The organism is Mesorhizobium sp. ES1-6 (assembly GCF_020164775.1).
GTDB lineage: Bacteria > Pseudomonadota > Alphaproteobacteria > Rhizobiales > Rhizobiaceae > Mesorhizobium.
Genome location: NZ_JAIUGU010000002.1, coordinates 115,344 through 343,681, shown reverse-complemented (window position 1 = coordinate 343,681; position 228,338 = coordinate 115,344). Strand labels below are relative to the sequence as shown.

The following is a 228,338-nucleotide window of genomic DNA, read 5'->3' as shown; positions in this document are numbered from 1 at the left end:
GCCCCGGGGAAAGACCTCCGATCACCGCCGCTTTACCGGCTCCGCGGTCAAGTTCCTGCCCATCGCCAGCTTCAAATAGGTCGCCTGTCCTGTTCTGTAAGATATTTTCCAAATTTGACAATCGGACATGAAATTGTAAGATAATCGTCTTCCCGTCAGCGAGAGGCGATGACCATGTCGATCCGCGAAGAACTGGCCAACACCACCTTGGCGTTCACATCGGCGGAAGAAAAAATCGTGCAGGTCCTGCTCGCCGATTATCCGATGTCCGGGCTGGGAACGGCGACCCGGCTGGCGCGGCGCGCGGGCGTCAGTGACCCGAGCGTGACACGGCTGATGACCAAGCTCGGCTATGTCGGTTTCGCGGATTTCCAGGCGCGGTTGCTCACGGAGGTGGAATCCCGGCTGCACTCGCCGCTTTTGATGATGGAGGCCAAGCGTCCCGGCGGCTCCAGCGAAGGCACCGCGCTCGCCTACTTCCATTCGGTTTCCGACAGTCTGGAGCGCACGCGCACGGCGGTGCCGCTGCAGGCCTATACGCGAGCCGTCAACCTGTTGCTCGAGACAAAGGGCCAGGTCGTGCTGCTGGGCGGTCGTTTCAGCCGGCATATCGCCTCCATGCTTGCTGGCTACCTCCTGCAGTTCCGCTCCGGCGTGCGCGACATCGGTTCGCTCAGCCCCGCCGATTTCGACCTGTTGATCGACCTTGGCAAGCGCGACCTTCTCGTCGTCTTCGACTACCGGCGCTACCAGTCGGATGTGGTCAGCTTTGCGCAGCAGGCGCATGAACGTGGCGTTTCCGTCCTGCTTTTCACCGATGTATGGCTGTCGCCGATCGCTGACATCGCCGACCTGACCATGGTCGCGGCGATCGACGCCAACTCGCCCTTCGACACGCTGGCGACCGCCGTGGCCCAGATGGAGACCGTTTTCGCCCATGCGCTGGAAGGCCATGGCGGCGCGGTGCGCAAGCGCATCGAGGATATCGAGAAGATCCGCAGCGCCAATGCCGTTACCCTCGATGCCGCTCTGTCGCCGTCCGATACCGGAACCGCCAAACCAAGAACCCCGAGGAAATAGCGTCGAAACGCCCAAGGCGGCGATGCGAGAAAGGAATAGCCATGGCTGACACCCAGACGATCATCGATGCCGTGCAGGCTGAAATCGAGGCCGACCGCGACTGGCTGATCGGCCTGGTCCGCGACATGGTCCGCATCCCGTCGGTCAATCCCAAATTCGAAGCCAATCCGGCGATCAACCGCGAGGCGGACGTCCAGGCGCTGCTCGAACCGATCCTCAAGCAGGATGGCTTCCGCACCGAGCAGTGGGACGCCTTGCCTGGCCGGCCCAATCTGGTCGGCGAATGGGCCGGAAACGAGGAGCGCAGCCTGATCCTGTGTGGCCATATCGACGTGGTGCCGGTCGGCGAGATGAAGGATTGGTCGGTCGACCCCTTCGGTGGCGAGGTCACCGATGGCCGTCTCTATGGCCGTGGCGCGGTCGACATGAAGGGCGGTGTCGCGGCTTGCGTCGCCGCAGCGCACGCGATCCGCAAGGCGGGCATTACGCTGCAGGGGCGGCTGACGATCCACTCCGTCGTCGACGAGGAGGCCGGCGGCTTCGGCGCCATGGACGCGGTCAGGAAAGGCAAGCTTGCCAAGGCGGTGCTGGTCGCCGAGCCGACCTGGGGCGATGTCCTGCCGGTCGAGGGCGGGCTCGAATGGGCGCGGGTGACGATCCGTGGTCGCAATGCGCATTCGGCGCTGCGTTACAATGAAATCTATCCGCAGAGACACGACAAGGACCGGCTGAAGCCGGGCGTCAACGCGATCGAGATCGCAGCCCGCTTCATCGCCGCCGTTCGCCAATACGAGCTGGACCGGACGCGGGCGAAATCCCATCCGCTGCTGCCGCTCGGCATGAACACGATCAACATCGGTGTCATGCATGGCGGAACGGGCCTCGGCGAGCACGGCCTGCCGACGGTGATGACCAATCCGGCCATCATTCCCGATGTCGCGGTGCTCGACCTCGACATGAAATTCCTGCCCGATGAAACCTCGGCCGAATACCGCCGCGACTTCGAGACGTTCGTCCATCATTTCGCCCAGACCGACGCCTGGCTGCGCGACAATCCGCCTGTCATCCAGTGGGAGCTCGGCGGGCTGCATTTCCCGCCCATGAACACCCCGGTCGATCATCCGCTGGTGACGTCGCTGATGCAGCGAAAGGCCGCCATCGGCAAGGCGCCGAAGACAAGCGGCTTCGTCGCCGTCTGCGATGCCGCGCATTATGCCGGCGCCGGCGTCGACGGCGTCATCTTCGGCCCATCGGGCGACGGGTTCCATGGCGCCAACGAATATGTCGAGGTGGAATCGGTGGTCGAGACCGCCAAGGTGATCGCCGCTTCGGTGATCGACTGGTGCGGCGTGCGCTGAGCGACGTAATTTTTCCGGCGGTCAGGCCGGGCGTTTGATCCGCCCGGCGACGACATTCCATGCCGATCTGATCATGCCGGCCAGCCCGCTCGGATAGGCCAGCATCACGCCGATGATCAGCACCGCCGTGATGATCGGACGCCATGCGCCGAAATCGGCCATCCACTCGGCGAAGATCGTCAGCACGAACGAGGCGATGATGGCGCCGTAGATCGTGCTGGTGCCACCCAGCAGCACCATCGACAGGATGATGGTCGCCAGACTCATGCCGAACACGTCGATCGAGGCATTGCGCTGGTAGGCGGCGTAGAAGGCGCCGGCGATGCCGGTGAAGAAGGCGCTTGCCGCGAGCGTCAGCATGCGCTGGCGCACGATCGAGACGCCGCGGCTGATGGCGTATTCCTCATTGTCGCGCAGCGCCACGATGCTGGCGCCGGTGCGCGAACGCACGAACACGCGCAGGAACAGCGTGCTCGCCACCAGCAGCGCCAGCGCGATGTAGAAATAGGCGAATTTGGCGTCGCGGACCATGTTGTGGTCGAACCAGTAGAGGCCGGGAATGCGCACCAGCCCTTGCGTGCCGCCGGTAATGTCGGACTGGCTGAGGATGACCTGCATGATGAGCTGCGCGAAGCCGAAGGTGACCAGGATGATATAGATGCCCTTCAGCCGCAGGATCGGGATGGTCACCACGATCGCCGCCAGCGTGGCGATGACGCCGCTGGCCAAAAGCGCGATCCAGGGGTCGAGCCCGGCCAGTTTGGTGAGCAGGCTGTAGGCGTAGACGCCGATGCCGAACAGCGCCAGATGGCCGAAGTTGAAGACGCCGCCATAGCCGAGGCTGAGATCCCAGTTGGACGCCACGATGGCGTAGATGAAGGCCATGATCAGGATGTGGCGGGCATAGGTGTCGCCAAAGAGCAGCGGCAGCAGCGCCAGCAGGGCGAAGCCGAGGACGAAGCCGACGGCCTCGTGCTTCCACGGCGTGCGGCCGGGCGCGATCGGGGTTGTCGTCGCCATCCGTATCTGGGTGATTGGCGAGGTCGTGTCGGTCATGCGAGGCCTCGCGAGCGGCTGGCGAAAATGCCCTCGGGGCGCACCATCAGGGTCAGGATCAGCACGCCGAACAGCAGCGCCGGCGTCCAGTAGAGACCGAAATAATAGCTGCAGGCGGCCTCGAAGAAGCCGATCAGATAGGCGGCGAAGATCGGGCCCGATATGCTCGATATGCCGCCGAAGACGACGACGATCAGCGCCTTGAGCAGCGGGTCCGAGCCCATGACCGGCGACATGAAGCGATAGCCGCCCATGAAGATGCCAGCGAGCCCCGCCAGCGAGGCGGCGATGGCGAAGGCCAGGCCATAGAGCGCGGTGACGTTGAGACCAACCAGATGGCTGGCATCCTCGTTCTGCGCAACGGCGCGCAATGCCAGTCCGAGCCGCGTGCGGTTGAGGAACATCCACAGCGCCGCCAGGATCAGCGGTGTGATGACGATGATGGCGATCTGGTGCAACGAAACGCCGACACCGCCGATGGTGGTGTTGCCGTCGATGAGCGCCGGGATCTGCTTGGAGCGCGGCCCCCAGATGGTGAGCGCGCCGTTCTCGATCAGCGATCCGGCGGCAAGCGTGGTGATGACGACGACCAGCACGATGTTGGGCCGGCCGATCAGCGGCCGCACGACGCTCGCCTGCAGGATCCAGCCGACGCCGGCCATGACGACGACGGCTATGGGAAAGGCCACCGCCGCCGGCAGGCCGAGTTCAACCAGCTGCCAGGCGATGTAGGCCCCCAGCATCATGAACACGCCATGGCTGAAGTTGAACACGCCGATCGTCGTCCAGACCAAAGCGAGCCCGACCGCCATCATGGCGTAGAGCGAGCCCTGAAACAGGCCGCCGAACAGGATTTCCGCCAATGCGCTCATCTTAGAATCCTAGTGGCCAAAATACATCGACATGATCTCGCCGTGGTCGAGGCTTTCGCCCGGCTTGATCTCGGTTGCCACCGCGCCGTGATTGACGAGGTAGAGTTGCTGCGTCAGCTCCAGCAGGAATTCGATATCCTGCTCGACGACGATGAGCGGCACGCCGCCGCGCGAAATGTCCATGACGGAGGCGCAGAGCTCGTCCTTGATCTTGGGCGCCAGCCCAAGCGTCGGCTCGTCGAGGATCAGCAGGCGCGGATGGCTCATCAGTGCGGTACCGATCGACACCATCTGGCGCTCGCCTCCCGACAGCGTGCGCACGCGCTGGCGCCAGCGTTCGGCGAGTTTCGGGAACAGCTTGACCACCTTCTCGCGGTTCTCCGCCTCATGCGGGCGGGCGCGCGGCGAATAGGCGCCCAGCGCCATGCAGTCGGCTATGGAGAGATCGGGAAATAGCCGGTTGCCCTGCGGCACATGGATCAGGCCGGTGCCCACGATAGCGCGGGCGCTGAGGCCCGATATGTCCTGTCCGTCGAATTGGATGCGGCCGCTTTTGGCCGGCAACAGCCCGGAGATGGCGCGCAACAAGGTCGTCTTGCCATGGCCGTTCGGCCCGAACAGGCCGACATTGCCGAAGCGCCCGGCCTCCAGCGAAATGTCGTGCAGCACGGTGACGCGGCCATAGCCGGCGGTGATGCCTTCGACGGTGAGAATAGGGCTCACGCCACCGCCCTCCGGGTTCCGAGATAGGCCTCGATGACGCGCGGGTCGGCGATCACGCTCTCCGGCTCGCCGGCGGCAAGCACGCGGCCATTGTTGAGCACCAGCAGATGCCGCGACAGGCTCATCAGGAAGGTCAGCACATGTTCGATCAGGAGAATGGTGATGCCGCGCTCGGCGGTCCGGCGGATCAGACCGATCGACGTCTCGATCTCGGGCTTGGTCAGGCTCGACGCCGGCTCGTCGAGCAAAAGCATGCGGGGCTGCATGGCGATCGCGGTGGCAAGCATCAGGCATTTGCGTTCGAAGACCGAAAGCTCGCCGGCCAGCCGCCCGAAGGACGCTGATCCCAGGCCGACGAATTCCAGCGCCTCGGCAGCGCCGTCACGGGCCGCCGCGGCCGTCTTCTCTTGCTTGCCATAGCTCGCGCCGATCAGCGCGTTCTCGAACACGGTCAGCCCGTCGAAACTGGTCTCGCGCTGAAAGGTGCGGGCAAGGCCAAGGCGCGCGATGGCATGCCCCGGCTTGCCGTTGATGGCGGTCCCGTCAAAGCGGATGTCGCCCCTGTCCGGCCCGAACGGGATGCCGGTGATGATGTTGAACAGCGTGCTCTTGCCGCTGCCGTTCGGGCCGGCGATGCCGAAGATTTCGCCGGCCTCGACCTTGAACGACACGCCATCGACGGCCTTCAGCGAACCGAAGGCCTTCGACACGTCGTCCAGTTCAAGCAATGCCATTAGCCTATTGCATCCACGGCTGCGGCTTGAAGGCGCCGGTGGCGTATTTCTCCGGCGAGATCAACGTGCGCTGGCCATCCCAGATCTGGAAGAAGGTGATCGGGATATAGTCGTCGCCCTGGGTGGCGAGATGCGTGGCCGGGTCGAATTTCAGCCGGCCTTCCGCGACCTGCTTGTCGGTCTCCGACAGCGCCTTCATGATCGCCGCGTGGTCCGATGCGCCGCCGACTTTCTTGACCGCGTCGAAATAGACATTGGTCATTTCGTAGAGGCCGACGCCGTAGGTGCCGCTCTCCACGCCGTACTTGGCCTTGAACTTGGCCGCTACCTCGTCGGCACGCGGGTTCTTCGGTGTGGTCAGGGCGCCGCCGAGAAGATTGTAGATGACGCCGTTCGACTTCTTGCCGGTCAGTTCGACGAATTCCGGAACGCTCGGCGCATATTGCAGGAAGACCAGGCTCTTGGTCGGCTGCTCGAGGAACTGGTTCAGGAACGATGCCGAATTGCCCGGCAGATAGTCGGTGTTGATGACGACGTCGGGAACGTTCTCGCGCACCTTGGCGAGGATCGAGCGCCAGTCGGTCACCTCGCCGAACGGCACGATCTCGTCGACGGTGATGGTCCAGCCCTTCTCCTTGAAGGTCTTCTTCATGCCTTCCGAGATGGTTTTCGAATAGGCGTTGTCGGAGGAGATGATGGCGACCTTCTTGGTCGGCAAGGTGATCTTGCCGTCGGCAGCGAGCTTCTCGACGAAAAGGGTGACGTCGGTGTTGTAGGCGTCGAACGACGGCGTCAGCGACCAGCAGCACATGTATTTGTCTGGGTTCGGCGCGATGATGTCCCTGGTCTGCTGCGAGGTGGCCGCCAGCATGTAGGGCATCTCGGCCTCGGCCATGTTGTCGATCTCGAAATTGGTCAGGCTGGCGTAGCCGGTGAGCATGAACTGCACACCAGGATCGCCAAGCAGGCGCTCGACCGCGCTGGTGACGTTGCCGGCCGACTGATCCTTGACGTCGCCGACCACCAGTTCGAACGTGTTGCCGGCAACGCCGCCGGCCGCATTCGCCTCGTCGATCGCCATCTGCACGCCACGCTGGAACTCCTGGCCGTCGGCCGCGGCGGGGCCGGTGATCGGCGCCAGCAGGCCGATCTTGACGACATCGGCGAAAGCGGGCGCGCTTGCTGTGGCGAATGCCGCAATCAGGGCCGTGCTCATCAGCATATGGCGGATTCTGTTGCCTGCGGATTTGGATTTCATAGTGCCGTTCCCTGTTTTCCTCCCGTTCATCGGGAGTTGGATAATTGACAATCTACGCATAATTGTTCTTATTTGAAAAGGATTTTTCAACGCAACCTGACCGGGAAGACGGTTCCCGCAAAGGTATAGAAGCCATGGCGCTTTGCTGCGCATCTGCACTAAAACGAGGCAATTCCAGACGGAGCGGACCATGACGACCTCGCAGAAGACCCTTGAAACCAGCCACGGCAAGATCGCCGTTCGCGAGACCGACGGCAAAGGCACCGCCGTGCTGCTGATCCACGGCAATTCGTCGTCAAGCGCGGTCTTCCGCAACCAGCTCGAGAGCCCGCTGGGCGACCGCTACCACATGATCGCTCCCGATCTGCCCGGCCACGGCGCATCCGGCGACGCCATCGATCCCGATCGCTCCTACAGCATGGAAGGCTACGCCGATGCGATGACCGAAGTGTTGGGATTGCTCGGGGTCGGCAAGGCCATCGTCTTCGGCTGGTCGCTCGGCGGCCATATCGGGCTGGAGATGATCGACCGTTATCCCGGCCTGCTTGGCCTGATGATCACGGGCACCCCGCCGGTATCGCCAGAGGAGGTCGGCAACGGGTTCAAGCCGAGTCCTCATATGCACCTTGCCGGGCAGGAAATCTTCAGCGCCGACGATGTCGAGGCCTATGCGCGCAGCACCTGCGGCGAACCGTTCGAACCATTTCTCCTCGACACGGTGGCGCGCACCGACGGGTGGGCGCGGCGCCTGATGTTCGAGAAATTCGCCGCCGGCACCGGCCGCAACCAGCGCGAGATCGTCGCCGGCAAGACGCCGCCGATCGGCGTGCTCAACGGCATCGACGAACCGTTCGTCAACACCGATTTCGTCGCGGCGGTCAAGTTTTCCAATTTGTGGGAAGGCAAGGCGCATCTGCTCGACAAATCGGGCCACGCGCCGTTCTGGGATTCACCCGACCGCTTCAACCCGATCTTCGCCCGCTTCCTGGCGAGCGTGGATCCGGCATAGACCCGCCACAAGGCCACCGATCGGCGGCCATCGTCCAGAATGCGTCCCGGCACGGGCACTGCTGGCCGCGTTGCACTGACGGCGAGGGGCCGTCGCGACCGGCAGCGTTGGCAAACGCATGCCAGTCCGGCTATTACGGCAAAGCTGCGCAGGACAGTCAGCTTTTCCGTTGGAGTGCGACATGACCGTATTTACCCGCCGCGGACTGCTCAAGACTGCCGCGGTTGCCGGTGCGAGCGGCGTCGGGCTCGCCGCCATGGGTCGGCTGGGCGGCTTCGCCGCGACGCCTGAGCCGATAGAGCTGCGAACGGCGAAAATCGCGGCCAAGCTGATGGAGGGCGGCCAGACCAACAATGTGCTGACCTATGGCAATGCCGGGATGCCGCCGGTGATCAGGATGAAGAAGGGCGAACCCTTCGCCGCGCGCCTGGTCAACGCCATAGACGATCCGACGACCGTCCACTGGCACGGCATCCGCGTGCCGAACAAGATGGATGGCGTGCCGTTCCTGGTGCAGCCCTATGTCTATACCGGCGACCATTTCGACTACGCCTTCACCCCGCCGGACGCCGGCACCTTCTGGTACCATCCGCACTGCAATACGCTTGAGCAGATGGGCCACGGCCTGACCGGCGTGATCGTGGTCGAAAACCCGAAAGATCCGAAATTCGATGCCGAAGTGGTCCTCAACCTGCGCGACTGGCGCCTTGGCGACGACGCCCAGTTCATCGACCAGTTCCGGCCGCGCGATGCGGCGAGAACCGGCACTTACGGCACGGTGCGCACCGCCAACTGGCTAGACCAGCCGCGATATGACGCGCCGGCCGGCGGGCTGACGCGTCTGCGCGTCGCGATCACCGATGTCACCCGCATCTATGCCTTTCGCGTCGACGGGGCCGAAGCAATGGTGATGGCGCTGGACGGCAATCCGGTGCCGCAGCGCTTTGCGCCCGACGCCTTGCTGCTTGGGCCCGGGCAACGCATGGAACTCGCCATCCGTATGCCGGACGAGGAGGGCGCGATCGTCAGCCTGCGCGACGTCAGGGGCACCAAGCCCAAGGTGCTCGCGACGCTGCGCGCCACAGGCAATTCGCTGAAGCGGGATAGTCGCGACCTAGCACCGCTGGAGGTCAATCCGGTGGCGGAGGTCGATCTCAGCACTGCCCAGCATATTTCACTGGCGCTAAGCGCTACAGCGGAAAACATCCCCAGCGACGGCATCTGCGGTTCGCTCGGCTACAGTTTCTGGGCCATCAACAAAGTGCCGTGGCCAGGCGATACGCCGGACCCGACCACGCCTTTGGCCGAATTGAAGCTCGGCAGGAGTTACATCATCGACATGGAGAACCTGACGCCGCAATCGCACCCGATGCATCTGCACGGCATGAGCTTCAAGGTGCTGTCGTCATCGACGCGTCCGGTGCAGCCGTTGATTTCGGACACCTACCTTATCCAGCCGAACGAGAAGGTGAGCCTGGGCTTCGTCGCCGACAATCCCGGTGACTGGCTGCTGCATTGCCACATCATCGAGCACCAGAAATCGGGCATGACGAGCTACGTCAGGGTGGTCTGAGTCACCCTTGGCAAGGCCGCGTCGTCCGCGACCTACTTGCGCAACTGCGCCTCGATCTCGTCGAGCACCTTGTCCTTGCCGATGCCGGTGAGGAAGGCGAGGCCCTTGATGACCGGCTTGGTCACCGAAGCCGAGATCGGGGTCGTGGAGACGATGAAGTCGACACTGTCGGCCAGCCCCGGCACTTCGGTCGCCTTGGCCTGTTGCGCGTTGAAGGTAAGGCCGCGCTTCTTCATCGCCTCGGTGACGGCGACGTTGACCGCCGTCGAGGTGGCGATGCCGGTGCCGCAGGCAAAGAGAATTGTTTTCTGTTTGGACATTTGCTGCTCCTCCTTGGGTTATCAGCCGAGCACGGCACGCACGTCGTCGAGGTTCCTGGCCGACCTCAAGCCGTCCAATGCATCGGGATTCTGGATGGTGGCCATGACGGACTGCAGCGCTTCAATCTGCTTGTCCTTGTCATTGATGGCAAGCAGGAAGACGAAGCCGACCGGCAGCTTCTCGTCGGGATCTTCCATGTTGGCGAAGATCACCGGCTTTATCAGCGTGCCCATCGCGATGCCGGGCTTCAGCACGTGCTCGGGATCGGTGTGCGGCACCGCGACATTGTCGGCGCGTTCCAGTGGCAGTCCCGTCGGGATGGTCATTTCGCGGCGCACGACCGCGTCGGCATAGGAGCTTTTGACATAGCCGAGAGCCTCGAGCCTGCCGGCGAGGATACGAATGATCTCCTCATTGGTCGAGGCATCCGATCCGAGCACGATCGCTTCGGGATCCAGAAGCTGCATGAGGCCGTCGGACATATCTTGCTCCGTTGGAGATCGTGCGCCCGCGAAGGGCGCACGATCGTTTCGAATTGAGGCGCGATGAAGGGTCAGGCCGTGCCTTCGGCAGGCTCGTCCTCGGCGCCCGCCGCCCGCTCCCAGCCAAGCGTATTGCGGCGATAGAGCACGAACAGGGCGGCGATGACCACCGCGATGAGGATGATGCCGGCTAGCCCAAGTCCCTGGATCGCCTCGATGATCACGTAGGGAACCCACAGGAAGCCGTCGACCACCGAGGTGATCTGCAGCGCATCCGCCGGCAGCTTGAAGCCCGATGCGACGGCGGCACTTGTGAACAGCGGCGCCAGCGCGTTGGCGACATAGAAACCGATCGCCAAGGTCACCGTGCCGATCACCACCATGCGGAACACATTGCCTTTGACCAGCGGCGCGGTCATGGCGACGATGAAGGGGATGACCGCCAGGTCGGCGAACAGGATGACGCGGTTGCCCGGCAGGATCACCGACAGGATGATCGCGATCGGTACCAGGATCAGCGACGACGAGATCGCCGCGGGATGGCCGATCAGGATCGCCGAATCGAGGCCGACGAGAAGCTCGCGGTCGCCGGTGCGCTTGCGCACGAATTCCTGCGCCGCGTCGGAAACCGGAAGCAGGCCTTCCATCAGGATCTTGACCATACGCGGCAACAGCAGCATGACCGCCGCCAGCGTCATGCCGGTGCCCAGCACCTTGGCCAGCACCGTGCCGAGATCGCCGGCATTGTAGAAGGCGATGGCGCCGAGCACGAGGCCGATGATCAGGCCAAGCACGACCGGTTCACCGAACACGCCGAAGCGGCGCTCGATGGTTTCGGTGTTGATGTTGATGCGGTTGATGCCGGGAATGCGGTCCATGATCCAGTTCAGGATGATGGCGATCGGCAGGATCTGCGCCGAGGCGAGGTGCGGCACCGAAATGCCGGGCACGCCGTAGAACTGCTGCACCGCGCGCGCCGACCAGTCGGCGAAAAGCAGCGAAAGCGCTGCGACGAGCGCCGCGATCGCAATGCCGTAAGCCAGATTGTTGGTGGCGGCAACGACAAGCGAACCGACGAAGGCGAAGTGCCAGAAATTCCAGACGTCGACATTGAGCGTGCGTGTCATGCGCGTCAAAAGCAGCACGATGTTGACCAGGATGCCGACCGGGATGACCCAAAGCCCGACCGACGAGCCGAAGGCGATCGCCGCCGCCGAAGGCCAGCCGACATCGATGATGTCGCGATGGATGCCGGTGTTGGTGACAATGGCCTTGGCCACGTCGCCGATCGACGTGAACATCAGGCCAAGCACGAGGTTGATACCGATGAAGGCGACGCCGATGGTCACGGCGGCGCGAAAGGCCTTGCTGACCTTGGCGCCCAAAACCACGGCAATGATGAAAATGACGATCGGCAGCAGGACTGTCGCGCCAAGCGTGTCGATGGCCCCCTTGAGGCCAGCAAGTAGAGTATCCATTCTTCCTCCCCTGGAGCCGCGGGCTCTGCCCGAAGATGCTCCGTTGATCTCGTCAACGCCTTTGCCGCCTTGGCGCAAAGGCCTCCCCTACCTAACGAGAGGCGGAATGCTCGTCCGAACAGGCGGTCGGAATGAACATTTGCCTTTGTTAGCAAACGAATGTTTTATTGGGGCTGTTCACGGCAATGTCAATTGGCAACCCTTTGGGCCAATAATTCGTGGCGAATACAGCTTTTCCCAGCGTTTCCGTTGGAAATCGCAGGCCGCGAGCGGTTTCATTGGCACAGCGGACCCGTCCCTGCTAATCCGGCCCCAAATCAAGAAGCTGTGGACATTCCTGCATGACCAATGTGGCCTTGACCGGACTTGCCCGCGATCTTGCCAGACGCGCGGCCGAGGGCCGCCCCGTGCGCATCGGCGTCATCGGCTCCGGCGAGATGGGCACCGACCTTGTCACGCAAGGCATGCTGATGCCGGGCATCGCGGTCTGCGCAGTCTCGACGCGTCGCCCGCACACCGCGCGCGACGCCATCCGTATCGCCTATGGTGACGAAGGGATGGCGGTCGAGGCCGACGCGGCGTCGACAGTCACCGCGGCGATAGAGGCGGGAAAAATAGCCATCACCTCGAACGAGATGCTGGTCACCAATCCACTGATCGACGTCGTCATCGACGCCACGGGAAAACCCGGCGTCGCCGCCGATTTCGACCTCATGGCGATGGAGCATGGCAAGCATCTGGTCATGATGAATGTCGAGGCCGACGTCACCATCGGCTGCTACCTCAAACAGCAGGCCGACCGGCTGGGCGTGGTCTATTCGGTCGGCGCCGGCGACGAGCCGTCGAGTTGCATGGAACTGATCGAGTTCGCGTCCGCCCTTGGCCTGACCATCGTCTCGGCCGGCAAGGGCAAGAACAACCCGCTCAACCACGATGCCGTGCCCGACGACTATCGCGAGGAAGCGACCCGCCGCAACATGAACCCGCGCATGCTGGTCGAGTTCGTCGACGGCTCCAAGACCATGGTCGAGATGTGCGCCATCGCCAACGCCACCGGACTGGTGCCCGACGTGCCCGGCATGCATGGTCCGAAGGCCGACCGCGACGACCTCGTCAAGGTGTTGATCCCGCGCCAGGACGGCGGCCTCCTGCTGAAGAAGGGTGTCGTCGACTACACCATCGGCAAGGGTGTCGCGCCCGGCGTCTTCGTCATCGTCGAGGCGACGCATCCGCGCATCATCGAGCGCATGGACGACCTGCATATCGGCCACGGCCCCTATTACAGCCTATTCCGGCCCTACCATCTGACGTCGCTGGAAGTGCCGCTCACCGCAGCCCGCATCGTGCTGTTCGGCAAGCCCGACATGGTGCCGCTGCCAAGGCCGGTCGCCGAGGTCTGCGCGGTCGCCAAGCGCGATCTCGTGGCCGGCGAGACCTTCGATGCGATCGGCGAGACTTGTTATCGCTCCTGGACCATGACCGTCGGCGAAGCCCGCGCCCAGCGCGCCGTCCCGGTCGGCCTGCTCGAGGGCGGCAAGGTGTTGAAGCCGGTCAGGAAAGGCGATTTGCTGACGGCCGACAAAGCCGCGCCCGACCAGACGACCAGGCTGTTCGCCTTGCGCAAGCTGCAGGATGAGCTTCTGTACGGGAGCTAAGCCTCCCGTTGCCTGGAAAGAGCTAACCGCTACTTCGTCATCCTGGGGCGAAGCAAGGAGCGTAGCGACGCGGCGCAGACCCCGGGATCCATTCCGTGATTTAGAAGCGTTGCGGCGGGTGCAGAATTTTGCTCCGCTGCGCCGTTCGCTTCCATCTGTCAAAATCATCGCGTAGAGGACCCAGATGAAGCTTCACATCAGAAATCCGCGCGCACGCGAGTTGGCGAGACGGCTTGCAGACTTGCGCAATACGTCGATGGCCAAGGCGGTCATCGAAGCGCTTGAATCCGAACTGCGGCGAGAGCAACTCCCACTCGCCAAAAGGCTCGCCATCATAGCTGACGATCTTAGAGCCAAGGCAGGGGCGGGAGGCCGAACCATGGACAAGGACGAGATCAGTGAAATGTGGGGATGGCCCTGACACCTCCGAGCCGTCGCCACCCTACTTTCCCAGTTCGATCGACCTTAGCCGCGCCGCTTCCACCGCTTGCGTGAGGAGGTTGGTCAGCCGGTCCTCGCCCATCAACACGCCAAGCGCGGCCGCCGTCGTGCCGTTGGGGCTGGTCACCTGCTGGCGTAGCACGCCCGGATCCTCACGGCTTTCCGCCGCAAGCGACGCGGCGCCGTAGACGGTCTGCATGGCAAGCAGCCTGGCGGTCGCCGCCGGCAGGCCGGCTTTTTCGGCGGCCACGGTCAGCGCCTCGATGAAATGGAAGATGTAGGCCGGCCCCGATCCTGAGACGGCCGTCACCGCGTCCATAAGGCCTTCGTCGTCGATGGTGGTCACTTCGCCGCTCGCCGACAAAAGATCCGCGACGAAGCGCTTGGCGTCGTCGGAAACCAGGGGGTTGGAATAGACCACCATCATGCCCTTGCCGATGGCGGCGGGTGTGTTGGGCATGCAGCGCACGATCGGCGCGCGGTTGCCGAGGATCGCCTCGAAGGTGGCGGAGGGTGTGCCGGCGGCAATGCTGACGAATGTGGTGCGGCCGTCGCCGAAGCGCTTGTAGGCGGCGGTGACGTCACGGATCACCTGCGGCTTCACGGCGATGACGACGAGGTCAGGCACCGCGTCCGCCGGAATGGCTCCGGCTTCCGCCGCCGTGCCGCAGCCCAAAGCCGCCGCGCGCTGGCGCAGGTCTTCATTGGGCTCGACCACAAAGACCGCCGAGGGTGCAAGCTTGCCGGATTTCAGCCAGCCCGAGAGCATGGCGTAACCCATATTGCCGCAGCCGGCGAGAACAAGCCTGATCGTCATCGAGAGCCCTCCAAGCAAAGGCCATGACATAGACGCTCGCGGATCGGCGGGGAAGCCCTCTCAGGATCGCTGCACGGGCGCGCGCACCGCGATCGGCCGCAGCGACACTTGCCTGAGGCCCAGCACGCCGAAGACGAAGAACAGCCAGACCGGATCGCCGCGATGGAAGAAGAAGCTTTCGAGAAAGGCGTTGAGGGCGGTGAACAGCACCACCATCATGAAGAAATCGCCGAGAAAGATGTTTTCCTTGCGCAGCGGAATGCGCATGTAGTCGCGCAGCGGCGCGATGAGGAAAGTGTAGACAGCGACGCAAAGGGCAGGGATGCCCATCAGCACGGCGATGTCGAGATAACCGTCATGGCCGTGCACGATGGTCCTGATGTCCCACGGGCGGTCAAAGGGCTGGTCCTGGTTGAACAGCAGCGGCGTGCCCCAGAAGCTCTCATAACCGTAGCCGGTCCACGGTTTCTTCGCCAGCATCGAGCCGGCGAACTCCCACAGCGTGGTGCGGCCGGTGTAGGTCATGTCGGGAAAATAGATCGCCGCCAGATGTTTGACCGGCGGCAGGAAGACGATGCCCAGCGTGCCGACCGCCGTGGCGATGACCGCCAGCGCAAACAGGATCGGCGTGCCGAGCCGCATGCCCATCAGGCTCGGGAACATCACGATCAGGATCGAGAACGGCACCAGCCCGGCGGTGGTCTTGGAGCCAGTGTGCAGCATGAAGATCATCGCCGCGCAGAAGATACCAGCGCCCCACCAGCGCTGACCGCGCCGATAGAGATAGAGGCCGGCGAAACTGAAGCAGGCCATGATCGGTCCGGCGATGTTCTTGTGGGTGAACACGCCGCGCCACAGGCCGGCATGTTCGGGCTCCTGCGAGTCGGCCGTGTGCATCGCCTCGTGCGGAAAGGCGATGAGGCCGAAATAGGACAGGCCCATCACCACGACGGCGGTGAAGATGATGACCCTGGAGAAGGACTCGGCGTCGCGGGGCAGCGCCAGGATCGTTGCCATCGTCAGGATGCCGATCATGGTGAAGGACGCAGCGCGCATTGCCGAGGGCGGATCGGTCGCCAGCACCACCGACAGGAAGAAGAAGCCGAGCATCAGTATCCAGGACGGGCTGAGCAGCGAGCGCACGACGCGCGGATCGGCGAAAGCCGTCAGCGCGAAGATCGAAACAGCGCCGAGCGAGCCGAAGCCGAGCTGGTTGACGATGTCGCCGCCGTCGCCGGTGAGTTCGGCGCCGGCCGGCTGGAACGGGCGGAACGACACCATGATGACGGTGAACAGCAGCGCGGCGATCGCGGTCGCCACGCCGTCGCGCGTGAACGCGGCGCTGAGCGGGGCGCGATCAGTTTTTCTCAGGCTGGCGGTATTGCTCATTGGCATATCCGAATTCGGCCAGCACGCGGCCAAGCGCCACATGGATGGGATAGAGCGCGATCGCCGGCGATCCGGTCCGCGCCAGCCGCATGATGCCGCGAAGCGGCGAGACGGCAAGCAGCGCCAGGCTCTTGGCGAACACCTTGGCACCGCCGAAGGGCGTGCCGGCGCGCTTCTTCTTTTCCACCAGTGTCGAGATGACACCGTTGCGCAGGCTGCGGGCGCGGATCCAGTCGCTCTCGACGCGCCGGGCCGGAACCGTCTCCCGCACCTTGGCTTCGGCGCACCAGCCCAGCACGAAGCCTTTTTGCGCCGACCGGCTGAGAAAGTCGGCGTCGCCGCCGCCCATGAAATTGAATCTGAGATCGAGGAACGGCGTCCCCATGGCGGTCAACACGCCGCGCCCGACCAGAAGATTGCCGGACGAATAGAGCGCGGGCACCCGCCCGGTCTCCCGGTAGGGCGGCGCGAAGACAGGATGGCCGGCCCATTTCACATGGGCGGGATCGGCAAAGACGGGCACTTGCGGGCCGCCAACGATATCGGCGCCGAGCGTTTCGGCAGTGCCGCACATCCGCTCCAGCCATTGCGGATCGGCGAGCTCGTCATCGTCGATGACCAGCAGATGCCGGAAGTTCGGGAAATGCAGGATCGCCGTCTGCCAGCCGGCATTATAGGCGCTGCAATTGCCGCGCTCGTGCGCGATGATGACCATGCCTGGCATCTCGCCGCGTTCGAACAGCGGCAGCGCCGCCTTGGCGCCCTCCCGCGCCTCGGCTTCGTTTTCCATGACGATGACGGCAAAGCGCCTGCCGGTTTGTTGCGCGCGCAGCGATGCCAGCGTCTCCAGCACCTGTTGCGGCCGCTTGAAGGTCGGCAAGGTGACGATCGCTTCGACGGCCTCGACGTCGAGCCGGGGAGACCGTCCCGCGATCGATACCGAACCGTCCAATGGCAAAGGGATCATCCGTGTCCAGCCGCGTCGTGAGTCGCGTTCTGGTAGCACCACGGTTGATAAGGTTTCGTTAATCACCTTGCACGGAGAAGCCCGCCAGGCATGGGCTTTGGCGCGCTGGTCGTGCTCGTTTAATCAAGGGTTCACCGCGCTTTGCTACCGGCTACACCACAGGATAGTGAGATGCATCTGCTGTTCGCCACATCGATCGTGCCCGACGGTGCTCTTGCCTCGGGCTACGAGATCGCCAACGCCGCGGTCATCGCCGCCTTGCGGCGCGCCGGCGCGCGCGTGACGGTCATCGGCTTCACCTGGCCCGGAAAAGTCGCGATGGATCCCGAAAATACGGTGGTGCTAGGTGCGATCGACGTGCGCACCGAAAGTGCTTCCCCGCTGCAAAAGCTCGCCTGGCTCGGCAAGGCAGTATTTTCGGGCCTCACCTTCGCGTCGGTCAAGTTGCTTGCGGTGTCCGAGCACGATGTTCAGTCCGCCATCGAACGAGCCGGTCCGTTCGACGGCTATGTGCTGAATTCCGTGCAGTTCGCCGGCGCTTTCGAAAAGCTCTTGGGGGACCGGCCCTCGATCTTCGTCGCCCACAATGTCGAGCATCTCTCGGCCCGCGAGAATGCCGTTGCCGCCGACGGCATTTTCCAGCGCCTGCTGTTCCGGCGCGAGGCAAGGCTGCTCAAGCTGGTGGAAGAGCGCCTCTGCAGGCGTGCGCGCTTCGTCTTCACGTTGGCCGAGGAGGATCGCGTGGCACTCGGTGTCGCCTCGGATGACCGTTCGGCTGTGCTGCCGCTGGTCACCGGCGCCACGGCGCCAATCCCCAAAGGCCGACGTCCGATCGACTGCGACGCGGCCTTGATCGGCACCTGGACCTGGCAGCCGAACCGCATCGGCCTCGATTGGTTCCTGGGCAAGGTGGTGCCGCATCTCAAGCCTGATTTCCGTATCCGCATCGCGGGCCACATGCCTTACGGCGTCGCCTCGGCGCATCCGGGGGTCGAGTTCGTCGGCCGTGTCCCGGACGCCAGGGCTTTCGTCCGTGGCGCGGCCGTCATCCCGCTGATCAGCACCGCGGGCAGCGGCGTGCAGCTGAAGACCATCGAGACATTCGAGCTTGGTCTGCCCTCGGTCGCAACCAGCCGCTCGCTACGCGGCATCGACCATCGCCCCGCCAATTGCGTGGTCACCGATGACCCGGCCAGCTTCGCCCGGTCACTGGAGGCAGCCGCGGCCGATATCCACGATGTCGATGGCGGCGCCTTCCATCGCCAGCAGGTCAAGGCGCTCGATGCCGCGGTGCGTGTCGGCCTCGAAAAACTCGGCGCTGTCCGGCAGGAGGTGTTCGCATGAACATGCACGCCGCCCGCGCCGCGTTCGGGCTCGACAGTCTGAAAATGATCCTCGGCATCCCGGTGCTCGCCATCCGCTGGAACGATGCGATCGCCCTGCTCAATCGCCTGCTAGCCGAGAAGCGCTTCACCAAGGTGAGCTTCCTCAACGCCCACAATGCCAACATCGCCTATACCGACCCGGTCTTCGCCGAGGCGCTCGACGATTTCCTCATCCTGCCGGACGGCATCGGCGTCGATCTCGCCGCGAAGCTTCTCTACGGGGCGCCGTTTCCCGACAATCTCAACGGCACCGATTTCGTGCCGGCCTTCCTGCAGGCCTCCAAGAGGCGGCTGACCGTGGGGCTGCTCGGTGCGACGCGTGTCAACGCCGAGGCGGCGTCGGTGAAGCTGGCGGCACTTGCCGTGCAGCACGATTTCGTGGTCATTCACGATGGCTATTTCTCCGCCGAACAGGAGCCGGAGATCATCGACCGGATCGCAAAACTGCGGCCGGACATGCTGCTGGTCGCGATGGGCGTGCCGCGCCAGGAGCTGTGGATCGAGCGCCATATCGACGAACGCCACTGCACGCTGCCGGTCGCGGTCGGCGCGTTGCTCGATTTCCTGAGCGGCTCGGTGCCGCGCGCCCCGCTATGGATGCGCCGGCTGAGGCTGGAATGGCTGTTCAGGCTGGCGGTCGAGCCCGGCCGGCTCTGGCGTCGCTACGTGGTCGGCAATCCCGTGTTCCTGTGGCGCGTCGTCAGGCAGAAATGGTCGCGGGGTGCCGAGACCGTCACGGATGTTCCCGGAGAGTTTCGTTGAACAAGCGCTTCGTCCCAGACCCGCTGACCGGCCCGGGCGTGTTGGCGAAAACGCCGACGGCAGCGGTGGTGACGGCAAGCTACGCCCCGGATTTCGAGCGCTGCCGCCTGCTGTGCGAAACGCTCGACCGGCACGTCTCCGGTGCCGTGCGCCACTACATTCTGGTCGAACATCGCGACCTCGCGCTTTTCCGTCAGTTGGAGACCAGCCGCCGCTCGGTCGTCGATGAACGGGACCTCTTGCCGCGCTGGCTGCGCGCCTTCGACGATCCGCTCAGCCTGTTTCGCCGGCGCGTCTGGCTCAGCCTGAAGACCCAGCCGCTGCGCGGCTGGCATGTGCAGCAGTTGCGCCGTATCGCCATTGCGGCGCATGCCGGGGAAGACGTCCTGATCTTCTGCGATTCCGACGTCGCTTTCCTGAAGGCGTTCGATTGCGGTGCCTTCTGGCACGACGGGAAGGCGCGCCTGTTCCGCCGCGATGGCGTGCTTGCCGATGAGGGCCACGACGAGCACCGCCTGTGGTCGCGCAATGCCGGTTCGGCACTCGGCATCGACCCGTCGCGGACATCGGCCCATGACTATATCTCGACGCTGATCGCCTGGCGTCGGGACACGGTGCTTGCCATGTGCGGACAGATCGAGAAGGTGCATGGCCGCGGCTGGGTCGAAGTGATCGGCCGGGCGCGCAAATTCTCCGAATGCATGATCTATGGCCGTTATGTCGACGATCTGCTGGACGGAGCCGGCCACTTCCACGGTTCGGAGGAATTCTGCCGCGTCCACTGGACGGGCGAGGCGCTGTCGGACGACGAGTTCCGCCGCTTCGTCGCCGGCATGGCGCCGGAGCAGGTGGCGATCGGCATGCAGTCCTTCATCGGTACCGATATCGGCCGCATCCGCCGCCTGATCGGGCTTGATCGCTGACTTGTTCTAGATTGCCTTCGCCGGTCTGCGCAGCGCCGAATAGGTCAGCAGCATCGACGCGAGATAAAGCAGCAGGAAGACGATGTTGAGCGACAGCACCAGATCGGATGTATCGGTAATGGTCGTCAGCACATAGGTCAGCAGCAGCGCCTTGAGCGCGGCGAGCAGGCCGAGATTGAGCGCCCGCACCAGCGTCTGGCCGCGCGCGAACAGAAGCTCGGCCTGGTATTCGACCAGATTGCGCAATCCCGGAACGCAGATCGCCAGCGCCACCAGGGGCGCGGCTTCCGAGACATTCTTGCCAAGCGCGTTGGGGAAGAAATGCAGCACGATGCCAAGCGCCGCGAGCGCCGCCGTCGAGACCGCGAACACGCCCCCTTCGATGCCGCTCTTGACCGTCAGCCGCGACAACAGATCCGGCGCGCGCATCATGCGCTGCACCAGCATCATGGAGAAGGTACGGATCGGAATTGCGGTCAGGTCGACCAGCCGCATGATGATGGCATAGATGCCGGCCAGATGCGGGCCGCCGATCGCCAGCACCAGCAGCTTGTCGAATTCCGATTGCAGGTAGAACAGCACCTCGGCGCCGGCGACATAGATCGAATCGGCGAGCCGCCGCAGATAGAGCTCGATGCGCAGCCGCAGCCTCTGGCGCGGATAGAACCAGCCGAAGGCGAGCAGCAGCGAGGCGGCGTTGGCGCCGATATAGAACCAGGACCACGCCCAGATGCTGTGCTGTGCCGAGAACATGAAAAGCACCGCGCCGAGCGCCCGCAGCGCGGTTGCCAGGATCGCCAGCACGGCGGCACGGCCGAATTTGCCCAGTCCGTTGTTGACGATCAGCGCCACCTCCACCGGCCGCCACAGCAACGCCTCGGCAAAGACGATCGCCGTGAATACCGACAGCGGCACTGTGCCGGCGAAGAAGAGCAGGTAGACGCCGAAGGAGGCGGCGGCCAAGAGCGGCAGCGAGGCGACGCCGAGCAGCATGAAACCCGCGGTGAAGGTGCCGATCAGATTGGGCCGGATGGTGGCGGTGCGATAGAGTGCCGAAATGAAACCGAAGGCCAGGATCCGCGACAGCATGACGCCGGCCGCCGAGGCGGTGGCGAACATGCCGAATTCAGCGATCGAGAGCGTGTTGGCGAGCGCGATGAAATAGGCGAGTGAAAACACCAGTCGCCCACCGGCGCCGCTGATGGCTGAAAAATAGTCGCGCACCAGCCCCCGTCGTTCGGCCAGGAAGGTGCCGATCCGCGCGAAGGTCCGCCTTTGCGGTATGTCGCTGGCCTCAGTCATAGGTCAAGGAAATGCATAGGCTGGAAAGTTTAACGCGCCGTTCTGAAGCTTTCGATTGCGTTTAAAATTATTGCAATCATAGCGTGAATTCCAGCTATAGCCCGCCGGAAATTAACCTTTTGTTTCCTATGCCTGTTTAGCGTGGCTTAACGAATGGCCGACCGCCGCTGCCAAGCGGCCCAGAGTAAAGCTCAACGACATGGTCGACAGGGAAAACCGTGAGGACTGGAAGCGCGAGCGCTCCTTGCTGGCGCTTGGCCAGGCCGTGCGCGGCGAGGATGAAGCCTCGCTGGTGTCGATAGGGGACCCCTCATGGCGCGAGGATGCCGCCACGCGCCACCGGCTGGCCCGTTCCCGGCGCGAGACGCGGGCAAATCCGGCGGCCGCTGCCCCCGAACATACCCGTCCTGGCGAGGAGCATGTCGCGGACGAAGCCGGCGGCGGCCGGCGCCCGCGACATGAGGACGCCGTTGCTGATTTGCCGCCAGTCGCGTCGCGCGCAAGAGTGGACGATGCGGATCGTTCCAGCGGCGAACGGCCTCGTGATGCATCAGGCTCCGGCCCCGCGACCCAAGCGGGCGCATCCTCCGGCGATGGCGGGGACGACCAGCAATGGAAGCCGCTGATCGATCCGATGCTGGTCGTTCGCGGCGTTGCCAGGTCGAAGCTGCTGATCGTTGCGACCACGATACTGGGCGCCGGGCTCGGCATTGCCATCGCCCTGTCCATGCCGAAGAAATACGAAGCCACGACCGAACTGATCATCGAGCCCGGCGACCTGAAGCTCTCCGACCGTGATCTCACCCAACCGGTGGGGCAGCCCGATGCCGCGTTGGCGGTCGTCGAAACCCGGATCAAGATGCTAACGTCGGGCACCGTTCTCGACCAGGTGGTCAAGAACCTCAATCTCGTCAACGATCCGGAGTTCAATGGCCAGGGTTCGGGCGGTCTCGGCGTCATGTCGCTTATCCGCTCGATCGTGTCACGCAACGATGGGCCGGGCGGCGTCGACGAGGTTCGCCGCCAGGCGCTGGCCGTCGGCAATCTGGCCAAGAGCCTGTCGGTCGAACGCACCGGCAAGACCTTTGTCATCTCCGTCAGCGCCGTAACCCAGAATGGCGAGAAGTCGGCCCTCATCGCCAATACGACGAGGACCGTTTTCCAGCAAGAGGCCGCCAAATACCAGTCCGACATGGCTGGACGCGCGACGAACGAATTGACCTCCAAGCTCGATGATCTGCGCAAGGGCGTCGAGGCGGCCGAACGCAAGGTCGAGGATTTCAGGGCCACGCATGGTCTCGTCGACGCGCAAGGCCATCTGATCAGCGACGATCAGATGCTGAAGCTCAACGAGCAGCTCTCCGTTGCCCGCGCCCGCACGCTGGAACTCAATGCCCGGGCGGCGTCGGCGCGTTCAGTGGACGTCAATTCCGTTCTGACCGGCACCTTGCCGGAGGAGATCAACTCCAACACCATGAGCGATCTGCGCTCGCAATATGCGACGCTGAAGCAGGAGGCCGATCGCGCCGCGGTCAGGCTGGGGCCGCGCCATCCCGAACTCCAGGCTCTCGATGCCCAGATTGCCGGCGCGCGTGAGCGCATCGCGGGGGAATTGCGCCGCATTGCCTCTTCGCTGCAGGTCGACCTGAAGCGCGCGGTCCAACTCGAGCAAGACCTCGCTTCCCGACTGGCCCAGGCCAAGGTCCAAAGCGGCGACGTCAACAGCGACCTGGTCGCGCTGCGCGAACTGGAGCGTGAGGCCACCGCCAAGCGTTCCGTCTACGAACAATATCTTTTGCGCGCCAAGGAGACCGGTGAACAGACCGGCATCAACACGACCAACATCAACGTGATCACCTCCGCTCAAGCCCCACTTGAGCCAAATGGACCCTCGCGGGCCTTGGTGGCACTGGCCGGCCTGCTGCTTGGCTTTGGCGCCGGTATCGGTCTCGGCGCCTTGCGCGGGACCTATGACAGCCTGCGCGAAACGGCAAGCTCGCGCTCACGCCGCGAGCGCAAGCTGGATGAGCGCAAGGCGGATGCGCGCAACGAAAGTGAAAGCAGGGCGCCTCTCGTGGAGCAGTCATTCCGGCCGGAGCCTCCGCCCGCGCCAGCAATGCCGGCAGCGCCTGTGCCGCCGCCGCCCCCCGCCCCGCCGCCGGTCGCGCAGGCCGAGGCAGCGCCCGCCGAAAGCTCCGGCAGGATCGGCACGCTCATGGCGAGACTGCGCAAGGCCGTGTCCCGCAAGCCGTCGACCGAAGCCGACGACGACATGTCCAGCGAGTTCGCCGCCTTTGCCGACAACGGACGGTTGGCCAACGCGCCGAGATTCCCAGCCTATCCGGAGTCCGGTTTCGCGCCTCGGCAGGCGCAGGCGGCCGGCCCGGACTATTCGCGGTCATCTTCCCAGCCAGGCCCCGATGCCGGCTACGGGCGGCAGATGGCCTCGCCGTCGCCCCTGTTGCCGCAACAGGGGCTGTATCCAGCTCCGCCCTTGTCCTCTCCCTATGCGCAGCCGCTGGGCTATCCCCCGGCGCAGCCATGGTCGCAGGCAGGCCACCCCTACATGGCGGGGCCTTATGCGGTGCCGATGCCGTACCCGCCACAGCCCGCTCCGACGCAGCCATCGGCCCATACAACCGCTCCGCATACGAGGCCGGACCAGGCCGAGGAGGGTGGCGAGCAATCATCGGTCGACGAGATCCGCGCCAGCCTGCGCGAATTCCGCGAAGCGGTCCGCGAACTCACCGAGAGCCGCACCCGTCGCCGCTACTTCTGAGCCACCACATACGCTGCGGAGGCCGAACAAAACCGTGCCTGTTTCGCGTAAACGGCATGGAACGGCGCTTTGGCGGGATTGCGAGCTTGAATTTTCGTGACAATGCCGCGCTGCAGAGTGCCACCGCCGCATTGTGTTGTCGGAAGCGGCGTTGGGCGAAACGATGTTGAGGGTTGGTTCATGGCCGAAGTGATTGACGGAAAGAGCGTTGCCGAAGACGTGGTGCGAACGGTCAAGACCTTGACCGCCGAGCTGGTCGCCAAGGGCAATGCCAAGCCCGGCCTGGCCGTGGTCATCGTCGGCGAGGATCCGGCGAGCCAGGTCTATGTCGCTTCCAAATCCCGCACCGCCAAGGAGTGCGGCTTTCATTCGCTTCAGCACACGTTGCCGGCCGAGACGTCCGAAGCGGCACTGCTCGAGCTCATCGCCGCGCTCAACGCCGACCCTGAAATCAACGGTATCCTGGTCCAGCTTCCGCTGCCCGCCCATGTCGATGCCGGCAAGATCATCCAGGCTATCGCGCCGCGGAAAGATGTCGACGGCTTTCATTTCATCAATGTCGGCAAGCTCGGCACCGGTGAACTCGACACGGCCTTCGTTCCCTGCACGCCCGCCGGCTCGATGCTTTTGATCGAGCGCGTGCGCGGCAAGGACCTGTCCGGCCTCAACGCCGTCGTCGTCGGCCGCTCCAACATCGTCGGCAAGCCGATGGCCAATCTGCTGCTTGCCGCCAATTGCACCGTCACCGTCGCCCACAGCCGCACCAGGGACCTGCCGGCGCTTGCCCGCACCGCCGACATCCTCGTCGCCGCCGTCGGCAGACCCGAGATGGTCAAGGGCGATTGGGTGAAGCCCGGCGCCACCGTCATCGACGTCGGCATCAACCGCATTCCCGCACCCGAGAGGGCCGAGGGCAAGTCGCGCCTGGTCGGCGACGTCGCCTATGCCGAGGCGGCAAAGGTGGCGGGTGCCATCACGCCGGTGCCTGGCGGTGTCGGGCCGATGACCATTGCCATGCTGATGGCCAATACGTTAGCTTCAGCCTACCTTGCGGCCGGATTGAAGCGGCCCTCCTTCTGAGCCCGGGTTGACCCTGAAAGCCGCAGCTTTGCCGAACCCCACCATTTCCCCGGAACGGCCGGTCACGAGTGATCCCGTTCAAGGCGGACGGCAGTTCGCCTTCCTGCTGGTCGACAAGTTTTCCATGTTCTCGCTGGCCGCGGCGATCGACACGTTCCGGTCAGCGAACCGCCTGCTTGGCCGCGATTTCTATGGCTGGACGACGGTGTCGGCCGATGGCGACCCGGTGATGGCTTCCAACGGCCTGCCGCTCAAGATCGACTATGCCGTCGCCGACCTGCCGCCGGTCGACATCCTCTTCGTCTCGGTCGGCCTGACGACGGAATTTCCGGGCAAGAGCAAGGTTCTGGCGGCCTTGCGCAGCTGGGGGCGGCGCGGCAACGCGCTCGGCGCGCTGTCGGTCGGATCCTACCTCTTGGCCGAGGCCGGCCAGCTCGAAGGCTATCGCTGCACCATCCATTGGGAAAACCGCGCCGGCTTCGTCGAGCGCTTTCCCGACATCAACTGCACCGGCAATGTCTTCGAGATCGACCGCAAGCGCTACACCTGCGCCGGCGGCACCACGTCGATCGATCTGATGCTGGAGATCGTGCGCGGCGATTTCGGTTCCAACCTCGCCAATGGCGTCGCCAACCAGTTCCAGCACGAGCGCATCCGCTCCGCGGGAGACCGCCAGCGCGTCGGTCCGGAGCGCGACCTGACCGGCAAGTCGGAGAAGCTCAGGCGCATCGTCGAACTGATGGCCGACCATCTCGACGAGCCGCTGTCGGCGGTACAGCTCGCCAAGTCGGCGGGCCTTTCGGTGCGCCAGGTGGAGCGGCTGTTCCTGCGCCATCTCAACGTCACGCCCGGCCGCTACTATATGCGCCTGCGGCTGGAGCGGGCGCGCGAATTGCTGCGCCAGACCAACATGCCGATCCTCGACGTGGCGATCGCGACCGGCTTCACCTCGCATTCCTATTTTGCCCAGAGCTATCGGCTGCAGTTTGGCCGCCCGCCCTCGGAAGAACGCCGCACCACTTACTGAGTGATTTGCTGGATCGGGCATGCCGGCGCCATGCCTGCGGGCTTGTGTCCCGACGCCACGTCAAATAGCTTTCACGTGCCGACGAGGGGGCTAACTCAGGAGATTTCGATGGCGGGACTTGCACGGAGCGTCGCTGCGGCGATCCTCCTTTTGTCGATGACGACATTCGGCTTTGCCGCCAACAAGGTCATCATCATCCTCGACGCGTCGGGATCGATGTGGGCGCAGATCGACGGCAAGCCCAAGCTGGAAATCGCCCGTGAATCGCTGAGGACCGTGCTCCAGTCGGTTCCCGGCGACGACGAGATCGGCTTCATGGCCTACGGCCATCGCGAAAAGGGCAGCTGCGACGACATCCAGCTCATCGTGCCGCCCCAGGCTGGCTCGGCAAGCGCCATCTCGGCGGCCGCCGACAGCCTGAAATTCCTTGGCAAGACGCCGTTGACGGCGGCCGTCAAGCAGGCGGCCGAAGCGCTGAAATACACCGAGGACAAGGCGACCGTCGTCCTCATCACCGATGGGCTCGAGACTTGTGGTGGCGACCCCTGTGCGCTGGGCAAGGAGCTCAAGGCATCCGGCGTCGACTTCACCGCCGACGTCGTCGGCTTCGGCCTGACCGCCGATGAAGGCAAGCAGATCTCGTGCCTCGCCGAAAACACCGGCGGCAAGTACATCCAGGTCTCAGACGAGAAGGCGCTGCAGGAAGCGCTGGTCGAGACCGTCGCGGCGCCGGCGCCAGCCCCTGCGCCAGCCCCAGAACCGGCGCCCGCGCCTGCGCCGAAAGCAGCCGAGGTCGACTACAATCTTATCCCGCAAGCGTTCTTGAAGGAGGGCGGCGAGGCGCCGAAATCCGACGTCTACTATGAAGTCTTCAAGGACGACGCCAAGGGGGTCGGTGGAGACAATGTCAACTACGGCTATAGTGGCATCAAGTTCCACGTTCCCGCTGGCAACTACATCGTCGTCGCCAGCAGCGGCGGCGCGAAGGTCGAGCAGAAGGTTTCGCTGACGGCCGACAAGGCAACGGAGCTGTCGCTCAACCTCAACGCGGCGGAGATATCCATTCATGCGCGCCCGGCGCCCGGCGCCGAGGTCGACCGCAACGCGCAGATCAGCATCGCCTATCCCGGCGGCACGTCCGACGCCAACTACGGCGAAGTCAAATTCGTTGTGCCGGTCGGCGAGACCAAGATCACCGTGAAGGTTGGGGCCGGCGAGGCGAGCGAGACGATGCAGCTTGTCGCCGGCCAGATCGTCGACAAGGACATCATCGTCGGCGTTGGCAAGGCCAAGGCCAACGCCTTCTACGCCCAGGGCGGGGAAAAGGCGGAAACGGACGTTTCCTGGAAGGTGTACAAGGCGGCCAAGAAGCTCGACGGCAGCCGTGACCAGGTCACCTACGCCTACGGCGCCGACAGCCAGTTCGACCTGCCGCCGGGTGACTACGTGATGGGCGTCGACGTGCAGGCCGTGTCCACCGAGCAGCCTTTCAGCGTGACGGTCGGACAGATGACCGATGTCAACGTGACGCTGAACGCGGGCGTCCTGGCCGTCGACGCGCCAGGCGCGGAAGGCTTCAAGATCTTTGAGGCCAAGAAGAACATCCAGGGCGAGCGCAAGCAGGTAACCTACGGCTATGGGGACAAGATGAAGACCACGCTGGCGGCGGGCGACTATGTGCTGGTGACCAACTTCACCACCGACAAGGCCGACAAGGAAACGCCCTTCACGGTAAAGGCCGGCGAGCGGAACGAGCTGAAGGTCGAGTAATATTGAGCTGAGACGCCGAAAAGGGCGCCCCCGAGCCGCCCTTTTTCATGCCGGACAGAATGCGTCAGGCGGTGCCGAAGGCGCTGGCGCCGTGGTCGGCTCGGCCCACCAGCTGCCGCAAGCCCGCGAAAAGCTCGCGGCCGAAGCCGAACTCATTGCCGATGAGGTCGGCATCCGCGGTACGGCGCAGCGCGAACTCGGTTCCTGGCACCAGCACCTCCAGCGTGCCGGCATCGGCATCGAGGCGGATGACGTCGCCGTCATGAATCCGCGCGATCGGTCCTTCCTCGACCGCTTCCGGCGTCACATGGATCGCCGCCGGCACCTTGCCGGAGGCGCCCGACATGCGCCCGTCCGTGACCAGCGCCACGCGCTGGCCGCGGTCCTGCAGAATGCCGAGCACGGTGGTCAGCTTGTGCAATTCCGGCATGCCATTGGCCTTCGGGCCCTGGAAGCGGATGACGGCGATGAAGTCGCCGGTCAGCGTGCCCGCCTTGAACGCATCGTTCAGGCCCTGCTGGCTGTCGAATACCTTGGCCGGCGCCTCGATGATGCGTCGCTCCGGCTTGACGGCGGAAGTCTTGATGACCGCGTGGCCAAGATTGCCTGACAGCACCTTGAGGCCGCCAGTCGGCTGGAATGCCTTGTTGAACGGCGCCAGCACCTTTTCGTCGCCGCTGGTGCGCGGCGAGGCCTCGCGCACCACGCTGCCGTCGGCGCCGAGCTTTGCCTCGACCGCATAGGGCCGCAAGCCTTCGCCCCACACCGTCTGCACGTCCTCATGCAGGACGCCTTCGTCGAGCAGTTCGCGTATCAGGAAGCCGAGCCCGCCCGCGGCGTGGAAATGGTTCACGTCGGCAAGCCCGTTCGGATAGACGCGCGCCAGCAACGGCACGGCTTCCGAGAGATCGGAAATATCCTGCCAAGTCAGCGTGATACCGGCCGCCGCCGCCATGGCGATCAGGTGGATGGTGTGGTTGGTCGAGCCGCCGGTGGCATGCAGGCCGACGACGCCGTTGACGAACGAACGTTCGTCGATCATCCGCCCGACCGGCGTATAGGCATTGCCGAGCGCGGTGATCGCCAGCGCCCGCTTCGTCGCTTCGCGGGTCAAGGCGTCGCGCAATGGCGTGCCTGGATTGACGAAGGACGCGCCCGGCGTGTGCAGGCCCATGATCTCCATCAGCATCTGGTTGGAATTGGCCGTCCCATAGAAGGTGCAGGTGCCGGGCCCATGATACGACTTGGACTCGGCTTCCAGGAGTTCGGCCCGTCCTGCCTTGCCCTCGGCATAGAGCTGGCGGACCTTGGCCTTCTCATCGTTCGGCAGGCCTGTCGTCATCGGCCCGGCCGGAACGAAAATCGCCGGCAAATGGCCGAAGGTCAGTGCCGCGATCACCAGCCCCGGCACGATCTTGTCGCAGACGCCGAGATAGACGGCGGCGTCGAACATGTTGTGCGACAGGCCGATCGCGGCCGCCATGGCGATGACGTCGCGAGAGAACAGCGACAGCTCCATGCCGGGCTGGCCTTGCGTCACGCCATCGCACATCGCCGGCACGCCGCCGGCGACCTGGGCGAGGCCGCCCGCCTCGCGCGCGGCCTCCTTGATCAGGGCCGGATAGGTTTCGAAGGGCTGATGCGCCGACAGCATGTCGTTGTAGGAGGTGATGATGCCGAGATTGGGCACCTTGTCGGCGCCGAGCGCCAGCTTTTCCGAGGGGCTGCAGACCGCAAAGCCGTGAGCAAGGTTGCCGCAGGACAGCACCGACCGGTTGGCGGTCTGGTTCGACGCTTCGGCGATACGGCCGAGGTAGCGCTCGCGGCCCGCCTTGGAGCGCTGGCGGATCCGCTCGGTGATGGCTTCGATATCGCGTCTTGCGGTCATGGCATCAGGTCCTTTCAGGCGAGGTCCCGGAAACATCCTCCCGCAATTGCCGGGACCACTTGTAAACTCGAAATCAGGGCGCCCAGAAAACCTCCACGGGCCTGGGCGATGCGTCGAGCACGGCGCGGATAGGCTTGCGCGGTCCGGGCGCGACGGCGTTGTCGAAGGCGGTGCGCTTGTCTTCACCCTCTATGTGCAAGGCGAGGAAACCCGCATCGATGATGCGGGCGAGCGTCAGGGTCAGGCGAGGCTCTCCGGCGCTAGCCGCATGAACAGGCAGGATGATCCTGTCGGAGGCCGGGTCGAGCAGCTTCGGCAGATCGTCGGCGTCGGGAAAGAACGAGGCGGTGTGGCCGTCAGGCCCCATGCCGAGGATCACGACATCGAGCGGCCAGGGCAGGGATCGCAGTGCCGCATCGTCGGATGCCGCGGCATCCTCGATGCCGGTGGCTTCGTGGTAGAGCGGAACGAAACGGGCGGCCTTCGCTGCGTTCTGCAGCAGGTTTGCGGCAACCAGCCCGGCATTGGATCGCGGCGAGGCGGCCGGCACGAAACGTTCGTCGACCAGCGTCACGATGACCTTGTCCCAGGCAATCGGCGTCGTCGACAGCGCGGCGAAAAATTTCGCCGGCGTCGTGCCGCCGGAGACAGCCAGCAACGCCGTGCCGCGCCGGTCGATCGCGCTCGTTAGGCGATCGGCCACCTTTGTAGCCAGCGCCGAGGCCAGTTGCGGACGGTCGGGAAACGCGTTCCAGCTATAGCTGGCGCTGTTCAATTGCTCTCGTGCCATGTCCGCCCGTCACGTTCGATCAGCGCTATCGAGGCCGACGGGCCCCATGTGCCTGCCGTATAACCCTGTGCTTCCTGCTTGGCGCCTTCCCAGGCATTCTGGATCGGGTCGATCCATTTCCACGCCGCCTCGACCTCGTCGCGGCGCATGAACAGGGTCTGGTTGCCCCGGATGACATCCATGATCAGCCGTTCATAGGCGTCGGGCGCGCGGCCGTCGAAAGACTGCGCGAAGCTCATGTCGAGCGAGATCTGGCGCAGCCGCATGCCGCCCGGGCCTGGATCCTTGATCATGATGAACTGCTTGACGCCTTCGTCGGGTTGCAGCCGGATGACCAGCTGGTTGGCGAAGATCGGCCCGGCGCCGCTGTCGCCGAAGATCGAATGCGGAATCGGTTTGAACTCGATGACGATCTCCGAAACCCGGGTCGCCAGCCGCTTGCCTGTCCTGAGGTAGAACGGAACGCCCGCCCAGCGCCATGTGCCGATCTCGGCCTTGATGGCGACGAAGGTCTCGGTGTTGCTGTCCTTGCCGAGTTCCTCGACATAGCCCTTCACCGGTCCGCCGGCCGACGCTCCGGCGCGGTACTGGCCTCGCACGGTGTGCTTCGGCGCCTCGTTGCCGTTGATGCGCTTCAGCGCCCGCAGCACTTTCAGCTTCTCGTCGCGCACGGCGTCGGCGTCCATCGACGACGGCGCTTCCATGGCGACGAGGCAAAGCAGCTGCAGCATGTGGTTCTGCACCATGTCGCGCAGCGCGCCGGCCTTGTCGTAATAGGTGACGCGATCTTCCAGGCCCACCGTTTCGGCGACGGTGATCTGCACGTGGTCGATATGGGCGGAGTTCCACAGCGGCTCGTACAGTGCATTGGCAAAGCGCAGCGCCATCAGGTTCTGCACCGTCTCCTTGCCGAGATAATGGTCGATGCGGAAGATCTGGCTTTCGTGGAAGTCGTCGCCGACAAGGTCGTTGAGCGCCTGCGCCGAGGCCAGGTCGCGGCCGATCGGCTTCTCCAGCACGATGCGCGAATTCGGCGTGATCAGATTGTGCTCTTTGAGCTTGTGCGAGATGTCGCCGAACAGCGCCGGCGCCACGGCCAGGTAGAAGGCGCGGATGCTGTCGCTTTCGCCGATCGCCTTCTTCAGCTTGTCGAAACCCGCGCCGCTCGTCGCATCGGCCGAGACGTAGGAAAGCCGGGCGAGGAAGGTCTTCAGCTCCTTGGCGTCGATGTCGGCCGGTTTGACATGCTCCGAGATCGCCTGCTTGGCGAAGGCCTGGAATTCCTCGTCGCTCATCTTGGATCGCGACGTGCCGATGATGCGCGTCGGCTCGGAGAATTGATGGTCACGCTGGCGGTAGTAGAGCGACGGCAGGAGCTTGCGTTCCGACAGGTCGCCGGTGCCACCGAAGATGATGAAGTCGAAAGGGTCGACGGGGATGATCTGGCTGGTCATGGTCTGTCCGCTTTGACGCCGGTCGCGAGTACGCGGCTGATATATTCTAATCGATTTAAATTTTCCAGTGCCATGGTGTCACATCGAGGACCAATCGCTGGATATTGATTGGGTCCCACATGTGCGCTTGACACTGGCGCCAGCCGGAGGCTTGTCGGTGAACGAGGACTCCGGAAGCTTTCGCACCTGCAGCATAGAACGTGAATGTGACGAAAGCTAAGGGAGAAATCGGCGCTGCATCTGTCGCGGCACCGGCTGGGCCTTCAGCCCTCTCGTGCGAGCCGCGCGATGAACCCAAGGAGCGGGAAACGTATGCGTCTTGAGAACAAGGTTGCCGTCATCACCGGTGCGGCATCGGGCTTTGGCGAAGGCATGGCCAAGCGCTTCGCGCAAGAAGGCGCCAAGGTCGTCGTCGCCGATCTCAACGCCAAGGGGGCGGAACGCGTCGCCGGCGAAATCGGCGATGCGGCGATCTGGACGCAAACCGATGTTTCGCTGCGCTCCGAGTTCGACGAGATGATCTATGCGGCCAAAAGCGCCTTCGGCCGCATCGACATCATGGTCAACAATGCCGGCTTCACCCATCGCAATGGCGACATGCTCAAGGTCGACGAGGAAACCTTCGATCTGATCACGTCGGTCAACATGAAGGCGATCTACCATGCCGCGCTTGCCGTCGTACCGATCATGGAGCGGCAGGGCGGCGGCGTCATCCTGACCACGGCGTCCACCGCGGGCCTGCGGCCTCGGCCCGGCCTCACCTGGTACAATGCCTCGAAGGGCTGGGCCATTACCGCCACCAAGTCGATGGCGGTGGAACTCGCGCCGAAGAACATTCGCGTCAACTGTCTGTGCCCGGTCGCCGGAGAAACCGGCATGCTGGAGAAATTCATGGGCGCGGACACGCCTCAGCTTCGCGAGGCATTCCGTGCCTCGATCCCGCTCGGGCGGCTGTCGACGCCTCTCGACATCGCCAATGCCGCACTCTGGCTGGCCTCGGACGAGGCCGCCTTCATCACCGGGGTAGCGCTGGAGGTCGATGGCGGACGCTGCGTTTGAAGCGCATCGGCCGCATCGACAGCGTTTCTGACCGGGTTTGACTTAGGGTTCCCATGGCCTAGTGTTCAAAGGGTCAAGGGGGTGATGGCTTGATGGCCGCGGGATTGGGTAAGCTACGCGAAGGACTGCGGCGTCGCACCAGGGTTTATAGAGCCAGGCGCGCCCGGGCAAATAGCAAGGCGACCTTCATCGGCGTCACCGGCAGTTCGGGAAAATCGACGGTGACGGCGCTGCTCGGGCACATATTGGCCGCCCATCGGCCGACCTATGCGCGTCTCCTCGCCAACACCATGCAGTCGTTGGTCGGCACGCTCTACAAACGCATGCGGCAAGCCGGCGAGGTCGACTATGTTGTTTTCGAAGCCGGGGCTTTTGGCGTCGATACGATCCGGCCGATGGCGCAGATGCTGCAGCCTCATGTGGCGGTCGTCACCATGGTTCGCCTTGAGCATGTAGCCAGTTTCAGGACCCTGGAAAACGTCGCTGTCGAAAAACGTGCCTTGGTCGAGGCGCTGCGGCCGGATGGCATCGCGGTCCTCAATGCCGACGACCCCCATGTGGCCGACATGGCTGCCGGCGCCAGGTGCCGTGTCGTTACTTTCGGCATTGCCGCGGGAGCCGACTATCGTGTGACCGACATCCACGCCGCTTATCCCGATCGGCTGGCGCTGTCGATCGATTGGCGCGGAGGCCGGCTCCAACTCGAAACGCCATTTCCCGCCGAACATTTCTGGCTGCCGACCGCCGCCGCCGTCGCGACGGCGCTGGAACTCGGCGTTCCCCCGGATAAGGTTGCCGCCCAGGTGGCGACTTTCCAGCCATTGGCAAATCGCTGCGCCGTGATTGTCACCGACGGCGGTCCGCAATTCATCGTCGATGCCGCCAAGGCGCCCTGGCACTCCATCAACCTCGCCCTGGAAATTATTACCAAGGCCACCGCCGTTCGAAAGCGCATCGTCCTTGGCCAGATTTCGGACTATGTCGGCTCGACCAGGAAATACGACCAGGCCTATCGAACCGCGCGGGAAATCGCGGATCAGGTCATCTATACCGGCGACAATGCACATCGCTCGCGGGCGAGCCAAGCTGATCGCGATGGCGGCCGGTTTGTCGAGCTTCGCACGCCGAAGGACGTCTCGGACCATATCAAGCGAACGGCGGTGCCGGGCGAATTGATCCTCATCAAAAGCTCTTCAAACCTTCACCTGGAGCGCATCGCGCTCGCCTGGAAGCATGAGGTCAAATGCTGGGTTCCTGTCTGCGGCAAGCGGGAGGGCTGCGATACTTGCGGTCTGTACGAAGTGCCCTTTGAGCAACATCGCGACCACGTCAGGCAACGCAGGCGCGACAGAAGATGGCAACGGCTGCGCCGGATGTTCGGTGGCCGGTCGTCATAAGCCCGCCTCGGCGCATCCAGGCGCGGAGGCCCGCTACGCGCCGGTCTTGATGTAGCTCTTGTAGATCCAGCCGGTCTTGCCGTTGTAGACGATCTGGCACCACTGCTTGCAGCTCATCACCTGCACCAAGGTTCGGGCCGGCACCGTGCCGATGGCGGCCGCATTCTTCTTCGGCCCGCTCCGCATGGTCACTGCCCGCAGGACACGCCCGTTGCCGGCCGCCGCCACTTTGCGTGGTTTTGCCTTGGCCTGGCCATCGTCATCCTGGCTGGCCACCGGCTGCTCATCCGGCGCTTGCGGTTGTACAGCCGGGATAGCTGCGGTCTGCGCGCCATCGGGTTTGCCGCCATTCGTCGCCGCCTGGGGGGCGGCAACCTTGGCAAGTTCGGACGCGGCATCGCTGTTTGCCGATGGTTGTGCGAATGCGGCCGCGGTCGCCGGCTTGCCCTGGGCCTGCTCTGCCTGGGGCGTCCCCTGGTCGGGCGAAGCCGATGCGGCTTTCGCCTGTGAGCCGGTCCAGCGAGGATCATTGGCCGCGAGTGCCGGAATGGCGGCCTGGGCGGCAGCCATGGTCGGTGAAACCTGGCTGGGCTTGTGCTCCACCAGCGGTGTCACGGCGGCAACCGCCACCGTGGTGCCAGAGGTGGAAACTTTCGTCGTCTTCACCGGAATCGTCGGAATGCTTTGCTCCGGATTGGCGGCTGCCTGCCTCTCGCTGGCTGGCAATGCCAGCCACAGCGCCACCGCGGCAACGCCAAGCAAGGCGGCGGTGCCGACCGCGGCAATGACCAGATGCGAGTTCGAACGCACGCCCTGCCAAAATGACGGGCGCATGTCATAGCCGAACTGCATGGCAAAGCGCCGACGTTCCGGAGCACCGAAACTGAAGGGCTCTATCACTTTTGCCACCTCCATGAGCGGGCCGGTGTTCTTTCGATCAAATGTCGCAAATCATGCGTTCGATCGGCACCGGTCCCAAAACGCGGGCAGGCCCGCAACAATCCCCGAACAATTCGCCCAGATGCGGACCCTTCGCCCGCGATTGTGGCATCAGTACGCCATAACCGGGGATTCTGCGCCTTTGGCGGCAATTCCGCAATGCGTCCCCCGGGCAACAAATGTTACATGGATATTACAATATTACATGAGATCGTGATCGCATGGGATACCGGCAATCCGGGCCAGACTGAAGCATGTCGCGTATAAACGGACCAATGCAACGCGTTTTAGGGTCTTTGTGTTGATGCATGTCGTCTCTCACTTTTGGGAGACACGCATCAGATCCTGTCCCTGAGCGCAAACCAGTTGAGCGCCAGGAAAAGCAGCGGCGCGCGGAAACGGCGGCCGCCAGGAAAGGGCGGAATTTTCAGGTCCTCGATCAGTTTCAGCCGGTCGCGGTTGCCGGTAACAGTTTCGGCATAGAGCTTGCCGAAGAAGTTCGACAGCATGACGCCGTGACCGGAATAGCCCCCGGCCGAGATCACATTAGGCATCACTTCACGCACGAACGGCTTCCTCGGCACCGTGATGCCGACATAACCGCCCCAGCCATGGGTGATCTCGACGTCGCTTAGCGCCGGATAGAGTTCCGCGATCTGGCGGCGAATATGGATGTGGATATCCTTGGGATCGTTGACGCCATAGACCTCGCGTCCGCCGAACAGCAGCCGGCCATCCTTGGATTTGCGGAAATAGCGCACGACGAAGCGGGAATCGTCGACCGATTCGCCCCCCGGCAACACGTTCGAATCCGATCCCAGCGGCACTGTCGCGCCGATGAAGGATCCGATCGGCATGATGTGCGCGGCACTCACCGGCTCGAGCGTGCCGCCATAGGCGTTGACCGCGATCAGGCATTTTTGCGCCGAGATCGTCCCTCGTGGGGTGGAAACCCTGACCTTGCCGCCAGCCGAGACGATGCCAGTCGATGGCGTCCCTTCGAACAAATGCGCGCCCGCCTGTGCCGCCACCCGCGCCGTGCCGATCACCAGTTTCATCGGATGGATGTGGCCGGTGCCAATGTCGCGCGTGCCGCCGAAATAGGCGCTCGAGCCCAGCCGCTCGGCCGTCTCCGCCTTGTCCATGAAAGAAAGATGCGGGTAGGAGAAGCGGTTGGCCATGATCTCGGCATGCGCTTTGTAGTCGTCGACATAGCGCGGCTTGTGCGCGACCGAGAGCTGACCCGGTGCGTAGTCGATGTCGATCTGGTTGGTGGCGGCGAATTCGAGCAGATGTGCCTTCGCCTCCTCGGCAAGATCGAACAGCGCCTTGGCGCGAGAGAGGCCGTATTCGGCTTCCAAATCCTCCGCCCAGGCGCGCTGTCCGGTACCAAGCTGGCCGCCATTGCGCCCGGAAGCACCGTCGCCGAAGCGATGCGCCTCGATCAGCACCACGGCCGCTCCAGCCTTGGCCAAATGAACCGCTGCCGACAGACCGGTAAACCCGCCGCCGATGATAACGACGTCGCAGGTCCGATCGCCATCGAGCGCCGAGTACTCAGGCCTTGCCCCGGCCGTATCCTCATACCAGGAACGGCCGGGAGAGATGGGTGATTGATAAGTCATGATACTCATAGGGGAGTAGGGGAGTAGGGACAGCTAGTCGGCTGCAAGCTTACGGATTAGGAGTCGAAGGAGCTTTCCTACACTTTCGGTACTTGCCAACAAGGAGGTCGCCGTCGTTCGCGGCGCGATATTGCTGATAGGAACCTCGCACCTCTCTCCCATAGCCTTCAGCTATGTTAGCCGGAACCGAGGTTGCGGCTCGCCGCACTTGGCTGGTCAGTCCGTAAAGCTCCTCCTTGGGCCAGGATCTAGTCGCGCCGTAAACCGCCACCGCAAGATCCATTGCTTGTTGCCAGACTACCAGATCCTTGTAGGAGCCCGTTCTCTCCGTCATTTTTCCCCTACTCCCCTACTCCCCTACTCCCCTACTCCGCTACTCCCCTACTCCCCTATACATTCAGCAACAAATATTCCCGCTCCCACGGGCTGATCACTTCCATGAAGGTCTCGAACTCCGCCCGTTTGATCGCCGCGTAGGTGGCGGCGAAGGACTTGCCCAGCAGCGCGCAGAGTTCCTCGTCGCCCTCGAACAGGTCGACGGCTTCGAGCAGGCCGCGCGGCAGGTCGATCTCGTCCGCGTTGGCGGTCGTCAGCACCGGCGGCTCGGCCTTGACCTTTTTGGTGATGCCGATCAGCCCGCAGGCGAGCGAGGCCGCCACGGCCAGATAGGGATTGGCGTCGGAGGACGGGATGCGGTTTTCGACGCGCCGCGCCGCGGGGTCGGAACGCGGCACTCGGAACGCCGTGGTGCGGTTGTCGTAGCCCCATTTGTTGTTGACGGGGGCAGACGCCGCCTGCGTCAGCCGCCGGTAGGAGTTGACGTAGGGCGCGAACATCACCAGCGCGTTCGGCACGTGCTTTTGCATGCCGCCGATGAAATGGAAGAAATCCTCGGTCTCCGAACCGTCCTCGGCCGAAAAGATGTTCCTGCCCGTCTTCTTGTCGACGATCGACTGGTGGATATGCATGGCCGAACCCGGCTGGCCCTGGATCGGCTTGGCCATGAAGGTGGCGTAAATCTCATGCTTGAGCGCGGCTTCACGAATGGTGCGCTTGAACATGAACACCTGGTCGGCGAGCTCGATCGGGTCGCCATGGCGCAGATTGATCTCGAGCTGGCCGGCGCCTTCTTCGTGGATCAGCGTGTCGATCTCCAGCCCCTGGCTTTCGGAGAAATGGTAGATGTCGTCGATCAGTTCGTCGAACTCATTGACGCCGGCGATCGAATAGCCGGCGCCGCCGCCGATGGCGCGCCCCGAGCGGCCAACGGGCGGGGTCAACGGATAGTCCGGATCCGGATTCTTGCGCACGAGGTAGAACTCGATCTCAGGCGCCACCACCGGCTTCAGCCCAAGCTTGTCGTAGGCGGCAACGACGCGCTTCAGCACATTGCGCGGCGTGAACTCGACCGAGCGGCCGTCCTGATGGACGAGGTCGCAGATCACGGCAGCCGTCGGGTCTTCTTCCCACGGCACCACCGTCAGCGTCGAAAGGTCCGGCATCAGCTTGAGGTCGCCATCGTCTTCGGGATAGTGGAAGCCGTTGCCGTCCTCGGGATAGCCGCCGGAGATCGTCGTCATGAAGACGGCCGAGGGCAGCGCCAGTGAGGTGTTGGAGGTGAATTTCTTCGACGGCATCATCTTGCCGCGCGCCACGCCGGCCTGATCAGGCGTGATGCATTCGATATCCTCGATGCCGCGCCATTCCAGCCAATCGCTGACTTCCTTCCAGTTCTTCACACCACGCAGGTTTTTCACGAAGGCAGGCGTGCGCGCCCGTCCTCCGCGGCTCGACGGACGGACTTCCTTTTTTGCAGGCGGCATCATTCACCAGATTGGGTTGCGGATTTCGGAGTATAGCCGCGCCGCGCGATGGAAGGGAAGGGGAGCCGCCGCCGGGTAGGGGGTCAGTTTGAAATCGGTGGCGGACCCGCCCCGTCTCGACCGGGGGCCTCCAGCACATATGACTGGCGCTCTTCCCCTGAGCTACGGGCCGCCAACCGGGGATATATCAGACTGTCCGCTTTTTGTAAGGCAGCGCACCAGAGGCTTTTCGGCTTCTTTCGCTCCGATCAGCGCAACGATGTCGCTGATCTCCCAAAGCTTGTCTGTCACGCCAGCGGCCATCGCCGGGGTCGGAATTTCAAACTGACCCGCTACCCGCCGCCGGCAATTGTCGGTGCAGGTTGAAAACCGCCTGCCGGTCAGCCTAGGTTCGGCGTCTTCCCTGCACTCGAGAAGCCGGCGATGCGAACCAGCAGCGAACTGACCACGATCGGCTTCGATGCCGACGACACACTTTGGCAGAACGAACAGTTCTTCCGCATGACGGAAAAGCGCTTTGCCGCCATGCTGGCCGATCATGGCGAGGAGGCGCAGATCTCGGCGCGACTGCTGGAGGCCGAACGGCGCAACCTTGCGATCTATGGCTTCGGCATCAAGGGGTTTACGCTCTCGATGATCGAAACCGCGATCGAGGTCACCGAAGGGCGCGTGCCGGCCTCGGTCATATCAAGGATTCTCGATGCCGGCCGCGAGATGCTGGGCCATCCGATCGAGCCCTTGCCGCATGCGCGCGAGACGGTCGAGAAACTCGCCGGCACCTTCCGCCTCGTACTGATCACCAAGGGCGATCTGTTCGATCAGGAGCGCAAGCTGGCCGGGTCCGGCCTGGGTGACCTGTTCGACGCGGTCGAGATTGTCAGCGACAAGACTGCCGCGACCTATGCGCGCCTCTTCAGCCGCCACGGCGATGGTCCGTCAAGCAGTATGATGGTCGGCAATTCGCTGAAGTCGGACGTGGTGCCCGCCATCGAGGCCGGCGGCTGGGGCGTCCATGTGCCGCACGAACTGACCTGGGTGCTCGAACATATCGAGGCGCCGGTCGCCGAGCCGCGTTTTCGCCAGATACCGCATCTCGGCCAATTGCCTGACCTGATTGAGAGCATCGCGAAGCCGGGCTGATCGCGACTTCCATTATTTGCTTTCATGTATAAATTCGGAGAGAAAATCGTTGCACGACTTTCCCGGAATTGCCTCAGCGGCTGATCAGGCGATCGATCACCGGTTGCAGCCGTTCGGGCGTGATCGGCTTGGCCACCACCGCATCGATGACATTGGACAAGCCAAGGCTCTCCGGCGTGCCGTTCTTGGTTGAAAGCAGGATCACGGGAGGAAGCGATTTGCCCGAAGCCCGGCGCAATGTTTCGATGCCGGACATCAGATTGTCGCAGTCCTTGTTGTCGGGGCCGCCATCGAGCACAATCGCGCCAGGCACCAGCGTCCGCAAGGTTTTCGCCGCTATGTCAGGCGGTTCCGAGATTGGCCTGAGTCCGGACCGCTCGACAATCTTCGATACCACCACCCGGTTGACCGGCGATTTCCCGACAACCAGCACCCGCGAGGGATCGCGGATCGTCTCGATGCTTGAATCCCGGGTCCCCAGATTCACGTGCTTTGCGGTCTCGCCCTCGCTCTTCACTGGGCACCCAAGTCGGCCAAGAAGTTCGCCCCTATTTCAATGCAGAGTTGAATCCGGCGGACAATTGGCGTGAGATCGGACCCCATGTCAAGGCGAAATAAAAGACGCTCGCGGGCGTCTTCCACAACAGTGGATTCAAGCAACAGTACTGTACTGCTCTGTCCATGGCTCCGGTGCGTAAAAATAAAATTCACCTGCGCATACATTGCGCAGGTGAAAGGACCGCGTGGACGATTTCCGGTCAGCCATGGCTCTGCTGGGTGACGATTACCGGGATCAGCAGATCGCCCCAATTGCCGTCACCGCCATGATGCCTTGCCGAGCGGACCAGTTCCACCGAGACGCCCGCCTCGACCGCCTTCATCACCGACTGGTTCAGCCTGTGCAGATCGTTGGCCAACATGCGGATCGTCGCCTGCTGGTCGACGCTCATCGTGGTCGATTGCTCTTCCGCCCGTTCCTTGACACGGCTTATCGATGCCATTGGTCTTCTCCTATGTCCTTGCCCTCAAGGGGCGTTCCTCTGTTGGTCGTCTTCTTTGCGGACTCACTCCGCTGCTGGCTTGAACTGCGCGTGCTCGGTCGATTCATGCATGGCGGTGGTCGACGATTTGCCGCCGGTGATCGCCATCGAGACGGCGTCGAAATAGCCGGTGCCGACCTCACGCTGGTGCTTGGTCGCGGTATAGCCATTGGCTTCCGCCGCGAATTCCGCTTCCTGCAACTCGGAATAGGCCGCCATCTGCCGCGCCTTGTAGCCGCGGGCGAGTTCGAACATGCCGTAGTTGAGCTGGTGGAAACCGGCCAGCGTAATGAACTGGAACTTGTAGCCCATGGCGCCCAGTTCCCGTTGGAATTTGGCGATCGTTGCGTCGTCGAGGTTCTTCTTCCAGTTGAACGATGGCGAGCAATTATAGGCGAGCAGCTTGCCCGGATGGTGCCGGCGCACGCCCTCGGCGAATTTCTTGGCCTGCGCCAGGTCGGGCTTGGATGTCTCGCACCAGATCAGGTCGGCGTGGGGCGCATAGGCAATGGCCCGCGCGATGCAGGGCTCGATGCCGTTCCTGACCTGGTAGAAGCCTTCCACAGTACGTCCGGCATCGTAGTCGACGAAGGGCTGGTCGCGCTCATCGATGTCGGAGGTCAGCAGCTTTGCCGCTTCCGCGTCGGTGCGCGCCACGACCAGTGTGGGCGTACCCATCACGTCGGCCGCGAGCCGCGCCGCGTTGAGATTGCGGATATGTGCGGCGGTCGGGATCAGCACCTTGCCGCCGAGATGGCCGCACTTCTTCTCCGACGCCAGCTGGTCCTCATAGTGGACGCCGGCGGCACCCGCCTCGATAAACGCCTTCATGATCTCGAAGGCATTGAGCGGACCACCGAAGCCGGCTTCGGCGTCGGCGACGATCGGCGCGAACCAGGTCTCGACCGAAAGCCCATTGCCTTCGGAGGTCTCGATCTGGTCGGCGCGCTGCAGCGTGCGGTTGATGCGCTTGACCAGTTCGGGCGCCGCATTAGCTGGATAGAGCGATTGGTCCGGATACATAGCCGAGGCGGTGTTGGCGTCGGCGGCAACCTGCCAGCCCGACAGGTAGATCGCCTTCAGCCCGGCACGCACCTGCTGCATCGCCTGGTTGCCGGACATGGCGCCCAATGCGTTGACGAAGTCCTCCTCGTGGATGAGTTTCCACAGCCGGTTGGCCCCCATTTCGGCAAGGCTATGCCTGATCTGCACCGAACCGCGCAGCCGCTTCACGTCTTCCGGCGAATAGGGGCGTTCGATGCCGTGGAAGCGACCTTCAGGCGCCGAGGGAACGAGGTTGTAAAAATCAGTCATTTGTCACTCCGATGGGTTCTTTACGATGTCCGCACACCAATTGTCGGGGCGCTTCTATGTGACGGAATTTACATTGCGGCGCGAAATGAGCCAGAAAAATCAGGGAAAACGCGGAAAGATAAGGGAAAATCTGTGTTGTGTTTGACAGGCAACGGCGGTAAATTTGTAATTGCTGTCAAAATCCGTGGTCGAAACGCGGGCGCTCGAAGGTGTAAATCTTGTCAAGGAACACCGATGGCTGATCAGAAGATTTTCGCCGGGCCGCGTATTCGCCGCATCCGCAACGCCAAGGGCCTGACCCAGACGGCGATGGCCGAGGGGCTCGGCATCTCGCCGTCCTACCTCAACCTGATCGAGCGCAACCAGCGGCCGTTGACGGTGCAGCTGATCTTGAAACTGGCCTCCGTCTACAAGGTCGATCCGCATGAGCTTCAGGGCGAGGCAAGGGGATCGGTCGCCGCCTTGAAGGAGGTGTTCACCGATCCGTTGCTGGTCGGCGAACTGCCGGGAGACCAGGAACTGATCGAGCTTGCCGAGGCAGCGCCCAATGCGTCGGCCGCCGTGATAAAACTGTTCCGCGCCTATCGCGAGCAGGCCGAGCGGCTGTCCGACCTCAACGAGCTTCTGGCGCGCGAGGGACGCGCCACCGCGCTTTCCGGCGCCCGCCTGCCGGTTGACGAGGTGCACGAGATTTTCGAGCGGCGGCCGAACCATTTTTCCTCGCTCGAGGAAGAGGCCGCGGCATTCACCTCGGTGCTCGATCCCGGCGATGACCTGTTCGGCGCCTTGAAAGCCTGGCTGAAGCGCGAATACGGCATCGTGGTCAAGGTTCTGCCTGTCGCCACCATGCCGAACTGGCGCCGGCGCTACGACCGCCACTCGCAGCGCCTGTTCCTGTCGGAGCGCCTGTCGCCGTTCGACCAGTTGCGCGAAGTGGCGATGGAGGCCTGCCTGATCCGCATGACGGTCGCGGTCGCTGGCGAGATCCAGGCGCTGCGGTTGGCCACGGACGAAGCGCGTCGCCTTGCCCGCTTCGAACTCGGCCGTTATGCTGCCCATGCGCTGATGATGCCCTATCAGCCCTTTCACGCGGCGGCCGTTCGCTCACGCTACGACATCGACGTCCTGCGCTCGCGCTTTGGCGTTTCCTTCGAACAGGCGGCAAACCGGCTGACCATGCTGCAACGGCAAGGTGCCGCCGGCGTGCCCTTCTTCATGCTGGAGGTCGACAATGCCGGAAACCGCTTCCGCAAGGCCGGCAGCCAGGGCTTTCCGCAAAGCCGGTTTGGCGGCGGCTGTCCCAAGCTTCCCGTGCACGTCGCCTTTACCCAGCCCGGCCAGATCTTCGTCGAGGCCGTGGAAATGCCCGACGGCGCCGAGTTCCTGTGCATCGCCCGAACGCTGGAGGGGCCGCAGGGCGCATTCTCCGAGCGCCCGCGCCGCACCGCGCTGCTGCTTGGCTGCGACATCGGCTTTCGCGACGACATCGTCTATGGCGCGGCCCTGCCCGGCACGGCAATCGGCGCAAAGGTAGGGGCGGGCATCACGGCGACGCCAGTCGGCCCCGCATGCCGGCTTTGCGAGCGTGTCGGCTGCCTGGCGCGCGCCGAGCCGCCGGTGACGCGCCCCCTCGGCCTCGACGAGATGGTCACCGGCCTGAGCGCTTTCGACTTCCAATAGCGCGGCGAATTTCAAGGGAGGGCGGCGAGGTGCCACAATCGTCGCCGGGCTCTGGATCACGCCTGGCGCACGCGTTTGCGTTACGCGAACAGAGCATATTTTTGTCGTCCCTTGCGCATCGTCCCGTCTACAAAAGCCCGACAGTCGCGCCCATGACAGATACAGCATCATCGCCGGGCCTTGCTACCTCGACAGCCTCGCCGCACGAGGAACGCGTCGGCATGCTGCTGGTCTTCCTGTCGGCGCTGATGTGGAGTTTCGGCGGCACCATCGCCCGCTTCGTCAGCGTTGGTGACAGCTGGACGGTTATCTTCTGGCGCTCCGTCTGGGCCGCCGTCTTCCTGCTCTGCTTCATGGCCTGGCGCGACGGCTGGCGCGGCATGGTGAAGTCATTCCGGGACATGGGCCTGCCAGGCATCGCGGTAGGATCCTGCTTCGCCATTGCGTCGACCTCGTTCGTCGTGGCGCTTGCCTACACCACCGTCGCCAACATCCTCCTGATGCAGGCTGGCGTGCCGTTGCTGGCAGCCCTGTTTTCCTGGGCGCTGTTTCGCGAAAGAGTGACCGTCGCGACCTGGATGGCGATCGCCGCCGTCATCGCCGGCGTCGCCATCATGGTGTCGGAATCGCTTGACGGCGCCGTCTCGCCCATAGGCGACGGACTGGCGCTGCTGATCGCGTTCATGTTCTCGATCGCCACCGTCATCACAAGGCGTTTCTCCAGCGTGCGCATGACGCCGGCGACTTGTCTGGGCACGATTTTGGCGGCGGGCTTCGCTGCCTCGCAGGTATCGACCTTCACGGTCTCGGCCGGGGACATGGGCTTTCTCTTCGTCTTCGGCGTGGTCAATCTCGGCCTTGGCCTTGCTTTCTTCGCCACCGGCGCGCGCCTGATCCCGGCGGCGATCGCCGCGCTGCTCGGCACGTTCGAGCCGATCCTGGGGCCGATATGGGTCTGGCTCATCCATTCCGAGGTGCCGTCCGGGCGCACCATCATCGGCGGCGCGGTGGTGGTCACGGCGCTGCTTGTCCATATTGGGCTCGAATTCAAGCGCCAGGCGCGGCCGCAGCGGGCTGGGGTCACCGGAGTGCCTTCGCCGAATTGATGACGGCGCCGAAGCTTTGCCCATTGACAACGTCGTTGCCGCCCGGGCAGGCTGGGAATACGGCAACAACAAGACAGGCGTATCTTGCCAAGTCTCCCCGGCGGCTCGATCGAGACCGGCCCATATTCTTGTATCTCTGTCCGCGCGGCGGCGAAAGCTTCTGACGGCACCGCAATTCCTTCCCGCCCGGGACGACTGGGTGGCCATGGGCGGCAGGCCGAATGGCGCTTGTCGGCCGCTGGGAAGCTCAATAGTTTGAAACAAATGCCCGGCCGCGCGACGATGTCGCGACGCGCCGGCGATGGAACACTCACCAAAGGAGAATAGCATGATCCGCAAAGCGCTCTGGCTTTCGGCGACTTCGGTATTTCTGGCGCTTTTGACGCCCGCCGGTCACGCCGAGGACCGCGTCGTCAACGTCTTCAACTGGTCGGACTATATCGACAGTTCGATCATCGATGATTTCACCAAGAAGACCGGCATCAAGGTCGTCTACGACACCTTCGATTCCAACGAAATCCTGGAAACCAAACTGCTCGCCGGCGGCAGCGGCTACGACGTCGTCGTGCCGAGCGGCAATTTCCTCGCCCGCCAGATTCAGGCCGGTGTGTTCCAGAAGCTCGACAAGTCGAAACTGCCGAACCTCTCCAACATGTGGGATACGGTTACGGAGCGCACCGCCAAATACGACCCCGGCAATGAATACTCGGTCAACTACATGTGGGGCACGGTCGGCATCGGCTACAACGTCAAGAAGGTGCAGGCAGCGCTCGGCACCGACAAGATCGACAGCTGGGATACCTTCTTCAATCCCGACAGCCTGGCCAAGTTGAAGGATTGCGGCGTCTATGTGCTGGATTCTCCGTCCGACATCCTGCCGGCGACGCTGAAATATCTCGGGCTGGACCCGAACAGCACCTCGCCCGACGATATCGCCAAGGCCGAGGCAGCCCTTCTCAAGATCCGGCCCTACATCCGGAAGTTCCACTCATCCGAATACATCAACGCACTCGCCAATGGCGACATCTGCCTGGCGATCGGCTGGTCGGGTGACGTGTTCCAGGCTCGCAACCGCGCTGTCGAGGCCAAGCAAGGCGTGGAGATCGGCTATTCCGTGCCGAAGGAAGGCGCCCAGATGTGGTTCGATCAGATGGCGATCCCGGCCGACGCGCCGCATGTCGCCGAGGCACTCGAATTCATCAACTACATGATGACCCCGGAAGTGATCGCCAAATCGTCGAACTATGTGCTCTACGCCAACGGCAACAAGGCCTCGCAGCAATTCGTCGACAAGGCGCTGCTGGACGACCCGTCGGTCTATCCGGATGCCGCGACCTTGGCGAAGCTCTACACCGTCCAGCCGTACGATCCCAAGACCCAGCGCATCGTCACCCGCAGCTGGACCAAGATCGTCACCGGCCAATAGGCAATTCGATGCGGCCCCGGCAGCCAACTGCCGGGGTCGATTTCTTCTGGGGAATAAAAAACACGGAGTGGGGATATGAAATCGCTTGGCAGCATCCGCAGGGATTTCGCGCCATGGAACGACCCGAGCGCCAAGCCCTATATCCAGTTCGACAGCGTCACCAAGAAGTTCGGTGACTTCACCGCCGTCAACAATTTGTCGCTGACCATTTTCGAGCGCGAATTCTTCGCCCTGCTCGGCGCCTCGGGTTGTGGAAAGTCGACGCTGCTCAGGATGCTTGCCGGCTTCGAGGAGCCGACCTCGGGCCGTATCCTGCTCGATGGCCAGGATCTGCGCGGCATTCCGCCCTATCGGCGGCCGGTCAACATGATGTTCCAGTCCTATGCCCTGTTCCCGCATATGACGGTCGAGAACAACATCGCCTTCGGCCTCAAGCAGGAAGGCATGCCGAAGTCCGATATCGAGAAGCGCGTCGCCGAGATGCTGAAGCTGGTCAAGCTCGAGCAGTTCGCCAAGCGCAAGCCGCACCAGCTATCCGGCGGCCAGCGCCAGCGCGTCGCGCTTGCCCGCTCCGTCGCCAAGCGGCCGAAGGTGCTGCTGCTCGACGAGCCGCTGGGCGCGCTCGACAAGAAACTGCGCGAGGAAACCCAGTTCGAACTGATGGATCTGCAGCAGGAACTCGGCCTGACCTTCGTCGTCGTCACCCACGACCAGGAAGAGGCCATGACCATGGCCGATCGCATCGCCATCATGGACAAGGGCGAGGTCATGCAGGTGGCGACGCCGGCGGAAGTCTATGAAGCGCCGGCGTCGCGCTTCGTCGCCCATTTCGTCGGCAACGTGAACATGTTCGAGGGCAAGGTGGCCGAGCGGGCGGCAAACACCACGCGCATCACCGGCGCGACAGGCGCCCAGATCGTTGTCGAAAACAGCACCGAGTCAAAGGCCGGTTCCGACATCGTCTTCGCGATAAGGCCGGAGAAGATCAAGGTGTCGTCCAAGAAGCCGACGGACGCCGTCAATGCGCTGGAGGGCGAAGTCTACGACGTCGCCTATCTCGGCGACATGACTGTCTACCACATCAGGCTGGACGACGGGCAGATCATCAGGGCAAGCGCGCTCAACGCGGCGCGCGTCACCGAGGATCCGCTGACCTGGAACGACCGCGCCTGGGTGTCTTTTCGGCCCGACGCCGGCGTCGTGCTGGCACGGTAGGGGGCTGGCATGTCCAACATCGCCGTCACCGATGCCGCCGCGCTACCGACTGTCGCCAAGCCGTTCCTGACGCGCCTGGGCACCGGCTTCTTCAACCGGCTTGTCATCATCGTCCCCTATCTCTGGCTGCTGTTCTTCTTCCTCATCCCCTTCGTCATCGTCTTCAAGATCTCGCTGTCGCAGACGGCCATCGCCATGCCGCCCTATACGCCGGTGCTCGATTTCAGGGACGGCGTTTCCGGCTTCTTCGCCGGCTTTCGCGACCTCAACTTCGACAATTATGTCTGGCTGACGCAGGACGCCCTCTATCTCAAGGCCTACATCACCAGCGTCGTCATTGCCGCCATTTCGACGGTGCTGACGCTGATCGTCGGCTACCCTATCGCCTATGGCATGGCGCGGGCGCCGGCGACGATCCGCCCGACCTTGCTGATGCTGGTCATCCTGCCGTTCTGGACGTCGTTCCTGATCCGCGTCTATGCCTGGATCGGCATCCTCAAGCCCGAGGGCCTGCTCAACCAACTGCTTCTGTCATTGCACCTCATCAACCAGCCGCTGGTCATCCTCAACACCTATACGGCCATCTTCATCGGCATCGTCTATTCCTACCTGCCGTTCATGGTGCTGCCGCTCTATTCGTCGCTGGAAAAGATGGACTATTCCCTGATCGAGGCGGCCAAGGATCTCGGCTGCCCGCCGACATCAGCCTTCTGGAAGATCACTTTCCCGCTGTCGCTGCCGGGCGTCATCGCCGGCTGCCTGCTGGTGTTCATCCCCGCCGTCGGCGAGTTCGTCATTCCCGATTTGCTCGGCGGCTCGCAGACGCTGATGATCGGCAAGACCCTCTGGAACGAGTTCTTCGCCAATCGTGACTGGCCGGTGTCATCGGCCGTCGCCGTCATCCTGCTTCTGTTGCTGACCGTGCCGATCATGCTCTTCCAGCAAGCCCAGGCTAAGGCACAGGAGCAGGGCAAATGAACAGCTGGAGCCGCTTCAACGTCACCTCGATCGTGCTCGGTTTTGCCTTCCTCTATCTGCCGATCGTGCTGCTCGTCGTCTTCTCCTTCAACGAGTCCAAGCTGGTCACCGTCTGGGGCGGCTTCTCGACCAAATGGTACGTGTCGCTGTTCCACAATCAGGGTCTGATGGACGCCACCTGGGTCACGGCGCGCGTCGGTGTCATTTCGGCGACGGTGGCGACCGTGCTCGGCACGCTGGCGGCACTCACCCTGACACGCTACACGCGCTTCAGGGGTAGGGTGCTGTTTTCGGGCATGGTCTTCGCGCCGCTGGTCATGCCGGAAGTCATCACCGGCCTGTCGTTGCTGCTGCTCTTCGTTGCCGTCGGTCTCGACCGCGGTTTCCTTACCGTGACGCTCGCCCACATCACGCTCACAATGTGCTTCGTGGCGGTCGTCGTGCAGTCGCGCCTGGTGTCGTTCGATCGTTCGCTGGAGGAGGCGGCCATGGATCTCGGCGCAACGCCGGCCAAGACCTTTTTCCAGATCACCCTGCCGGTCATCCTGCCGGCGATCGTGTCCGGATGGATGCTGGCCTTCACTCTGTCGCTCGACGATCTGGTTATCGCCAGCTTCACCTCCGGCCCCGGTGCCACGACGCTGCCGATGAAAATCTACAGCCAGGTCCGTCTCGGCGTGACGCCGGAGATCAATGCCGCCTGCACCATCCTGATCGCCGTCGTCGCGGTCGGCGTCATCGTCGCGTCGATCGCCAACAAGCGCCGCGAGGTGCAGCGCCAACTCGACGAACGGGCAGCACAGCGCGGTTAAGGGGATGAAAGTCGAGGCGCAGGCATGTCACCCAGAGTGAGCCAGGCTTTGGGAGAACGAAAGGCGTCAGAACAGGACGGTTAGCCGGTTTTAAGGAAACGGTGAGCGAGCCGTATTCCTTGACCTGCTTCTATTCCCCCGAAACGCCACGGCTTATCGGTGAAATGAACGGCGTGCTCCACGTTCCGCCGACGAAAAACGACGACTGGTTGGGTCCTTGCTGGCCGCTCTTTTGTGCCGCTGCCTGATCCGGCTGGATGACGCCGCCCGACAGCGCCAGTCCGCGTCCAGCGTAGGAGGCGATCCCGGAAAGCCAGATCTTGTATTTCGCCGAATTGGCCTCGGCCTTGTCCAGCCGCGCCACGCCCCTCGAAATGGTTGCCTTGACCTCGGCGCCATCGATAGGCAGCGTCCCGTCCGAGACGTCGTCGAGCGCGAAGAAGCCGCCCTGTTCGGTATGCTTGAGAAAGGCCGGCAGGTTGAACTTGCTGAGCGCGCCAGGGCCGAAGGTCGCCGAGACGGAGCCGTCGGCGTCTTCAAAGATCGAATCCCAGGTTCTGCCCGGCCCCTTCAGGATGACCGAGACGGTGCTGGTGCCAACCGGCACTAGCCGGGTCATCCCCGCCGCCGTGGCGAACGCGCCGCCATCGACATCGGAAGCCAGCAGCCGGATCTCGACCTGGGTGCCCTCGGGCTTGCGGTCGAAACGAAGGCTGGTCTGGATGTTGCCCCCAAAGGCCGAGGCGTCGGAGATGTCGAAGACGGAGAGACCGTCCTTGACCTGCGCGGTGGCGGCAACGTCGGCAAGCTGGATGCTGCCAGCCGTGGCATGCGCCGCCGACAGCCTGAGATCGAGATTGACCCGGTCGGCGAAACTCGTGTCGACCTGACCTGGCTCGCCGCTGCTTGCCGGCCCCAGCGGCGTGAAGGCGGACAGGAACGACCTGAGGTCGAGCGTGTCGAAGGCAAGCGTGCCCGAGATCACCGGCTGCGTCTCGCCGAGCGACACGTCCAGCGCGCCCATGCCCGGATTGTTGTCCAGCGCCAGCGCGGTGTTTTCGAATTTGACACGGCCCGCGGATGCCGTGACCTTGCTCGAAATGCTGACCGAGCCGATCGCGGCACTCGGCGCGATGCCGGCCTGCGACCATTCCAGCACGCGGCGCAGCGAGGGGGCGGCGAACTTCACCTGGCCGTCGAAATAGCCGTTCTCGGACATGCTGGCCGTGCCGTCGAAGGAGAAGGTGGCGGGCGCGGCCTTGAAGGACAAAGTGAGCGGCGCCATGCCTCCGGCAAACAGCACCAGCGGTCTCTGCGAGGCGGCGTCCAGGGTCACGCTTTCGCCACGCCAGATCCCGGTTGCGGACAGCGTCGCATTGCTGTTCATCGCCGCCCACGTGGCCTGGCCGCTAAGGCTGCTCAGGATCTCCTCGTCCTTGCCGTTGACGGAAGCCACCATGCGGCCGTCCCTGAACTCCACGGTACCGAAAGTGTCGGTCGGCAGCTTGTCGAGGTCGGGCTTGGCGGGGTCGGCTCTGACCACGCCACGGGCCGTATCGATGGAGCGCGCGATGCGGCCGCCCGTCGGCGCGGTGGGCAGGAACAGGCCGTCCGCCGTGCGCTGGACCCGGATCGTCGGCCGCACCAGCCGTGCCGTGGAGAACACCACATCGCCCTGCAATGCCGCCATGGCCGAGAGATCGACCTCGACCCGTTCGGCCTCGACGACCGGCGGCGCGTCGGCGTCGGTCCACTTCGACAGCGTCACATCGGTCAGGATGGCGCGGAATTTCGGCCACACCTCGATGCGCGGCGACCCCTCGATGGCAACCCGAAAGCCGCTCCAGGCGCTCAACTCCCAGGCGATGCGGTCGCGCACGATCCGCGTCGAGGCGATCAGCGGCAGGGCCGCGACCACCAGAGCGATGACGATCACGGCAGCGCCGATCGCCCATACTCCGCGGCGGATCAAGGATGATGGCATATAGCCCCGTATGCTTCCATTCCGACAAAAAAGACCGTTCGGCGGGTTTTACCCCCTGTCGTCACTACGACTTCAGGTCGTCACTACGACTTCAGGTCGTCACTACGACTTAGGGCTGACGCATTTCAAGTCTTTATGGCCCGGCGATGGCATTTGCGCACACCTGGCCGCATCGGCCCAACAAAATCTTGCTCTGCTGCGCTGCGTATGCATAAGCGATGACGACCGTGGGAGGATCGATCATGGCTGGCGAAGTACCGCTCTGGACCCCGACACAAGACCAGATTGATGCATCGCCCCTGACCGCCTTCATGAAGGTCGCGGCAGCGAATACCGGCAGCCCGTTCTCATCCTATGCCGATCTTCACCGCTGGTCGGTCGAGAACCGGGAGGCGTTCTGGGATCAGGTCTGGGATTTCTGCGGCCTTGAAGGCGACAAGGGTGAACGCCTGCTGATCGACGGCGAGAAGATGCCGGGTGCCTCCTTCTTCCCCGATGCATCGTTGAATTTCGCCGAGAACCTTCTGAAAGAGACTGGGGCCGGCGAGGCAATCGTCTTTCGCGGCGAGGACAAGGTCGAAAGGCGGCTGTCGTGGAACGAACTGCATGGCCTGGTCTCGCGGCTGCAGCAGCTTTTCCTGTCGCTCAAGGTGAAGAAGGGCGACCGTATCGCGGCGATGATGCCCAACATGCCCGAAGCCGTCGCCGCCATGCTGGCCGCGGCCTCGATCGGCGCGGTGTGGTCGTCCTGCTCTCCCGATTTCGGCGAGCAGGGCGTGCTCGACCGGTTCGGCCAGATCGAACCTGTCATCTTCATCGCGCCGGACGGCTATTGGTACAATGGCAAGGCCATCGAGGTTGCCGACAAGGTCAAGGCGGTCGCGGCCAAGCTCGGCAGTGTCCGTAAGGTGCTGCTCGTCGACTATCTCGGCACCTCCGCCGACGTCGCCGACACCATCGACAAGGCGGTGGCGCTGGAAGAGGCGCTGTCGCCCTTCGCCGTCAAACCAGTGACCTTCGAGCGGCTGCCATTTTCGCATCCGCTCTACATCCTGTTTTCGTCCGGAACCACCGGCATTCCCAAATGCATCGTCCATTCCGCCGGCGGCACGCTGATCCAGCATGTCAAGGAACACCGGCTGCATGCCGGCCTCGGCGATGGCGATCGCTTCTTCTACTTCACCACTTGCGGCTGGATGATGTGGAACTGGCTGGTATCGGGCCTGGCGTCGGGCGCCACGCTGCTGCTTTATGACGGCTCGCCCTTCTATCCCGATGGCAATGTGCTGTTCGATTTCGCCGATGCCGAGAAGATGACCTTCTTCGGCACCTCGGCCAAGTTCATCGATTCCGTGCGCAAGGCCGGCCTCAAGCCGAGGCGCAGCCATGATCTGTCGACGGTGCGCGCCATCTCCTCCACCGGGTCGCCGCTCTCGCCCGAGGATTTCCGCTTCGTCTATGACGGCATCAAGCAGGACGTCCACCTGGCCTCGGTATCCGGCGGCACCGACATCGTTTCCTGCTTCGTGCTCGGCGTGCCAATCCAGCCGGTCTGGACCGGCGAGATCCAGGGACCCGGTCTCGGCCTCGCCGTCGATGTCTGGGACGATGACGGCAAGCCGGTCAGGCAGGAGAAGGGCGAACTGGTCTGCACCAGGGCCTTTCCGTCCATGCCGATCGGCTTCTGGAACGATGCCGACGGCAAGAAATACCAGGCGGCCTATTTCGAGCGTTTCGACAATGTCTGGTGCCATGGCGATTTCGCCGAATGGACCGGTCATGGCGGCATGGTCATCCACGGCCGCTCCGACGCAACGCTCAACCCGGGCGGCGTGCGCATCGGTACCGCCGAGATCTACAACCAGGTCGAGCAGATGCCCGAAGTCCTGGAGGCGCTGTGCATCGGCCAGGATTTCGACAATGACGTGCGTGTCGTCCTGTTCGTGCGGCTGGCGGCGGGTGTCAAGCTCGACGAGGACCTGGAGAAACGCATCCGCGCCAAGATCCGCACCGGCGCGAGCCCGCGCCACGTGCCAGCCAGGATTGTCGCCGTGTCCGACATCCCTCGCACCAAGTCGGGCAAGATCACCGAGCTCGCGGTGCGCGACGTCGTGCACGGCCGCGCCATCAAGAACAAGGAGGCGCTGGCCAACCCGGAAGCGCTGGAGCTGTTCCGCGACCTGCCGCAACTCGCGCAGTGACGCGGCCGGCATGGTTAACGAAATCTGTCGCGCGAATTTACCTAGATTTCACGAGTGGTACACATTCGTAAATTTTTTGGCGACCCGGTAAGGAGTTGTTAAGGCCCGGCGTCGATAGTCGCATGTAACTTGAGGGAGAAATCCCGTTCCTCGGCCCCGAGGATCTGAATTCAGCTCAAGCCCCCGTTGTGACAGCAATCCCATCTCCTAAGGCGTCCTTTGGACGCCTTTTCTTTTACCGGCGCGGGCGGCTTCATCGGTGATTTGGCTCGCGGAAGGAGCTGAGGCCGTTCAGTTTTGCGGCCATTTCCGCCCCCAGAGACGGCGTCGCGTTGCTGCAGAAAGCGGGCGTCGGCCCGAAGGTCGATGAAGGAATGATTGACCTGACTGATCCGAAAAAGGAAGGGACCGTGTAGGCGATGAACCTAGTGGGCGAATGCGTCGGCGACGAAGTCGCGCCGCTGCCTCGCCGTCAACCGCTGCGCTCCCTCTTCCGACAGGACGAGAGCGACGGCGTCGAACAGGACGGAGGACCGCCGTCGATCATATGCCGGGCCTCGATCCAGCTTAGATCATAGCCTCAACCGCCGACTTGGGAGCGATTACCTCCATGGTGGTGGCGGTGTTGCCGTCGCTGCGGCGTGGTGTGCGGCCAAGGATGAGCCCGCCGCTTTTCAGCGGCGGGCCAAGGGATCAAGGGCGATTGGCGTAGCGCCCGCGGTCGCTTTCGATCTCATCGGGCGTATAGGCCTTGGCGTCGCTGTCGAAACCGGTCCAGCCGTCGGCCTCGTATGCGCTGCGGCGGTCTTCCAGATTGACCGCGTTGGCCTGTCCGAGGATCCGCTGGGCCTGGCCGACGAGTTGATCGTCGACCCTGGCGGTCACCAGCGTGCCGCCGCGACGCACGCCCTCCGCATAGACATGGGCATCCTCTTCCGACACGCCGGACTCGGTCAGCGCACCGACGATACCGCCGGCAGCCCCACCGATGACGGCGCCTCCCACGGCACCGACGGCTGTGGCGGCCAGCCAGCCGGCGGCCACCACCGGCCCGACGCCGGGAATGGCCATGATGCCGAGCCCGGCCAGAAGGCCACCCGCTCCGCCTAGGACGGCACCCACACCGGCCCCGCCGGCGGCATCCTCGGCTGTGTTGGAACGATCGCCATCGTACCATTCGCTCGAATTGTTGGCGACGATGCTGATGTCGGCTTCTGGCACGCCGCTTGCCTCCAACTCACCGACCACATCGGAAGCGTCATCATAATTGTCGAAAAGTCCGGTCACGGTTTTCATGGTCGGTATCTCCAGATTCTCTGTTCAGTTGGTGCCGGCAACGACGTTGCCCTGGTAGTCGAGCGCGACGGCCGTCTTCTTGCCGTCCTTGGTCGCCTGGCCGCGCCAGATGCCCTGATCGTCCTTGTTCAATGCCGACACGTCCGAAAAGCCGGCATCCTGGATGCGGCTCTTGGCCTGATCCTCGGTGAAGCTGTTCGCGCCCGGCACGGGGGCGGACGGATTTGCGGTATCGGTCGTGGTGACGGTGGGGGTCGTCGAACTCGTCGCCGAAGACTTGTCGTCCATCGTGGCGGCGATCTTCTCGATCATGTCCTGATGCATCTTGAGCGTCGGCAAGGTCTCCTGCGCAAACGTCTTCAACTGCGCGTTGTCGCCGTCCTTGGCATAGCCGTCGAACAGCTTGACCGCATCGGCATGCGCATCGCGTTGCATCTGCACATAAGATGCGTCGACCGGATCCTTGGCGCTTTGCAGGGCGTCGAGATCGCTCTTGTGCTTGGCGTCCGTTGCCGTCGGGACCTTCAGCTTCTGCTCGCCGGCTATCGTCTCGAGTTTGGCATTGGCCGCGCCATGATCAGCGACCATCTTCTGGGCGAAGTCCTTGACGCCTTGATCCTGCGCCCTGCCTTCGGCGATCTTGCTCGATTCGACCTCGAACATCCCGCCGGCCGCCGCCTTGTCGACAAAGTCCTGCGCCGTGTCCGCGGCGAAGACGGGCATGGCAAAGGTGATGGCTGTGGCCGCGCCGAGCGCGGCCAATACCAGTCGATTTCTCATGAATAGATCCTCATTGGCACACAATGTGCTGCGAGGCTAACCAGCGCCTGAGAGCTTTGTTCCGGAGGCCGAACGATTTTGCCGGAGGGTCGGGGCTTCGGCGGGCAGCCAAAATCACCACGCGGAAACTGTCGGCTTGCGGCACGCTGCCGCTAAGGCTCACCCTACTCGGCGAGCACCCGCGTCGACGGGAAAGCGACTTCGACCAGCGTGCCTTCGCCGGGCGTCGAGTTGATGGTGAAGCGGGCGCGATTGGCTTCCACCATCGCCTTGGTCAGCGGCAGGCCAAGGCCGGTGCCGTCGCCGCGTCCGCGCTTCAGCGCATTGATCTGCTTGAACGGCTTCAGCGCCTGCTCGATCTCGGCCGGACTCATGCCGATGCCGGTGTCGCGCACCCGCATGACGACGTCGCCCGAGGTCTCATAGGCGGTCGAGACGATCACCTGGCCGCCGGCCTGGGTGTAGCGGACGGCGTTGGACAGGATGTTGAGCGCGATCTGGCGCACGCTGCGCAAATCCGCCACCACTTCCGGCAGCCGCGAGGCGAAGCTGGAGCGGATGATGACGCGTTCGCGGTTGGCCTGGGGTTGCATCATCGCCACGGTTTCGGCCAGCGTATCGTTGAGCGACACCGCCTCATAGGCCATTTCCTGCTGGCCGGCCTCGATCTTCGAGATGTCGAGCAGGTCGTTGACCAGGTCGAGCACATGGTTGCCCGAGCGGTTGATGTCGCGCAGATAGTCGCGGTAGCGGTCATTGGCCACCGGCCCGAACTTCTCGTCGACCATCAGTTCGGAAAAGCCGATGATGGCGTTGAGCGGCGTGCGGATTTCGTGGCTGATGCGGGCGAGGAAATCGGTTTTCTGCGAGGAAGCGCGTTCGGCCACCGCGCGCGCCTGGGTGAGATCCTCCTCGGCCCGCTTCCACTGCGTGATGTCACGCACCACGGCGCAGAAGCCGCTGTCATTGGGCAGCCGGCCGATGGTCATGAACAGCGGGATGAAGCGCCCCTGCGCCTCGCGGCCGATCACCTCGCGGCCATCATTCAGGACGCTCGCCACGCCAGGTTCCGACAGGCCGGTGAGATAGTCGCGCGCCGCGCGCTGGCTCTCTATGGCAAACAGCGAGGCGAACGGCTTGCCGGTCACCTCGTCGCTGTCGAAACCGAACAGGGCCTCGGCCGGGCGGCTGATCGAACGGATGGTGCCGTCGCTGCCGATCAGCACGACTCCGTCGGTGGCGGTGTCGATGATGGTGCGCATCTCGGCGATGCGGGCCTTGAGTTCGGAAATGTCGGGCTGCGTCGGCCCCTCGCCGACCGCATGAAGGGCCACTGGCGCGTCGTCCTCGCCGGAACGGCGGACGACCAGCATCAGCGCCTTGCCGTCGCGCCACGGCACGGAGCGCAGGATGGCGTCGATCGGGAATTCCTGTCCGTCGCGCGTCTTCAGTCGCAGCGTCCGGTCGCTTCCGTCGGAGGCGCCGTCATCGGCATAAGGATCGGCAAACAACGCGCCGAGGCCGCCCGCGTCCTCCAGATCCTCTAGCGTCTCGTACCCCGTCAGGTCGAGGAACTCCTCATTGGCATAGTGTAGCTGGTCGCCCGAATGGATGATCAGCGGCACCGGCAGCTTGCCGAGCAGCGACGTATCCGGCGCCTTGCTCTCGTCACCCACGGAAAAGGCCGACGGCACGAAACCCCCGGTCTTGAGCGGCGGTACCTGCAGGCGCGGCTGGATGGGCGTCTCGGCCGTGTCACCCGCGCTGGCAGTCTCGTCGGAGGGCGCGGCGGCTTGCTCATCCGAGGCGGCAGAAGTCTCGGCAGGCGCGGCGATGCGGCCGTCGATCTCTGCCCTGTCCTCGCCGCCGGACCAGTCCTCATTGTCCTCGGCATCGCGGAAGTCGGCAGCCGTCATGCTGTCATCGTCGTCGACTGCGTCATGCGCAGCGCCTGCGGCCGCCGGTTCCTCGCCGCCATCGGCGGGCGTGGCGGTTTCCGGTTTCGCCGCTGACGGCTCGGAAGCGGCCGGTTGATCATTGCCGGCGACGGAACCGGGTTCGTCGCTGTCGTCGGCGTAGTCGAGCAGCGAGCCCTTGACGGGCGGCAAGGCATCGGCGGGTTGGTCGCGAGCGACGTCGCCGGGATGAGCGCCGTCCAGCAGCGCCAGATCCGCTTCATCCCCGGCATCGCTATCGGCAGCCTCCGTCGCCAGCGGGTCCTCGTCCGGCTTGGCCTGGGCTTCGCCAGTCTCTTGCGGCTCGTCGCGCGGGATGGCATCGGGCGTGGACACGGCCTCGCCGGCCGGTTCCACGGGAGCCTCGGTCTTCCCGGTCGGCGCTTCAACGGCCGTTTGCGCCGCCGGCTCAACTGGCGTCTCGATCGCCGGCCCTGCCGGGCTTGCAATGCCCGGCTTTTCCGCTTCCGGCGACTCGGCTGGGGAACTGTCCTTCTTCAGCCGCTCGCCGATCTCGCGGAACGCGCTGCGTTCCAGCGTCGACAGCCCCTTGTCGTTGGCCGGCTGCCGGTGTTCGGCCAGCCGGATCACCTTGTCGGCAAAGCGCCGCTCCGGTTTCGGGACGATGGTCAGCGCCGGCACTTCGCCCTTGAACGGATCCGATGCCTTAGGCTCTTCGGCCTTCGGCTCTTCCGGCGCCGTCTCCACGGCTTCCGGTTTCGGTGCCGCCGGCATCTCGCCATTGGGCACCAGTGCCATGCCGATCGCTTCCGGATCGACGACCGCGTCCCCGGTACGCGCGACGCCGAAGCCGCGAAAACCCTCGAAGGCACGGCTGCGGCCATAGACCGGCAGTGCCGCCAGGTCGACCGGGATCTTCAGGTCGGTGCCGACGACCGGCCACAGCACTGAGCGGCCGGACCAGGTGTCGCGCCGCTCCAGCAGGCCGGCGATCTCGCCGGACGCATCAAGGCCGAAGGCCGCGGCGACATCCCTGAAGCGCCGGCCGATCACGTCGGCGGCCGGATGGCCGACAATATCGGCGAATTCCGGTGACAGCGCGCTGAACTTGCCCTCGGCGTCGGTCCGCCAGACAAAGCGCACCGGCGCCGCCGAGCGGTCTATCGTCCGGGTGGCCACGGTTGCGGCCGGGGCCGCGGGCGAGGTGGCCTGGTCCTGCTTCACGCCGTCCGCCGAAGCCGCTGTGCCGACCGCTTCGGCCTGGCTTGTCGATTCCTGCGTGGTTGGCGCGTCGTCTTCTCCGGCGTTGAAATACCAATGATCGTGCTGGCCCGGCGTGCCCGCCGCCAGTTGATCATTGTCGGCGGCAACCGGTGTCGCCCCGCTCGGCTCCTCGATCTCCCGCATCGCCCGTTCCGGCGTATCGTCGGCCACGGGCTCGGAAGGGGCGGTCTCCTGTGCGGGCTCGGCCGCGGCAGGCGGCTGTTCGACCGCCTCTGTCCGCGCGACATTCGCCGTCGGCTGATTGTCCTGCGGAGACTCGGATTCCGCTGAGGCGGTTTCCACCGTCCGAACGCTCTCCTCGGCGGAGCTTTCCGTTGCCGCGGGCGAGTGGCCCGCCGGAGCCGCGTTGTCCTCGAGTTGATCCTCGTCGATCACCACCAGCAGATGCCGCTCCGGCGTCAGCCGGGCGAGGCCGGCCGGGTAGGAGGTCCTGCCGCCCGGAACGAGGCGCTTGACGATGCGCTCGCCCTCGGCCGCGACGTCGGCCACCAGGGCCGCCAGTGTCGCGGGCTGGATGCCGAGCGCCGGAAACCCATCCGATGCGGCTTCGACATTTCCCTTGGCGTCGATGAAGGCGATGAAATGGCCGTCTTCGGTAAAGCCGCTGATCGCCCGGCTGGCGATCTCGGCGGCACCGCGCGAGCCGGTCTGGCCCGCCGGCACCGCCAGCATGATGGCGTTCTCGCCATCGGGCAGGGTCACGGCACTGGCAAGGAAGCCGACGGCGCGGCTGGTCATGCCGGTTGCGAGGCGCACCAAGATCGAGCGATCGCCGCCGATCTGGGGAAAACCGCTGGTCGCCATGATCTGGCGGCGCGCGATCAGCGGCAGCCGCGCCGAAGCGCCGATGATTGCTTCGATATCGGGATAGCCGAACATGGCGGCGCCCGGTCCATTGGCCCAGATCACCTGCTCGAGGTCCACCGACAGGATCGCGATCGCGTCGCCGGCGGCAAAGCGCTGGCGCACCGCGTCGAGCACGGCGACGTCGAGGAAGGAATATTCGGACGGCATGCGCTTGGCGAACCCTCACGGAGCGGCGAAATTTGCAGTTAACGCTTTGTTAATAAAAGCCGCAGCCACGAAGGTCCACAAGCCAGAACGTTCAAAGGCTGAATTCTGGCCGTTTGGTTAACGGCCAAAAAGATTTTTTGTGCAGTGCAACAAGGATGTTGCAATGCACAAAATTTGCCTTTATATTGCCATCATACATGAACGAGACGGCTTTCTGTCAAAGCCGCTGCCGCTGAAAAGGATGGAAAATGTCCAGGACCAAGACCGCCGAGACGATCGAAAACGTTGAATTCCCGAGCTTCGACGCTTCCAAGGCCACCGACCAGATGCGCGCTTTCGCCGAAAAGGGCGTTGAGCAGTCGAAAGAGGCCTATGCCAAGCTCAAGACCGGCGCCGAGGAGACCCAGAAGGCTCTGGAGTCGACCTATGAAACCGCCAAGACTGTTTCCAGCGACCTGTCGCTCAAGACCATTGCCGCGCTGCGCGCCAATGCCGAGGCCGGCTTCTCGCATCTCGAAGCCCTGATCGGCGCCAAGTCGCTGTCGGAAGTCGTCGAGCTGCAGACCGCCTTCCTGCGCAAGCGCGTCGAACTGACCGTAGAGCAGGCCAAGGACTTCCAGGCTGTTGCCTCCAAGGCGGCCGAGGACGTCTCGAAGCCGATCAAGACCGCCTTCGAGAAGGCGATCAAGGAAATCAAGGCTGCCTAATATCTGCGCATCGCCGGCGGATGCAACAAAAGGTCGCATTTTGTCGGACAAATAGATCTGAGATAGTGTCGGTCAAGTGAATACCCGGCGGGTGGAACCTCCTCCCTCCACCTCCGGGGTGACCAGCCAGCACCTCCTCCCGCTGGCTCGTAACAGGAAAAGGCCGGCACCTCCTCCCGCCGGCCTTTTTCTTTGCCCGGCGAAAGGTGCCCCGTTGTGGGGAAGCGACCTTTGCCTCGCAAAACTCTTGAATTAGAATCCATAAGCCCGTAAGGACGCATCGCCGAACGACAGAGCGGATCGCGGAGAATGAACCTTCCACCTCGATCCCGCTACCAACGTTGAGACGTGCCGTTGTAGCTCAGATGGTTAGAGCGCCGGATTGTGGATCCGGAGGTCGCTGGTTCGATCCCAGCCAACGGTACCATTGGCTTTCCCCATAAGGCGTTGAATTTCTTATATAATTTCGGACCAAGGCGATTGTGATACAAATGGTGTTTCAGAGGCCTGGGAAGACGACGCGAAGAGCATGATCCTGACCGCTCCCTGCAACTGAGGGGGGATCATTTCCACTACTACCGCAGGGTGCCCAGAGAGATCAGGGATCTCGACGAGCGTAGCGTGTTCGTTCGCCGCGCCCTCGACACCACTGACCGTATAAAGGCGCGCACCGCCAGAGATCTCCACGAGGCTGCTGACAATGCCTTGTGGGCGCCGTTGATGCTGGGGGAAAATCGCACTGCGGCGAGGCGTTCTTCCTTCGCTCGGTGATCTTGCAGAGCGCGTTCCAAGTGCTCGTAGAGCGCGAGCCATGCCTCACCATCGTCGCCTCGTGCCACGATGATCTCCGCGACGCGGTCGAGCGCGCGTTCAATCCGCTGTGCCGTGACTGGTCGAGGCGTGGGCGAGTATCGCCTCACGGCTTCGCCGTTCTGCAAGGCCATGAATGCAACATGCCATGTACGTAGGCGGACTCTCCTGGTGCAATGGAGGCCTGCGTTCAGTTCGGGCTGCAATCTGCGGCTGCGCCCTGAAAATGGGAAACACTCTCTGCTCGTCGGGGCTGGTAGCGGGAGACCGCTACATCGCAATACCCACCATTGGGGGAGCGTTCTTTTCCTGTCGGCGGCATGCCGCGTGACAGCCATGGTGAGCAAGCCCCACGAGTCGAAAATCACGATACGTTGGGATGAATGAACAGCGTCATGGCCCAGGTAAACAAGATAGCCGCTCCATGCCAGTCCAGGCTCTGTCGTTCAAAGATTAGCCAAAGGATTGCGTAGGCCAACAGGATCAGGAATGCCGCGGGGCGGGAGGTCCATGTGCCGATCGAGGTGAGCACGCCGGTGACGGGATGGTTGGCCATCCCAAAGAACTCGGTGAGCCTGGTTCCCACTGCGGTACATTGCGCCGTAGGAGCCAGCCACGTGAGACAGACCAATTCGCGGCACGATGATTCGGCGATCCTGCGCAGCTACAACGCTGGCCACTCGATTGCCGGGCGCGCAACCATCAGCCAGAAAATGGCGAGGACCGCGCCGAAAGCCGGGAAGCCGAAGACAAACCAGCGTCTGAACAGCTGATTGTAGCGCTCGGGCGGGGCTTGGTTGGACAGGGCAGCCTGTGTCGCCAGATTTCGCATCTCGATCTGCATCCACACGACAGGCAGCCAGAACACGCCGGTTACGATGTAAAGCGCAATCGAGAGAATGATCCAGCCTTCGGACAGCGAATACCCCGCAAGCCAAGCAAGGCCTAGTCCGGTCAGGGGTTGTACGACAACGGCCGTAGCCGTGAACAGGAAATCAGCCAGGACGACAATGCGGGCGACGGCGGCGATCGTCGCGGCGTTTCCGGTCCGGTGTGCCATAAGCATGAAAAACGCAATGCCGGCGCCAGTCCCGAGCAGCACAGCCGCACCGATGACGTGAAGGTATTTGAGCACAAAGTACATCATCAGCGTTCCTCCAGAATGGCCAGCGCTGCAAAATGCAAAACGAGGGTCGGGAAGATCTTCAACAGCGGCCCGAGTGGCTCATACCAAAGATCCGGCCGCAAAATGCTCCCGGCGACCGCATAGAAAAGCGATACCGTGATTGCGCCGAAAAGACCAAGCCGGCTGGTTGGGCGCCAAGCGATAAGCGTCCCCACGACGATGTCAGCCAGTGCCCCGGCGACGACCGCCGGTTCGGCCAATGCGCCGGCAGCAGTGCCAATCAGCAAGTCAACTCCGCTGCGCCAGCCGACGGTGAGGGAAATGATACCGGTCAGAATCCAGAAGAGCGGCAAAACGACAAACAGCGCCGGCTTGACGAAGTAAAGACCGGCGAACCATCGCTCCTGCACCGTCGCAGGATTTAGACGTAGTGCAGCTGGGAGACTGGACGGTTGAATGCCGGTCGCCGTCATCCACGGCCGGGGATCACCGACAGCGCCACGCGTGATCTCTTTTGCAGCATTGGTGCGCATCGGCGGGCGCCAGCCTAGCTGAGCCGCGGCATCCCCCAGCCTGTACAAGATAGCTGCGGTCCAATTGGGCAAGATGAACTCGCGAGCACGGTTCCATCCGAGCCAGCGGCGATAGCAACCGACGACCTCGCTCATCGAGAGCGCCACGGGCCCAGCAAGTTCCAGCGTGAGGCGCGATGGGCTGCCGGGTTTGAGGAAAAAGAGAACGGTGGAGATCACGTCATCGAGCTGAACGACCTGGAGAGGGCCCGTGTCGGGCATCAACGGCAAGAGCGGCAAAGCCGCGAGGCCCCGAAAAAGCGCACTTGCGCCGAAAGCCGGCCTTCCCAGCACCACTGAAGGGCGCAGGATTACCCACTCAAGCCTACGCGCCATCAATGCTTCATCGCCGGCAAGCTTGCTGGCGGAAAAGGCGGACGGCTGCTGGCAATCGACCCCGATGGCGGAAAAGTGAATGACCTTGTTCACACCTGCCTGCTCACATGCGATGAAGAGAGCAGAGGCGCCGGTCATATGGACATGCCGGGTGTTTTCCCGGGCGCTATCCTGCAGAACCCCGGCACAGTTTACGACGGCGTCCACACCGGCCAGATAGGGCGTCCAATCTTTAGGTCGCAAGGCTCGCGCCATATCCAGTGAAATGGCTCGGGTCTCAGTATGGATGCCGGTATCTGGATGGTGAAGCACGCGAACCACCTCATGTCCCTCACCAGTCAGGAGCGCGCAAAGCGCCTTCCCAATCAGACCTGAGGCGCCGGTCACGAGAATTCTCATTCCTTGCTCCCACCGTTCGCCGGCGCGTGCGCCCTCATAAACCCTGCCACCGCGCCTGAGAGAACTTGATCGAAGCCGAAGCCAGCAGTGTGACGCCGGGTGGAACAAGCTCCAGGCGACAACGCAGCGAAGAGTTTTCCGGCGGTAGAATGCGTTCGCATCTGCAGGTCAACTTCATCGACATTTCGTCGCCGGCTCGGCGCAATCGCGCAGATCGTTGTGAATGTGAGTTGCAGCCGTGGCGGCATGTCCGAACGCAACGGCAATTTGATTGAGCCCCTCGGCCACGTCACCGATGGCATAGAGTCCTGGCGTTGAGGTCTCAAGGTGCCGGTTGACCATGACATAGCCCTCTTCGTCACAGACAGCTCCAAGCGCGACCGCGAGTTCGGAGCGTACGTCGCAGCCCATCGAAGGGTACACCACATCGATGTTGCGCATCGGGGCACCATCGGCCATGACGACATCGAAGCCAGTTCGTCTAGGGACCAAGTCATCGACAGCGTCCCAGATTTCTACTCCGCCTGCCAATGCGACATCGCGGGCAGCCTCGGAAACATCATCCGGGTAGTTGGCGAGCAAGGCAACTGGACTGCCATATTCCTTCAGGAACAGAGCCTCCCTGACGGCGAGATGCTCCGGGCCAACGACGCCGATGCGGCTACCCCTGGCCTCATACGCATCGCAAACCGGGCATAGTCTGACAATGCCATCCGCGATCGCCTGCTGCAGTCCTTTAATCGAAGGGGCCTTGTCCACAATGCCCGTTGCCAGAATTACGCGCCTTGCTTGGATCATCCCGCAGGCCGTCGTCAGAAGAAAATATCCCTCGCGTTTTTCGGCGTGAGCTACGTAATCGTCGGCGACGCTCGCCCCGTATAGGCGTGCTTGGGCTCGTAGTCGGCCGAGCAGTTCTTCCCCGTTGATGCCCTCGGGGAAGCCCGGACAGTTATGGGATTTTGGAATGAGCTTGGCGCGCGCATCCCCCGCGTCGAATGAGATCACCGAACGCAGAAACCTGGCTAAATACGTGGCCGCGGCGAGCCCTGCAGGGCCGCCGCCGACGATAGCAACGTCAAAAATTTGTGAGCCGGAAGAACGTGGCATAGCGCCCAACCCGCGCAAAACAACCTTGTTCCACGTGTCGAATGACACGCGATAAGAGCGAACCTCGAATCGAGACATAAAGAGAAAGGCCACTGCCAAGTCTCCGAAACGTCGTAGCTGCCACCCGTGAATACAGCGCCACAGGGAAAGTGAAACCATCATAGAACTTCGGATCACCGCCGGGCTTAATCTGGCGAAAGGGTCTGAGATGAGCGTGACGAGAGAGTTTTTTGAAAACTGGCTACAGGAGAATGTCGGCACACTTCCTGGCCGAGAGGAAGTCAGCGTTGCGGTGCTCGCCCAACAATTCGAAGAAGATGCCGAGGTGGCTGGTTACGGGCGCGACGTAAGGGAGGACGAACTCGGAAACATCGAGGATGCTATCGAGCAAGCGATCAAGAACGGCGGGCGCGGGGTGGAGAGCCAGAGATCCGAAGGGGACGATCTGGTGCCTGTAATGGACGCGTTGGAGGTCGATGATCCCAAGAGCGGACCGTAGGCTCTAACAACCGCCTTCCGTTCGCCTGACCAATCCCGCGGGCAGTGGCATAGCGAGGCCCGTCTCGTAATGGGCGCTAGGTCAATTCCGAGTCAGTTCCATGCACCGTAGAGGAACATTCCTGCCGCCAAGACGTTAGGTGAGTTCCTTCACACCGGTGCGCTCCGTGCTAACTGCGAACCTCCCAGGCGAATGGCTGACCCGGCACGAACAGGGCCACATCTCGCGGCGGACGGCTCTTGCAGGTATTGGCTGTTGGCTGTTGGCTGTCTCCTCGGAAGCCGAGGCACAGCCGCAGCCGCGCGTGCGGTTTGGCGTGCTGGGATATGGCACCGCTGCTTGGGAAGTCGACGTCATGCGGCGGCACGCGTTGGACACCGCACACGGAGTATCAATCGAGGCGCAGCGGCTTGCTGGTGCCGAAGCGGGCAAGACAGCATTGCTGGCGGGCAGTGTCGACGTTATCGTTTCGGATTGGGTGTGGGTTATGCGCCAGCGGAGCGAAGGCGCCGATCTGGTCTTCTATCCCTATTCTCGTGCCGTCGGCGCACTGGAACTGCCACAAGGTTCGCCCATCCGAACTGTTGCGGACCTCAAGGGCAAAAGGCTTGGGATCGCGGGTGGTCCGCTGGACAAAAACTGGATTCTGTTGCGCGCGCTCGGCCTCCGTCAGGTGAAGCGCGATCTTGCTGAAGAGGTGCATCCGGTGTTCGGCGCGCCGCCTTTGTTGGAGCAGGAGTTCCTGGCGCGGCGACTGGATGGCCTGCTGACATTCTGGAATTTCGCCGCCCGTCTCGAGTCAGGGGGAGCAAGGCCTCTGCTCAGCGTCGCGCAGATGCTGCAGGGGCTTGGCGTATCCGCCGAATTGCCGATGCTCGGCTACGTCTTCCATGAAAGCTGGGCCCGAGCCAACCCGATTGCCCTCACGCGATTCACGAACGCCACTGCGGCTGCAAAGTCGCTGCTCGCGTCCTCGGACGATGAATGGCGGGTACTAACGCCCCAGTTGGGCACGGCCGATCCTCACCTCCAGGCAGCACTGCGCGACGCTTATCGAGCCGGAATCCCTCGTCGCTTCGGCAAAGGCGAACGTGATGGCGCAGCCCGGTTGTTTGCAATCCTGGCCGAACTGGGCGGCGAGGATATGGTCGGCAAGGCAACGAGCTTGGATCCCGGTGTTTTCTGGGCCATACCGGCTTGAGCTGGCGATCATGACCGAGGTCTCAGCCATTACCACCAACATTCAGCGTTGGCAGTCCGCTGCGGCATTGCTTGCCATGGTGCTTACCTGGCAGATCGCGGCATCGATTGCCGCCGATAGGCTGTTTCCCGGTCCGGTCCAGGTTGTTTCGGTTCTCTTGCACGAAGCGGTTCGGGGCGAGCTGCTATACCACCTCGGCATCTCGCTCGCGCGCGTTGCCGCAAGCCTTGGGGCGGCAATCCTGATCGGCGCGGTCCTTGGCTACGCGGCAGGCCGCTCGCGCCGGGCCGACGTCTGGATGAGGCCTTGGATCGTGTTGCTCCTCAACATGCCGGCGCTGATCACCGTCATCCTGATCTATATCTGGCTGGGCCTTGCCGACACGGCGCTTGTCCTGGCCGTCGCGCTCAACAAGATCCCCAACGTTGTGGTGACTATCCGTGAAGGCGCCGGCCGGCTGGACAAGGACTTTGCCGAAATGGCCGAGCTCTATCGTTTCGGCCGCGCCGCGATGCTGCGGTATGTCGTGCTGCCCCAACTGGCGCCTTTCTTCCTGGTCTCCCTGCGCAACGGGCTGGCACTGACGTGGAAGATCGTGCTGCTCGCCGAACTGCTCGGCCGCTCCAACGGCGTCGGGTTCCAGCTGCAGGTCTATTTCCAGAACTTCGACGTCACCCATATCCTTGCCTACGCCATCAGTTTCGGTGTCGTGATGCTTGCCATAGAGTATGGGCTGCTTGTGCCGTTGGAGCGCCATCTGCTCACATGGCGACGCTGATGCTCAGGATCAGAATCGAGGAGAAGACTTTCCCGGGTGACGACGGCCAACGCCGGACGATCTTTTGTCCGCTGTCGCTCGATATAGCCGACGGGCAGGTCTGCGTCCTGACCGGGCCGTCCGGTGTCGGCAAGTCGACGCTGTTGTCGATCGTTTCTGGGGTCGACGACGAATTCTCGGGCAGCGTGAGCGGCCGTGCGCTTCCAGTAGGCATGCTTTTCCAGACGCCGAGGCTGCTGCCGTGGCTCACCGCCTTGCGCAATATCGAACTCGCCGTCCCCGGCCACGCGCCCGATGCGGCCCGGTGGCTCGCCGCCGTCGGCTTGAAAGGTCATGGGCAGGATTATCCGCAACGTCTCTCCGGCGGCATGGCGCGGCGCGTAGCGCTCGCCCGAGCGCTCGCCGTCGAGCCCGCGCTCCTGCTCCTCGACGAGCCGTTCGCATCACTCGACGAGGCGACGGCGCAAGCCATGCGCCGCCTGCTGCAGGATAGTTTCGCCAAGCGGCGCCCCACCACGCTGCTGGTCACCCACGATCTCGCATCCGCCTCGTCGCTGGGCGACCGGGTCATCGTTCTGGAAGGATCGCCGGCACGCATCGTGCGCGACGTCGAAATTTCACGTCGCGATGAAGCGGGATCGGCGCGCTTTAGGCTGGGAAATTCGACACAATGAGACTGATTCTGGCCCTTCTTTATCTTTTGTTGATCGCCGGCCTTGGCGCCGCCGAGGAACAAACGATGGTGATCGGCTATATCGGCCAACAGCGCAAACCCGCTCTGCCCCTGGGGCCCCTTGACGAAGCCGTCGCCGATGACGGCCTGCAAGGCGCGAGGCTCGGTATTGCCGACGACGACAGCACCGGCCGGTTTCTTGGGCAGAAATTTCGGCTGGAGGAAAGGATCCTGGCACCCGCTGAAGCTCCGGCCGACGCTGTAAGGCAATTCGCCGATGCCGGCATCGCCTTTGTCATTGCCGATCTCGATGCCGATCAGCTTCTGCAGGCCAGTGCCGCGCCCGGGGCTGAGCGGATGACGTTGCTCAACAGCCGAGCGCCGGACGATGCGCTGCGCCAGCAGAATTGCCGCAGGAATGTTCTGCACACGATCCCGAGCCGCGCCATGCTCGCCGACGGATTGGCGCAATATCTCGTCTGGAAACGCTGGCGGCGTTGGTTCCTGCTCGTGGGACCACATCCGCAGGATCAGGCCATGGCGGCGGCCTTTCGACGGGCGGCGGCTCGCTTCGGAGCCGAGATCACGACCGACCAGCCATGGACCTTCAGGCCAGCCAATGGACGCGCCGACACCGGGCATGTCACGCTGCAGACCGAAATACCGGCGGTCACGCAGGTCAGCGACTATGATGTTCTCGTGGTCGCCGATGAAGCGGATGAATTCGGCGCCTATCTGGAGGGGCGCACTGCTCTGCCGAGGATCGTCGCCGGTACCCAAGGGCTGGTCGCCACAGGCTGGAGCGCGGTCAGCGAGGAGTGGGGCGCCACGCAACTCCAGGATCGTTTCCACAGGCAGGCCGGGCGCTGGATGCTGCCCAGCGACTACGCCGCCTGGCTTGCTGTGCGCAGTATCGGCGAAGCGGCGACGCGTCTGCACAGTCTCGATACCGCGGCAATCGGCAAATATATACGCGGCGATGCGTTTCTTCTCGCTGGCTTCAAGGGGCAGGGGCTCACTTTCCGTGCCTGGGACGGACAGATGCGCCAGCCCATTTTGATCGCCGGGCCGCGCCTGCTGATCTCCAGCTCGCCGCAACCGGGCTTCCTGCATCAGCGCACGCCGCTCGACACGCTGGGCATCGACCAGGAGGAGAGCACATGCAAGTTCTAATGGCGTTGTTGCTGGCGGCGTTCGCTCTTGCTGCTCCCGCCGCCGCGGAGACCATTTACGTATCCAATGAGCAGGACAACACCGTCGCGGTCGTCGATGGCGCGACGATGACTTTGCTGGCGACGATCGACGTCGGCCGACGTCCGCGCGGACTGGCGCTCTCGACCGACAACAAGATGCTGTTCGTCGCGGAAGGCGACGACAACCGCATCGACGTGGTCGACGTCACAAAGCGCCAGCTGGTCGGGCAGTTGCCGTCGGGAGCCGATCCGGAATTCTTCGCGGTCCATCCGGACGGCAAGCGGCTGTTCGTCGCCAACGAGAACGACAATCTGGTGTCGGTGGTGGACATCGCTGCCGCCAAGGTCATCGGCACGGTCGATGTCGGTGTCGAACCGGAAGGGATGGCGGCCAGCGCCGATGGCCGCTATGTCGCCTGCACGTCGGAGACCACCAGCATGGTCCACCTGATCGACGCAGGCACGCTCGAACTCGTAGACAACCTGCTGGTCGACACCAGACCGCGCGCGACTTTGTTCTCGCCGGACGGCAAGCAGTTGTGGGTCTCGTCGGAGATCCGGGGCACCGTGACCGTCTTCGACACGGCGACACACGCCCAAACCGGCAAGATCGAGTTCGCGGTGCCGGGTATCCGACGCGAGGGCGTGCAGGCGGTTGGCATGGAGATGTCCCGCGACGGCGCGACCGCCTATGTGGCGCTTGGACCGGCCAACAGGGTGGCTGAAGTCGATGTGAAAACACTGGCGGTCCGTCGGCTCTATCTTGTTGGCCAACGACCCTGGCACGTTGCGCTGTCCGCGGACCAAAAGCGTCTGGTGAGCGCCAACGGCAATTCCGGCGACATATCCTTTATCGATCTCGAGAACCAGGAGGTTGTGAAATCGCTGCCGGTAGGCCGCGGGCCATGGGGCGTTGTGATCGGCCCATGAACGCCTTGTCGGTCGAGCACCTCAGCCACAGCTTCGGAAGTCGACGGGTTCTGGATGACGTGTCATTTTCGGTGCCGGAGGGCGGAATGTGCATTCTGCTCGGCCGCAATGGCGCCGGCAAGACGACATTGTTGTCGCTTGTTACAGGTCTCTATCACGCCCACGCCGGGTCAGTCCTTGTCTTCGGCCATGCGATGAAGTCTAGCCCATCAACCGCGCTTGCCGAGATGGGTGTCGTCTTCCAGCAGCCGACGCTTGATCTCGACCTGACAGCTGGCGAGAACCTGCGCTATCACGCCGCCCTGCATGGGCTCCCCAAAAGTTTGAGCAAGGAACGTTCCGGCGAGGAGCTCAGCCGGCTCGAAGTGGCCGACAGGATTGATGATCCTGTTCGCGCCCTGTCGGGCGGCCAGCGGAGGCGTGTCGAGATCGCACGGGCGTTGATGCACCGGCCGCGTCTTTTGCTACTCGACGAGCCGACCACCGGCCTCGATGTGCCGGGCCGGCGCGCGCTTGAGCGGCATGTGCGCGACCTCTGCCGCGACGGTGGCATTGCCGTGCTTTGGGCCACGCACTTCCTCGAGGAAGTGGCCCCCACCGACAATGTCGTGGTTCTGCATGAGGGAAGTGTGCGTTGGGGCGGCCGCGCCGACCGCATGGCCGCCGCTGTCGGAGTGGCCAATACGGCCGAGGCGTTCGCGTCCTTGACGAGGTCGCCATGAAGATGCATCACGCCTGCCGGGCACTCACGGGCATCCTGCGACGGGAAATGCTGCGCACGCTCAGGCAGCGCGGCCGTCTGTTCTCGGCGATCGTGCGGCCGATGGTCTGGCTGGCGATCTTCGCTGCCGGCTTCCGCTCCGTGCTGGGCCTGTCGATCACGCCGCCCTACCAGACCTACGTGCTTTACGAAGTCTATGTCGTGCCCGGCCTGGCGGCCATGATGCTGCTCTTCCACGCCATGGCGAGCTCCCTGGCCATGGTCTACGACCGCGAGATGGGCAGCATGCGCCTGTTGCTGACGGCGCCGTTGCCGCGCTGGTACCTGCTAGCCGCGCGACTGCTCGCCAGCGTCATTGTCGGCCTGCCGCTGGTCTATCTGTTCCTGGTTATCGCGCGCTATTGGGACGTGCGGCCGCCGGCTCTCGGTTATGTTGCGGTGTTTCCGGCGCTCTTGCTGTCGGGACTGATGCTTGGTGCCTTCGGATTGCTGGTATCGTCGGTCTCGACGCAGATGGAGAACTTCGCCGGCGTGATGAATTTCGTCATCTTCCCGATGTTCTTTGCCTCGACGGCGCTCTATCCGCTCTGGCGTCTCGCCGAGGCGGGGCCGGTCCTGGCAACGATCGCCGCTTGGAATCCTTTCAGCTCGGCGGTCGAGTTGATCCGCTTTGCGCTGTATCTGCGGTTCGATGCCGCCTCGGCCCTGGTCGTACTCATCTGTCTCCTAGCGTTCTTCCTGGCAGCCGTGGTCGGCTATGACCCCGGTCGCGGCCTGTGGTCACGACGCCCCGGAAGCTAATCACTTGAGGGCGTAGAGGTAGGCAGCGATATCGCGCGCCTGCTGCTCCGTAATCCCGGTCGATGGCATGGCCGTGCGCGGATTGATCTCCCTGGCCGATCGTATCCAGCGGACCAGGTTCTCCGGATTGTTGGCCAGGAAGCCGCCGATTATGACACGGTCGGCAAGGCTGGCGTCGAGGCGAGGGCCCACTTGCCCCTGCGCGCCCGGCACACCCGTTATCGTATGACAGCCGGAGCAGCCATTCGCGGTCATGATCGGCAGGGCGCGCGCTACCTCACCGCCCGTGGACGCCTCCGCCTCGTGCCGGATGCGCGCGGCCCGATCGGACCACCAGGTCAACCCGGCCACGACGGTGATGAGCAGCACCAGCGCGGCGCTGGCGGCGGCAAGCAGTTTAGACAGGCCCGAGCGCATGCGCCGCCACCCTCCTTCCGCTCGTCTTGATCCACAGCCCGGCCAGCAGCAATGCTGCCCCGCCGTAGATCAACCCGGCCGGCACCCACATCACCAGCCCGGCAAGTTGCTGATCTTCCAGCGGGCTCAAATTCCACAGCGCCGCACCGATGGCATTCTCCGGGTACCAGAGCCGTGGCGAAACCAACAGGAGAACGCCGAGCAGGCCGGTATGCAGCGAGGTGACGAAGAGATGCATAACCGCGCCGCCATAGTTCTGCTGACGGCCGGAGCGCGGCAAGATCACCCACCAGAACAGCAGGCCGGTTCCAAGAAAGCTCGCGTGCTGGGCATAGTGCAGCACGCCGCGCTCCAGTGCTGCCACGAACAGCGCCGGAATGTGCCACATCCATATGGCGATGCCATGCATAATGGTCGCGCTTAGCGGCCGGGTAGCGAAAGCCCAGGCCGCGTTCAACCATCCGGCGTGCCCGGCAATTCCCAGAACGCGGCGGAACCGGGCGGGGAGACCCCACATCAAGGCCGCGGCCGGGCAGGCAGCGACCAGCAGCGGCGCAGCCACGGCCATCAGCAGTTCATGCTCGATCATATGGGCCGCGAACACCTGCTCGCCGAGCGCATGAATGGGACTGACCAATGCGGCCGTCAACACGCCCCATCCGGCGGTGAACAGCAGCGCCTGACGCAGCCGCAATGTCCTGCCGCGGCCGCTGCGCCGCCAAAGCCGGCTCGCGCCCACGACATAGATGATACCGAGAACGGCAAGCGGCAGCGTGATGGGCAGCGCGAGCGTCCACCCGGCTTCTGGCGCGCCGGCACCATAGCAGATCGAGGTTGAGAACAGCGCGTCGAGGTTCATCGCAAGCACTTGTCCAGGATGAGCGCGGCGCTGCCTTGCATGACGATAACAAGTGCGAACAGCAGCGCCGACAGCATGCCGAGATTGGCGACGAACCGCTCGGTGTCGCGCGTACGCTCCGGTTTGAAGGCCGCGCCTCCTTCACGCTTCGCCCGCCAGGACAGCGCCCCGCCTAGCAGCGAAAACAAGACGAGCAGCAGCGCCAAGGGGAGCACCACCGGCACCTGGTGGTTGCATTGCCAGGGAACCAGCGCATAGTTCAGCTGCGTCGAGAGTGCCCAAGCTAGCGGGCCTGACAGTAGGCCACCCCAAGACGTTCCAAAACGCAACGCACGCATCTCAGCCTAGCCTCGGCATCCAGTAGATGAGCAGATAGATCGGAATCCAGGTCAGGACCACGAAGTCCCAGTAGAAGACATTGTCGCCGACATCGCCGAAGCGCCGGCCGCTATAGCCGTGACGCGTGAACATCAGCACCGTCAGCACGATGGTGTCGCCGACATCGGTTATGAGATGCGTGGTGTGAAGCCCGAGCAGCACCCAGAGCATGGATCCATAGGCATTGGTGTCCCAATAGATGTTGAGAGCCGGGAATTCGAACCAGCGCACCACGAGCGGAGCGATGCCGAACAGCGACATGACGATCATGCCGATCCGCACCGGCAGCATGGCACACCGCTCGGCATAGCGATGGAGGATGTGGTTCGGCACAAGGCTGACGATGAGCAAGATGGTGACGATCGTTCCTGGCCAATGGTTGGGCTCCGGTGCGCTTAGACGCCAGTTGGGCCACAGGGTCGCGAGATAGAGATAAGCGCCGGCCGCCAGCGCGAAGCCCGTGCCTTCCAGCGCCATGAAGCCGAGTGTGCCCCACCAGGTCGGGCTGCGCGCGCCATGTCCAAAGGTCGGCAGGTCGGAAATATCGGCGGCGGGGCGCTGCTTCATTCTTCGTCCTCCGGATCGCCCTTGGGCCAAAACCATCCGATCAGCGTGATGGCGATCGGAGCGGCGCCCCAGACAACCGCCCATGGCGTGAAGATCGAATAGACAAATGTCGCGCCGACGGAGATCGCCGCCAGCAGCGGCCAGATGGAGGGTGCCGCCGATTTCTCGCGAATGTCTGGATGGGCTTCCGCCACGGTCGAGATGAGGAGCTCGCGCGCATCGACCCGCAGCCCGGTCGCCACGGGCAGCGCCTCGCGCTCAGCCCAGAGCGGCTCGACATGCGTGGCGATCGGAATACGCGCGAAATTATAGCTCGGCGGCGGCGAAGACGTCGCCCATTCCAAGGTTCCGGCATTCCAGGGATTGTTCCCGGCTGGTGCGCCTTTCAGCGCGCCATGCGCAAGATTGAAAATGAACAGGACGAAGCTCAGGAAGAAGAGCACAGCCCCGGCCGAGATGAAAAAGTTGATATTTCCCCAGCCAAGCTCGGCCGGATAGGTGTAGACCCTTCGCGGCATGCCCCATAATCCGACGAGATGCATCGGGAAAAACGTCGCGTTGAATCCGATGAAAGCCAGCCAGAAGTGCCAGCGTCCGAGACGCTCGCTCATCATCCGGCCGCTGATCTTGGGGAACCAGAAATAGGCCGCGCCCAGGAGCGGGAAGACAGAGCCGCCGATCAGCACGTAATGGAAATGGGCGACGACGAAATAGGTGTCGTGTACCTGGAGGTCGAGGGGTACCGAGGCGAGCATGACGCCGGTGAGGCCGCCGATGACGAAGATGAAGAAGAAGCCGAACACGAACAGCAGCGGCGTTCGGACCACTGGTCTGCCGTCCCACAGGGTCGCCAGCCAGCAGAAGATCTGCACGCCGTTGGGAATGGCGATCATCATGCTGGACGCTGTGAAGAAGCTGGCGCCAAGCTTCGGCAATCCCGTGGCGAACATGTGGTGGACCCACAGCCCGAACGACAGGAAGCCGACCGCGACCAGCGACAGGACAAGCCCGAGATGACCGAATGTCGGTCGCCTGGCAAAAACGGGAATGATCGAGGACACCATGCCCGTAGCGGGCAGGAAGATGATGTAGACTTCCGGGTGGCCGAAGAACCAGAAGAGATGTTGGAACAGCAGAACATCCCCACCTTCCGCCGGGTTGAAGATGTGCGTGCCGACCAGCCGGTCGAGGATCAGGAAGGTGGAAGTGATCATCACCGCCGGCATTGCGAAGACGACGACGAAGGAGGTAACCAGCATTGCCCAGACATAGAGCGGGATCTTGTCCAGCGACATGCCAGGGGCTCGCTGCTTGAACACCGTGACGATCGTCGCCACCGCGACGGCCAGCGAGGATACTTCAGTATAAGTGATCATCTGCGCCCAGACGTCGGCCCGCTTGCCCGGCGCGAATTCGGGGCCGGATAGCGGCACGTAAGCAAACCAGCCGACATCGGGCGCCATGTTGAGCGCGAAAGATACCCAGGCGAAAACGCCACCTGAAACGTAGATCCAGTACCCGAACGCGTTCAGGCGAGGGAACGCGATATTGCGGGTGCCGACCATCAGCGGCACGAGATAGATTCCTGTTGCTTGGACGATGGGCACCGCGAACAGAAACATCATAGTAACGCCGTGCATCGTGAACAGTTGGTTGTAGAGGTCCGGCCCGATCAGGCCGCGCTGTGGACCTGAGAGCTGGATACGCATGGCGATGGCATTGAGCCCGCCCAGGCACAGAAATACGAAGGCCGTGATCAGATAGCGCCGTGCGATCACCTTGTGATCGACGCTGGACAGCGCTCCGACGATGCCGGGGGGCGTGCGCCAGGTGCGTTCCAGCCAGCGATGCAGGCGGGCATCGTCCATCCCCGTATCGCGCGGTCCGTCGCGTTCTGGAGCAATGTCGCCCTTGGACGCTGTATCCGGTTTCGAGATATCGCGGTCGCCTGTCATATCGGCGCTGCTCATTTCAGGCCCTCGAGATAGGCGACGATGGCGTTGAGCTCGTCGCCGTCAAGATCGACCACCGGCATATGGGATCCGGGCTTGACGCCTTGCGGGTCGGCTATCCAGGCGGCGAGATTGCCGCGGCTCATCGTCAGTGTTCCGGCCGCCAGCGTCTTCCTGCTGGCTATATGGGTGAGATCGGGGGCGACCGTTCCTCCCGCGGGCGTGCCGCCTATTCTGTGGCACATCACGCAGGGGCGCCTCAGAAACAGATCTTCGCCGGCTTTGGCCTCGTCACCTGCCGGGGCCACGGCCGGCTGCAACTGGTCGTTCCACCAGGCATCGAACTTTGCACGCGGCTCGGCGATGATGAAGGTGCCCATATTCGCATGCTGCGCGCCGCAGAACTCGGCGCATTGACCCCGGTAGACGCCGGGCTTGTCGGCCTTGATGTCGAGCACGTTAATGTGGCCGGGGATGAGGTCGAGCTTGCCGGAAAGGCTGGGGATCCAGAACGAATGGATGACGTCGGTAGAGGTCAAAAGAAGCCGGACCGGCTCGCCGGCAGGGATATGGATCTCGTTTGCCGTGGTCAAGATGCGGCTTGGCGTTGCATCCTCGTAGCGCACCTCCCACCACCATTGATGGCCCGTGACCCGAATGGTCAGCGAGGCATCCGAGCCGATCGCGGCGAGCGTCCTGTTGGCGAAGAAGCTCAGCAAGGTCAACCCGATCAGAATGGCGGCGGTCACCGCGACGGCGGTCAGAACCACGCGCAGCTTCCGTCCTTCGGCGCTGGCGTCGATCGCGAGCGGTTCCGCCTTCGCGCGCGACCGCATCATCAGCGGCGCGGCGAGGGCGATCATCACCAGCACCCACACCACCGCGCAGAGGCCGGTGAAGAACCAAATCAGCCATGCCTGCTCGCTCGCCGCGGGACCTTTCGGGTCGAGGACCGATTGCCAGCCCGCGCACCCCTGGAGCAACAGAGCACCAGCGGTGGCGAACGCCATCGACACGGGGCGCTTCACGGCGACTTCCCCAGCGTGGCGGCATCTGGCATGCGGTTTTCCGACGGATGCACCATCATGTCGTCATTGCGTTGCGGCGCGGCGGAAGACGGCGCGTTGCCGCTGAGCGAGCGAACGTAAGCCGCAAGCTCCCAGATCTGGTCGTCGGGGATCCTGTCGCGGAAACTCGGCATCCCATTCGGCCGGCCGTCGCGGATCGTAGCATGGATGCTTTCCATCGAGCTGCCATAGATCCACTTCTCGTCCATCAGCGCCGGCCCCATGCCGCCCCCACCGTTGGCATGGCAGCCCGAGCAGTTGAACCAGCTGAACAGGCGCTTGCCCTCGCTCATATGGAAGGCGTTGGCCTCGAAACTCGCCGCCTTGTTGTCGGTGTGAAAGGGTCTTTCGCCGCCGGGCTCGAGCGTGGTCACAGGCGTCGGCTGCTCGCCGGATCCAAGCGCCGATTGCGGCCGCGTGTCTCGCTCCTCGCGCTGGCAGGCAGCCAGGACCAGCGTCGCCGAAACCAGCACGGCAACCCGGCGCATCATCGTGCCTTGCTCCCGGAAGCGTCGAGGCGGGGAACGCTATATTGCGCCAGCACCGCGTCGATCTCGGCCCTGTGCCTGGCCAGCGCAGCGTTCACCTCGCCGCGCAAGGCTTCGTCCTCGCGCCGTACGCCCATGGAGATATCGTAGACCATCGGCAGCAACGGCCCGTCTATGGCTGGCCTAACCGGGGTAATGCGGAGCGGCACCTTCTGCCTGGCGGCAAAATAGCCGGCAAGCGGTCCCCAAACGACCGCGAGGTCGATCTGACCTGCGGCCACCGCTTCGACGATGCGCGCCGGAGGATTGGGTGCGGAATAGTCGCCATAGACCGGATAGCCGACGAGACGGCCGACGACGCCGCGGCGGCCAAGCGCCTGGACGGGCGGGGAATTGGCGCCGTCATCGCCGATAAGCTGCACGCCGATCCGCATGCCGCGCAGGCGCGGATCGTTGAAAGAACTGATGTCCGGACCGTCCTGTCGCGTGACGAAAACGTATGACGACCTGTAGTAGGGTGTGGTGGTGCGCAGCATTTCGAGATTGGCCGGGGTGCCGGGAACAAGATCGCACAATCCCGCCTTCAGGGTGTTGCGCACGAAGCCGCGACGCTGGGCCCACCACGTGTAGGACAACTTTGCGCCGAGCTCGCCCGCCACGATTTGCGCGATTTTGTTCTCGAACCCCTGACCGGCCGCGTTGGAAAACGGCATGTTGTTGGGATCAGCGCATACCCTGAGCTCGCGTCCATCGGCTGCTCTCGCCGCATCCAGCGAACCCAGCATGCCGATGCCGATCGCAAGCAGCACGAGGGCCCAGCGTCCCAGCCTCACGGCCGTCGCAAATCTATCGAGGCAGCCGAAACACATAGAGCGTGCCTCCCGCCGTTGTCGCGTTCTTCAGATCCTTCATCGCGTTCACGAAGCCCAGTGCCGCCGTTGCATCGCGTGGGTCTAGGTCGCCCGAGACGATCGCGCCGGCCCAGCCGCCCACGCCCGAGAGGATGGCGACATATTGGTGCCCGTCGGGTCCGCGATAGGTGATGGGCTGGCCGATGATCCCCGACGAGGTCTTGAACTGCCACAGCAGATCGCCGGTCCTGGCGCTCACCGCCTTGAACCAGCCTTCCATCGTGCCATAGAAGACGACGTCGCCGGCGGTCACCACCGCGCCGCTCCACACCGGGAAATTCTCCTTGAGGCTCCAGGCGGGTTTCTCCGCCGCGACATCCCAGGCGGTGAAGGCGCCGCGATTGCCGCCGGGCCCGGGGATCATGCGGACGTTCATCCCCACATAGGGCGTGCCGGCTATGTAGTTCACCTCGACGCCTTCTTCATCCATGCAAAGATTGTTGTGCGGGATGTAGAGCAGGCCGGTCTTCGGCGAGAACGCGGATGGCTGCCAGTCCTTGAGGCCTGATGCCGTCGGACAGATATCGCGAACGACCTTGCCGGTTCCGGTCTTCTTGTCAGGGTTTTCGATCAGTCGGCCCGTCTTGAGATCAACACCTTTGCTGGAGTTGACGGGGCCGAAGGGTTTTGCGGACAGGACTTCGCCTGTGGTCCGGTCGAGGATGTACAGATAGCCATTGCGCTCCGGCCGGACCAGCACCTTGCGCGGCTTGCCCTGCCAGGTCATGTCGAGCAGGATCTGCTCGTTGATGCCGTCATAGTCGTGGAGGTCATGCGGGCTCCACTGATAAAACCATTTCGCCGCCCCGGTGTCGGGATCGCGTGCGAAAATGCCAGACGTCCATTTGTTGTCGCCCGGCCGCAAATCCGGGTTCCATGGTCCGGGATTGCCGGTGCCGTGGAAGATCAAGTTCAGATCGGGATCATAGGAAATCCAGCCCCACATGTTGCCGCCGCCGATCTTCCAGGCTTCCGGCGGCCACGTGGTGACGCCAAGATCCTTGCCCTTGTCCATGTCGTAATGCGGCTTGAAAGTCGGCCCTATCAGCACGTCCTTGTCCGGCCCGGTGCCGTAGGCGGTCCAGACGACATGACCGTCGCCGGCGTCAAGCGCCTTGACCCAGCCGCGAACGCCCATCTCGCCGCCGGAATTGCCGACCAGCACTTTGCCCTTCACCACAAGCGGCGCCATGGTGATGGTCTCGCCTATATTGATGTTGCCGATATGCGTGTTCCAGATCGGCTTGCCCGTGTTCGCATCGAGGGCAATCGTGTGGCCGTCCAGCGTGTTGAAGAAAACGCGTCCGTCGGCGAAGGCCGCCCCTCGGTTAACGACGTCGCAGCAGGCCACCCCCTGTGCCGCCGGCTCGGGATTGGGTTCGTACTTCCACTTCATCGGGGCGCCTGGCCTGGAGAGATCGAGCGCATATACGATGTTGGGGAAGGGCGTTACGATATACATGGTGTTGCCGACGACCAGCGGCGCCGCTTCTTGCCCCTTGTTCACACCTGTCGAGAACGTGAACGCGACCTGCAGGTTCTTGACGTTGCCGTCATTGATCTCGGAGAGTTCGCTGAAGCGCGTCGACGCGTAGTTCTTGGCCGGCATCGTCCATTGGCCGTCATCGGGTGGCGAGGCTGCGGCGGGCGGTACGATCGCTCCTGTTTGAGGGGGCTCCGAGGCAGCGCCCAGAAGCGGCAGGCAGGCGAGCAGCGTCACCAAAAGGATAACGCCAAAGGAATTCCCGGCTGTCCATTTGCGGGTATGTCGTTGTGCGTCAACGCGCGTTAATGCCAACTGCGGCAAAGCTTTCATTTATTGATCGAGCCTCCCACACCGGCACCGAGTTCGGCCGCGATGTCGGCTTCTGTTCCGGCACAAAGCGGATGGCCCCAGCCCGAAGCGCTTTTGCCGCCGGGGTCCAGATCGTAGACAATCGCGTCCTTGCGATTTGGATTGACGCCTGCCGGGACCTTGTCGAAGCCGAGCGCCGCGCGGATACGCCAGGCGACATTGTGATCGGCGCATGAGGAATCGCCTGAAACGCCGAGGCCGCCGACGATGCTATTGCCGTCGTAGAGGGCGAGCCCGCCCCCAAACACCACGACACCTCCGACCGGCTTGCCGACCAGCGGATCGCTCGCGCTGCCGAAAGTTTTGGGATCGCCCGCATAGGCCGCAGCCTGGTTGACCGGATTGGTCGCCTGCAGGCCGAATAGTGGCCCGCCCGGCTGCGCCCCCGCATAGAGATTGGCCGTCGACAGGGCCATCTGAGCCAGGCTGAGACCGTTGGCCGTGTTGGCTTTCTCCGCTGCGATGAGGCGGCTCCCAGGCCATTGCGAGTCGGCCGTGGGCCCACTGAACGCAACCGCGCAGACGGTGCCGTCACGAGCAACGATGGCTGCCCATTCGTTAGTTTCAAAGCCGCCATTGGCTGGGCCGCCGCTTGCCTTCACGTTGGCCTTGAGTACACCAAGCAGCCTGTCGTGATCGGCCGGGCAGGGCTGCTGCGCCATGGCCTTATCCTGGTGGAAGAGGCCACCGATCAGCAACAGCAGAGCAAAGACAGGTACGAAAAGCTGAGAGCGGTACATTGTCCCGGGCATCCGTTCACATGACAAGAAGACCCCCGCCAGATGGAGAGTGCGAGGATATGTCGTATGCGTTGGTGTCTAACTCGCGTAATGCTTCTATGTTCCTGCTTTGAAAAATTCGTGCAGCTGGAGTTGAAGCCTGGGGTTCCATAACGGCTGGAACCCATGTCCCTGCGCCACGGTCGCGACGAGTACTTGATGCTTGAAAACGCGACCGGGATCGCGCAAACGCACTCGCCTCTCCCTGAGAGCGCTGTTGCCGTTGTCACAGCGTTCGGCGATGGATGATCTCTTCAATAAGTTTGGCGTCGGCTTCGTATTCCGCGGCCGGCTGGTCATTTGGCTGGCTAGTCTATGTCTTTCCCGAGCGGCTTCGCGTTTCGCCGTCCGTTTCGCCAACTCGGCCCGCTGCTGGTGCGCTCTTAGAAGGCTTCAAAGAGCCTGTTCCGCATCGTCCGCCTGGGCCTGCATCAAAACGTCTGCTTCGAACGCATGTCCGGTGTGACAACGGTAACGGGCAATCGGCCCGTCTTCGAGGAGAGCCGCCGGAATGTCCGGCGAAATTTCCCGGACAAGTCTCTTCAGCGCGTCGACGCCCCCCGCCGAGGCTCCGATTGCGACAATGCACCGGTTCTCGCAACCGTGAGCACGGACCTTCTCCGGCTGTCCCGCATGTTCCGACAGCGGTAGCGGTGCGGCGGTGGCCATGTGCTTCACCCACGTTCAGCAAAGATTTTTTTTGCGAGCACTCCGGCCAGGCCGCCGCTGCCGGTCGGATGCCCTGCTTTCGTCATCAGCTTCCTGACCCGTCGCCGAACCAGGTGTCCGGCAACGACGTTCTACTCCGAACTAACGCTTACGTGCGCGTTTGACGGCAGCCTCTGCCATGGCCGGGGCCTCCTCAATGCTTGCCGCGCCGCCAAAATCCGCGTTCTTGGTTCGGCCAGCTCCCGGACCCGCACCTAGATCAGCGCCTGTGGTCGGATCGGAACTCGGATCGGAAAGAGTACGGTCGGCCATCTTGGCCACCACCTTCATGTCTTTGGCCCCCAGCTTGACCGTTGCCAGGCCGTCTCCGCCGTCGACGGGCATCACCTTTTCAAGGTCATCGATGCGGTCCCACTCTTCGCCGGAATTCCAGGGGCCAGTGACATCGCCGTCGCCCTGGGAGGTGTTGACGTACATGCTGGCGTACTTCTCTACGCCTGGCAGCTTGCCTGACGGGAAATTGTTTTCGATCGCGTAGAGTGCTTTCTCAAACGACTTCTGGTGAGCGATCTCGCGCGTCATCAGGAAGCCGAGCGCGTCCTTGATGCCCGGGTCGTCGGTGATGTTGATGAGGCGTTCGTAAACGATCTTGGCGCGCGCTTCGGCTGCGATATTCGATCGCAGATCCACCGTAGGTTCGCCGCGCGAGTCGACATAGGCCGCGGTCCAGGGAACGCCGGCCGAATCGCACAGCGCGGGAGCGCCGCCGAACAGAATCGATTCCTTGGCTGTCGTACCGCTGGCGCCGATCATCAGGTAGAGGTCCGCCTCTTTCATTTGACCCTCGGCAAGTTGTGCCTTGAGCCCCTTGTTCAGCATGGTGACTATCGATCCCACCACTTCGAGGTGGCTGAGTTCTTCGGTCGCGATGTCAAGCAGCATGTCGCGACGGCCGAGATCATCTTCGCCAAGGCCTTGGGTGAAATATCGCATCGCCGCGGCAAGCTCACCATCGGCGCCGCCGAACTGTTCCATGATCATACAGGCCAGGCGGGGATTCGGCTCCGAGACGCGAACGGTGTATTGCAGGCGCTTGTTGTGCATGAACATGGACAATTCTCCGGTTAGACCGCCCAAACCTCACCGCAATATGATTGTTCCATCCGGCGGCCGAGCTTAGGGGATGAAAATCGAGCGATCGAAGGACACGCCGTCGGGAAAGCCCAAGTGAAAGCTCCGAACCGCATCAGTTCACGGCGTGGAGTGGCCGAGGGCGCGTCTGCAAACTGCTGACCAGCGACGACTAGCGATCCACATCACCCAAGACGATGTCCAACGATCCGAGGACCGCGGTGACGTCGGCCAGCATATGGCCGCGGCAAAGGTGGTCCATCGCCTGGAGATGAGCGAAGCTCGGAGGCCGCAGCTTGCATCGGTAGGGCTTGTTCGTTCCATCCGATACCAAATAGACGCCAAATTCTCCTTTCGGGGCTTCCACCGCGGCGTAAACCTCGCCGGCTGGCACCCGAAAACCCTCGGTGTACAGTTTGAAGTGGTGGATCAACGCTTCCATGGACCGCTTCATGGCCGCACGTTTGGGAGGGACGACCTTGCCGTCGAGATTGGAAACAGGTCCAGTCCCCTCCTTTGCCAGCAGGTCGACGCACTGGCGCATGATCTTGGCAGACTGCCGCATCTCCTCCATGCGCAACAGATAGCGGTCGTAGCAATCGCCATTCTTGCCGACCGGGATGTCGAAATCCATCTCTGCATAGCACTCGTATGGCTGGGACTTGCGCAAGTCCCATGCAGCACCTGATCCACGCACCATCACGCCGGAAAAGCCCCAGGCCCAGGCTTCATTCTGGGAGATCCGCCCGATGTCGACATTGCGCAGTTTGAAGATGCGGTTATCGGTGAGCAACCTGTCCAGGTCATCCACGGTCTTAAGAAACGGGTCGATCCAATTTCCAATGTCGACGATCAAATCTGGCGGAAGGTCCTGGTGCACGCCGCCTGGCCGGAAATATGCTGCATGCATGCGCGATCCACTCGCCCGCTCGTAGAAGACCATCAGCTTCTCGCGTTCAACAAAGCCCCATAAGGGCGGCGTCAGCGCGCCCACGTCCATGGCCTGAGTTGTCACATTCAGCAGATGAGACATGATCCGCGAGATTTCACTATAGAGAACCCTGATCAACTGCCCACGCCGCGGCACGGCCAGGCCCATCAGCTTTTCGATCGCGAGGCACCAGGCATGCTCCTGAGACATCGGTGCCACGTAGTCGAGGCGGTCGAAGTAAGGCAGGGCCTGAAGGTAAGTTTTGGCTTCGATCAATTTCTCCGTCCCGCGATGCAGCAGGCCTATATGGGGGTCAACACGGTCGACCACCTCCCCATCGAGCTCGAGTACCAGACGAAGCACGCCATGTGCGGCAGGATGTTGGGGGCCGAAATTGATGTTGAAGTTTCGGACGGAATTCTCTGCCATGCGGGCACTCCTCGGGAGCCTGCCTAACCTCTCGTCTAAGCCGTTGTTCCGCTAAGCGGAGTTATTTCACGACCGGCGATGCACGCCTTGCATCAGGTCCGCTAAACCGGCTTCAGGATCATCACCTGCTGCGCCAACGAGCACCGAAATGCCCCACCAAAATTGCCAAACCGTGATCTCGCAGACCGGTCCCTCAAAACGATGCGCCCGGGTTCGCTTGCCACCACTATCTCACATGCCTGCCGCAACGATGGACCGCTCGAGGGCCCCGTACGACAAACGTGTTAAGCGTGCGATATTTGGACCGTGGCCTGGACTTTGAAAGATGGGCTCTCAGCTGCTCGGCGGCATACTCCGGTTGCTGCCATCGTTTTCGAGCAGCATGCCGGTCGCTTGGCGTCGGGTTTGTAAGGGCCGGGTCTGATGCCAGCTCTTATCCGGTGCAGAGCCGATGGATCCGGATGGCACCAGCGACGTAGCATCCCAACGGAGGCCCACTCACGAGAGCCGACCGGCCCCTCACTTCAGAGCCAACTCGTCATGACCTCACCGTCGCGATCCGCTTCAGGCGAGAGACAAAACTTCGTTTGCCACCCGACGGCTTATTTTGGCAGAAACTCCGGGCATTGAGTCTCGCGCACAACGCGGACCAATGCCTCGCCCCGCATGATTGCACGACAAGACCCGTATTCATGCTCTGACCGCCGGCCGGGTTGTGAGTGGCATTGTCACCCCATCACCTGGGCAACTATGCCGTCCCCTGCCTCGCCTCCGCGCTGGACGAACCCGATATCGGCGGCGTATTGCCGTTTCGGCGGGAAGTCGCGGCGCCGGCGGAATAAATCGTGCAGCGAATGCTTGGATGTACGGCGCGCGGCGCGTGACCTGCGCGCGCCAGGTCACGCCGTGTTCAGTCGGCCGGACGGTCCGCGACCGAACGCCGTCCATCGATCCACAAGGCAAGCAAGGTGCAGGCCGCGCCCGAGAGCAGGTAGGCGCCCGCCGCGATAAGGCCGAAATTGCCGGCCAAGAGCAGCGCCGCGAGCGGCGCGAAGCCGGCGCCGAACATCCAGGCTAGATCCGAGGTTATCGCCGAGCCGGTATAGCGATGCTGTCGCGAAAAGCTCGATGCGACGACGCCCGACGACTGCCCGAAGCTCAGCCCCAGCAGGATGAAGCCCAGCACCATGAACAGGGCCTCGCCGACCGTGCCGCCATCCAGAAGCTGCGGGGCAAAGCCGCTGAACGTCGCGATGGCGACCGCCGAACCGATGAGCAGTGCGCGGCGTCCGATGCGATCGGCAAGCGGACCCGACGCGACGATGGCCGCGATGCCGAACAGCGCGCTCACCGCCTCGATCGCCAGGAAGCGTGCCGGGCCTTCATTGGTGAACAGGAACACCCAGGAGAGCGGAAACACCGTCACCATATGGAACAGGGCGAAACTCGCCAGCGGCGCGAAGGCGCCGATGACGACGTTGCGGCCTTCGGCCCTGAGCGTGTCCCTGATGCGCGTGGGCTGCAGGTCGCCGCTCTCGTACAGTTTCGAGAATTCGGGCGTCACCACGATGCGCAGCCTGGCGAACAAGGCCACGACATTGATGGCGAAGGCGACGAAGAAGGGATAGCGCCAGCCCCAGGAAAAGAAGTCGTCGGCCGAAAGATTGGCAACGAAGAAGGCGAAGAGCGAACTCGCGACGATAAGGCCGATCGGCGCGCCCAGCTGCGGGATCATGGCGTAGAAGCCGCGCCGGTTCCGTGGCGCGTTCAGCGCCAGCAGCGAGGGCAGGCCGTCCCATGTTCCGCCAAGCGCCAGCCCCTGTCCGATGCGGGCCAGCGCCAGCAGCCAGATCGCGATGGCACCGATCTCGCCATAGGCGGGAAGGAACGCGATGGCGACGGTCGAGGTGCCGAGCAGGAACAGCGCGATCGTCAGTTTCGCGCCGCGGCCATAGGCGCGATCGACGGCCATGAACAGGACGGAGCCGAAGGGACGGGCTATGAAGGCCAGCGCAAAGATGGCGAAGGAGTAGAGCGTTCCGGCGAGCGGATCATGCGTCGGAAACACCAGCTTGGGGAACACGATGACGGACGCGATCGCGTAGACGAAGAAGTCGAAGAATTCCGACGTCCTGCCCACGATCACGCCGACCGCTATATCGCCCGCGCTGACCTGGCCATGATGCGAGCCGATCAGCTCGCTGTTCGTTTCGGCAGTCGAAGTCTGAGCCATCTTGTCCGTCGCCACCGCGTCGTATGAAATACCCGGGACGCATTTGTAGCAATCCCATTGTGCGCTGCACACTGCGCCAGACCCGGCCCGGCTGGGCATTGGACAAATTGTCCAATGTCACCGCGCCGTCGCCGGCAGTAGCCCTTTGTCGATACCGCACTGCAACATCGCAACGCGTTGTGGCGGTCCATCGAGGGCAGCGTCTGATGAAACGATCTGGAGCCTTGCTTCTGCTTCCGCTGGCCGGGCTGTTGAGCGGCTGCGATATGGTCGTTCTCGCGCCGGCGGGCGATGTAGCGGCCCAGCAGCGCGATCTGCTCGTGGTCTCGACCCTGCTGATGCTCCTCATCATCGTGCCGGTCATGGCGCTGACCATTTTCTTTGCCTGGCGCTACCGGCAATCCAACGCTTCGGCGACCTACGCGCCGGACTGGGATCATTCGACGAAACTGGAACTGGTGATCTGGGCGGCGCCGCTGCTCATCATCATATGCCTCGGCGCGCTGACCTGGCTCGGCACGCATTTGCTCGACCCATACCGCCGCATCGATCGCATCGAACCCGGCCAGCCCGTCACTCAGGACCACAAGCCGCTCCGGGTCGAGGTCGTGGCGCTCGACTGGAAATGGCTGTTCATCTATCCGGACTATGGCATCGCCTCGGTCAACGAACTGGCGGCGCCGGTCAACCAGCCGATCGACTTCCGCATCACCTCGTCGGCGGTGATGAATTCCTTCTACATTCCAGCCCTTGCCGGCCAGATCTATGCCATGCCCGCGATGGAGACGAAGCTGCATGCCGTCATCAACCGGGAGGGTACCTATAGCGGCTTCTCAGCCAATTACAGCGGCGCCGGCTTTTCGGGCATGCGCTTCGCCTTCCACGGCCTGTCCGGCCAGGCTTTCGACGGATGGGTGGCGCAGACCAGGACCGCGTCGGCGAAACTTGACCGCGACAGCTATCTCGAACTCGAAAAGCCGAGCGAGAACGAACCGGTCCGCCACTATGCCTCCGTCGATCCCGATCTCTATGGAGCCATCCTCAATCAGTGCGTCGAGCGCGGCAAGATGTGCATGAACGAAATGATGTCGATCGACGCCAAGGGCGGTCTCGGCCTTGCGGGTGTCCGCAACACCCTGCCGCTGCAATACGACAAGCTTGCCCGGCGTGGCGCGGTGTTCGGAAACGATGCCTCCTATGTCGCCAGCATCTGCACGGCGGAAGAGGCTGCTGCCGTCTCGCGTGCGGCCCGCGATGCCTGGCCGAGCTATTGGCCTGCGAAGAACCTGTCGCCGCTGCGCGGGGCGGGGCTGCTCCGGCCAGGGACAGACAGCCGCAGTGCCGAAGCGGATACGCCGCCGCTTGGCCTGTTGCGGCGTGAATTGTGAGAGACAGCCGATGCCCGACACGCTGACCAGATTCATTTTCGGCCGCCTCACCTTGGAGTCGCTGCCGCTGCACGAGCCGATCGTGGTGGCCACCTTCATCGCGGTGGCGCTCGGCGGCATCGCGCTTCTTGGCGTCATCACCTATTTCAAGCTCTGGACCTATCTGTGGCGCGAGTGGTTCACCAGCGTCGACCACAAGAAGATCGGCATCATGTATATGGTGCTCGGCCTCGTCATGCTTTTGCGCGGCTTTTCGGACGCCATCATGATGCGCCTGCAGCAGGCCATCGCCTTCAACGGCTCCGAAGGCTACCTGAACTCACATCACTACGACCAGATCTTCACCGCGCATGGCGTGATCATGATCTTCTTCGTGGCTATGCCTTTCGTCACCGGGCTGATGAATTTCGTGGTGCCGCTGCAGATCGGCGCGCGCGACGTGTCCTTCCCGTTCCTCAACAATTTCTCGTTCTGGATGACGGTCGGCGGCGCCATCCTGGTCATGGCCTCGCTGTTTGTCGGCGAATTCGCCCGCACCGGCTGGCTCGCCTATCCGCCGCTCTCCGGCATCGGCTACAGTCCCGACGTCGGCGTCGATTATTACATATGGGCGCTGCAGGTGGCGGGCGTCGGCACGACGCTGTCGGGCATCAACCTGATCTGCACCATCATCAAGATGCGCGCGCCCGGCATGACGATGATGCGCATGCCGGTCTTCACCTGGACGTCGCTGTGCACCAACGTGCTTATCGTCGCGTCCTTTCCGGTGCTGACGGCGGTGCTCGCCATGCTGTCGCTCGACCGCTATGTCGGCACCAACTTCTTCACCAACGATTTCGGCGGCAACCCGATGATGTATGTGAACCTCATCTGGATATGGGGTCACCCTGAGGTCTACATCCTCATCCTGCCGTTGTTCGGCGTCTTCTCCGAAGTCACGTCGACCTTCTCCAGCAAGCGCCTGTTCGGCTACACCTCGATGGTCTACGCCACGGTCGTCATCACCATCCTGTCGTACCTGGTTTGGCTGCACCATTTCTTCACCATGGGCTCCGGCGCCAGCGTCAATTCCTTTTTCGGCATCACCACGATGATCATCTCGATTCCGACGGGAGCTAAGATCTTCAACTGGCTGTTCACGATGTATCGGGGCCGCATCCGTTTCGAGCTGCCGATGATGTGGACGGTGGCCTTCATGCTGACCTTCACCGTCGGCGGCATGACCGGCGTGCTGCTTGCCGTGCCGCCGGCGGATTTCGTGCTGCACAACAGCCTGTTCCTGATCGCGCACTTCCACAACGTCATCATCGGCGGCGTGCTGTTCGGTCTGTTCGCCGGCATCGCCTACTGGTGGCCGAAGGCCTTCGGCTTCAAGCTCGATCCGTTCTGGGGCAAGGTCTCGTTCTGGTGCTGGGTGGTCGGCTTCTGGTTCGCCTTCATGCCGCTCTACGTCCTCGGCCTGATGGGTGTGACGCGTCGCATGCGGGTTTTCGATGACCCCTCGCTGCAGATATGGTTCGTCATCGCCGCCTTCGGCGCGGTGCTGATCGCCTTCGGCATAGCGGCTTTCCTGATCCAGATATTCGTCTCCATCCGCAGGCGCGAGGCGCTCGCCGATCCGACCGGTGACCCCTGGGACGGGCGCACGCTCGAATGGTCGACGTCCTCGCCGCCGCCCGCCTACAACTTCGCATTCATGCCGGTCATTCGAGACAACGACGCCTGGTTCGATATGAAGCAGGCCGGCTACGTCAGGCCGCTTGCCGGCTTCAAACCGATCCATATGCCCAGAAACACCGGTACCGGCATGATCCTCGCCGCCTTCAGCGTCGCGCTCGGCTTCGGCATGATCTGGTACATCTGGTGGCTGGCCGCGTTGAGCTTCCTGTGCCTCATCGCCACCGCGATCGGTCACACCTTCAATTATAACAGAGACTTTCACATTCCGGCGGCCGAGGTCACGCGGACGGAGGAGGCGAGGACGACCCTCCTCGCCGTCCGGGGTTAGGGTTTGAGCATGGCATCGACAGCAATCACGGCCGGCACCGAACCGGTCTTTCACCTGGAAGAAGAGCATGCGCACGCCGAAGGCGGCTCCACCATGCTCGGTTTCTGGCTCTATTTGATGAGCGACTGCCTGATCTTCGCCATGCTGTTCGCGGCCTATGGCGTGCTCGGGGGCAACTATGCGGCCGGGCCGGCGCCCAAGGATCTGTTCGACCTCGATCTGGTGGCGGTCAACACCGCCATGCTGCTCTTCTCCTCGATCACCTATGGCTTCGCCATGCTGACCATGGACAAGGGCCGCGTGGCGGCTACGCAGGCCTGGCTTGCCGTGACCGGCCTGTTCGGCCTGGCTTTCCTGTCCATCGAACTCTACGAGTTTTCCCACATGATCCATGAAGGCGCGACGCCGCAGCGCAGCGCCTTCCTGTCGTCCTTCTTCACCCTGGTCGGAACGCACGGCCTGCACGTCACCTTCGGCCTCGTCTGGCTGGTGACGCTGATGACGCAGGTCGCAAGATTTGGCCTCATCGAGGCCAACCGCCGCCGGCTGATGTGCCTCTCGATGTTCTGGCACTTCCTCGACGTCGTCTGGATCGGCGTCTTCACCTTCGTCTATCTGATGGGGATGTTGCGATGAGCGCTCATGATCATGCCGAGGGTCACGCAGACGTCCATGGTGGAGCGGCACATGGATCGTTCCGGGGCTATCTGACGGGCTTCCTTCTGTCGGTGATCCTGACCGCCATCCCATTCTGGCTGGTCATGACCGGCGCCATCGACGACAAGCAGGTCGCGGCCATCGTCATCATGGCCTTCGCGGTCGTGCAGATCGTCGTCCACATGGTCTTCTTCCTGCATATGAACACCGCCTCGGAAGGCGGATGGTCGATGCTGGCGCTGATCTTCACGCTGATTCTGGTCGTCATCGTGCTGACGGGTTCGCTCTGGGTGATGTATCATCTCAACGCCAACATGATGCCGGGACTACACGACATGCGCGAGATGCCATGAACCTGACGTCGGGCTCGGGGAGGACCATTGCCGATGCGGTCGGACAGGCCGGCATCGCTCGGCGCCCCGCGCGGCAGGAGAGCGCAGGCAGGTCATCCGCGTCGCGTATCTTCCTGGCGCTGCTCGGGCTGCTCGGCGTGCTGGTGTTTGTCGGGCTCGGCTTATGGCAGTTGGAAAGACGGGTCTGGAAGCTCGACCTGATCGCCCGTGTCGACCAGCGCATCCATGCCCCGGTTGTCGACGTACCCGGTCCGGAGAACTGGAAAGCCATCAACGCGGCCGGTCATGAATACAGCCATGTGCGATTGGCCGGGCGGTTCCTCGGCGGTGCCAACACGCTGGTGCAGGCGGTGACGGAGCTTGGCGGCGGCTACTGGGTGCTGACGCCGATGCAAACCGACCGTGGCTTCGTCGTGCTGGTCAATCGCGGCTTCATCCCGCCGGAACGCAAGGCGGAATTTGAACGGGAGAGCGGCGGCTTGGCCGCGCCGGCCGTCATCGACGGGTTGTTGCGCATCACCGAGCCTGGCGGCGGCTTCCTGCGCAACAACGATGCCGCGGGCAATCGTTGGTATTCGCGAGACGTCGCCGCCATCGCAACCGCTCGTGGCCTGGCAAAGGCCGCTCCCTATTTCGTCGATGCGGAAGCATCAGGCCCCGATAGCTGGCCGCGCGGCGGGCTGACGGTCGTGACTTTCCGAAACACCCACCTGGTCTATGCTTTGACCTGGTTCACGCTCGCCGCGATGCTCGCCATTGCCTTGGCCAGGCCGATGATCGGCCGCCGGCGGCGGCCAGCAAGATGAGTCTGCCCACGCAAACGTTTCGCCATGACATGTCCCTGGGCGCCGCATCCCTTGCTGGCAACAACGGCGCGGCCCCCAATCCCGAAGCGACGAACAGGAAGAACCTGTTATTGCTCATCCAACTGCGTTGGCTGGCGGTGGCGGGCCAAGTGCTCACCATCCTGGCGACGCAATACTGGTTCGCCATTCCGCTGCCTCTGGCGGAGATGGCCGGCGTGGTGCTTTTCCTGGTCGGCTTGAACATCTTCAGCCTGCTGGTCCTGGGCGGCATAAAGCCGATCACCAACACCCAGCTCTTCGTCGCGCTCATCTTCGACATGGCGGCATTGACGACACAGCTTTACCTGAGCGGCGGCGCGTCCAATCCGTTCGTGTCGCTCTATCTCCTGCAGATCACGCTCGGCGCGGCGCTGCTGACGCCACGGTCGACCTGGATCCTGGTGGCGGCGGCCTCCGCCTGCTTCGTCTTCCTCATCTTCCTCTTCCAACCGATCGCCATTCCGCATCATGGCAGCGATCTCCTGTCCCTGCATATCAGGGGCATGTTCATCTGCTTCGTGCTGGCGGCCGGGCTGATCGTGATCTTCATGACGCGCATCAACCGCAATCTGCGTGAGCGCGACGCCTATCTTGCCGATCTGCGCCAGCGTTCGGCAGAGGAGGACCACATCGTGCGCATGGGCCTGCTGGCTTCCGGCGCCGCGCACGAACTCGGCACGCCGCTCGCCACCATATCCGTCATCCTGTCCGACTGGCGCCAGATGCGCAGCCTTTCGCGCAACCGCGAACTGGCGGCCGATGTGGCCGAAATGCAGGCCCAGATCGAGCGCTGCAAGCACATCGTGTCCGGGATACTGATGTCTTCCGGCCAGGCCAGGGGCGAGGGAACGATACGCACGACCATCCGCGGTTTCCTCGACGATCTGGTCGAGGAATGGCGCACCAGTCGCCAACCCTTCAGGCTGGAATACAACAACGATTTCGACCCGGACGAGCAGATCGTGTCCGACACGGCGCTCAAGCAGGTCATCTTCAACGTGTTCGACAATGCCCAGGAAGCATCGCAGCATTGGGTCGGCGTCACCGCCGAGCGGCAGGGCGACAAGCTGGTGATCTCCGTGCGCGATCGCGGGCCGGGTTTCGACGAAGGTATTCTGGCGGCGCTCGGCCAACCCTATATGTCGAGCAAGGGGCGGCCTGGCGGCGGCCTTGGTCTTTTCCTCGTCGTCAACGTGATGCGGAAACTGGGAGGCGATTTTTCGGCGCGCAACATGGAGCAGGGCGCCTGTGTTACGCTTTCGCTGCCGCTGGCGGCGCTGACCGATGGAGATGACCATGAGGCCTGATCGATCGCTGTTCATCGTCGAGGATGACGTAACCTTCGCCAAAACGCTGAAGCGTTCCTTCGAAAAGCGCGACTACGACGTCATGGTCTGTCACGACAGGGAGGAACTGCTCCGTGCCCTCGAAACAGCCGTTCCGGCCTATGCCGTCGTCGATCTCAAGCTCGGGGCCGGCGGCTCCGGGCTGGAGTGCGTCAAGTTGCTCGGCGCCCGCGATGCTTCGATCAGGATTGTCGTGCTGACCGGGTTTGCCAGCATCGCCACGGCTGTCGAGGCGATCAAGCTCGGCGCCAGCCATTACCTGGCCAAACCCGCCAACACCGATGATATCGAAGCCGCCTTCGGCAGGGCCGAGGGCGATGTTTCGGTGCCTCTTTCCTCGCGTCCCACCTCGATCAAGAATCTGGAATGGGAGCGCATCCACGAAACGTTGGTCGAAACCGGCTTCAACATCTCCGAAACGGCGCGCCGCCTTGGCCTGCATCGGCGCACCTTGGCCCGCAAGCTCGAGAAGCGTGTCGTGAGATAGCGGGAATTCGAGTCGAGCCGCGGTCTTCTTCGCGGCGTCTACCATCGTTCCTCGGTCTCATGGTGCGGCAGGTCTATTCCGCAGCAGACCCAGCCAAGGCGCTGGCTCGATCCATAATTGTAACGAGGCTGCAATGGCGCCGGATCATCGAATGTGCCGACATGCAGCGCGATTTCATGGGGCGATGCGTCATAGGCGAGGCTGAGCGGCGAACCGCAACTTGAGCAGAATCCCCTCAAGGCGATCGGCGACGATCTGCGATAGGCCGGTTCGGCGGCGGTCCAGGCCAGGCTCTGGGACGGTACCCACGCCAGAACCGCGAACGCGCTCCCGGTTGCTCGCCGACACATGTCGCAGTGACAATAGTGGACCCTTGGCTCGCTATCGACAGTGAAGCGAATCCGACCGCAGAGACAACCGCCACTTAGCGTCATCCCGGTGACATCCTGGAATAGCGCGGCCCGAGTCCCGACAGTCTCATGCCAGCCCTCCCTTCAACGCAGCCGAAACGTCAACCAGCTGCGTCGGTTCCAGCGAACGGCCAGGAACGAGTTCCTTGATCCCACGTTCCAAGTCCGGGATGGGGAATGCGAGAGGTCACGATGAACTACCGTTGGTCGGAAATGCCCTGATGTCCATGCCGGGACTGGCATATGGCCCGCTGGGGCAGCGATGCATGCATGTCTGCGTGGATATGCAGAAGCTGTTTGCCGAACCGTCGCCTTGGGCGACGCCTTGGATAACCCGTGTCCTCCCGCGGATCGAGAAGCTTGTGGAAAGGCGGGCGGAACAGACGGTCTTCACGCGCTTCCTGCCTGCGCAAAGACCAGGGCAGGGCGTTGGTACATGGAAGCGCTATTATGAGCGCTGGGCTTCGATGGCCATCGACAACATCGGGCCGGACATGATCGAATTGTTGCCGCCACTGGCCGCTTACTGTCCACCCGCATCAGTTATCGACAAGCACATCTATTCCCCCTGGTTTGAAGGTCGCCTCAGGGCTTTTTTGATGGAGCGCGAGATCGACACGCTGGTCGTCACGGGAGGCGAAACCGACGTGTGCGTCCTGGCCACCGTGCTCGGCGCCATCGATTTCGGCTATCGCGTGGTTCTCGTCACAGACGCCCTGTGCAGTTCTTCCGACGCGACGCATGACGCGCTGCTTACCGTCTATCACCAGCGTTTCGCACAGCAGGTCGAGACGGTCGATATGGAAACGGTTCTCTCGAACTGGGCTTGAGACGCCGGCCCCCGGGTGTAGCACCAGCCTTCCCTGCGGGGCTCGTAGTGCTTATCTGTCACCAATCGCGGACACTGGAGCAGGCAAAGGCGTGGCGCAACGATCGGGCAGTGCGGATCTTCCCCTTCACGGCGGACGCGTGCCGAAATGGCTGGGCGACCGCATGACACGCCTTGGCGCCGTTATGTGCGAGGCGATCATCCATCACTATGGCCGCAACGAATTGCTGCGGCGCCTGGCGCATCCGTTCTGGTTCCAGTCCTTCGGCGCCGTCATGGGCATGGACTGGCATTCGTCAGGCATCACCACCAGCGTCGTCGGTGCCTTGAAACGCGGCCTCACGCCGCTGTCGGGCGAACTCGGCATCCATGTCTGCGGTGGTCGTGGCGCGCATTCGCGCAAGACCCCGCACGAGCTCGCGGCAATAGGCGAGCGCATTGGCTTCGACGGACCGCGCCTGGCCACCGCCAGCCGGCTTGTCGCCAAGGTGGACAGCGCCGCCGTCCAGGACGGTTTCGACCTCTATCTGCATGGCTTCATCGTCACCGATGACGGCGACTGGGTGGTGGTGCAGCAAGGCATGAATGGCGACAGCAAGGTGGCGCGTCGCTACCATTGGCTGTCCGAGGGTTTGAAGAGTTTCGTCGACCAGCCGCATGCGGCCATCGAGGGCGCCAACCAGGGCGAGATCGTCAACCTGACCGACCGGCGCGCCGAAGCCTCGCGCCGGGGGCAGCTGGATCTTCTGCAGGATCTCGGGCCGGACCGTATCCTGCGGGAATTCGCCGCTCTGGAACCCGGTGCCGCGCCGGCTCCGGCGCAGCCGCTGCTGCCGCATCTGGTCATGCCGGCCCACCACGATGTCCGCGAGAGCGATGTCGTGATGCATCGCCTGCACGGCAACATGGCAGCCGCCGCCGAGCGGGGCCCAGCCGATTTTGCCGAGCTTCTTCTGGTCCCCGGAGTCGGCGCCCGCACGGTGCGCGCTCTGGCCCTCGTCGCCGAAGTGGTGCATGGCGCGCCGTGCCGGTTTTCGGACCCCGGCCGTTTCTCGCTGGCGCATGGCGGCAAGGACAGGCATCCGTTCCCTGTCCCGCTCAAGGTCTATGACGAGACGATCGGCGTGCTGAAATCCGCCGTGCAAAAAGCAAGGCTTGGTCGCGAAGAGGAAATCGGCGCCTTGAGACGGCTCGACGATCAGTCGCGCCAGGTCGAGCGATACGTCACCGGCCCCAGCCTCAAGGAAATCGTCGCCGGCGAGTTCGACCAGTCGCATCTGTTGGGTGGCCGTAGCGTCTTTGGCTGGGAACCGGCGCCGGACAAGGCGCCCACCACGCAGAACAAGAAGGCATGACGGTCCGCTGACGGCGATCACGCCACGCGACGGTACCTGTGGTGGTCCTTGATGAATTTATTGAAGAAGCGGCCTTTCGAAGGGGCGCGCATGAACGCCGCGTAGGTGGCCGGGGCGACTTCCTCATAGTCGTAGCGGTTGCCATGCGGCACGAACCAGACCGAGAGGATCCTGGTCACGGGATCGTATTGCGTGTTGCGAACAACGGTTGACGGCATGGTGGCACCTGACGGGTCATCCGGATAAACCCGCCAGGCATGGCCCGGTTCCGTACCGCCCGAACTCGCTACCTGTCGCGTGGATTGCCGAAATTCGCGTCGCGCTGCCTCGAATATCGATCGATGCGCGGCAGCTCGTCGGCAAAGTCGACCCAAGGCAGCCTGAGGTCCCAATAGGCGTGCGCCTGTGGCCGCAGCCCTTCAGGTTTGTCGAAGAAACCGATCGTCAGATAAAGCTCGTCAGGCAAGCCTTCGTCGCTATAGCCTATCGAACTCCCGCAATCGGAGCAGAAAGTGCGGACAACGCCCGGCGTCCTGGAAAAGGCCTTTGGCGTGCCCCTCAAAAGGCGGAACTGGCTCGGCCGATATCCGACCCAGATGGTCAGTGGACCGCCGATCGCCTTGCGGCAATCATCATCGTGATCATAGCATATCCAGAAGGGCTCACCGTCCATGGCAGCTGCAATCGCCCCGCAAAAGCAGGTCCCCGTTTCAACGCGCGGCATCCGGTACTCCAAGGCTAGACCATGTCCGACGGCATCCGACGGGGCCGCCCTTTCCTAAACTTTCACGCCGCTCCGGCGTTCCGTTGCGCCCTTTGGCGACGTGTCCAGGAGGCAAGCGCGGTTCCTATATTGCCTTGTGGTCCGGCCCTCACCATCTAGGCACAATGTCGCCGCTCAAACCGAAAACCGCCGGCCGTGTGGCCCAGCACGATCTCTTCGGCGCCGTTCAGGATGAGCTGCCGGAGGGTTTCGCCTACCAGCCGGAACTGATCACGCCGCAAGAGGAAATCGAACTCGCCCGGCATCTTGAGGAACTGCCCTTCAAGGCCTTCGACTTCCATGGCCATCTGGCGAACCGGCGTGTCGTCGGTTTTGGCCTTCGCTACGATTATGACCGGCGAGAAGTGGTCGAGGCGCCGCCGATACCTGATTTTCTTTTGCCCTTGCGCGAAAAGGTCGCGGCTTTTGCGGGCCGGCCCGTCGAAACTTTTGCGCAGGTCCTGATCAATGAGTACCGGCCCGGCGCTGGTATCGGCTGGCACCGCGACAAGCCCCATTTCGAGGACGTCGCGGGCGTTTCCCTGCTGGCGCCCTGCGATTTTCGCCTTCGGCGCAAGAACGGGTCTAAATGGGAACGTCGGACCATCACCGTCGAGCCGAGATCGGCCTATCTCATGACAGGGCCGTCGCGGTCGCAATGGGAGCACAGCATCCCGCCGCTCGCCGAGCACCGCTACTCGATCACCTTGCGGACATTGCGGCCTCACAATCCCTGAGCATGCGCTGAGGTTTGCACCGGGAAAGCTTTCCGCATCATCTCTACATCAGTGCTCAACCCGACCCGCGTGCAGCGGGGCGGGTTGAACGATCTTGTGCTTTAACCCTTGTTATCAGGCAACTTTTTAGCGGAAGCGCTACGCACTTTTCCGTGGAATTGCCCTAGGTCAGTACCAGCACGATCTTGTATGTATCCGGATCCACGATGACGATCCGGCCGTCGGCGAGGACGAAATACTCGTATGCCTCGTAAGCCGGGACGAGTTTCACGATGCGAGCCGGCAAGCGATGCAGCCTGACCTTATGACGCGGAACTTCGATGCCGACGGAGACGTCGAAGTCGATGTTGGTCACCGGTTCGACCTTGGTTTCCCTGATCACATGGGTGATCTCGGTCTTCTGTTCGACCGTCACATTGTTGATGGACGCGGTCGAGGTCTTGTCCTGCGTCGAGGTTTTGCCCTGAGCCTGCTGGTCGGTCTGGACCTTGGTCTTGTCCCGGGCCTGCTGGTCGGTGGTGGCGCCGGCCTTGCCCTGGGCCTGCTGGTCGGTCTGGACCTTGGTCTTGTCCTGGGCCTGCTGATCAGTGCTGGTGCCGGCCTTGCCCTGCGCCTGCTGGTCGGTCTTGGTGCCAGCCTTGCCCTGTGCCTGCTGATCGGTTTGGACCTTGGTCTTGTCCTGGGCCTGCTGGTCGGTCTTGGTGCCAGCCTTGCCCTGGGCCTCCTGGTCGGTCTGGACCTTGGCCTTACCCTGGGCCTGCTGGTCCGTAGCGGCGCCGGCCTTACCCTGGGCCTGCTCGTCGGTCTTCATCTTGGCCTTGCCCTGAGCCTGCTGGTCAGTCTGGGACTTGGTACCCTCTGCCTGGCTCTTCATCTTCGAACCGCTCTGGCAGTTGGTCGCCCCGGAAGCGCAATTGGTGTCCGCTCCCGATTGGCTTTCGGCGGGCTGCTGCGTCTGAGCCATCGCCGCCCCGCAGCCGAGTCCGATCGCCAGCATGCTGGTCATGAGAACATGTTTCATAGGAAATCTCCTTCGGAGAGTTCGTCCCTTCAAGGGGGAGAACTTCGACCAAAAAAGATTGTTCCGAACTGGATGCGTTGATGTCACCACGCCCGATGGAGCAGAGACCGGACTTCATGGCCCTATTTCACGCCGATGCCGGCGGTGAGGCCGCCATCAATCTTGTAGTCGGCGCCTGTGCAGAAGCCGGCCTTAGACGAGCACAGGAAAGCGATGAGTTCCGCCACTTCCTCCGGTTCGCCTATGCGGCCTAGCGGATGGGCCGCGCCGAAGCGCCTGTAGGCTTCTTCGACATCGGCGTCGCTGCCGCCGGCGCCACGCGCGGCCTTTTCGAGTATCGGTGTACGGATCGAACCCGGGCTGACCGAATTCACCCTTATGCCTGATCTCGCGTAGTCGAGCGCCAGCGACCGCGTCAGCGTATGGATGGCGCCTTTGGTCGTGGCATAGGCGGCGACGTTCTGCTGGCAGGCGAAGCCCTGCACCGAAGCGACGTTGACGATGGCGCCGCCGCCGCGTTTGATCATCTCCGGAATGCCGAAATGGGCGGTCAGATAGATCGAGCCGACATTGACCGTCATCGCCCGGTTCCAGGTGTCCCAGTCGGTCGTCGTCGCCGTCCCGTAGGGATGGACCGCGGCGGAATTGACGATGACATCGATGCCGCCGAATTTCGCGACACCGGCCGCGACAGCATCGCGAACCTGCTCGGAAACGGAGACGTCAACCGTCTGCACCAGCGCGTCCGCTCCGGATTTGGCGAGGCTCTCCTGCATGGCGGCATTGGCTGCCCGGTCGATGCCGCAGGCGATGATCGCAGCACCCCCAGCCGCCAGGCGTTTGGCGGTTGCCAGGCCGATACCCGTCGTCCCGGTCACCAATGCAACCTTGCCGTCAAAATCCTTCATCGCGGAAGCTCCTTCATTCGCCATCGAAACCAGCCCTCAGTTTGACACTCATCGTGGTCAAACAATAGGTTGCCGGTCTCTTGTAAGAAGGAAAAGCTGCAATGGAACAGTGCTGGCGCTGGTACGGACCTGACGACCCGGTGACACTCGATCATGTCAAGCAGGCCGGCGCCACCGGCGTGGTTTCAGCCCTTCACCAGATCTATGACGGCAGGGCCTGGCCTGAAGCCGATGTGCTCGAACGCAAGAAGCTCATCGAAGCGGCTGGGCTGACCTGGTCGGTTGTCGAGAGCATCCCGGTGCACAATTCCTTCAAGATCGGCGCGCCGGAGCGCGAGCGCTATGCCGGCTATTATCGCGACAGCATCCGCGCGCTCGCCAAGGCCGGCATCCAGACCATCTGCTACAATTTCATGCCAGTGGTGGACTGGACCCGCACCGATCTGGCCTACCGGCTGCCGACGACCGGTTATGCCTTGCGTTTCGACGCCATCGACTTCGCCGCCTATGATCTCTTCGTGCTGCGGCGCAAGAACGGCGCGGCCAGCTACACGCCGGCGCGCATCGCCGAGGCCGAGCAGCGGCTGAAGGTGCTGACGCCGGAGCGGATCGACGAGATCGAGCGCAACCTGATTGCCGGCCTGCCGGCAACCGAGCGCAAATATGACCGCGAAAGTTTTCGCGAAGCCCTGGCGGAATACGATGCGATCGGGCCAAAGGAATTGCGCGACAACCTGGCCTGGTTCCTGCGCGAGATCATTCCGGCGGCCGAAGAGGAAGGGGTGCGCATGTGCATCCATCCCGACGATCCCCCGTTCTCGCTCTATGGCCTGCCGCGCGTCGTTTCGACGGCCGAGGATGCGCGTTTCATCCTCGATGCCGTCGACAGCCCCGCCAATGGACTGACCTTCTGCACCGGCTCCTATGGCACGCGCGCCGACAACGACATTGTCGCCATGGTCAAGGAATTCGCCGACCGTATCCATTTCGTCCATCTGCGCAACATCACCATCGAGGCGGACGGCTCGTTCTATGAGGCCGAGCATCTCGAAGGCGGCACGGACATGGCGCATGTCATCCTTGCCTTGATGCAGGAAGAGAAGCGCCGCCGCGAGCAGGGGCGGGCCGACTGGCAAATCCCGATGCGGCCCGACCATGGCCATCTGCTCGCCGACGACATCGGCAAGAAGAAGATCAACCCCGGCTATTCGCTCATCGGCCGGCTGAAGGGCCTTGCCGAATTGCGCGGCATCATGCGTGCGGTGGAGCGATTCGGATTGGCCTGAAGCCGTGAAGCAAGCTGCCTATCGCTGCCGTGACCTGGGTCTCGAAGTCTGCGTGCGGCGACGAGAAGCTGCCCGACGGTGGTCAACAGTTTGATCGAGCTGGCACGCTGGATTTCGAGGCTGGCCGTGTAGTGCTCGTCGACACATCATGGCTGGCCAGCCTCCCATGAAAGCGGGCGACTTCGCGCCCCCGGGCATGGGCGAAGGGCAATGCTTATGGAAAGGACATCCTTTGACGACCTTCCCTTTCACTGAAGCCAGTCCGATCCAGTTTCAGGCTCCGCTGCCGAAGACGTCGGATGTGGTGATTGTCGGCGGTGGCGTCATCGGCGTCACCACGGCGTTGTTCCTGGCCCGGCGCAACATATCCGTGACATTGCTGGAAAAGGGCCGCATCGCCGCCGAGCAATCCTCGCGCAATTGGGGCTGGATCCGCCAGCAGGGCCGCGATGCGGACGAATTGCCTATCGTCATCGAGGCACAGCGTCTCTGGCGTCAACTGGCCGAGGAATGCGGCGAGGACATAGGCCTGACGCAGACGGGCGTGACCTATCTTGCGCGTACCGACAAGGAAATGGCCGATTTCGCCAAGTTCCTGAAGATCGCACAGGCGCATGGCGTCGACACGCGCCTCCTCGATCAAGGCGAGACCGCCAAGCTGATCCCGGCCATGTCACGCCCCTTCAAGGGCGCCATGACCACGCCGTCGGACATGCGCGCCGAGCCCTGGGTCGCCGTGCCGGCCCTTGCCCGCCTGGCCGCGCGTGCGGGTGTCACCATCATCGAGAACTGCGCGGCACGCATGCTCGATATCTCCGCCGGACGCATCAGCGGTGTCTGGACCGAGAAAGGCCGCATCGCGACGTCGAGCGTGCTTGTCGCCAGCGGCGCCTGGACATCGCTGTTCCTGCGCGCGCACGGCGTCTCGATCCCGCAGCTCAGCGTCCGCACGACCGTCGCGGCGACGGCGCCGATGCCGGAAATCCATGCCGGTGCCGCCGCCGACGAACGCATCGCCTTCCGGCGCAGAAAAGATGGCGGGTACACGCTTGCCGCGGGAGGCAGCCACCTGCTCTATGTCGGGCCGGATGCATTGCGCCACGCACCCAAATATCTGCCCGCCTTGAAGGCAAATCCCTTTGGCACACGCTACCTGCCGGCGGCGCCGCGCGCATTTCCGGACAGCTGGTCAACGCCGCGCAAATGGGACGCGGACAAGGAAAGCCCGTTCGAAAGGATGCGCGTTCTCAATCCCGCCCCCGAGGCCAAGGCTCTTCGCGCCATCGACCGTGGGTTCAGGGGGCTATTCCGGCAATTCGCCGCAGTGCCGCTCAAGGCCAGTTGGGCCGGCATGATCGATGCGATGCCGGATGTCGTGCCCGTGGTCGATCGCGCCGCCGCGGTTCCGGGTCTCGTCATCGCGACGGGAATGAGCGGCCATGGCTTCGGCATAGGCCCTGGCTTTGGCCGCCTCCTGTCCGACTTGATCCAGGGCAACGAGACGGGACACAAGCTTCACAGGTTCCGCCTATCCCGGTTCAGCGACGGCAGCCCAATCCTGATGGGGCCATCGCTTTAGCGAGATTGCCCTGCCGCCGGTTGGGAGGGCAGGTCGGGTCGGGAGGCCTAATGCAGGGGCCATGTAAATGGCCGCGATCTTTCGATCGAGGCGCTACTGCAAACCGGCGTGCTGCCGGGCATGAAGGCGGCCTTTCCCGTGATCGGCGTCGATTGCGGCCCGACCCGCGCGGATGGCGCTGGGCGGGTGCCGATGCCGAGCATCGCATGCGCGCCGTTCTCGCTAGCCCGGCGATCAAGAAGTGGCTGGCGTGAGCCGCGGCTTCGTTGCCCATCATGCGAGCGCGGCGCTGATGGCGAGAAGCGCGGCTTGCCGACCTACACGATGATCGCGGCGTCACGTCCGCGCCGGCTGAGATGCCTCCGCTTCATGCGCGGGCAGCGCCGCCACCAGCCGGTCGGCCCATTCCTCGATGCCGGAGCGGTTCGCCAGCAGATCCTGCCTTATCTCGACAAGCACGGCTGGGATGCCGCGATCATCGCCATGGATGGGCACGGCGTAATCGGCGTCGCGGCTGATCACATAGGGCACGTTGGCTTCGACATTGAGTGACGCGTCGGTACGCAGGCCCGAAAGGATCGCCGCGGCGAGATCGGCCGCATGGTCATGCAGCACGCCCGCATGCCATGGCCTGGCGACACCGAGGAACACAGGCGTGAAGGAATGGATGGTCACGATTCGTGTCGGCCTGGCTTCGGCCATCCGGCGGTCGAGAAATGCCGCCACCCGGTCATGGAACGGCGAAAACATGATTTGCGCGCGTCGGTTTCGTTCCGCCGCGCCGATGCCGGCATTGCCGGGAATATCGGTATCTTCCGACAGCACAGGGATGCTGCCCGGGCTGCCCAGCGGCCGGTTGAGATCGATCAGCAGCCGGGAATAGCCGCTCAAGAACGCCGCCGCATCGAGCCGGGCCGACAGCAGGCGCGTCACCTCCGCGGCACCGATGTCCCAGGCGATGTGGCGTTGCAGATGCCTGGCATCGAGCCCGAGCCGGCCATACTCGGCCGGCATGTGGTTGGACGCATGCTCGCACAACAGCACGATGTCGCAGCGGCCGTGCTCGTTGAGAACCTCGACGGCGTCGGGCCAATCTTTTTCAGTCCGCGCGGTCATCAATAAAGCGTCCGGTAGAGATCGCAGATGGCAGCGGGATCAAGGCCGGCCAGGCGGTCGGCTTCATGCCGCTTCAGCCCGACGAAGGTCTCGATGAAGATCGGCGCGAACCAGCCCGTGACGGTGTGGTCGGCCAGCAGTGCGTCCAGCGCCGCCGGCAAGGTCTCGGGCAGCCGCACCAGACCGAGCTTTGCCCGTTCCTCCTCGCTCATCAGCGTCGGGTCGCCGGTGACCAGCGGCGGCGAGGGCAGGTCCGCCTTCAGTCCCTCCAGCCCGGCGCGGATAATCGCCGCCAGCGACAGATAAGGATTGCCGGTGGCGTCGGCCGCCCGGTACTCGACATTGTACTGCCGTGCCGGATCGCGCCCGCCGATCGTCACCGTCGGACAGATGCGCAGCGATGCCTCGCGGTCGCGGTCCGCGAGCCAGGTATAGGACGAGCTCCAGCTATGCGGCTTCAGCCGGTAGAAGGACGACACGCTCGACGCCGTCATGGCGGTGATCGCCGGCAGGTGACGCAGCACGCCGGCGCAGAAGGCGCCGGCCTTGGTGGACAGGCCGCCGGGTTGCGCTGGATCGTAGGTCACCGGCTTGCCAGCTTCGTCGACGAAGCTGAAATGGATGTGCACGCCATTGCCGACGGCGTCGGGGGCGATCTTGGGCGCGAAGCTCGCGCGCCAGCCGGCGTTGCGCGCCACTTCGCGCGTGATCTCGCGGATGGCGACGGCACGGTCGGCTGCCATCAGCGCATCGGCCGGCTCGTGCGTCACTTCGAACTGTTCACTGCCGAATTCGGCGATGACCACTTCAGGCCCGACGCCTGCCTCTTCGAGCGCGGCCATCAGATTGGGGGCGAACGGATCGGTGCGGCGCAGCGCGGCGAAGGACATCGAATGCGCCGGCGCGAAACTGCCGTCGGCAATGTGGAATTCGTGCTCGAAGGCGGCGATGACGGAAAGGCCGGTGGCCGCCTTGAGTTCCGCCAGCGCATCCCGCAGCATGGTGCGCGTGCAGCCGAGCCAGGGGCTGCCGTCGAGCTCGACGATGTCGCCCGCCACCATGTCGAACGGCGTCGCCGCTCCCGTCCGTTCGGTGCGGAAGCGCGCCTTGAGGTCGGGGATCAGACGCAGGTCGCCGGACGAGCCCCAGGGATTGGGATCGACGATCGAATTGAACGGCGTCATCGACAGATTGGCCTGCAGCCAGCCGACACCGGTCGTGGCGGTCTTCTGCAGCCTGCTTTCGACGACGAAGCGGCCCCGTGTGATGGCGGCGAGATCCGTGGTGACGACGGCGACGAGGGGCTCAACGGCAGATATCATGCAATTTTTCCCAAAGCGTTGAAGCGGTTGACGACGGTATCGGTGTCCGTGACCCAGCAATAACCGCCGAAGGCCTTCAGCGCGATCTCGTGGCGCTCCTGGGTGATGGTGGCGCAGGCATCCGACACGCAGGTGACGAGGTAGCCGCGGTCGGCGCCGTCGCGCACCGTCATGTCGACGCACTGGTCGGTCAGCACGCCGACCACGACGAGGTAGCGGATGCCGAGGTTCTTCAGGAGATAGTCGACATTGGTCGAGTTGAAGATGCCCGACGAGGTCTTCGGTAGCATGATCTCGTCGCCGACCGGCGCCAGCGAAGCCACCGGCAGGCCTTCGGGAAGGCTGGGCGCGACATGAATCGGCGTCAGCTTGTGGTCGAGCGAGCGGTCGCGGCCGTCTTCGGTCAGGCTCTGGATGATGGTGTGCAGCACTTCCACGCCATTGGCCCGCGCCGCCGCCAGCAGGCGCTCCTGGTTGGGGATCGTCCGCGAGGCTGTCTGCCGATAGAAATAATGATCGGGGCCGCGCTCCGGATGCGAGGGGTCGGCACCCGGCTCCAGCCAGATACGCTGCATGTCGACCATCAGCAGCGCCGTCTCGCCGGCACGGAAGGCTTCGTCTCGCTTGGGTAGGGCCTGTTTGGATGAGGCTTGGGTCATGCTTTGCCGTCCTGCTTTGCTGCTTTGGGTCCGGGTGTCTTGCGTGGGCCAACTGTCTGGCGTGCGCCGTTCCCATCCGGATCGTTGTCGAGCGTCACCGCATTGGCGTGTCGCACTTTCTCGATCCGCTCGATGCGAGCCCGTGCCTGGTCGTCCAGCGTTGAAACGATATGGGCGGTCAGCGCCTCCATCTGTGCGATCGCCGGCGCCAGCGTGTCGTAGGGCGATGCGACTTCGAGCGGGCTGACGATGGTGACTTCGGCGAGATCGGCTATCGGCGACAGCCACTGGTCGGTGAAGAGAAGAATGCGCACGTCGAGTGCCGAGGCCTGGCGTGCGTAGGCCATCACGTCGAGCTGGTAGCGGCGATAGTCGAAGACGATGAGCACGTCGCGGCGGCCGAGGTCGGCCAGCGTGTCGAACGCCTGGGGAGAGAGCACGCCGAGATCGCGGACCCCGGAGCGGAATTGCCCGAGATATCCGGCCAGCATACCGGCGATATGGCGGCTGAACCGGCCACCAACCAGCACGATCTCGCCCTTGGCCTCCATCAGCAGGCGGGCGGCCCGCTCGTAGGTCTGGACAGGTGTCGCGGCGGTGGCTTTCTGCAGGGCCGCGGTGACGGAATCGAAATAGGCGAGCACCGCGCTGTCGCTGGAGCCGCTTTTCCGCTTTGCCTCCATCATCAGCAGCGGCGAATGCAGCCGGGCCTCGACCTCGGCGAGCAGCTTTGCCTGGAAGTCCGGAAACCCCTCATAGCCGAGTTTGACCACCAGCCGGACCACGGTGGGATCGCTGACGCCGGCACGCCGGGCAAGCGACGAGGCGGTGCCGAGGCCTGAGGTCGGATAGTCCGTCAACAGCAGCCGGACGATCTTTTCCTCCGACGGTGTCAGCACCAGATCCCCGCGCATCAGAACATCGCGTATCGCCATTGGCCTCCCCGAAAAGCGTGTTGGGCTCTCAGCCTCGTTGTGTCGAGTTTATTACAGGGATTTTAAATCTGGTCAACAATGAAGAGATATTGACATAGTTGGAAGAGTAGCCTTAGCTTGTCGGAAAGCAGCCAAGGGGCCGCTGGCGCATGCGCGAACTCGGCCCCGGCGGCATGGAGCGGCGCATACCTCACATCCTCGGCTTCGACCTGCCGATCGAACGCCTCGAAGCCAAGTTCAAGATGGGGCAGGATGAGCGCCGCTGCGACACTTCGGGCGCGATCGACGCGCTGGAGCAAGACGATCCGGCGCTCGCCGCGATGATGAAGGCGCACAACGCGCATCGCCAGGACTGATCGGTGCGGCAATGCGGGCAAGGACCAAGACATGATTCCCAATCTCAACATCGTGCCGTTCGTCAGCGTCGACCATATGATGAAGCTTGTACTGAAAATCGGCGTCGAGCGGTTCCTGGTCGAACTCGCCTTCTACATCGAGGACGACTTCCGCCGCTGGGAACTGTTCGACAAGACGCCGCGCGTCGCTTCGCACAGCGCCGAGGGCGTCATCGAGCTGATGCCGACCAGCGACGGCGAGGTCTACGGCTTCAAATACGTCAACGGCCATCCCAAGAACATGCGCGAGGGCCGCCAGACCGTGACCGCTTTCGGCATGCTGGCCGACGTCCACAACGGCTATCCCGTATTGCTGTCCGAAATGACCATCCTGACGGCGCTGCGCACGGCTGCCATGTCGGCCCTTGCGGCAAAACACCTGGCGCCGGCCGGTTCCCGCTGCATGGCGCTGATCGGCAACGGCGCTCAGGCAGAGTTCCAGGCGCTGGCGTTCAAGGCACTGCTCGGCGTCGACAGGCTGCGGCTTTACGACATCGACGGTTCGGCGACACAGAAATGCATTCGCAACCTTGCCGGCCTCGGCTTCGAGATGGTCGCCTGCACCACCGCGCAGCAGGCTGTCGAAGGGGCCGACATCATCACCACCGTGACCGCCGACAAGCAGTACGCCACCATCCTCACCGACAACATGGTCGGCCCGGGCGTGCACATCAACGCCGTCGGCGGCGACTGTCCGGGCAAGACGGAACTGCACCGCGACATCCTGCTGCGCTCCGACATCTTCGTCGAATACCCGCCGCAGACGCTTATAGAAGGCGAGATTCAGCAGCTTGCGCCGGATTATGAGGTGACCGAGCTGTGGCAGGTGCTCACCGGCGCCGTCCAAGGCCGCCGCGATGCCGGCCAGATCACGCTGTTCGATTCCGTCGGCTTCGCCATCGAGGATTTTTCGGCGCTGCGTTATGTCAGGGACCAGCTGACCTCGACCGGCCTCTATCAGGAACTCGACATGCTGGCCGACCCCGACGAGCCGCGCGACCTCTTCGGCATGCTGCTCAGGGCAGCCCAATAGGCAGAGGCCGCGCGCCTGCCGGTGGTTCATATCTGCCGAATGATCGCGGTCATTGTCAGCTTGCCGGCGCGCGTGGAAAAATTGTTCGTCGCGGCGGCTTCGAAGGGCCGATCGTTTCTTTCTTGGCAATCTGGAGTCGATGAGACTTGCGGCCATTGCTGGCGGTTGTGACCGCCGAAAAGTGCACGCATGTCCAACAGGCCTGGTTCGCGGATGGGCACACATCCGCAAGAAACCAGGAAAGGAGCCTGATATGCCCAGAATAGTACCCGTGCTCGACTTGGGCCGCTTTGAACAAGGCGCGTCGGAACGTCGGACGTTTCTGGCCGACCTGCGCTCCGCCTCGCGCGACATCGGCTTTTTCTATCTGGCCGGACACGGGATCTCCTGGGCGGAGATCAGCGAGGTGCTGACCGCGTCCCGCCGCTTCTTTGCCTTGGCCGAGGCCGACAAGCTGGCGATCGAAATGGTCAAGTCGTCGCAATTCCGTGGCTATACCCGGGCCGGCGGCGAATTGACCAAGGGCAAGGCGGACTGGCGCGAGCAGCTCGATATCGGCGTCGAGCGCCAGCCCATAGCGCAAGGCCCCGGAATTCCGGCCTGGACGCGGCTGCAGGGGCCGAATCAGTGGCCGGCTGCGTTGCCGGAGCTCAAACCCGCCCTGCTGGCATGGCAGGCCAAGGCAACGGCGGTGGCCATCCGGCTGTTGAAAGCCTTCGCGCTGTCGCTCGACCAGCCCGAGGATGGCTTCGACCCGATTTACCGCGGCGAGCCCAACCACCGTATGAAGATCGTGCGCTATCCCGGCCGCGAGGCGACAGGCGGCGACCAGGGCGTCGGCGCGCACAAGGATGGCGGATTCCTGACGCTGTTGCTCCAGGACGACAATAAGGGGTTGCAGGTCGACTATGACGGAAGCTGGGTCGATGTGGACCCCATTCCCGGGACGCTGGTCGTCAATATCGGCGAATTGCTGGAGCTGGCCTCGAACGGCTATTTGCGTGCGACCGTGCATCGCGTCGTGACGCCGCCTCCCGGCATCGAACGCATCTCGGTGCCGTTCTTCTTCAGCGCCAAACTCGATGCGACGATACCGCTGCTTGAACTCCCCGAGGAATTGGCGGCGCAGGCACGCGGACCGGCCAGCGAACCGGACAATCCGCTGTTTCGCGATGTCGGAACCAATGTGCTGAAAAGCCGGCTGCGCTCGCACCCCGACGTCGCGCGACGTCATTATGCGGACCTGCTTGAGCCGCAGATCCGGGCTGGCTGAGTCTTTTGGGAGGGAAAGGACAGGATTTTCGCCGTCCTGCCTCATCTTTAGAAAATCGTTCGTCGTATCTGCCCGAGAATCGGCCCAAAACGGAAAATCCGTTCGGTGGTTTCCTCCCATTTCACTGAGCGGTGTTCCCCTCTGAAGGTTGTGACCTTCTTTTTTGGCCGGGCCGCTTTCGCGCCCGGCCATTTTTCTTGCCGCCGAGCGCGTTGCCGGCGCCGCTCTGATCCGGCAAGCTTCAATGGGGCGGCGCCAGTCTTTGGCTGCAATCAATGGAAGAAGGAGAGATCCCATGACATCCAACGTTGCCGTCATTGCGGGGGCGGGCTCGGGATTGAGCGCCGCGCTCGCGCGTCTTCTCGCCAGGGAAGGCTTCCAAATCGTCCTGGCCGCCCGCAACATCGAGAAGCTCGGGGCATTGCAGGCGCTGACAGGCGCGCAAGCCGTGGCGACGGATGTCTCGGACCCGGCGTCGGTGGAGCAGCTGTTTGATGTCGCCGACAAGGCCGGTCCGCTTTCCCTGGTGGTTTTCAATGCCAGCGGCCGCGCTCGCGGCCCGATAGCAGAGCTTGATCCCGAGGCGGTCCGCCAGGCGCTGCTGGTTGGGGCCTATGGCGGGTTCCTGGTGGCCCAGCAGGCGGCCCGCCGGATGCTGGCCCTGGGCTCGGGATCGATCCTGTTCACCGGCGCGACGGCAAGCGTGAAGGGGTTCGCCGGCTCCGCTGGCTTTTCCATGCCCAAATTCGGATTGCGCGGGCTGGCGCAATCCATGGCCCGTGAACTGGCGCCCAAGAACATTCACGTCGCGCATTTCATCATCGACGGCGCCATTGCCTCGGCCGCGTCAGGCCAGGACGCCGAGCCGCGGGATCGCCGGCTGTCGCCGGACGCGATCGCGGAGGCCTATCTTGCCATCCATCGCCAGCAACGCAGCGCCTGGACCTGGGAAATGGAGCTCAGGCCCTGGGTCGAGACCTTCTGACCTCTGGTGATCGATGTGACTTTCGCATGGCTCGTATGCACGGCCTCGAGGAGAGTCGACATCGTATGAGGATATCACTATATACCGGCGGCTTCGCGGGCTCACGCCTTGAAGCGCAACGTCACAAGGCGGCTGTAGCGACAGCCATTGAGATTAAGAAACGGACTGGAAGCCGTAAACAGGTAGAAGCAATTGCTCGGAGCGGGCCGATCCCGCCAACGGTACAGTCCTTCAGAATCAGAAAATGTTCTTCACCCCTCGATTTCCTTCGGCTCTGTGGACCCTGGACGGCATTGACTTGCCGGCTGGCCGCGACTCGGCTGGAATGGGAGCATGCATCCTTTGCGGGATGCCGACGTTTATGATTACCAACCGGCTTTGCCGCCAGGGAAAAGCAGTATGAGTGAACATGCGATCGAGTTCTTGCGGGGTTGGATCGGCGAAAAGGTCCATTGCCAGTCCCACGCCAGAATCGAGAAGCAGGCCGAGACATTGGCCCGCGAATGCGCCGCCAAGGCGGCCGAGGTCGGCATACCGCTGGAGGACATCCAGGAGGAAGTCGGCGATATCCAGGAATTGATCGCTTCCCGGCTCGAGGAAGCGGCCGAGGCCGACGAGAACCAGCAGGCTTCCAGCAAGGCCGCGGAATAGATTTTCAGGGCAAACCTGTCTGAATGCGCGGGCCTTTCGGCCCGCGTTTTCGTCTCAGCCGAATTTTTCTTTCAGCCACGCCTTCGGCAGCGCCGGCACGAAGTTGCCGTCGCGGCCGATCATGTCTTCATTGGCGACCAGGGCGTTGAGGATCGATTCCTCCACGGTCCGGATCACGGCGTCGAAGAACGGATCGATGTCCGTATCGGGAATGAAATCGGCACTGGCGATCCGACCCGACGGGGCCAGCGCCGCGGCGGGATTGGCTGTCGAGAAGGCGAGGAATATGTCGCCCGAACTGTGATAGCCGAAGCCGCCGGTCATGGCGACGCCGAGCGGCACACGCCGTGCCAGCCGCTTCATCTGATGCGGCAGGAACGGCGCGTCGGTGGCGATGACGGCGATGATCGAGCCCTTTTCCGCGCGCGCCGTGGCTTCGCGGATCGCTGGTTCGGTGAGTTCGGGATCGGCGCGCCGGCCACGAATGGTGAAATTGTGCCGCTTGCCGAAATTCGACTGCACGAAGGCGCCTACCGTGTAGGTGCGCCCTTGCCATGCGACGATGCGCGAGGCCGTGCCCGAGCCTGCCTTGAAGCCGAAGGTGATCATGCCTGTGCCGCCGCCGACACTCCCTTCCTCGACCGCTCCGCCTGCCGCGCCGTCAAGCGCCTCGGCGACATGCTCCGATGTCAGATGATGCCCGTTGATGTCGTTGAGAAACCCGTCATAGGTCTCTGCCGCCACCGGCAAACCCCAGGCGCTGTCGAGCGCGGCCGGCAGCACCCGGTTCATCCAGCGCAGCGTGCCGTCGCGCGAAACACCGCAGGAATGCGTGTTGGTGATGGTGATCGGGAAATTGAATGCGCCAGTTTCCTCGATGATATGCGAGCCGGTCAGCTCGCCATTGCCGTTCTGGCTGAAGATGCCGGCAAAGACTGGCGTCGCCAGCTCGGCGCGCGGCCTGGGCAGGATGGCGGTGACGCCGGTGCGCACTGGTCCCTTGCCGACGACAAGCGGACCATCGCCTGATATCAGCGTCGCATAGCCGACCGCGACGCCGGGCACGTCGGTGATCGCGTTGAATGGCCCGGGCGTTCCGTCGAAGCCGATGCCGAAATGTCGTGCGCGCGGCTTGCCGGATGGCGTTGCCAGATGGTGCGGATTGTCGGTCATGCTCTTAGAACAAGGATCCCTGATTGCCGGGTTCTCTAGCCTTGGCCGCGGTCCTGGCGGCGGGCTTTGGCCGCGCCGCGCCGCTGGTTGCCACCGCATCGGCCGTGCCGTCGGCGAACTCCAGCGAAAGCGCCATCCCCGACGCCACGTCCGCGGCCTGCTTGATGACGGCGCCGTCGGCATCCTTCACCAGCACGAAGCCGCGCGCCAGGACGGCCTTGTGCGACAGTGTCGCCATCAGCCGCTCGGCCTGGACGATGCGGCCGCGCAACCGTTCCAACCTGAGCAGCATCGCTTGGCCGCCGCGTCTCGTCAAAGCCGTTAGCAGATCCCTCTGGACACGTTGCCGCCGGGCTGTCGGCTCGATCGTGATGCGGCCCTGCAGCAAAGCCAACTGCTGTCTGTGCCGCTGCAATGACGCCTTGGCGCATTTTGGCAACTGATCCGCGGCACGATTGAGCTCCGCGCGCCGGGTTCTCGCCAGAGTGCGCAGAGCCCCCTGCGCCCGCAAAAGATTACGGTCATTGGTGCGCCGTGCCTCGGCAATCCGTTGCGAAAGCATTGTCGGGGTCAATTTTACGGCGAAGAATCGTGCCCGCTTGCGCTCGGTGGAGACCATCAGGCCACGTCCGAGCCTCGATGTCGCCTCGTCGAGGCGCCGGCGCGGCAGCGCCAGCAATTGATCGGGCGAGGGCAGCGCGCGCGCCGCCGCACGGGCGGCCTGCCGCTTGCGTTCGAAATTGCGCAGGACGGCTGCCTTGAGCCGCGCGCCGAGGCTGGCCAGAGTCGCTTCGAGGTCGGCTTTGACCGGCACGGCGATTTCGGCCGCGCCTGTCGGCGTCGGCGCCCGTACATCGGCGACAAGGTCGATCAGCGTCCAGTCGGTCTCGTGGCCGACCGCCGAAATCACCGGAATGCCGGAGGCGGCGACGGCACGGGCGAGTGCCTCGTCGTTGAAGCCCCACAAATCCTCCAGGCTGCCGCCGCCGCGCGCCACGATGAGCAGATCGGGGCGCTGGATGGGGTTGTCCCATGCCAGCGCGTTGAAGCCGGTGACGGCATTGGTCACTTCCGCGCTCGCCGTGTCGCCCTGTACGCGAACCGGCCAGACCAGCACATGCAGCGGAAAGCGGTCCTTGATGCGGTGGATGATGTCGCGGATGACCGACCCGGTCGGCGAGGTGACGACGCCGATGACGCGCGGCATGAACGGCAGCCGGCGTTTGCGGCCGGCATCGAAAAGCCCTTCCGCCTGCAGCCGGCGCTTGCGCTCTTCCAGCAACGCCATCAGCGCGCCGGCGCCCGCCGGCTCCAGATTGTCGATGACGATCTGGTAGTTGGACTTGCCGGGATAGGTGGTGAGCTTTCCGGTGGCGATTACCTCCATCCCTTCCTCGGGACGGAATTTCAGCCGGCTCATCGTGCCTTTCCACACCACGGCGTCGAGCCGCGCGCGGTCGTCCTTCAGCGCGAAATAGGCGTGGCCGGAGGAATGCGGCCCGCGATAGCCCGATATTTCACCGCGCACCCGCACATTGCCGAAGACGTCCTCGACCGTGCGCTTCAGCGCGCCCGATATTTCGCTCACCGTATATTCGGTGGCGTTGGTGCGTGATTCGGATGCTGCTTCGCTCATCGGCCGATTGGGGGCTGGTTGGGCGCCTGCGTCAAGGCGCCCGTGTCGGGCGTCATGACCTTGTTACCAGCCTGGGAGGATCTGGTTCGGCCTGGTCCGCTTCATCTTGGCGAAGGCGAGGGCGGCGAAGTCGAACGTTCCCGTCTCCTCACCAAGCGGCACCGAGATGTTGTCCAGGCTTTCCGAGATGTGGCGGGCAAGCGCATCGACGATCTCCGGCCGCGAGGTCTGGCCGCGCATGATGCCGATGCGGCAATCGGGCAGGGCGCCGAAGCCGTCGGCCTCGCCCAGCACCCGCATGCCGGGCCTGAGCGCGCATTCCGGCAGCACCGAGATCGCCAGGCCGGACAGCACGGCCGCAGTGATCACCGTCGCCGAGAAGCTGGTGAACAGGATACGGTAGTCGCGGTTCTGCTGGTCGAGCACGTCGACGGCGGCGCGCCGCCAGATGCAGTTCGGCCGCCCAAAAGCCATCGGCAGGATTTCCTGCTCGTGCGTCGCATGATTGGCCGAGGATACCCACAGCAGCGGTTCGCGCCGCACGACCTCCGACTGGCCGCGCACATCATTGTGCGTCACCAGCGCCAGGTCGAGATTGCCGCGCTTGATGTGTTCGACCAGCCCCGGCGTCGGCTCGCAGATGACGGTCAGTTCGACGCGCGGATTGGAGCGGGTGAAGCGTGCCATGATCTCGGGCAGGAAACGGTCGGCATAGTCGTCCGGCGTGCCGATGCGGATCGTGCCTTCGAGACGCTGGTCGTCGAAGGCGGCGAGCGTCTCGCGATTGAGATAGAGCAGCCGCCTTGCGTAGGAGAGCAGCTTGTCGCCCTCTTCCGTCAGCCGGTTGGTGCGCCCCTCCTTCTCGAACAGCGGCTTGCCGATCCGCTCCTCCAGACGGCGCATCTGCATCGACACGGCCGACTGGGTCCGGTGCACCTCTTCCGCCGCCCGGGTGAAACTGCCGGTGTCGGCGATCGAGACGAAGGTCTGCAACTGATCGAGATCGAGCGGCGCTTTCATCGGCGTGATCCATCACTAGTGTTGATGCCAAAGATTAAAAACATTCGTTGGATTAATCAATCCGGCGATGGCAAATTGGCATTGTCCACATGAAGGCATGTGTATTGAGACCGGAACGGCGCTTCTCCCGGGCGCCGATTGCCTGGTTTCGTCCGCTCGACTCCGAAGGAGAGACTGACATGACCACGATCGATTTCGCCACCGAGACCTCGCGCATCACCTCGCGTCCGGCCGTTGCGACGCGCGTGGTCAACGCCGCCTTCAATTTCTACCGCGCCTGGAAAAACCGCCGTGCTTTCTACCGCCTGGGCGAGATGTCGGATGCCGAGCTCGCCGATATCGGCCTGACGCGCGCCGACCTGCATGTTGCCATCGACGTGCCGTTCGGCCGCGATCCGACGGCAATCCTGCGTGAGATCGCCAGCGACCGCGTCGAAACGATCGAGGACATCGCCCGCAAGGTCGCCTGATTGGCTCGTTTTCGGTCCTATTGAACCTTTTTGCGGTTCAGCCCGACCAAGATTCATGCAGGCACCCCACTCCCTGCCGGTTCCCCGCCGGCCAGCCTGCACGCTGCCCGGTCCTCCCAAGGACCGGGCTTTTCTTTTGTGTTTAGGCAAAAGCCAACTTGCGCGACGGCCTTGGTATCGATCTGCCGAGTTCGTGTGCGGCCTCTATCCAGGATGCAATGGCGTCTTGAACGTTTGCGATGGCTTCTTCGGGAGTTTCACCGTCGCTCATGCAGCCAGGAAGGTCCGGTACAAGGGCCGAAAACCCACCTCCGTCCTCCATCGCAAGCGGCGCGATGATGACCGGATATTCAAGTCTGTCCGTCATGTCTCTTTGCCTCGTCGATGAATGTTACCAGTTTGAAAGGCGCGGTGACTCGGACGCTTGAACTGCTATCGTCGGTCCATGTCCCACTTGAACTGGTCGAAGATCGTTTCCACGCCCTTCTGGTAGTCGTCACGCTGCTGCGCGCCGGTCTCGAACATCTTGCCGAAAATGTCGTCGAACGGGTTCCTTGGCCGGCCGCTCGGATTGGCCTGGGGGCGCGGCTGCGGCTGCGGCGCTTGAGGTTGCGGCGCCGGCTGCCCGCCGGGCATCCCGAAGCCGCCGCCTCCGCCTTGCCGCAGCATCTCTTCGAAGATTTTCCCCAGCGGGTTGTCGCCGTAAGGGCTTTGTGTCTGCTGGGGCTGGGGTCGGCTTTGTGGCTGCTGCGGCGCGCCGCCGCCGAACATGTCCTGCAGCACCTTGCCGAGCGGATTGTCGCCATAGGGATTTGGCGCCGGCTGCGGTTGGCTTTGTGGTTGTGGTGAGCCGCCGCCGAACATGTCCTGCAATACCTTGCCGAGCGGGTTGTCCATGGGGTTCTGAGGCGGCGGTGCCTGGCGCTGTTGCGGCGCCGGCGCCTGCATGCCGCTTTGCCGCATCATCTGCTCGATGATCTCGCCCAGTGGATTGTTGCCGCCGCCGAAGGCCTGCATCTGGCCCCCCGTCAACTGATTTGTCGTCTGCTTGAACAGGCCGCCCATGACCATCGAGGCGATCGCCGGCAGCATCTGCTGCAGCACCTGCTGGCTGACGCCGCTCGCCTGGGCCGCCTGGCTGGCCACGGCGCGCGACAGATCCTTCGAACCGAACAGGTGGCCCAGAATGCCGTTGCCCTCATCGACGCCTTGCGGGGAGAAGGCGCGCGTCGCGTCCTCGAAATATTTGGCGTGCTGGCCGCTCGCCATCGCCGTCATGAAGGCGCCGAGCCCATAGGGATCGGCGGTGTTGCGTTGCAATCCTTGTGAAAAGGCAGGTAGCAGGGCGGCGACCGCCGCCTGCGTCTGCTGCAGCGAAAGCCCGTATTGCTGGGCAAGCGCCTGCATGCCGTTGCCGTTCTGGGCCTGCGTCAGCATGTCGAACAAGGTGGGCATCGGCTTCTCCTCCGGGAAATCCTCGAAGCGAGCCTAATTCGTTTCAACGCCCGATTGAAGCGGCTTTTGCCGCTCCTAGTGCGCGGGGTTAATAGGCGTATTCCATGAACACCGGCTCGATCGAACCGCCCCAGCGCGTGTGGTAGGCCGACAGCATCTCCTCGGCGCTGGTCGTGCCGCGCGCAACCACTTCGTCCAAAGTGTTCAGGAACGAGGTTTCGTCGTAGCCGTCGCGGTTCTTCTTGCCGCGGTTCTTCAAGCCGGTGCGCGAAATGGCCATGACGTCGCGGGCGACCTCGCGCAGCGTGGTGTTGCGGAAGGGCGCGGAAATTCCGAGCTCAGGCACGGCGTTGCGCATCGCCAGCGTTTCTTCATAGGTCCAGCTTGAGGTCAGCGCCTCGGCCGCGTCGAGCGCCGCCTCGTCATAGAGCAATCCAACCCAGAAGGCCGGCAGCGCGCAGATGCGCCGCCAGGGCCCACCGTCGGCGCCGCGCATTTCAAGGAAACGCTTCAGCCGCACGTCAGGGAACAAAGTCGACAGATGGTTCGCCCAGTCGCCCATCGTCGGCAGCCCGTCCGGCACTTCATTGCGCGCGGCCCCGGCCATGAACTGGCGGAAGGTGACATGCGTCATGTCGTGATAGTGGCCGTCGCGAATGACGAAATACATCGGCACGTCGAGTGCCCATTCGACATAGTCGGCGAAACCGAAATCGGGCGAAAAGCAGAATTCGAGCAGGCCCGAGCGCTGGTTGTCAGTGTCGCGCCAGATGTCGCCGCGCCAGCTCTGCAGCCCGTTTGGCCGGCTGTCGGTGAAGGGCGAGTTGGCGAACAGCGCCGTCGACAGCGGCTGCAGCTTCAGCGACACCTGCATCTTGCGGCGCATGTCGGCCTCGCTCTCGAAGTCGAGGTTCACCTGGATCGTACAGGTGCGGTACATCATGTCGAGACCCTTGGTGCCGACCTTGGGCATGTAGCGCGTCATGATCTCATAGCGCGACTTCGGCATTTTCGGCGTCTCGGCCAGCGACCATTTCGGGCTGCCGCCGAGGCCGAGGAAGCGGATGCCCATCGGCTCGGCGATCTCGCGCACCTGCGCCAGATGGGCATTGCCCTCGCGGCAGGTCTGGTGGATCGTTTCCAGCGGCGCGCCGGAAAGCTCGAACTGGCCGCCGGGCTCCAGCGAGATCGCGCCCTGGCCGGTTGGCTCGACCAGGCCGATGATGCGGCCGTCGTCGATGATGGGATCCCAGCCGAGCTTGTTCTGCATGCCTTCGAGGATGGCGCGGATGCCCCGCTCGCCGCCGTAAGGCACCGGCGCGTTGCCATCGACATAGAACGGAAACTTCTCGTGCTCGGTGCCGATCCGCCATTTTTCGCGCGGCTTGTTGCCCTCGGCCAGGTGCTCGACGAGTTCGTCTACGCCTTCGATGGGCCGGAAATCGGTTGTATCGCGCGCCATTTTTCAAGCCCTCAAAGGCGGTTGGACCACCGCCGGCGCTAAATGGACGAAATGTCAGGAGACGATCAAGCGAAAAATCCTGAGCCAGAGGTCAAGAGGAATTGAACGGCTTCTTCGCTACCAGTCGCCAATTGTTGCCTGCATCACCGCGAGCGCTGCCACGGCCGCCGTGTCGGCACGCAGGATACGCGGCCCGAGCGGAATGGCGCTCACGAAGGGGAGCGCCCGCAGCATCATCCGCTCCTCGTCGGAAAAGCCGCCCTCGGGCCCGACCAGCAAGGCGAGCCTCTTTCCCTCTACCGCCTGCAAGGCTGGCAACGGATTGTTGGTCGAGGCATCCTCGTCGCAGAAGATCAGCCGCCTCTCCTTGTCCCAGCCGGTCAGCAGGCGTTCGAACTTTTCCGCCTCGCGCACTTCCGGCACCGCCAGGATGCCGCACTGCTCGGCGGCCTCGACGACATTGGCGCGCAGGCGCTCGATGGACGGCTTCGCTACCTGTGTATGCTGGGTGATGACCGGCTGCAGGACGCCGGCGCCCATCTCGACCGCCTTCTGCACGAGATAATCGAGCCGGCCCTGCTTCAGGGGCGCGAAGCAGTAGATGAGGTCGGGCAAAGGCGGCTGCGGTCTTTGCGGCGCCAGAACCTTCAGCCGCACCGACCGCTTTGACTTCGCTGATATGGCCGCCGACCACTCGCCGTCGCGACCATTGAAGACAAGGACCTCGGCGCCTTCGGCGAGCCGCAGCACATGCAGGAGATAATGGCTCTGCTGCTGGCCGGGCTCGAACTCGATGTCTGGTCCGAGGTCGTCGGGCACGAACAGGCGTTGCATCTTGTAGTTGGCGCGCATGGCCGAGGAATGGGCGAGCCGGCCGCCGCCGTCAAGCCTCGGCCGAAGGATGCCACATGGGTTGAAAGCCGTGACGCAGGACGGCAAGGGTCGTTTCGGGGGTCAGCAGCACAAGCGACTTGGCCTCGAACCGATCAAGGCTGGTCGGCGGGCCGTATCCGGCAAAAGCCCACGGCAACATCCTGCCGTGGCGCCAGGCATAAGCACTGCCGCCATCCGCGATCATCGCGCCGTCGGGCAGGCGGGCAAGCGCATCCCTTGCGATGGCGGGCCGTCTGCCGCCGGAAGCCAGCCGCTCCTTGTGCAACCGCTTGTCGACCTGCGGCGCGCGCGGCTCGGCAATACCGAAGGCTTCGCCGAAATGGCCGACAAAATCCCTGGCGCGTTCGCGCTGGCAAAAGAAGCAGGGCCGGTGCCCGGCGGCGAGCGCCGTCACCTCGTCGAGAAAAAACAGTTCGGTCCAGCCGGCCTTGCCACCGGGCCGGTTGCGGCCCATTGGCTCGCGCCGCACGTCGCGGAATTGGCACACGCAGATGATCCAGGCCTGAAGCGCCCAGCGCTTTCTCAGGAGCGTCTTCGTTGCCGGGTCGTGAATGATTCCGCGATTGCCGGTGAACAGGCCGCGTTCCGGCACGGCGTGAATGGTGCCGAACGGATCGACCCGGTTCTGCAGTGGCATAGTTTTCTCCTGGGGCACGCATCTTGGCTGTCTTGCCGGCAACATGATATCGCTCGTCGCATCGTTTTCATGTCAGCAGGGTTTTCCATGCGGGTGCTGGTGGTCCAGAACTACGACAATACCGGGCTCGGCCAGGTCGGCGCGGCACTGGCGGAAGCCGGTGCCGACCTCGATATACGCCTGCCCTACAAGGGCGATCCGCTGCCGCGGGACGCGGCCGGCCATGATGCCATGGTGGTGCTCGGCGGCGGCCAGAATGCGCTTGCCGACGATGAATATCCCTATTTTCCGGCGCTGCTCGAACTGACCCGCGATTTTGCCGGCAAGGACCGCGCCGTGCTCGGCATCTGCCTCGGCAGCCAGCTCGTCGCCCGCGCCTTTGGCGGCGAGAACCGCATCGGCGGCGCCAATGAATTCGGCTGGCGCGGCGTGTCGCTGACGCCGGATGCCAAGGCCGATCCGGTGCTGGCCGAACTGCCGGAAAAGTTCCCGATCTTCCAGTGGCACGACGACACGTTCGAACTGCCGGAAGACGCCGTGCGGCTCGCCGGCAACGACGTCGCCGAAAACCAGGCGTTTCGCGTCGGCCGCGCCGTCTACGGTTTCCAGTTCCATTTCGAAGCCGACCGGCCGATGGTGCAGGACTGGAGTTCCTCCTTCGCGCCCACCATTGCCGCGCGCCATCCCGACTGGGCCGGAAAGCTGGACGGCGAAATGGCCCGTAACGGACCCGACGCCGATGCCGCTGGCCTTGCCATTGCCCGTGCCTGGGTAGCGACGATCTAAGCGTCCGTTGATGCTCTGCGTGGCATAATTGGCACGCGGCCAAGAATCCGTCCGGGAAAACCCCTTTCATCCTTGGCTTGTGTCCGCCCGCTATCCTAGAAGGCGCGCGCCCTGCATCGGCAGTGCAACCGCGATGAACCTTTTGTGTGACCCGTGCGACACACCGCCGATACAGAACGCGCCTAGAAGCGCGAAATCTTCGAAACTTTGAAGCGAATCATCCATTTCAACGCATTGGTAACCGCCTGGTGCACAGATGCAGAGAGCTCAACAAGAGATGACGTCCGTGAAAGCAGCGCTTCTGTCCTTTGCCATGCTGTCCGCAATCGTGCTTTGCGGCCTGGGTATCTATGCCGCCGACGCCGCCAACAACCACAATGCGGTCGACGGCTACGGCGTCACCGCCTCCCTGCGCTAAGCCAGGGTATCCGCGCGTCCTCGGACCGGGGGCTCAAGGCTCCTTTATCGACATTTCCAGGATGCGTTTGTCCGCGCCGTCCACGACGAGCGCGGTGAGCATGCCTGATTGCCAGGCGAGCGTGTCGACGTTGACGCGGTTGGCCATCACTTCCGCCTCGGGGACCGGCGTGTGGCCGTGCACCACGATCTTCGGGAAGAGACCTGTGTGATCGTGGAAGACGTCACGGATCCAGATCAGATCCTGTGGGTTCTGCTTCTCCAGCTCAATGCCCGGCCTGATGCCGGCATGGCAGAAGAAGAAGTCGCCCGACGTCACCGAGAACGGCAGCGACCGCAGGAAGTCGACATGACTTTGCGGCACGGCCTCGAGCAGGGCCTGGTGTCCCTTGCGCATGGCTGACTCGGCCTTGCCGAACCAGACGCCACTGCCGTTGTTGATCGCCACCCCATAGGATTGCGCGGTCTGGATGCCGCCGTAACGGATGAAGAGCCCTTCAGGGTCGGGCGTCTTGAGAAAGTCGAGAAAGCCGATGTCGTGGTTGCCGGCCAGCATCAGGTTTCGCGCATCGCGTTCGCGCGCCTCGATCAGGAAGTCGATGACGCCTTTGGAGTCCGGTCCGCGATCGACATAATCGCCAAGATGGATGATGCGCCAGTCCGCGACACGGTCCCTGGCGATCTCGGCCGCGATCTGGCCGTGCATGGCGGCCAGCAGGTCGAGCCGGCCATGCACGTCGCCGATTGCGTAGAGACGCACGCCGTCCGGCCCGTATGCGTCGAGGAAATGGATGCCTGGTTCCGCCAACGTCTGGATATCTCCCTGGTCAGATGTCACGGATTTAGCGCCTGAGCTGGTCCTTGCCCATGTCGGTGACCAGACGCTTTCCGCACAGCGCCAGCGTGATGTCCATCTCCTTGCGGATGATTTCCAACGCTTTGGTAACGCCTTCCTTGCCGAGTGCGCCCAGGCCGTAAAGAAATGGCCGGCCGATATAGGTGCCCTTGGCGCCCAGGCAGAGCGCTTTCAACACGTCCTGGCCGGAGCGGATGCCGCCGTCCATATGCACTTCTATTGTGTCGCCGACCGCGTCCGCGATCTCTTCCAGCGCCATGATCGAGGACGACGCGCCGTCGAGCTGGCGCCCGCCATGGTTGGAAACGATGATCGCGTCGGCGCCGGTCTTGGCGGCCATCAGCGCATCCTCCTTGTCGAGGATGCCTTTCAGGATCAGCTTGCCGCCCCAGCGTTCCTTGATCCAGGCGACATCCTTCCATGACAGCTGCGGATCGAACTGCTCCGTCGTCCAGGACGACAGCGAAGAGACGTCGCCGACGCCCTTGGCGTGGCCGACGATGTTGCGGAAGGTGCGGCGCTTGGTGCCGGCTATTCCCAGGCACCAGCGCGGCTTGCTGGCCAGGTCGATGATGTTGGCCAGCGTCATCTTGGGCGGCGCCGACAGCCCGTTGCGGACGTCCTTGTGGCGCTGGCCAAGGATCTGCAGGTCGAGGGTCAGCACCAGCGCCGAGCACTTCGCCGCTTTCGCCCGGTCGATCAAATCGAGCACGAACTCCTTGTCGCGCAGCACGTAGAGCTGGAACCAGAACGGTTTCTTGGTCACCGAGGCGACATCCTCGATCGAGCAGATGCTCATCGTGGAGAGCGTGAACGGCACGCCGAATTCCTCCGCCGCCCGCGCCGCCAGCATCTCGCCGTCGGCATGCTGCATGCCGGTCATGCCGGTCGGCGCCAGCGCCACCGGCATCGACACTTTCTCGCCGATCATGGTCGATTCCAGCGAGCGGTTGCTCATGTCGACCAGCACGCGCTGGCGGAACTTGATCTTCTGGAAGTCTTCCTCGTTCGCCCGGTAGGTGCTCTCGGTCCAGGCGCCCGAATCGGCATAGTCGAAGAACATCTTGGGCACGCGCCGGCGCGCGAGATCCTTGAGGTCTGCGATGGTGAGAATGTCGCTCATGATGGTCCCCGCTTGATCGAATGATTAGGAGCGTCCGCGCGCTGCTTCGCTGTCGCCGGCGTCCGAACGCTGCCGCAGCCGCAGCCGCGACACACGTTGCCAGTCGCCGCTGCGTTCGGCTTCCGCCATCGAGCGCTCGACATAGGTCATGTGCTCCATCGCCGCCTGGCGGGCGCCGGCCGGGTCGCCGGCCTTGACCGCGGCGTGGATCGCCCGGTGCTGCGCCAGCAGCGCCTCGCGCGCGCCGGGCACGGTGAACACCAGGAGCCGGTTCTGGAACACGCCTTCCGACAAGAGCCGGTAGCAGGAGCGCAGCGTGTGCAAGAGCAGGATGTTGTGCGCGCATTCGCAGATCGCGTGATGGAATTCGACGTCGATCTCGGCCTCGTCGTCGAAATTGCCGGTGCGATGCGCCTCGTCCATGCGCGCCATGATGCGGTCGAGCAGGGCGATGTCTTCCGGTGTGGCGCGCCGCGCCGCGTATTCGGCCGCTATGCCTTCCATTTCGCGGCGATACTCCAGATAGTCGGCGACCGCCTTGCGATGCGTCGAGATCAGATCCGCCACCGGCTTGCTGAACAGCTGGCCGATAATGTCGGCGACATGCGTGCCACCGCCGGCCTTGGTCGTCAGCAGCCCGCGTCCTTCGAGCGCCTTCAGCGCATCGCGCAGGATCGGCCGCGACACATCGAACTGACGCGCCAGTTCGCGCTCGCCCGGCAGCCGGTCGCCGGTGCGCAGCACGCCTTCGAGGATGAGGCTTTCGATCTGCTGCACCACCTCGTCGGCGGTGCGCGAATGCTCGATCCTGGAGAAAATGTCGCTCAAGGGAAGCGCCTGGGGAACGGAATGAATGTCGCGCAGATTAAAGCCACTGTCGCCAACTGGTCAAATTATTTATCCAATTCGTCTCGACCCGTCGATTTCCGCGCCGCGCCGGCATATCGCCCGGCGCTAAACTTTGCTGTTTACCTCCCTTGCCGATTGCCGCAAGACGGCGCGATTGCACGAAGGGTCGAAACCAGGGGGACCAGACGTGTCGGACGAGCCGTCCAATCTTGAATTCCAGCCGCGCAGCCAAGGCAGCGTCATGGGCTTTCCGGCGCATGAAGGCCGGCCCGGCGCGCTCGGCGAGGTTCACGCCCGCCCGCATCCGCTGGTCGAGAAGCCGCGCGTCCTCGTCCAGCTCTCCTTCATGACCGAAGGCGGCTCCGCGGTCGACCATGCCGTGCTTTCGGAACTGTCGCGCCGTCTTGGCATCGCCGCCCCCGAGCGGCATGCCCGCCACCACGCCATGAAATGGGGCAAGGGCACGCTGCGCTGGGAGCGGCATACGGAGTTCTCGACCTATCTTTGGGAAGGGCCGCTGGCCGAGAACGGCCGGGGGCAGGAGGATTCGCCCTTCGGCAACGGCTTTTCCCCGCCGGGAACCGTCATCTCGGGTATCCGGCTCGAGATCCGCAAATGGACGCAGACAAGCGAGAGGCAGGTCGCCGGTTTCGACCCGACCAGCCTCTGTTACTCGCTGGTCGAGCGCGGCAGCGCGGCCATCGTCACCGACTTCCGCCAGGATGGCGACGGCATGACCCGCATGCTGGTGCTCGACCGGGGTCTGACGCCGGCCAGCACCGGTGCGCTGTCGCAGCGGCTGATCGACATCGAGACCTACCGCACGCTTGCCATGCTCGGGCTGCCGCTGGCGCTCACCTTGTCTGGCCGCGCCCGCCGCATCGAGGACCGCCTGGCGCAGACGACACTGGAAATGAAGGTCGCCGAGACCCGCGACAACCAGACGCTGCTCGCCGGCCTGACCGAACTCGCCGCCGAGCTGGAGGCGGACGCCGCTTCCAGCCTTTACCGCTTCGGCGCCAGCCGCGCCTATGACGGCATCGTCACGGAAAGGCTGGAGGCGCTGGATGAGGAGCCTGTGCAGGGCTACGACACCTGGGCGGGCTTTCTGCTGCGGCGCATGGCGCCAGCCATGCGCACCTGCCGCTCGGTCGAGGAGCGCCAGGCCAACCTGTCACGCAAGCTGACCCGTGCCACCACGCTGCTGCGGACCTGGGTCGACGTCGAGGTCGAGAAGCAGAATCGCGACCTGCTCGCCTCGATGAACAACCGCGCCCGCTTGCAACTGCGCCTGCAGCAGACCGTCGAAGGGCTCTCGGTCGCCGCCGTCTCCTATTACGTTGTCGGCCTCATCGGCTATGTCGCCAAGGGGGCGTCGGTCTTTGGCCACGCCTTCGCGCCGGAGGTCGTCACCGCGGCGTCCGTGCCGGTTGCCATCCTGCTGGTCTGGTGGGGCGTGCGCAGGGTGCGACGGATGCATTCCGAGCCGGCCAGACATCCGGGCGAATAGTCCGCGCCATGCTTCGGGCGCGACAGATGCGCAGCGGCAGATTGCCGCTGCGGAAGCTTCGCCTGCGTCCGCCGCCTGGCCGCCACCAAAGCAAGGTTTGCAACAAATGCCGCCAGCTGGTAAATCATTTTTACCAGTCGAGTGGAGGAAGCGCCGATGTCCGGCCTTGCCATGCCCAAGCCAGACGCCGAGACGCTGCGCCGGCGTAGCGAAATTGTAGCCGACATGCGCATCATCGTGCCGGGCGAGGGTGTCGTCGACGCCGCCAACGCCATGCGCGCCTTCGAGAGCGATGGCCTGACCGCCTACCGCCAACTGCCGCTGGTCGTGGTGCTGCCCGAGACGGTCGCGCAGGTTTCGCGGGTGCTGAAATACTGCAACGACCGCAACATCCGCGTCGTACCGCGCGGATCCGGCACCTCGCTGTCGGGCGGCGCGTTGCCGCTGGAGGACGCGGTGCTGCTCGTCATGAGCCGGTTCAACCGCATCCTCGAGATCGATTTTCCCAACCGCATCGTCGTTGCCCAGCCCGGCGTCACCAATCTCGGCATCACCATAGCGGTCGAGCAGGAGGGCTTTTACTACGCCCCCGATCCGTCCTCCCAGATCGCCTGCTCGATCGGCGGCAATGTGGCGGAGAATTCCGGCGGCGTGCACTGCCTGAAATACGGCCTCACCGCCAACAATGTGCTGGGCATCGAGATGGTGCTGATGAATGGCGAGGTGGTGCGGCTCGGTGGCAGCCACCTCGACGCGGAAGGCTATGATCTGCTCGGCGTGATGACCGGCTCGGAAGGTCTGCTCGGCGTCGTCACCGAGGTCACGGTGCGCATCCTCAAGAAGCCGGAGACGGCACGCGCCTTGCTGATCGGCTTTCCGACCAGCGAGCAGGGCGGCCAGTGCGTCGCCGACATCGTCGGCGCCGGCATCATTCCAGGCGGCATGGAAATGATGGACCGGCCGGCGATCCACGCTGCCGAGGATTTCGTTCATGCCGGCTATCCCCTTGATGTCGAGGCGCTGCTGATCGTCGAACTCGATGGCCCCGGTGTCGAGGTCGATCATCTCATCATCGCGGTCGAGGCGATCGCTATTCGCAACGGCTCGACCACGTGCCGCATCTCGCAGTCCGAGCAGGAGCGCCTGAGTTTTTGGGCCGGCCGCAAGGCGGCCTTCCCCGCCGTAGGCCGCATCTCGCCCGACTATTACTGCATGGACGGCACCATTCCACGCAAGGAACTCCCGCGCGTGCTGGCCGGCATGCGCGAGCTGTCGGAAAAATACGGTCTCGGCGTCGCCAACGTCTTTCACGCCGGCGACGGCAATCTGCATCCGCTGATCCTCTACGATGCCAATGTGCCGGGCGAACTCGACAAGGCCGAAAGCTTCGGCGCCGATATTTTGCGGCTCTGCGTCAAGGTCGGTGGCGTGCTCACCGGCGAGCATGGTGTTGGGGTCGAAAAGCGCGACCTGATGCCGGAAATGTTCAATCAGGTCGATCTCGACCAGCAGATGCGCGTCAAATGCGCCTTCGACCCCAACCATCTGCTCAACCCCGGAAAGGTGTTCCCGCAGCTGCGCCGTTGCGCTGAGCTAGGGCGCATGCATGTGCATCGGGGGCAGGTGGCGTTTCCGGACATTCCGAGGTTTTGAGTTGCATGTTGGTGCCTGAACACCCCCCCCTGTCCTGCCGGACATCTCCCCCGCAAGGGGGGAGATCGACTCCGATAGCCCCCTTCGCCAACTACCTACGTTGGGCAGCGGGCGCGACATTGAAGCGGCCAATCTCCCCCCTTGCCGGGGAGATGTCCGGCAGGACAGAGGGGGGTGTGAAGGAACTCGACGTCTCTGCACTTGCAAGTGGCATGTCACGCCAATGACCACCTTCACCCCGACCACGTCAGACGAAGTCCTCTCCACCGTTGCCTGGGCGGCGGCGGAAGAAACGCCCTTGGAAATCCTCGGCCACGGTTCCAAGCGCGGCATCGGCCGTCCGTTGCAGACAGAGCACACGCTCGACTTGTCGAAACTATCAGGCGTTACCCTCTACGAACCCGCCGAACTGGTCCTGTCGGCAAAATCAGGCACGCCTCTGGACGATATCGAGAAGCTGCTGGCGCAAAACGGCCAGCAACTGGCGTTCGAGCCGATGGACTACGGCTCGTTGCTCGGTGGCGAGCCGGGCAAAGGCACCATCGGCGGCGTGCTTGGCGCGAACCTATCCGGCCCACGCCGGCTGAAGGCGGGCGCCGCGCGCGACCATATCCTGGGTATCAACGTCGTCTCCGGTCGGGGCGAAGCCTTCAAGTCGGGGGGCCGCGTGGTCAAGAACGTCACCGGCTACGATCTCTCCAAGCTGATGGCCAACAGCTGGGGTACGTTGGCCGTCTTCACCGACGTCACCTTCAAGGTGCTGCCGGCCGCCGAGACCGAGGTAACGCTCGCCGTCCGTGGGCTGCTCGACGATGCCGCGGCAAGCGCCATGGCCCTGGCGCTCGGCTCCAGCGCCGAAGTATCGAGCGCGGCCCATCTGCCGGAGCGGATCGCCGCGCGCGTCGCCGGTGGAAGTCTTGGCAGTGAAGCCGCCACGCTGCTGCGCGTCGAAGGCTTTGGCCCGTCCGTTGCGTACCGCATCGCGGCGCTGAAGGCACTGCTCGGCAGGGCGGGGCCGCTGGAGGAGATTTCCGGTGAGGCCTCGAAGGCGATCTGGCGCGACGTGCGCGATTGCAAGCCCTTCGCCGATGGCAGCGAGAAACCGGTCTGGCGCGTGTCGATGACGCCCGCCCAGGGACACCAGATGGTCCTGATGCTGCGCATGCAGGCCGCCGTGAGCGCCTTCTATGACTGGCAGGGGGGGCTGGTGTGGCTGCGCATGGAGGAGGGCGATCCCGAAGCCGGCCTCCTGCGCGGGCTGTTGCGCAAACATGGCGGCGGCCACGCGACGCTGGTGCGCGCCGCGCCTGCCCATCGCGCCGCGCTGCCGGTGTTCGAGCCCCAGGCGCCGGCGCTGGCGGCGCTGAGCCAGCGGCTGAAACAGGAATTCGACCCCAAGAACATCCTCAATCCCGGCCGCATGGCCTAGAGCAGTTCCAGGAAAAGTGTGAAACGGTTTTTCGTCCGGAATTGCGTCTAAACAGAGCGTCAGAGATGCAGACCAATTTTTCGCCCGAGCAGCTTGCCGATCCAGATGTCGCCGAGTCCGAAAAGATCCTGCGCAAATGCGTGCATTGCGGCTTCTGCACCGCCACCTGCCCGACCTATGTGACGCTTGGCAACGAGCTCGATTCACCGCGCGGGCGCATCTACCTGATCAAGGACATGCTGGAGAACGGCCGTCCCGCCGACAAGGAAATCGTCACCCATATCGACCGTTGCCTGTCGTGCCTCGCCTGCATGACCACCTGCCCGTCGGGCGTCAATTACATGCATCTGGTCGACCATGCCCGTGCCCATATCCAGGAAACCTACAAGCGCCCGCTGCTCGATCGGCTGATCCGCGCCATGCTGGCCTTCGTGCTGCCCTATCCCCGGCGTTTCCGCACAGCGCTCAAACTGGCGAAGCTGGGCAAGCCATTCATAGGCCTGTTCGAGAAGATCCCGGCGCTGAAGCCGCTCGGCGCCCTGCTCAAGCTCGCGCCGGCATCCATTCCGGCGGCCTCGCCGATGGCCTTGCCGGGCGTCCATGCCGGACAGGGAGCAAAAAGAGGACGCGTCGCGATCCTCACCGGCTGCGCCCAATCGGTGCTCGATCCCGGCATAAACGACACCACCATTTCGTTGCTGACTCGGCTCGGCGTCGAGGTGGTGGTGCCGCCGGGCGAGGGCTGCTGCGGGGCGCTGGTCCATCATATGGGGCGGGAAGAAGCCGCCCTTGCCTCGGCCAGGCAAAATGTCGATGCCTGGACCCGCGCCGTGGAACAAGGCGGGCTCGACGCCATCATCATCACCGCGTCCGGGTGCGGCACGACGATCAAGGATTACGGCTTCATGCTGCGCCTCGATCCGGCCTATGCCGACAAGGCCGCGCGCGTGTCGGCACTGGCCAAGGACGTCACCGAGTATCTCGCCGCGATCGACCTGCCCGAACCAATGTGCAAGCCGGGCACGATCGTCGCCTATCACTCGGCCTGCTCGATGCAGCACGGCCAGAAGATTGCGCGCCAGCCGAAGGAACTGCTCGCCAAGGCCGGTTTCATCGTGCGCGAGCCGCGCGAGGGGCACCTCTGCTGCGGGTCGGCCGGCACCTACAACATCCTGCAATCGGAGATCTCGGCCAGGCTGCGTGACCGCAAGGTGAAGAACATCGAGGCGACAGGCGCGTCGATCGTCGCCACCGGCAATATCGGCTGCATCACGCAGATCGCCTCCGCCGCCAGCATGCCGGTGGTGCACACGATCAAATTGCTCGACTGGGCCTATGGCGGGCCAAGACCGGACGGCGTTGCGGAAGAGGGCCTGATCGCGGCGGAATAGGGCGTCCGTTCCGGCGCTATTCCGCCGCCAGCCTGTCGGCCGTGCCGTAGGTCGCCTCGTAGAGCGCGCGCTGGCGGCTGAGCGCGACCATGGTGTTGCGCAGCAGGATCGCCACCGTGATCGGGCCGACGCCACCCGGCACGGGCGTGATCCAGGAGGCAACCTCGCGCACGCTTTCAGTGTCGACGTCGCCGACAATGCGGCTCGCCCCGTCTGGTCCGATCTCCGAATTGATGCCGATATCGATGACGGCCGCACCCGGCTTGACCATGTCGGCCTTGATCAGCCTGGGCTTGCCAACGGCGACGAACAGCGCGTCGGCACGCCGTGCATGGGCGGCGACCGAGCGCGTCATGTGGTGGCAGACCGTGACCGTCGCGCCTTCGCTCATCAGCAGGAAGGCGATCGGCTTGCCGACGATCTCTGAATGGCCGACGATGACCACTTCCAGCCCCTTGAGGTCGAGGCCGGTTTCCTTGAGCAACTCGACCGATGCGGCGGCCGTGCAGGGCGCCAGATCGAGCTGGTTGTAGACGATGTTGCCGATCGAGGCCGGGTGCATGCCCTCGACATCCTTCAGCGGATGTACGGCCGCCTGCAGCGTCTTGATCGGGATATGCGCCGGAACCGGCCGCTGGATGATGATGCCGGTGACACGCGGATCGGCGTTCAACCCATGGATCGCCGCTTCGAGTTCGCCGGAGGTGATGGTGGCGGGAAAGCGCCGTTCCTCGAAATCGATGCCGGCGAGCTGGGCCTTGGCACGCTGGTTGCGCACATAGACATCCACCGCGTCGGTATCGCCGACGGTGATCGACATCAGCTTGGGCGGAAAACCCTCGGCTTTGGCAATGGCCGCATCCTCGCGCACGGCGGCGATGATGCGCTGGGCAACCGGGCCGCCCTTGAGATAGCGGCTGTCGTCGGACAGGGACATGGAGGGACTCTTTTCGTTCGTTGACGCCGACATAGCAAAAGAACGTCGAAAATGTCAGCACGAAAGCGAACGGCGATACCTCCTGCGCGACGCAACGACGCGGGCCACATCCGACACCAGCCAAAAAGAGAGGGCAGCGCGGTTTCCCGCGCTGCCCTTCCTGACCGACCGCATCCCCATACGGCCCGTCCCCCGTTATCCCTGTACTGGCCTCGAAAAGCGAAGTGCTTTGCCGGCCAGTGATTCGCGTAAGCTATTATATCACCTCGACCGTGGTTCCGACATTGACCCGCTCATAAAGGTCGACCACGTCCTCGTTGCGCATGCGTATGCAACCCGACGACACCGCACCGCCGATCGTCCAGGGCTGGTTGGTGCCGTGGATGCGGTACTCCGTCGTGCCGAGATAGAGCGCACGCGCGCCGAGCGGGTTTTCCATGCCGCCGGCCAGATAGGTCGGCAGATAGCGGCCCTTGGCCGCCTCGCGCTTAATCATCTCGGCTGGCGGACGCCAGTCCGGCCAGATGCGCTTGTTGGTGATCTTGTGCGTGCCCGACCATTCGAAGCCGGGTTTGCCGGTGCCGACGCCGTAACGCCGCGCCTTGCCGTTCTTCTCGACCAGATAGAGGAAGTTCTGCGTGGTATCGATGACGATGGTGCCTGGCTTCTGGCCGCCGTCATAAGCGACTTCCTGCGGCAGGTAGATCGGGTTGATCTGCGGGCGCATGACCGTGCGCTTGGCCGGCGCCTGCACGCCCGCCGTCTGAACGCGGTCGGGCTGCGCGGTGCGTTGGCGCGGCTGCTGTTGCACCGCCTGCCGGTTCTGCCGCACGATGCCGGGCGCTTGGCCAAGCTGCAGCACCCAGGGCGCGGAAAGGTCGGGGCTCACCATCACCGGCGGCCTGTCGGCATAGCGGTCATTGGCAAGGGAGGGCATGGTACTCGCGGCAAGCACTGCCGCGCTGAACAACGGAAGCAGGAATTTCATCGGGAACGCACCTTGATCGCCTGACACGCCGGGCAAGAACGCTCCCGGTTTTCGCGATCATTGGCGGCGAGCAGCAACCGAAACATGAATCGGAATGCGTAAAATGCGGTTCTGTCGGTATACCTTTTGGTGTGGTTACCGCCGGGTTCAGGAATCTGGTAAAGCCACGGTAAAAGCGGCGCGCAAGCGCGTTAACGGATGGATTTCTTGAGATGAGCAATGAAAATACCGGCCTGCTTGCCGGTCCCGACGGTGTCGTGCGCTGCTTCTGGCATGGCAATCTGCCGGACTATCTGCACTACCACGACCATGAATGGGGCCGGCCAGTGGCCGACGACCGCAGGCTGTTCGAAAAGATCTGCCTGGAAGGATTTCAGTCGGGCCTCTCGTGGCTGACCATTCTGCGCAAGCGGGAGAATTTTCGTGAGGCCTTCGCCGGCTTCGACTTCGACAAGGTCGCCGCCTTCACCGATAGGGATGTCGAGCGCCTGCTCGGCAATGCCGGCATCATTCGCCATCGCGGCAAGATCGTCTCGACCATCAACAATGCCAAACGCGCCCGCGAGATGGTCGACGAGTTCGGCTCGCTGGCCGCCTGGTTCTGGAAGTTCGAACCCGGCAAGGAGGAGCGGCCGCAAACCGTCGACCTCGCCCATCTGCGCGCCAACCCGACCACCGCGGTCTCGGTCCGGATTTCGAAGGAGCTGAAGAAGCGGGGCTGGACCTTTGTCGGCCCGACCACCGTCTACGCCTTCATGCAAGCCATGGGCCTGGTCAACGACCATCTCGAAGGCTGCGTGTGCCGCAAGGAGATCGAGAAGGAGCGGAAGGCTTTCAAGCGGCCGAAATAGCCACTTTTGCCTTCTCCCCGTTCACGGGGAGAAGGTGGCCAGAAGGGCCGGATGAGGGGCGGCGCGAACCTCCGAATGCTCGCGCTGCCCTCACTTCTCGAACCGTCCCTCGTGCCCGCTGCCATTGATGTCCCACACCAGGCTGCGGCCGGAAATGGTCAGCACAAGGCCGCTGAAACCGCTGTCGTCGGGCGTATGATGGGTCGATGCCGCGCTGCGTCCGGCGGGAATGACCTCGACCGTCGAGCCCTTCTTCACCCAACAGCCCTTGCCGTACTGGTCGTTGGCGCCATAGGCGAGCATGAATTCGAAGCTGCCGTCTTTCCTGAGCAGCAGTTCGGAGCCGACCTCCATGACGCCGCGCAGATAGTAATGCCCGGCAAGGCCCGCCTCGCCGGGCTTGCAGCCGGCGGCGCTGGCCGGATTGGCAGCTCCAAGAAGAAGTGCGCAGCCAAGCGCGTATGCGTAGCTCAGGCGCATGCTCAATCCCCCGATCAAGAATGAAATCGCTTCCGTGAGGCGGGTGCTTTCAGGTGCCGTTGGCTCCGGCCAGGAACAGCCCGGCGACGATCGCCGCCACGGTGGCCACCGTCGGATAGATCACCAGCAGCCCGGTCACCAGGGCGTCGCGCAGGGAAGGCTCCTTGCTTGTGCCGGCCGTCACATCGAACGGCCCGGCCGTCTGGCCAACCATTTTCGGTGCATGACTGCGCGCCGGACGCAGGCGTGCCGGCAGCTCACCGGCCTCGCTGTTGGCATGGAATTCCGTTGCGCTGCTCATGTCCGAACCCCTTCGTTTCGGTGCGCTATATCGGCCGCGATTGTGTCGGCACGATGCCGCGCTCATGGCGGCATTGTTTCATTCTTGGTGCGTTTTTGTTTCAGGGGGGTTCGATTCTTCGTGAACTCATCAGGCGCGCTGGGGGGCGCTAACCCTTGCCGCTCCCGGCTTCATCGGTTAGGAAACGCGCGCTGCGGAACAGGAACTTCCTGTCCATGCGGCGCCACGAAACACCGGGTGCTCATCTCATGGCCGACAAATCGGAAAAGACGAAAGCGCGGCTGCCGCGCGGATTTGCCGACCGCAGCGCCGAGGACATCCGTGCCGTCGAGAAGATGATGGCGACGATCCGCTCGGTCTACGAGCTTTACGGCTTCGAGCCGGCCGACCAGCCGCTGATCGAATATACCGATACGCTGGGCAAATTCCTGCCCGACCAGGACCGGCCGAACGAAGGCGTATTCTCCTTCCAGGACGACGACGACCAGTGGCTGTCGCTGCGCTACGACCTGACGGCCCCCACCGCGCGCTTCGTCGCCGAGAATTTCGAACGCCTGCCCAAGCCATACCGCAGCTACCGGTCCGGCTGGGTGTTCCGCAACGAAAAGCCCGGCCCCGGCCGCTTCCGCCAGTTCATGCAGTTCGACGCCGACACGATCGGCACGCCGGGCGTGGCGGCGGATGCCGAGATGGCGATGATGATGGCCGACGTCATGGAAGCGCTCGGCATCAAGCGCGGCGACTACGTCATCCGCGTCAACAACCGCAAGGTGTTGGACGGCGTGCTGGAAGCGATCGGCCTCGGCGGCGACGGGAATGCCGGGCGCCGGCTGACGGTGCTGCGCGCCATCGACAAGCTGGACAAGCTTGGTCCGGAAGGTGTCCGGCTTCTGCTTGGCCCGGGGCGCTGGGACGGCGGCAAGGAAGGCGAAGGCGACTTCGCCAAGGGCGCCGGGCTGGACGATACGCAAGCCGAGGCCGTTCTTCTGGCGACGGCGCGCAATGCGCAGGCCGGCCAGGACGCCAGTGTCAGCGGCAACGCGACCTACCAGGAAGGCGTTGGCGAACTCGCGACGATCGAAGCCCTGGTCAGGGCCGCCGGATATGCCGAGGACCGCGTCGCCATGGACCGTTCCGTCGTGCGCGGCCTGGAATATTACACTGGCCCGGTCTTCGAGGCCGAACTGCTGGCCGAAATCCCCAATGAGGATGGCCAGATCGTACGCTTCGGCTCGGTCGGCGGTGGCGGACGTTATGACGGTCTGGTGTCGCGCTTCCGCGGCGAGCCGGTGCCGGCGACCGGTTTTTCCATCGGTGTCTCCAGGTTGATGACGGCGCTGAAGAACCTCGGCAAGCTCGACAGCGCCGACGTGATCGCGCCGGTTGTCGTGCTGGTCATGGACAAGGACACCGAAAGCCTCGGCCGCTACCAGAAGATGGTGGCGGAACTGCGCGCCGCCGGCATCCGCTCCGAAATGTATCTCGGCGGCGCCGGCATGAAGGCGCAGCTCAAATATGCCGACCGGCGCGGCTGTCCGGTCGCCATCATCCAGGGCGGCGACGAGCGCGCCAAGGGCGAGCTGCAGATCAAGGACCTGATCGAAGGCGCGCGCATGTCCGCCGAAATCACCGACAATGCCGAATGGCGCGCCGCACGCCCGGCGCAGGTGACGGTGGCGGAAGGTGAGCTGGTTGCCGAAGTGAGGAAGATCCTGGCGGCGCAGGCTGCCGATCGTGTGAAGGGTGGCGCTTGAACACCCCCCTCTGTCCTGCCGGACATCTCCCCCGCAAGGGGGGAGATTGGCAGTTTCAAGTGCGGAGCCCTTTCTGCAACGACGGTGGTTGGCGAAGGCGTGCGCGACATCCGATCTCCCCCTTTGCGGGGGAGATGTCCGGCAGGACAGAGGGGGGTGCCTCGCGCCCATCCTGTCCATGACCTCCCGCTGCCCCGCCATATCAGCCGACATCACCAGCCTCTTCGCCACCCGCGACACCCACGCCGTGGAAGTCGCCGTGCTGCAGCCGGCCGATCCGTTCCTCGACATGGCCGGCGAGGATCTGCGCCGGCGCATTTTCCTTACCGAAAGCGAGACCGGACAGACACTCTGCCTGCGCCCCGAATTCACCATTCCGGTTTGCCTCGATCATATCGCCAGCCAGGCCGGCACGCCGCGCCGCTACTCCTATCTTGGCGAAGTGTTTCGCCAGCGCCGTGAGGGCGGCAACGAGTTCTTCCAGGCCGGCATCGAGGATCTCGGTGATCGCGACACGGCTGAAGCCGATGCCCGCTCGGTGGCCGACGCGCATGCGCTGCTGTCGCTCGTCCTGCCCGGTCAGCCGCTGTCGGTCACGCTCGGCGACCAGGGTATCTTCGAGGCGGTGCTGGCGGCACTCGGCCTGCCGCGCGGATGGCGCATGCGGCTGGCCCGCGCCTTCGGCTCGGCGCCGATGCTGGAGGCGGCACTCGCCGATCTCGCCAACCCGCCGCGCAACGGGCAACTCTCCGGCGATGTCGCGGCGCTTGTGCTCGACGGTGATCTCGAAGGTCTGTCAGCTCATATTGCCGGCGGCATGGAGGAGGCTGGCCTGTCGGCATCGGCCGGGCGCGCGCCATCGGACATTGCACGGCGATTGATCGAGAAGGCCGAATTGCGCAGCGTGCGGCTGTCGAACGAGGCCTTCGCGGCGCTGAAAGGTTTTCTGGCCATCGACGTGCCGCTCGATGGCGCGGCCCAGGCATTGGAAACCTTCGCCGCTGGCGCCGGACTTTCGCTGGGTGCGGCGCTGGAAAAATTCGCGGCCCGCGCCAAGGCGATCGAGGCGCATGGCTTGCCCTCGGGAAAAATCCGCTACGACGCGGCCTTCGGCCGTCCGCTCGATTATTACACCGGTGTGGTCTTTGAAATCGCTGCCAGGGATGGCGAGCGTCCCCTTGCCGGTGGTGGGCGCTACGACAGGTTGCTGACGCTGCTTGGCGCCAAGACCGCGATACCCGGTGTCGGCTTCTCCGTGTGGCTCGACCGCATCGAGGCGTTGCGGGAGACGGCACTATGATCACGCTGGCGATCCCCTCGAAAGGCCGGCTGAAAGAGCAGGCGCTGGAGCTTCTGGCCAAGGCCGGCCTCGCCGTCAGCCTGCCCGGCGACGAGCGCAAATATCACGCCCGCGTCGGGGGCATGGACAATGTCGAAGTGGTCTTCCTGTCGGCCTCCGAAATATCGGGCGAAATAGGGCAGGGCGCGGTCGATCTCGGCATCACCGGCGAGGATCTGGTGCGGGAAAATCTCGCCGAATGGGAAGCGCGGGCCGAAATCGTCGCCCGTCTCGGCTTCGGCCATGCCGATGTCGTGGTCGCGGTGCCGGAGATCTGGCTCGATGTCGACACCATGGCCGATCTCGATGACGTCGCCGCCGATTTCCGCCAGCGCCATGGCCGGCGGCTCAGGATCGCCACCAAATACTGGCGGCTGACGCAGCAGTTCTTTTCGCAGAAGCACGGCATCCAGGTCTACCGCATCGTCGAGAGCCTCGGCGCCACCGAGGGCGCGCCGGCGGCAGGGCTTGCCGACGTCATCGTCGACATCACTTCGTCGGGCTCGACGCTGCGCGCCAACCATCTCAAGGTGCTGGGCGATGGCGTCGTGCTGCAGTCGCAGGCCTGCCTGGTGGCCTCTAGGAAAGATCGTTCCGCTGCCGACGAGGTCGTCTTGCGCGATATAGCCGCGAAAATGGCGGCGGCGGTCGGATAGTCCGGTTTCCCCCGAGGGGAGGGACGCCTCGACCATCGGCGGGATTTCCACCGTCCCGGCAGGCTGATAGGCTCGGTCCGTGCTGGGAGGAGACAGCGATGCCGGTCAATCTCGACGAGCTGAAGAACGCCACCAATCTGCGCGGACGCGGCGCGCGCTCCGGCATTGTGTTTGTCGCGCCCGTCGACGGCAGGGCGCATGTCTCCGGCGAGCGCAAGGTTCCGTTGCTGGAGCAGACCATCCCAGCCCTTTTCTCCGACACCGTCAGCAAATACGGCACGCTCGATGCCGCAATCTTCGTCGGCCAGGACAAGCGCTTCACCTGGAGCGAACTGTCGGACACCGTCGATGCGCTGGCCGCCGGCTTCCTGGCGCTCGGCCTCCATAAGGGCGACCGGGTCGGCATTTGGTCGCCCAACCGCTGGGAATGGCTGGTGACGCAATTCGCCACCGCCCGCATCGGCCTGATCCTGGTCAACATCAATCCGGCCTACCGGTTGACCGAACTGGAATATGCGTTGAACAAGGTCGGCTGCAAGGCGCTGGTGACGGCGGCGAGCTTCAGGACCTCGGACTATCTCGGCATGATCGAGACGCTGGCGCCGGAAATCGCCACGGCGACACCCGGCAGACTGAAGGCCGCGAAATTGCCGGCGCTCAGGATCGTCATCCGCATGGGCGAGGAGAACTCGCCAGGCATGTTCAATTTCGGCGACGTGCTGGCCATGGCCGGCCGCGACGAGCATGACAGCCTCGACCGCATCTCCGAGGGCCTGAAGCCTGGCGATGCGATCAACGTCCAGTTCACTTCGGGCACGACCGGCGCGCCCAAGGGCGCGACGCTCACCCATCTCAACATCGTCAACAACGGCAATTTCGTCACCTCGGCCATCAAACTTACCGTCGACGACCGGCTCTGCATCCCGGTGCCGCTCTATCACTGCTTCGGCATGTCGATGGGCACGATGGGCTGTGTGTCGAAGGGCGCGACGATGGTTTTCCCCTGCGAGGGTTTTGATCCCGGCCTGACGCTGAAGGCGGTCGCGCAGGAGCGCTGCACGGGCCTCTACGGCGTGCCGACCATGTTCGTCGGCATGCTCGATCATCCGGATTTCCCGACCTTCGATCTCTCCAGCCTGCGCACCGGCATCATGGCCGGCTCGCCATGCCCGATCGAGGTGATGAAGAAAGTGGTGTCGCTGATGCATATGTCGGAGGTGACCATCGCCTACGGCATGACCGAGACCAGCCCGGTCTCGTTCCAGAGCAGCACCGACGATCCGCTGGAAAAGCGCGTCTCGACCGTTGGGCGCATCCATCCGCATGTCGAGGTCAAGGCGGTCGATGCCGAGGGCGCCACCGTTGCCGTCGGCGAGCCGGGTGAGCTTTGCACGCGCGGCTATTCGGTGATGAAGGGCTATTGGGACGACGACGAAAAGACCCGTGAGGCAATCGACACCGACGGCTGGATGCACACCGGCGACCTCGCCACCATCGACGCCGAGGGCTATTGCAACATTGTCGGCCGCGTCAAGGACATGGTCATTCGCGGCGGCGAGAACGTCTATCCCAGGGAGGTCGAGGAATTCCTCTACCGTCATCCCAAGGTTCGGGAAGTGCAGGTCTTCGGCATTCCCGACGCCAAATATGGTGAGGAGTTGTGCGCCTGGATCGTGCTGAAGCCCGGCCAGGTCGCCACCGAACAGGAGATCAAGGCCTTCTGCGCCGGCCAGATCGCCCATTACAAGATACCGCGCCACATCCGCTTCCGCACCGAGTTGCCGATGACGGTGACCGGCAAGCCGCAGAAATTTCTGATGCGTCAGGCGATGGTGGAAGAGTTGGGAGTGGTGGCACAGAAGACGGCGTGAGGCGGGATCAGTCGCGTCGCGCCATTGCGCCGATGCTGTCGAGCAGCGCCTGCTGGTCGCCGGCCCAGAACCAGTGGTCGTCGCCGTCGACTTCGATGAACCGGGCGCCGGGAATGCTGGACGCGAGGAACCGCCCGGCCTCGATGCGCACGGCCCGGTCGCCGGAGCGGTGGAGGATCATCGTCGGGCCGGAGACTTTTGCCAGGAGGTGGCGGATATCGGCATCCCGTAGCGCCTCCAGCAGGCCGGCGACCGCGCCCGGGCTGGAGGCCGCCCTGAGCAATCCGGCCCACCATATCCTCGCCTGACGGTCATCAACGAGGCTCGGGGCAAAGGTTTCGATTTCGGCCGGGCCGCCCCAGCCGGCGAGCAGGCGTTGCTTCCACAGATCATATTGCGCGACGGTCAAGGCGAAGGGATAGTCGGGTGCGCGGCTGCCTTTGGCAAGCGAGCCCCACAGAACGAGGCCGGTCAGGCGATCGGGATGCTCGACGGCAAAGCGAATACAGCCAGGCCCACCCTCCGACGCGCCGACCAGCAAGGCCCGGCGGCTGCCGGCCGCGTCCATGACCGCCAGAATATCCTGCGCCGTCGCCTCGACCGTGGGGCGGGCACCGACGCGGTCTGAGAGCCCCATGCCGCGCCGGTCGAAGAGGATCAGGCGACCGAGGCGCGAAACCTCGGTCAGCCAGGCGCGGCAGGTCGGGTCTTCCCAGATACGCTCGACATGCGAAATGAAGCCTGGAACAAGCACGATGTCGGTCGGGCCGCCGCCGACGATCTGGTACGCGATATGGATGCCGTGCACCGCGACATAGCGCGTCCTGGGCACGTCCAGGGTGGCGTCCAGAGTTGGCTCGCGCAGCATGGCGAGCGTGGCGGGGTCCGGCGCGACGCCGAGTTCGTCCCGCAAGAGCCGGATGCAGGTCTCGATCTGGCGCTCTGCCGCCGCTCTGTCCCCGGCCGCCAGGTGAGCGCGGATCAGATGGCGGTGCGCGCTTTCGCTCAAGGGGTCGAGTGCCGCCAGCCGTGTCGCATGAACGACCGCGCCGCGCGGCTCGCCGCCGGCGATCTTGGCTTCGACGAGCCGCTCCAGCGCCTGCACCAGGCGGCCGCGCAAGGTCTCTCGCCGGAAGAAGACCCACTCCTCGAATTCTGGACAGTCCGGCAGCGAGAAGCCGGCGAGATAATCGTCCTTGTAGATCCCGGCTGCCTCGTCGAGAGCGCCGCAATTGCAGGCCTGCTCGAAAACCCTGGTGTCGATCTCGGCGGACGCCGGGTGCAGGCTCAGCGAGGCGCCCGTGGCGGCGATGATCTCGCTGCCGAAGGCGATGCGGATTTTATAGAGCGTACGCCGCAGTCGCGCGCGTGCGGCCTGCTCATCGGCTTCTGGCCACAAAAGCGTGGCGACGACCTCGCGCGCCACCGGTCCGCTGGCCTCGACGAGATAGATGAGGAGCGCCGCCGCCTTGCGCAGGGCGAGATCCACCCGCCGGCCGTTCAAGCGGAACTCCGGAAAACCCAGAAATCGGAATTCCAGTCGTTCCATCGATCCGCACACGGCCAAGCAGGGACGTTGAGGGGACGCCGGCCTTCTATCCATCCCCACGACATCGGGCCGATCGGGCCCGATCATGAGACTCCTTGGAGCGAGAAATGTCACTGGTCAATACTTTCACCCACTATTGCACATCAGGGCCCCTTGCCGGCGGTGGCGCCCCTGTTGGTGTTGCCGACGCACTGCAAGGAGGCTGAGACATGTGCCAATCCTGTCTCTCCTGGTACGCGCGCTGCATTGCTCCCTACCTGGTCCACGCCGGCTGTTCGGCCAGCGCCTTCGCTGACATGCGCAGGCGCCTGATTCCACGGGCAGGGGGCGTTGTCGTCGAAGTGGGCTTCGGGTCCGGCCTGAACCTTCCCTATTACGACGCCGGCAGGGTGAAGCGGCTGGTCGGCGTCGATCCCGACGGCACGATGCTCGGCCTGGCCGAACCGAAGAGCCGTTCTTTGCCATTCAATGTCGACTGCATCCGGGCCAGCGGTGAAAACCTGCCCTTGGCCGACAGCGTCGCCGACACGGTGGTCGTCACCTATGCCTTCTGCACCATTCCGGACCCCGAGGCGGCGCTGACTGAGATCCGGCGCATCCTGAAGCCCACGGGCCGGTTGATCTTCATCGAGCACGGCCAGGCCGAGGGGCCGCGTTGCCGCCGGTGGCAGGAACGTCTGAACCGGATATGGGGCCGGCTTGCCGGCGGCTGCCATCTCAACCGCGATCCATTGCACCTGATCGATGCGGCGGGTTTTCATGTCGTGGAAGCGGAGCGTGAGCGGTTCCGGCTGCCTTTCTGGCAGTTGGGAAGCCACCATGCCGGTATCGCGATACCCCTAACGGGTTGAGACGCGTTCGTCGTCTCCTATCGCCCGCCCTTAATCTCCGACGGCCGTGGTGCTGAACCCCGCTCCTGCACCAGCGGCCCGAGCAGCACTTCGCCGAACAGCGGCTGGTAGCTGCGGCGCACCGCCGGGTCCTCCTTGAAGGACAGCGCATATTGGCCGATCTGGTGGAAATAGGTGATGCGGGCCCTGACCAGGCTCTCGTCCGGGGGATAGCCCATGGCGCGGAAGGAGCGCATCAGGAGTTCGACACGCAAATCGTCGATATCCTTGACCTCCCGCGCCAGCTTTTTCGACGTTCGCGACCAGTCGCGCACGGCGAGGTCGAGCAGCGGGCTGAACGGTGCCTCGTCGACCCAGACATGCACGATGTCGGTGAAGAACTGCAGGCCGTCCACGTCGTGCATCTCGCGCATCGCCCAGAAGGGCTGGCAATTGATGTCCCGCCATTCCTGCAGCAGGCCGTCGCGAAGATCGGCCAGGCTGGTGAAGTGGAAATAAAAGCTGCCGCGCGTCACCTTGAACTGCTTGGCCAGGCGGTCGATCTTCACCTCGCCGATGCCGTGCTTCTCCAGCACCTTGCGCGCCGCCGCGATCCAGGCCTCGCGGCTCAGCGTCTGCCGCGCCGCCTTCGCGGGCGCGGCAGGCTTGGACGGTCTCTTGCCTTTGGCCGGCGCGCTATCGGCTTTCATGTGATCAAGACCTTCATCGCCTTGCCCAACGCCTGCAATCCGTTTGCCGGCTCCGATGCGCTTGGCGACTCATCAACTGTCCATCTATCGCGGAACGTTAGAGCAATTCCAGGAAGAGTGTGTAACGGTTTTCGTCGGGAATTGCGTAAAAACAAGGAGATAGAGTGGCCCGGCGTTTCTATGAGCGCCGGGCCGCGCCAAGCTCAGGGCAATGCGCTGATCCGCTCCAGCATGAGTTCGAAGAACGGCGCCGGATCGATGCGCCGCAGGACGTTGCAGTTCTTGCGGCGTCCCGTCACATGCCACCAGTCGACGACCGTCATGCCGATAGTCTCTGGCGAGACGATGTCGACCGTCACCGCGCACTGGCGCTGTTCATAGATTTGCGGCGCCAGGAGATAGCCGGTGACGCAGGCATCGTGGATCGGGCGTGCCGGCGTCTCGAATTTGTGGGTGCCGTACTGGCGGTAGAAGTCCGCCAGGTTCGCGGCCTCGATCGCGGCGCGGCTGCCGGTGGCGCGCAAGCGGTCCAGCCATTCGGGCGTCATCAGCGCGGTGTAGGTGCAGTCGATGCCCGCCATGGTCACCGGCACGCCGCTGTCGAACACCTTGTGCGCGGCATGCGGGTCGACGAACATGTTGAACTCGGCGGCTGGCGTGGCGTTGCCGCCCTGGAAGAAGCCGCCGCCCATCAGCACCACTTCGCGCAGCCGAGGTACGATCCTCGGCTCCATGGTCATGGCCATGGCCAGGTTGGTCATCGGCCCGAGCGTGCAGACGGTCAATTCGCCTTCCGGCGCATCCATGATGGTGCGCACCATGTAATTGACCGCGTGTTCGCTTTGCAGCGGCGTCACCGGCTCGGGCAGGTCGGCGCCGTCGAGGCCGGTTTCGCCATGGACATATTCGGCGGTGATCAGCTTGCGCACCATCGGCGCCGGACATCCAGCATGAACAGGCACATCGGGCCGCCCGGCAAGCTCCACGACCTTGAGCGCGTTCTTCGACGTCAGTGCAAGCGGCACGTTGCCCCCGACCGTGGTGATGCCGACCACGTCGAGCTCATCTGGCGAACCCAATGCGAAGAGGATGGCGAAGGCGTCGTCCTGGCCCGGATCGGTGTCGATGATGATCTTGCGTGGTGCCATGATGCCGCGTCCTTGTTTTTGCGATCGAAAGCCTATTGATGAGGCCGTTCGGATGTGTAGAAATACAGTACTGTATCTTATGTTCAAGACAGGGTGTTCGAAAATGGATGCACAAGAGCGCGGCGATTTTTCCGAAATTCCGATCCTCGACGTCTCGGCGCTCTATGGCGACGACGAAGCCGGGATCCGGGCAACGGCAGCGACCTTGCGCCGCTATCTCGAGACGATCGGCTTCCTCTATGTCACCGGCCACGCCATTCCGCGCGCCGACGTCGAAGCGGTCCGCGAAGCTTCCAAGCGCTTCTTTGCCTTGCCCGAGGAGGAGAAGGCGAAGCTGAAGATCGACAAGAATTTTCGCGGCTTCCTGCCCTTCGCCGGCTCGACCATCGTGACCTCGTCGGTGGCGACCGTCAGCAAGCCGAACCAGAGCGAATCGATCTTTTTCATGCACGAGGTCGGCGCCGATGATCCGCGGGCCCTGGCCGACAAGCCGTTGCAAGGCCCGAACCAGTGGCCTGACGAGGCGGCTCTTGCCGGGTTCCGGGAAACGATCGAGCGCTACGTCCAGGAAATGAGCACGCTCGCCCGCAAGATGGTGCGCGCCATCGCGCTCTCGCTCGGGTTGCCCTCCGGCAGCCTCGACCGCTATTTCGAGCAGCCGACGACCTTCCTGCGGCTGCTGCACTATCCGACGCAGCCCCAGGAAGAGGGGCTTTTCGGTTCGGCGCCGCATACCGATTATGGTTTCATCACGCTGCTGGCGCAGGACAATGTCGGCGGCCTCGAGGTCAAGAACAAGGCCGGCGACTGGGTTCCAGCGCCTCCGGTTCCGGATTCCTTCGTCATGAATGTCGGCGACATCCTGGCGCGCTGGTCGAACGACCAGTTTGTCTCGACGCCGCATCGCGTCATCAACCGCTCCGGACGCGAGCGCTATTCGCAGCCCTTCTTCTTCGATCCCTCGATGGACGAGACGATCGCCGCGCTTCCGGTCTGCGTGCCTGCCGGCACACAGCCGAAATACGAGCCGGTGCTCTATGGCGATTACTTGATGGAGCGCATCGACAAGAATTACCACTACCGCAAGAAGAAGGCGGCCGAGGCAGCCGCCTCGTAAGGCATGCCGAGCCCAGGCCGGGCACCGGCCCGGGCTTTGCGGCAAGACTGCAATCAAGGACAAGAAAGGGGAACAGCAATGAACAGATATCTGCAAATGACCGGCCTCGCGCTGGCGCTTTCCGCCACCGTCTGGGCCGGGGTTTCCAAAGCCGCCGATGTGCCGAAATCGGCTGAGGTGAAGCAGAGCGGAACGCTCGCCGTCGCCAACACGCTGGACTTCGCGCCGTTCGAATATCTCGACGCCGACGGCAAGCAGACCGGCATCATCGTCGAACTCGCCGGCGAAGTGGCCAAGCTCGTCGACGCCAAGCTCGATATCCAGCGCACGCCGTTTCCGTCGATGATCCCGGGCCTCGCGGCCGGCCGCTTCAAGATCGCCTGGGAGACCTTCTCGGCCACGCCGGAGCGCCTGAAGCAGGTCGATTTCGTCATGTTCCTGAAAGCGGGCCTGGCCGTCTCGACGTCACCCGACAAGAAAGCGAGCTTCAGCGGCGACACGCCGCTTTGCGGCAAGCGCATCGGTGTCTCGGCCGGCAGCGCCTCGGATTTCCTCGTCGACAAGCTCACCAAGGAGTGCACCGACAAGGGCCAGAAGGCCATCGAGAAGTCCGTCTTCAACTCTTCGACCGATATCGTCCAGGCAGTGCTTTCGGACCGCGTCGACGCGCGTATGGACGATGCCACGGCATCCAGCTATTTCGAGGTGACCAGCAAGGGCCAGTTGGTGGTGCTGCCGACGCTTTATGAGGTGGCGCCGCTCGGCATGGCGATCGCCAAGGACGACAAGGAAACCGCCGACATGATGGTGGCGGCCCTTGCCGAGCTGTTCAAGAACGGCACGTACAAGACTGTCCTGGAGAAGTATGGCATGGGCGCTTACGCGATCAAGGAACCCTACTTCGTCGGCTCCATGGACGCGCTTCGAGCCGAATAAGGATTACCCGGCGCCTGACCACGGGCCAGGCGCCGGCCAGAAATCAGGAGACCGTTGATGGGCGTGGCCCACCCGACCGAGATCGGCATCGAGCCGGGCGCTGCCGCCGCCGTATCGCGGCTGACCGTTGTGCCGCAGCGCCGCTATGGCATCTGGATCGGCACCGCGCTCGCGCTGCTGCTGGCGTTTCTGATCATTCGTGCCTTTGCCAGCAACCCTGCTTTCGCCTGGGGCACGGCCGCCGGCTATCTTTTCCATCCCTCGATCATGCGCGGCCTGGGCAACACGCTGCTGCTCACCGTCGTCATCATGGTGCTGGGCATCGTGGTCGGCACCGTCATCGCCATCATGCGGGTGTCGCCAAGCCCGGTGCTGCGCGCCTTTTCCGGCGTCTATGTCTGGTTCTTCCGTGGTGTGCCGGCGCTGATCCAACTGATTTTCTGGTTCAACCTGTCGCTGCTGGTGCGCGAAATCTCGCTGACTTTGCCGTTTATAGGCACGCTGTTTTCGGTGCGTACCAATGATTTCATGACGCCGTTCTTCTCCGCCGTCGTCGCGCTGTCCCTGTGCGAGGCCGGCTACATGGCCGAGATCATCCGCGCCGGCATCAAGTCGGTGCCGTCAGGCCAGTCGGAAGCGGCAAGCGCGCTCGGCATGCCCTACCGCATGATCCTGAAACGCATCACCTTGCCGCAGGCCATGCGCTTCGTGCTGCCGCCGACCGGCAACGAAGCGATCAACCTTCTGAAGATGACCTCGCTGGTGACATTCATCGCCGTCGACGATCTGTTCTACACGGCGCAAAGCATCTACGCGCGAACCTTCGAGACCATCCCGCTGCTGATCGTGGTCGCCTTCTGGTACCTCGCCGTGGTCAGCATCATGTCGGTCGGGCAGCATTTCCTGGAACGCCATTTCGGCCGCAGCGATGTCAGACGCGCCCCCCTGACGATGCGCGCCTTGCGCAACGCCATCAGCCTGCGCGGCGTTGCCCGATGAGCGATGTGAAATCCGAAAATCGTGCCCGCTTCGGCGTGCCGGCCAACTCCATGGTGTTCGCGCGCGGCGTGCGCAAGACCTATGGCCAGCTCGAAGTGCTCAAAGGCGTCGACCTCGATGTGCCGGAGGGATCGGTCGCCTGCATCATCGGCCCGTCGGGGTCCGGCAAGAGCACGTTCCTGCGCTGCATCAACCATCTGGAAAAGCTCAGCGGCGGCATCCTGCTGGTCGACAGCCAGTTCGTCGGCTACGACCTGAAGGGCGACAAGCTCCATGAGGTGAAGGACGATCTTCTGTGCCGGCGCCGTGCCGAGATCGGCATGCTGTTCCAGTCGTTCAACCTGTTCTCGCACATGACCGTGATGGAGAACCTGATCGAGGCGCCGACGCAGGTGCGGCGAATAGCTCTGGACCAGGCGAAGGCCGAGGCGGAAGTGCTGTTGCGGCGCGTCGGCCTCGCCGACAAGGTCGACCGCTATCCGCGCGAACTGTCCGGCGGCCAGCAGCAGCGTGTCGCGATCGCGCGCGCCATGGCCATGAAGCCCAAGGTGCTGCTTTTCGACGAGCCGACCTCGGCGCTCGATCCGGAACTGGTTGGCGAAGTCCTGCAGGTCATGCGCGACCTGGCCGAGAGCGGGATGACGATGGTCGTCGTCACCCACGAGATCGGTTTCGCCCGCGAGATCGGCGACCAGCTCGTCTTCATGGACGGCGGCGTGATTGTCGAACGCGGCACGCCGCGTGAGATGATTGCCAATCCGACATCGCCGCGCACCCGGGAATTCCTGTCACGGGTGCTGTAGCCCGTGGTTTGACCCGCTCTCAGCCCGCCAGCACCGCCGCGCCGAGGCCCCGGATAATCTTCGCCAGCTCGACGCATTCGCCATGCCGTGCATTGTTGCGCCGCCAGGCAAGGCAGATCATGCGCTGCGGCATCGGCTCCTGGAACGGCACGACTTTGAGGTCGGGGATGGTGCCGGCGGGCCCAGCCGCCATTTCCGGGATGAGGGTGACGCCGAGCCCGTGCGCCACCATCTGCAGCAGCGTGGTCAGGCTGGTGGCGCCGTAGCTTGCCATCGCCACCGGCCGCACATTGCCACAGACGGCCAGCGCCTGTTCGCGCAGGCAATGGCCTTCTTCCAGCAGCATCAATCTTTCCAGCGCCGGGCTCTCGGGTGGGACCGGCGGCGAGGCGAAAGCCGGATCGCCTGATGGCACGGCCAGGAAGAACCGATCGGGAAACAGCGCCTCGGTGATCAGCCCGGGATGGTCGAGCGGAAGCGCGGCGATGAAGGCATCGAGTTTTCGCGATGCGGTGTCATCGACCAGGGAGGTGGTGACCGCCTCGCGCAATTCGAGCAGCAAGGCCGGGAAGTGCTTCTTCAATTCAGGCAGGGCGCGCGGCAGAAGATAGGGCGCGATGGTCGGGATGATGCCCAGGCGGAAGCGTCCCTCCATCGCCGTGCGGCCGCGCCGGGCTGTCGTTTCCACGTCACGGATATCGGCCAGGATGCGCTCGATGCGCGGCAACAGCGCAATCGCGTCATCCGTCATGCGCACCGACCTGCCGCCGCGCTCGAACAGCCGGCAGTTCAGCCGTTGCTCCATTTCGGCGATCTGGGAGGATAGCGCCGGCTGGCTGACACCGGCAAGTTTCGCCGCACGCCCAAAATGCAGCGTCTGCGCCAGCGCGTCGAAATAATGCATCTGGCGAACCGTCAATCCGATCATGTGGTCAAGCCCGTCATAAGAAAATCCTATCGAAATAAACAGGAAAGACAATTTGTTTTTATCGTCAGTGTGCCCTAGTCTGGAACCGTTCCAGATTGGCGCGCGCCGCTGGCCGCCCCCAAAATCTCGGCAAAAATCACCTCGGCACAATCAAACCTCGGCAAAATTGGAGTGAGACATGGACGCGAAAACCGACGATAACAGCGCGGGCAAATGCCCTGTGGCGCATGGATCCGCCGGCCGGACCAACCGTGACTGGTGGCCGAACCAGCTGGACCTCGGCGTTCTCCACCAGCAGTCGAACCTATCGGACCCGATGGGCGAGGACTTCGACTATGCCAAGGAATTCGCCAGCCTCGATCTCGATGCGGTCATCAAGGATCTGCACCATGTGATGACGGATTCGCAGGATTGGTGGCCAGCTGACTTCGGCCATTACGGGCCGCTGTTCATCCGCATGGCCTGGCACAGCGCCGGCACCTACCGCATCGGCGACGGCCGTGGCGGCGCAGGCGCCGGCCAGCAGCGTTTCGCGCCGCTCAACAGCTGGCCTGATAACGCCAATCTCGACAAGGCGCGCCGCCTGCTCTGGCCGGTCAAGCAGAAATACGGCCGCAAGATTTCCTGGGCCGACCTGTTGATCCTCACCGGCAACGTCGCGCTGGAATCGATGGGCTTCAAGACCTTCGGCTTCGCCGGCGGCCGCGCCGACGTCTGGGAGCCCGAGCAGGACGTGGACTGGGGTTCGGAAACCAAGTGGCTCGGCGACGAGCGCTATTCGGGCGACCGTGAGCTTCGCGGCCATCTCGGCGCCGTGCAGATGGGCCTGATCTACGTCAATCCGGAAGGGCCGAACGGCAAGCCCGATCCGCTGGCCTCGGCCCGCGATATCAGGGAAACCTTCGCGCGCATGGCCATGAACGACGAGGAAACCGTGGCGCTGATTGCCGGCGGTCACACGTTCGGCAAGACCCATGGCGCCGGCGATGCCTCGCTGGTCGGTGCCGAGCCCGAAGGCGCCGGCATCGAGGCGCAGGGCCTCGGCTGGTCGAGCAAGCATGCGTCAGGCATTGCCGGCGATGCCATCACGTCAGGCCTCGAAGTCACCTGGACGACGACGCCGACCAAGTGGAGCAATAACTTCTTCGACAATCTGTTCAACTTCGAATGGGAATTGACCAAGAGCCCGGCGGGCGCCCATCAGTGGACGCCGAAGGGGGGCGCCGGTGCTGGCACGGTGCCGGACGCGCACAACCCTTCCAAGCATCATGCGCCGGCCATGCTGACCACCGATCTCGCGCTGCGGGCCGACCCGGCCTACGAGAAGGTCTCGCGGCGTTTCCATGAGCATCCGGAGCAGTTCGCCGACGCCTTTGCCCGCGCCTGGTTCAAGCTGACCCATCGCGACATGGGTCCTGTCGTGCGCTATCTCGGCCCGTTGGTGCCGAAGGAAGAGCTGATCTGGCAGGACCCGATCCCGGCGATCGATCATGAACTGGTCAGCGAGCAGGACATCGCCTCGCTGAAGGCCAAGATCCTGGGCTCCGGCCTGTCGGTTTCCGAACTGGTCTCGACCGCCTGGGCCTCGGCTTCGACCTTCCGCAACTCCGACAAGCGCGGCGGTGCCAACGGTGCCCGCATCCGGTTGGCACCTCAGAAGGACTGGGCTGTCAATGAGCCGGCCCAATTGTCGAAGGTGCTGGCCAAGCTCGAGGCCATCCAGAAGGAGTTCAATACCGGTGGCAAGAAGGTATCGCTGGCCGACCTGATCGTGCTCGGTGGTGTCGCCGCGGTCGAGAAGGCCGCGAAGGACGGCGGCAACGACGTGAAGGTGCCGTTCACGCCCGGCCGCATGGACGCTTCGCAGGAGCAGACGGACGTTCACTCCTTTGCCGCGCTCGAGCCTAAAGTCGACGGCTTCCGCAACTACGTCAGGGGCAAGCAGCCCATGTCGGTTGAAGCCATGCTGGTCGACCGGGCGCAGTTGCTGGGCCTGACGGCGCCGGAGTTGACGGTGCTTGTCGGCGGCCTGCGGGTGCTTGGCGCCAACACCGGGCAGTCAAAGCACGGCGCGCTCACCGACAGGCCGGGTACGCTGACCAACGACTTCTTCGTCAACCTGCTCAGCATGAGCACGGTGTGGGATCCGGCCGCCGGTTCTGTTCCGGGTTCGGAAGAGGTGTACGAAGCGCGCGACCGCAAGACCAAGGCGGTCAAGTGGACAGGCACCCGCGCCGACCTGATCTTCGGTTCGCACGCGCAACTGCGAGCGCTGGCCGAAGTCTACGGATCGGCGGACGCTGGGCAGAAATTCGCCCGGGACTTCGTTGCGGCATGGACCAAGGTGATGAACGCCGATCGCTTTGATATCGCTGCCTGATTCGAACTTAAGGCCTACGAAAAAGGCGCGGGCCACGGCCCGCGCCTTTTGCATTCAGGCTCTGGAAATCAATCCTTCTCGAAGACGCGCGCCTTGGCGACGACGCCGGCAATGGCGCCACCGATCAAAGGCGCGACGATGAACAGCCAGAGCTGGCTGAGCGCGGCACCGCCGGTAAACAGCGCCGGACCGATGGAGCGCGCCGGATTGACCGAGGTGCCGGTGACCGGGATCATGGCGAAGTGAATGCCGGCCAGCGTCAGGCCGATGACCAGCCCGGCAAAAGCCGTCGAGTGCTTCTCGGCGGTGACGCCAAGGATAACCGTGACGAAGGTGAAGGTGCCGATCAGCTCCCACAGGAACGCCGAGCTCATGCCCCATTTCGTCTCGTCCCAGCCATTGGCGCCGAAGCCGCCGGTGTGGCCACCGGCCTGGCCGGAAACGATGATCCACAACGCCAGCGAGGCGATGATGGCGCCGATGATCTGCGCGATCCAGTAGGGGATGACGTCCTTGGCCGGCAGCCGGCCGGCAAGGAAGACGCCGAGCGTCACCGCCGGATTGAGATGCGCGCCCGAAATCGGGCCGATCGCATAGGCCGCCGCGATGAGGCCGATGCCGAATGCCAGGCCGATGCCCTCCTGACCAAGCGGCAGCGCGCCGCCGAAGCCGCCCGTCACCACGGACGCCGTACCGATGAACACCAACAGAAATGTGCCTAGAACTTCCGCCAGATAAGTCTTCATTGCCCTCTCCTCGTGACGATTCGCCGGTCCACGGTTTCCGCGCCGCGAATCATGGCGACAAGAGTATTCCCAACCGAAAAACTTGGAAAGCAGAGCGGTTGCGCCACAAGCCGTGCTTGCAGTCCCCAGTTGCGAACATTAGAGACCTTTCATCTATTGATCGATCTGCTTTCGCCGACCGGGGAGATTTATTGGTCGGCTGAATCCGCTGGCGTGGTCGGCGGCGTCTCGGCGGTGTGCGATGGAGCGGGGTTCAATCCGGACGTGAAAGGCTCTAAGAGCAGGCCCTGGGATCAATGTGCTCGATTTGATGGAATGACGAATGCGACTGGGCGGACGGCTGGCTGCGGCCATCGAAGTGCTGGAGGACATCGGTCGGCGTCACCGGCCGGTGGCCGATGCGCTGAAGGATTGGGGCCTGTCACATCGCTTCGCCGGCGGTGGTGATCGCGCCGCGATCGGCAACATCGTCTACGACGCGCTGCGCCACAAACGCTCCGCCGGCTGGTTGCTGGGCGAAGACACGCCGCGCGCCATCGGCTTCGGGGCGCTGCTGCTCGAATGGAGCCAGACGGCGCAGTCGCTCAACGCCACGCTCGAAGGTGACAAGTTCGCGCCGCCGCTGCTCAGTGCCACGGAACTCCAGGCAATCGCCGAACGCCGGCTCGTCGACGCGCCGCCCGCCGTTCGCGCCGACATACCCGATTGGTGCGAACCGCTGTTCGAACGCGCCTTCGGCGAGACATGGGTCGAGGAGGGCGCCGCGCTGGCCACACGCCCGCCGCTCGACATCCGGGTCAACACGCTACAGGCCGATCGCGCCAAGGTGCTTGCCGAACTGGCCCAGACCGGTGCCAGCGCCGCGCGGATCGCGCCCTATGGCATCCGCATCCCGCCGATCGATGGCGACGGCAGGCATCCCAATGTCCAGGCCGAGCCGGGCTTCCAGAAGGGCTGGTTCGAGGTCCAGGACGAGGGGTCGCAGATCGCGGCGGCACTTGCCGGCGCGACGGCCGGCATGCAGGTGCTCGACTTCTGCGCCGGCGCCGGCGGCAAGACGCTGGCGCTGTCGGCGGCGATGGACAATCACGGTCAGATCTTTGCTCACGATGCCGAAAAGGCGCGGCTGGCGCCGATCTTCGACCGCATCCGCCGTTCGGAAAACCGAAATGTGCAGATCGCCATCAAGCCGGCCGAGCTTGCCCCGCTCGCCAACCACATGGACATCGTGCTGGTCGACGCGCCCTGCACCGGCAGCGGCACCTGGCGGCGGCGTCCCGACGCCAAATGGCGCCTGACGCAGAGACAGCTCGACGCCCGCAAGGGCGAGCAGTCGGCGATCCTCGATGCTGCGAAGGTCTATGTCAAACCTGGCGGCCTGCTGGTCTACATCACCTGCTCGGTGTTCGACGAGGAGAATGGCGAACAGGTCGCCGCGTTTCGCAATCGGCACGGCGGCTTTGCCCCGGTCGACCATCGCCAGCTTTGGGACAGCCATTTTCCAGGCAATGCCGCCGCGATGCGGATCGGTGCCCAAGGTGGCATTTCGCTCTCGCCGGCGCTGAGCGGCACCGACGGATTTTATTTCTGCGCCATGCGGCGGGCGAACTGACGCCGTTGACAGCTTGGGGCTGCGCCCCAGTTCGTGATGCGCGGCGTCGCGCCGCCATGGGGTAAAGTCTTGCAAAAATATCTGTCGCTTCTGCTTTTCCTCGTCCTCGTGCTGGGCGGGGGCCTTCTGATCGGCTACGCGACACTGCCGGGTGCCTGGTATGCATCGCTGGCCAAGCCTCCCTTCAATCCGCCCAATTGGGTTTTCGCGCCGGCCTGGACCCTGCTCTATGTGCTGATCGCGGTGGCCGGCTGGCGGACATGGCAGCGGGAGCCGTCGGGCACGGCGATGAAGATCTGGGGCGCCCAGCTCGTCCTGAATTTCCTGTGGTCGCCGACTTTCTTCGGCGCAAAAATGATGGGGCCGGCCCTGGTCGTCATCGTGCTTCTTCTCGCGAGCATCGTGCTGTTCATTGCGAACGTCTGGAACCGCGATCGGGCTTCCGGCGGGCTGTTCGCGCCCTACGCGGCATGGGTGGCGTTCGCCACTCTGCTCAACGCTTCGCTGCTCTGGTTGAACTAGGACGCCTCGATGTCGTTTTGTTGCAGTGCAGCAAAAGCATTTGCCTGCCGCTCATGCCTCTGCGATAAGCTTTCCCGGCAAACGTGAAGGCAATGGTGATGGCAGCGAAGATCGTACCGGCTCCAGACTATGAGGATCGCGTCAGGGCATCCTTCGCACGCCAGCAGGCGATGGCGACGATCGGCGCCGAACTGACATTGGTCACACCAGGCATCATCGAGATCGAGATGCCCTATTCGGCCGCACTGACCCAGCAGCACGGTTTCCTGCATGCCGGCGTCATCTCGACGGCGCTGGACTCGGCCTGCGGCTATGCGGCCTTCTCGCTGATGCCGGAAAATTCCGGCGTGCTGACCATCGAATTCAAGGTCAACCTTCTGGCGCCGGGCAGGGGCGAGCGCTTTCTGTTCCGCGGGTCGGTGACCAAGCCCGGCCGCACCATCATCGTTGCCGACGGCCAGGCCTATGCCTTCGCCGCCGACGGGGAGGCCAAGCTCATCGCCACCATGACCGGGACCATGATGACGGTGGTCGGCCGCGACGGCATAGCAGGGTGAGGAGCGGTCCGCGCAGCAGACCCCCAAATGGGCTTTTCGAGCGACGAACGCCCGGAGCCATTAACGAAGGGCCGGGACAGGGAGAAGCAGATCATGACCGGTAACGTCATGCGCATTGGCGGCAAGGATGTCCTCTTCGTCATGGCGGCGCAGGCCGAATATGGCCCGCATTTGCAGCGGCTGTTCACGCCGCTGATGACCGGCGTCGGCCCGGTCGAAGCGGGCGTCAGGCTCGGTGCCGAGCTCTCCTGGTTGAAATCGCAAAAGGCATTGCCCGATCTGGTGGTTTCGCTCGGCTCCGCCGGCAGCCGGACCCTGGAGCAGACCGAAATCTACCAGGCCATCTCGGTGAGCTATCGTGACATCGATGCCTCGCCGCTGGGCTTCGAGAAGGGCGCCACGCCGTTTCTCGACCTGCCGGCGACCGTACCGCTGCCGTTTCGTATTCCCGAAATCAAGCAGGCGACACTGTCGACCGGCGGCGCCATCATTACCGGCTCGGCGTACGAAGCGATCGCCGCAGACATGGTCGACATGGAAACCTTCGCCTGCTTGCGTGCCTGCCAGCTTTTCGACATCCCGCTCATCGGGCTGCGCGGCATTTCCGACGGCGCGGCTGATCTGAGGCACGTCGGCGACTGGACCGAATATCTGCACGTCATCGACGAAAAGCTGGCCGGCGCCGTCATGCGCCTCGAACAGGCGATCGGTTCGGGTTTGCAGCGGGCGGCTTCGGCCAACGATCAGGCCAGACCTGTCTGAAAGTCAGGCACCGCAACCCATTGCGCCGACTCGTTTCTTTCTCTAAACGCTCGCCATGACAACAGCCAATCACCCCGACACCGTCCTGATTGTCGATTTCGGCAGCCAGTTTACCCAGCTCATCGCCCGCCGCATCCGCGAGGCCGGCGTGTTTTCCGAGATCGTGCCGTTCCAGTCGGCCGAAGCCGCGTTCAAGCGCATCGATCCGAAAGCGGTGATCCTGTCCGGCGGCCCGGCCTCGACCGGTGATGTCGGCAGCCCGCGCGCGCCGCAGATCGTCTTCGACGCCGGCGTGCCGGTGCTCGGCATCTGCTATGGCCAGATGGCCATGTGCGTGCAAATGGGCGGCGTCGCCGAAAGCTCCAACCATCGCGAATTCGGCCGTGCCTTCGTCGAGATCGAGAAGGACAGCCCGCTGTTCGAGGGCCTGTGGGCGACCGGCCAGCGTCATCAGGTGTGGATGAGCCATGGCGACCGGGTCATCGCCCTGCCGCCGGGTTTTCAGGTGTTCGGCAAGTCGGAAAGCTCGCCCTTCGCCATGTTCGGCAATGTCGAGCGCAAAATGTACGGCATCATGTTCCACCCCGAGGTGGTGCACACGCCCGACGGCGCCAGGCTGCTGAGAAACTTCGTCCACAACATCGCCGGCATCGAAGGCGACTGGACGATGCGCGCCTACCGCGAACACGCGGTCGAGGCGATCCGCAAGCAGGTCGGCAAGGGCAAGGTCATCTGCGCGCTGTCGGGCGGTGTGGATTCCTCGGTCGCTGCCCTTCTGATCCACGAGGCGGTCGGCGATCAACTGACCTGTATCCTCGTCGACCATGGCCTGATGCGCAAGGACGAGGCGGCGGGCGTGGTGGCGATGTTCCGCCAGCACTACAACCTGCCGCTGATCCTGGTCGATGCCTCTGAAAAATTCATCTCGGCGCTGGAAGGCGAGTCGGACCCGGAAAAGAAGCGCAAGACCATCGGCCGGCTGTTCATCGAGGTGTTCGAGGACGAGGCGAAAAAGCTCGGCGGCGCCGACTTCCTGGCGCAGGGCACGCTCTATCCCGACGTCATCGAAAGCGTCTCCTTCACCGGCGGCCCGTCGGTGACCATCAAGTCGCACCACAATGTCGGCGGCCTGCCCGAGCGCATGAACATGCAACTGGTCGAGCCGCTGCGCGAACTGTTCAAGGACGAGGTGAGGGCGCTGGGCAAGGAGCTCGGCCTGCCCGAAAGCTTCATCGGCCGCCATCCGTTCCCGGGTCCCGGCCTCGCCATCCGCTGCCCGGGCGGCATCACGCGCGAAAAGCTGGAGATCCTGCGCGAGGCCGATGCCATCTATCTCGACGAGATACGCAAGGCCGGGCTTTACGATGCCATTTGGCAGGCCTTCGCCGTGCTGTTGCCGGTGCAGACCGTGGGCGTGATGGGCGATGGCCGCACCTACGAATTCGTCTGCGCGCTGCGCGCCGTCACTTCGGTCGACGGCATGACGGCTGATTTCTACCACTACGACATGGCATTCCTCGGCGCCGCCGCCACCCGCATCATCAATGAAGTGCGCGGCATCAACCGCGTGGTTTACGACGTGACGTCGAAGCCGCCGGGAACAATCGAGTGGGAATGATTTTACGGCCTTCGCGGCCTATCAGGAACTATCGCTAAATTCCACTAACAAGCTGATTTCACGCGATAATTTCATTCGGCGTCTATCGCTATCAATCGCAGGGCAACTTACCGTTTTGACGGTATTCCTGACGGTATGCGTCTGCTTGTCTCAACGCGAAAATCACGATACCGTCGGCCAATATCGGCCCTTGACGGTATTTTTTTGACGCTTAAGTAGCGGAAATTGCTGCTAAAAGTGACGTCGAGATGGTCAGATTTGAGCTGACGGTATTTTCGACCGCAGTTCGCACATTCTGAGCTCAACGGAGAGATCTGTGCTGACGGACACGGCGCTTAAGCACCTGAAACCAAAAGACAAAGATTACAAACTCGCTGACCGTGACGGCATGTATGTCGTCATCAAGACGTCGGGTCTGATAACCTTTCGTCTTGACTACCGCATCAATGGACGTCGTGAGACGCTGACGCTTGGGAAATACGGGCGGGACGGAGTCTCACTCGCCCGAGCCAGGGAGCTGTGCATAGACGCGCGCCAGGCCGTGGCGAACGGTATCTCGCCCGCTCAAGAGAAGCAGCGCGACAAGCGTCGCCTGAAAGAGGCCAAGAGTTTCGGTGAGTTCGCCACGCGCTGGTTCACGGAAGCGCAGATGGCGGACAGCACTCGTGCCATGCGCCGGGCGATCTTCGACCGTGACATCCTGCCGACATGGCAGAACCGCCTTCTGAAGGAGATCACGCCCGATGATCTGCGTTCACTTTGTGCCAAAGTGAAGGATCGTGGTGCTCCCGCAACTGCCATCCATGTGCGGGACATCGTCAAGCAGATTTATGGCTTCGCTATTTTGAATGGCGAGAGGGTTCCCAATCCGGCGGACGATGTCGGGCCGGCCTCAATCGCTACCTTCACGGCGAGAGATAGGGCGCTCTCGCCCGCAGAAATCCGGATCATGCTCAAACAGCTCGAGCATGTACCGACGCTGCCAACGATCCGCCTTGGATTGCGGTTGCTCCTTTTGACGATGGTGCGAAAGAGCGAGCTCCAGGATGCAGTCTGGGACGAGGTGGATTTCGAGAATGCACTCTGGTCCATCCCCAAGGAGAGGATGAAGCGCTCCAGACCGCACAACATCTATCTCTCACAACAGGCGCTGGACATCATGATTGCGTTGAAGACCTGTGCGGGAAATTCGCGCTACCTTTTGCCGTCGCGTTATGACGCCGATGCGCCGATGTCGCGCGCTACCTTCAATCGTGTCACGACCGCAGTCGTCTCGCGCGCCAGCAAGGAAGGTCTTCCGCTCGAGCCGTTCGCTGTTCATGACCTGCGTCGTACGGGCTCCACACTCCTGAACGAATTGGGCTTCAACCGGGACTGGATTGAGAAATGCCTGGCTCATGAGGAGGGACACTCGTCGCGTGGAGTCTACAACAAGGCCGAGTATGAGCATCAGCGTCGGCATATGCTGCAGGAGTGGGCCGACATCATCGACGCATGGGTTGAAGGCCGAAAGCATCAGCCGACGCTCTACCCGCCAAGCATGCAGCTGATCGCTCCAGAGGCTAGAATCTAGACGGCAGGATGTTCGGACAAGGCAATACCGCGTCACCAAAAGGCCTGAACCGTTGGCGGCGTACAGTTAACGTTTGACTGGACGGGTCTTGCGCTGGCGCACATCCGGCGGTGGCGCACGCTTGATCGTAGCCGAATTCGAAGCGCGCCGACGCTGCTCGATCCAGGCTTCGACTTCGGCCAGATTCCAGACCACGCAGCGCGGCGTCAGATAGAATCGTTGCGGAAATTCCCCCCGTTGTTCCATTTCGTAGATGGTCGTGTCGGCCAATGGTACGATCCTGCGCAGTTCGGGTCGCCGGATTGTCTGCTTCAGGGAGAGAGCGTTTGGATTGGCATCAGTTCCCGACATGCCATCCGGATAACCTGATGCATGCGAATGTGACCTGTCCACTTGCCTCTCCCGACTATGGTGACCATGCCAGATCACATGAAACTTTCGCCTCATGCTGGGGACGCAACACACGATAGGGAAGAGACAAAATCTGCCGGGCAAGCGGCGGACTGCCTTGGCCTGTAAAAAGGATGCTCAATTCAGGCTCGCGGCAGCACGATAAGGAACAGATCGGGTCTGGCTTTCGAAACTGCTAGTGGCTTGTTTCGAGACCGCCACTGCGCTCCCATACCCCCGCTTCGGTCGTGGTCGAGCCAGGAGAACCATTCAGACGCCCAAGCGGAAGCTGGTCATGCTCCAACAGTCCGTTCGGCCACTTACACACCAGACATGGCGATTGGAAGGATCCGTCACCCGACGAGCGTTTTTGTCCGATTCCACGACCCAATAGCGGTCGCGAGGCCTCCCCGGATCGGACGTCCTCCGTTATGTTCATCGGGCGTAACAACCGCAATCACTACATTTTTCGATCCTCCGGAAGACCTGCCTCGCCTATGGAACACCGCTTCACCCGCCAGGAACTCTATGACCGGGTCTGGTCAAAGCCGATGTCGCACATTGTTTCAGAGCTCGGGACAACCACGGGCGTATTGGGCACCCTGTTGCGTCGTGCGGGCATACCCACTCCGCCTGCTGGGTATTGGATGCGAAAGGACTTCGGGAAACCTGTCGTTCAGCAGCCATTGCCGCCGACGCCAGCGGAATGCACAGAACCTCTGCTTCTGGATACCGGGAGGCCACGCGCAATGCGCCGGCCCAGGCTGACAGAAGGGACGGCAACACCAAAAGCGGATCCGGTTCCAAAGCCTGACATCCCGGCACAACTGATCGAAGTGCCAGTGCCAATGCCGGCGCTGATCAAGCCGCGTCCGACACAACCGACTACGATAACGCGCGACGACCTATATAGCTCGGTCTGGACAACGCCGATGATTCGACTTGCTGAGCAGTTTGGCATCAGCGGCAACGGTCTCGCCAAGATTTGTGATCGGGAGAAGATCCCGTATCCGCCGCGGGGTTACTGGGCGAAGCTGGCCGTGGGCAGGGCACCGGCACAGCCTGCCTTGCCAGAATCTGGTGGCGCGCATGCGATCATCATTCGCCCGACACCGTTGCCGCCACCGCCAATTGATCTGCCACCGGAGGTGCAGCAGCTGGTAGACAAGGCCCGCGCCAGCGAGCCTGCTATAGATGTAAGCGAGCGTCTTTTGCGGCCTCATGGGGTTATCGCGGCCTGGCTCGCCGAGCACGAGGAGAAGAAGCAGCGAGCGCGCAGGGAGCGAGATCCGTGGAGTCGCAGTCTGTACGATCCGGGCGAGTTCACACAAAACGATCGCCGGAAGCACCGGATTCTGGACGCTCTGTTCAAGGCCATCGAACGTCATGGCGGCAGGGTCAAACAGGGAGACCGGCGCCAACTCTTTGCGGAGGTTCTGGGAGAAAAAGTCGAGTTCCAGGTTCGTGAGAAGCAAAAGCAGGAACGTCGGCCGCCAACGGCCGATGAAAAGCGATGGCGTTCGCCCGACGACAATCGCTGGAAGCAGGAGCTGGTTGCAACCGGACGTCTCGTCTTCGAGATCAAGACGTGGCAGTGGCCTGGCGGTTTACGGCGCCAATGGGTTGAGAGCGACAAACTGGCAATGGAGGATATGTTGCCTGACATCCTCACCACCTTCGTGGCTGCTGGGCCGTTGCTGGTTCAACAGCGAAAGGATCGGGAAGCCGCAGAGCGCGAGCGTCAGATCGCGGAACAACGCCGATATGAAGAGCAGCGACGGCGCAAGCGCGACGCGAACCGCTGGCGCTGCTTCAAGGAGATGGCACAAGACTGGCACGAGCTTGCCACCGTCCGCGATTTTCTCGTGACGCTTCGCTCGATGAATGTTGACCAGTCTGCCGAAATTGACGGGCGGAGCATTGAACAATGGATAGCGTGGGCTGAGGACTGGCTTACACGCGCTGATCCCACCACCGAGGGCGTTGACGGTATCTTCAGGCGGATAGGAGATATCAACGATTGGACCTATCACGATTGACACCATTCAAGCGCCGCTCCCGGCCAGGTCACCGATCCTTCTCCTGAGCCGATCGAGGCCTGGATCATCCTCCTCTAGGCCATCCAAGTCTTCCCGCGTGACCCGGACTACGTGCACGAACCGATCCGCTCGGCGCTCGGGCCAGCGAACACCAGCCTCCAGGTGCCAGCCATCACGTACCGAAGGACCTTCCGTCGCGGCCTCCCAGAGCCATTCCACGCGGCGCTCCAGCGGCGCTAGGTCGCGAAGCGGGTTCCAAGACCACCGGATTGAGTAGGAGCCGTCGCCGTTCTCGACAAGCAGCGCCATGAAGTAGCGACCTGCGTGCCGCTCGGCCTTCTCGCGCTCCAACTCCGACCAGTAAAGACGCTCGGCGGTCAAACTCTTCACCTCGACGTGCCATTCCTCCCCGGCTCGCGAAAGTAGGACGTCTGTCTCACGCAACTGATCGTCCCTGACGTTCGCCGTGCATGACCAAGAGGGATCTAGATTATAGGTGATTTGCTGCATGAGCCATGCCTCCGCGCGCATCCCCCGGGCCGCCGCCGTCTTGGCGACCTCGGCCGCTTCTCGTCCCGCCCCTTTTTTCTGCTCATCTTGATTGCGGCCGCCGCCGAACAGCTTCTTGCGGGTTAGACGACCCTTGGGCCGTCCTCCACCAGAGCGGCGGGCGTTCCCCTCGTTGCCGTTACCACCGTCGTCTGTCTGATTGATCCCATCGTCAACTCTGGGACCGTCCTCGCCCACTTCTCCGTCTTCGGTTCCGTCTTCATCGTCATCGAATGGATCGACATCCTGAACGTCGTCACCTTCGCTCTCTTCGTCGACACTCGATCGGGAAACGTCGGTTTCAGCTCCCTCCTCGGTCTCATCCTCTTCATCCTCGGCCCCGTCAAAGTCATTCATGGCCTCCTTGATCCGGTATCCCGGGATGCCGTCGTCGGCGAGGATGGCCGCGACCTCGTCGCGCCGCGCCTTGAGAACTTTCGCGAACCGGTACTTGAGGTCCGCCGCGTGGCCACCGAAGCCCTCAGCTAGCGCAGCCGCCACAGCTTCCCATTGATCGGGGGCCTGCAGGCTGATGAGCCACGCGGAGCCGTTATTGTAGCATGCCGAGCTCCTGTCAGCGAGCAGCTGACCCTCGATCGAGATGCGAAGGCGGAGGTCTTGAACAGCGATCAGGCGCGGAATGGATTTCATGGGCTGCGCCTTGGTCGCGCATATGGCGGCGAGCGCCCCCCGTCGGCCTGCCACCCTGCTTTCCAGGAATTTTGTCCGCCTGTCGGGAGCCGATTCATAGCTTGGCTCCACACCAAGTATCTCGGATGCGCGGCGCACGCCGAGCGCCTGGACCGCACCGATGCCTCGCTCGAGGTGTACCGGGAGAATCGCCTTTCCCAGCAGCCCGAGCCCGTTGAGCACCTCCTGGTTTTCGAAGCGGCCTTGGTCGATCCAAAGCGTGTCCGCCGACTTCTCTACGACCACCTCGTCCTGTTGTCCTGGCCGGATTGCCGCGACCCTAGTAATCTTCGACGTTCCGTTGGGCCGGTGTGCGGTGCGTAGGAGGGCATCGTAGAAATCGCGCACCGATTTCGGCGACGGGATCTCGCCGGCCTCGATGCTTGCGAGAACCTCGTCGGACCAGGCGCACCAGGTGGCCCAATCGGTCGGCAGGGAGCTGCGCACACCGAGACGGTCCACGAAGGCCGCCTTCAAGGCAGCGCGCCTCAAGGTATTGGTAGTGCCAACGTCGAGAATTGGCGTGATCCCCGGTACGCCCTTCCCGGGCCAGAAGAGTTCGTGAGGCGCCAGGCGGTCGCCCCGGCGCCCGCCGAAAGGCCGTTGGGGAAGGTACCGCTCCTGTCGCATCTGGTAGTTGGCAAACGAATTGAAGGGCATAGGCGCGTGGGTTCGGTCCGCGCTGTACACCTTGCGCCATCGGCCATAGAGCGGTGCCACCGCCGCGGACAGCGTCATCATGCAGGTCGCGACTTGTGAGGGTCCGAGGTGGTCAAGTGCAGCGGGGAAGTGCTCGATATACCATTCCTGGTTGATGTAGCTCAGGCCGTGTTCCGTCAGGGACTGCCGGAACCGGGAGTAGGCCGGATCGATCGGTAGCGAACCGTTTGGCGACACCAGCTGTATTTTGGGTTCCCAGGCCACGCCGAGAAACCGCAGCAGCGCCTTCCATCGCTTCAACCCGAACAGGAGGGTTGCCTGTCGGGATGCCCCGGCGACGTAGCGATCAGAAACCCCCTTGAAGTACATGGCAAGCTCCGGCGGCGCGCCCAGGTCGCGGTTCGCATACGCCTCGACTGCCGGTACCCAGCCATCCCTTGTCGGCACCCGCACAACGCTGGCCAGCGCAGCACGTACGCTCGTATCTTCGGGGTGCTCGACGTAGGCTCCTTGGGGGCCGAACTCCGGTACATCTACCCATTTCTCGATGAGCCCGAGAGCCTCGAAGCCGTGGGCTTCCCAATCCTCGTCGCCCCACGCTTCGAGCGTACCGACCAAGCAGCGCTTGAGCCAATCGTCTGGGGTTCGAAGCAGCCGGCCCTTAAGCAACGGCGCCCAGCGCGCGCTTGCAGCCGCGTCGTAGCCGTTCAGGAGCTCTTCGGCGTCTGGATGAAGCGTGTCGGCCGGTAGCCATGCAGGCCATTCCTCCGGCCGATGGCGGAGCAGGCTCGGCGCCTGATCCAGCGCACGGAAAGTCTCGCCCTCGGTCGGCCAAATCTGCGCATGCGCAAGCGTCTGCATGACCGTGTCCTGCTGCGTCGACGCGAGGCAACCCGTGTAGGCGATCCTCAGTGCACGGCCGCATCAAGGGTCAGTGCCCGCGTGCGGGAGAGAATCTCGGCGTAGTCAACCGGACGGAGCGGCTGAGCCTCGAATGCAGACCTCAGTTCGTCGAAGACGGGCGAGAGCGTCGGCACGGCAAGCTTCTTCTCGCGGCCCAGCTTCCGCGGCACGACACGATCGAGCTCGTGTTCCCAAACCCTGCATTCGGCGGGCTTCACGCTTCCGCCACCGATCACCGGGATGAACTCCGCTTCCGTCACCGTCCGCGCGATTGCCTGCTGGATCAGTCGATCCGGCCGCTTAACGCGGCCACTCTTCGACGCACGGACGATGTCGGTGAACAGCCTCACCACCGAGGTGGCTGGAACGTCCCGGATGACTTGGAGGACGAGGCCTTGAAGCTGCTCCCGGACCAAGTGATCGTTATCGTCAGCACGGATGCTGTTCCGGTTGCTCGTAAGGGCGAAGGAGCCATGCACGAGGAACCTGGTCGCGATGGTCTCATTCGTTGGGAAGAACACGTGTACCGGGATCTCCGCGGCGGCCGGCCCGGCAATCCCGTTGTCGAATGGCACTGCGATGGCCGCGCTCAGGCTCTTCGACTGCTCGGACGGAGCCGTGGCAAGAGCGCTCCAGATGCGCCACTCGCTAGAGATAGCAATGTCGCCTCGCACGATCGACAGCGTAGCCGGCGAGTTCCGAAGCGTCGTGCCACGTTGGCGCGCGACTGAAAGCCTCATCGTTTGCTGACCCTGCTGCTCCACGAGCACGGTGTCGAGGTGGCGACACAGAAGCAGAAAATGGGGATCGAGGGTTTCGAGTCTGGCCAAGATTGAATCCCTGCCCTTCGTCGACCGGAACGGCAGGCGGATGATGGTGGCATAGCCTGCACGGAGCAACTCGGCCGCCTCGCTGTCGCGCTCGATTTGATGTGGCAGCCTGAACGTCAGCCGGGGTGCATCGGTCTGGATCGCCTCCAACGCAACCTTGGATATTTCCGCGTCGAAGCCGAAGTTGAATGGGCCCGAATGGATGCTCGGACGGTCACTTATCTCCAGGACGGATTTGAAGCCCAGTCCCTTCGCGCCGATGAGGTCCGCCGAGCTCGTCCCAGTGGGGGCCAGCGCGTCGTCCGCATTCTGCAACAGCTCCCAGAGCGATCGCCCCGCATAGTCGCGGCTCGTCTCGTCCTCGTGGTTCGCATCCTCCTGAAGCTGGTCGCGATCGATCCGGTAGACCTCGAGACGCCGCTCTCGGATCGCGTCCACGAGTTTCCGGTCGGACACGTCGTCGAGCGTCTCTCCGAGTCCACGGACGGCCTTGGCGCTCAAGTTCTCGCGACAAACGGATATGACGCCGCGGCGGTCGAAGCGCCGGCCGTGGTTGGCCACGTACAATGCATCATCGGTGATGCGGAAAAGAAGCGCTCGCGGGCGGCCCTCTGTCGTCCACGGTGGGCTCATGCAACTCCTCCTCGGAGCGCGCCGAACTCTCGGTCCAAGCGCATCTTGGTTGCAGCAGGGCCGTCGACTTCCGCCGCCGTAAGCCCAATGCGCAGGGTGGCGTTGCTGATGCCCAGAAGAAGTGACTGGTAGAGTGGCACGCCACCATTCGGAAGCCCGACCGGATCGAGTTCACGCTTTGCCGTTCGTCCGTTCCATTCCGGTAGAAGCACCATCTCACCCACGCCCCGTCCAATGGTTAGCCTTCATCCCGCCATTATAATAGTCATCAAACGCTCCAGAGGTGAGGAGGAGACTCCGGTTGACTGCTATTTCCCAGCGCGGCTTGCAATACTGCTTTCGTTCGTGCCCACCCCGTTTTTGTCGATTCCACGCTTGTCTTTATTGCTGGTGCAGACAACCTCGGCGCTACCAATAGCGCGGGAACATTGGATATTCGAGCAGGAACTCCGAACGGCACTTGAGGATAACCGAATGGCAATGTGAGGCTCTTCTAGCTGGACGGGCCATCGTCCGCCGCTACTATGCGTGCCCGTCTGTTTCGCTCTCCTCATCGATGGTACGCAGCGGCAGATAGGTGTTTGTCTCCAGCCACTCGCGCAATACAATCTGAATGAGGTCCGATCGACCCACCTTCATCTCGGCAGCTACAGCATTGAGTGCATCCTCCGTCGCCGGCTCCAGAGACACGCCGGCGACATTCCTGAGCATCAACGCAGCACGACGGAGGATGATCTGCAGATCCGGCCGCGATACGTCCGCAATGCGATCCGCGGCGCTCTCGAGCTCTTCAGCAAAGGATGTCCGGGTCATTGTCGCGAGGCGCGCCGTTCTCTACGCCTTTCTGCTTTTTCCAGTTCAAAGGCGATGTAGGCAGTAGCGCGTTCGATCGCCAGCTTCGTGTTTTCGCGCTGTCGCTCCAGCTCGTCCGGCGGGTAGTACACCTCGGGGACAGCTGCAGTGCCTGTAGCGGCCGTCGACAGCGGTTTCCATTCCTCTGCACCGGCGCGGGGCCTTTGAGCCAGCCGCAGTCTTGCGAGCGTCAGCGCAGATGCAATAAGCGAATTTCGCATCCGGTCAGGATTGCGGAAACCGCGGGCAGGCGCAAGCCGGTTTCCCAGGGGAATGCCTTGTCGATTTCAACAATGGAAGGAGGCCAGCGCGGTCCGGGAGCGGGATTTCCTGACTCCGCTGACGAGAGGGCATCAGATTCGCGCCTCAACCGTAGCGGCGATGCCGGTGATGCGTGATTGGCAGAGAGGCTGACAACAAGGTACCCATGCAATGCCAGGCGATACCAGTGCCCGCGAACCTATGACAACAGTCTGGCGAAGGAAATCTATCGTGCAGACGCTGCAGAGCTTTATCTCGTGCTCACCAGTTTCATGCGGGAGCGGATCAGGTCTTTGATCTCTGGGTAGCTCTTTCCATCCATTTTCATGTGGAGATGGATTCCTTTGTGGCAGTTGGGACAAAGCAGCGCGAGATCCGAAGCTTTGACGGTATGCCTTGAGCTGTAGCTCGAGATCGGCACCTTGTGATGCGCCTCGATGTATCCCATTCCGTAGCGGACAGCAAAGTCGACATCGCAGATTTCGCAGACGAAAGTACCCGCACTTTTGAGGAGAGCGACCACACCTTTACTTCTCTCCGCAAGAAGATGGACAGCGTACCGCCTGCCGCCTTCTTCAAAGACCATTTCGTCGTCCAGAATCGAGGTCTGATGGGCACCGGAAATGTATCTGTGGAGAACGACGTTGGTGTCCTCGATTTCAGCAACCGAGAACTCCCCTTCGAAAACCCACCCCTGTCCACTCTCTGTAAAAAGAAGGACCGGGTACATATGCAGTGGCTGGTCAATCAGGACACTGTTTGCGGTTTCGGTATAGGAGATTCTGGAGTTCCTGGCTTTGAAAGAATATCGATAGATGTCCCTTGTCTGGTCTACCCATCCGTCCTCTTCGTATGAGCCCGGTCGCGTCTTGATCACCACCCCTTGGACGCGTGGTGGCGCACCAATCCAGTTGATTCCCTGCTGCGGCGTATTCCCGATCGAAAAGTCGGTCCCGCCCCAGTATGGAGATGCCACAACCTTTGAAAACTGGATCAGATCGTAGAGATTCCTTTTGGTAATGGTCTGCCCTCGAGGCAGAGAAAGGAGATCCTGCGGTTTCGTGAGGTCCATAGGGCATATCTCCTGTCATCTCGACCGAGAGCAGCAGGCCGGCTTACTCTTCGGGCTGAAAAGTGGACAATGCCTTGCCCGCTGGCCTGCTCGCATGTTCTCCAAGCCTTTTCTGCAGGATCCTGATGGAATTTCGCAGTTCGGGAGGTTCGTCGGACAATCGTACGCTTTCGTCTGTCTCCCAGGTTGCCATCTCATCCGGATTGTCCATGCCGAATGCGATACTGAGTCCTGAACGCTCTGCGGCATCGAGATCGAGCGCAGTGAAAGCCGCGCCCGGTTCGACCTCGATGCCGAAGAGCCAGGCAATGCGCGTTGCTGCCGCGCCGGTCGAAGGCGCTATGAGGAGAAATGTCGATTTATCAGGCTTGCGGCCGATCAGGAGGGTGTCTCCCGCAGTTGCCTTCCGGGTCACGGAATTGTCGTAGTAGTAGAGCCGGTACTCCGTCCGTGTCGGATGACGTGCTCTCGCATCATACCACGTAAGCATACCTCTTTCAGACAGGAGCTGCCCGTCATTGGACATCCAGTAGAAATCGGTGTCTAGGCGCTGCGGCTGTTCACGGCCAAACAGCTCGATCAGGGGCCTGGAGCCATTAAACTCATGCTGGTTTGATCTCACGGCATCGACCTCGACAGGGCTCAGCCGTTTGAAGACGATCCCCCTGAACAGGTTCGAAAGCACGCCTGTGCCGGTTGCCAAAAGATTTCTCCTAACGTGCCAGCTCGGGCACCCCACCAGGAATTTCCGGAAGCGACGCAAGTTTCACTTTGTCCCAGCATTCTTCTTTTTTTGCCCATTCGGATACCTGGGCCCCACGGGCCGTCTGAACGAGTACCTCGTTCATTCTCGAAGCGAGTTCGGAAATGAAGCTCGACAGCTGCGGCGAGACTGACTGGCGCTGCCAGATCGATTCCAGGGAAAGCCGGCTGCGGTTTTTCTCCGCAAGATAGGCCACGGTGTAGGCGGTTATGTTTGCCTGAGCCTGGCTGAAGCCACCATTTCGAACCACTTTCTGGGTTGCCTTGAACAGGATCGCCTGTGCAATCAGCTTCTTGTACCCCGGCACGTCCAGAGACCCGGCTGTCGTGGTTTCGGGCTCGGCCATAAACCTTTCGAAATTCTTCTGGCTGCCAAGTGAAACGATGTGCGGCCTGCCGGACCAGGCCTGGATGTATTTGGCAAGATCGGTCTTGCCAATCTTTCTGGCTGGGGGCAGGGCGTCCCTGATCTGTCTCAGCCTGGCTGGAGTCGTTCCCTCCCTCGCAAGCATGACATTGTAGCTGCCGGCCGCCCTTTCATAGAACCAGCGACCGATGCCATCAGGGCAGTAGGTCGACAGGGCAAGTTTCTCGAGTTCGACATGGAAAGGCTTGTTGGCGGAGAGATCGGAAACCTTCACAGCGTTCTGGCTGTTGGCGTACCTGGAGATGTCACCAATCAGGATTTCCTCGGCCTCGGGGTCGTGCCGGTGCAGGATTATCACCTTTGCCGGAACCCTGACCCGGGAAAGATCTGTCTCGGGGAACTTCCGCTTGGTAAAATAGATCGAGGCGGTGGTCTGGCCGCCATTCACGATCTGCATTCCCTTGAGCCAGGCAAGGCCCGTCGAGCTGTCGCCCGCGGGCCCAAGGCCTGCTTCGTCAGCAATCAGGACGATACCGTTGTTGTAGGCCATGAAGCGCTCTGGCGTGTCCCGCAGCGTGTCCCGGATTCCCTTGTTCACCTTCCCGGTCTGGCTCAGGAACGATCTGACATTTGCCTCGAGAAGCCGGGCTCCATAGCGGTCGTAGAGCATCCGCAGGGCATTTGCCGGAATAGCCGTGAGCGCGTAGTCATATTCCTCGTTTTCACCAGGCACATAGACGCACGGCAGCGGGGAGCCGCAGAGCTCCTCAAAACTGGCGACCAGTTCGTCACGCGGCTTTCCTTCCGACCAGTGCCGGTGAAGGCGTTCGATATCCATGACCTCCAGCCGAACCGACTTTCCGGCGACATCACGCGGCTTGAACGTCCTGGTCTTGGCCTGGCGATCAGTCAGCACGTAGACACGGACCAGCTCGAGGTCGGCGTAGCAGTCCCGGATTGTCAGACTGAACTCGTAGGCATCATCGGAAGGATCTATTGCCTTCACCAGTCTGCCATCCGCGGAGCTGCCCAGGAATTTGAGGCACTGCTCGGCTGCCTTGACAACCTCGCTGTCCGATATGGTCTGAACCGTATCGGCCTCCGAATACAGTGTGACGAAGAGGTCGACCTGGTCAGCCTCGTCCGACACGGCGTAACCATTCAGCTTGAGCGTCGCAGCACCGACCTTGCGTTCGATATGTAGAACACGGGGATCAAACGTCATGCCACATTCGGCCATGTGCTGCATGACCACGTCGGTAAAGGCAGCCTCCGCCTTGAGATATCCGCCTTCCGTCATGCGGTCACTGACGAGGGCATTTACCTCGCTCTGGGTCTGAACCAGAAATTCCTGAAGGGTCATGCGGAAAGCACTCCGTAACGGGTAAGAGCTTCGGGCAGTGAAATGACATTCGCATTCACCAGGTCAAGATCGACTTCATAGACTGCTGCCCTGATTGCAGGATCAGTTGAACTTCTGAGCAGGCAGGGAAAACTGTCATCGATCTCGAAAACGCGGACGTCCACCAGATCGAACCGGCGGGAATAAAGATCTGCAGCGGAACCGTCATAACCGGCGAGAAGCAGCGCGCGGTCCATGGAGGCAGCGAGATCCCGGGATGATGCGACCCGGGCTCTCAGGGCATCAGCCAGCTCGGGCAGCGTCTGGCCGGTCTGCTGCTGGCAGAGCCGGAGACCGGCTAGCAGAACCGGCCGGCCGGAAAGACCGTCCAGCTGTTCAAGCGAGCTGATCTGTGCCGGGAAGCCGTTGACCGATGTCGTCGACTTCACCTCGATCCCTATGGTGTCGCTCTGGAAGTCCTGAAGTCCGCCACGGGGGCCTGCCCATGAATGGACCATGATGTCGGGAACGGCGCCCGCATCAAGCGATTCACGAAGAAAGACCAGTTCGCCATACAGACCGATCTCTTCTTCCGGTGAAAGCCGGTCTGGCTTGGGCCTGCGCATAAAATCCTGCCATGCCCTGATTCGGGCAAGCATCAGCGCGAGCAGCCAGCTGTCCGACTTCGTGGAGGTAGCCGAAAGCGCAGCGACAATATCGGCCGACATCTGGACAAAAAGATCACGGCCAGCTCCCGCCTGGCGGATCAGGCAGACCCATAATCCGAAGCCCTGCGCCAGCGCTTCTCCTGCAGTCTCGACGCGGAACCCGCTCCCTTCGGGCAGCTCGGCTTTGACGGGTGCGGTTTCGACATTGAATCCCACAAGGAGTGTCTCGCCTCCTTCAGGAAAAACAATCCCGCCCCTGAAGCGGGGTTGTGAATGGCCAAGTGCAACCGTCAGAAAGCCCTTCTCCGCTTTCTGGCCAGCGAGCGCACTCCATGCGGCCTCCAGTTCGCCGGTATCAGTCAGCACCACCATACTCCTGCATCCATGCGACGTTGTTCACCTTGTACTCGACCTTTGTTCCGGACTCGCTGGCAGGGAAGCTGATGCCGAAGGCGACCACCGGCGGCAGGTCCGCCGGCACGTTCCCGCCTGCTTGGGCCGGGTCAAGGAGATAGATCAGAAGCAGGCCGCGCTCGGGATGTCCGCCTTGCCCGTTGATGCCCTCACCCCTGACCCGCCTGATAGCCGGTCCCGAAGGATCGGAGGGGGCCTCTGCGGATCGGGAACGCGCAGGATCAGGCTTCCAGCCGCTCCTGGTGATCGCCATGGCCGCCACCCATTCATCCTTATCCAGATCGAGAGCCTCGTCGCGCGGAGACAGCAGCCGTCCAATCGAATAACGCCCTTCCACACCATCTGACGACCGTTTCAGCATGGCCACGTCAAGATCCCTTGCAAGTGGATGGGACACGCCGCGCCCGCCGCCGACAACGACGACAGTCCACCTGGTCAGCTCATTGACGAGATTCATTTTCGTGATGAACTCGGCGAGCAGGACGCTGTTGACCTTGTATGCGTCCGGATGCGTCCTGTACGAACTCAGGAACGCAGTGACGTCGGTGGCGCCGACATTGTCCCAGAGCCGTCCCTGCCAGCGCTGCATGCCATCTCCCCGCTGCCGTTCGGGATTGTCCTCGCCTTTTCCGAGCCTGCGGACGAGATCTGTCGCAGCGTCCAGATTGCGCTTCAGCACGGTTTCGTCTGTGAAGAGGGTGATCGTTTCCGAAACCTGCCCGCTGAACGAGAGCATGAGGCTTTTGGCCGATCTCATCTTCAGCCGCGACGTGACAAGCAGCACAGGATGTGACTGGACCTTCAGCCCGTATTCCCGCGGAGTGGCGCCAGAAGCGGCCATGAGATCGAATTCCTCGCGAAGTTCCTCGGCGGCGTCTGCGATGTGTCCGAACCAGCCCGCCAGTTCACCAGTGGTGTAGAGCCGGCAAAGGTCGATGTATCCGGGACGGTATCCGAACCACCTGCCCATCTGCATGAGGGTGTCGTACATTTTCGACGTACGCAGGAAATAGCTGACACACAGGCCCTCAAGGGTGAGCCCACGCGAAAGCTTGTCGCCGCCAATGGCAATCACCTTCAGTCCGGGGCCAGTCTGGTCTGCATAGTCGAGCGCATCCTTGGCCGTTCCGTTGATCATGCGGACGTCGATGTCGGCGACGGTCAGCCGTATTGCCTCGAGGACATCCGGCCACGCGGGAAGTGCTGCATCTCCAGCAAGGGTCCCGAAACTCTCTGTTGAAACCTGGCTTGTCGGGACGAAATCGGCGAGCCACAGCTGGCCGAGACGCGCCTCGGCGTCTTCATGTCCGATCTGGCGGCCAAGGCGCTGGCGCAGCGACAGGACGTACTCCTCGACCTTCTGATGCACGATCTTCTGCACGGAGGTGAATCTTGTGACGTGCACCAGCATCGAGGAATGGGCATCCCCCTGGCCGCGCAGCCGCCGCACGGCGCAGGCGATCAGGAAGGAGTCGATTGCCGCCTCCAGCGTGGCCGGAATGCCTGTCTCGCGGTCGCTACGGGGCACATAGCCGTTTTTGTGGGTGTGCGGCATCCATCCGTTTCTGCCGTCCTCCGACATGTGATCGCCCACTTCCCGGTAAAGTGGCAGTCCAGGCGTGCGTCCTGCTGTCGACCGGAGCCCGAAGATCTGCGCCGGGCCGACATAGCTCGACGGAGCAGCCAGGTTCACGATAAAGGCAGAGGGGAAAAGGTCCGGACCTTCCTCTTTTGTTTCTCCCCGCTCGTGAATGAAGATGTTGGCAAACGGCGTCGCAGTGTATCCGACATATGCGGACCGGCTGAAGGTGTGCACGATCTTGCGGGTAAGGCTGTTTATCGCGGTCGGCTGGTGCTCGGGGTCAGGGTTGCCATCCTCGTCAAAGATCTGCTCGCCCGTATCGACTGAGGCATGGTCAGCCTCGTCATCGATGAGCAGCAGCGGCAGCCGCTTGACGATCTTGCGCCCGTTCTCGTCCTGCGCGTCGGCAACGTGATGGCGCACCCAGCCGAGCAGACGCTCGAGCACCGTCTTGTTCTTCTTGACCACGAAAAGCCACGGCCGCTGCTCGGGCGTGATGCCGAGCGTATTGGCACGGGCTGTGCTGAAATCACCGTTATTGGTGCGGTTGGTGACGTAGTTGGGACGGATCGAGGGATCGCGGTCCACGAGGCCGACGCCAATCTCGCGGATATCGTCAGCAATCGGCCTTGTCTCATACCCAAGGAACCCCTCGTCGAGACGCATCTGCGTCTGCGAGCGCAGGTTGTTGTGGAGACCGGCCAGCACGATGATGATCTTGTAGCCCGCATCGGCTGCCTTGCAGATCAGGCCGGTATAGTTTCCGGTCTTGCCCGACTGGACATGGCCCACGACCAGCCCCCGTCGATCCCATCCTCCGTCACGCAGCGGATCCTCCAGCATCCCGAGGATCATGTCGGTGGAGCGGTCAAGGCCATCAACCGCTGCAAGGGACATCCGTGCCTCGAGATACTCGCGATACCGCTGCCAGTATCGCCAGTCGCTCTTGCGCGAAGCTTCAAGCCACGCCCTGTGGCCCTCATCGTTGCGTATGGTGGAGTCGGTTCCGACCCACACGCTGAAGCGTCTCACCAGCTCGGCGATCGCTGCATCCAGGTCGAATCCCTCACGCCAGGCTGGCTGGAACGCAAGCACCTGGTCGATCTTGGCGCTGATCATCGCGGGGCTGATCGTGCCGGGATCCTCATTGACCAGCAGCTCCTGGGCAAACTTGATGACGCTCTGGTTGCTCAATGGCCTATCCTCTGGAGACGGATTTCAGTGTTTCGACAAAGGCTGGCCAGCTGTCGAAGGGTTCGGTGGCCGCGAGCTGGCGTCTTGCCTGCTCTTCCGTGAACCCCTTACGGTTCACAAGGTTGTTGAAGACGGTCTGCATGACAGATCGCACCTCTTCCGGCGGTACGCCCTGGAAACCCGTGCGTGGCGTCTCTTTTGCCTCCGCCGTGTCGAGCCAGATCTGCTGTACCGGCACCGTCTCCTCGATGATCCTCAGCATTGCGATGACGTCGTCCCGGAGTGCACCTGAATTCTCGATTACGGCGGCAACAGCCGGATGATTGCGGTCGACCTGGTAGCGCAGGCCGCCCGTGAGATGCGTCGCATGCCAGGCGGGCGAGACCGGTCCGGCACCCGAAGACCGTTCCGCTCTGCCCCGGAATGCAAAGACCTTGCGCGCACGCTGGCGAACGTCTTCTGCAAACAGCGACAGGCGCGCTCTTGCCTCAAGTGGCGGTCGCGCGGTCGATTTCCTGATGTCGATCTTCCAGTCCTCGTCAGCACTGTTGGGAATGTCGAGGCGGATGCGCGCAAGCCGGAACGGCTCCTCCTTGGTCCACGATCTGCCCTGCCCGAGACCGAGCCAGTGCCCCGCAACGAGAAGGCGTTCGTTGCGGTATACATAAAAGCCCTGCTGGGACGTCCACCCGTCCGGTCCGGCCGCCTCGTCGTATTCCTTTGGTGTCAGCCGGTCCTTGTGGGGAAGGACAAAACCTTCCACCTCAATGCCATGGCCGTTGACCCGGAACGATTCCGATCCCGACCGCCAGGTGTCCGGGCGGCTGCGCAGAAACGGGTCCCACGGGCGGATGGCTGTGCCATTGATCCGGATAACCAGACGGCGGGCCTCGAGATAGCGGTGAAAAACCATGGAGAGATGCCGTTCAATGCGGTCAATCACCGCCAGAAAATCCTGGTCCCTGGAGCCGGCGGGCACGATCCTGTCCATGATCTCCCACAGAACCATTGTTCCACTGGGCATGTCGTCCAGAGGCATCAGCAGCGATTCAGAACCGGGCGAGGGTCCTTCCAGAAGTGACCAGCTCCCCGTCGGGTCGTCACGCAGAACATCGAGGTCCCAGCGCAGCGAGCAGGTCGCGCCATCGCGTCTTGATGCTACAGTCAAGCGTCGCGCCTGCGAAAATGACGCCGTCTTGAGTCCGAGGCCGAACCGGCCAAGATCGCCTTTCTCCCTCTGCTCGAGCGGGCTTCTTTCGCCAAGACGCATCGCTGAATCCAGCATCTGCTCGTCCATGCCTGCGCCATTGTCGGTTATCGAGATGCTGCTGTCCGGCCCGTTCCAGACGAACCGGATGTCGACAGCGGAGGCTCGGGCAGCAATGCTGTTGTCGACTAGGTCGGCAATGGCGGTGGCAGGTGAATAGCCCAGCCCGCGCAGGGCCTCGACCATGGCACTGGCACGGGGTGGGGCGTTTCTCGAACGTGGCGGAACAGTTGCTGTCACAGGAATGGCTGCAGCACACTTGAGCGATTTGGATGTCTCAGGATCTTGATTGCCTTGGCCTCGATCTGGCGGATCCGCTCACGGGTGACCTCAAAAAGATCCCCGACCTCTTCAAGCGTATGTTCATCAACATTCGCCAGCCCGAACCGCAGCCGGATTACCCGCTCGCTGCGGGGCGAAAGTTGCGCGAGGACACCCGCGATCAGTCTGCGAAGGCATGCCGCATCGTGGCGGCGATCCGGCGGAGAAACGGTTTCATCAGCGAGTCTGTCAGAAATCTTCCGCCTCACGGTCGCCGGGATGTTGAGAAGGCGTTTCGCGATGTCCGGCGTACCTTCTATTTTCTGTGCCACTTCAGCGACGGTAGCGTCCCGGTTGAACTCGGCGCGTGAACGTTCACGCAGTCGCATGATTTTTTTCAGCCGCTCGCCGAGGTGCACCGGGAGCCGGATCACGCGCGACTGGTCATCGACAGCCCGGAGCATCCGCTGGCGGATCCAGAAGGACGCATATGTTCCAAATCGCGCACCCTTGAGCGGATCGAATTTTTCTACAGCGCGCATCAGGCCGAGATTCCCTTCCTGGACGAGATCGTCCAGCGGCAGTCCCCTCCTGCTGTACTTTCGCGCGATCCACGGCACGAGTTTCAGGCCGCCTTCCATCGCCCGGTTGCGTGCCGCGCAATATTTTTCGAGCGCGTCCGAAAGCGCTACAACGGCTGGATCGTGCCGGTAGATGCCGGCCTGTTCCACCGCCCTGAAAAGGGCTTCATAGGGCAGGGTCCCTGCGCCAGCATCTGCCTCAGGCAGTTCTGTGTCATCCCGGAGAACGTCTGCACCGGGCACGGGTGTTACACTGTCCGGATCTTCCGGATCATCGACGCTTTCATCAGGTGTGGTGGCAGTCTCGATACCACCGAGCAGATGGAGGCAGCGTTTCACTGCGTCAGTCACTTCCTTGCGTGACTGCTCCAGTTTCATGAATATCCGCTGTTCGCGTTCGGGGCTGAAGGCAGAATACGAACGGATGTTGGCAATGTATCGTTCGGCAGCTGCAAGACTGTTCAGCTCTTCCTCAAGCTGGCTGATTGCTGCCCTGGCAAGCTCCCTGTCATGCCGGTCAGCAAAAACCGCGCCCAGGCTCAGGAACGTGGCTGCGAGTCTGCCCGGAACAATTCTGACGCCGGTCTGCTGGACAATCAGCCTGAACAGGAGCCGCTGATCGACCGTGGCCTCCGGCCAGGCCTGCCGCAGGCTGCGGCCCGAGATCCATCCACTGGCAATCGCATCGGCCAGAATCATGACCGCCTGCTCAGGCAGGACCAGGGTCCGGCCGGCGGAGGATGTAGCGGGCAGGGAGATTTCGGCAGACGACCAGTCGTCGTCATCGAGCCTTGCCCGATGCGACGAAATGGCTGCCTGGAGAGCCAGAACGCTCTCGTCGGGCGCCTGTCTGCTCTCTGGCGGCTGGAAATCCTGCTCGGGCTCCCATCCCGCGGCGCCGGTTGCTGGCTCGGGGGTGCGGAACTCTTCAATGGCCCGCTGGTCAAGCACAGTATCCGCCAGAGCCACCTGCGCAAGATAATGCCCGACCTCCCGGTATCCTGCCCTTGTGGCAAGCTCGGCAGCAGTCAGGCCGCCAGGATCCCTGAGCGATGCTTCCGCCCCTTCGTCCAGCAGAAGGGCACAGATGTCTTCACGTCCAAGCGCGGCCGCGATCATCAACGGCGTTCGCCCTGACGCGTCACGTCCATTGACAGCCGCTCCGCGCCTGAGGTGCAGAAGGATGGAGCTCTCGGGGCCTTTCGAAAGCGCGAGCCTGAACAGCGGCGAAACCGCTACGGTGCCGACCGAGTCAAGCACGGAACCGCCTGCCGCGTGTCGGCAGCATCATGTCAAAATCCCCCCAATATTTCCCACACCGGATTTATAGCAAGAAAAAGCGCATGGGAAGCGTGTCGTCTACTTTTGCCCGACTTGCCTTTCACCTGCCAGTGCAAGGAATTCCTCAGCATCTGCAAGCCAGGGCCTGCGGGGGCAGACAGTACGCTGTCCGGACCGTTCGGGTCGCCGGAGCGCTTCGCAAGGGACCCGTCGTCTGGGTCCATTTGCAACGCCAGGCTCCGGCTCAACGGAAGTTCAGCCCGCCACGACCAAGGCGGACCAGCCGCTTCATAAGGCACCTCTCGCCGGGGGCAGCGGCCCCGCGTCCCGCCTGCGGCGTCGCCATGCTGACGCTCCTTCGGAGCCCTGTTAACCGGTCTCGAAGGTCACGAACTGGCTCCGGCGATGAAATGGAACTGTCTGTCTTGCGGACATTTCTTTGCCTCCGCTTTGTGCGCCCTTTTTCCTGGGGCCGCTGGCGCGGCACCGGCGGCGCCGGAAACGGCACCTCTCGCCGGGGGCGGCGGCCCCGCGTCCCGCCTGCGGCGTCGCCATGCTGACGCTCCTTCGGCACCCCGTTAACCGGTCTCGAGGTCACGAACTGGCTCTGGCAATGAAATGGGACCTGCCTGTCTTGCGGACATTTCATGGCCTCCGCTTTGTGCGCCCTTTTTCCCTTGGGCCGCTGGGCGCGGCGGAACCAGTCCTGCCTGAGGCAGGACTCTGACGGGCAAAGCGGGTATCGGGGGCCGTCAGAACGAAACATGTGGATGCAGGTACGCTAATGAACAAAAAGAGAACAAAATTCATTGCCCGTTAGGACATCCAGTGTCAGGCTGTCAAAAAATGACACAGAAATGATTCGGAGCATCCGATGCGCGCCAGACGTACAGAATTTACCAGACTCCGCGACCAGGCAGGTCTGACCCTGGAAGAGGCGGCCGGCCTTCTGGAGGTGGCGCTGCGCACCGTCTACCGTTACGAGGAGGGCAGGAGCGAGCCAAGCAGGCTCGCCATGCGCACGCTCAGGGAAGCTGCCCGCCAGCGGCTTGCGCCGGTGGAACAGTCGCCGGCCGGCTTCCGGTTCATTGATCTCTTCGCCGGCATCGGCGGCCTCAGGATGGGTTTCGAAACCATCGGCGGACGCTGCGTGTTTACGTCAGAATGGGATCCTGGCTGCCAGAAGACCTACGCGCTGAATTTCCCGGACAACCACCCGATCGGCGGCGATGTGCGGGAGTATTCCAAGAACCCGGAGAAGGTGCCAGAGCACGATGTGCTTCTGGCGGGGTTTCCGTGCCAGCCGTTCTCCATTGCCGGCGTATCCAAGAAGAATGCCTTGGGCCGGCCGCATGGCTTTCTGTGCGACACGCAGGGCACCCTGTTTTTCGACACGGCGCAGATCATTGCACATCACAGGCCAGCCGCGTTTGTCCTGGAGAACGTGAAGAATCTCGAAAGCCACGACCAGGGGCGCACCTTCGCCACCATCATCAACGTGCTGCGCAACGAGCTGGGATACCACGTCCAGCACCGGGTCATCAGCTCGGAGCCATGGGTTCCCCAGAAACGGGAGCGGATATTCATCGTCGGTTTCAGGGATCGGACCGATTTCGATTTTGAAGCGCTTGTGCTGCCGAAACCGGGCTCGGGGCCGAAGCTGGGGACCATCCTCCAGGATCATGACGAGGTAGACCCGAAATACACCCTGACGCCACGCCTGTGGGAATACCTCCAGAGGTACAGGGAAAAGCACCGTGCCGCAGGCAACGGTTTCGGTTTCAGCCTGTTTGGTCCCGATGACGTCTCCCGGACCCTGTCGGCGCGCTACTACAAGGACGGGTCCGAGGTCCTGATTGACCAGCCCGGCAGACGGCCGCGGCGGCTGACACCTCTGGAATGCGCAAGGCTCATGGGCTTCGAGCGTCCTGACCGTCCTTTCCGCATCGACGTTTCCGACACACAGGCCTACAGGCAGTTCGGCAACGCCGTGGTGGTGCCTGTCGTCGAGTTTGTCGCGCAGGCCATCCGGCCCTACCTGGAAGTAGCCCTGGGGCGCACGCCCACCGCCGGACCGCTACCGCTTGTCCGCCGGGTCACACGGCCCGATGCAGACAGGGCTCTCGCGGCCAATGGCTGACACTGTTTCGCCCGAGGTGCGCAGCCGGATGATGGCTGGCATCAGGGGCGTCAACACCAGGCCCGAAATGATCCTGCGGCTTGCCCTTCACGCGGGCGGATTCCGGTACCGGCTCCATGACCGGCGCCTGCCTGGCCGCCCTGACATGGTATTTCCCCGCCGGCGGGCGGTCCTGTTCGCGCATGGCTGTTTCTGGCATGGGCACGACTGCCATCTCTTCCGGCTGCCAGGAACACGGCCTGAATTCTGGCGTGAAAAAATCGCCCGCAACCGGGAGCGGGATGACGAAGCTGAACGGGCCCTGGCCGGGCTTGGGTGGCGCTGCGGGGTCGTCTGGGAGTGCGCCATACGTGGACGAACTGCCCTTGCCCTGGACGATGTAATCGCCCGGTGCGCCACTTGGCTTGAGTCCGGTGAGCTACAGATCGTCGTGAGAGGGCGGGAATGATCAGACGCGGCCTGCTCTCTGATTACTTCGAAGGTGTGGCCGTCAAGCGGCTGAGCATGGTCGAAACCACACCGGACGGTTCAAACCAGCATGAGTTCAACAGTTCCCGCACCCTCCGTGTACTGATGGGCGATGCCGACCGGAAAAAGATCCCGACGCGGTTCATATGGCTCGGGGAGGAACAGGAAGGTGTGGCAGCCGACGGCATGCTGAGCTGGTACGATGCACGCAGAAAGCACGCGACGCGGACCGAATACCACCTCTATTACTACGCAAACGACGTGACCGACCTGATGAAGGAAGGCGATACGCTGTTTGTCGCCCTGCTTCGCGACGGTTCGGCGATGACGATCGTCACGCCCGCCGACAGCACCGTCCAGAACCAGCTGCTGTGGCTTTTCGGTCTTGAGGACCAGCCCGAACTCCAGTTCACCGGCCGAGAAATTACCGAGGACCAGGCCGCCACCGTCGACTTTGCCGCGCGCTATATCCTTGACGAGCTTGGCATCGATTTCGAAGAGCCGGAGGCCGGCGAACTTGACATGCTCATTGAAGGATTTGGCATGAAGTTCCCTGGTACGCGGGAATTCTCGCAGCTTGCACGGACTTCTCTCGCTGGTGTCTCGGCACTGGATAATCCTGACGTGGTTCTCATGGCGTGGCTGGAACGGGAAGAGGCTCTGTTCCGGCGGCTGGAGCGCCACATTGTTGCGCAGCGGCTGGGCAACGGATTTGTTGGTGGTGATGGTATCGCTGACGTGGACGGTTTTCTGGCATTTTCCCTGAGCGTGCAGAACCGCCGGAAATCCCGGGCGGGCCAGTCGCTGGAGCATCATCTGGAAGCGCTGTTCCAGGCGCGCTCGATCCGGTTTTCGCGGGGCGCGGAGACCGAAAACCGCAACAGGCCGGATTTTCTCTTTCCTGGTCATGCCGAGTACAGTGATCCCGGCTTTTCTCCAGACCTGCTGACCATGCTGGCGTCAAAATCGACGCTGAAAGACCGCTGGCGCCAGGTGCTTCCTGAGGCGGCACGGATCCCGTCAAAGCATCTGCTGACACTTGAGCCGGCCATATCCGAGAACCAGACCGACCAGATGAAGGCGGAGCGCCTCCAGCTGGTATTGCCGGCGAAACTCCACGAGACCTATCGGGAGAGCCAGCGGTCGTGGCTGATGACTGTCATGGATTTTGTCCAGCTCGTGGACAGCCGCCAGCGGTAGGACAGGCGAGTTACTTATCTTGGGTGCTCCGGAGTCTGGGGATGAACTGACTGTCAGGCCGTGTTTGTCCGACATGCCGGACGGACAGCATGATCGCTGACGGTTGAGACGGGATTACCTCAGGAAAGCTGAAAGCCGGCATCATGCGAAACGTGAGGCTGTCGGTTCACGATCGCCCCTGTGGCAGTTTCCTCCCTGTCCGTTGATTCCAGGCTGCGCACGTGGCGCCCTCGAATGGACCAGGTCTGACCGAAGACCGTCTTCGCTGCACTCGGTCTCGATCGTCTTGCCGCAACGACGTCCCTGCGTTTTCCTCCCCTGTCCGCTGCGCGTCCATTCCTCGCGGTCCAGGAAAGCCTCGCGACGCCGTCCTTCACTCCGTTTCAGCCCGTCAGGGTGCGGACCGATCGTCTCCGGTCTCACGACCACCATCGAGGCCGCGATGGGCGCGGCCCGAGAAACCAGAAGGAACCACCACAATGGCTACGATCGGAACTTTCTCCCGCACCGCAAACGGCTTCTCCGGCGCGATCAGGACCCTCACACTCAACGTAAAGTCGGTGACGTTTGCCCCGGCCGAAGGCGACGCTGAAAAAGGTCCGGCCTTCCGCCTCTTCGCTGGTGACACCGAGTTCGGTGCGGCATGGAAGAAAACCTCGCGAGAGGGCCGCGACTACCACTCCGTCAAGCTGGACGATCCGAGCTTCCCCGCTCCGGTCTATGCAAGCCTGGTCGAGGCCGACACAGAGGGCGAATTCTCGCTCATCTGGTCCCGCCGCACCGCCGAGTGATCCAGCTGACACGAAGCCCCGCCGCAAGGCGGGGCTTCGCCATGTCCAGGTCTGCCGAAGGCATCTGCCAGGTCCAGATTATCGGGCTTTGGCGGGTGCCTTCCGCGCCTTCTTCACCGGCGACCTGACTGACGCCGCAGTTGCCTTTGCTGCTGCAGCACGAACAGGCGGTTTTGTTTTTGCTGCACCAGCCGGTGCGGACGTCGCTGGCTTGCGACCGAGGCCTATTGACTTCGCAAGGGCCGAGCGGGTGGCCGCGTAGTTTGGCGCCACCATCGGATAGTCGGCCGGCAGGTTCCATTTCTGCCGATACTCCTCGGGGCTAAGATTGTAGTGAACCCCGATATGGCGCTTCAGCGATTTGAATTGTTTGCCGTCTTCCAGACAGATGATGAAGTCGGGCGTCACGGACTTCCTGATCGATACTGCCGGTTCCTGCCTGACCACAGGTTCCGTTACCGGCGTGCCGAGCCCTTTCAGGGCGGCATGGATGTCGCCGATCAGTTTCGGCAGTTCGCTGACCGGCAGTGGATTGTTCGACACATAGGCGGCGACAATGTCGGCCGCTATCGACACGGTATCCGGCTGGCTGAGCTGTTCGGGAGCAGGGGTCATGCAGTTTTCCTCTTATTGTAATGGAAGTTTGAACGAATTTGATTTCCCAGTGCCCCGCGACCACAAATAGTGCTTTTTTCTGTAAAAGCCATATCTGGCTCCAACATTATCAGAGTAAGCCTCGCTTGCATCGCCCGATCGGCTGCAGATAATCTTGTCGATCAGTCGGGGGCGAGGGTCCGTTCGCCGGGCTCCGCCCGGCTCATGATGCGACTGCTGTCACCTGTCGCGAAAAACGAACGAATTGCACGACTTCTCTCCGCTATTTTGTAACGCGAGATGCAGGCCGCTTAAGTAGATCCGCTGCCTCAATGCCCAGAACGGTTGCCAGCCTGTCGACAACGTCGATCGTCGCGCCATAGACGCTGCGCTCTAACGCGCTGATGTATGTGCGATCGACGTCCGCGCTGTGTGCCAGCTCTTCTTGCGAAAGCCCAGCCGCCTGTCGGTAGCGCCTCAGATTGCGCGCAAATACCTCGCGAATTTCCATACCCGCGAGTGCAATGCCTTGTCGAGTATTCAACCACGGAGTATCCTCGACAAAATGAGATCACAGATGGAAATCGCTTTTGCGCAAACCGCTTCTTGATCCCGACGCTGCGGATACTGCGCCGGAGTCGCCGGTCCTGACCGGATACGATGAGGAACGCTTGCTAACCTACATCCGCCTTCTCGATGCAGCGGCGGAGGATGCGGACTGGCGCGAGGTGGCCAGGATCGTCCTGCACATAGACCCGGCTGAGGAACCTGAACGGGCGCTTCGGTCATGGGAGACGCATCTTGCCCGCGCGCGCTGGATGACGACGAACGGCTACCGATATCTTCTGGCGGGCGGCGCGCCACACTGAGAGCCGCCAGCCGATTCGTCACGCTTTGCTGAATCAGCACAGCGGTTTGCCGACTCTCCAGCTACCCGATTTGCCTATCGCCAGGGATGCTCATTCTGAAGCCCGCAGCCTGATGCGGGTACCGGGTGAGGATCTGGCACATTGCGAGGCGATTGGACCGATCCGGCAGCCTACGCGCATATGCAAGGCTACGAACCTGCAGAGTTCGCTGCCGAGTATCTGATCAGGAACGAAGACTTCGTCGCCGGGTGCAGCCAGCTCGCATCACAGATCTGTAGCTCCGGACAGCTTGTCGGTCCGCCCGACTTCGCGGCCCGTTGGGGCGCGCGATTTCACGGTCACCGGTGACGGGCTTCCATTAGCCGGGAATATCGTCTGGACGGAACCAGCTTCGCCGCGCGTGCTGCGGGCCACGCAAATCCGGTCGTCAGTCAGCCCTTCGCATCTGACCGTCAAACTTTCCGGACCCGGCAGCGCAGCCATCTGGGAAACCGACGAGCATCACATTCTCTGGCCGGCATCGACCGGAATAGATAATCTCGTCGCTGACATGGGCAGCGGCGCGACCAAATTCAACGCCATCGTCCTGCCACTCGATGCGGCATTCGAGACGCGGCTCGACGCAGCGCGCCGGTTCTGGCGGGCGCTGAATGGCCGGCCGCCCGGTCCTGCCTACGGCGCGCTGCCGCAGCAAGCGAGGACGAGGCACACGCTCAATCTGCGCGCTCACGACGCCCGCCGCGCAGGGGCCACCTACCGCGAGATTGCGGAGGTGCTTTTGTCTCGAGAGCCGATCGCGCCTCGAGACTGGCGCGACCATCACCTCCGGCACAAGGTTCGGGCGATCCTGCGAAGAGCCGATCGTCTTGTGGCCGGCGGCTACCGCGACCTTCTCTTCTATCCTCACAGCCGCAGCCGAAAATCCGATCGCTGAATCCCTTCTTCGGAGGGGGAGCAAAAACACATCCCCCGATGTTTGCCCTCCCACGCCTTCTCTCAACTCGACCATTGTCCGTTTCGCGCGTCCCGGCAGGCCAGGACGACAGCAGAACCGGATGGAGATCGAGCGATGTCGAAGGGTCCCGCGGACGCGCCCCAAAAATACCTGCGAACGAAGGAGGCAGCGCCCATCGTGGGCCTTTGCACCCGCACGCTGGAAAAGCACCGGACGTATGGGACCGGCCCAAAGTACCGGAAGATTGGCGGACGCGTCCTCTATGACATCGACGACCTGCATGCCTGGGTCGAGCTTGGGGCGCGCAGCTCCACCAGCGATGCCAACGCGACCTTCGTTCGACCTGCCAAGCCGCATGCCGCGATCGCACCGGCCTATGCCGGCCGGCGCGATTGCGTTTCCTGATCTGCGGGTTGGCGACAATGCAGCATCGATCAACCGGTCAGGGACAGCTTGATCTGTTTCACGCGCGCGCCAGTGTTATCGCGGCACGCGACGCGCAGGATCTCATGTCGTGGCCGTTCTTCTCGCTCGCCAAATCCCGCCGCGTGACACCGATCGATTTTCGCATGGGCGAGGTCTCGATCCGCGTCGAGGCAACAGTCGAACATGGCATGGCGACAATCTGGGACGCCGACATCCTTATCTGGGCAGCCAGCCAGATCGTAGATGCACGCGACAACGGTCTTCTGACATCGCGTCTGATGGCTGCCACCCCCTACGAGATCCTCGCCTTCATTGAGCGTGGCGATTCCGCACATAGCTACAACAGGCTGAAAGCAGCGCTTGACAGGTTGCAGTCGACCACGGTCGCCACATCTATCCGTCAGTCGGCCGAGCGACGGCGACATCGGTTCTCATGGATCAACGAATGGAAGGAGCGGGTGGACGTCAGCGGACGCCCACTTGGGATCGAACTCATCCTGCCGGACTGGTTCTATGCTGGCGTCATCGACGATGCCCTGATTCTCACCATCGACCGACAATACTTCAGCCTGACGGGCGGTCTGGAGCGCTGGCTTTACCGTCTCGTTCGCAAGCACGGTGGCCGCCAGACTCATGGCTGGAGCTTTGATCTCGGCCATCTGCATGTGAAGTCCGGCAGTCTGTCGCCCTTCAGGCGCTTCACCTTCGACCTGCGCGAGATCGTGCGTCGCCAGCCACTGCCGGGCTACCGGCTGGCACTCTCCATCGACCGCAACGGTCGGTCACGACTGAACTTCCAACTCAACCCGGTCGATCCATTCGCGAGCGCCAGCGCAACGCCGTGCGCGCCACGTGGCCGCGCAACCAGGGCTGTGAAATGACTGTGGACAGGCCCGTGCTATCAGGAACCGCAACTCCCGTGCCATCGGGAACCGGGTTCCCGTGCTATCAGGAACCGGAATCGACCTTAAGCCATTGCGATGGTTGCCGAACCCGCCCCTCTAACTTTTCTAACCTAGAATCCTTCGGATTCTTTCTAACGGAAAGCGCTCATCCACGAGGCTTTGGACGACAGCGGAGCCAAGATCTTTCGGGCAGGCCGAGAATAATCGATGTCCGTTGTTCCTCGTGGAACACGACTGGTTTCTCAGTCCTCCGTTTCGCCATGCTGACTGCTGACCTCCGGTCATGGGGGCCAGTATGAGCAGTCTCACCCACGTCGAACTGGTGTGGCTGAAGAAGCGGACCGAGAACTATATCCGGTTCGGTAAGGTTGCTTCGAACAGGACTGTCGATCGCAGTCGTCGTGTCGTCTCCTTTGCGCCGGGCGGCATCTTCGCCTTCGTTCGCTGGACCGCGAACGACTTTGGCACCGTCGCTTCCCGCATCGATATCCTGCGCGCTGTTGCCACCGGCGGGCGCTGCTCGACTGTCGCCTATGTGCGGCCTGGCGCCGACATCCTGCTTGCAGCTATCGGATGGCCGAATGTCGAGAAGGTGCTGAAGATTATCGACGCTATCGACGCAATCGGCATCGATCCCGTTGATGTGTCGCCGGACTACTGGCGGCATGTACACAGCCGGCTCGCCGCGCGCGAAGTGCCCAGACCCTACACTCGCCAGCGCCATGAGGCATGGCTCCTCCGTCGCCGGGTTGAGCCATGAGCATGCGCGCAACGATCACCGTCGCGATGTTCGGCGGCGTGGTCCTCGTCGCGGCACCGGCATGGATCGACCATCGACCGAAGTTTATCTGGAACGCGTCAGCGAGCGTCCCCACCGGGCTCTATCGCGTCGAGCCAGCCGACAGGATCGCTGTCGGCGATATCGCCGTCGTCATGCCGCCCGAACGACTGGCGGACTTCCTAGCTGAACGCGGATATCTGCCGAACGGCGTGCCGCTTCTGAAGCGTGTGCTGGCACTCGGAGGCACGACAGTCTGCCGTCAAAGCTCAGCCATCATCGTCCGCGGCGTGACCCTTGGACACGCGCTGGAGCGTGATAGCCGTGGCCGGCCGCTGCCTGCCTGGCAGGGCTGCCGCATCATTTCCGATCGCGACGTCTTCCTCATGAACTGGAACTCGGCTGACAGTTTCGATGGGCGCTATTTCGGCGCACTCCCGCTGACTTCGATCATCGGTCGCGCGGTCCCGGTCTGGACCAGCGATCGCATTTCGCCGGCGCCGGATGGTTCTGCGGAAGCAGATCGTGACGAGCCGTGAAAGCTCTCCCCAACCCTCACTAACGCTCATGAAAGGATCAACGCAGTGGCCCAGATCGGCACCTTCACCCGCAACGACGACGGCTTCTTCGGCAACGTATCGACGCTGACGCTCGACGCGAAACTCGCCATCCTGCCTGCAGAGAAATCGGATGTGGAAAACGCTCCAGACCATCGCGTTCTTTGCGAAGGCATGGAGATCGGCGCGGCGTGGGATCGCACTGGCGAGAAGGCTGGTGCCTATCTCTCCGTCTCCATCGACGATCCATCCTTCACGCAACCGATCCGCGCCAACCTGTTCCAGTTCGATGCCGGGAAAAGTGCCTGGCACCTGCACTGGAGCCGGCAGTCGAAGCGCGACGAGCGAGGCTGACCGGATGCTCCGATTGCGCTTCACCGGCCTTTCTGCCTCAAACCCTTTGATCGATCGGACGCCGGTCAAACCCTTCGACCCGATCGCCTGTCAGGCGGCCGCCGCGCGCTGTGAAGGTCAAGGGCAGCCGGACACTTGCCCATCGCTCAGGACGTTCATAGCGCCGCAGTTTGCGGCAGGCAGGTCCGGCCGGCGAAGCCTTGCCCTTGACGGGAGCGAGCACGGTGGCAGGCTCCAGCCGCGTCGGGATGGTGGTGCATGTGCCTTTATCTGGCGAGGCATTGCAGCACTGTCTGCAAGTGTCATGCTCGCCCTTCCAGCGCCTACAGTCAGTGCAGAGCCTTCCTCGCATCGTGAGCGGCCGGCGCAATCCGGCAACGTCACCTCGTCTGCTGATTCCTGGCCGGCGCATATCCAGGAAGCTTCCAGACGCTTTGCCATTCCCGAGCGGCTGCTTCGCGCCGTCATGCATGTCGAGAGCGTTGGTGATGTCCATGCGGTGTCAGGCAAGGGCGCAATGGGCCTGATGCAGATCATGCCGCCGACGTGGGAAGAACTGCGCTCCAGGTACCGCCTCGGTGACGATCCCTGGCAGCCGCGCGACAACATTTTTGCAGGTGCAGCATATCTGCGCGAGATGCTCGACCGCTTCGGCCGAAGCGGCTTCCTGGCTGCCTACAATGCCGGTCCCGGGCGATACGAAGAGCATCTTGTTACCGGCCGGCCGCTGCCGCGCGAGACGATCGACTACGTCAGGAAACTGGCACCTTTGATCGACGGAACAGCTCCCATTCCTGTACGCGTAGGGCAAGGAGCGGGCAGGGCGAGCCCACTCGAAGCGGCGATTTTCGAGCACGTCGTGAACACACAGAATGCCTCAGCTTCGCAAGGCGATAGCGGGACCGATGCTCCCGTCGAGACTGTGTTCACGGCGGTCCGCTCAGCCGGCGCGCGAGCACCGGTGGTCAAGGCGGTCACCGATCTTACGGCGCTCGTACCACAACCGGTCGGTTCGCGCAGTGAACGTGCGTTAGATCGGCCGTCCGCTATCAAGAGCTGGTTTGTGCAGGGTTCGTCCGAGACGTCGCAATGATCGGCGCATTCCTGGTCAATCGCACTCTGGCCTGTTGCGTCGCGGGAACGTCGGCGGGAACTTTGATTCGCAAGGAGTGCCGGGAGGGATGGCAGGATAAAGGGCCGCGATGTGCGTCCCGGTCGGTTGGTTGTTTTCCTTTTGGTTTTTGCCTCGCTCCGCGATGTACGCAAGAAAACCGCGATGTGCGTGCCCGCGATTTTCTCAATCCTTTCAGTAACAATCGCACCTCGCGGGCTCTGAAGCGATGAGGAGTGATGACGGCTTTCGCGTCCGCCCAGGCCGTATCCGCTCCCGCGCCGGTCAGCGCACACGACCCTTCATCCTGCAGGCACTTGCAGCCGCCCAGCAGGCGGGCGGGCACATCTCGCGCAGGGGGCGGATCATTTCGCCAAGGCACTCCGCCTTTGGCCGCGGCCGATCAGCGAGCATTCGCGCCGATCGCCTTATCACCGGCCGTTCGCGCGGTGTCGTCGTCAAGGCGCGGGTGGTCCGGCAGTTCCGAGGCTCCGCTCCGCTCCACGCCCATCTCGGATATCTCCGGCGCGAGGGCGTGACGCGCGATGGGGAGAGGGCGAAGATGTTTGGACCGGACACGGAAAAGGTGGATCATGATGCCTTTGCCGAACGGTGCAAAGACGACCGGCATCATTTCCGTTTCATCGTCTCTCCCGACGACGCCTACGAGTTAGGCGACCTCAAGAGCTTCGCCCGAAGTCTGATGGGCGACCTGGAGCACGACCTTGGCACAAAGCTCGACTGGATTGGCGTCGACCATTGGAACACGGAACATCCGCACGTTCATATCATTTTGCGCGGTGTGGCCGATGATGGCGAGAACCTCGTCATCTCACGCGACTATATCCGCAACGGCATGCGCGACCGGGCGAGCGACATCCTCACACAGGCATTGGGCCTCCGCACTGACCAGGATATCCGTCAGACCATCGAGCGGCAGGTCGACACCGAGCGCTGGACACAGCTCGACCGCCAGCTTGCCCGCGACGCTGATCGCCATGGCTTCGTCGACCTCGCGCCGCACCCTGATGGCCGGCAGGACGAGTTTCTGACCCACAAGGTCGGACGGCTCCGCAAGTTGGAAAGCCTCGGCCTCGCAAACGAGATCCGTCCTGGCCAGTGGATGATGGCTGACGAAGCCGAGTCAACCTTGCGTGCGCTTGGTGAGCGTGGCGATATCATCAAACGTCTGCACCGCAGTCTTGCGGAGCAGGGCATCGACAGGCCGACGGCAGACTATGTTCTCGCGGCCGAAATTGGCACGCCCGTTCTAGGCCGACTGCTGGAGCGCGGTCTGGACAACGAGCTGCACGGTTCCGCCTATGCCATCGTCGACGGGATCGACGGGCGCGTCCACCATATCCGGTTCCAGAACCTGGGGGCCGCCGGCGATTCTACTCCCGGTTCCATGGTCGAGCTGCGCCGCTACGAGGATTCAACGGGCCGCGGCCGGTTGGCGCTGGCCATACGTTCCGACCTCTCTATCGACGAACAGGTTCGCGCGGGCGGCGCGACCTGGCTGGACCGACAGATCGTCGCGCGTGAGCCGGTGGAGCTGGGGGAGGGCGGGTACGGCAGGGTAGTGAGGCAGGCGCTGAAGAATCGCGTCGACCATCTGATCGGGCAGGACCTGGCTCGTCGCGAAGGACAGCGCGCTATTCCCGCGCGCAATCTCATCGAGACGCTGAGCAGCCGGGAGGTCGACGCACTCGCCGCGAAACTGTCTGCCGAGACGGGTCTCCAGTTCAAGAAGTCCGGCGACGGCGGTCAGATAGCTGGCATCTATCAACGACGATTCTCGCTCGCCTCCGGGCGCTTTGCGATGATCGACGACGGACTTGGCTTCAGGCTCGTGCCGTGGTCACCGTCACTTGATCGCCATCTCGGCAGGCATGTTTCTGGAGTGGCGCAGGGCAGCCGCGGTATTGAGTGGAATGCCGGACGAAAACGATCACTCGGAATTTGATCGTGCGCTTGGCGAGGGCGTTGGGACCGGATAGTGCCTCAAGTTGGACGTCGAGATCCGCTTTGTCGTTTCCTGAAAGCAGACATCTCGGATGAGAGGGTTGGAGGTCGCTATGCGCGGGCAGCGGACGTTTGCGATCACTCCAGATTCAAGACATCGGCGCCTGCAATGTCCTTCGACGTTTAAAAAGCATGATTTAGCTCGTCCGGCATGCGGTCGCATCGATGAGAAGACCGTCCAGATCTCTCGGATTTTTCGTCTCACACTCCCATATAATCAGTATGTTCCATCCCCGCTTTCGCAGCGCGTCCAAGTGGCGGTGATCACGCTCCACGTTCTTCCTAAACTTCTCGCCCCAGAATTCGGCTCGGGTCTTCGGCGTCGAGCATCGTCCACATCCTTCATGCCGGTGCCAGAAGCAGCCGTGAACGAAGATCGCAAGGCCATGCTTACGGAGCACGATGTCCGGCGTGCCCGGCATGTCGCGACGATGAATACGAAAGCGGAGTCCTAGGCGATGGGCAGCTCGACGCACGACCATCTCCGGCGTCGTGTTCATTCCCCGGATGCGCCTCATGAGCGCGGACCGCGCCGGTGTCGGTGGAGCGTCCGGCGCGTCTACGAAGGCAACTCGCTCGTCAGCTTTCGGCAGATGGTGCGGACCAAGATCTTGGCGAACGGTCATCGACGGGGCTCGACTTGACCGTGGTAGGCGCCCGAGGGCGTCTTGTCCGTTAGGACATTGACCCCGACCGACGTTGACTATAGTCAATATCAGTCGAGGGTAGCACCATGCAAACGGATAATCTGCACGCCGCCGAAGCTGCGGCCGCCGCCGGCATCTCGAAGCCCACCCTCCTCAGGTGGATCAAGCTGGGTAAGATCGCTGACGCGGCGCGGCGCGACCGGAACGGCTGGCGCATCTTCGACCGGGGCGAGGTTGAGCGCATCAAGGCAATAGCGGCTTCCACCCACGCCGTCGGGAGTGTGGAATGACCGGTCGCGGCAGGAAGGACGTCGTCAAGCGGTGCCCGGAGTTTCTCGCCGTGGACTTCTTCTGCGGTGCGGGCGGGACCACGCGCGGACTGATCGATGCGGGCGGCTACGTCATCGCTGGCGTGGACAAGGACACGCGCTGCCGGGAGACCTACGTCGAGAACAATTCGAACGTGACCATCGACTACGCGCCCCCGAAGTTCCTGCGGCGGGACATCTTTCCCGCCACCGACGCCTACCCAGAAGGCGAACACGCCGAGCTGGAGGACGACCTCGAGCGGCTGATCGAGCACTACCGCGGTCGCGTGCCGGGCACGCCCCTCCTCTTCGCCATCTGCGCGCCCTGCCAGCCGTTCACGAAACTCTCCCGCAAGGAGCTAAGCGAAGCCCGCAAGGCTGGCCGCGAGCGGGATAGCAACCTCTTGACCGAGGCGGCCAAGTTCGTAGAGCGTTTTCGGCCGGAGATGGTTCTGTCCGAAAACGTCCAGGGTATCGGCGATCCGAAATACGGTGGCGTCTGGGACGACTTTAAGGCGCAGTTGGGCCGGCTAGGATACGCGACGGGCAGCAAGGTAGTCTGCACATCTAACTTCGGCGTTCCGCAGTACCGGCGGCGCTCCATCCTCGTCGCCGTGCGGCGCGAGCTGGCGAACCCCGCGTTCCTCACCACAGGCGACCCAGGCGACCTCGTCGTGCCAGAGGTGGACCCAAACAACGTCGTGAAGACGGTCCAGGCGGCGATCGGCCACATGCCGGCTCTGGCGGCAGGCGCGACGGATCCGAAGATCCCAAACCATAAGACGCGATCGCTGAGCGACTTGAACCTGAAGCGCCTCTCGGCAGCGATGCCGGGCGTGTCGAACATCTACATGGAGGACACTCCGGACGGCGACCTGTCACTGGCCTGCCATAGGAAGGTGAACGCGAAGCTTGGCACGCGGTGCTTCACCGACGTCTACACACGGATGAGCCCCGATCGGCCTTCACCGACGATTACCACCAAATGCCACAGCATCTCCAACGGGCGGTTCGGTCATTTCGACGTCGGACAGCTGCGGGGGATTTCGCTGCGCGAGGCCGCTGTGCTCCAGTCATTTCCCCTCGACTACGTATTCTATCCAACCGACATGATCGAGCCCATCGCGCGCATGATTGGAAACGCGGTGCCACCAAGGCTCGCCGAGTTCTTCTCACGCCATTTGACTGCTTCCATCGCGCGACCGGACGCGCGGGATACCGCGCAGCTGGCTGGCACATCGGCCGTCGAGCATGGCTGAGGAGGTCTCGCTCGAGCCGCTAGCAACGCCCTCGACGTCGAATGTCTCGTTTAAGACGCGGGCGCGGACAATCGACCATCTCGGCCGCGGTCAAATCGCCGACGCGCCGACGGCGGTAAGCGAGCTTTGGAAGAACGCCTGGGACGCCTACGCGACCAATGTGTCGCTGAACATCTTCGACGGAGCGACAGTCGTGGCGGCGGTCTTCGACGACGGGGTCGGGATGTCGGCGTCCGACTTCGTAGACCGATGGCTCGTGATCGGGACCGAATCTAAGGTCGACGGTCCGCCCGCGCCCCCGCCAGCCGATTTCGACGGCCCCGCTCGCCAGCGGCAGGGGGAGAAGGGCATCGGCCGGTTGTCCGCTGCCTTTCTGGCGCCAGCAACACTGGTTCTATCCCAGCGGCAGAATGGCAGCATCGCGGCCGTCCTTGTCGACTGGCGGCTGTTCGAGAATCCGTTCCTGTCGCTCGATCAGATCGTCATTCCGGTGCGCACGTTCTCAGACCACGCGGCTGTGCTCGCGGAGCTGCCGCTGATGGTCAAGGTAGTCCTGAGCAACCTCGGCTCTGTCGGGGAGGACGACACCCGCGTCCTGACCGAGGAATGGCAGCGGTTCGCCGACGATGAGGCGGTGGACGGCAAGAACTCGACCGCGGGCCGGATCCTCGAGTTCTGGAAGGAGCTGCCACTTCAACAGCGGCATCTCGACGAGTGGCCAGTTACCGCCGACATCTCGGCCAAGGGGACCGCCCTCTACCTGCTCGGCGCTCACCACGAACTGTCCGTCTGGCTGGAGGCCTCTCACGAAGATCAGGAGGCCAAGAACGTCAAGGAGCGCCTGACCGACATCCTCACGGGCTTTACCGACACTCTGACCGATTATCCGGTCGCGTTCGGGTACGAGGTGCTTACGTTCCGCGGTGCCACGCCGCGACGCGTCGTGTCGTCCACCGACGTGTTCGACCTGGACGACTTCCACCAGCTCGAACACACGGTCGAGGGGCGGTTCGACGATGCCGGCGTCTTTCGAGGCACCGTCCATGCCTTTGGTCAGGACCTCGGTGAGCGGATCATCCCCCCGCAACGGCCACTGCCCAAGGGGCGGGGGGATAAACCGGGACCGTTCGACTTCGCCATCGGAACGTTCGAGCAGCTTGCGGTCAATTCGAGCCACAATGCGCGACGGCATAAGGACCTCGCGGATCAGGTCGAGAAATACGGCGGGGTGAGGGTCTATCGGGATGGACTACGCGTCATGCCGTACGGCTCCGCTGACGCCGATTTTTTCGCGCTCGAGGAAAAGCGGCAAAAGCACGCTGGACGGTACTTCTGGGCCCATCGGAGAAGCTTCGGCCGACTGGCCTTCAGCAGAGTCGATAATCCGGGACTTCGCGACAAGGCCGGTCGCGAAGGGTTGGTCGAGAACCGCGCCAGTCGGGAACTACGGCTGCTGGTCCAGGACCTGTTGATCAAGCTCGCAGCAGACTACTTCGGCACCGACGCGCCCGAGCGATCGGAGCGCCTCGTGGAGGCGCAGAAGCGCAATCAAAAGGGCAGGAAGGCAGCCGATCAGGCCCGCAAGGCGCGAAAGTCGGCATTTCGGCAATATCTGGCCTCCGCCAGCGCAAGGATGCCCTCGATCAGCCAACGAGCCCAGAGCGTGTCCAAAAAGCTCGACGATGCGACCAGCCTCCCCAACCGCGAGGCGCTCGCGTTTTTGAGAGGCGAACTTGAGCGCACCCGCGCCGAGATCGCCGAAGTGACGCCGCTCGACGTCCCGAACAATCTAGGCGAGGCGGAGCAGACCTATCGCAACTTACGCGACGAAATCGACGAGGCGAGCGATCTGGTCCGGCTGTCAGAGGAGACGCTCCTCGCCTTGGAGGCGGCGCAGGGCGCCGCATCGCCGAAAGAGGTGGCCCGCGCCGTGCAGCTCCATCATCGCAAGGCGGTCGACGAAGTGCTTGATGGCTATCAGGGGGACGTGCGCGAGGGCTTCCGCGCCCTGATGGAGCAATGGACGGCCAACCTCGCAGACGACCACACTCGCTACGAGCGGGCGACCGCGCCCATCGTCCGCGACGTCACAAAGGCGACGAACCTCGCCGACGTCTTGGCCTTGCTGGAGACGAACCGTCTCCAGCTGGAGACGGAATTCGCAGAGCGCTATCGCCCGATCATCCGCAACGTCGGCAGCATCGTGGAAGGCGTCGACATCGAGACCGCGCTGGCCGCAGTCGACGATGATCGGGAGGATCTCGACCGCAGGGTCCGAGATCTGAACGCCGTCGCCCAGCTCGGAATCACGGTGGAGATCATCGGCCACGAGCTCGAGTCGCTCGATGGCGAGGTCAGTCGGAACCTCGAGATGCTTCCGTCCGAGGTGAAGGGCAGGAAGGCGTACCGGCAGGCGCTCGAAGCGCACAGGGCGCTGACGGAGAAGCTGCGGTTCCTGTCGCCCCTGCAGCTCGCCGGGGCGCGGATCCGCGAACGCGTGACGGGTCGGCTGATCGGCGACTACGTCCGCGAGTTCTTCGGTTCGACTTTCGAAGACAACGAGATCCTGTTCGAGACGACACCTGCGTTCGACGCGATCGGCTTCACCGAGATGCGATCGCGGATCTTCCCGGTGTTCATCAACCTAGTGAACAACGCGATCTACTGGGTGGCGCGGTCGGCGGAGCGGATCGTGCGGCTCGACTTCGTTGACGGCAAGGTGGTGGTCGCGGATACGGGACCGGGCGTCGATCGCGACGACGTATGGCGCCTTTTCCAGCTCTTCTTCACGAAGCGTTCGTCCGGTCGGGGGGTCGGACTGTATCTGAGCCGAGTGAACCTCGAGGCGGGGCGTCACGCGATAAGGTACGCCGAGGCCTCGGACCCCCACGTCCTGCCGGGCGCCAACTTTATCATCGAACTTCGGGGGGTGAGCGATGGAAACGGCGCAGTTTGACGCCAACTTCGCCGACGCGGTGGTGCGGAGCTTTCGCGACGACGCGATCCGGACCGCGGTGCTGATAGACGACCAGTTTCCGACCTATCTCCAGATGCGAGGTGCGGCCGTGGAGAACGAGTTCGAGGAGGTTGGGCGGGCGGCCAACCTCTACGGCTTCTTCCACCAGCGAGGCCTCATCTGCGACATCGAGAACTGGCGCAAACCGGACGAAGCCGACCTGGACCTTATCGACAAGGTGCGGAAGAGCGATCTGGTCGTGCTGGATTACCAACTCGGGGTCGGCGGCCCCAAGACGGCCTTGGAGATCCTTCGACATCTCGCCGTCTCCGCACACTTCAACTTAGTCGTCCTGTACACGAACGATTCGCTTAGCAAGGTAGCACTGTCCGCGGCGGCTGCCATGCGGGGCGTTGCGACCCCCGACCCGAAACTGGTTCCCTCGGCGGAGGTCCTCGGCGAGGCGGAGGCGATCTTGGATCGAGAGGAGTTTCGCGAGGTCGATGCAGACGGGCTCGTGGCCTACCTCACCCGAGGCGAGACGCCCTGGAAGGACGATCTACAAGCTGCCATGACCGAGGCCGATATGCATCTGCGCAGCCTTCGGCCCCTGACCGACCACGTGGCGCGCAGCTGGATCAAGCAGGTCTCCGGCGGCTATGTACCCGTCGATGGCCCGCTCATCGAGCTTCGCTGCAACCTCGCAGACGCCAGCACGATATGGATCCACGGCGGCAGCTGCTTCGTCGCCGTCGTGGACAAGCAGAAGGCGGGAGACGACCAGGCCGAGGGAATCTATGTCTGGAACCGAATAGGTGCTGCCCTGCGTGCCTGGCGCCCGAATTTCTACCGCCTCATGCTGTCGGACATCCAGAACACCCTGGAGCTCGAAGCCGTCACTGACCATGAGGCTTGGCTCGACGACAATCTCTGCCTCGGTCTTGGGCTCTATCTGCTCGAATCCGACGACGCGGCCGCCGGCAAAATGGAGGGCGGCGCGGTGGCCGGCTCAGCCCAGAGCCTCATCGACCGGTTCGTCGACCTCATCCGCCGCCGTCTGGCGACCCACGTGAAGATCACCGAGACGGCGACGAGCGTGATCTCGGCGCGGTTGTCGACCGCGCTCGGCCCGCCGCGTCCGGGCGAGACGGGCCGCCACGTCCGGGCCAGGGAGCTGGCGCATGTCGCCGCTGACGCGGCGTGCGAGTGGCAGGAGAAGGTGCTGCCGGCTGTCAACGCCTTCATGATCTCCGATGAGTTCCGCGGCGGCCACATTACGACCGGGTCGGTTCTGCGATCGGGGGAGACGGACTACTGGCTTTGCGTCTCGCCGGCCTGCGATCTCGAACCGAGGGCGACCGGGCCTGTGCTGCTCCAGCTCATTCGGCTCACCAAGGGACCGTCGACGGACAAGTATTCGACGGGCGAGCATATCGTCATCACCACGCAAAAGGGGCCTGCGGTGCTGACAGCGCTGAATGCGCTCAACCGGCAGCCTTCGTTGAAGGTGGTTCTGCTCCCAAACGGAACGGGGGTCGTCCGCGAAGGGGCGGCCGCGCCGGTGCTGACCGGATGGTTCGCATCTGGGATGGCACCAAGCGCCTTCGACCCCGTCATTGGGGCTCCCCCGCCCGCTGCGGCGGAGCCAGTGATCGAGGCAACGGCCGAGACGGTGGCCGAGCCTGACCTGGCGGCCGTGGTGGAGGCGACACCTGGGGCACCGGTCGAGGCCAGACAGCCCGCGCCAGCCGCCCATACCGGTGGCGGCATCGCATTCACAGTGGTTGCACAGCTCCGCGGAACGTTCGCGACCCGCTTTCTGATGTCGGCCGGTCAGCACCTGTCGCGTGTGGGCGTCGACTTCATTGACCTATAGGGCGCCCCGACATCAGCCCCCGACGCTCATCGCGAGCTTTATCCCGCGCGGCTGTCGCCTCGACGACCCCAGGCCGGGTGCGCTATGACCCATGCCTTCTGAGGACGACCGTCATGGCATTCCAGGACGAACCTAACGGAGAAACGGCATATCCGCTTCTCGCAGGCGTGAGGCTGTTGGTTCCGCCCGGCGTCCTCGTCCAAGTGGGGAGCCACTAGTAAGTGTTCGTTGCCCTGCTGAGATGGGCGTCATCTTTGTCGAGCGTCTGGGCGACTGCATCTGTATTGTGTTACCAAAGGGCGAGCAGATTGGAATGCATTAATGCCTGATTTGGCCAAGTTCTGTTGTTTTGCCTGCCCAGCTAACGACTTTACGGAGAAGGCACTCGAGCAGTGCTGCCCAACCTGCAACCGTCCGTTTGGCTTTCCCCTTAGTGCTTCGCCGGAAACCATCGGCTCCTATCGGATCATAAAGCCCTTGGGGCGGGGATTTTACGCCTGTACGTACGTCGCCGAGAAGACCGGCGCCCTGAAAACAAAGCATGTTCTCAAGGTCAGCCCTACGTCTCTTTACACGTTCTTTAAAAAGGACTTCAACGCCGAGAGCGCGCGCCATGCGCAAGTGGCCGACGGCGCGGAGTATGTGGTAGGCATCTCCGATGTCTTCGACGCGGACGTAGTCTTCGGGGACTTTTCCGCGATCTGCCACATCGCGGTTCTGGACTACGTTGAAGGGGCGCCGCTTTCCGACCTGTTTACAGGGGCGGAGAAGTTGCAGGCGGGCACGGCGGCCCAAGTCGCAGCCGATCTCTTCCGGCTCAAGGCCGAGCTGGAGAGCCGGCTGGTCAATCACAACGACCTCCACGCCTCAAACATCATCGTCGAGCGGCTGACTCCAGGGAAGTACCGTCAGGGCGCTATGGATCCGGCCGTACGGGTTGTGGCGATCGATCTGGGCTCCGTCGCGCCTGATCGCAGGTCGGGAAACGGCTATCTGGGCGATTTGCACTGGATCGCGCGGCACATCCAGTCCTTGGCGGAGGTTCTGCTCCGCGAACCCGACACCATCAGTGACCTGGATAGCCGAGTGGCAAACGCGCTGCAGATGATCGCCCAGAGCATCGTCCCCGCGCTCGAGAACCAGCGAACTCCCGATGCCGACGATTTCGTTCATCTGATCGAGGAGCAATATTTCAAGACGTCTGAGCCGTGGCGGCCTTGGCGCAATCCGCTTGTGCTGAAGACGTTCAACGCCTCGTACAACGCCCAGACGCTGGATGCTTGGCACGTCCCACAGCTCCTCGTCGATCCGGACGGCGCTTGGCTCGCGCGGATCAGTGCGCCCGGCCCGTTGGTGATGACCGGGATGCGCGGCTGCGGCAAGACGCTGCTGCTTCGCGCTGTTCAGTTTCATGCGCGTGCGGCGCGGCATGCGGATGAGTCCGACGCGGACGTCATGACGCGCTTGGCGAAAGATAATTACGTCGGAGTCTTTGTGTCGGCACAGCGCCTCCTCAACGTGGGCCAGAGCATGGAGTCGCAGACCAAGGACCTGTTTCCCCGCCTCTTTGTCGCCTATGCGCTCGAGGCCGCCCGAGCGCTGGCGCACCTGCTGGACATTTCCCCGGAAAAGGTCAGGCACGATGCCCAAACCGTTATCCTCTCCGCCGTCCTCGCCGCTCTCGATCCCAGCCCCGCTATGGCGGACCTGGCGACCGTTGAACAACTGGAGCGGCATCTCAGTAGTTTGCTGGTGAACCTCAGCCGCAGCGACAGCGAGATCCGGCTGGCTTCGCATCCGGCCAACGCTTTCGCTAATCTTGCCGAAGCAATCCGAAACGCGTCGGCCCTCTGGGCCTCGGCTCAGGTGCTGTTCCTGCTCGACGATGTCTCCACTCGCTACATGGAACCGGATCGCGTCGAGGACGTGCTTTCAGCGCTGATCTTTCAGAATCCCAACTGCGCCTTCAAGATGACGTCCGAGGCGCAGACCATTTTCCTCAGCCTCAAGTCGCCCGGCACCGTCAACCCGGCCGCCCACTGGCGAGACTTCGCCACCTTTGACCTCGGCGCAGAGGTCAATCAGCGGCTGAAGGACCGCGAGGGCAAGCCATTCGTAGAGATGATCCTGCAGCAGCGGGCTAGATTCTATCCGGGGCACCCCCGTGGCCGCCCGTCCGAAGTGCTGGGGGACGTTCCGCGTGAACAGATAGCGGAGATCATCGCAAGCTCAAAGCCGGACTCCAGCGACCGTAAGCGAGTCTATAGGGGCCTGACGGCGCTAACGGCCGTGTGCGTCGGGGACATCGGGAGCGTAATTACCATCTATGAGAACATGCTCACGCGCTCGGGGGGACGAATCCCAGTTGCGGATGACGTACAAAATGACGTCTTCCAAGATTACTGCTCCCGGCACCTTTACCTTCTCGACCGGCGAGAAGGACACCTAAAAGCAGTCGCCCAGTCCTTCGCGGAAGCCGCCCATGAGCTGCTGATCCAGTCCGGAAGGCGCGGTGGACGGCGGCGCCTCAGGCAGTACGCGAGCATCTACGTCCGAATCACCACCGGCGATCCAGACGAGCAGATGGCACGGCTGCGCGAGCTAGTGGACGCAGGCGTGTTCGTATTCACTGGTGGGGCGGCCCGCACCAAGACGCGTGACTCAAACCCCACTCAGCAATTCAAGCTCACCTTCCGGAAGATCTACGGCTTGGTGAATTTCATCGGTCTGGCGGAGCGCGACCGTTTCGAGCTGTCCGGGACGGACCTTGAGGACTGGCTTTCCAACCCCACGGACGGCAAGGCGATCCTGATGAGGAATCTGCGATCGGCTTCCGAAGCCGGCGACGACGCCGAAGAGGTCGAAGCGCCCATTGCCGCGGCCTCGAGATCGAGAACGCGCCAAGGTGCGCTGGACCTCACGCTCCCTGTGCCCAAGCTTCCTGAAGAGAAGGATTTGACGACCACAGAGCGCTTGCTTAAGGACGCACATCTGCCCTTGCCGACAATCGAGGAGTTGGACTTCACGCAGCTTGCGGAAGGCCGCGTTGACACTGTCGTGATGCTCGCCCTGGGGTTCGAAGAACGGACGAAGGCCTCGGCCGCCCGTCTGCTCGCAGCCACCCGGCCACGCCAGGTTGTCGCTCTGCGCTATCCTGAGTCCGGGTACACGAATGATATCCTGCAACTGGTCGAAGAATCCGGGGCCAATGTTCGCATCATTGACTACGTCGACCTCCTCAAAGGCGCTTCGATTTCGCTCGGCGAGCGATCCGTCATCGATGTCACTGGCTTGGCCAAGCCAGCGATCTTCCAGTTGGTCCGGGAAGCGTTGATCAGTTCAAGTGGCGTCGATGTCGCTTACACGGCCGCCGAACACTACTTCCCGCTGGAGGCCGACTTGGATGAGGTCGTGAAGGCATTCACCTCCGACAACCATCACCAACTGCTACTATCCCTCAAAGGAGTCCTAACTGGCGAAGGCGGGCCGTACCGCTCTACACCACAACTGCCAGACGATTCCGACGGCACACGCCTGAGAGGGCTTTTTGCGTTCGCATCCTCCAAGCACGAACGGCTAATCCAGCTGGTGGAGGAGCGCGACTATGACCTCATCGAGGTGATGGTAAGCGAGAAGCAGAACTCGCGCTCCAAGATCGCGCAGATCGCGGCCGAGGTCGCGGTGCGCGGGCAAGATAGCGGCAACATCCGGACCTGCAACGCCGGTGATCCGGCCGCGGTCCTCCAGGCCTTGGCAGAGCGCTACGAGGCGTGGTCTGTCCGTGACGGACTGAATTTCGAGATAGGCCTAACGGGAAACAAGATTCAGACTGTAGCCGCGGCCGCATTCAGCGCGTCGTACAGGGTGAACCAGGCCTGGTACGTGTCGCCAGCGACTTTCGATCGCCAGCGCTTTACGACTGGCGTTGGAGGTACGCGTGTCTTTCGAATCAAATCTTTCCGAGCATAATGCTGGCTTGCGGCTCGCAAGCAGACCTTACAAACTCCCCTGAGGGGTCATCTGAGACCTTAGCCTCTCTCGGTTGAATGTCCGCTGCCGTTCTTCGGACGCCGTAGGCCGCCACTAACGGCCCAATTGCTGCTGCAGATCGAAGCGGCCAAAACTGATGGAAGCGGAAGTACGGCTTTCGGGAAAAAAACGTTCAGATCAATTAGCACTACGTCCGGGTGTCAGCCGAAAGTTCCAGTTTCGTTGATTGCTAACCAAGATGCTACCACTATCCAGAATGCTCTATCCATTAGGCGTGTTGAGGTGACCCTAGCCTCGCCATGTCGCATCGATGTCAATCGATTGTGGGCGGAGCGCTCCACTGCTTCGATACAACTGAAGATTTGATACTAATTCGTGGAACAGCTCCATTATGTCGAGTGCCACCAGTTTTCGAGCCTTTATCTCAGCCCTCGATCGCGCATGGGTTGCCGCGAAGGTCACAGTTCTTCCGGAAGCACCGCCGACGCTCAGCGATGAGAAGGACCAGCTCCAGGATCTGCTGACGGATGCCCTAGTCGAGCGGGGGAGCGGCTTTACCATGGCAGGGTTGCGCCGGTTCATCCCGTTCCTGACACTGGAGACCATTCTCGCCGGGATCGACGAGGACCTTCCGCGAGTGCTCCGGAAGATCGCGCAGCACTTGTCAGTAGACACCGAGATTGTCAGACCAGGTGCGGAAGGGTGGGATACCGCGCTTGCGGTCGGCGTTCGCCTACTCGAGCTCAACGACTTCCTGTCCCCCGATCAGCAAGTCGACAACATGGCGTCGGGATTGCGGCGCCTCCTTGTTGACGGACATCGTTTCTCTATTGGGGAAGACGGTATCGATCGAAAATCGGATGGTTTCATTACCGTCACGAAGCATATCGTCGAAAAGCTACAAGTCGCTGGCCGCCATGACGCTTTTAAGTTTCTGGAGGGATTTGCACGGCGCGTCCACTCGTACGAGTTCGATCAGGTTCTATATAGTCGAAACCCGTCTCTGACACCAAGGGACGCATCAATCCCGTTCGGCTTTCTCTGGCAGTTGGCTGCTCGCGCTTCGCCTGTGCCGACCTTTGCTGATGACCCGAATACTGCAATGCGCCAAGCGATCCAGCTTGCGCGGGATCTTGTCGCCTTGATCGGCGTGGAGAGTTACGGACAATTCTGGGGTCTCGCCTCGGCAACCGGCAAGCTCGACAACTGGTTGGCGGAGGCGACTCTCCACGACCACCTATTCTCAATCCAGCAATGGACTCCCTTCATAACCCCTCTTTTCCTTCGGAACTTCTTCGGCACCGAATACGACGAAGACCTGCGCCGCAAATTGGGGTGGGGGGTGGAGGACGTGGCCATTGCTGCTGAGGTCGTGCTTTCCGAAGTGCCGTCCAGCCCTGGGCTGCTGTCGGCGAGCAAACTGCAGAAGCGGCTGTCCGAGGACACGGTGAGTTCCCTACTGATCGATATGACCCACCAACCCCCGTCGCCGAACGCCGAATACCTCACACCCTTCTCGGCGCCCAAGGCCGACCTGATGTTCCGGCCGTTACTTGCTGCAATGCTGCCAGAATGCGTGTTAATCCGCTCTCGCTCGACCTTCGGCCCAGCCTGCTGCGAGGCTGTTGCAGCTGGATTGAGGAAAGCTCTGTCAGAGAGCCAAGTCAGCAAGATGACCGGCGACGGACTCGAAAGAACCACAGGAGCCATCTTAAAATTCTGCGGACTTCTGCCTACGATCGAAGCGAAGCGCTATCGTACGCGGACGCTGGACGGTGAATGCGACCTCGTCCTTGAGGACGATGAAACGGTCATCCTGATTGAGTGCAAGGCAAAACCTATTACAAGGGCGGCAATGGCGGGCGACACCAGCGACGCCGTGCTTGCGTACCTCGAAGGAATCGTTGCCTCTCAGACGCAGGCCCTGCAGCACCAATTCGTCCTCGAGAACGACGGACGTATCGTTTTCGAGGACAACTCCGTGCTGGAGCGGAGAGATAGAAAGATCGTTCGTTTGTCGATGACCCTTTTCGACTACGGCACGTTGCAGGATCGGTTCATATTCTCGCAATTGGCGACTGTCCTTGCGAGCAGCACTCTGACCGCAACTGACCCGTCTAACGCATCATCCACCCGACGCGCGAAGAAGTCGAACGAGATTCTCGAGAAGCTCCGGAAGCACCTCGCAGGTGATGCTAACCTGAACGAGGACTTTGCTCATAGGATCTGGGAACGCTCTTTGCCTACTGCCTCGTTGTCGATCGGCCAATTGGCAGTCCTCCTTGTCGATCGGAACACTGTGGGCAAGCTCGCCGAGGCGCTCGTGAAGCCCGCTACCTATGCCAGTGGGAGTGTATTGAAGGAATTTTATTGGATGCGAAAGCAGGGGCTGCTTTCAAGTTAGCTGGAGCCGTGGCATCATCTTCGCCTTGGCGATGCCTTTGGTTGTCCACCCACGGGGATTGATTGGGTTGAGATGCAGACGGTCAGCATCATGCTGAATCAAATTAAAACATCACCTTTGAGCGTGGGTACGAAGCGTGCTCACGCCTTAGCTAGACGAGGTCGGCGGGATAACAGAGACTTCCTAGCGCATTCAGCCCCGACCTGGACGAGCCTGCTCTTGGCCAATTGTCGTCGTTTGCGAGGATCCGCTGCCGATAAAGGCCTGGCGCTTCATGCCTGTGAAGATTCGGACAACTGCAGCCTTCCAAGATGACAGTAGGTCGCAGAGAAAAGAGTTCAAACAATCGGCATCCTGCGCGCACCTGATCAATCAGCCGCAAGTCTTTGACGTTCCGAGTTGGGCAATGGGGCAACGTCAAAGTTGTTTGCCTTTGGGATCACCAACCGCATAGAGGCGACCGCCATCTGAAGCGAGTGCGTGCTCAAGAGCGACCCGGTGTGCCTGCCAGTCTGCATATTGCTTTTGGCCGGCGTCGAAGCCGAAGACCAGGAGGTTGACCTGTGGTGTGTCCCCCAGCGTAATTTTCCGCACGCCGGTAGCGACCTCGTCGACCAGTGGATGAACAGACTGACCGGCCGCGCCACGAATCCTGCGGAGGTTGCTGCACAACCTTGTGTAGCTTTTCTCAAGATCTTCCCGATAGCCGTCCAGGATGGCGCGATAGGCCGCGATCTGCGCCAGTACCGGGGCTGGAAGTCTGGACCGGATGCTGCCGAGCTCCGGATTCTTGAAGTCTTTGGCCTCCCAGAATACAAGCCGGGCCTCGTCCGTTCCCTGCGGCTCCAGTGCGAGAAGGTCGATACGTGGTGAAGTGATCTCGTCGCCCGGTTCGTTCCGCTCAACCGTCCCAGGCAATGCGATCTCCACGTCAATAACCTTGGGATTTGCGACAGCGATCGAATGGCAACCGCTTTTTTCCCTACCCGCATAAATGCCCGCTGCACGCTTCATAAGGGCAATCGATGTGGGCCCTTCATAGCTTTTGACGAAGGCCTTGGTCTCGAGCGCGGCGACATCAAACTTCTCACCATCGAAGTGGATCTGACCGCTGAGTTTCGGGTCGAGCAGGAACTTCTCGTGAGTGCTTGCCCTGAGTGCGAGCAGCCCTGCCTCGACCTTGAAGATTGACTGACCCTTCCAGTAGACATTCAGGGATTTGCCGCGAAGCGCGATCACCAGCTCGCGGTCGTCGAGAACGTCACGCCACCAACCCTTCTCTGCTGCTTTCTCCAGCTGCGTTACGAAGTGGCCAGGCAGTGACCGGTCGAAATTTTTGATGGTGATTTCGGGCATGCCCCCTCGCTGGAAAACGCCGGTACTTCTTCAAAGGTCTAGCTGCTTTGCAAGAACGGAATATTCCTTGCTTAGTACCTCTACCTATCTCGCTAGACAACCGGTCGCACCACGCAAGTCTTTGCACGTCGGGCTGATCTGGCGACCTCTTTGTCCTTGCGTATCTGTGAATTCGACATTTTCTGCTCGCTCCCGATCGCCCAGCAGACGAGACAAAAAGTGCCGGCAACCAGAATACTGTGGGGCCAAGTTCTGACGGTCCTCCTGATCGTGTTCGTCACCACCTGGTGTGGAACGCAATGGACAGCGTGGCGGCTAGGTTTCCAGGCGGAACTGGGTCCGCCCTGGTTCGAACTCGCCGGCTACCCGGTCTATCCGCTACCAGCCCTATTCTGGTGGTGGTTTTTCTATGATGCCTATGCCCCGGAGGTCTTTCTTGAGGGTGCTGTCATCGCGGCAAGCGGCAGCTTCGTGGCGATCGCTGTTGCCATCGGCATGTCGGTATGGCGGGCACGCGAGGCGAAGAACGCCGCCACGTACGGTTCGGCCCGCTGGGCAACGCGCGATGAAATTGCGGCCGGAGGCCTGATTGGACCGGACGGCGTGGTACTTGGCAAGATCGAAGGGAAATATCTGCGCCATGATGGTCCCGAACATGTGCTGTGTTTCGCGCCGACACGCAGCGGCAAGGGCGTTGGCCTTGTCGTTCCGTCGCTGCTTACTTGGCCGGGTTCGGCGATTGTCCACGACATCAAGGGTGAGAACTGGGAACTGACGGCCGGTTGGCGGGCGCGCTTTGGGCGCATCCTGCTCTTTGATCCAACCAATGCGGCATCTGCCGCCTACAACCCTTTGCTGGAAGTCCGGCGTGGGGAATGGGAGGTTCGTGACGTGCAGAACGTCGCTGACGTGCTGGTTGATCCCGAGGGCTCGCTGGAACGCAGGAACCACTGGGAGAAGACCAGCCACGCGCTGCTGGTCGGCGCCATCCTGCACGTCCTCTATTCTGAAACGGACAAGACGCTTGCCGGAGTTGCGAACTTCCTTTCCGATCCGCAAAGGCCGATCGAGACGACGCTGCGCACCATGATGCTGACGCGGCATCTGGGCGATGGCGGACCGCATCCGGTCGTGGCGTCGGCAGCAAGGGAACTGCTCAACAAGTCTGAGAACGAGCGGTCAGGCGTGCTTTCGACGGCCATGAGCTTTCTGGGCCTCTACCGCGATCCGGTGGTGGCGAAGGTGACGTCCCGCTGCGACTGGCGGATCGCCGATCTGGTCGAGGACGAGCGGCCAGCGACCCTCTACCTGGTCGTGCCGCCATCCGACATCAGCCGCACCAAACCGCTGATCCGGCTCATCCTCAACCAGATCGGCCGCAGGCTGACGGAAGACCTTCATGCGAAGGATCGGCGGCATCGTCTGCTTATGATGCTCGACGAGTTTCCGGCTCTCGGCCGGCTCGATTTCTTCGAGTCTGCGCTCGCCTTCATGGCGGGCTACGGCATCAAGAGTTTCCTGATCGCGCAGTCGCTCAACCAGATCGAAAAGGCATACGGGCCGAACAATTCGATCCTCGACAACTGCCATGTACGGGTGAGCTTTGCCACCAATGACGAGCGCACGGCCAGGCGCGTCTCCGACGCGCTGGGAACGGGAACCGAGATGCGGGACATGAAAAACTATGCCGGCTACAGACTGTCGCCCTGGCTCGGACATCTGATGGTCTCGCGGCAGGAGACTGCGCGGGCCCTGATGACGCCCGGCGAGATCATGCAGCTTCCGCCGACCGATGCCATCGTCATGGTCTCGGGCCTGTTCCCCATCCGGGCGAACAAGGTGCGCTATTTCGCCGATCCACGCCTTGCCGGGCGCGTCCTGTCACCACCGAAGCCCGAAACTATCCCGGGAACATCCCGCCCCGATGACTGGACCGGCAGGACAGTCCATGCAGTGCCGGAAGGCAATCTTCTGCAATCCGGCCTCTCTGCGGACACGCAGGAAGAGGATCCGGCAAATGGCGGCATCCGCCGCCAGCCTGAGCTCCCGGAACACGAGGATGTCGCGCCGGAACGGACAGTGCTGCGCGGCGACGAGTTCGATCTGGACCCGGACGAAGCCGATGATGATGCGGTGCGTCGGCGTGCGGTCGATCAGGCCATGCGGCGCGCTGCACGGCAGGCCACCCTCGATCCTGATGACGGCATCGGGCTTTGACCGTGAAGGACGCCAAGAAAAGACGGCTTTCTGCCTATCTCGATCCTGACGTCATGAACGCGCTTGCCGACTATTCGGCACGCCGCGATGTGTCGCTGTCGCTGATAGCCGAGGCTGCGATCGCGTCGTTCCTGTCACCGGATGCCGAGGAGCGGAAGGAGGCGGCAGTCACAAGGCGCCTCGACCAGATCGACCGGCGCGTACAGCGTGTCGAACGTGATGTCGGCATCGCGATCGAGACGCTGGCGCTATTCGTCCGCTTCTGGCTCAACTCGACCCCGGCATTGCCGGAATCCGCGCAGGCCGAAGCGCGCGCGAAAGGTCTGCAGCGGTATGACGCGTTCGTGGACGCGCTTGGCCGCAGGCTGAGCAAGGGACCAAAGCTCAGACAGGAAATCGCTGATGACGTCCCGCCGGCGTCGCAAGCCGATGCGGGCGAATCCCCGTTGCGATAGATGGGCTGCGGCAGGCCGGCAAGATCGCCGCACCGCATTCCGCAGGTCTCTGCACGTCGGGTTGCGATCGCCCGCTTTGCCTGTTGCAAGGCTGCTGTTCATGCCTCTTCTAATCATCCCCGACAGCGGCACGGAACAGGCTCGCCGCAGTGAACGGGGGTCATCGTGGCAGGCAGTCATGATTCTGGCAGGGAAGCGGTGTCGCGCGGCGCGCGTATGCTGCGCACGGCGCTTGGGCCGGCCATAGCACGCTTCCTCGAGGATCCTGACATCGTCGAGGTGATGCTGAATCCGGACGGACGCCTCTGGGTCGACCGGCTGCGGGAAGGGCTCTGCGCCACCGATGAACTGCTGGTGCCGGCCGACGGCGAGCGCATCATCCGCCTGGTCGCCCACCATGTCGGCGCGGAAGTACATCGGGACTCGCCGCGCGTGTCGGCGGAACTGCCGGAGACAGGCGAACGTTTCGAGGGCCTGCTGCCGCCTGTCGTTCTGGCGCCGACCTTCGCCATCCGGAAGCCGGCGGTCGCAGTGTTTGCCCTCGGGGATTACGTCACCGCGGGCATCATGACCGCGGGCCAGGCCGACGTGCTGCGGCTTGCCGTCGAAAGAAGGAAGAACGTTCTGGTCGCCGGCGGTACGTCGACCGGCAAGACGACGCTGGTCAACGCGCTGCTGGCCGAGGTCGCCAGAACCGCCGACCGCGTCGTGCTGATCGAGGATACGCGCGAACTGCAATGTGCCGCGCCCAACCTGGTGGCGCTGCGCACCAGGGATGGTGTTGCCTCGCTGTCCGACCTGGTCAAGTCCTCGCTGCGGCTTCGCCCCGACCGTATCCCGATCGGTGAGGTGCGCGGTGCTGAAGCCCTCGATCTCCTGAAGGCCTGGGGCACCGGCCACCCGGGCGGCATCGGTACCATTCACGCCGGTTCTGCCACTGGGGCACTGCTCCGGCTCGAGCAGCTCGTGCAGGAGGCCGTCGTCACGGTTCCGCGCGCGCTCATTGCCGAGACCATCGACCTCATCGCGGTTCTCGCTGGCCGGGGTGCTGCGCGCCGTCTCGTCGAGATCGCATGGGTCGAAGGGCTCGATCCCGCCACCGGCGACTACCGCACGCTCGAAGCCAGGCTCGAGACTGTCCCGGCTACAGATTCCCAGTCCCCATTGGAGCTACAGAATGAATCCGATCCGCTTCACTTTATCGTCTATCCCTAGCCCTGATGCACTGGTCACGCGTGCCGCAGTGACTGCTGCAGTCGTCGCCATGAGGATTGCGCCTGCCCACGCCGCAGGCTCGACCATGCCGTGGGAGGAGCCTCTTCAGCAGATCCTCGAATCTGTCGAAGGACCAGTCGCCAAGATCGTGGCGGTGATCATCATCATTGTCACCGGCCTCTCGCTCGCCTTTGGCGATACGTCTGGAGGCTTCAGGCGCCTGATCCAGATCGTGTTCGGACTGTCGATCGCTTTCGCGGCGAGTTCTTTCTTCCTTTCGTTCTTCTCGTTCGGCGGCGGAGCGCTGATCTGATGGAGGAGGAAGTTCGCGGCTTTTTCGTCCCCGTGCATCGTGCCCTTACCGAACCGATCCTGCTCGGCGGCGCACCACGTGCGGTCGCCATCGCCAATGGCACGCTGGCTGGCGCGGTCGGCCTGGGCCTGAGGCTCTGGATTGTCGGCCTTGTCATCTGGGCGATCGGGCATTTCGCCGCCGTCTGGGCGGCGAAACGCGATGCACAGTTCGTAGACGTGGTTCGCCGGCACCTGCGCTATCCCGCGCATTTCGGCTGCTGAGAGGCTTTTCCCATGATGAACCTCGCCGAATACCGCAGACGCCCGTCCAGTCTTGCGGACTATCTGCCATGGGCAGCACTGGTTGCGCCCGGTTTGGTGATCAACAAGGATGGCAGCTTCCAGAGAACTGCCCGTTTCCGCGGTCCCGATCTGGATTCCGCCACGCCGGCGGAGCTCGTCGGTACAACCGCCCGGCTGAACGGCGCGCTCCGCCGGCTCGGCTCGGGCTGGGCGATCTTCGTCGAGGCGCAGCGCAATCCCGCCACCAGCTATCCAGACAGCCGGTTCCCGGATTCTGCATCTGCGCTTCTCGACATCGAACGGCGCGATCAGTTCGAGAATGGCAATGGTCGGGGACAGTTGCAGTGGAGCAGCCGCCAGCCGGACGGAGAGCTGTTCGAGAGCAGCTATTTTCTCAGCTTCGTCTGGCTGCCGCCGCCTGAAGACGTCTCGCGGATGGAGAACTGGCTTTACGAAGGTCGGGAAAAGAGCGGCGTCGATCCCCGGGAACAGCTGAAGAGCTTCGTCGACCGTACCGACCGTGTGCTGGATCTGTTCGAAGGCTTTGTTCCGGAAGCTGCCTGGCTCGATGACGGCGAGACGCTGACCTATCTGCACTCGACGGTCTCGACCAGGCGTTATCGTGTCCGTGTTCCCGAAACACCGATGCATCTCGATGCGCTCCTGGTCGACCAGCCGCTCGCCGGTGGACTGGAACCGCGACTGGGCGATTTCCATCTGCGCACGCTGACCATCATCGGGTTTCCGACCACAACATTTCCGGGGATCCTCGACGATCTCAACGCGCTTGCCTTCCCCTACCGCTGGTCGACGCGGGCGATCCTGCTCGACAAGACCGATGCGACCAGGCTGCTGACGAAGATCCGCCGCCAATGGTTTGCGAAACGCAAGTCCGTCGCCGCCATCCTCAAGGAGGTGATGACCAATGAGGCATCCGTGCTGGTCGACACTGACGCGGCCAACAAGGCAGCCGACGCGGACGCGGCCCTGCAGGACCTCGGCTCCGACCAGATCGGCCAGGCTTACGTTACGGCAACACTGACGGTGTGGGATGCCGATCCGTCGATCGCAGACGAGAAACTCCGGCTGGTAGAGAAAGTGATCCAGGGACGGGATTTCACGTGCATCGCCGAGAGGGTCAACGCCATCGAAGCCTGGCTCGGCAGCATTCCCGGTCACGTCTATGCGAACGTCCGCCAGCCACCATTGTCGACGCTGAATCTCGCTCACATGATCCCGCTCTCGGCAGTCTGGGCGGGACCCGTCGAGGATAACCATTTTCGTGCCCCGCCGCTGTTCTTCGCCCGGACAGAAGGTGCGACGCCGTTCCGCTTCAGCCTTCATGTCGGCGATGTCGGTCACACCCTCGTCGTGGGTCCGACCGGCGCCGGCAAGTCGGTCCTGCTGGCGATGATGGCGCTGCAGTTCAGGCGCTACGGGAACAGCCAGATCTTTGCCTTCGATTTTGGTGGATCGATCCGCGCGGCAATGCTCGCCATGGGGGGCGACTGGCACAATCTCGGCAGCAGTGCGCCGAACGCGCAGGGGGCGGACGATCCGCTTGCCCTTCTGACCCTGGTGGATCTGCAGGACGACATCGACGCCATTTCGCTTCAGCCGCTTGCCAGCATCCACCACGTTCCGGAGCGTGCCTGGGCGGCCGACTGGCTTGTCGACATTCTTCTGCGCGAAGGCGTCCCCGTCACGCCGGAGGTCAAGGAGCACCTCTGGTCAGCGCTGACATCACTGGCCAGCGCTCCGGTTCAGGAGCGGACACTGACCGGCCTGACCGTGCTGCTCCAGTCCTCGCCGCTGAAGCAGGCGCTGCGGCCCTATTGCATCGGAGGTCCATTTGGCCGGCTGCTCGATGCCGAGCATGAACGTCTTGGTGGCACATCTGTACAGGCATTCGAGACCGAGGGGCTGATCGGCACCGGTGCGGCACCAGCCGTGCTCGCCTACCTCTTCCACCGCATCGAACAGCGAATGGACGGCAGACCGACACTACTGATCATCGATGAGGGCTGGCTGGCGCTCGATGATGGCGGCTTCGCCGGTCAGTTGCGAGAATGGCTGAAGACGCTGAGGAAGAAGAACGCTTCCGTCATCTTCGCCACGCAGTCGCTCTCGGACATCGACGGCAGCCGGATCGCGCCAGCCATCGTCGAAAGCTGCCCGACGCGGGTCTTCCTGCCGAACGAGCGCGCGATCGAGCCGCAGATCACTGCGATCTATCGCCGGTTCGGACTCAATGACCGCCAGATCGAGATCGTCGCCCGAGCGACGCCGAAGCGCGACTATTACTGCCAGTCGCGCCGCGGCAACCGCCTGTTTGACCTGGGGCTTGGTCCGGTTGCGCTGGCACTGTGCGCCGCGTCGTCCAGGTCCGATCAGGCTGCGATCGACCGGGTGATCATCGAGGCCGGCCGCGACCATTTCCTCGAGGCCTGGCTTTCCGATCGCGGCCTTCAATGGGCGGCCGATCTCATTCCCGATCTCGTCAACGTCACCGACCAGTCCGTAAAGGAGGTTCTGCCATGAATTCCGTTCACAGAAGACTTCACCTTCGTCACATGGCCGCCGCCAGCGTTGTCGCAGTGACAATCGCGATGTCGCCGGCTCCGGCATCGGCGTTCATCGTTTTTGATCCGACCAACTACAGCCAGAATCTGCTCCAGGCAGCACGCGCGCTGGAGCAGATCCAGAACCAGATCACCTCGCTTCAGAATGAGGCGCAGATGCTGATCAACCAGGCGAAGAACCTCACCTCGCTGCCGACCTCGCTGCTTGGACAGATCGAAGGCAATTTCTCGCAGATGAAAACCCTCCTCGGCGAGGCTGACAGGCTCGCCTACAGCGTCCAGGACATCGACAGCCGGTTCACCTCGACCTATGAGCAGTTCGGTTCCAATCTCTCCAGCCAGCAGCTTGTCGATGGCGCGCGTGAACGCTGGCAGACCTCGGTCTCGGCATTCGAACATTCGCTGAAGGCGGGTGCAGTCGCTGTCGCCAACATCGAAGGAACGCAGCAGCAGACGGGCGCGCTGGTCGACGCCAGCCAGTCCGCCGTCGGTGTCCTGCAGGCCACCCAGGCTGGCAACCAGCTTCTCGCGGTGCAGGCAAAACAGGTCGCCGACCTCACCGCAATGCTTGCGGCGCAGGGACGGGCTGCCGCGCTGGAACAGGCAAGGACGGCCGCCGCACAGGAGCAGGCGAGAGAACAGTTCAGCCGCTTCATGACAGGCAGTGGCTACAGCCCGTCATCCGTGAAGATGTTTCACGACTGAGGCCGGTCGTCATGGATCCCAGAATCGCCGCCCGGATGACAGCCGTTATTGCCTTTGGCGCCGCCATGACCGCCGCCTTCATGGTGCTGCGCGGCGACGGCTCGCAGGACGCGTCCTCCCCGCGCTCCGCACATCCGGGCGGCGAGCCGGCAAAGGTCGAACTTGCGCGATGCCGGGACATCGGCATGGCCGCCGTTTCTGACGAGGTCTGCAGGAAGCTGTGGGCCGAGAACCGCCGGCGTTTCCTGCACCCGTCCCGGCCCGTGGCACCTTATGCAGTTCCATCGGTAGAGAAGGACCAGAGCCGGCTGCTGCCTCTGCAGCCGTCGACACCGCCGGGTACGGAAGACGAACTCCACCCGAACACGGTGTCGCCATGAATGACACCGGCGTCATCGACCGTTTCCTCGAGACCTTTACCCGGTACATCGATTCAGGCTTCGGTCTGCTCGGCGGCGAGGTCGCCTTTCTCACCTCGACGTTGATCGTCATCGACATCACGCTTGCCGGACTGTTCTGGGCCTGGGGGGCGGACGAGGACATTCTTCACCGGCTGGTGAAGAAGACGCTCTATATCGGTTTCTTCGCCTTCATCATCGGCAACTTCAACCGTCTCGCCGGCATCGTCTTCGAAAGTTTTTCGGGGCTTGGCCTGAAAGCAGGAGGATCAGCACTTTCGGGCTCGGCACTGCTGCAGCCGGGCCGCGTCGCGCAGGTCGGCATCGACGCCGGCAATCCGATCCTCGAAGCCGCCAGCCAGCTGATGGGCTACGTCTCCTTCTTCGAGAATTTTGTCCAGATCGCAGTGCTGATGACCGCCTGGGCAATCGTGCTGATCGCTTTCTTCATCCTCGCCGTCCAGATCTTCGTCACATTGATCGAGTTCAAGCTGACGACACTTGCAGGCTTCGTGCTGATCCCCTTCGCCCTGTTCAGCAGGACTGCCTTCCTCGCCGAGAAAGTGCTCGGCAACATCGTCGCCTCCGGCGTGAAGATCCTCGTGCTCGCCGTCATTGTCGGCATCGGCTCGGGTCTCTTTGGCGAGTTCACCCGCGGCTTCGGCGCCGAACAGCCCACAATCACGGATGCGCTGTCGCTTGTGCTGGGCGCCCTCTCGCTGATGGGGCTGTCAATCTTCGGCCCAGGCATCGCAACGGGGCTCGTTTCCGGAGCACCGCAACTCGGTGCGGGCGCTGCTGTAGGCACCAGCCTTGGCGCCATCGGCCTGGGTGCTGCCGGCGCCATGGGCGTCCGGGCCGGACTGAGCGGCGGCGCAAGTGCGCTCAATGCCGGAGGGCGCATGTCAGCAACCGCTGCCCGTGGCGGGGCGCATCTTGCCGGCAGTACCTCGACCGTCTGGGGACTTGCCGCGGCAACATCCGGACAGAGCGGCGCGGGCTCTATTGCCGCCGGCATGGCCGGTGTTGCCAAGGCCGGCGCTGGTGCCGCTGTCCAGCCGGTGAAGCAGGCGATGTCGCGCGTGGCGTCAGCCCTGTCTTCCAGCCAGCAGGCTGGCCGCTCGGCCGCATGGACTGTGACCGGCGGAGAGCAGCCATCGGGAGTGGCTGCGGCAGGGCGTGCTTCAGGCGGTGAGGCCAGTGCGGGATCTCCGCCGGAATGGGCCAACCGCATGAAGCGCGGCCAGACCATGAGCCATGGCGCCAGCATGGCCGCGCATTCCGTCCGCTCCGGTGATCACGGTGGCGGCTCGATGAACGTTTCCCTCAGTCAGGATGACCGCCGATGAACCTCTTCAGACGTCCATCCGTCCGTTATGGGACGACACCGCAGCCCGAGACGCCCTACCAGCGTGCTGCGCAGGTCTGGGACGAGCGCATCGGCTCTGCCCGCGTGCAGGCGACGAACTGGCGGCTGATGGCTTTCGGTTCCCTCCTGCTGGCAGGCGGTCTCGCATCCGCCCTGGTCTGGCAGTCGACGCGTGGCTCCGTGGTCCCCTGGGTGGTTCAGGTTGACAGGCTCGGCGAAGCGCAGGCTGTCGCCCCCGCCGTGGCGGGTTACAGGCCGACAGATCCGCAGACCGCATGGCATCTCGCCCGCTTCATCGAGCAGGTGAGAAGCATCCCGGATGATCCGGTCATCGTGCGCCAGAACTGGTTGCGCGCTTACGACTACACGACGGATCGCGGCGCCGTCTCCCTCAACGACTACGCCCGGCTGAATGATCCCTTTGCCAGGGTCGGCAAGACCCAGATCGCGGTCGAGGTCTCCAGTGTCATCCGGGCTTCGCCGGACTCGTTCCGTGTCGCCTGGATCGAGCGCCATTACGAGAACGGCAGCCTGGCCAGCACCGAGCGCTGGACCGCCATTCTCACCATCGTCATTCAGCAGCCCCGCGACGCCGACCGGCTGAAAGCCAATCCGCTCGGCGTCTACGTCAATGCCATCAACTGGTCGAAGGAGCTTTCATGATGTCTGCGGCACGAACGCGCAAAACGAAAAGACAGACCGCCCGCGACATCACAGGGGTACGTTTGCTGGGGCTGGCCCTGCTGTCGGCGACAGCACTCGCCGGCTGTGCCTCGAAAAAATACATTCCGCCGGAGATCCGGTATGACGATATGGTCCCCGCGGTGCAGAAAGCCGACACGCCCGGTCCGGTAAAAGTGGTGGAACTGCCAAAACCGCTTCCGCTTCCTGGCCAGCTGAAGCCGGTCGAGACCAGCAGGGCGAAATTGGAGCCCGCGGATCCGAAACAGCGGATCAGCCAGGCGAATGAGGCAGCACGGATGCAGCCGGCCCGCGACGGCTTTATCAACGCGATCCAGCTCTATCCCTGGAGTGAAGGCGCGCTCTACCAGATCTATGCCGCACCCGGTCAGGTCACTGACATCGCTCTGCAGCCCGGCGAACAGCTCGTCGGTTCCGGACCAGTTGCCGCCGGCGACACCGTGCGCTGGATTATCGGCGACACGCAGAGCGGGGCAGGGGAACGGCTCCAGGTCCACATCCTCGTCAAGCCGACGAGACCGGATCTCCAGACGAACCTTGTCATCAACAGCGATCGTCGCACCTATCATCTCGAGCTGCGGTCGACCGAAAAGACCTACATGGCGTCTGTGTCCTGGCAGTATCCACAGGACCAGCTGATTGCGCTGCGGCGCCAGAACGCGCAGGCATCCGCGGCGCAGCCGGTGGCTGCCGGCGTCGACATCCAGAAGCTCAACTTTCGCTATCGCATCGAGGGTGACGCGGCACCCTGGAAGCCGCTGCGTGCGTTCGACGATGGCGCAAGGGTCTATATCGAGTTCCCGTCGGGCATTGGCCAGGGAGAGATGCCGCCACTGTTTGTCATCGGCCCGTCAGGGGGCTCCGAGCTGGTCAACTACCGCGCCCGACAGAACTATTATGTCGTCGACCGGCTGTTCGGTGCGGCCGAACTGAGGCTCGGCGACAGGACGGGCGAGAGGCGTGTCCGCATCGTGCGCACCGACGGGACCAGGCCGCAGCGTAGCGCGGGACTGTTCCGATGAGTGACGCCATGGGCGGCTCGAACCGGGACATTCAGGCTGAACTGCGTCTGCGGCCTGAACCCGGCAGGGTGACGCGCCTTTCGCGCAAGATGCTGACAGGTCTTGGCGGGGTCGCTGGTGTCGCCATCCTCGGCACGCTGGTGTGGGCGCTCGACACCAGCCGGCGGAGCAGCGAGCAGCCGTCAGAACTCTTCACCACTGAAAACCGCTCGACCGCCGACGGGCTGCAGATGCTGCCGAAGGATTATGCCAGAGTTCCAAAACTCGGACCCGCGCTGCCTGGCGATCTTGGGCGGCCGATCCTGCGCGCGCAGGAGCAGGGCAGGCCGGTCATTGCGCCCGCCACCACCACGCCGCGCGTTGATCCGGAAGTACAGCGCCGCCTCGCCGAGATCGAGGCCGCGCGCATCGCAAAGCTCTTTGCCGATACCAGTACCCGGACAGATCCGGGGCGACAGGGTGTCGTCGCAGGAGAGAGCGCGGCGGGCTCTGCATCTGCCCTGACGTCGCCGTCCGGGTTTCCTCCGGCCGGGGACCACAAGGTCGACTTCGTCAGTGCACAACCCGATCGCCGCACCGTCAGCCCCGACCGGCTGGTCGAAAAGGCCTCGCCCTATGTCGTGCAGGCCGGCACGGTCATTGCGGCCGCCCTCATCACCGGCATCCGTTCGGACCTCCCCGGCCAGATCACCGCCCAGGTCACCGAAAATGTGTACGACAGCCCGACGGGATCGTACCTTCTGATACCGCAGGGCGCGCGGCTCATCGGCCAGTATGACAGCCAGGTCGCCTTCGGCCAGTCCCGGGTGCTGCTGGTCTGGAACCGCCTTCTCATGCCCGACGGCACCTCCATCGTGCTCGAGCGCCAGCAGGGCGCAGACGCCCAGGGGTTTTCCGGACTTGAAGACGAGGTCGACCATCACTGGGGTCAGCTGTTCCGTGCCGCTGCGCTTTCGACGCTGCTGGGCGTCGGCAGCAGCCTTGGGTCCAGCGACAATGAGAACGACATCGCCAAGGCGATCCGCGAAAGCACACAGAATTCGATGGGCAACGTCGGCCAGCAGATCGTCGGCCGCCAGCTCGATGTCCAGCCAACGCTGACAATACGCCCCGGATTTCCGGTTCGCGTGATCGTCAGTCGGGACCTTGTACTGGCGCCTTACGGAAAGGACCCGTCATGACGAAGCTGAAGCTCTCTGCAATTCCGGATGATCGGCCAGTCAGGATCACGGCCGAACTTCCCGCCGCTGTTCATCGCGATCTCGTCGCCTACGCCGAAGTGCTCAGCCGCGAGACGGGACAGGCGGTCGCCGATCCGGCAAAACTGGTCGCTCCGATGCTGGCCCGGTTCATGGCGACGGATCGCGCCTTCAGCCGTTCGCGGCGCGATTCCGGCTCAAGGTAGGCGCGACGCCGAGTGCTTCGTTTCCACCAGGCGCAGAGCGATATCGGGCCTGCTCCGGATAAGGTCAGCAATGGCATCCAGGAATTCGCTGGCCTGCGGGAGCAGATCGTTGCCAGAACCAGGGCTGTCAGGCTGTGCTCCCTGTCCCGTTCTGACCATTGCCAGGGTGCTGTCGAGGTCGCCCAGAATGCGACGAAGCCGGCGCAGGAACCCCGCACCGGCCGGAGTCGGCTGGACACCGCCGGCGTGGCGATCGAACAGCTTCGTTGCAAGTGAGTGCTCAAGGTCGCGGATACGGCGGCTCAGGGCAGAATGGTGGATGCCGATGCGTCGGGAAGCGCCGAGGATGCTGCCCTCCTCGGCAATCACGAGTGCGCAATCAAGCGTGATGAGCTGGATGCGTCGTCGCATCACTACGATGTCGGGCACGGGTTGTCCTTCGGAAGATCCGCTAGACGGAAATGTAGCGATATCGATCCGGTCACGGCATCACGCGATCCCGTGGGTAGAGCAACAAGGCGCAGCCTGAATGGCACGCGCTTCTTGACAGAAAAAACCGTCCGCGCTAGAAATCGTTTTCACAACAGGGTCAACCACTAGGAAAGGACGCATCAGATGCGCAGGGCGATAGCGAAATCGTTTTCCTCGCCTCACATTGCGTGCGCCTATCGTGGTTCCAGTGTTGTGAATGACGACGGCTTCTGGCCCGGCGTGGCAAATCTGACCGAAAGGAGCGGCTGTCCTGAAATCGGGCGGCCAGACATTCCACCTTCGTCAAGGCCACATCCAGATGACTGTCGCAATTCGCAGCAATGACAACGAAATAAATCTTCTTCGCAGATCCCACGCCGTAGTCCCGGGCGGAATTCACGGCCATCAGGACGTAAAACTCCAGTGGCCCGGAGCCCCGCAGTTTTTCAGCCGGGGTGAGGGTGCCTATATCTGGGACGTCAGCGGCAACCGCTATATCGATCTTCTCTGCAGTTACGGGCCCATAATTCTCGGACACCGGCATCCGGCAGTCGAGGCCGCAGTGGGTCGGCAGATGCTGCAGGGTGACTGCCTGAATACACCCTCGCCGCTGTTTGTGGATCTCGCCGAGCGTCTCGTTTCCGTCGTGGATCACGCCGACTGGGCGATGTTCATGAAAAACGGAAGCGATGCCACGACGCTGGCCCTGACAATTGCCAGGGCCGCCACGGGCCGCAAAAAGATCCTCGTGGCGAAGGGTGCGTATCATGGGGCCACGCCCTGGTGCACTCCCAACATGAACGGCATTCCCGAAGAAGAGCGCGCCAACCTCGTCTATTACAGCTACAATGATACGGCGAGCGTCGATGAAGCGGTTGCGCTGGCAGGGTCTGATCTTGCAGGGATCATTGTTTCTCCTTTCCGCCACGATGCCGGCCTTGACCAGGAACTGGTTGACGTTGCCTTCGCAAGGCATCTTCGCACGGTCTGCGACAGACAGGATGCCCTGCTGATCCTCGACGATGTCCGATGCGGTTTCCGGCTTGCATTCGGCTCCAGCTGGGAACCGATCGGCGTAAAGCCGGACCTGAGCGCATGGAGCAAGGCGATTGCCAACGGCTATCCGCTGGCCGCACTGCTTGGCAACGATCGCGCCCGGGATGCCGCCTCCAGCGTGTGGGCCGCAGGGTCCTTCTGGTTCACCGCCGTGCCAATGGCGGCGTCACTCGCGACGCTCGATGTTCTCGAAAAGGAAGACGGCGTCAGCCGGATGAACAGCATCGCTGCCACGATCTGCAGCGGGATGGCTGGTCAGGCTGCTTCCCTGGGGCTGAAGGTGAATGTCACCGGCCAGCCGACCATGCCCTATCTCACTTTTGCAGGCGAGACAGACCGGGAGTGGACTGTCAGGTTCGCTGCCGAGTGCGCCAGGCGTGGCCTTTACACGCATCCGCGTCACAACTGGTTCGTTTCGGCCGCGATCACGGAACAGCTTGCGTCCGAGATCCTGGACATCACCGGACAGGCGTTCGAAGCCGTGAAGAGAGCCGGGGCCCCGACCTAAAAGGGTCGGGCTTCATCTTTCAGCTGCGGTCTGACGGCCGCAGCGTCGTGCCAATTTTTTCAAAAACAAAATGGGAGACTGAAATGGACCAGAACCGAATTCTGTCGTCTTCACTCGGGCGCCGCGAACTCCTGAAGACCGCGGCCGCATCCATGCTGCTGGCCACAGCGGCGGGCCGCAGCGCGTCTGCAGCGGTGCCGCCAAAAGTGGTCGGATTCGCCCACCCGGACCGGACCGCTGCCTACTTCAGAGGCCTTCAGGACGCCATCGTCACGCAGGCGAAGGAGTATGGCTACGAGATCCGCCAGACATCTTCGGGTTTCGAGCCCCAGAAACAGATCCTCGAACTTGAAGCCTGGCTGGCCGCCGGCATCGACGCGATGGTGGTCGCAGCCGTGGACAGGAACTCGATGGGACCTGTCGTGCAGAAGGCGAAGAGCCAGGGTGTGCTTTTCGTCTCGTATGGCATCTCCGTTGACGGGGCCGACGGACATGTCGGCTTTGATGACGTCGATGGAGGCACCCTGCTTGGCAGGCAGGTTGCCGATTTCATCAGGCAGAAACATTCCGGAAAAGCCGAGGTGGGATGTCTGACCTTTGTCAGCAACGAGGTGACCACAGCGCGCATCAGTTCCGTAAAGGCGGCCCTGCTCAAGGAACTTCCGCAAACGCCTGTCTATGAAGCCGAGGCAGTCATCGCCTCCCAGGGACTGGAGGCCGTGCAGTCAATGCTCGTGGCGCACCCCGACCTGCAGATCATTGTTTCGTGCACGGATGATGCCGCGCTCGGTGCCCGCTCTGCATTCATGAGCCGGGGCGTTGCGCCGGAGGGCGCCTTCATCGCCGGCTTCGACGGCGCCAACCAGAATCTGCAGCTGATCCGGGACAGGGACCTGTACATCAAGGCGAGCATGGCCCTCGATATCGCCGAGATCGGCCGCAACGTCGTGAAGGTTCCCCACGCCTTTTTCGAGGACCGCAACCCGCCAGCAGCAGCCACCCATCTCTACACGCCCTATGTACCGGTGACCCAGGACACGGAGATGCAGGTCATCGAGCGGCTTCTCAAGGTCTACGGATGATGCCGATGACCAGTGAAACCATGACCGGTTCTTCCACGGCCAGGCCCGGCGAGGCGGCCGGAAACAGGCAGGCCTTTGGCCGCGGTGGCAGTCTCGTTGAGTGGGCACAGAAAAACGGACTGTTCTTTGCGCTGCTGGCGCTGGTGATCCTCTTTTCGCTCACAACGCAGCATTTTGCGACAGCTGCAAATGCGCGCGTGATCCTGATGCAGGTCGCCCTCGTCGGCATCATGGCGGTGCCGGCCGCCATGCTGATCCTGTCAGGCTATGTGGACCTGTCGGTAGGCGGCATCATGGTGCTGTCTGCCGTCGTCTTCGGCATGTGCATGCAGGCCGGTACCGGACTTCCCGTGGCGATTGCAGCGGCATTTGCCGCTGCGATCGCCTGGGGGCTTTTCAACGCCGTCTCGATCACCGTCTGGTCGTTTTCACCCATTGTGGTGACCCTTGGCGGGCTCGTCGGAGCGCGTGGTCTGGCGCAGTTCCTGACACAGGGGATGACCAACTTCGGCTTTGGCCCGCAGTTCGGTGTTCTTGGCAACGGAACCCTGCTGTCGATGCCAGTCCCGGTGGTGATCTTTGCCGTGATTTTTCTGGCCGGCCTGCACGTCTGGTACCGGACACCGTATGGCAGGCACATGATGGCAACTGGCGGTGCTCAGGAGGCGGCAAGGGCACTGGGTATCCGGACAGTCGCAATCCCGTTCTGGCTTTACATCATGTCTGCCGCGACGGCAGCCCTGTGTGGCCTGATCTCGGCCTCACAGCTCGACTCTGCCGCCATCACGATAGGTACCGGTGCAGAACTTGATGTCCTGACGGGCGTGCTGCTCGGGGGCGTGGCTTTCAGTGGCGGCAGGGGGTCGCTGTTCGGGGTGCTTTACGGTGTGCTCTTCATAGGGGCGCTCAGGAACGGTCTCGTCCAGATCAACGTGAGTGCCTACTTCCACCAGTTTTCCGTTGGCCTGGCGCTGATCTTCGCCGCGGGTCTGGACATCCTCTACCAGCGGCTCGAGCGGCTCAGGACTGCGAGGGCAGCGGTGGCGCCGCACGGCGGGCAGAACGGATCTGCAGCGCAGGGGGTATCGTCATGAACACAGGATCGACTGAAAGACAGCCGGTACTTGAGCTGCGGGACATCTCGAAATCCTATGGTCCCGTTCGTGCGCTGGACGCGGTAAGTTTCAGCCTCTACCCGGCCGAGGTCGTCTCTCTTATTGGCGACAACGGTGCCGGCAAGAGCACGCTGAGCAAGGTGCTTGCCGGCACGGTAAGACCGGATTCCGGATCAATCCTGGTCGAGGGCACGCCGCATGCCTTCGAGACTGCCGTCGATGCCCGGCGTGCCGGGATCGAGACCGTCTTCCAGACGCTGGCCGTCGTGCCGACGCTCAGCATTACGGAAAATGTCTATCTCGGCCGCGAGATAATGCACCGCGATCCGTTCCGGCGGTTCCTGCGTTCGCTGGACGTGCGCCGGATGGCACGCGAGGCCGACAGCGGATTCCGCAGGCTGGGCCTGCGGCTGCCTGACCTGAGGACAAGCGTCGGATCCCTGTCGGGCGGACAGCGCCAGGCAGTCGCCATCGCACGAGCGGTCCTGTGGGGGAGCAAGATTGTCGTGCTGGACGAGCCGACCGCCGCACTGGGTGTGCAGCAGACGGAAATTGTCCTGTCCTTCATCGAGAGCCTTAGGGAGCATGGTGTCACCGTGGTCCTGATCAGCCACAACATGGAGCACGTGCTGCGCGTTTCCGACCGGATCATCGTGATGAGGCTTGGCCAGAAGCGTTTCGACGCAGGATGCCAGGGCCTGACCGTGTCCGATCTGGTCGGGTACATCACGGGTGCACACCCGCCGTCCGCGGTCGCAGGAAAGGCCCCGGACCGGCAGGCCGTCCTGTAGCTGGCGGAGACGGACGCCGATGCTGAGAGCAGACCGTGCCAGCGCGCACTACCCGGTCGACCCCGACCGGCTTGACCTTGTCGAGGAATTCCGGCGCGCGCCAAGGGGGCCGCATGGCGAGGAGCTCCAGAAGCTCGTCCACCGTCTGCGCTGGGCCGCCGAGAAGCCACGCTACGTCCTGATTGTCGATGAAACCGGCCGTTCTTGGCGGATCGGTCGCCTTCCGGAACGGACCGGAGGTCCTGTCACCGTCCATGGCCAGACGGAGTTCCGCAGCCCGGAAGACGCCGAGTGGGAAGTCTTCCGGCTGCGGTGGGAAGCGGCAACCGGCAGGAAAATACCGGGAGGAAATCCAGCGTGATCGATACAGTTTCGGTTCTGGGATACGCGGATCCCCTGTCGGCTGCGCCGGGCGAAAGAATCAGGTTCCACCTCGGCAGTCCGTCACTGCGGCAGGCTGACCTGTGCGTGGTGCGGGTGCGCTGTGCCGATCCTGATCCGGACGGGCCGGGGCTGCGCCTTGTGCCGGTTCCATCCCCTGTCGACGGAACCGTTGGGCTGCGCAGCCAGCCGATATATCCGGGCTCCTGCGCCAGGATTGACAGTGTGGCCGCCCTGCCGGCCTCGGGCAGTGTCTCGTTTGGCTGCTATCTGTTTCCCACCCTGCCTGGTGATCGCGTCCAGACGGTCGCGGCACACTGGAGCAGTTCACGCCACTGTGGCTGGCGGCTCGAAATAGGCGACGATGGTCATCTGCGGATGACCGTCGCCTGCAAAGGTCGCGAATGGACCGTGAAATCATCAGTGCCGCTTCTTGCTCGGGAATGGTCATTTGTGGCCGGCGTTGTCGATACGGCGACCGGGACAGTCCTGCTGCATCAGCAGAGCCTCTCGATCGACGGCGGTCGTGACCGGACCGCGTCGGCTGCTGGCACGGGGCCAACCGAGATCCTGTGGCCTGCCGGCCCGCCGTTCGTCATGGGTGCCATATGTCAGGATGCCCCGGAATCCGCCGGACACACGTCAGGCCACTTCAACGGCAAGATTGACCGCCCGCGCCTGTTTGGCCAGGCGGTCAGTACCGAGACGTTGCGGGCCAGCGTGGAGGCAGTCAGCCCGGGCGGGGCCGGTCCCGCAGCGCTGGGGTTCTGGGACTTCAGCGAAGGAATGGAGACAGATCTTGTAGCAGACCGTTCCGGCAACGGCCTCAACGGGGTTCTCCTTCAGGGGCCCATGCGTGCCGTGACGGGTGCCAACTGGGACGGACGGTCAATGAGCTGGCGCGAAGTGCCCTGGCAGTATGGCGCAATCCATTTTCATGATGATGACCTCATCGACTGCGGCTGGACCCCCACCGTCGAGCTGACAGTTCCGCACGGCTGGCGCTCCGGCTTCTATGCCCTGCGGATCTCGGCCAGGCCAGATGCCGGCCCGGCGGTCGAAAGCTACGTATCCTTTTTTGTGCGGCCACCCCGGGGATACGCCACTGCACCGGTTCTCGTTGTAGCCTCGACCGCAACGTTTCTGGCCTATGGCAACATTTCAACGGGTCTTGAGGATCCGCTTTACGAGGTACCCCATGAAGGGCTTGTCACGCTCGGTCCCGATGACGTCTATCTCTACGAGCATCGCGAGCTCGGACTGTCAACCTATGATACCCACCGCGACGGCAGCGGGTCATGCTACTCTTCGGGCAGGCGCCCCATCCTGAACATGCGGCCGCGGGGAGATGCGTTCAACTACGGCAACGATACGCATCTGCTTGACTGGCTTGAGCAGAAGGACATCACCTACGACGTTGTCACGGATGAAGACATCCACCGCGAGGGCGCTTCTGTCCTGCGGCGCTACCGGACCGTCATTACCGGATCGCATCCCGAATACGTTTCGCGCGACATGCTGGACGCCCTCGAGGCATACCAGAATGCGGGCGGGCGTCACCTCTATCTGGGCGGAAACGGATTTTACTGGCGCATCGCCTTTCATCCGGCGAAATCGGGGCTGATCGAAATCCGGCGCGGCTTCTCCGGGACGCGTACCTGGGAGGGCGAAGCCGGTGAAAACCATCTTTCGTTCACCGGAGAGCCAGGCGGGCTGTGGCGTACAAGTGGCAGGGCCCCCCAGCGTCTGGTCGGGGTCGGATTTGCGGCGCAGGCATTCAACCGGTCTACCTTCTACCGCCGCATGCCGGCCAGTTTCGATCCGCGTGCCGCTTTCGTGTTCGAAGGAATCGGGGCGGACGAACGGATCGGCAATTTCGGCCTCAGGGGCGGGGGTGCTGCGGGGCTTGAGACGGACAGGGCAGATCGCGACCTTGGTTCGCCGCCTGGTCTCCTGCTTCTCGCGACCGCTGACAGTTTCGGTTATGACGGACTGCCTGCCGTCGACGAGATCAGGATCACGCACCGTGGGCTTTCCGGTGACCAGAATGCGCAGATCCGGGCAGACATGGTGCTCTTCGGGACAGCCGCAGGCGGCGCGGTCTTTGCAACGGGCTCGATCGCCTGGTGCTGTGCACTGTCCCATGCCGGTTACGAGAGTTCGGTGAGCCGCATTACGGAAAACGTACTGCGCCGTTTCCTTGACCCAGCGCCGTTCAGATTCTGATGTCGCATCAGCAATGCCTCATTGACAGACGATGTGAGGGATGCAAGAAATCGTTTTCTCAATTTCGGCCGCCAGCGGGCAAGAGGATGCTTGGCAGCCGCCAGACGTGCGGGAAATCGTTTTCATTGCTGTGACTACGGGAGAAGGACGGCGATCATGTCTCACATGCTGAATGTAAAGAAACTCACACGGCGGCAGGCTCTGGCGACAGGGGTGGCCGCACTCGCCATGCCTTTCATCGCGCGGACGGCTTTTGCCGCGCGCGAACTGCGGATCTTCACCTGGGAGGGTTATGGCGAGCCCCAGTGGGTCAAGCCTTTCGAGGAAAAGACAGGCGCCAGGGCGAAGGTGGCATACACCCTGTCGGTGGACGAGATGTTTGCGAAAATGCAGGCGTCCAAGGGCAGTGACTACGACGTGATCGCTTTCGATACCTCGATGTTCGGACGCTATATCGACGACAGCCTGGTGCAGCCGATCGACGTGGGAAAGATACCCAACGCCGCCAACCTGGTGCCGGCCTTCCGCCAGGTTGCCCCCATCAGGCGCGGGGACAAACAGTACGGCATGCCGTTCGCATGGGGCTCCATACCGCTGATCTATGACAAGGGTGCATTTCCTTCTGCGCCCGAAAGCTGGGAGGTCATGTGGGATCCCCAGTATGCGCAGCAGATGATCGCGCTCGACGACACCAACAACTACCTTGTGACCGTCGCGATAGCGCTCGGGATCAAGGATCCTTTCAACTGGACGGACAGCGATTTCGACAAGGTCAAGCAGAAGGCAATCGAACAGAAGGGCCTGCTGCTGACCTACTACAACGGCAATGATGGCGGCGTTGACATCTTTGCGTCGTCCGGCATCAAGCTCATGCTGTCGGCAGGGGAGCCGCAGCTGCCCGCCCTGATCAAGAGAGGGGTGAATGCCGGCCTCACGATTCCTAGAGAAGGCGCCATTGGCTGGCTAGACAACTGGACGATCAGTGCCGGCGCTACCGACGTTGACCTTGCTCATGCCTGGATCGACGTCTGCCTGGAAAAATCCGTCGGCGCTGCCCTCTCGGATCACGCCCACTATGGCAATGTGACCGACCGGGCTGCCAACGAGAGGAACGGGTATACATATGGCGATCGGCTGGTCTGGCTTCAGAGCCCGGAGGACTGGAACCGCCGCGTAAAGCTCTGGAATGAAGTGAAGGCGTCCTAGGGACCCGGGGAATGTCCGGCTGCCGCCGTAAAGGCAGCCGGCACGGAGCACGATGAGCAATTTTCCGGAGTGAATGGAACGTGACCGATACTGCCAGACCGCAACACGAGATTACATGGGGAAGAGCAATATGGGCGGCCACTCACCTGGACGGACTGCAGCAGAAAGCCCATCCGGTCAGTCCCGACAGAAGGCCAGAGATGCTTCTCGAGTTTGACAGCGTTTCCAAGAGCTATGGAGCAGTCCAGGTCCTGAAGCCGATATCGCTCACGGTCCAGAATGGAGAATTCCTGACCATTCTCGGACCGTCAGGTTCGGGAAAGACAACGATCCTGCGGCTTGCCGGAGGGTTCACGCAGCCGACCAGCGGCCGGCTCCGTTTTGAAGGAAACGACATTTCGGCGGTACCCACGCACAGGCGCCCCTTCAACACGGTATTCCAGGACTATGCTCTGTTTCCCCATATGACCGTTGCGCAGAATGTCGGCTATGGCCTCATGCTGCGGAAGGAGCCGAAAGACAAGATCGGCAGGCTGGTTGCCGAAACGCTCGAGATTGTCGGGCTTGCCGGGTTCCTCGAGCGCTATCCGCACCAGCTTTCGGGCGGCCAGCGCCAGCGCGTCGCCCTGGCGCGGGCGATCATCTGCGAACCCAGGCTCATTCTTCTCGACGAGCCGCTTGCGGCGCTTGACGCAGAGCTTCGCCGGCAGATGCAGTACTTCCTGAAGGCGCTGCAGCGACGGATACGCACCACCTTCCTCTTCGTCACCCACGATCAGGAGGAGGCAACGACGATGTCTGACAGGATCGTTGTCGTGAACAGGGGGCGCATCGAGCAGATCGGAAGCCCGACCGACATCTACTATCACCCGCGGTCGAATTTCGTCGCCGGCTTTTTTGGCGACAACAATCTGGTCGAAGGAAAGATCACGGACGGCCGTATCGTCGAGACACCGCTGGTGCGCTTCCAGCTGGATGACGTGGCAGATTTTGCCATCGGCGCCTCCGTCATCGCGGCCATACGCCCGGAAAAGATCAGGCTTGACGGGAAAGCCCACGCTGACGATGTGGTGATACCCGCCGAGGTTTCCGATGTGATTTTCGTAGGACCCTACACGCGGGTGGCCCTGAAACCGGCATCTGCGCCCGACCGCACGCTGACGGCCAGGATTACGAGCGGATCCGGCGATTTCAGGCCAGGCCAGTCAGTGGAACTCGCGTTCCGTCGCGCTGACATTGCGATTGTACCGGTGAGCAACTGATCATGACGGGACGTCTGACGCGGGCGGTTCTGTTTATTGCGGTGGCAGCCCTGCCTGTCTGCCTCGTCGTCGTTCCCATCGTGTCAATTCTTGTGATGTCCCTGAGGCGGCTGGTCGACAACCGGATATCCGGCGACTTCAGTCTTGTGAACTATGCAACCTTCCTGACCGATCCCGTCTACCTGCAGGTGCTGCTTGTAACGCTCGCCCTCTGCCTGGGTGTCACCGTGATCGGCATCATGCTGGGCTATCCGATTGCGTATTTCATCTGGCGCCGGAGGCGCGCGAAATACGTCTTTCTTCTGCTCTTCGTGCTACCGCTTTTCATGAGCTACATCGTGAAGATCTACACGATGAGGTCCATTCTGGGGCTGAACGGTTTTCTCAACCAGATCCTGGTTGCAACCGGGATCCTGGAAAAACCAAGTCTGCTCTTTCTCTACAACAAGCTCTCCATCCTCCTCACCATGGCGGTGATCTTCCTGCCTTTTGCCATCCTCCCGATCTTCCTCTCGCTGGAGAAGATTCCGGGAAATCTCGCCCGGGCATCTGCCGATCTGGGTGCTTCTCCGGGGGCGACATTCCGGCACGTGATCTTTCCACTGTCAGCGCCGGGTACGGCAGCTGGAGGCCTGTTTGTATTCGTGCTGGCGCTGGGCGACTTCATCACACCGCAGATGGTGGGTGGCCCGTCAGGTTTCACCTTCGGCAGGATCATCTGGTCGCAGTTCGGGCTGGCGTACAACTGGCCGCTCGGAGCCGCACTGGCGGGCGTTCTTCTGGCGCTGTCGCTGGTGGTCATCGTCGCTGCCGGGATGATCGCCAGACAGCAGAGGATATGACGTGAAAACATCCGGACAGCGCATGGTCGATACCGCCCTGTGGGTCATCACGGGTGCGACGCTTCTGGTGCTCTATTCGCCAGTCTTCATCGGCGCCCTTTTCTCGGTTGTCGAGATCACGCGGGGGCAGGTGCAGTGGGACAGCGCCACGCTCGTCTGGTACGCAAGGCTGTG

208 protein-coding genes, 1 tRNA gene and 2 pseudogenes (2 of these 211 cut by a window edge) are annotated in these 228,338 nt (G+C 63.1%); 120 read left to right on the top strand and 91 right to left on the bottom strand.

Features of this window, described 5'->3' with window-relative positions; genetic code table 11:
• The 3 genes from LB564_RS06360 to LB564_RS06350 all read left to right on the top strand — a co-directional run.
• Positions 1–79 carry the 3' end of a DUF882 domain-containing protein gene (locus LB564_RS06360; protein WP_224535953.1) on the top strand. Its footprint begins 1,580 nt before the window's first position, so the window shows 79 of its 1,659 coding nt (coding positions 1,581–1,659); its start codon lies beyond the left edge, outside the window; the stop codon is at positions 77–79.
• 95 nt (positions 80–174) lie between these two features.
• A complete protein-coding gene (locus tag LB564_RS06355; protein ID WP_224535951.1) occupies positions 175–1,080 on the top strand; it encodes a MurR/RpiR family transcriptional regulator in 906 nt (301 codons plus the stop codon).
• 41 nt (positions 1,081–1,121) lie between these two features.
• Positions 1,122–2,438: a M20 family metallopeptidase gene (locus LB564_RS06350; RefSeq protein ID WP_224535949.1), complete on the top strand. Its 1,317-nt coding sequence runs from the start codon at positions 1,122–1,124 to the stop codon at positions 2,436–2,438.
• Positions 2,439–2,459: 21 nt separating this feature from the next.
• On the opposite strand, the gene LB564_RS06345 is transcribed toward LB564_RS06350, so the two are convergent.
• The 5 genes from LB564_RS06345 to LB564_RS06325 are packed head-to-tail and all read right to left on the bottom strand — an operon-like array spanning position 2,460 to position 7,081.
• Positions 2,460–3,494 carry a branched-chain amino acid ABC transporter permease gene (locus tag LB564_RS06345; protein ID WP_224535948.1) on the bottom strand — a complete coding sequence of 345 codons (1,035 nt, stop codon included), beginning with the start codon at positions 3,492–3,494 and terminating at the stop codon, positions 2,460–2,462.
• Positions 3,491–4,366: a branched-chain amino acid ABC transporter permease gene (locus LB564_RS06340; protein ID WP_140705983.1), complete on the bottom strand. Its 876-nt coding sequence runs from the start codon at positions 4,364–4,366 to the stop codon at positions 3,491–3,493. Before LB564_RS06340 ends, LB564_RS06345 begins: the two co-directional genes overlap by 4 nt.
• Before the next feature lie 9 nt (positions 4,367–4,375).
• On the bottom strand, positions 4,376–5,089 hold the full coding sequence (locus LB564_RS06335) for an ABC transporter ATP-binding protein (protein WP_224535946.1): 714 nt from the start codon (positions 5,087–5,089) through the stop codon (positions 4,376–4,378).
• Positions 5,086–5,823 carry an ABC transporter ATP-binding protein gene (locus LB564_RS06330; protein WP_224535944.1) on the bottom strand — a complete coding sequence of 246 codons (738 nt, stop codon included), beginning with the start codon at positions 5,821–5,823 and terminating at the stop codon, positions 5,086–5,088. The genes LB564_RS06335 and LB564_RS06330 overlap by 4 nt, the downstream gene beginning before the upstream one ends.
• 4 nt (positions 5,824–5,827) lie before the next feature.
• Complete coding sequence (locus LB564_RS06325; RefSeq protein ID WP_140705977.1) at positions 5,828–7,081, bottom strand: ABC transporter substrate-binding protein; 1,254 nt, start codon at positions 7,079–7,081, stop codon at positions 5,828–5,830.
• A 190-nt stretch (positions 7,082–7,271) separates the two neighbouring features.
• Between LB564_RS06325 and LB564_RS06320 the strand changes: the two genes are divergently transcribed.
• A complete protein-coding gene (locus tag LB564_RS06320; RefSeq protein ID WP_224535942.1) occupies positions 7,272–8,090 on the top strand; it encodes an alpha/beta fold hydrolase in 819 nt (272 codons plus the stop codon).
• 181 nt (positions 8,091–8,271) lie between these two features.
• Positions 8,272–9,663 (top strand): multicopper oxidase family protein, encoded by a 1,392-nt coding sequence (locus LB564_RS06315; protein ID WP_224535940.1) that lies wholly within the window; start codon positions 8,272–8,274, stop codon positions 9,661–9,663.
• Between the two features lie 32 nt (positions 9,664–9,695).
• Here the strand turns inward: LB564_RS06315 and LB564_RS06310 are convergent, their stop codons facing one another.
• From LB564_RS06310 to LB564_RS06300, 3 genes are all read right to left on the bottom strand, one after another.
• Positions 9,696–9,983, bottom strand: coding sequence for a PTS sugar transporter subunit IIB (locus LB564_RS06310; RefSeq protein ID WP_140705971.1), 288 nt, complete (start codon positions 9,981–9,983; stop codon positions 9,696–9,698).
• A gap of 21 nt (positions 9,984–10,004) precedes the next feature.
• Complete coding sequence (locus LB564_RS06305; protein WP_224535938.1) at positions 10,005–10,466, bottom strand: PTS sugar transporter subunit IIA; 462 nt, start codon at positions 10,464–10,466, stop codon at positions 10,005–10,007.
• Between the two features lie 71 nt (positions 10,467–10,537).
• On the bottom strand, positions 10,538–11,944 hold the full coding sequence (locus tag LB564_RS06300) for a PTS galactitol transporter subunit IIC (RefSeq protein WP_140705967.1): 1,407 nt from the start codon (positions 11,942–11,944) through the stop codon (positions 10,538–10,540).
• Between the two features lie 341 nt (positions 11,945–12,285).
• On the opposite strand from LB564_RS06300, the gene LB564_RS06295 reads away from it, so the two are divergent.
• A complete protein-coding gene (locus LB564_RS06295) occupies positions 12,286–13,599 on the top strand; it encodes an NAD(P)H-dependent oxidoreductase (RefSeq protein WP_224535936.1) in 1,314 nt (437 codons plus the stop codon).
• Between the two features lie 184 nt (positions 13,600–13,783).
• Entirely contained in the window at positions 13,784–14,020 is a 237-nt protein-coding gene (locus tag LB564_RS06290) for a type II toxin-antitoxin system VapB family antitoxin (RefSeq protein WP_140705963.1), read from the top strand.
• 21 nt (positions 14,021–14,041) lie between these two features.
• Here the strand turns inward: LB564_RS06290 and proC are convergent, their stop codons facing one another.
• The 3 genes from proC to LB564_RS06275 are packed head-to-tail and all read right to left on the bottom strand — an operon-like array spanning position 14,042 to position 17,213.
• Entirely contained in the window at positions 14,042–14,857 is an 816-nt protein-coding gene (gene proC, locus LB564_RS06285) for a pyrroline-5-carboxylate reductase (protein ID WP_140705961.1), read from the bottom strand.
• Positions 14,858–14,917: 60 nt separating this feature from the next.
• Positions 14,918–16,246 (bottom strand): O-antigen ligase family protein, encoded by a 1,329-nt coding sequence (locus tag LB564_RS06280; protein WP_224535934.1) that lies wholly within the window; start codon positions 16,244–16,246, stop codon positions 14,918–14,920.
• On the bottom strand, positions 16,215–17,213 hold the full coding sequence (locus tag LB564_RS06275; RefSeq protein WP_224535932.1) for a glycosyltransferase family 2 protein: 999 nt from the start codon (positions 17,211–17,213) through the stop codon (positions 16,215–16,217). The genes LB564_RS06280 and LB564_RS06275 overlap by 32 nt, the downstream gene beginning before the upstream one ends.
• Before the next feature lie 171 nt (positions 17,214–17,384).
• Between LB564_RS06275 and LB564_RS06270 the strand changes: the two genes are divergently transcribed.
• From LB564_RS06270 to LB564_RS06260, 3 genes are read left to right on the top strand one after another with little or no spacing between them, the layout of a single operon-like run.
• Entirely contained in the window at positions 17,385–18,557 is a 1,173-nt protein-coding gene (locus LB564_RS06270; RefSeq protein WP_140705955.1) for a glycosyltransferase, read from the top strand.
• Positions 18,554–19,360 carry a WecB/TagA/CpsF family glycosyltransferase gene (locus tag LB564_RS06265; RefSeq protein ID WP_140705953.1) on the top strand — a complete coding sequence of 269 codons (807 nt, stop codon included), beginning with the start codon at positions 18,554–18,556 and terminating at the stop codon, positions 19,358–19,360. Before LB564_RS06270 ends, LB564_RS06265 begins: the two co-directional genes overlap by 4 nt.
• Entirely contained in the window at positions 19,357–20,283 is a 927-nt protein-coding gene (locus LB564_RS06260; RefSeq protein ID WP_224535930.1) for a DUF6492 family protein, read from the top strand. The genes LB564_RS06265 and LB564_RS06260 overlap by 4 nt, the downstream gene beginning before the upstream one ends.
• A 6-nt stretch (positions 20,284–20,289) precedes the next feature.
• Here LB564_RS06260 and LB564_RS06255 read toward each other — a convergent pair whose 3' ends face one another.
• Positions 20,290–21,585, bottom strand: coding sequence for a lipopolysaccharide biosynthesis protein (locus tag LB564_RS06255; protein ID WP_224535928.1), 1,296 nt, complete (start codon positions 21,583–21,585; stop codon positions 20,290–20,292).
• 199 nt (positions 21,586–21,784) lie between these two features.
• Between LB564_RS06255 and LB564_RS06250 the strand changes: the two genes are divergently transcribed.
• From LB564_RS06250 to LB564_RS06235, 4 genes are all read left to right on the top strand, one after another.
• A complete protein-coding gene (locus LB564_RS06250; protein ID WP_224535926.1) occupies positions 21,785–24,364 on the top strand; it encodes a GNVR domain-containing protein in 2,580 nt (859 codons plus the stop codon).
• A gap of 180 nt (positions 24,365–24,544) precedes the next feature.
• Positions 24,545–25,444: a bifunctional methylenetetrahydrofolate dehydrogenase/methenyltetrahydrofolate cyclohydrolase FolD gene (gene folD / locus LB564_RS06245; RefSeq protein WP_224535924.1), complete on the top strand. Its 900-nt coding sequence runs from the start codon at positions 24,545–24,547 to the stop codon at positions 25,442–25,444.
• 28 nt (positions 25,445–25,472) lie between these two features.
• Positions 25,473–26,471 carry a GlxA family transcriptional regulator gene (locus LB564_RS06240; RefSeq protein WP_135920564.1) on the top strand — a complete coding sequence of 333 codons (999 nt, stop codon included), beginning with the start codon at positions 25,473–25,475 and terminating at the stop codon, positions 26,469–26,471.
• Between the two features lie 108 nt (positions 26,472–26,579).
• Positions 26,580–28,241 carry a vWA domain-containing protein gene (locus tag LB564_RS06235; RefSeq protein ID WP_224535922.1) on the top strand — a complete coding sequence of 554 codons (1,662 nt, stop codon included), beginning with the start codon at positions 26,580–26,582 and terminating at the stop codon, positions 28,239–28,241.
• Between the two features lie 64 nt (positions 28,242–28,305).
• Here LB564_RS06235 and edd read toward each other — a convergent pair whose 3' ends face one another.
• From edd to zwf, 3 genes are all read right to left on the bottom strand, one after another.
• A complete protein-coding gene (gene edd / locus LB564_RS06230) occupies positions 28,306–30,129 on the bottom strand; it encodes a phosphogluconate dehydratase (RefSeq protein ID WP_224535921.1) in 1,824 nt (607 codons plus the stop codon).
• A 73-nt stretch (positions 30,130–30,202) separates the two neighbouring features.
• The gene (gene pgl / locus LB564_RS06225) at positions 30,203–30,919 is read right to left on the bottom strand and encodes a 6-phosphogluconolactonase (protein ID WP_224535919.1); all 717 of its coding nucleotides are present in this window, start codon (positions 30,917–30,919) and stop codon (positions 30,203–30,205) included.
• On the bottom strand, positions 30,901–32,373 hold the full coding sequence (gene zwf, locus LB564_RS06220) for a glucose-6-phosphate dehydrogenase (protein ID WP_140705938.1): 1,473 nt from the start codon (positions 32,371–32,373) through the stop codon (positions 30,901–30,903). The genes pgl and zwf overlap by 19 nt, the downstream gene beginning before the upstream one ends.
• 312 nt (positions 32,374–32,685) lie before the next feature.
• Here zwf and LB564_RS06215 point away from each other — a divergent pair, with 312 nt between their 5' ends.
• Both LB564_RS06215 and LB564_RS06210 read left to right on the top strand, forming a co-directional pair.
• Positions 32,686–33,432, top strand: a complete 747-nt coding sequence (locus LB564_RS06215) for an SDR family oxidoreductase (protein WP_224535917.1) — start codon at positions 32,686–32,688, stop codon at positions 33,430–33,432.
• A gap of 92 nt (positions 33,433–33,524) precedes the next feature.
• Entirely contained in the window at positions 33,525–34,829 is a 1,305-nt protein-coding gene (locus tag LB564_RS06210; protein WP_224535915.1) for a Mur ligase family protein, read from the top strand.
• Positions 34,830–34,862: 33 nt separating this feature from the next.
• Here LB564_RS06210 and LB564_RS06205 read toward each other — a convergent pair whose 3' ends face one another.
• From LB564_RS06205 to LB564_RS06190, 4 genes and pseudogenes are all read right to left on the bottom strand, one after another.
• Positions 34,863–35,729 carry an SH3 domain-containing protein gene (locus tag LB564_RS06205; RefSeq protein WP_224535913.1) on the bottom strand — a complete coding sequence of 289 codons (867 nt, stop codon included), beginning with the start codon at positions 35,727–35,729 and terminating at the stop codon, positions 34,863–34,865.
• A gap of 377 nt (positions 35,730–36,106) precedes the next feature.
• Positions 36,107–37,393 (bottom strand): NAD(P)/FAD-dependent oxidoreductase, encoded by a 1,287-nt coding sequence (locus LB564_RS06200; protein WP_224535912.1) that lies wholly within the window; start codon positions 37,391–37,393, stop codon positions 36,107–36,109.
• Positions 37,394–37,426: 33 nt separating this feature from the next.
• Positions 37,427–37,727: pseudogene (locus LB564_RS06195) on the bottom strand (four helix bundle protein).
• A 55-nt stretch (positions 37,728–37,782) separates the two neighbouring features.
• Positions 37,783–39,219, bottom strand: coding sequence for a glutamine synthetase family protein (locus tag LB564_RS06190; protein WP_181173820.1), 1,437 nt, complete (start codon positions 39,217–39,219; stop codon positions 37,783–37,785).
• Positions 39,220–39,639: 420 nt separating this feature from the next.
• On the opposite strand from LB564_RS06190, the gene LB564_RS06180 reads away from it, so the two are divergent.
• On the top strand, positions 39,640–40,356 hold the full coding sequence (locus LB564_RS06180) for an HAD family hydrolase (protein ID WP_224535911.1): 717 nt from the start codon (positions 39,640–39,642) through the stop codon (positions 40,354–40,356).
• A 73-nt stretch (positions 40,357–40,429) separates the two neighbouring features.
• Here LB564_RS06180 and LB564_RS06175 read toward each other — a convergent pair whose 3' ends face one another.
• The 3 genes from LB564_RS06175 to aceA all read right to left on the bottom strand — a co-directional run bounded on the left by LB564_RS06175 (position 40,430) and on the right by aceA (position 42,710).
• Positions 40,430–40,843 carry a response regulator gene (locus tag LB564_RS06175; RefSeq protein ID WP_224535909.1) on the bottom strand — a complete coding sequence of 138 codons (414 nt, stop codon included), beginning with the start codon at positions 40,841–40,843 and terminating at the stop codon, positions 40,430–40,432.
• Positions 40,844–41,114: 271 nt separating this feature from the next.
• Positions 41,115–41,357: a hypothetical protein gene (locus LB564_RS06170; protein WP_006202762.1), complete on the bottom strand. Its 243-nt coding sequence runs from the start codon at positions 41,355–41,357 to the stop codon at positions 41,115–41,117.
• 63 nt (positions 41,358–41,420) lie between these two features.
• On the bottom strand, positions 41,421–42,710 hold the full coding sequence (gene aceA / locus LB564_RS06165) for an isocitrate lyase (protein ID WP_224535907.1): 1,290 nt from the start codon (positions 42,708–42,710) through the stop codon (positions 41,421–41,423).
• A gap of 234 nt (positions 42,711–42,944) precedes the next feature.
• On the opposite strand from aceA, the gene LB564_RS06160 reads away from it, so the two are divergent.
• The 6 genes from LB564_RS06160 (at position 42,945) to LB564_RS06135 (ending at position 49,927) form a co-directional block, all read left to right on the top strand.
• Positions 42,945–44,390, top strand: coding sequence for a short-chain fatty acyl-CoA regulator family protein (locus LB564_RS06160; RefSeq protein ID WP_224535905.1), 1,446 nt, complete (start codon positions 42,945–42,947; stop codon positions 44,388–44,390).
• Positions 44,391–44,542: 152 nt separating this feature from the next.
• Positions 44,543–45,496, top strand: a complete 954-nt coding sequence (locus LB564_RS06155; protein WP_224535903.1) for a DMT family transporter — start codon at positions 44,543–44,545, stop codon at positions 45,494–45,496.
• A gap of 328 nt (positions 45,497–45,824) precedes the next feature.
• Complete coding sequence (locus LB564_RS06150; protein ID WP_140709340.1) at positions 45,825–46,922, top strand: polyamine ABC transporter substrate-binding protein; 1,098 nt, start codon at positions 45,825–45,827, stop codon at positions 46,920–46,922.
• 75 nt (positions 46,923–46,997) lie between these two features.
• On the top strand, positions 46,998–48,137 hold the full coding sequence (locus LB564_RS06145) for an ABC transporter ATP-binding protein (protein ID WP_140709338.1): 1,140 nt from the start codon (positions 46,998–47,000) through the stop codon (positions 48,135–48,137).
• 9 nt (positions 48,138–48,146) lie between these two features.
• Positions 48,147–49,115, top strand: a complete 969-nt coding sequence (locus tag LB564_RS06140) for an ABC transporter permease subunit (protein WP_224535901.1) — start codon at positions 48,147–48,149, stop codon at positions 49,113–49,115.
• Positions 49,112–49,927, top strand: a complete 816-nt coding sequence (locus LB564_RS06135) for an ABC transporter permease (RefSeq protein ID WP_224535899.1) — start codon at positions 49,112–49,114, stop codon at positions 49,925–49,927. The genes LB564_RS06140 and LB564_RS06135 overlap by 4 nt, the downstream gene beginning before the upstream one ends.
• A gap of 130 nt (positions 49,928–50,057) precedes the next feature.
• On the opposite strand, the gene LB564_RS06130 is transcribed toward LB564_RS06135, so the two are convergent.
• On the bottom strand, positions 50,058–51,911 hold the full coding sequence (locus LB564_RS06130) for an AsmA-like C-terminal region-containing protein (RefSeq protein WP_224535898.1): 1,854 nt from the start codon (positions 51,909–51,911) through the stop codon (positions 50,058–50,060).
• A 242-nt stretch (positions 51,912–52,153) separates the two neighbouring features.
• Here LB564_RS06130 and LB564_RS06125 point away from each other — a divergent pair, with 242 nt between their 5' ends.
• A complete protein-coding gene (locus LB564_RS06125; protein WP_224535896.1) occupies positions 52,154–54,112 on the top strand; it encodes an acetoacetate--CoA ligase in 1,959 nt (652 codons plus the stop codon).
• 428 nt (positions 54,113–54,540) lie between these two features.
• Here LB564_RS06125 and LB564_RS31715 read toward each other — a convergent pair.
• The 4 genes and pseudogenes from LB564_RS31715 to LB564_RS06110 form a co-directional block, all read right to left on the bottom strand.
• Positions 54,541–54,724: pseudogene (locus tag LB564_RS31715) on the bottom strand (hypothetical protein); the annotation flags it as partial.
• Positions 54,725–54,805: 81 nt separating this feature from the next.
• A complete protein-coding gene (locus tag LB564_RS06120; protein WP_140709333.1) occupies positions 54,806–55,408 on the bottom strand; it encodes a general stress protein in 603 nt (200 codons plus the stop codon).
• A 24-nt stretch (positions 55,409–55,432) separates the two neighbouring features.
• Positions 55,433–56,188: a DUF4142 domain-containing protein gene (locus tag LB564_RS06115; protein WP_140709331.1), complete on the bottom strand. Its 756-nt coding sequence runs from the start codon at positions 56,186–56,188 to the stop codon at positions 55,433–55,435.
• 164 nt (positions 56,189–56,352) lie between these two features.
• On the bottom strand, positions 56,353–60,402 hold the full coding sequence (locus LB564_RS06110) for a PAS domain S-box protein (RefSeq protein WP_224535893.1): 4,050 nt from the start codon (positions 60,400–60,402) through the stop codon (positions 56,353–56,355).
• A gap of 248 nt (positions 60,403–60,650) precedes the next feature.
• Between LB564_RS06110 and LB564_RS06105 the strand changes: the two genes are divergently transcribed.
• The 3 genes from LB564_RS06105 to LB564_RS31615 all read left to right on the top strand — a co-directional run bounded on the left by LB564_RS06105 (position 60,651) and on the right by LB564_RS31615 (position 61,880).
• Positions 60,651–61,109: a phasin gene (locus tag LB564_RS06105; RefSeq protein WP_027144815.1), complete on the top strand. Its 459-nt coding sequence runs from the start codon at positions 60,651–60,653 to the stop codon at positions 61,107–61,109.
• 350 nt (positions 61,110–61,459) lie between these two features.
• Positions 61,460–61,536: transfer RNA gene (locus tag LB564_RS06100), tRNA-His, on the top strand.
• A gap of 80 nt (positions 61,537–61,616) precedes the next feature.
• Positions 61,617–61,880: a DUF6538 domain-containing protein gene (locus LB564_RS31615; RefSeq protein WP_318012781.1), complete on the top strand. Its 264-nt coding sequence runs from the start codon at positions 61,617–61,619 to the stop codon at positions 61,878–61,880.
• A 403-nt stretch (positions 61,881–62,283) separates the two neighbouring features.
• Here the strand turns inward: LB564_RS31615 and LB564_RS06095 are convergent, their stop codons facing one another.
• The 4 genes from LB564_RS06095 to LB564_RS06080 all read right to left on the bottom strand — a co-directional run bounded on the left by LB564_RS06095 (position 62,284) and on the right by LB564_RS06080 (position 65,552).
• Positions 62,284–62,475 (bottom strand): hypothetical protein, encoded by a 192-nt coding sequence (locus LB564_RS06095; RefSeq protein WP_224535891.1) that lies wholly within the window; start codon positions 62,473–62,475, stop codon positions 62,284–62,286.
• Positions 62,476–62,583: 108 nt separating this feature from the next.
• Positions 62,584–63,066, bottom strand: a complete 483-nt coding sequence (locus LB564_RS06090) for a DUF2269 family protein (protein WP_224535889.1) — start codon at positions 63,064–63,066, stop codon at positions 62,584–62,586.
• On the bottom strand, positions 63,066–64,352 hold the full coding sequence (locus LB564_RS06085) for an SDR family oxidoreductase (protein WP_224535887.1): 1,287 nt from the start codon (positions 64,350–64,352) through the stop codon (positions 63,066–63,068). The genes LB564_RS06090 and LB564_RS06085 overlap by 1 nt, the downstream gene beginning before the upstream one ends.
• 174 nt (positions 64,353–64,526) lie before the next feature.
• The gene (locus LB564_RS06080; RefSeq protein ID WP_224535884.1) at positions 64,527–65,552 is read right to left on the bottom strand and encodes an NAD(P)/FAD-dependent oxidoreductase; all 1,026 of its coding nucleotides are present in this window, start codon (positions 65,550–65,552) and stop codon (positions 64,527–64,529) included.
• Between the two features lie 115 nt (positions 65,553–65,667).
• Here LB564_RS06080 and LB564_RS06075 point away from each other — a divergent pair, with 115 nt between their 5' ends.
• The 8 genes from LB564_RS06075 (at position 65,668) to LB564_RS06040 (ending at position 72,255) form a co-directional block, all read left to right on the top strand.
• Positions 65,668–65,958: a hypothetical protein gene (locus LB564_RS06075; protein ID WP_224535882.1), complete on the top strand. Its 291-nt coding sequence runs from the start codon at positions 65,668–65,670 to the stop codon at positions 65,956–65,958.
• Positions 65,959–66,097: 139 nt separating this feature from the next.
• Positions 66,098–67,159, top strand: coding sequence for an ABC transporter substrate-binding protein (locus LB564_RS06070; RefSeq protein ID WP_224535880.1), 1,062 nt, complete (start codon positions 66,098–66,100; stop codon positions 67,157–67,159).
• A gap of 10 nt (positions 67,160–67,169) precedes the next feature.
• The gene (locus LB564_RS06065; RefSeq protein WP_140709325.1) at positions 67,170–67,937 is read left to right on the top strand and encodes an ABC transporter permease; all 768 of its coding nucleotides are present in this window, start codon (positions 67,170–67,172) and stop codon (positions 67,935–67,937) included.
• Positions 67,937–68,611 carry an ABC transporter ATP-binding protein gene (locus LB564_RS06060; RefSeq protein ID WP_224535878.1) on the top strand — a complete coding sequence of 225 codons (675 nt, stop codon included), beginning with the start codon at positions 67,937–67,939 and terminating at the stop codon, positions 68,609–68,611. The genes LB564_RS06065 and LB564_RS06060 overlap by 1 nt, the downstream gene beginning before the upstream one ends.
• Complete coding sequence (locus LB564_RS06055; RefSeq protein ID WP_224535876.1) at positions 68,608–69,783, top strand: ABC transporter substrate-binding protein; 1,176 nt, start codon at positions 68,608–68,610, stop codon at positions 69,781–69,783. Before LB564_RS06060 ends, LB564_RS06055 begins: the two co-directional genes overlap by 4 nt.
• A complete protein-coding gene (locus LB564_RS06050) occupies positions 69,771–70,733 on the top strand; it encodes a PQQ-dependent catabolism-associated beta-propeller protein (protein WP_224535875.1) in 963 nt (320 codons plus the stop codon). The genes LB564_RS06055 and LB564_RS06050 overlap by 13 nt, the downstream gene beginning before the upstream one ends.
• The gene (locus LB564_RS06045) at positions 70,709–71,455 is read left to right on the top strand and encodes an ABC transporter ATP-binding protein (protein WP_318012772.1); all 747 of its coding nucleotides are present in this window, start codon (positions 70,709–70,711) and stop codon (positions 71,453–71,455) included. The genes LB564_RS06050 and LB564_RS06045 overlap by 25 nt, the downstream gene beginning before the upstream one ends.
• Positions 71,452–72,255, top strand: coding sequence for an ABC transporter permease (locus LB564_RS06040; protein WP_224535871.1), 804 nt, complete (start codon positions 71,452–71,454; stop codon positions 72,253–72,255). Before LB564_RS06045 ends, LB564_RS06040 begins: the two co-directional genes overlap by 4 nt.
• Here LB564_RS06040 and LB564_RS06035 read toward each other — a convergent pair whose 3' ends face one another.
• The 14 genes from LB564_RS06035 to LB564_RS05970 all read right to left on the bottom strand — a co-directional run bounded on the left by LB564_RS06035 (position 72,256) and on the right by LB564_RS05970 (position 86,921).
• Complete coding sequence (locus LB564_RS06035; protein ID WP_140709318.1) at positions 72,256–72,672, bottom strand: c-type cytochrome; 417 nt, start codon at positions 72,670–72,672, stop codon at positions 72,256–72,258.
• Positions 72,653–73,531, bottom strand: coding sequence for a cytochrome c oxidase assembly protein (locus LB564_RS06030; protein WP_140709316.1), 879 nt, complete (start codon positions 73,529–73,531; stop codon positions 72,653–72,655). The genes LB564_RS06035 and LB564_RS06030 overlap by 20 nt, the downstream gene beginning before the upstream one ends.
• Entirely contained in the window at positions 73,528–73,737 is a 210-nt protein-coding gene (locus LB564_RS06025) for a hypothetical protein (protein WP_224535869.1), read from the bottom strand. Before LB564_RS06025 ends, LB564_RS06030 begins: the two co-directional genes overlap by 4 nt.
• A gap of 133 nt (positions 73,738–73,870) precedes the next feature.
• On the bottom strand, positions 73,871–74,476 hold the full coding sequence (locus tag LB564_RS06020; protein WP_224535867.1) for a heme-copper oxidase subunit III: 606 nt from the start codon (positions 74,474–74,476) through the stop codon (positions 73,871–73,873).
• On the bottom strand, positions 74,473–76,446 hold the full coding sequence (ctaD, locus tag LB564_RS06015; protein WP_224535865.1) for a cytochrome c oxidase subunit I: 1,974 nt from the start codon (positions 76,444–76,446) through the stop codon (positions 74,473–74,475). The genes LB564_RS06020 and ctaD overlap by 4 nt, the downstream gene beginning before the upstream one ends.
• Complete coding sequence (gene coxB / locus LB564_RS06010) at positions 76,443–77,438, bottom strand: cytochrome c oxidase subunit II (RefSeq protein ID WP_224536680.1); 996 nt, start codon at positions 77,436–77,438, stop codon at positions 76,443–76,445. The genes ctaD and coxB overlap by 4 nt, the downstream gene beginning before the upstream one ends.
• A gap of 14 nt (positions 77,439–77,452) precedes the next feature.
• The gene (locus tag LB564_RS06005; protein ID WP_224535863.1) at positions 77,453–77,986 is read right to left on the bottom strand and encodes a c-type cytochrome; all 534 of its coding nucleotides are present in this window, start codon (positions 77,984–77,986) and stop codon (positions 77,453–77,455) included.
• Complete coding sequence (locus tag LB564_RS06000; protein ID WP_411910211.1) at positions 77,983–78,852, bottom strand: substrate-binding domain-containing protein; 870 nt, start codon at positions 78,850–78,852, stop codon at positions 77,983–77,985. The genes LB564_RS06005 and LB564_RS06000 overlap by 4 nt, the downstream gene beginning before the upstream one ends.
• On the bottom strand, positions 78,830–80,710 hold the full coding sequence (locus tag LB564_RS05995; protein ID WP_140709310.1) for a methanol/ethanol family PQQ-dependent dehydrogenase: 1,881 nt from the start codon (positions 80,708–80,710) through the stop codon (positions 78,830–78,832). The genes LB564_RS06000 and LB564_RS05995 overlap by 23 nt, the downstream gene beginning before the upstream one ends.
• Entirely contained in the window at positions 80,707–81,489 is a 783-nt protein-coding gene (locus tag LB564_RS05990; RefSeq protein ID WP_224535861.1) for a heme-binding protein, read from the bottom strand. Before LB564_RS05990 ends, LB564_RS05995 begins: the two co-directional genes overlap by 4 nt.
• Before the next feature lie 432 nt (positions 81,490–81,921).
• The gene (locus LB564_RS05985; RefSeq protein ID WP_181173814.1) at positions 81,922–82,197 is read right to left on the bottom strand and encodes a hypothetical protein; all 276 of its coding nucleotides are present in this window, start codon (positions 82,195–82,197) and stop codon (positions 81,922–81,924) included.
• A 141-nt stretch (positions 82,198–82,338) separates the two neighbouring features.
• A complete protein-coding gene (locus tag LB564_RS05980; protein WP_224535859.1) occupies positions 82,339–83,307 on the bottom strand; it encodes a manganese catalase family protein in 969 nt (322 codons plus the stop codon).
• A gap of 193 nt (positions 83,308–83,500) precedes the next feature.
• Entirely contained in the window at positions 83,501–84,688 is a 1,188-nt protein-coding gene (locus LB564_RS05975) for an NADH-quinone oxidoreductase subunit D (protein WP_224535858.1), read from the bottom strand.
• A 910-nt stretch (positions 84,689–85,598) separates the two neighbouring features.
• Complete coding sequence (locus LB564_RS05970; RefSeq protein WP_224535856.1) at positions 85,599–86,921, bottom strand: MFS transporter; 1,323 nt, start codon at positions 86,919–86,921, stop codon at positions 85,599–85,601.
• 206 nt (positions 86,922–87,127) lie between these two features.
• Between LB564_RS05970 and cyoA the strand changes: the two genes are divergently transcribed.
• The 7 genes from cyoA to LB564_RS05935 are packed head-to-tail and all read left to right on the top strand — an operon-like array spanning position 87,128 to position 94,005.
• The gene (gene cyoA, locus LB564_RS05965) at positions 87,128–88,309 is read left to right on the top strand and encodes a ubiquinol oxidase subunit II (RefSeq protein WP_224535854.1); all 1,182 of its coding nucleotides are present in this window, start codon (positions 87,128–87,130) and stop codon (positions 88,307–88,309) included.
• Positions 88,310–88,319: 10 nt separating this feature from the next.
• Entirely contained in the window at positions 88,320–90,317 is a 1,998-nt protein-coding gene (gene cyoB, locus LB564_RS05960; RefSeq protein WP_224535852.1) for a cytochrome o ubiquinol oxidase subunit I, read from the top strand.
• A 9-nt stretch (positions 90,318–90,326) separates the two neighbouring features.
• On the top strand, positions 90,327–90,953 hold the full coding sequence (gene cyoC / locus LB564_RS05955; RefSeq protein WP_411910213.1) for a cytochrome o ubiquinol oxidase subunit III: 627 nt from the start codon (positions 90,327–90,329) through the stop codon (positions 90,951–90,953).
• Complete coding sequence (cyoD, locus tag LB564_RS05950) at positions 90,950–91,327, top strand: cytochrome o ubiquinol oxidase subunit IV (protein WP_224535849.1); 378 nt, start codon at positions 90,950–90,952, stop codon at positions 91,325–91,327. The genes cyoC and cyoD overlap by 4 nt, the downstream gene beginning before the upstream one ends.
• On the top strand, positions 91,324–92,133 hold the full coding sequence (locus tag LB564_RS05945; RefSeq protein ID WP_224535847.1) for an SURF1 family protein: 810 nt from the start codon (positions 91,324–91,326) through the stop codon (positions 92,131–92,133). Before cyoD ends, LB564_RS05945 begins: the two co-directional genes overlap by 4 nt.
• Complete coding sequence (locus tag LB564_RS05940) at positions 92,130–93,479, top strand: ATP-binding protein (RefSeq protein ID WP_224535845.1); 1,350 nt, start codon at positions 92,130–92,132, stop codon at positions 93,477–93,479. The genes LB564_RS05945 and LB564_RS05940 overlap by 4 nt, the downstream gene beginning before the upstream one ends.
• Positions 93,469–94,005 carry a response regulator transcription factor gene (locus LB564_RS05935; protein WP_181173813.1) on the top strand — a complete coding sequence of 179 codons (537 nt, stop codon included), beginning with the start codon at positions 93,469–93,471 and terminating at the stop codon, positions 94,003–94,005. The genes LB564_RS05940 and LB564_RS05935 overlap by 11 nt, the downstream gene beginning before the upstream one ends.
• 38 nt (positions 94,006–94,043) lie before the next feature.
• On the opposite strand, the gene LB564_RS05930 is transcribed toward LB564_RS05935, so the two are convergent.
• Complete coding sequence (locus LB564_RS05930) at positions 94,044–94,439, bottom strand: GFA family protein (protein WP_224559612.1); 396 nt, start codon at positions 94,437–94,439, stop codon at positions 94,044–94,046.
• A gap of 197 nt (positions 94,440–94,636) precedes the next feature.
• Between LB564_RS05930 and LB564_RS05925 the strand changes: the two genes are divergently transcribed.
• Both LB564_RS05925 and LB564_RS05920 read left to right on the top strand, forming a co-directional pair.
• The gene (locus tag LB564_RS05925; protein WP_140709294.1) at positions 94,637–95,245 is read left to right on the top strand and encodes a cysteine hydrolase family protein; all 609 of its coding nucleotides are present in this window, start codon (positions 94,637–94,639) and stop codon (positions 95,243–95,245) included.
• A 91-nt stretch (positions 95,246–95,336) separates the two neighbouring features.
• Positions 95,337–96,599 carry a DUF763 domain-containing protein gene (locus tag LB564_RS05920; protein ID WP_224535843.1) on the top strand — a complete coding sequence of 421 codons (1,263 nt, stop codon included), beginning with the start codon at positions 95,337–95,339 and terminating at the stop codon, positions 96,597–96,599.
• A gap of 17 nt (positions 96,600–96,616) precedes the next feature.
• Here the strand turns inward: LB564_RS05920 and LB564_RS05915 are convergent, their stop codons facing one another.
• On the bottom strand, positions 96,617–96,817 hold the full coding sequence (locus LB564_RS05915; protein WP_224535841.1) for a KTSC domain-containing protein: 201 nt from the start codon (positions 96,815–96,817) through the stop codon (positions 96,617–96,619).
• 68 nt (positions 96,818–96,885) lie between these two features.
• Complete coding sequence (locus LB564_RS05910; RefSeq protein WP_224535840.1) at positions 96,886–97,323, bottom strand: GFA family protein; 438 nt, start codon at positions 97,321–97,323, stop codon at positions 96,886–96,888.
• A 164-nt stretch (positions 97,324–97,487) separates the two neighbouring features.
• Here LB564_RS05910 and LB564_RS05905 point away from each other — a divergent pair, with 164 nt between their 5' ends.
• Complete coding sequence (locus LB564_RS05905; RefSeq protein WP_224535838.1) at positions 97,488–98,099, top strand: alpha-ketoglutarate-dependent dioxygenase AlkB; 612 nt, start codon at positions 97,488–97,490, stop codon at positions 98,097–98,099.
• Between the two features lie 163 nt (positions 98,100–98,262).
• Here LB564_RS05905 and LB564_RS05900 read toward each other — a convergent pair whose 3' ends face one another.
• Together LB564_RS05900 and LB564_RS05895 are read right to left on the bottom strand one after the other, a co-directional pair.
• Positions 98,263–99,120: a DUF1236 domain-containing protein gene (locus tag LB564_RS05900; protein WP_224535835.1), complete on the bottom strand. Its 858-nt coding sequence runs from the start codon at positions 99,118–99,120 to the stop codon at positions 98,263–98,265.
• A 122-nt stretch (positions 99,121–99,242) separates the two neighbouring features.
• The gene (locus tag LB564_RS05895) at positions 99,243–100,028 is read right to left on the bottom strand and encodes an SDR family NAD(P)-dependent oxidoreductase (protein WP_224535833.1); all 786 of its coding nucleotides are present in this window, start codon (positions 100,026–100,028) and stop codon (positions 99,243–99,245) included.
• 101 nt (positions 100,029–100,129) lie between these two features.
• Here LB564_RS05895 and uxuA point away from each other — a divergent pair, with 101 nt between their 5' ends.
• Both uxuA and LB564_RS05885 read left to right on the top strand, forming a co-directional pair.
• Entirely contained in the window at positions 100,130–101,314 is a 1,185-nt protein-coding gene (gene uxuA / locus LB564_RS05890) for a mannonate dehydratase (protein ID WP_224535831.1), read from the top strand.
• Between the two features lie 232 nt (positions 101,315–101,546).
• The gene (locus LB564_RS05885; protein WP_224535829.1) at positions 101,547–102,893 is read left to right on the top strand and encodes an NAD(P)/FAD-dependent oxidoreductase; all 1,347 of its coding nucleotides are present in this window, start codon (positions 101,547–101,549) and stop codon (positions 102,891–102,893) included.
• Between the two features lie 336 nt (positions 102,894–103,229).
• Here the strand turns inward: LB564_RS05885 and LB564_RS05880 are convergent, their stop codons facing one another.
• Genes LB564_RS05880 through LB564_RS05865 form a run of 4 tightly spaced genes read right to left on the bottom strand, consistent with a single transcriptional unit; the run spans position 103,230 to position 106,925 of the window.
• Positions 103,230–104,009 (bottom strand): N-formylglutamate amidohydrolase, encoded by a 780-nt coding sequence (locus tag LB564_RS05880; protein ID WP_224535827.1) that lies wholly within the window; start codon positions 104,007–104,009, stop codon positions 103,230–103,232.
• Complete coding sequence (locus LB564_RS05875) at positions 104,009–105,331, bottom strand: glutamine synthetase family protein (protein ID WP_224535824.1); 1,323 nt, start codon at positions 105,329–105,331, stop codon at positions 104,009–104,011. Before LB564_RS05875 ends, LB564_RS05880 begins: the two co-directional genes overlap by 1 nt.
• Positions 105,328–105,990, bottom strand: coding sequence for a cysteine hydrolase family protein (locus LB564_RS05870; RefSeq protein WP_224535822.1), 663 nt, complete (start codon positions 105,988–105,990; stop codon positions 105,328–105,330). The genes LB564_RS05875 and LB564_RS05870 overlap by 4 nt, the downstream gene beginning before the upstream one ends.
• Entirely contained in the window at positions 105,987–106,925 is a 939-nt protein-coding gene (locus LB564_RS05865; RefSeq protein WP_224535820.1) for a MurR/RpiR family transcriptional regulator, read from the bottom strand. Before LB564_RS05865 ends, LB564_RS05870 begins: the two co-directional genes overlap by 4 nt.
• A 149-nt stretch (positions 106,926–107,074) precedes the next feature.
• Between LB564_RS05865 and LB564_RS05860 the strand changes: the two genes are divergently transcribed.
• Together LB564_RS05860 and LB564_RS05855 are read left to right on the top strand one after the other, a co-directional pair.
• Positions 107,075–107,281 carry a hypothetical protein gene (locus tag LB564_RS05860; RefSeq protein WP_224535818.1) on the top strand — a complete coding sequence of 69 codons (207 nt, stop codon included), beginning with the start codon at positions 107,075–107,077 and terminating at the stop codon, positions 107,279–107,281.
• Between the two features lie 31 nt (positions 107,282–107,312).
• Entirely contained in the window at positions 107,313–108,353 is a 1,041-nt protein-coding gene (locus LB564_RS05855; protein ID WP_224535816.1) for an ornithine cyclodeaminase, read from the top strand.
• Positions 108,354–108,379: 26 nt separating this feature from the next.
• Here LB564_RS05855 and LB564_RS05850 read toward each other — a convergent pair whose 3' ends face one another.
• Positions 108,380–108,544, bottom strand: a complete 165-nt coding sequence (locus tag LB564_RS05850; protein ID WP_224535814.1) for a hypothetical protein — start codon at positions 108,542–108,544, stop codon at positions 108,380–108,382.
• 62 nt (positions 108,545–108,606) lie between these two features.
• Between LB564_RS05850 and LB564_RS05845 the strand changes: the two genes are divergently transcribed.
• The 3 genes from LB564_RS05845 to LB564_RS05835 all read left to right on the top strand — a co-directional run bounded on the left by LB564_RS05845 (position 108,607) and on the right by LB564_RS05835 (position 111,262).
• Positions 108,607–109,626: an isopenicillin N synthase family dioxygenase gene (locus LB564_RS05845; protein ID WP_224535812.1), complete on the top strand. Its 1,020-nt coding sequence runs from the start codon at positions 108,607–108,609 to the stop codon at positions 109,624–109,626.
• Between the two features lie 295 nt (positions 109,627–109,921).
• Positions 109,922–110,611 (top strand): SDR family NAD(P)-dependent oxidoreductase, encoded by a 690-nt coding sequence (locus LB564_RS05840; protein WP_224535809.1) that lies wholly within the window; start codon positions 109,922–109,924, stop codon positions 110,609–110,611.
• Between the two features lie 399 nt (positions 110,612–111,010).
• Positions 111,011–111,262, top strand: coding sequence for a DUF768 domain-containing protein (locus LB564_RS05835; RefSeq protein WP_015316487.1), 252 nt, complete (start codon positions 111,011–111,013; stop codon positions 111,260–111,262).
• 54 nt (positions 111,263–111,316) lie between these two features.
• Here the strand turns inward: LB564_RS05835 and LB564_RS05830 are convergent, their stop codons facing one another.
• The 3 genes from LB564_RS05830 to LB564_RS05820 form a co-directional block, all read right to left on the bottom strand.
• Positions 111,317–112,435, bottom strand: coding sequence for a P1 family peptidase (locus LB564_RS05830; RefSeq protein ID WP_224535808.1), 1,119 nt, complete (start codon positions 112,433–112,435; stop codon positions 111,317–111,319).
• Positions 112,436–112,439: 4 nt separating this feature from the next.
• Positions 112,440–114,071, bottom strand: coding sequence for an exodeoxyribonuclease VII large subunit (xseA, locus tag LB564_RS05825; RefSeq protein ID WP_224535806.1), 1,632 nt, complete (start codon positions 114,069–114,071; stop codon positions 112,440–112,442).
• Between the two features lie 63 nt (positions 114,072–114,134).
• The gene (locus LB564_RS05820; protein WP_140709262.1) at positions 114,135–115,091 is read right to left on the bottom strand and encodes a LysR substrate-binding domain-containing protein; all 957 of its coding nucleotides are present in this window, start codon (positions 115,089–115,091) and stop codon (positions 114,135–114,137) included.
• Between the two features lie 179 nt (positions 115,092–115,270).
• Between LB564_RS05820 and LB564_RS05815 the strand changes: the two genes are divergently transcribed.
• On the top strand, positions 115,271–115,561 hold the full coding sequence (locus LB564_RS05815) for a DUF1127 domain-containing protein (protein WP_224535804.1): 291 nt from the start codon (positions 115,271–115,273) through the stop codon (positions 115,559–115,561).
• Positions 115,562–115,703: 142 nt separating this feature from the next.
• Here the strand turns inward: LB564_RS05815 and LB564_RS05810 are convergent, their stop codons facing one another.
• The 5 genes from LB564_RS05810 to LB564_RS05790 all read right to left on the bottom strand — a co-directional run bounded on the left by LB564_RS05810 (position 115,704) and on the right by LB564_RS05790 (position 120,009).
• On the bottom strand, positions 115,704–115,928 hold the full coding sequence (locus tag LB564_RS05810) for a type II toxin-antitoxin system HicB family antitoxin (RefSeq protein ID WP_224535802.1): 225 nt from the start codon (positions 115,926–115,928) through the stop codon (positions 115,704–115,706).
• A 65-nt stretch (positions 115,929–115,993) separates the two neighbouring features.
• Positions 115,994–117,016, bottom strand: a complete 1,023-nt coding sequence (locus LB564_RS05805) for a DUF937 domain-containing protein (protein ID WP_224535800.1) — start codon at positions 117,014–117,016, stop codon at positions 115,994–115,996.
• Between the two features lie 88 nt (positions 117,017–117,104).
• Positions 117,105–118,478, bottom strand: coding sequence for a glutamate--cysteine ligase (locus LB564_RS05800; RefSeq protein WP_140709254.1), 1,374 nt, complete (start codon positions 118,476–118,478; stop codon positions 117,105–117,107).
• A 117-nt stretch (positions 118,479–118,595) separates the two neighbouring features.
• Positions 118,596–119,330 carry a 16S rRNA (uracil(1498)-N(3))-methyltransferase gene (locus LB564_RS05795; RefSeq protein WP_140709353.1) on the bottom strand — a complete coding sequence of 245 codons (735 nt, stop codon included), beginning with the start codon at positions 119,328–119,330 and terminating at the stop codon, positions 118,596–118,598.
• A 31-nt stretch (positions 119,331–119,361) separates the two neighbouring features.
• Entirely contained in the window at positions 119,362–120,009 is a 648-nt protein-coding gene (locus LB564_RS05790) for a hypothetical protein (RefSeq protein ID WP_224535798.1), read from the bottom strand.
• A gap of 87 nt (positions 120,010–120,096) precedes the next feature.
• On the opposite strand from LB564_RS05790, the gene LB564_RS05785 reads away from it, so the two are divergent.
• Together LB564_RS05785 and LB564_RS31470 are read left to right on the top strand one after the other, a co-directional pair.
• A complete protein-coding gene (locus tag LB564_RS05785; RefSeq protein WP_224536673.1) occupies positions 120,097–120,795 on the top strand; it encodes a type 1 glutamine amidotransferase in 699 nt (232 codons plus the stop codon).
• Between the two features lie 286 nt (positions 120,796–121,081).
• The gene (locus LB564_RS31470) at positions 121,082–121,213 is read left to right on the top strand and encodes a hypothetical protein (protein WP_013893872.1); all 132 of its coding nucleotides are present in this window, start codon (positions 121,082–121,084) and stop codon (positions 121,211–121,213) included.
• Positions 121,214–121,246: 33 nt separating this feature from the next.
• On the opposite strand, the gene LB564_RS05780 is transcribed toward LB564_RS31470, so the two are convergent.
• From LB564_RS05780 to LB564_RS05770, 3 genes are read right to left on the bottom strand one after another with little or no spacing between them, the layout of a single operon-like run.
• Positions 121,247–122,020, bottom strand: coding sequence for a metallophosphoesterase (locus LB564_RS05780; protein ID WP_224536671.1), 774 nt, complete (start codon positions 122,018–122,020; stop codon positions 121,247–121,249).
• Positions 122,021–122,054: 34 nt separating this feature from the next.
• Complete coding sequence (locus LB564_RS05775; RefSeq protein ID WP_140709246.1) at positions 122,055–123,191, bottom strand: alpha-hydroxy acid oxidase; 1,137 nt, start codon at positions 123,189–123,191, stop codon at positions 122,055–122,057.
• A 24-nt stretch (positions 123,192–123,215) separates the two neighbouring features.
• Entirely contained in the window at positions 123,216–124,019 is an 804-nt protein-coding gene (locus tag LB564_RS05770) for an FCD domain-containing protein (RefSeq protein WP_224535796.1), read from the bottom strand.
• 208 nt (positions 124,020–124,227) lie between these two features.
• On the opposite strand from LB564_RS05770, the gene LB564_RS05765 reads away from it, so the two are divergent.
• From LB564_RS05765 to glcF, 4 genes are all read left to right on the top strand, one after another.
• On the top strand, positions 124,228–125,550 hold the full coding sequence (locus LB564_RS05765; RefSeq protein WP_140709242.1) for a DUF3422 family protein: 1,323 nt from the start codon (positions 124,228–124,230) through the stop codon (positions 125,548–125,550).
• A gap of 156 nt (positions 125,551–125,706) precedes the next feature.
• Complete coding sequence (locus LB564_RS05760; protein ID WP_224535795.1) at positions 125,707–127,203, top strand: FAD-linked oxidase C-terminal domain-containing protein; 1,497 nt, start codon at positions 125,707–125,709, stop codon at positions 127,201–127,203.
• A gap of 223 nt (positions 127,204–127,426) precedes the next feature.
• Complete coding sequence (locus LB564_RS05755) at positions 127,427–128,632, top strand: FAD-binding protein (RefSeq protein ID WP_224535792.1); 1,206 nt, start codon at positions 127,427–127,429, stop codon at positions 128,630–128,632.
• Positions 128,633–128,697: 65 nt separating this feature from the next.
• Positions 128,698–130,023 (top strand): glycolate oxidase subunit GlcF, encoded by a 1,326-nt coding sequence (glcF, locus tag LB564_RS05750; RefSeq protein ID WP_224535790.1) that lies wholly within the window; start codon positions 128,698–128,700, stop codon positions 130,021–130,023.
• 16 nt (positions 130,024–130,039) lie between these two features.
• On the opposite strand, the gene LB564_RS05745 is transcribed toward glcF, so the two are convergent.
• A complete protein-coding gene (locus tag LB564_RS05745; protein ID WP_224535788.1) occupies positions 130,040–130,960 on the bottom strand; it encodes a bifunctional 5,10-methylenetetrahydrofolate dehydrogenase/5,10-methenyltetrahydrofolate cyclohydrolase in 921 nt (306 codons plus the stop codon).
• 256 nt (positions 130,961–131,216) lie between these two features.
• Positions 131,217–131,948, bottom strand: coding sequence for a L,D-transpeptidase (locus LB564_RS05740; protein WP_224535786.1), 732 nt, complete (start codon positions 131,946–131,948; stop codon positions 131,217–131,219).
• 212 nt (positions 131,949–132,160) lie between these two features.
• On the opposite strand from LB564_RS05740, the gene LB564_RS05735 reads away from it, so the two are divergent.
• Entirely contained in the window at positions 132,161–132,799 is a 639-nt protein-coding gene (locus tag LB564_RS05735) for a DNA-3-methyladenine glycosylase I (protein WP_140709230.1), read from the top strand.
• Positions 132,800–132,889: 90 nt separating this feature from the next.
• Here LB564_RS05735 and LB564_RS05730 read toward each other — a convergent pair whose 3' ends face one another.
• Both LB564_RS05730 and LB564_RS05725 read right to left on the bottom strand, forming a co-directional pair.
• A complete protein-coding gene (locus LB564_RS05730; protein ID WP_224535784.1) occupies positions 132,890–133,279 on the bottom strand; it encodes a hypothetical protein in 390 nt (129 codons plus the stop codon).
• Positions 133,280–133,328: 49 nt separating this feature from the next.
• Positions 133,329–133,580, bottom strand: coding sequence for a hypothetical protein (locus tag LB564_RS05725; RefSeq protein WP_224535782.1), 252 nt, complete (start codon positions 133,578–133,580; stop codon positions 133,329–133,331).
• 248 nt (positions 133,581–133,828) lie between these two features.
• On the opposite strand from LB564_RS05725, the gene hisS reads away from it, so the two are divergent.
• From hisS to LB564_RS05705, 4 genes are all read left to right on the top strand, one after another.
• The gene (gene hisS / locus LB564_RS05720) at positions 133,829–135,334 is read left to right on the top strand and encodes a histidine--tRNA ligase (protein ID WP_224535779.1); all 1,506 of its coding nucleotides are present in this window, start codon (positions 133,829–133,831) and stop codon (positions 135,332–135,334) included.
• Positions 135,335–135,512: 178 nt separating this feature from the next.
• Positions 135,513–136,634, top strand: a complete 1,122-nt coding sequence (locus LB564_RS05715) for an ATP phosphoribosyltransferase regulatory subunit (protein ID WP_224535777.1) — start codon at positions 135,513–135,515, stop codon at positions 136,632–136,634.
• The gene (gene hisG / locus LB564_RS05710) at positions 136,631–137,329 is read left to right on the top strand and encodes an ATP phosphoribosyltransferase (protein WP_224535775.1); all 699 of its coding nucleotides are present in this window, start codon (positions 136,631–136,633) and stop codon (positions 137,327–137,329) included. Before LB564_RS05715 ends, hisG begins: the two co-directional genes overlap by 4 nt.
• Before the next feature lie 98 nt (positions 137,330–137,427).
• Positions 137,428–139,200 (top strand): AMP-binding protein, encoded by a 1,773-nt coding sequence (locus LB564_RS05705; protein ID WP_224535772.1) that lies wholly within the window; start codon positions 137,428–137,430, stop codon positions 139,198–139,200.
• Positions 139,201–139,207: 7 nt separating this feature from the next.
• Here LB564_RS05705 and LB564_RS05700 read toward each other — a convergent pair whose 3' ends face one another.
• Positions 139,208–140,749 (bottom strand): alpha/beta hydrolase, encoded by a 1,542-nt coding sequence (locus LB564_RS05700; protein WP_224535771.1) that lies wholly within the window; start codon positions 140,747–140,749, stop codon positions 139,208–139,210.
• Positions 140,750–140,958: 209 nt separating this feature from the next.
• On the opposite strand from LB564_RS05700, the gene LB564_RS05695 reads away from it, so the two are divergent.
• Positions 140,959–141,600: a class I SAM-dependent methyltransferase gene (locus tag LB564_RS05695; RefSeq protein WP_224535768.1), complete on the top strand. Its 642-nt coding sequence runs from the start codon at positions 140,959–140,961 to the stop codon at positions 141,598–141,600.
• Between the two features lie 17 nt (positions 141,601–141,617).
• Here the strand turns inward: LB564_RS05695 and LB564_RS05690 are convergent, their stop codons facing one another.
• Positions 141,618–142,289: a TetR/AcrR family transcriptional regulator gene (locus tag LB564_RS05690; protein WP_140709212.1), complete on the bottom strand. Its 672-nt coding sequence runs from the start codon at positions 142,287–142,289 to the stop codon at positions 141,618–141,620.
• 203 nt (positions 142,290–142,492) lie between these two features.
• A complete protein-coding gene (locus LB564_RS05685) occupies positions 142,493–143,437 on the bottom strand; it encodes a nucleoside hydrolase (RefSeq protein WP_224535766.1) in 945 nt (314 codons plus the stop codon).
• Between the two features lie 103 nt (positions 143,438–143,540).
• Here LB564_RS05685 and LB564_RS05680 point away from each other — a divergent pair, with 103 nt between their 5' ends.
• From LB564_RS05680 to LB564_RS05665, 4 genes are all read left to right on the top strand, one after another.
• Positions 143,541–144,554, top strand: coding sequence for an isopenicillin N synthase family dioxygenase (locus LB564_RS05680; protein WP_224535764.1), 1,014 nt, complete (start codon positions 143,541–143,543; stop codon positions 144,552–144,554).
• Between the two features lie 78 nt (positions 144,555–144,632).
• Positions 144,633–145,490, top strand: coding sequence for an ABC transporter substrate-binding protein (locus LB564_RS05675; protein ID WP_224535762.1), 858 nt, complete (start codon positions 144,633–144,635; stop codon positions 145,488–145,490).
• 57 nt (positions 145,491–145,547) lie between these two features.
• Entirely contained in the window at positions 145,548–146,489 is a 942-nt protein-coding gene (locus tag LB564_RS05670; protein ID WP_224535760.1) for an amino acid ABC transporter permease, read from the top strand.
• Positions 146,486–147,292, top strand: a complete 807-nt coding sequence (locus tag LB564_RS05665; RefSeq protein WP_318012770.1) for an amino acid ABC transporter ATP-binding protein — start codon at positions 146,486–146,488, stop codon at positions 147,290–147,292. The genes LB564_RS05670 and LB564_RS05665 overlap by 4 nt, the downstream gene beginning before the upstream one ends.
• A 19-nt stretch (positions 147,293–147,311) precedes the next feature.
• On the opposite strand, the gene LB564_RS05660 is transcribed toward LB564_RS05665, so the two are convergent.
• On the bottom strand, positions 147,312–148,220 hold the full coding sequence (locus LB564_RS05660) for a hydrogen peroxide-inducible genes activator (RefSeq protein ID WP_224535758.1): 909 nt from the start codon (positions 148,218–148,220) through the stop codon (positions 147,312–147,314).
• Positions 148,221–148,398: 178 nt separating this feature from the next.
• Between LB564_RS05660 and katG the strand changes: the two genes are divergently transcribed.
• Positions 148,399–150,600: a catalase/peroxidase HPI gene (gene katG, locus LB564_RS05655; protein ID WP_224535756.1), complete on the top strand. Its 2,202-nt coding sequence runs from the start codon at positions 148,399–148,401 to the stop codon at positions 150,598–150,600.
• Positions 150,601–150,668: 68 nt separating this feature from the next.
• Here the strand turns inward: katG and LB564_RS05650 are convergent, their stop codons facing one another.
• Positions 150,669–151,346 carry an MIP family channel protein gene (locus LB564_RS05650; protein ID WP_127277877.1) on the bottom strand — a complete coding sequence of 226 codons (678 nt, stop codon included), beginning with the start codon at positions 151,344–151,346 and terminating at the stop codon, positions 150,669–150,671.
• Positions 151,347–151,668: 322 nt separating this feature from the next.
• Here LB564_RS05650 and LB564_RS05645 point away from each other — a divergent pair, with 322 nt between their 5' ends.
• The 6 genes from LB564_RS05645 to LB564_RS05620 all read left to right on the top strand — a co-directional run bounded on the left by LB564_RS05645 (position 151,669) and on the right by LB564_RS05620 (position 157,990).
• Positions 151,669–152,958 (top strand): RsmB/NOP family class I SAM-dependent RNA methyltransferase, encoded by a 1,290-nt coding sequence (locus tag LB564_RS05645; protein WP_224535754.1) that lies wholly within the window; start codon positions 151,669–151,671, stop codon positions 152,956–152,958.
• 36 nt (positions 152,959–152,994) lie between these two features.
• Positions 152,995–153,480: a TspO/MBR family protein gene (locus LB564_RS05640; RefSeq protein ID WP_411910214.1), complete on the top strand. Its 486-nt coding sequence runs from the start codon at positions 152,995–152,997 to the stop codon at positions 153,478–153,480.
• A gap of 98 nt (positions 153,481–153,578) precedes the next feature.
• Complete coding sequence (locus LB564_RS05635; RefSeq protein WP_023686843.1) at positions 153,579–154,037, top strand: PaaI family thioesterase; 459 nt, start codon at positions 153,579–153,581, stop codon at positions 154,035–154,037.
• Between the two features lie 93 nt (positions 154,038–154,130).
• On the top strand, positions 154,131–154,799 hold the full coding sequence (locus LB564_RS05630; protein ID WP_224535750.1) for a 5'-methylthioadenosine/S-adenosylhomocysteine nucleosidase: 669 nt from the start codon (positions 154,131–154,133) through the stop codon (positions 154,797–154,799).
• A gap of 55 nt (positions 154,800–154,854) precedes the next feature.
• Positions 154,855–156,417 carry a glutamine-hydrolyzing GMP synthase gene (guaA, locus tag LB564_RS05625; RefSeq protein WP_224535748.1) on the top strand — a complete coding sequence of 521 codons (1,563 nt, stop codon included), beginning with the start codon at positions 154,855–154,857 and terminating at the stop codon, positions 156,415–156,417.
• A gap of 316 nt (positions 156,418–156,733) precedes the next feature.
• Complete coding sequence (locus LB564_RS05620; RefSeq protein WP_224535746.1) at positions 156,734–157,990, top strand: tyrosine-type recombinase/integrase; 1,257 nt, start codon at positions 156,734–156,736, stop codon at positions 157,988–157,990.
• A 66-nt stretch (positions 157,991–158,056) separates the two neighbouring features.
• Here the strand turns inward: LB564_RS05620 and LB564_RS05615 are convergent, their stop codons facing one another.
• Complete coding sequence (locus LB564_RS05615; RefSeq protein WP_224536664.1) at positions 158,057–158,341, bottom strand: helix-turn-helix transcriptional regulator; 285 nt, start codon at positions 158,339–158,341, stop codon at positions 158,057–158,059.
• Between the two features lie 536 nt (positions 158,342–158,877).
• Between LB564_RS05615 and LB564_RS05610 the strand changes: the two genes are divergently transcribed.
• Positions 158,878–160,419 carry a hypothetical protein gene (locus tag LB564_RS05610; RefSeq protein WP_224535744.1) on the top strand — a complete coding sequence of 514 codons (1,542 nt, stop codon included), beginning with the start codon at positions 158,878–158,880 and terminating at the stop codon, positions 160,417–160,419.
• 6 nt (positions 160,420–160,425) lie between these two features.
• Here LB564_RS05610 and LB564_RS05605 read toward each other — a convergent pair whose 3' ends face one another.
• From LB564_RS05605 to LB564_RS05560, 10 genes are all read right to left on the bottom strand, one after another.
• The gene (locus LB564_RS05605; protein WP_224535742.1) at positions 160,426–163,179 is read right to left on the bottom strand and encodes a hypothetical protein; all 2,754 of its coding nucleotides are present in this window, start codon (positions 163,177–163,179) and stop codon (positions 160,426–160,428) included.
• Positions 163,180–163,226: 47 nt separating this feature from the next.
• The gene (locus tag LB564_RS05600; protein ID WP_224535740.1) at positions 163,227–164,684 is read right to left on the bottom strand and encodes a hypothetical protein; all 1,458 of its coding nucleotides are present in this window, start codon (positions 164,682–164,684) and stop codon (positions 163,227–163,229) included.
• A 522-nt stretch (positions 164,685–165,206) separates the two neighbouring features.
• Positions 165,207–165,497 (bottom strand): hypothetical protein, encoded by a 291-nt coding sequence (locus LB564_RS05595; protein ID WP_224535738.1) that lies wholly within the window; start codon positions 165,495–165,497, stop codon positions 165,207–165,209.
• 550 nt (positions 165,498–166,047) lie between these two features.
• Entirely contained in the window at positions 166,048–166,869 is an 822-nt protein-coding gene (locus LB564_RS05590; protein WP_224535736.1) for an HNH endonuclease, read from the bottom strand.
• A 43-nt stretch (positions 166,870–166,912) separates the two neighbouring features.
• Positions 166,913–167,572 (bottom strand): hypothetical protein, encoded by a 660-nt coding sequence (locus LB564_RS05585; RefSeq protein WP_224535734.1) that lies wholly within the window; start codon positions 167,570–167,572, stop codon positions 166,913–166,915.
• 10 nt (positions 167,573–167,582) lie between these two features.
• Positions 167,583–169,361 (bottom strand): AIPR family protein, encoded by a 1,779-nt coding sequence (locus LB564_RS05580; protein ID WP_224535732.1) that lies wholly within the window; start codon positions 169,359–169,361, stop codon positions 167,583–167,585.
• The gene (locus LB564_RS05575; protein WP_224535731.1) at positions 169,358–170,380 is read right to left on the bottom strand and encodes a PD-(D/E)XK motif protein; all 1,023 of its coding nucleotides are present in this window, start codon (positions 170,378–170,380) and stop codon (positions 169,358–169,360) included. Before LB564_RS05575 ends, LB564_RS05580 begins: the two co-directional genes overlap by 4 nt.
• Positions 170,364–173,198 carry a Z1 domain-containing protein gene (locus tag LB564_RS05570; protein ID WP_224535729.1) on the bottom strand — a complete coding sequence of 945 codons (2,835 nt, stop codon included), beginning with the start codon at positions 173,196–173,198 and terminating at the stop codon, positions 170,364–170,366. Before LB564_RS05570 ends, LB564_RS05575 begins: the two co-directional genes overlap by 17 nt.
• Positions 173,199–173,202: 4 nt before the next feature.
• Positions 173,203–174,651 (bottom strand): ATP-binding protein, encoded by a 1,449-nt coding sequence (locus LB564_RS05565; RefSeq protein WP_224535727.1) that lies wholly within the window; start codon positions 174,649–174,651, stop codon positions 173,203–173,205.
• A 50-nt stretch (positions 174,652–174,701) separates the two neighbouring features.
• Positions 174,702–176,567: a sigma-70 family RNA polymerase sigma factor gene (locus LB564_RS05560; protein ID WP_224535725.1), complete on the bottom strand. Its 1,866-nt coding sequence runs from the start codon at positions 176,565–176,567 to the stop codon at positions 174,702–174,704.
• A gap of 895 nt (positions 176,568–177,462) precedes the next feature.
• Between LB564_RS05560 and dcm the strand changes: the two genes are divergently transcribed.
• The 4 genes from dcm (at position 177,463) to LB564_RS05540 (ending at position 181,187) form a co-directional block, all read left to right on the top strand.
• Complete coding sequence (gene dcm / locus LB564_RS05555; protein ID WP_224535722.1) at positions 177,463–178,728, top strand: DNA (cytosine-5-)-methyltransferase; 1,266 nt, start codon at positions 177,463–177,465, stop codon at positions 178,726–178,728.
• Positions 178,697–179,176 carry a very short patch repair endonuclease gene (locus tag LB564_RS05550; RefSeq protein WP_318012768.1) on the top strand — a complete coding sequence of 160 codons (480 nt, stop codon included), beginning with the start codon at positions 178,697–178,699 and terminating at the stop codon, positions 179,174–179,176. The genes dcm and LB564_RS05550 overlap by 32 nt, the downstream gene beginning before the upstream one ends.
• Positions 179,173–180,396 carry a type II restriction endonuclease gene (locus tag LB564_RS05545; RefSeq protein ID WP_224535719.1) on the top strand — a complete coding sequence of 408 codons (1,224 nt, stop codon included), beginning with the start codon at positions 179,173–179,175 and terminating at the stop codon, positions 180,394–180,396. The genes LB564_RS05550 and LB564_RS05545 overlap by 4 nt, the downstream gene beginning before the upstream one ends.
• Positions 180,397–180,875: 479 nt before the next feature.
• Positions 180,876–181,187: a DUF736 domain-containing protein gene (locus tag LB564_RS05540; protein WP_224535717.1), complete on the top strand. Its 312-nt coding sequence runs from the start codon at positions 180,876–180,878 to the stop codon at positions 181,185–181,187.
• A gap of 78 nt (positions 181,188–181,265) precedes the next feature.
• Here LB564_RS05540 and LB564_RS05535 read toward each other — a convergent pair whose 3' ends face one another.
• On the bottom strand, positions 181,266–181,802 hold the full coding sequence (locus LB564_RS05535; protein ID WP_224535715.1) for a MucR family transcriptional regulator: 537 nt from the start codon (positions 181,800–181,802) through the stop codon (positions 181,266–181,268).
• A gap of 262 nt (positions 181,803–182,064) precedes the next feature.
• On the bottom strand, positions 182,065–182,292 hold the full coding sequence (locus LB564_RS05530) for a helix-turn-helix domain-containing protein (RefSeq protein ID WP_224536662.1): 228 nt from the start codon (positions 182,290–182,292) through the stop codon (positions 182,065–182,067).
• A gap of 79 nt (positions 182,293–182,371) precedes the next feature.
• On the opposite strand from LB564_RS05530, the gene LB564_RS05525 reads away from it, so the two are divergent.
• The 10 genes from LB564_RS05525 to LB564_RS05480 all read left to right on the top strand — a co-directional run bounded on the left by LB564_RS05525 (position 182,372) and on the right by LB564_RS05480 (position 189,702).
• A complete protein-coding gene (locus LB564_RS05525; protein ID WP_224535713.1) occupies positions 182,372–182,650 on the top strand; it encodes a DNA -binding domain-containing protein in 279 nt (92 codons plus the stop codon).
• Positions 182,651–182,830: 180 nt separating this feature from the next.
• Positions 182,831–182,998 (top strand): transcriptional regulator domain-containing protein, encoded by a 168-nt coding sequence (locus tag LB564_RS31710; protein ID WP_411961691.1) that lies wholly within the window; start codon positions 182,831–182,833, stop codon positions 182,996–182,998.
• Positions 182,940–183,584, top strand: coding sequence for a DUF2285 domain-containing protein (locus LB564_RS05515; RefSeq protein ID WP_224535709.1), 645 nt, complete (start codon positions 182,940–182,942; stop codon positions 183,582–183,584). Before LB564_RS31710 ends, LB564_RS05515 begins: the two co-directional genes overlap by 59 nt.
• Positions 183,585–183,719: 135 nt before the next feature.
• Entirely contained in the window at positions 183,720–184,010 is a 291-nt protein-coding gene (locus LB564_RS05510) for a helix-turn-helix transcriptional regulator (RefSeq protein WP_224535707.1), read from the top strand.
• Positions 184,011–184,027: 17 nt separating this feature from the next.
• Positions 184,028–184,912 (top strand): replication initiator protein A, encoded by an 885-nt coding sequence (locus tag LB564_RS05505; RefSeq protein ID WP_224536660.1) that lies wholly within the window; start codon positions 184,028–184,030, stop codon positions 184,910–184,912.
• Positions 184,913–185,231: 319 nt separating this feature from the next.
• Entirely contained in the window at positions 185,232–185,696 is a 465-nt protein-coding gene (locus LB564_RS05500) for a DUF2840 domain-containing protein (RefSeq protein WP_224535706.1), read from the top strand.
• A complete protein-coding gene (locus LB564_RS05495; protein ID WP_224535704.1) occupies positions 185,693–186,253 on the top strand; it encodes a S26 family signal peptidase in 561 nt (186 codons plus the stop codon). The genes LB564_RS05500 and LB564_RS05495 overlap by 4 nt, the downstream gene beginning before the upstream one ends.
• A 45-nt stretch (positions 186,254–186,298) precedes the next feature.
• Positions 186,299–186,625 carry a DUF736 domain-containing protein gene (locus LB564_RS05490; protein ID WP_224535702.1) on the top strand — a complete coding sequence of 109 codons (327 nt, stop codon included), beginning with the start codon at positions 186,299–186,301 and terminating at the stop codon, positions 186,623–186,625.
• 13 nt (positions 186,626–186,638) lie between these two features.
• Entirely contained in the window at positions 186,639–187,718 is a 1,080-nt protein-coding gene (locus tag LB564_RS05485) for a lytic transglycosylase domain-containing protein (RefSeq protein WP_224535700.1), read from the top strand.
• Positions 187,719–187,965: 247 nt separating this feature from the next.
• Complete coding sequence (locus tag LB564_RS05480; protein ID WP_224535698.1) at positions 187,966–189,702, top strand: relaxase/mobilization nuclease domain-containing protein; 1,737 nt, start codon at positions 187,966–187,968, stop codon at positions 189,700–189,702.
• A gap of 196 nt (positions 189,703–189,898) precedes the next feature.
• Here LB564_RS05480 and LB564_RS05475 read toward each other — a convergent pair whose 3' ends face one another.
• A complete protein-coding gene (locus LB564_RS05475; RefSeq protein ID WP_263493315.1) occupies positions 189,899–190,387 on the bottom strand; it encodes a very short patch repair endonuclease in 489 nt (162 codons plus the stop codon).
• A 107-nt stretch (positions 190,388–190,494) separates the two neighbouring features.
• On the opposite strand from LB564_RS05475, the gene LB564_RS05470 reads away from it, so the two are divergent.
• The 6 genes from LB564_RS05470 (at position 190,495) to LB564_RS05445 (ending at position 203,201) form a co-directional block, all read left to right on the top strand.
• Positions 190,495–190,698 carry a MerR family transcriptional regulator gene (locus LB564_RS05470; RefSeq protein ID WP_224535696.1) on the top strand — a complete coding sequence of 68 codons (204 nt, stop codon included), beginning with the start codon at positions 190,495–190,497 and terminating at the stop codon, positions 190,696–190,698.
• Positions 190,695–191,975, top strand: coding sequence for a DNA cytosine methyltransferase (locus LB564_RS05465; RefSeq protein ID WP_224535675.1), 1,281 nt, complete (start codon positions 190,695–190,697; stop codon positions 191,973–191,975). Before LB564_RS05470 ends, LB564_RS05465 begins: the two co-directional genes overlap by 4 nt.
• A complete protein-coding gene (locus LB564_RS05460; RefSeq protein WP_224535673.1) occupies positions 191,968–194,931 on the top strand; it encodes an ATP-binding protein in 2,964 nt (987 codons plus the stop codon). Before LB564_RS05465 ends, LB564_RS05460 begins: the two co-directional genes overlap by 8 nt.
• Positions 194,912–196,807: a response regulator receiver domain gene (locus LB564_RS05455; RefSeq protein WP_224535671.1), complete on the top strand. Its 1,896-nt coding sequence runs from the start codon at positions 194,912–194,914 to the stop codon at positions 196,805–196,807. The genes LB564_RS05460 and LB564_RS05455 overlap by 20 nt, the downstream gene beginning before the upstream one ends.
• Before the next feature lie 321 nt (positions 196,808–197,128).
• Entirely contained in the window at positions 197,129–200,776 is a 3,648-nt protein-coding gene (locus tag LB564_RS05450) for a hypothetical protein (RefSeq protein ID WP_224535669.1), read from the top strand.
• Positions 200,777–201,188: 412 nt separating this feature from the next.
• A complete protein-coding gene (locus tag LB564_RS05445; protein ID WP_224535668.1) occupies positions 201,189–203,201 on the top strand; it encodes a hypothetical protein in 2,013 nt (670 codons plus the stop codon).
• A gap of 417 nt (positions 203,202–203,618) precedes the next feature.
• Here LB564_RS05445 and LB564_RS05440 read toward each other — a convergent pair whose 3' ends face one another.
• Positions 203,619–204,557 carry a hypothetical protein gene (locus LB564_RS05440; protein WP_224535666.1) on the bottom strand — a complete coding sequence of 313 codons (939 nt, stop codon included), beginning with the start codon at positions 204,555–204,557 and terminating at the stop codon, positions 203,619–203,621.
• A gap of 219 nt (positions 204,558–204,776) precedes the next feature.
• Here LB564_RS05440 and LB564_RS05435 point away from each other — a divergent pair, with 219 nt between their 5' ends.
• The 13 genes from LB564_RS05435 (at position 204,777) to LB564_RS05375 (ending at position 217,224) form a co-directional block, all read left to right on the top strand.
• Positions 204,777–206,774, top strand: a complete 1,998-nt coding sequence (locus LB564_RS05435; RefSeq protein ID WP_224535664.1) for a conjugal transfer protein TraG — start codon at positions 204,777–204,779, stop codon at positions 206,772–206,774.
• 53 nt (positions 206,775–206,827) lie between these two features.
• Entirely contained in the window at positions 206,828–207,229 is a 402-nt protein-coding gene (locus LB564_RS05430; RefSeq protein WP_224535662.1) for a CopG family transcriptional regulator, read from the top strand.
• Between the two features lie 216 nt (positions 207,230–207,445).
• Positions 207,446–208,444: a P-type conjugative transfer ATPase TrbB gene (gene trbB, locus LB564_RS05425; protein ID WP_224536656.1), complete on the top strand. Its 999-nt coding sequence runs from the start codon at positions 207,446–207,448 to the stop codon at positions 208,442–208,444.
• 49 nt (positions 208,445–208,493) lie between these two features.
• Entirely contained in the window at positions 208,494–208,757 is a 264-nt protein-coding gene (locus tag LB564_RS05420; RefSeq protein ID WP_263493325.1) for a TrbC/VirB2 family protein, read from the top strand.
• Positions 208,757–209,020 (top strand): VirB3 family type IV secretion system protein, encoded by a 264-nt coding sequence (locus LB564_RS05415; protein ID WP_224535658.1) that lies wholly within the window; start codon positions 208,757–208,759, stop codon positions 209,018–209,020. The genes LB564_RS05420 and LB564_RS05415 overlap by 1 nt, the downstream gene beginning before the upstream one ends.
• Before the next feature lie 12 nt (positions 209,021–209,032).
• Entirely contained in the window at positions 209,033–211,582 is a 2,550-nt protein-coding gene (trbE, locus tag LB564_RS05410; RefSeq protein WP_224535657.1) for a conjugal transfer protein TrbE, read from the top strand.
• On the top strand, positions 211,579–212,328 hold the full coding sequence (gene trbJ / locus LB564_RS05405; protein WP_224535654.1) for a P-type conjugative transfer protein TrbJ: 750 nt from the start codon (positions 211,579–211,581) through the stop codon (positions 212,326–212,328). The genes trbE and trbJ overlap by 4 nt, the downstream gene beginning before the upstream one ends.
• An 11-nt stretch (positions 212,329–212,339) precedes the next feature.
• Entirely contained in the window at positions 212,340–212,708 is a 369-nt protein-coding gene (gene trbK-alt / locus LB564_RS05400; RefSeq protein WP_224535652.1) for a putative entry exclusion protein TrbK-alt, read from the top strand.
• Positions 212,705–214,075: a P-type conjugative transfer protein TrbL gene (gene trbL / locus LB564_RS05395; RefSeq protein WP_224535650.1), complete on the top strand. Its 1,371-nt coding sequence runs from the start codon at positions 212,705–212,707 to the stop codon at positions 214,073–214,075. Before trbK-alt ends, trbL begins: the two co-directional genes overlap by 4 nt.
• Positions 214,072–214,758 (top strand): conjugal transfer protein TrbF, encoded by a 687-nt coding sequence (trbF, locus tag LB564_RS05390; protein ID WP_224535649.1) that lies wholly within the window; start codon positions 214,072–214,074, stop codon positions 214,756–214,758. Before trbL ends, trbF begins: the two co-directional genes overlap by 4 nt.
• Complete coding sequence (gene trbG / locus LB564_RS05385; protein WP_224535647.1) at positions 214,758–215,819, top strand: P-type conjugative transfer protein TrbG; 1,062 nt, start codon at positions 214,758–214,760, stop codon at positions 215,817–215,819. The genes trbF and trbG overlap by 1 nt, the downstream gene beginning before the upstream one ends.
• Entirely contained in the window at positions 215,816–217,000 is a 1,185-nt protein-coding gene (locus LB564_RS05380; RefSeq protein WP_224535645.1) for a TrbI/VirB10 family protein, read from the top strand. Before trbG ends, LB564_RS05380 begins: the two co-directional genes overlap by 4 nt.
• Positions 216,997–217,224 (top strand): DUF2274 domain-containing protein, encoded by a 228-nt coding sequence (locus LB564_RS05375; RefSeq protein ID WP_224535644.1) that lies wholly within the window; start codon positions 216,997–216,999, stop codon positions 217,222–217,224. The genes LB564_RS05380 and LB564_RS05375 overlap by 4 nt, the downstream gene beginning before the upstream one ends.
• Here LB564_RS05375 and LB564_RS05370 read toward each other — a convergent pair.
• Positions 217,216–217,653, bottom strand: a complete 438-nt coding sequence (locus LB564_RS05370; protein WP_224535643.1) for a LysR family transcriptional regulator — start codon at positions 217,651–217,653, stop codon at positions 217,216–217,218. The genes LB564_RS05375 and LB564_RS05370 overlap by 9 nt on opposite strands.
• 361 nt (positions 217,654–218,014) lie before the next feature.
• Here LB564_RS05370 and LB564_RS05365 point away from each other — a divergent pair, with 361 nt between their 5' ends.
• The 10 genes from LB564_RS05365 to LB564_RS05320 all read left to right on the top strand — a co-directional run.
• Entirely contained in the window at positions 218,015–219,259 is a 1,245-nt protein-coding gene (locus LB564_RS05365) for an aminotransferase class III-fold pyridoxal phosphate-dependent enzyme (RefSeq protein WP_224535641.1), read from the top strand.
• A gap of 83 nt (positions 219,260–219,342) precedes the next feature.
• Positions 219,343–220,341 (top strand): sugar ABC transporter substrate-binding protein, encoded by a 999-nt coding sequence (locus LB564_RS05360; RefSeq protein WP_224535639.1) that lies wholly within the window; start codon positions 219,343–219,345, stop codon positions 220,339–220,341.
• Between the two features lie 5 nt (positions 220,342–220,346).
• A complete protein-coding gene (locus tag LB564_RS05355) occupies positions 220,347–221,435 on the top strand; it encodes an ABC transporter permease (protein WP_224535637.1) in 1,089 nt (362 codons plus the stop codon).
• Positions 221,432–222,247, top strand: a complete 816-nt coding sequence (locus tag LB564_RS05350; protein WP_224535635.1) for an ATP-binding cassette domain-containing protein — start codon at positions 221,432–221,434, stop codon at positions 222,245–222,247. Before LB564_RS05355 ends, LB564_RS05350 begins: the two co-directional genes overlap by 4 nt.
• A 19-nt stretch (positions 222,248–222,266) precedes the next feature.
• Complete coding sequence (locus LB564_RS05345; RefSeq protein ID WP_224535634.1) at positions 222,267–222,608, top strand: hypothetical protein; 342 nt, start codon at positions 222,267–222,269, stop codon at positions 222,606–222,608.
• Positions 222,605–224,854 carry a LamG domain-containing protein gene (locus LB564_RS05340; RefSeq protein WP_224535632.1) on the top strand — a complete coding sequence of 750 codons (2,250 nt, stop codon included), beginning with the start codon at positions 222,605–222,607 and terminating at the stop codon, positions 224,852–224,854. Before LB564_RS05345 ends, LB564_RS05340 begins: the two co-directional genes overlap by 4 nt.
• A 156-nt stretch (positions 224,855–225,010) precedes the next feature.
• Positions 225,011–226,060: a PotD/PotF family extracellular solute-binding protein gene (locus tag LB564_RS05335; RefSeq protein WP_224535630.1), complete on the top strand. Its 1,050-nt coding sequence runs from the start codon at positions 225,011–225,013 to the stop codon at positions 226,058–226,060.
• An 80-nt stretch (positions 226,061–226,140) separates the two neighbouring features.
• Positions 226,141–227,322 (top strand): ABC transporter ATP-binding protein, encoded by a 1,182-nt coding sequence (locus LB564_RS05330; RefSeq protein WP_224535628.1) that lies wholly within the window; start codon positions 226,141–226,143, stop codon positions 227,320–227,322.
• Between the two features lie 2 nt (positions 227,323–227,324).
• Positions 227,325–228,164, top strand: a complete 840-nt coding sequence (locus LB564_RS05325; protein ID WP_224535626.1) for an ABC transporter permease — start codon at positions 227,325–227,327, stop codon at positions 228,162–228,164.
• 22 nt (positions 228,165–228,186) lie between these two features.
• Positions 228,187–228,338, top strand: the 5' end (the start) of a protein-coding gene (locus LB564_RS05320; RefSeq protein WP_224535624.1) for an ABC transporter permease. 631 nt of this gene lie beyond the right edge of the window; only the first 152 of its 783 coding nucleotides appear in the window; the start codon lies at positions 228,187–228,189; its stop codon lies off the right edge, out of view.

What these genes read in the sequence shown, in the direction of transcription:
- LB564_RS06355 (WP_224535951.1), top strand. Translation starts at nt 175, where the DNA reads ATGTCGATCCGCGAAGAACTGGCCAACACCACCTTGGCGTTCACATCG.
- LB564_RS06350 (WP_224535949.1), top strand. Translation starts at nt 1,122, where the DNA reads ATGGCTGACACCCAGACGATCATCGATGCCGTGCAGGCTGAAATCGAG.
- LB564_RS06345 (WP_224535948.1), bottom strand. Translation starts at nt 3,494, where the DNA reads ATGACCGACACGACCTCGCCAATCACCCAGATACGGATGGCGACGACA.
- LB564_RS06340 (WP_140705983.1), bottom strand. Translation starts at nt 4,366, where the DNA reads ATGAGCGCATTGGCGGAAATCCTGTTCGGCGGCCTGTTTCAGGGCTCG.
- LB564_RS06330 (WP_224535944.1), bottom strand. Translation starts at nt 5,823, where the DNA reads ATGGCATTGCTTGAACTGGACGACGTGTCGAAGGCCTTCGGTTCGCTG.
- LB564_RS06325 (WP_140705977.1), bottom strand. Translation starts at nt 7,081, where the DNA reads ATGAAATCCAAATCCGCAGGCAACAGAATCCGCCATATGCTGATGAGC.
- LB564_RS06320 (WP_224535942.1), top strand. Translation starts at nt 7,272, where the DNA reads ATGACGACCTCGCAGAAGACCCTTGAAACCAGCCACGGCAAGATCGCC.
- LB564_RS06315 (WP_224535940.1), top strand. Translation starts at nt 8,272, where the DNA reads ATGACCGTATTTACCCGCCGCGGACTGCTCAAGACTGCCGCGGTTGCC.
- LB564_RS06310 (WP_140705971.1), bottom strand. Translation starts at nt 9,983, where the DNA reads ATGTCCAAACAGAAAACAATTCTCTTTGCCTGCGGCACCGGCATCGCC.
- LB564_RS06305 (WP_224535938.1), bottom strand. Translation starts at nt 10,466, where the DNA reads ATGTCCGACGGCCTCATGCAGCTTCTGGATCCCGAAGCGATCGTGCTC.
- LB564_RS06300 (WP_140705967.1), bottom strand. Translation starts at nt 11,944, where the DNA reads ATGGATACTCTACTTGCTGGCCTCAAGGGGGCCATCGACACGCTTGGC.
- LB564_RS06295 (WP_224535936.1), top strand. Translation starts at nt 12,286, where the DNA reads ATGACCAATGTGGCCTTGACCGGACTTGCCCGCGATCTTGCCAGACGC.
- LB564_RS06290 (WP_140705963.1), top strand. Translation starts at nt 13,784, where the DNA reads ATGAAGCTTCACATCAGAAATCCGCGCGCACGCGAGTTGGCGAGACGG.
- proC (WP_140705961.1), bottom strand. Translation starts at nt 14,857, where the DNA reads ATGACGATCAGGCTTGTTCTCGCCGGCTGCGGCAATATGGGTTACGCC.
- LB564_RS06280 (WP_224535934.1), bottom strand. Translation starts at nt 16,246, where the DNA reads ATGAGCAATACCGCCAGCCTGAGAAAAACTGATCGCGCCCCGCTCAGC.
- LB564_RS06275 (WP_224535932.1), bottom strand. Translation starts at nt 17,213, where the DNA reads ATGATCCCTTTGCCATTGGACGGTTCGGTATCGATCGCGGGACGGTCT.
- LB564_RS06270 (WP_140705955.1), top strand. Translation starts at nt 17,385, where the DNA reads ATGCATCTGCTGTTCGCCACATCGATCGTGCCCGACGGTGCTCTTGCC.
- LB564_RS06265 (WP_140705953.1), top strand. Translation starts at nt 18,554, where the DNA reads ATGAACATGCACGCCGCCCGCGCCGCGTTCGGGCTCGACAGTCTGAAA.
- LB564_RS06255 (WP_224535928.1), bottom strand. Translation starts at nt 21,585, where the DNA reads ATGACTGAGGCCAGCGACATACCGCAAAGGCGGACCTTCGCGCGGATC.
- LB564_RS06250 (WP_224535926.1), top strand. Translation starts at nt 21,785, where the DNA reads ATGGTCGACAGGGAAAACCGTGAGGACTGGAAGCGCGAGCGCTCCTTG.
- folD (WP_224535924.1), top strand. Translation starts at nt 24,545, where the DNA reads ATGGCCGAAGTGATTGACGGAAAGAGCGTTGCCGAAGACGTGGTGCGA.
- LB564_RS06235 (WP_224535922.1), top strand. Translation starts at nt 26,580, where the DNA reads ATGGCGGGACTTGCACGGAGCGTCGCTGCGGCGATCCTCCTTTTGTCG.
- edd (WP_224535921.1), bottom strand. Translation starts at nt 30,129, where the DNA reads ATGACCGCAAGACGCGATATCGAAGCCATCACCGAGCGGATCCGCCAG.
- pgl (WP_224535919.1), bottom strand. Translation starts at nt 30,919, where the DNA reads ATGGCACGAGAGCAATTGAACAGCGCCAGCTATAGCTGGAACGCGTTT.
- zwf (WP_140705938.1), bottom strand. Translation starts at nt 32,373, where the DNA reads ATGACCAGCCAGATCATCCCCGTCGACCCTTTCGACTTCATCATCTTC.
- LB564_RS06215 (WP_224535917.1), top strand. Translation starts at nt 32,686, where the DNA reads ATGCGTCTTGAGAACAAGGTTGCCGTCATCACCGGTGCGGCATCGGGC.
- LB564_RS06210 (WP_224535915.1), top strand. Translation starts at nt 33,525, where the DNA reads ATGGCCGCGGGATTGGGTAAGCTACGCGAAGGACTGCGGCGTCGCACC.
- LB564_RS06200 (WP_224535912.1), bottom strand. Translation starts at nt 37,393, where the DNA reads ATGACTTATCAATCACCCATCTCTCCCGGCCGTTCCTGGTATGAGGAT.
- LB564_RS06190 (WP_181173820.1), bottom strand. Translation starts at nt 39,219, where the DNA reads ATGATGCCGCCTGCAAAAAAGGAAGTCCGTCCGTCGAGCCGCGGAGGA.
- LB564_RS06180 (WP_224535911.1), top strand. Translation starts at nt 39,640, where the DNA reads ATGCGAACCAGCAGCGAACTGACCACGATCGGCTTCGATGCCGACGAC.
- LB564_RS06170 (WP_006202762.1), bottom strand. Translation starts at nt 41,357, where the DNA reads ATGGCATCGATAAGCCGTGTCAAGGAACGGGCGGAAGAGCAATCGACC.
- aceA (WP_224535907.1), bottom strand. Translation starts at nt 42,710, where the DNA reads ATGACTGATTTTTACAACCTCGTTCCCTCGGCGCCTGAAGGTCGCTTC.
- LB564_RS06160 (WP_224535905.1), top strand. Translation starts at nt 42,945, where the DNA reads ATGGCTGATCAGAAGATTTTCGCCGGGCCGCGTATTCGCCGCATCCGC.
- LB564_RS06155 (WP_224535903.1), top strand. Translation starts at nt 44,543, where the DNA reads ATGACAGATACAGCATCATCGCCGGGCCTTGCTACCTCGACAGCCTCG.
- LB564_RS06150 (WP_140709340.1), top strand. Translation starts at nt 45,825, where the DNA reads ATGATCCGCAAAGCGCTCTGGCTTTCGGCGACTTCGGTATTTCTGGCG.
- LB564_RS06145 (WP_140709338.1), top strand. Translation starts at nt 46,998, where the DNA reads ATGAAATCGCTTGGCAGCATCCGCAGGGATTTCGCGCCATGGAACGAC.
- LB564_RS06140 (WP_224535901.1), top strand. Translation starts at nt 48,147, where the DNA reads ATGTCCAACATCGCCGTCACCGATGCCGCCGCGCTACCGACTGTCGCC.
- LB564_RS06135 (WP_224535899.1), top strand. Translation starts at nt 49,112, where the DNA reads ATGAACAGCTGGAGCCGCTTCAACGTCACCTCGATCGTGCTCGGTTTT.
- LB564_RS06130 (WP_224535898.1), bottom strand. Translation starts at nt 51,911, where the DNA reads ATGCCATCATCCTTGATCCGCCGCGGAGTATGGGCGATCGGCGCTGCC.
- LB564_RS06125 (WP_224535896.1), top strand. Translation starts at nt 52,154, where the DNA reads ATGGCTGGCGAAGTACCGCTCTGGACCCCGACACAAGACCAGATTGAT.
- LB564_RS06120 (WP_140709333.1), bottom strand. Translation starts at nt 55,408, where the DNA reads ATGAAAACCGTGACCGGACTTTTCGACAATTATGATGACGCTTCCGAT.
- LB564_RS06115 (WP_140709331.1), bottom strand. Translation starts at nt 56,188, where the DNA reads ATGAGAAATCGACTGGTATTGGCCGCGCTCGGCGCGGCCACAGCCATC.
- LB564_RS06110 (WP_224535893.1), bottom strand. Translation starts at nt 60,402, where the DNA reads ATGCCGTCCGAATATTCCTTCCTCGACGTCGCCGTGCTCGACGCGGTG.
- LB564_RS06105 (WP_027144815.1), top strand. Translation starts at nt 60,651, where the DNA reads ATGTCCAGGACCAAGACCGCCGAGACGATCGAAAACGTTGAATTCCCG.
- LB564_RS06095 (WP_224535891.1), bottom strand. Translation starts at nt 62,475, where the DNA reads ATGGCCAACCATCCCGTCACCGGCGTGCTCACCTCGATCGGCACATGG.
- LB564_RS06090 (WP_224535889.1), bottom strand. Translation starts at nt 63,066, where the DNA reads ATGATGTACTTTGTGCTCAAATACCTTCACGTCATCGGTGCGGCTGTG.
- LB564_RS06085 (WP_224535887.1), bottom strand. Translation starts at nt 64,352, where the DNA reads ATGAGAATTCTCGTGACCGGCGCCTCAGGTCTGATTGGGAAGGCGCTT.
- LB564_RS06075 (WP_224535882.1), top strand. Translation starts at nt 65,668, where the DNA reads ATGAGCGTGACGAGAGAGTTTTTTGAAAACTGGCTACAGGAGAATGTC.
- LB564_RS06065 (WP_140709325.1), top strand. Translation starts at nt 67,170, where the DNA reads ATGACCGAGGTCTCAGCCATTACCACCAACATTCAGCGTTGGCAGTCC.
- LB564_RS06060 (WP_224535878.1), top strand. Translation starts at nt 67,937, where the DNA reads ATGCTCAGGATCAGAATCGAGGAGAAGACTTTCCCGGGTGACGACGGC.
- LB564_RS06055 (WP_224535876.1), top strand. Translation starts at nt 68,608, where the DNA reads ATGAGACTGATTCTGGCCCTTCTTTATCTTTTGTTGATCGCCGGCCTT.
- LB564_RS06050 (WP_224535875.1), top strand. Translation starts at nt 69,771, where the DNA reads ATGCAAGTTCTAATGGCGTTGTTGCTGGCGGCGTTCGCTCTTGCTGCT.
- LB564_RS06045 (WP_318012772.1), top strand. Translation starts at nt 70,709, where the DNA reads ATGGGGCGTTGTGATCGGCCCATGAACGCCTTGTCGGTCGAGCACCTC.
- LB564_RS06040 (WP_224535871.1), top strand. Translation starts at nt 71,452, where the DNA reads ATGAAGATGCATCACGCCTGCCGGGCACTCACGGGCATCCTGCGACGG.
- LB564_RS06035 (WP_140709318.1), bottom strand. Translation starts at nt 72,672, where the DNA reads ATGCGCTCGGGCCTGTCTAAACTGCTTGCCGCCGCCAGCGCCGCGCTG.
- LB564_RS06030 (WP_140709316.1), bottom strand. Translation starts at nt 73,531, where the DNA reads ATGAACCTCGACGCGCTGTTCTCAACCTCGATCTGCTATGGTGCCGGC.
- LB564_RS06020 (WP_224535867.1), bottom strand. Translation starts at nt 74,476, where the DNA reads ATGAAGCAGCGCCCCGCCGCCGATATTTCCGACCTGCCGACCTTTGGA.
- ctaD (WP_224535865.1), bottom strand. Translation starts at nt 76,446, where the DNA reads ATGAGCAGCGCCGATATGACAGGCGACCGCGATATCTCGAAACCGGAT.
- coxB (WP_224536680.1), bottom strand. Translation starts at nt 77,438, where the DNA reads ATGGCGTTCGCCACCGCTGGTGCTCTGTTGCTCCAGGGGTGCGCGGGC.
- LB564_RS06005 (WP_224535863.1), bottom strand. Translation starts at nt 77,986, where the DNA reads ATGATGCGCCGGGTTGCCGTGCTGGTTTCGGCGACGCTGGTCCTGGCT.
- LB564_RS06000 (WP_411910211.1), bottom strand. Translation starts at nt 78,852, where the DNA reads ATGTGTTTCGGCTGCCTCGATAGATTTGCGACGGCCGTGAGGCTGGGA.
- LB564_RS05995 (WP_140709310.1), bottom strand. Translation starts at nt 80,710, where the DNA reads ATGAAAGCTTTGCCGCAGTTGGCATTAACGCGCGTTGACGCACAACGA.
- LB564_RS05990 (WP_224535861.1), bottom strand. Translation starts at nt 81,489, where the DNA reads ATGTACCGCTCTCAGCTTTTCGTACCTGTCTTTGCTCTGCTGTTGCTG.
- LB564_RS05985 (WP_181173814.1), bottom strand. Translation starts at nt 82,197, where the DNA reads ATGGCCACCGCCGCACCGCTACCGCTGTCGGAACATGCGGGACAGCCG.
- LB564_RS05980 (WP_224535859.1), bottom strand. Translation starts at nt 83,307, where the DNA reads ATGTTCATGCACAACAAGCGCCTGCAATACACCGTTCGCGTCTCGGAG.
- LB564_RS05975 (WP_224535858.1), bottom strand. Translation starts at nt 84,688, where the DNA reads ATGGCAGAGAATTCCGTCCGAAACTTCAACATCAATTTCGGCCCCCAA.
- LB564_RS05970 (WP_224535856.1), bottom strand. Translation starts at nt 86,921, where the DNA reads ATGGCTCAGACTTCGACTGCCGAAACGAACAGCGAGCTGATCGGCTCG.
- cyoA (WP_224535854.1), top strand. Translation starts at nt 87,128, where the DNA reads ATGAAACGATCTGGAGCCTTGCTTCTGCTTCCGCTGGCCGGGCTGTTG.
- cyoB (WP_224535852.1), top strand. Translation starts at nt 88,320, where the DNA reads ATGCCCGACACGCTGACCAGATTCATTTTCGGCCGCCTCACCTTGGAG.
- cyoC (WP_411910213.1), top strand. Translation starts at nt 90,327, where the DNA reads ATGGCATCGACAGCAATCACGGCCGGCACCGAACCGGTCTTTCACCTG.
- cyoD (WP_224535849.1), top strand. Translation starts at nt 90,950, where the DNA reads ATGAGCGCTCATGATCATGCCGAGGGTCACGCAGACGTCCATGGTGGA.
- LB564_RS05945 (WP_224535847.1), top strand. Translation starts at nt 91,324, where the DNA reads ATGAACCTGACGTCGGGCTCGGGGAGGACCATTGCCGATGCGGTCGGA.
- LB564_RS05940 (WP_224535845.1), top strand. Translation starts at nt 92,130, where the DNA reads ATGAGTCTGCCCACGCAAACGTTTCGCCATGACATGTCCCTGGGCGCC.
- LB564_RS05935 (WP_181173813.1), top strand. Translation starts at nt 93,469, where the DNA reads ATGAGGCCTGATCGATCGCTGTTCATCGTCGAGGATGACGTAACCTTC.
- LB564_RS05930 (WP_224559612.1), bottom strand. Translation starts at nt 94,439, where the DNA reads ATGACGCTAAGTGGCGGTTGTCTCTGCGGTCGGATTCGCTTCACTGTC.
- LB564_RS05925 (WP_140709294.1), top strand. Translation starts at nt 94,637, where the DNA reads ATGTCCATGCCGGGACTGGCATATGGCCCGCTGGGGCAGCGATGCATG.
- LB564_RS05915 (WP_224535841.1), bottom strand. Translation starts at nt 96,817, where the DNA reads ATGCCGTCAACCGTTGTTCGCAACACGCAATACGATCCCGTGACCAGG.
- LB564_RS05910 (WP_224535840.1), bottom strand. Translation starts at nt 97,323, where the DNA reads ATGCCGCGCGTTGAAACGGGGACCTGCTTTTGCGGGGCGATTGCAGCT.
- LB564_RS05905 (WP_224535838.1), top strand. Translation starts at nt 97,488, where the DNA reads ATGTCGCCGCTCAAACCGAAAACCGCCGGCCGTGTGGCCCAGCACGAT.
- LB564_RS05900 (WP_224535835.1), bottom strand. Translation starts at nt 99,120, where the DNA reads ATGAAACATGTTCTCATGACCAGCATGCTGGCGATCGGACTCGGCTGC.
- LB564_RS05895 (WP_224535833.1), bottom strand. Translation starts at nt 100,028, where the DNA reads ATGAAGGATTTTGACGGCAAGGTTGCATTGGTGACCGGGACGACGGGT.
- uxuA (WP_224535831.1), top strand. Translation starts at nt 100,130, where the DNA reads ATGGAACAGTGCTGGCGCTGGTACGGACCTGACGACCCGGTGACACTC.
- LB564_RS05880 (WP_224535827.1), bottom strand. Translation starts at nt 104,009, where the DNA reads ATGACCGCGCGGACTGAAAAAGATTGGCCCGACGCCGTCGAGGTTCTC.
- LB564_RS05875 (WP_224535824.1), bottom strand. Translation starts at nt 105,331, where the DNA reads ATGATATCTGCCGTTGAGCCCCTCGTCGCCGTCGTCACCACGGATCTC.
- LB564_RS05870 (WP_224535822.1), bottom strand. Translation starts at nt 105,990, where the DNA reads ATGACCCAAGCCTCATCCAAACAGGCCCTACCCAAGCGAGACGAAGCC.
- LB564_RS05865 (WP_224535820.1), bottom strand. Translation starts at nt 106,925, where the DNA reads ATGGCGATACGCGATGTTCTGATGCGCGGGGATCTGGTGCTGACACCG.
- LB564_RS05860 (WP_224535818.1), top strand. Translation starts at nt 107,075, where the DNA reads ATGCGCGAACTCGGCCCCGGCGGCATGGAGCGGCGCATACCTCACATC.
- LB564_RS05855 (WP_224535816.1), top strand. Translation starts at nt 107,313, where the DNA reads ATGATTCCCAATCTCAACATCGTGCCGTTCGTCAGCGTCGACCATATG.
- LB564_RS05850 (WP_224535814.1), bottom strand. Translation starts at nt 108,544, where the DNA reads ATGCGTGCACTTTTCGGCGGTCACAACCGCCAGCAATGGCCGCAAGTC.
- LB564_RS05845 (WP_224535812.1), top strand. Translation starts at nt 108,607, where the DNA reads ATGCCCAGAATAGTACCCGTGCTCGACTTGGGCCGCTTTGAACAAGGC.
- LB564_RS05840 (WP_224535809.1), top strand. Translation starts at nt 109,922, where the DNA reads ATGACATCCAACGTTGCCGTCATTGCGGGGGCGGGCTCGGGATTGAGC.
- LB564_RS05835 (WP_015316487.1), top strand. Translation starts at nt 111,011, where the DNA reads ATGAGTGAACATGCGATCGAGTTCTTGCGGGGTTGGATCGGCGAAAAG.
- LB564_RS05830 (WP_224535808.1), bottom strand. Translation starts at nt 112,435, where the DNA reads ATGACCGACAATCCGCACCATCTGGCAACGCCATCCGGCAAGCCGCGC.
- xseA (WP_224535806.1), bottom strand. Translation starts at nt 114,071, where the DNA reads ATGAGCGAAGCAGCATCCGAATCACGCACCAACGCCACCGAATATACG.
- LB564_RS05820 (WP_140709262.1), bottom strand. Translation starts at nt 115,091, where the DNA reads ATGAAAGCGCCGCTCGATCTCGATCAGTTGCAGACCTTCGTCTCGATC.
- LB564_RS05815 (WP_224535804.1), top strand. Translation starts at nt 115,271, where the DNA reads ATGACCACGATCGATTTCGCCACCGAGACCTCGCGCATCACCTCGCGT.
- LB564_RS05810 (WP_224535802.1), bottom strand. Translation starts at nt 115,928, where the DNA reads ATGACGGACAGACTTGAATATCCGGTCATCATCGCGCCGCTTGCGATG.
- LB564_RS05805 (WP_224535800.1), bottom strand. Translation starts at nt 117,016, where the DNA reads ATGCCCACCTTGTTCGACATGCTGACGCAGGCCCAGAACGGCAACGGC.
- LB564_RS05800 (WP_140709254.1), bottom strand. Translation starts at nt 118,478, where the DNA reads ATGGCGCGCGATACAACCGATTTCCGGCCCATCGAAGGCGTAGACGAA.
- LB564_RS05795 (WP_140709353.1), bottom strand. Translation starts at nt 119,330, where the DNA reads ATGCGCGCCAACTACAAGATGCAACGCCTGTTCGTGCCCGACGACCTC.
- LB564_RS05790 (WP_224535798.1), bottom strand. Translation starts at nt 120,009, where the DNA reads ATGCCACTGCAGAACCGGGTCGATCCGTTCGGCACCATTCACGCCGTG.
- LB564_RS05785 (WP_224536673.1), top strand. Translation starts at nt 120,097, where the DNA reads ATGCGGGTGCTGGTGGTCCAGAACTACGACAATACCGGGCTCGGCCAG.
- LB564_RS05775 (WP_140709246.1), bottom strand. Translation starts at nt 123,191, where the DNA reads ATGAGCGACATTCTCACCATCGCAGACCTCAAGGATCTCGCGCGCCGG.
- LB564_RS05760 (WP_224535795.1), top strand. Translation starts at nt 125,707, where the DNA reads ATGTCCGGCCTTGCCATGCCCAAGCCAGACGCCGAGACGCTGCGCCGG.
- LB564_RS05755 (WP_224535792.1), top strand. Translation starts at nt 127,427, where the DNA reads ATGACCACCTTCACCCCGACCACGTCAGACGAAGTCCTCTCCACCGTT.
- glcF (WP_224535790.1), top strand. Translation starts at nt 128,698, where the DNA reads ATGCAGACCAATTTTTCGCCCGAGCAGCTTGCCGATCCAGATGTCGCC.
- LB564_RS05745 (WP_224535788.1), bottom strand. Translation starts at nt 130,960, where the DNA reads ATGTCCCTGTCCGACGACAGCCGCTATCTCAAGGGCGGCCCGGTTGCC.
- LB564_RS05740 (WP_224535786.1), bottom strand. Translation starts at nt 131,948, where the DNA reads ATGAAATTCCTGCTTCCGTTGTTCAGCGCGGCAGTGCTTGCCGCGAGT.
- LB564_RS05735 (WP_140709230.1), top strand. Translation starts at nt 132,161, where the DNA reads ATGAGCAATGAAAATACCGGCCTGCTTGCCGGTCCCGACGGTGTCGTG.
- LB564_RS05730 (WP_224535784.1), bottom strand. Translation starts at nt 133,279, where the DNA reads ATGCGCCTGAGCTACGCATACGCGCTTGGCTGCGCACTTCTTCTTGGA.
- LB564_RS05725 (WP_224535782.1), bottom strand. Translation starts at nt 133,580, where the DNA reads ATGAGCAGCGCAACGGAATTCCATGCCAACAGCGAGGCCGGTGAGCTG.
- hisS (WP_224535779.1), top strand. Translation starts at nt 133,829, where the DNA reads ATGGCCGACAAATCGGAAAAGACGAAAGCGCGGCTGCCGCGCGGATTT.
- LB564_RS05715 (WP_224535777.1), top strand. Translation starts at nt 135,513, where the DNA reads ATGACCTCCCGCTGCCCCGCCATATCAGCCGACATCACCAGCCTCTTC.
- hisG (WP_224535775.1), top strand. Translation starts at nt 136,631, where the DNA reads ATGATCACGCTGGCGATCCCCTCGAAAGGCCGGCTGAAAGAGCAGGCG.
- LB564_RS05705 (WP_224535772.1), top strand. Translation starts at nt 137,428, where the DNA reads ATGCCGGTCAATCTCGACGAGCTGAAGAACGCCACCAATCTGCGCGGA.
- LB564_RS05700 (WP_224535771.1), bottom strand. Translation starts at nt 140,749, where the DNA reads ATGGAACGACTGGAATTCCGATTTCTGGGTTTTCCGGAGTTCCGCTTG.
- LB564_RS05695 (WP_224535768.1), top strand. Translation starts at nt 140,959, where the DNA reads ATGTGCCAATCCTGTCTCTCCTGGTACGCGCGCTGCATTGCTCCCTAC.
- LB564_RS05690 (WP_140709212.1), bottom strand. Translation starts at nt 142,289, where the DNA reads ATGAAAGCCGATAGCGCGCCGGCCAAAGGCAAGAGACCGTCCAAGCCT.
- LB564_RS05685 (WP_224535766.1), bottom strand. Translation starts at nt 143,437, where the DNA reads ATGGCACCACGCAAGATCATCATCGACACCGATCCGGGCCAGGACGAC.
- LB564_RS05680 (WP_224535764.1), top strand. Translation starts at nt 143,541, where the DNA reads ATGGATGCACAAGAGCGCGGCGATTTTTCCGAAATTCCGATCCTCGAC.
- LB564_RS05675 (WP_224535762.1), top strand. Translation starts at nt 144,633, where the DNA reads ATGAACAGATATCTGCAAATGACCGGCCTCGCGCTGGCGCTTTCCGCC.
- LB564_RS05670 (WP_224535760.1), top strand. Translation starts at nt 145,548, where the DNA reads ATGGGCGTGGCCCACCCGACCGAGATCGGCATCGAGCCGGGCGCTGCC.
- LB564_RS05665 (WP_318012770.1), top strand. Translation starts at nt 146,486, where the DNA reads ATGAGCGATGTGAAATCCGAAAATCGTGCCCGCTTCGGCGTGCCGGCC.
- LB564_RS05660 (WP_224535758.1), bottom strand. Translation starts at nt 148,220, where the DNA reads ATGATCGGATTGACGGTTCGCCAGATGCATTATTTCGACGCGCTGGCG.
- katG (WP_224535756.1), top strand. Translation starts at nt 148,399, where the DNA reads ATGGACGCGAAAACCGACGATAACAGCGCGGGCAAATGCCCTGTGGCG.
- LB564_RS05650 (WP_127277877.1), bottom strand. Translation starts at nt 151,346, where the DNA reads ATGAAGACTTATCTGGCGGAAGTTCTAGGCACATTTCTGTTGGTGTTC.
- LB564_RS05645 (WP_224535754.1), top strand. Translation starts at nt 151,669, where the DNA reads ATGCGACTGGGCGGACGGCTGGCTGCGGCCATCGAAGTGCTGGAGGAC.
- LB564_RS05640 (WP_411910214.1), top strand. Translation starts at nt 152,995, where the DNA reads ATGCGCGGCGTCGCGCCGCCATGGGGTAAAGTCTTGCAAAAATATCTG.
- LB564_RS05635 (WP_023686843.1), top strand. Translation starts at nt 153,579, where the DNA reads ATGGCAGCGAAGATCGTACCGGCTCCAGACTATGAGGATCGCGTCAGG.
- LB564_RS05630 (WP_224535750.1), top strand. Translation starts at nt 154,131, where the DNA reads ATGACCGGTAACGTCATGCGCATTGGCGGCAAGGATGTCCTCTTCGTC.
- guaA (WP_224535748.1), top strand. Translation starts at nt 154,855, where the DNA reads ATGACAACAGCCAATCACCCCGACACCGTCCTGATTGTCGATTTCGGC.
- LB564_RS05615 (WP_224536664.1), bottom strand. Translation starts at nt 158,341, where the DNA reads ATGTCGGGAACTGATGCCAATCCAAACGCTCTCTCCCTGAAGCAGACA.
- LB564_RS05610 (WP_224535744.1), top strand. Translation starts at nt 158,878, where the DNA reads ATGGAACACCGCTTCACCCGCCAGGAACTCTATGACCGGGTCTGGTCA.
- LB564_RS05605 (WP_224535742.1), bottom strand. Translation starts at nt 163,179, where the DNA reads ATGCAGACGCTTGCGCATGCGCAGATTTGGCCGACCGAGGGCGAGACT.
- LB564_RS05600 (WP_224535740.1), bottom strand. Translation starts at nt 164,684, where the DNA reads ATGAGCCCACCGTGGACGACAGAGGGCCGCCCGCGAGCGCTTCTTTTC.
- LB564_RS05595 (WP_224535738.1), bottom strand. Translation starts at nt 165,497, where the DNA reads ATGACCCGGACATCCTTTGCTGAAGAGCTCGAGAGCGCCGCGGATCGC.
- LB564_RS05590 (WP_224535736.1), bottom strand. Translation starts at nt 166,869, where the DNA reads ATGGACCTCACGAAACCGCAGGATCTCCTTTCTCTGCCTCGAGGGCAG.
- LB564_RS05580 (WP_224535732.1), bottom strand. Translation starts at nt 169,361, where the DNA reads ATGACCCTTCAGGAATTTCTGGTTCAGACCCAGAGCGAGGTAAATGCC.
- LB564_RS05575 (WP_224535731.1), bottom strand. Translation starts at nt 170,380, where the DNA reads ATGGTGGTGCTGACTGATACCGGCGAACTGGAGGCCGCATGGAGTGCG.
- LB564_RS05565 (WP_224535727.1), bottom strand. Translation starts at nt 174,651, where the DNA reads ATGGTCGAGGCCCTGCGCGGGCTGGGCTATTCACCTGCCACCGCCATT.
- dcm (WP_224535722.1), top strand. Translation starts at nt 177,463, where the DNA reads ATGCGCGCCAGACGTACAGAATTTACCAGACTCCGCGACCAGGCAGGT.
- LB564_RS05550 (WP_318012768.1), top strand. Translation starts at nt 178,697, where the DNA reads ATGCAGACAGGGCTCTCGCGGCCAATGGCTGACACTGTTTCGCCCGAG.
- LB564_RS05545 (WP_224535719.1), top strand. Translation starts at nt 179,173, where the DNA reads ATGATCAGACGCGGCCTGCTCTCTGATTACTTCGAAGGTGTGGCCGTC.
- LB564_RS05540 (WP_224535717.1), top strand. Translation starts at nt 180,876, where the DNA reads ATGGCTACGATCGGAACTTTCTCCCGCACCGCAAACGGCTTCTCCGGC.
- LB564_RS05535 (WP_224535715.1), bottom strand. Translation starts at nt 181,802, where the DNA reads ATGACCCCTGCTCCCGAACAGCTCAGCCAGCCGGATACCGTGTCGATA.
- LB564_RS05530 (WP_224536662.1), bottom strand. Translation starts at nt 182,292, where the DNA reads ATGGAAATTCGCGAGGTATTTGCGCGCAATCTGAGGCGCTACCGACAG.
- LB564_RS31710 (WP_411961691.1), top strand. Translation starts at nt 182,831, where the DNA reads ATGCAAGGCTACGAACCTGCAGAGTTCGCTGCCGAGTATCTGATCAGG.
- LB564_RS05510 (WP_224535707.1), top strand. Translation starts at nt 183,720, where the DNA reads ATGTCGAAGGGTCCCGCGGACGCGCCCCAAAAATACCTGCGAACGAAG.
- LB564_RS05505 (WP_224536660.1), top strand. Translation starts at nt 184,028, where the DNA reads ATGCAGCATCGATCAACCGGTCAGGGACAGCTTGATCTGTTTCACGCG.
- LB564_RS05500 (WP_224535706.1), top strand. Translation starts at nt 185,232, where the DNA reads ATGAGCAGTCTCACCCACGTCGAACTGGTGTGGCTGAAGAAGCGGACC.
- LB564_RS05495 (WP_224535704.1), top strand. Translation starts at nt 185,693, where the DNA reads ATGAGCATGCGCGCAACGATCACCGTCGCGATGTTCGGCGGCGTGGTC.
- LB564_RS05480 (WP_224535698.1), top strand. Translation starts at nt 187,966, where the DNA reads ATGAGGAGTGATGACGGCTTTCGCGTCCGCCCAGGCCGTATCCGCTCC.
- LB564_RS05475 (WP_263493315.1), bottom strand. Translation starts at nt 190,387, where the DNA reads ATGACCGTTCGCCAAGATCTTGGTCCGCACCATCTGCCGAAAGCTGAC.
- LB564_RS05470 (WP_224535696.1), top strand. Translation starts at nt 190,495, where the DNA reads ATGCAAACGGATAATCTGCACGCCGCCGAAGCTGCGGCCGCCGCCGGC.
- LB564_RS05465 (WP_224535675.1), top strand. Translation starts at nt 190,695, where the DNA reads ATGACCGGTCGCGGCAGGAAGGACGTCGTCAAGCGGTGCCCGGAGTTT.
- LB564_RS05460 (WP_224535673.1), top strand. Translation starts at nt 191,968, where the DNA reads ATGGCTGAGGAGGTCTCGCTCGAGCCGCTAGCAACGCCCTCGACGTCG.
- LB564_RS05455 (WP_224535671.1), top strand. Translation starts at nt 194,912, where the DNA reads ATGGAAACGGCGCAGTTTGACGCCAACTTCGCCGACGCGGTGGTGCGG.
- LB564_RS05450 (WP_224535669.1), top strand. Translation starts at nt 197,129, where the DNA reads ATGCCTGATTTGGCCAAGTTCTGTTGTTTTGCCTGCCCAGCTAACGAC.
- LB564_RS05445 (WP_224535668.1), top strand. Translation starts at nt 201,189, where the DNA reads ATGTCGAGTGCCACCAGTTTTCGAGCCTTTATCTCAGCCCTCGATCGC.
- LB564_RS05440 (WP_224535666.1), bottom strand. Translation starts at nt 204,557, where the DNA reads ATGCCCGAAATCACCATCAAAAATTTCGACCGGTCACTGCCTGGCCAC.
- LB564_RS05430 (WP_224535662.1), top strand. Translation starts at nt 206,828, where the DNA reads ATGAACGCGCTTGCCGACTATTCGGCACGCCGCGATGTGTCGCTGTCG.
- trbB (WP_224536656.1), top strand. Translation starts at nt 207,446, where the DNA reads ATGCTGCGCACGGCGCTTGGGCCGGCCATAGCACGCTTCCTCGAGGAT.
- LB564_RS05420 (WP_263493325.1), top strand. Translation starts at nt 208,494, where the DNA reads ATGAGGATTGCGCCTGCCCACGCCGCAGGCTCGACCATGCCGTGGGAG.
- LB564_RS05415 (WP_224535658.1), top strand. Translation starts at nt 208,757, where the DNA reads ATGGAGGAGGAAGTTCGCGGCTTTTTCGTCCCCGTGCATCGTGCCCTT.
- trbE (WP_224535657.1), top strand. Translation starts at nt 209,033, where the DNA reads ATGATGAACCTCGCCGAATACCGCAGACGCCCGTCCAGTCTTGCGGAC.
- trbJ (WP_224535654.1), top strand. Translation starts at nt 211,579, where the DNA reads ATGAATTCCGTTCACAGAAGACTTCACCTTCGTCACATGGCCGCCGCC.
- trbK-alt (WP_224535652.1), top strand. Translation starts at nt 212,340, where the DNA reads ATGGATCCCAGAATCGCCGCCCGGATGACAGCCGTTATTGCCTTTGGC.
- trbL (WP_224535650.1), top strand. Translation starts at nt 212,705, where the DNA reads ATGAATGACACCGGCGTCATCGACCGTTTCCTCGAGACCTTTACCCGG.
- trbF (WP_224535649.1), top strand. Translation starts at nt 214,072, where the DNA reads ATGAACCTCTTCAGACGTCCATCCGTCCGTTATGGGACGACACCGCAG.
- trbG (WP_224535647.1), top strand. Translation starts at nt 214,758, where the DNA reads ATGTCTGCGGCACGAACGCGCAAAACGAAAAGACAGACCGCCCGCGAC.
- LB564_RS05380 (WP_224535645.1), top strand. Translation starts at nt 215,816, where the DNA reads ATGAGTGACGCCATGGGCGGCTCGAACCGGGACATTCAGGCTGAACTG.
- LB564_RS05375 (WP_224535644.1), top strand. Translation starts at nt 216,997, where the DNA reads ATGACGAAGCTGAAGCTCTCTGCAATTCCGGATGATCGGCCAGTCAGG.
- LB564_RS05365 (WP_224535641.1), top strand. Translation starts at nt 218,015, where the DNA reads ATGACTGTCGCAATTCGCAGCAATGACAACGAAATAAATCTTCTTCGC.
- LB564_RS05360 (WP_224535639.1), top strand. Translation starts at nt 219,343, where the DNA reads ATGGACCAGAACCGAATTCTGTCGTCTTCACTCGGGCGCCGCGAACTC.
- LB564_RS05355 (WP_224535637.1), top strand. Translation starts at nt 220,347, where the DNA reads ATGACCAGTGAAACCATGACCGGTTCTTCCACGGCCAGGCCCGGCGAG.
- LB564_RS05350 (WP_224535635.1), top strand. Translation starts at nt 221,432, where the DNA reads ATGAACACAGGATCGACTGAAAGACAGCCGGTACTTGAGCTGCGGGAC.
- LB564_RS05345 (WP_224535634.1), top strand. Translation starts at nt 222,267, where the DNA reads ATGCTGAGAGCAGACCGTGCCAGCGCGCACTACCCGGTCGACCCCGAC.
- LB564_RS05335 (WP_224535630.1), top strand. Translation starts at nt 225,011, where the DNA reads ATGTCTCACATGCTGAATGTAAAGAAACTCACACGGCGGCAGGCTCTG.
- LB564_RS05325 (WP_224535626.1), top strand. Translation starts at nt 227,325, where the DNA reads ATGACGGGACGTCTGACGCGGGCGGTTCTGTTTATTGCGGTGGCAGCC.